146 protein-coding genes and 45 pseudogenes (1 of these 191 cut by a window edge) are annotated in these 178798 nt (G+C 67.0%); 87 read left to right on the top strand and 104 right to left on the bottom strand.

Annotated elements, in window-relative coordinates; all coding sequences use genetic code 11:
• The 4 genes in view from F3L20_RS32735 to F3L20_RS32750 are tightly spaced (at most 24 nt apart) and all read right to left on the bottom strand, a layout consistent with a single transcriptional unit that may run on beyond the window.
• A protein-coding gene (locus F3L20_RS32735; protein ID WP_150157713.1) for a carbamoyltransferase C-terminal domain-containing protein crosses the window boundary here: on the bottom strand, positions 1-748 show its beginning. It extends 827 nt beyond the left edge of the window; the window shows 748 of its 1575 coding nt (coding positions 1-748); it begins with the start codon at positions 746-748; the stop codon falls past the left edge of the window.
• Positions 742-1548: a thioesterase II family protein gene (locus F3L20_RS32740; RefSeq protein WP_150157714.1), complete on the bottom strand. Its 807-nt coding sequence runs from the start codon at positions 1546-1548 to the stop codon at positions 742-744. Before F3L20_RS32740 ends, F3L20_RS32735 begins: the two co-directional genes overlap by 7 nt.
• 24 nt (positions 1549-1572) lie before the next feature.
• Complete coding sequence (locus F3L20_RS32745; RefSeq protein WP_150157715.1) at positions 1573-2847, bottom strand: cytochrome P450; 1275 nt, start codon at positions 2845-2847, stop codon at positions 1573-1575.
• A gap of 2 nt (positions 2848-2849) precedes the next feature.
• The gene (locus tag F3L20_RS32750) at positions 2850-4538 is read right to left on the bottom strand and encodes a non-ribosomal peptide synthetase (RefSeq protein WP_240810984.1); all 1689 of its coding nucleotides are present in this window, start codon (positions 4536-4538) and stop codon (positions 2850-2852) included.
• 490 nt (positions 4539-5028) lie between these two features.
• On the opposite strand from F3L20_RS32750, the gene F3L20_RS32755 reads away from it, so the two are divergent.
• Positions 5029-6027, top strand: a complete 999-nt coding sequence (locus F3L20_RS32755; RefSeq protein WP_167534744.1) for a TauD/TfdA family dioxygenase — start codon at positions 5029-5031, stop codon at positions 6025-6027.
• Positions 6028-6100: 73 nt separating this feature from the next.
• On the opposite strand, the gene F3L20_RS32760 is transcribed toward F3L20_RS32755, so the two are convergent.
• Complete coding sequence (locus tag F3L20_RS32760) at positions 6101-7042, bottom strand: D-2-hydroxyacid dehydrogenase (protein WP_150157717.1); 942 nt, start codon at positions 7040-7042, stop codon at positions 6101-6103.
• Positions 7043-7261, bottom strand: coding sequence for an MbtH family protein (locus tag F3L20_RS32765; RefSeq protein ID WP_150157718.1), 219 nt, complete (start codon positions 7259-7261; stop codon positions 7043-7045). It abuts the gene before it with no gap.
• A 358-nt stretch (positions 7262-7619) separates the two neighbouring features.
• Here F3L20_RS32765 and gntD point away from each other — a divergent pair, with 358 nt between their 5' ends.
• From gntD to F3L20_RS32785, 4 genes are all read left to right on the top strand, one after another.
• Positions 7620-9275 (top strand): guanitoxin biosynthesis L-enduracididine beta-hydroxylase GntD, encoded by a 1656-nt coding sequence (gene gntD / locus F3L20_RS32770; protein ID WP_346768133.1) that lies wholly within the window; start codon positions 7620-7622, stop codon positions 9273-9275.
• Positions 9276-9353: 78 nt separating this feature from the next.
• Positions 9354-10505 carry a pyridoxal-phosphate-dependent aminotransferase family protein gene (locus F3L20_RS32775; RefSeq protein WP_150157720.1) on the top strand — a complete coding sequence of 384 codons (1152 nt, stop codon included), beginning with the start codon at positions 9354-9356 and terminating at the stop codon, positions 10503-10505.
• Positions 10506-10848: 343 nt separating this feature from the next.
• A complete protein-coding gene (locus F3L20_RS32780) occupies positions 10849-13143 on the top strand; it encodes an amino acid adenylation domain-containing protein (RefSeq protein WP_150157721.1) in 2295 nt (764 codons plus the stop codon).
• Between the two features lie 80 nt (positions 13144-13223).
• On the top strand, positions 13224-13952 hold the full coding sequence (locus tag F3L20_RS32785) for a hypothetical protein (RefSeq protein WP_150157722.1): 729 nt from the start codon (positions 13224-13226) through the stop codon (positions 13950-13952).
• A gap of 566 nt (positions 13953-14518) precedes the next feature.
• On the opposite strand, the gene F3L20_RS32790 is transcribed toward F3L20_RS32785, so the two are convergent.
• Positions 14519-14761: a hypothetical protein gene (locus F3L20_RS32790; protein WP_150157723.1), complete on the bottom strand. Its 243-nt coding sequence runs from the start codon at positions 14759-14761 to the stop codon at positions 14519-14521.
• Between the two features lie 405 nt (positions 14762-15166).
• Here F3L20_RS32790 and F3L20_RS32795 point away from each other — a divergent pair, with 405 nt between their 5' ends.
• Positions 15167-18208, top strand: coding sequence for an AfsR/SARP family transcriptional regulator (locus F3L20_RS32795; RefSeq protein WP_150157724.1), 3042 nt, complete (start codon positions 15167-15169; stop codon positions 18206-18208).
• 45 nt (positions 18209-18253) lie between these two features.
• On the opposite strand, the gene F3L20_RS32800 is transcribed toward F3L20_RS32795, so the two are convergent.
• Complete coding sequence (locus F3L20_RS32800; protein ID WP_150157725.1) at positions 18254-19123, bottom strand: class I SAM-dependent methyltransferase; 870 nt, start codon at positions 19121-19123, stop codon at positions 18254-18256.
• Positions 19124-19461: 338 nt separating this feature from the next.
• Here F3L20_RS32800 and F3L20_RS32805 point away from each other — a divergent pair.
• Both F3L20_RS32805 and F3L20_RS32810 read left to right on the top strand, forming a co-directional pair.
• A pseudogene (locus F3L20_RS32805) lies at positions 19462-20220 on the top strand (transposase family protein).
• A 128-nt stretch (positions 20221-20348) separates the two neighbouring features.
• A pseudogene (locus F3L20_RS32810) lies at positions 20349-20842 on the top strand (hypothetical protein).
• On the opposite strand, the gene F3L20_RS32815 reads toward F3L20_RS32810, so the two are convergent.
• Positions 20808-21590 (bottom strand): IS5 family transposase, encoded by a 783-nt coding sequence (locus F3L20_RS32815; RefSeq protein ID WP_150157726.1) that lies wholly within the window; start codon positions 21588-21590, stop codon positions 20808-20810. The pseudogene F3L20_RS32810 and the gene F3L20_RS32815 sit on opposite strands and share 35 nt — an antisense overlap.
• Before the next feature lie 936 nt (positions 21591-22526).
• Between F3L20_RS32815 and F3L20_RS32820 the strand changes: the two genes are divergently transcribed.
• Entirely contained in the window at positions 22527-22895 is a 369-nt protein-coding gene (locus tag F3L20_RS32820) for a helix-turn-helix domain-containing protein (RefSeq protein ID WP_240810986.1), read from the top strand.
• Positions 22896-23239: 344 nt separating this feature from the next.
• Positions 23240-23404 carry a hypothetical protein gene (locus F3L20_RS34220; protein ID WP_167534746.1) on the top strand — a complete coding sequence of 55 codons (165 nt, stop codon included), beginning with the start codon at positions 23240-23242 and terminating at the stop codon, positions 23402-23404.
• A 1176-nt stretch (positions 23405-24580) separates the two neighbouring features.
• Here the strand turns inward: F3L20_RS34220 and F3L20_RS34225 are convergent.
• Both F3L20_RS34225 and F3L20_RS35790 read right to left on the bottom strand, forming a co-directional pair.
• Complete coding sequence (locus F3L20_RS34225; RefSeq protein ID WP_167534747.1) at positions 24581-24781, bottom strand: peptidoglycan-binding domain-containing protein; 201 nt, start codon at positions 24779-24781, stop codon at positions 24581-24583.
• A gap of 689 nt (positions 24782-25470) precedes the next feature.
• Positions 25471-26034, bottom strand: a complete 564-nt coding sequence (locus F3L20_RS35790) for a peptidoglycan-binding domain-containing protein (protein WP_150157729.1) — start codon at positions 26032-26034, stop codon at positions 25471-25473.
• A gap of 316 nt (positions 26035-26350) precedes the next feature.
• Between F3L20_RS35790 and F3L20_RS32835 the strand changes: the two genes are divergently transcribed.
• Complete coding sequence (locus tag F3L20_RS32835) at positions 26351-27319, top strand: helix-turn-helix domain-containing protein (protein ID WP_150157730.1); 969 nt, start codon at positions 26351-26353, stop codon at positions 27317-27319.
• Between the two features lie 43 nt (positions 27320-27362).
• Here the strand turns inward: F3L20_RS32835 and F3L20_RS35795 are convergent.
• Positions 27363-27693 (bottom strand): annotated as a pseudogene (locus F3L20_RS35795) (transposase); the annotation flags it as partial.
• A gap of 29 nt (positions 27694-27722) precedes the next feature.
• On the opposite strand from F3L20_RS35795, the pseudogene F3L20_RS32840 reads away from it, so the two are divergent.
• Together F3L20_RS32840 and F3L20_RS32845 are read left to right on the top strand one after the other, a co-directional pair.
• Positions 27723-28139 (top strand): annotated as a pseudogene (locus F3L20_RS32840) (telomere-associated protein Tap); the annotation flags it as partial.
• Positions 28129-28527 carry a hypothetical protein gene (locus F3L20_RS32845; protein ID WP_150157731.1) on the top strand — a complete coding sequence of 133 codons (399 nt, stop codon included), beginning with the start codon at positions 28129-28131 and terminating at the stop codon, positions 28525-28527. The pseudogene F3L20_RS32840 and the gene F3L20_RS32845, both read left to right, overlap by 11 nt.
• A 77-nt stretch (positions 28528-28604) precedes the next feature.
• On the opposite strand, the gene F3L20_RS32850 is transcribed toward F3L20_RS32845, so the two are convergent.
• Complete coding sequence (locus F3L20_RS32850; RefSeq protein WP_346768134.1) at positions 28605-29012, bottom strand: NUDIX domain-containing protein; 408 nt, start codon at positions 29010-29012, stop codon at positions 28605-28607.
• A 336-nt stretch (positions 29013-29348) separates the two neighbouring features.
• Positions 29349-30119 (bottom strand): transposase, encoded by a 771-nt coding sequence (locus F3L20_RS32855; RefSeq protein ID WP_150157733.1) that lies wholly within the window; start codon positions 30117-30119, stop codon positions 29349-29351.
• A gap of 93 nt (positions 30120-30212) precedes the next feature.
• Here F3L20_RS32855 and F3L20_RS32860 point away from each other — a divergent pair.
• A pseudogene (locus F3L20_RS32860) lies at positions 30213-30764 on the top strand (hypothetical protein).
• Positions 30765-31425: 661 nt separating this feature from the next.
• On the opposite strand, the gene F3L20_RS32870 reads toward F3L20_RS32860, so the two are convergent.
• Positions 31426-32790, bottom strand: a complete 1365-nt coding sequence (locus tag F3L20_RS32870) for a dihydrolipoyl dehydrogenase family protein (protein ID WP_150157734.1) — start codon at positions 32788-32790, stop codon at positions 31426-31428.
• A 315-nt stretch (positions 32791-33105) separates the two neighbouring features.
• A pseudogene (locus F3L20_RS35080) lies at positions 33106-33315 on the bottom strand (IS630 family transposase); the annotation flags it as partial.
• Between F3L20_RS35080 and F3L20_RS32880 the strand changes: the two are divergent.
• Positions 33305-33663, top strand: a pseudogene (locus F3L20_RS32880) (transposase); the annotation flags it as partial. The pseudogenes F3L20_RS35080 and F3L20_RS32880 overlap by 11 nt on opposite strands.
• 63 nt (positions 33664-33726) lie before the next feature.
• Here F3L20_RS32880 and F3L20_RS35085 read toward each other — a convergent pair.
• A pseudogene (locus F3L20_RS35085) lies at positions 33727-33975 on the bottom strand (transposase); the annotation flags it as partial.
• Positions 33924-34256: a transposase gene (locus tag F3L20_RS35800; protein ID WP_431193200.1), complete on the bottom strand. Its 333-nt coding sequence runs from the start codon at positions 34254-34256 to the stop codon at positions 33924-33926. The pseudogene F3L20_RS35085 and the gene F3L20_RS35800, both read right to left, overlap by 52 nt.
• 62 nt (positions 34257-34318) lie before the next feature.
• Here F3L20_RS35800 and F3L20_RS32890 point away from each other — a divergent pair, with 62 nt between their 5' ends.
• Positions 34319-34699 carry a hypothetical protein gene (locus F3L20_RS32890; RefSeq protein WP_240810987.1) on the top strand — a complete coding sequence of 127 codons (381 nt, stop codon included), beginning with the start codon at positions 34319-34321 and terminating at the stop codon, positions 34697-34699.
• Between the two features lie 181 nt (positions 34700-34880).
• Positions 34881-35078 carry a hypothetical protein gene (locus F3L20_RS32895; RefSeq protein WP_150157735.1) on the top strand — a complete coding sequence of 66 codons (198 nt, stop codon included), beginning with the start codon at positions 34881-34883 and terminating at the stop codon, positions 35076-35078.
• 217 nt (positions 35079-35295) lie between these two features.
• On the opposite strand, the pseudogene F3L20_RS32900 reads toward F3L20_RS32895, so the two are convergent.
• Positions 35296-35832 (bottom strand): annotated as a pseudogene (locus tag F3L20_RS32900) (IS630 family transposase); the annotation flags it as partial.
• 3 nt (positions 35833-35835) lie between these two features.
• Here F3L20_RS32900 and F3L20_RS32905 point away from each other — a divergent pair.
• Positions 35836-36171: pseudogene (locus tag F3L20_RS32905) on the top strand (transposase family protein); the annotation flags it as partial.
• Between the two features lie 420 nt (positions 36172-36591).
• Here F3L20_RS32905 and F3L20_RS32915 read toward each other — a convergent pair.
• Together F3L20_RS32915 and F3L20_RS32920 are read right to left on the bottom strand one after the other, a co-directional pair.
• Positions 36592-37050 carry an acyl-CoA thioesterase gene (locus tag F3L20_RS32915; protein WP_150157736.1) on the bottom strand — a complete coding sequence of 153 codons (459 nt, stop codon included), beginning with the start codon at positions 37048-37050 and terminating at the stop codon, positions 36592-36594.
• Between the two features lie 115 nt (positions 37051-37165).
• The gene (locus tag F3L20_RS32920; RefSeq protein WP_346768135.1) at positions 37166-37660 is read right to left on the bottom strand and encodes an OsmC family protein; all 495 of its coding nucleotides are present in this window, start codon (positions 37658-37660) and stop codon (positions 37166-37168) included.
• 224 nt (positions 37661-37884) lie between these two features.
• On the opposite strand from F3L20_RS32920, the gene F3L20_RS32925 reads away from it, so the two are divergent.
• A complete protein-coding gene (locus F3L20_RS32925) occupies positions 37885-38454 on the top strand; it encodes a TetR/AcrR family transcriptional regulator (protein WP_240810988.1) in 570 nt (189 codons plus the stop codon).
• 25 nt (positions 38455-38479) lie between these two features.
• Complete coding sequence (locus F3L20_RS32930) at positions 38480-38665, top strand: hypothetical protein (RefSeq protein WP_150157738.1); 186 nt, start codon at positions 38480-38482, stop codon at positions 38663-38665.
• A gap of 105 nt (positions 38666-38770) precedes the next feature.
• On the opposite strand, the gene F3L20_RS32935 is transcribed toward F3L20_RS32930, so the two are convergent.
• Positions 38771-39067, bottom strand: coding sequence for a hypothetical protein (locus F3L20_RS32935; protein ID WP_150157739.1), 297 nt, complete (start codon positions 39065-39067; stop codon positions 38771-38773).
• Between the two features lie 111 nt (positions 39068-39178).
• On the opposite strand from F3L20_RS32935, the gene F3L20_RS32940 reads away from it, so the two are divergent.
• Positions 39179-40126, top strand: a complete 948-nt coding sequence (locus tag F3L20_RS32940) for a hypothetical protein (protein WP_150157740.1) — start codon at positions 39179-39181, stop codon at positions 40124-40126.
• Positions 40127-40133: 7 nt separating this feature from the next.
• Here F3L20_RS32940 and F3L20_RS32945 read toward each other — a convergent pair whose 3' ends face one another.
• The 5 genes and pseudogenes from F3L20_RS32945 to F3L20_RS32965 all read right to left on the bottom strand — a co-directional run bounded on the left by F3L20_RS32945 (position 40134) and on the right by F3L20_RS32965 (position 46789).
• Positions 40134-40883 carry a transposase family protein gene (locus tag F3L20_RS32945; RefSeq protein ID WP_150157741.1) on the bottom strand — a complete coding sequence of 250 codons (750 nt, stop codon included), beginning with the start codon at positions 40881-40883 and terminating at the stop codon, positions 40134-40136.
• 703 nt (positions 40884-41586) lie between these two features.
• Entirely contained in the window at positions 41587-43011 is a 1425-nt protein-coding gene (locus tag F3L20_RS32950) for a mycothione reductase (RefSeq protein ID WP_150157742.1), read from the bottom strand.
• Between the two features lie 360 nt (positions 43012-43371).
• Complete coding sequence (locus F3L20_RS32955; protein ID WP_150157743.1) at positions 43372-44535, bottom strand: citrate/2-methylcitrate synthase; 1164 nt, start codon at positions 44533-44535, stop codon at positions 43372-43374.
• Positions 44536-44836: 301 nt separating this feature from the next.
• A complete protein-coding gene (locus F3L20_RS32960) occupies positions 44837-45574 on the bottom strand; it encodes a hypothetical protein (protein WP_150157744.1) in 738 nt (245 codons plus the stop codon).
• A gap of 301 nt (positions 45575-45875) precedes the next feature.
• Positions 45876-46789, bottom strand: a pseudogene (locus F3L20_RS32965) (IS481 family transposase).
• Positions 46790-47708: 919 nt separating this feature from the next.
• Here F3L20_RS32965 and F3L20_RS32970 point away from each other — a divergent pair.
• From F3L20_RS32970 to F3L20_RS32995, 6 genes are all read left to right on the top strand, one after another.
• Positions 47709-48446, top strand: coding sequence for an alpha/beta fold hydrolase (locus F3L20_RS32970; protein WP_167534749.1), 738 nt, complete (start codon positions 47709-47711; stop codon positions 48444-48446).
• Between the two features lie 106 nt (positions 48447-48552).
• Complete coding sequence (locus F3L20_RS32975) at positions 48553-49146, top strand: TetR/AcrR family transcriptional regulator (protein WP_240810989.1); 594 nt, start codon at positions 48553-48555, stop codon at positions 49144-49146.
• A 79-nt stretch (positions 49147-49225) separates the two neighbouring features.
• Positions 49226-50017 (top strand): SDR family NAD(P)-dependent oxidoreductase, encoded by a 792-nt coding sequence (locus tag F3L20_RS32980; RefSeq protein WP_150157747.1) that lies wholly within the window; start codon positions 49226-49228, stop codon positions 50015-50017.
• 236 nt (positions 50018-50253) lie between these two features.
• Entirely contained in the window at positions 50254-50916 is a 663-nt protein-coding gene (locus tag F3L20_RS32985; RefSeq protein ID WP_240811029.1) for a CatB-related O-acetyltransferase, read from the top strand.
• 205 nt (positions 50917-51121) lie between these two features.
• Complete coding sequence (locus F3L20_RS32990) at positions 51122-51952, top strand: maleylpyruvate isomerase N-terminal domain-containing protein (protein ID WP_150157749.1); 831 nt, start codon at positions 51122-51124, stop codon at positions 51950-51952.
• A 335-nt stretch (positions 51953-52287) separates the two neighbouring features.
• Positions 52288-53058 carry a transposase family protein gene (locus F3L20_RS32995; RefSeq protein WP_150157750.1) on the top strand — a complete coding sequence of 257 codons (771 nt, stop codon included), beginning with the start codon at positions 52288-52290 and terminating at the stop codon, positions 53056-53058.
• 86 nt (positions 53059-53144) lie between these two features.
• Here F3L20_RS32995 and F3L20_RS33000 read toward each other — a convergent pair.
• The 7 genes and pseudogenes from F3L20_RS33000 to F3L20_RS33030 all read right to left on the bottom strand — a co-directional run.
• A pseudogene (locus F3L20_RS33000) lies at positions 53145-53779 on the bottom strand (transposase); the annotation flags it as partial.
• A gap of 27 nt (positions 53780-53806) precedes the next feature.
• On the bottom strand, positions 53807-54928 hold the full coding sequence (locus F3L20_RS33005) for an IS630 family transposase (RefSeq protein WP_346768155.1): 1122 nt from the start codon (positions 54926-54928) through the stop codon (positions 53807-53809).
• Between the two features lie 83 nt (positions 54929-55011).
• A complete protein-coding gene (locus F3L20_RS33010; RefSeq protein WP_150157752.1) occupies positions 55012-55326 on the bottom strand; it encodes a hypothetical protein in 315 nt (104 codons plus the stop codon).
• A gap of 74 nt (positions 55327-55400) precedes the next feature.
• Positions 55401-55543, bottom strand: a pseudogene (locus F3L20_RS33015) (IS5/IS1182 family transposase); the annotation flags it as partial.
• A 259-nt stretch (positions 55544-55802) separates the two neighbouring features.
• Entirely contained in the window at positions 55803-56573 is a 771-nt protein-coding gene (locus tag F3L20_RS33020; RefSeq protein ID WP_150157753.1) for a transposase family protein, read from the bottom strand.
• 85 nt (positions 56574-56658) lie between these two features.
• Positions 56659-57588, bottom strand: a complete 930-nt coding sequence (locus F3L20_RS33025; protein ID WP_346768136.1) for a helix-turn-helix domain-containing protein — start codon at positions 57586-57588, stop codon at positions 56659-56661.
• Positions 57589-57669: 81 nt separating this feature from the next.
• Positions 57670-58677 carry a GlxA family transcriptional regulator gene (locus F3L20_RS33030; RefSeq protein ID WP_150157754.1) on the bottom strand — a complete coding sequence of 336 codons (1008 nt, stop codon included), beginning with the start codon at positions 58675-58677 and terminating at the stop codon, positions 57670-57672.
• Positions 58678-58747: 70 nt separating this feature from the next.
• Here F3L20_RS33030 and F3L20_RS33035 point away from each other — a divergent pair, with 70 nt between their 5' ends.
• Positions 58748-59515 carry an NAD(P)H-dependent oxidoreductase gene (locus F3L20_RS33035; RefSeq protein WP_150157755.1) on the top strand — a complete coding sequence of 256 codons (768 nt, stop codon included), beginning with the start codon at positions 58748-58750 and terminating at the stop codon, positions 59513-59515.
• A gap of 310 nt (positions 59516-59825) precedes the next feature.
• On the opposite strand, the pseudogene F3L20_RS35100 reads toward F3L20_RS33035, so the two are convergent.
• Positions 59826-60083: pseudogene (locus F3L20_RS35100) on the bottom strand (transposase); the annotation flags it as partial.
• 21 nt (positions 60084-60104) lie between these two features.
• Here F3L20_RS35100 and F3L20_RS33045 point away from each other — a divergent pair.
• From F3L20_RS33045 to F3L20_RS33060, 6 genes and pseudogenes are all read left to right on the top strand, one after another.
• Positions 60105-60272: pseudogene (locus F3L20_RS33045) on the top strand (IS256 family transposase); the annotation flags it as partial.
• Between the two features lie 485 nt (positions 60273-60757).
• The gene (locus tag F3L20_RS35805) at positions 60758-61120 is read left to right on the top strand and encodes a hypothetical protein (protein WP_431193201.1); all 363 of its coding nucleotides are present in this window, start codon (positions 60758-60760) and stop codon (positions 61118-61120) included.
• A pseudogene (locus F3L20_RS35110) lies at positions 61111-61389 on the top strand (transposase); the annotation flags it as partial. The gene F3L20_RS35805 and the pseudogene F3L20_RS35110, both read left to right, overlap by 10 nt.
• Before the next feature lie 11 nt (positions 61390-61400).
• Entirely contained in the window at positions 61401-61637 is a 237-nt protein-coding gene (locus F3L20_RS35370) for a hypothetical protein (protein WP_276615883.1), read from the top strand.
• Positions 61547-61936, top strand: coding sequence for a transposase (locus F3L20_RS35115; RefSeq protein WP_276615884.1), 390 nt, complete (start codon positions 61547-61549; stop codon positions 61934-61936). The genes F3L20_RS35370 and F3L20_RS35115 overlap by 91 nt, the downstream gene beginning before the upstream one ends.
• Before the next feature lie 69 nt (positions 61937-62005).
• Positions 62006-63097 carry an IS630 family transposase gene (locus F3L20_RS33060; protein ID WP_150157756.1) on the top strand — a complete coding sequence of 364 codons (1092 nt, stop codon included), beginning with the start codon at positions 62006-62008 and terminating at the stop codon, positions 63095-63097.
• Positions 63098-63113: 16 nt separating this feature from the next.
• Here the strand turns inward: F3L20_RS33060 and F3L20_RS33065 are convergent.
• The 4 genes from F3L20_RS33065 to F3L20_RS33075 form a co-directional block, all read right to left on the bottom strand.
• Positions 63114-63949, bottom strand: a protein-coding gene (locus F3L20_RS33065; RefSeq protein ID WP_206338951.1) for an IS5 family transposase whose coding sequence is annotated in 2 segments (ribosomal slippage) — positions 63114-63688 and positions 63688-63949 — 837 coding nt in all. Because the reading frame shifts where the segments join, the coding sequence is not laid out codon by codon here.
• Between the two features lie 350 nt (positions 63950-64299).
• Positions 64300-65010, bottom strand: coding sequence for a DsbA family oxidoreductase (locus tag F3L20_RS33070; protein WP_150157757.1), 711 nt, complete (start codon positions 65008-65010; stop codon positions 64300-64302).
• 138 nt (positions 65011-65148) lie between these two features.
• Positions 65149-65367 carry a hypothetical protein gene (locus F3L20_RS35510; protein WP_346768137.1) on the bottom strand — a complete coding sequence of 73 codons (219 nt, stop codon included), beginning with the start codon at positions 65365-65367 and terminating at the stop codon, positions 65149-65151.
• The gene (locus F3L20_RS33075; RefSeq protein WP_346768138.1) at positions 65367-66350 is read right to left on the bottom strand and encodes an MFS transporter; all 984 of its coding nucleotides are present in this window, start codon (positions 66348-66350) and stop codon (positions 65367-65369) included. Before F3L20_RS33075 ends, F3L20_RS35510 begins: the two co-directional genes overlap by 1 nt.
• Positions 66351-67318: 968 nt before the next feature.
• Between F3L20_RS33075 and F3L20_RS33080 the strand changes: the two genes are divergently transcribed.
• A complete protein-coding gene (locus tag F3L20_RS33080; protein ID WP_240810992.1) occupies positions 67319-68308 on the top strand; it encodes an RNA polymerase sigma factor in 990 nt (329 codons plus the stop codon).
• A gap of 423 nt (positions 68309-68731) precedes the next feature.
• The gene (locus tag F3L20_RS35810; protein WP_431193202.1) at positions 68732-69049 is read left to right on the top strand and encodes a hypothetical protein; all 318 of its coding nucleotides are present in this window, start codon (positions 68732-68734) and stop codon (positions 69047-69049) included.
• A 6-nt stretch (positions 69050-69055) separates the two neighbouring features.
• Here the strand turns inward: F3L20_RS35810 and F3L20_RS33095 are convergent.
• Positions 69056-69561 (bottom strand): annotated as a pseudogene (locus F3L20_RS33095) (hypothetical protein).
• 132 nt (positions 69562-69693) lie between these two features.
• Positions 69694-70508, bottom strand: a pseudogene (locus F3L20_RS33100) (IS5 family transposase).
• 85 nt (positions 70509-70593) lie between these two features.
• Between F3L20_RS33100 and F3L20_RS33105 the strand changes: the two are divergent.
• Positions 70594-71393, top strand: a protein-coding gene (locus F3L20_RS33105) for an IS5 family transposase (protein WP_240811031.1) whose coding sequence is annotated in 2 segments (ribosomal slippage) — positions 70594-70933 and positions 70933-71393 — 801 coding nt in all. Because the reading frame shifts where the segments join, the coding sequence is not laid out codon by codon here.
• A 51-nt stretch (positions 71394-71444) separates the two neighbouring features.
• Positions 71445-71697: pseudogene (locus F3L20_RS35815) on the top strand (transposase); the annotation flags it as partial.
• 35 nt (positions 71698-71732) lie between these two features.
• Here F3L20_RS35815 and F3L20_RS35820 read toward each other — a convergent pair.
• The 4 genes from F3L20_RS35820 to F3L20_RS33125 form a co-directional block, all read right to left on the bottom strand.
• A complete protein-coding gene (locus F3L20_RS35820; RefSeq protein WP_240811032.1) occupies positions 71733-72311 on the bottom strand; it encodes a S8 family serine peptidase in 579 nt (192 codons plus the stop codon).
• Positions 72312-72883: 572 nt separating this feature from the next.
• A complete protein-coding gene (locus F3L20_RS33115; RefSeq protein ID WP_240810993.1) occupies positions 72884-73882 on the bottom strand; it encodes an ABC transporter permease in 999 nt (332 codons plus the stop codon).
• Complete coding sequence (locus F3L20_RS33120; protein WP_150157759.1) at positions 73879-74823, bottom strand: ABC transporter ATP-binding protein; 945 nt, start codon at positions 74821-74823, stop codon at positions 73879-73881. The genes F3L20_RS33115 and F3L20_RS33120 overlap by 4 nt, the downstream gene beginning before the upstream one ends.
• Before the next feature lie 27 nt (positions 74824-74850).
• Positions 74851-75273, bottom strand: coding sequence for a GntR family transcriptional regulator (locus F3L20_RS33125; protein ID WP_206338952.1), 423 nt, complete (start codon positions 75271-75273; stop codon positions 74851-74853).
• 679 nt (positions 75274-75952) lie between these two features.
• Between F3L20_RS33125 and F3L20_RS33130 the strand changes: the two are divergent.
• Both F3L20_RS33130 and F3L20_RS33135 read left to right on the top strand, forming a co-directional pair.
• A pseudogene (locus F3L20_RS33130) lies at positions 75953-76396 on the top strand (IS701 family transposase); the annotation flags it as partial.
• Positions 76395-76520 (top strand): annotated as a pseudogene (locus F3L20_RS33135) (IS5/IS1182 family transposase); the annotation flags it as partial. The pseudogenes F3L20_RS33130 and F3L20_RS33135, both read left to right, overlap by 2 nt.
• Positions 76521-77041: 521 nt before the next feature.
• Here the strand turns inward: F3L20_RS33135 and F3L20_RS33140 are convergent.
• Entirely contained in the window at positions 77042-77695 is a 654-nt protein-coding gene (locus F3L20_RS33140; protein WP_150157760.1) for a DsbA family protein, read from the bottom strand.
• A gap of 115 nt (positions 77696-77810) precedes the next feature.
• Between F3L20_RS33140 and F3L20_RS33145 the strand changes: the two are divergent.
• Positions 77811-78176, top strand: a pseudogene (locus tag F3L20_RS33145) (IS701 family transposase); the annotation flags it as partial.
• A gap of 149 nt (positions 78177-78325) precedes the next feature.
• Here the strand turns inward: F3L20_RS33145 and F3L20_RS33155 are convergent.
• A complete protein-coding gene (locus tag F3L20_RS33155) occupies positions 78326-79201 on the bottom strand; it encodes an IS5 family transposase (RefSeq protein WP_346768139.1) in 876 nt (291 codons plus the stop codon).
• 297 nt (positions 79202-79498) lie between these two features.
• Between F3L20_RS33155 and F3L20_RS33160 the strand changes: the two genes are divergently transcribed.
• Both F3L20_RS33160 and F3L20_RS33165 read left to right on the top strand, forming a co-directional pair.
• A complete protein-coding gene (locus F3L20_RS33160; RefSeq protein ID WP_150157762.1) occupies positions 79499-80587 on the top strand; it encodes an NADH:flavin oxidoreductase in 1089 nt (362 codons plus the stop codon).
• Between the two features lie 40 nt (positions 80588-80627).
• Positions 80628-81428, top strand: coding sequence for an alpha/beta fold hydrolase (locus F3L20_RS33165; protein ID WP_150157763.1), 801 nt, complete (start codon positions 80628-80630; stop codon positions 81426-81428).
• 104 nt (positions 81429-81532) lie between these two features.
• Here the strand turns inward: F3L20_RS33165 and F3L20_RS33170 are convergent.
• From F3L20_RS33170 to F3L20_RS33180, 3 genes and pseudogenes are all read right to left on the bottom strand, one after another.
• Positions 81533-81775, bottom strand: a pseudogene (locus tag F3L20_RS33170) (transposase); the annotation flags it as partial.
• Positions 81776-81912: 137 nt separating this feature from the next.
• A pseudogene (locus F3L20_RS33175) lies at positions 81913-82905 on the bottom strand (IS701 family transposase); the annotation flags it as partial.
• 126 nt (positions 82906-83031) lie between these two features.
• The gene (locus F3L20_RS33180; protein ID WP_240810995.1) at positions 83032-83889 is read right to left on the bottom strand and encodes an alpha/beta fold hydrolase; all 858 of its coding nucleotides are present in this window, start codon (positions 83887-83889) and stop codon (positions 83032-83034) included.
• A 445-nt stretch (positions 83890-84334) separates the two neighbouring features.
• Between F3L20_RS33180 and F3L20_RS33185 the strand changes: the two are divergent.
• A pseudogene (locus F3L20_RS33185) lies at positions 84335-84472 on the top strand (IS5/IS1182 family transposase); the annotation flags it as partial.
• 881 nt (positions 84473-85353) lie between these two features.
• On the opposite strand, the gene F3L20_RS35375 reads toward F3L20_RS33185, so the two are convergent.
• Positions 85354-85482, bottom strand: a complete 129-nt coding sequence (locus F3L20_RS35375) for a hypothetical protein (RefSeq protein ID WP_276615877.1) — start codon at positions 85480-85482, stop codon at positions 85354-85356.
• A gap of 52 nt (positions 85483-85534) precedes the next feature.
• Between F3L20_RS35375 and F3L20_RS33190 the strand changes: the two are divergent.
• Positions 85535-86625 (top strand): annotated as a pseudogene (locus tag F3L20_RS33190) (IS630 family transposase).
• Positions 86626-86640: 15 nt separating this feature from the next.
• Here the strand turns inward: F3L20_RS33190 and F3L20_RS33195 are convergent.
• A pseudogene (locus F3L20_RS33195) lies at positions 86641-87522 on the bottom strand (IS5 family transposase).
• Between the two features lie 56 nt (positions 87523-87578).
• Positions 87579-87980 (bottom strand): annotated as a pseudogene (locus F3L20_RS33200) (hypothetical protein); the annotation flags it as partial.
• Positions 87981-88073: 93 nt separating this feature from the next.
• Between F3L20_RS33200 and F3L20_RS33205 the strand changes: the two are divergent.
• The 4 genes from F3L20_RS33205 (at position 88074) to F3L20_RS33220 (ending at position 92181) form a co-directional block, all read left to right on the top strand.
• Positions 88074-88841 carry a transposase gene (locus tag F3L20_RS33205; RefSeq protein ID WP_150157765.1) on the top strand — a complete coding sequence of 256 codons (768 nt, stop codon included), beginning with the start codon at positions 88074-88076 and terminating at the stop codon, positions 88839-88841.
• A 119-nt stretch (positions 88842-88960) separates the two neighbouring features.
• Positions 88961-89323: a MerR family transcriptional regulator gene (locus tag F3L20_RS33210; protein ID WP_150157766.1), complete on the top strand. Its 363-nt coding sequence runs from the start codon at positions 88961-88963 to the stop codon at positions 89321-89323.
• Between the two features lie 463 nt (positions 89324-89786).
• Positions 89787-90536: a transposase family protein gene (locus F3L20_RS33215; RefSeq protein WP_150157767.1), complete on the top strand. Its 750-nt coding sequence runs from the start codon at positions 89787-89789 to the stop codon at positions 90534-90536.
• Positions 90537-91158: 622 nt separating this feature from the next.
• A complete protein-coding gene (locus tag F3L20_RS33220) occupies positions 91159-92181 on the top strand; it encodes an NADH:flavin oxidoreductase (RefSeq protein WP_240810996.1) in 1023 nt (340 codons plus the stop codon).
• 125 nt (positions 92182-92306) lie between these two features.
• Here F3L20_RS33220 and F3L20_RS35515 read toward each other — a convergent pair.
• Both F3L20_RS35515 and F3L20_RS33230 read right to left on the bottom strand, forming a co-directional pair.
• A pseudogene (locus tag F3L20_RS35515) lies at positions 92307-92929 on the bottom strand (RICIN domain-containing protein); the annotation flags it as partial.
• A 64-nt stretch (positions 92930-92993) separates the two neighbouring features.
• A complete protein-coding gene (locus tag F3L20_RS33230) occupies positions 92994-93743 on the bottom strand; it encodes a transposase family protein (RefSeq protein ID WP_150157769.1) in 750 nt (249 codons plus the stop codon).
• A gap of 1569 nt (positions 93744-95312) precedes the next feature.
• On the opposite strand from F3L20_RS33230, the pseudogene F3L20_RS33240 reads away from it, so the two are divergent.
• The 3 genes and pseudogenes from F3L20_RS33240 to F3L20_RS33250 all read left to right on the top strand — a co-directional run.
• A pseudogene (locus F3L20_RS33240) lies at positions 95313-95887 on the top strand (transposase family protein); the annotation flags it as partial.
• A gap of 92 nt (positions 95888-95979) precedes the next feature.
• A complete protein-coding gene (locus F3L20_RS33245) occupies positions 95980-96786 on the top strand; it encodes an IS5 family transposase (protein WP_150157770.1) in 807 nt (268 codons plus the stop codon).
• A gap of 39 nt (positions 96787-96825) precedes the next feature.
• Entirely contained in the window at positions 96826-97116 is a 291-nt protein-coding gene (locus tag F3L20_RS33250; protein WP_240810997.1) for a hypothetical protein, read from the top strand.
• 64 nt (positions 97117-97180) lie between these two features.
• On the opposite strand, the gene F3L20_RS33255 is transcribed toward F3L20_RS33250, so the two are convergent.
• Complete coding sequence (locus tag F3L20_RS33255; protein ID WP_150157771.1) at positions 97181-97555, bottom strand: MerR family transcriptional regulator; 375 nt, start codon at positions 97553-97555, stop codon at positions 97181-97183.
• Positions 97556-98540: 985 nt separating this feature from the next.
• Here F3L20_RS33255 and F3L20_RS33260 point away from each other — a divergent pair.
• Positions 98541-98723, top strand: a pseudogene (locus F3L20_RS33260) (transposase family protein); the annotation flags it as partial.
• A 72-nt stretch (positions 98724-98795) separates the two neighbouring features.
• Positions 98796-99658, top strand: a protein-coding gene (locus F3L20_RS33265) for an IS5 family transposase (protein WP_431193203.1) whose coding sequence is annotated in 2 segments (ribosomal slippage) — positions 98796-99165 and positions 99165-99658 — 864 coding nt in all. Because the reading frame shifts where the segments join, the coding sequence is not laid out codon by codon here.
• 181 nt (positions 99659-99839) lie between these two features.
• Here F3L20_RS33265 and F3L20_RS33270 read toward each other — a convergent pair.
• A pseudogene (locus F3L20_RS33270) lies at positions 99840-100992 on the bottom strand (IS701 family transposase).
• 242 nt (positions 100993-101234) lie between these two features.
• Here F3L20_RS33270 and F3L20_RS35520 point away from each other — a divergent pair.
• The 3 genes from F3L20_RS35520 to F3L20_RS33280 all read left to right on the top strand — a co-directional run bounded on the left by F3L20_RS35520 (position 101235) and on the right by F3L20_RS33280 (position 103285).
• Positions 101235-101657, top strand: a complete 423-nt coding sequence (locus F3L20_RS35520; RefSeq protein ID WP_346768142.1) for an MFS transporter — start codon at positions 101235-101237, stop codon at positions 101655-101657.
• An 11-nt stretch (positions 101658-101668) separates the two neighbouring features.
• Positions 101669-102436, top strand: a complete 768-nt coding sequence (locus F3L20_RS35525) for an MFS transporter (RefSeq protein WP_346768143.1) — start codon at positions 101669-101671, stop codon at positions 102434-102436.
• A 138-nt stretch (positions 102437-102574) separates the two neighbouring features.
• Positions 102575-103285, top strand: coding sequence for a DsbA family oxidoreductase (locus F3L20_RS33280; RefSeq protein WP_150157757.1), 711 nt, complete (start codon positions 102575-102577; stop codon positions 103283-103285).
• A gap of 451 nt (positions 103286-103736) precedes the next feature.
• On the opposite strand, the gene F3L20_RS35825 is transcribed toward F3L20_RS33280, so the two are convergent.
• From F3L20_RS35825 to F3L20_RS33300, 7 genes and pseudogenes are all read right to left on the bottom strand, one after another.
• Positions 103737-104099, bottom strand: coding sequence for a transposase (locus F3L20_RS35825; protein WP_431193213.1), 363 nt, complete (start codon positions 104097-104099; stop codon positions 103737-103739).
• A 49-nt stretch (positions 104100-104148) separates the two neighbouring features.
• The gene (locus F3L20_RS35830; RefSeq protein WP_431193214.1) at positions 104149-104679 is read right to left on the bottom strand and encodes an IS630 family transposase; all 531 of its coding nucleotides are present in this window, start codon (positions 104677-104679) and stop codon (positions 104149-104151) included.
• Positions 104676-104771 (bottom strand): hypothetical protein, encoded by a 96-nt coding sequence (locus F3L20_RS35835; protein WP_431193215.1) that lies wholly within the window; start codon positions 104769-104771, stop codon positions 104676-104678. Before F3L20_RS35835 ends, F3L20_RS35830 begins: the two co-directional genes overlap by 4 nt.
• An 82-nt stretch (positions 104772-104853) precedes the next feature.
• Positions 104854-105228 (bottom strand): annotated as a pseudogene (locus tag F3L20_RS35840) (helix-turn-helix domain-containing protein); the annotation flags it as partial.
• Between the two features lie 32 nt (positions 105229-105260).
• Positions 105261-105671: a transposase gene (locus F3L20_RS35845; RefSeq protein WP_431193216.1), complete on the bottom strand. Its 411-nt coding sequence runs from the start codon at positions 105669-105671 to the stop codon at positions 105261-105263.
• A 193-nt stretch (positions 105672-105864) separates the two neighbouring features.
• Positions 105865-106050, bottom strand: a complete 186-nt coding sequence (locus tag F3L20_RS35850) for a hypothetical protein (protein WP_431193204.1) — start codon at positions 106048-106050, stop codon at positions 105865-105867.
• A gap of 830 nt (positions 106051-106880) precedes the next feature.
• Positions 106881-108764 carry a Na+/H+ antiporter NhaA gene (locus tag F3L20_RS33300; RefSeq protein WP_150157775.1) on the bottom strand — a complete coding sequence of 628 codons (1884 nt, stop codon included), beginning with the start codon at positions 108762-108764 and terminating at the stop codon, positions 106881-106883.
• A gap of 1070 nt (positions 108765-109834) precedes the next feature.
• On the opposite strand from F3L20_RS33300, the gene F3L20_RS33305 reads away from it, so the two are divergent.
• Positions 109835-110512: an RNA polymerase sigma factor gene (locus F3L20_RS33305; RefSeq protein WP_240810998.1), complete on the top strand. Its 678-nt coding sequence runs from the start codon at positions 109835-109837 to the stop codon at positions 110510-110512.
• 101 nt (positions 110513-110613) lie between these two features.
• Here the strand turns inward: F3L20_RS33305 and F3L20_RS33310 are convergent, their stop codons facing one another.
• Positions 110614-111462: a GNAT family N-acetyltransferase gene (locus F3L20_RS33310; RefSeq protein ID WP_150157776.1), complete on the bottom strand. Its 849-nt coding sequence runs from the start codon at positions 111460-111462 to the stop codon at positions 110614-110616.
• Positions 111459-112331, bottom strand: coding sequence for an alpha/beta fold hydrolase (locus F3L20_RS33315; protein WP_240810999.1), 873 nt, complete (start codon positions 112329-112331; stop codon positions 111459-111461). The genes F3L20_RS33310 and F3L20_RS33315 overlap by 4 nt, the downstream gene beginning before the upstream one ends.
• 927 nt (positions 112332-113258) lie before the next feature.
• On the opposite strand from F3L20_RS33315, the gene F3L20_RS33320 reads away from it, so the two are divergent.
• On the top strand, positions 113259-113780 hold the full coding sequence (locus F3L20_RS33320; protein ID WP_150157843.1) for a DUF4396 domain-containing protein: 522 nt from the start codon (positions 113259-113261) through the stop codon (positions 113778-113780).
• A gap of 476 nt (positions 113781-114256) precedes the next feature.
• On the opposite strand, the pseudogene F3L20_RS33325 reads toward F3L20_RS33320, so the two are convergent.
• From F3L20_RS33325 to F3L20_RS33335, 3 genes and pseudogenes are all read right to left on the bottom strand, one after another.
• Positions 114257-114703, bottom strand: a pseudogene (locus tag F3L20_RS33325) (ISAs1 family transposase); the annotation flags it as partial.
• A 38-nt stretch (positions 114704-114741) separates the two neighbouring features.
• Positions 114742-115074: pseudogene (locus F3L20_RS33330) on the bottom strand (transposase); the annotation flags it as partial.
• A gap of 199 nt (positions 115075-115273) precedes the next feature.
• On the bottom strand, positions 115274-116014 hold the full coding sequence (locus tag F3L20_RS33335; protein ID WP_150157778.1) for an alpha/beta hydrolase family protein: 741 nt from the start codon (positions 116012-116014) through the stop codon (positions 115274-115276).
• Between the two features lie 481 nt (positions 116015-116495).
• On the opposite strand from F3L20_RS33335, the gene F3L20_RS33340 reads away from it, so the two are divergent.
• Both F3L20_RS33340 and F3L20_RS33345 read left to right on the top strand, forming a co-directional pair.
• Complete coding sequence (locus tag F3L20_RS33340; protein ID WP_150157779.1) at positions 116496-117203, top strand: response regulator transcription factor; 708 nt, start codon at positions 116496-116498, stop codon at positions 117201-117203.
• A gap of 64 nt (positions 117204-117267) precedes the next feature.
• Positions 117268-119031, top strand: a complete 1764-nt coding sequence (locus F3L20_RS33345; protein ID WP_240811000.1) for a sensor histidine kinase — start codon at positions 117268-117270, stop codon at positions 119029-119031.
• A 20-nt stretch (positions 119032-119051) separates the two neighbouring features.
• Here the strand turns inward: F3L20_RS33345 and F3L20_RS33350 are convergent, their stop codons facing one another.
• Positions 119052-120233: an alpha/beta hydrolase gene (locus tag F3L20_RS33350; protein WP_206338953.1), complete on the bottom strand. Its 1182-nt coding sequence runs from the start codon at positions 120231-120233 to the stop codon at positions 119052-119054.
• 628 nt (positions 120234-120861) lie between these two features.
• On the opposite strand from F3L20_RS33350, the gene F3L20_RS33355 reads away from it, so the two are divergent.
• The 4 genes from F3L20_RS33355 to F3L20_RS33370 all read left to right on the top strand — a co-directional run bounded on the left by F3L20_RS33355 (position 120862) and on the right by F3L20_RS33370 (position 124903).
• A complete protein-coding gene (locus F3L20_RS33355; protein WP_150157781.1) occupies positions 120862-122295 on the top strand; it encodes a glutamine synthetase family protein in 1434 nt (477 codons plus the stop codon).
• Between the two features lie 31 nt (positions 122296-122326).
• Positions 122327-123367: a carbon-nitrogen hydrolase family protein gene (locus F3L20_RS33360; protein WP_150157782.1), complete on the top strand. Its 1041-nt coding sequence runs from the start codon at positions 122327-122329 to the stop codon at positions 123365-123367.
• Positions 123367-124056: a type 1 glutamine amidotransferase gene (locus F3L20_RS33365; RefSeq protein WP_240811036.1), complete on the top strand. Its 690-nt coding sequence runs from the start codon at positions 123367-123369 to the stop codon at positions 124054-124056. Before F3L20_RS33360 ends, F3L20_RS33365 begins: the two co-directional genes overlap by 1 nt.
• A 115-nt stretch (positions 124057-124171) precedes the next feature.
• Entirely contained in the window at positions 124172-124903 is a 732-nt protein-coding gene (locus F3L20_RS33370) for a FadR/GntR family transcriptional regulator (protein ID WP_150157784.1), read from the top strand.
• On the opposite strand, the gene F3L20_RS33375 is transcribed toward F3L20_RS33370, so the two are convergent.
• From F3L20_RS33375 to F3L20_RS33395, 5 genes are all read right to left on the bottom strand, one after another.
• Complete coding sequence (locus F3L20_RS33375; protein WP_150157785.1) at positions 124869-125612, bottom strand: CatB-related O-acetyltransferase; 744 nt, start codon at positions 125610-125612, stop codon at positions 124869-124871. The genes F3L20_RS33370 and F3L20_RS33375 overlap by 35 nt on opposite strands.
• Before the next feature lie 75 nt (positions 125613-125687).
• Positions 125688-126893 (bottom strand): NAD(P)/FAD-dependent oxidoreductase, encoded by a 1206-nt coding sequence (locus F3L20_RS33380; protein ID WP_150157786.1) that lies wholly within the window; start codon positions 126891-126893, stop codon positions 125688-125690.
• Positions 126890-127147, bottom strand: coding sequence for a ferredoxin (locus F3L20_RS33385; protein WP_150157787.1), 258 nt, complete (start codon positions 127145-127147; stop codon positions 126890-126892). Before F3L20_RS33385 ends, F3L20_RS33380 begins: the two co-directional genes overlap by 4 nt.
• Complete coding sequence (locus F3L20_RS33390; protein WP_150157788.1) at positions 127144-128058, bottom strand: pyridoxamine 5'-phosphate oxidase family protein; 915 nt, start codon at positions 128056-128058, stop codon at positions 127144-127146. The genes F3L20_RS33385 and F3L20_RS33390 overlap by 4 nt, the downstream gene beginning before the upstream one ends.
• 204 nt (positions 128059-128262) lie before the next feature.
• Positions 128263-128727 (bottom strand): VOC family protein, encoded by a 465-nt coding sequence (locus tag F3L20_RS33395; protein ID WP_150157789.1) that lies wholly within the window; start codon positions 128725-128727, stop codon positions 128263-128265.
• Positions 128728-128903: 176 nt separating this feature from the next.
• Between F3L20_RS33395 and F3L20_RS33400 the strand changes: the two genes are divergently transcribed.
• Positions 128904-129488 carry a CGNR zinc finger domain-containing protein gene (locus F3L20_RS33400; RefSeq protein ID WP_150157790.1) on the top strand — a complete coding sequence of 195 codons (585 nt, stop codon included), beginning with the start codon at positions 128904-128906 and terminating at the stop codon, positions 129486-129488.
• A gap of 366 nt (positions 129489-129854) precedes the next feature.
• Here F3L20_RS33400 and F3L20_RS35855 read toward each other — a convergent pair whose 3' ends face one another.
• Genes F3L20_RS35855 through F3L20_RS33410 form a run of 3 tightly spaced genes read right to left on the bottom strand, consistent with a single transcriptional unit; the run spans position 129855 to position 131861 of the window.
• Positions 129855-130115, bottom strand: coding sequence for a hypothetical protein (locus tag F3L20_RS35855; protein WP_431193205.1), 261 nt, complete (start codon positions 130113-130115; stop codon positions 129855-129857).
• A gap of 4 nt (positions 130116-130119) precedes the next feature.
• On the bottom strand, positions 130120-131103 hold the full coding sequence (locus F3L20_RS33405; RefSeq protein WP_431193206.1) for an IS701 family transposase: 984 nt from the start codon (positions 131101-131103) through the stop codon (positions 130120-130122).
• A gap of 32 nt (positions 131104-131135) precedes the next feature.
• The gene (locus tag F3L20_RS33410; RefSeq protein ID WP_167534752.1) at positions 131136-131861 is read right to left on the bottom strand and encodes a FadR/GntR family transcriptional regulator; all 726 of its coding nucleotides are present in this window, start codon (positions 131859-131861) and stop codon (positions 131136-131138) included.
• A gap of 242 nt (positions 131862-132103) precedes the next feature.
• Here F3L20_RS33410 and F3L20_RS33415 point away from each other — a divergent pair, with 242 nt between their 5' ends.
• Positions 132104-132496 (top strand): ATP-binding protein, encoded by a 393-nt coding sequence (locus tag F3L20_RS33415; RefSeq protein ID WP_167534753.1) that lies wholly within the window; start codon positions 132104-132106, stop codon positions 132494-132496.
• Positions 132497-132722: 226 nt separating this feature from the next.
• Positions 132723-132939, top strand: a pseudogene (locus F3L20_RS33420) (IS630 family transposase); the annotation flags it as partial.
• A gap of 28 nt (positions 132940-132967) precedes the next feature.
• Here F3L20_RS33420 and F3L20_RS35155 read toward each other — a convergent pair.
• The 3 genes and pseudogenes from F3L20_RS35155 to F3L20_RS33440 form a co-directional block, all read right to left on the bottom strand.
• A pseudogene (locus F3L20_RS35155) lies at positions 132968-133189 on the bottom strand (transposase); the annotation flags it as partial.
• Positions 133190-133561: 372 nt separating this feature from the next.
• Positions 133562-133945 carry a toxin Doc gene (locus tag F3L20_RS33435; RefSeq protein ID WP_150157794.1) on the bottom strand — a complete coding sequence of 128 codons (384 nt, stop codon included), beginning with the start codon at positions 133943-133945 and terminating at the stop codon, positions 133562-133564.
• Positions 133945-134184, bottom strand: a complete 240-nt coding sequence (locus tag F3L20_RS33440; protein ID WP_167534754.1) for a hypothetical protein — start codon at positions 134182-134184, stop codon at positions 133945-133947. The genes F3L20_RS33435 and F3L20_RS33440 overlap by 1 nt, the downstream gene beginning before the upstream one ends.
• Before the next feature lie 702 nt (positions 134185-134886).
• Here F3L20_RS33440 and F3L20_RS33445 point away from each other — a divergent pair.
• Positions 134887-135372, top strand: coding sequence for a hypothetical protein (locus F3L20_RS33445; RefSeq protein WP_167534755.1), 486 nt, complete (start codon positions 134887-134889; stop codon positions 135370-135372).
• Here F3L20_RS33445 and F3L20_RS33450 read toward each other — a convergent pair.
• A complete protein-coding gene (locus F3L20_RS33450) occupies positions 135365-136570 on the bottom strand; it encodes an IS110 family transposase (RefSeq protein ID WP_431193207.1) in 1206 nt (401 codons plus the stop codon). The two genes, F3L20_RS33445 and F3L20_RS33450, sit on opposite strands and share 8 nt — an antisense overlap.
• Positions 136571-137574: 1004 nt before the next feature.
• Between F3L20_RS33450 and F3L20_RS33460 the strand changes: the two genes are divergently transcribed.
• The 3 genes and pseudogenes from F3L20_RS33460 (at position 137575) to F3L20_RS35860 (ending at position 140151) form a co-directional block, all read left to right on the top strand.
• Positions 137575-137982 (top strand): hypothetical protein, encoded by a 408-nt coding sequence (locus F3L20_RS33460; RefSeq protein ID WP_150157796.1) that lies wholly within the window; start codon positions 137575-137577, stop codon positions 137980-137982.
• A 477-nt stretch (positions 137983-138459) separates the two neighbouring features.
• A pseudogene (locus F3L20_RS33465) lies at positions 138460-139603 on the top strand (Rieske 2Fe-2S domain-containing protein).
• 365 nt (positions 139604-139968) lie between these two features.
• The gene (locus F3L20_RS35860; RefSeq protein ID WP_431193208.1) at positions 139969-140151 is read left to right on the top strand and encodes a hypothetical protein; all 183 of its coding nucleotides are present in this window, start codon (positions 139969-139971) and stop codon (positions 140149-140151) included.
• Positions 140152-140679: 528 nt separating this feature from the next.
• Here the strand turns inward: F3L20_RS35860 and F3L20_RS33485 are convergent.
• Complete coding sequence (locus F3L20_RS33485) at positions 140680-141453, bottom strand: hypothetical protein (RefSeq protein ID WP_150157798.1); 774 nt, start codon at positions 141451-141453, stop codon at positions 140680-140682.
• A gap of 167 nt (positions 141454-141620) precedes the next feature.
• Between F3L20_RS33485 and F3L20_RS33490 the strand changes: the two genes are divergently transcribed.
• Entirely contained in the window at positions 141621-142391 is a 771-nt protein-coding gene (locus F3L20_RS33490; RefSeq protein WP_150157799.1) for a transposase family protein, read from the top strand.
• 65 nt (positions 142392-142456) lie between these two features.
• Here F3L20_RS33490 and F3L20_RS33495 read toward each other — a convergent pair whose 3' ends face one another.
• Entirely contained in the window at positions 142457-142930 is a 474-nt protein-coding gene (locus tag F3L20_RS33495; RefSeq protein WP_150157800.1) for a hypothetical protein, read from the bottom strand.
• Between the two features lie 81 nt (positions 142931-143011).
• Here F3L20_RS33495 and F3L20_RS33500 point away from each other — a divergent pair.
• The 3 genes and pseudogenes from F3L20_RS33500 to F3L20_RS35530 form a co-directional block, all read left to right on the top strand.
• A pseudogene (locus tag F3L20_RS33500) lies at positions 143012-143185 on the top strand (Tn3 family transposase); the annotation flags it as partial.
• A gap of 11 nt (positions 143186-143196) precedes the next feature.
• Positions 143197-144273, top strand: coding sequence for a 3'-5' exonuclease (locus F3L20_RS35170; protein WP_240811001.1), 1077 nt, complete (start codon positions 143197-143199; stop codon positions 144271-144273).
• Positions 144274-145272: 999 nt separating this feature from the next.
• Positions 145273-145356 (top strand): DUF6228 family protein, encoded by an 84-nt coding sequence (locus tag F3L20_RS35530; RefSeq protein WP_346768156.1) that lies wholly within the window; start codon positions 145273-145275, stop codon positions 145354-145356.
• Positions 145357-145698: 342 nt separating this feature from the next.
• Here F3L20_RS35530 and tpg read toward each other — a convergent pair whose 3' ends face one another.
• The 9 genes from tpg to F3L20_RS33560 all read right to left on the bottom strand — a co-directional run bounded on the left by tpg (position 145699) and on the right by F3L20_RS33560 (position 157725).
• On the bottom strand, positions 145699-146289 hold the full coding sequence (tpg, locus tag F3L20_RS33520) for a telomere-protecting terminal protein Tpg (RefSeq protein ID WP_150157801.1): 591 nt from the start codon (positions 146287-146289) through the stop codon (positions 145699-145701).
• A 312-nt stretch (positions 146290-146601) separates the two neighbouring features.
• Entirely contained in the window at positions 146602-148215 is a 1614-nt protein-coding gene (uppS, locus tag F3L20_RS33525) for a polyprenyl diphosphate synthase (protein WP_150157802.1), read from the bottom strand.
• A complete protein-coding gene (locus tag F3L20_RS33530; protein ID WP_150157803.1) occupies positions 148169-150697 on the bottom strand; it encodes a hypothetical protein in 2529 nt (842 codons plus the stop codon). The genes uppS and F3L20_RS33530 overlap by 47 nt, the downstream gene beginning before the upstream one ends.
• Positions 150698-150787: 90 nt before the next feature.
• On the bottom strand, positions 150788-151408 hold the full coding sequence (locus F3L20_RS33535) for a hypothetical protein (RefSeq protein WP_150157804.1): 621 nt from the start codon (positions 151406-151408) through the stop codon (positions 150788-150790).
• Positions 151405-151731, bottom strand: coding sequence for a hypothetical protein (locus tag F3L20_RS33540; protein ID WP_150157805.1), 327 nt, complete (start codon positions 151729-151731; stop codon positions 151405-151407). The genes F3L20_RS33535 and F3L20_RS33540 overlap by 4 nt, the downstream gene beginning before the upstream one ends.
• 28 nt (positions 151732-151759) lie before the next feature.
• Positions 151760-153055 carry a CHAT domain-containing protein gene (locus F3L20_RS33545; RefSeq protein WP_150157806.1) on the bottom strand — a complete coding sequence of 432 codons (1296 nt, stop codon included), beginning with the start codon at positions 153053-153055 and terminating at the stop codon, positions 151760-151762.
• A gap of 999 nt (positions 153056-154054) precedes the next feature.
• A complete protein-coding gene (locus F3L20_RS33550) occupies positions 154055-155506 on the bottom strand; it encodes an aldehyde dehydrogenase (RefSeq protein WP_150157807.1) in 1452 nt (483 codons plus the stop codon).
• Between the two features lie 257 nt (positions 155507-155763).
• Positions 155764-156645 carry an SDR family NAD(P)-dependent oxidoreductase gene (locus tag F3L20_RS33555; RefSeq protein WP_150157808.1) on the bottom strand — a complete coding sequence of 294 codons (882 nt, stop codon included), beginning with the start codon at positions 156643-156645 and terminating at the stop codon, positions 155764-155766.
• Positions 156646-156888: 243 nt separating this feature from the next.
• Positions 156889-157725 carry an SDR family NAD(P)-dependent oxidoreductase gene (locus F3L20_RS33560; protein ID WP_150157809.1) on the bottom strand — a complete coding sequence of 279 codons (837 nt, stop codon included), beginning with the start codon at positions 157723-157725 and terminating at the stop codon, positions 156889-156891.
• Positions 157726-157893: 168 nt separating this feature from the next.
• Here F3L20_RS33560 and F3L20_RS33565 point away from each other — a divergent pair, with 168 nt between their 5' ends.
• The 3 genes and pseudogenes from F3L20_RS33565 to F3L20_RS33575 all read left to right on the top strand — a co-directional run bounded on the left by F3L20_RS33565 (position 157894) and on the right by F3L20_RS33575 (position 161633).
• The gene (locus F3L20_RS33565; protein ID WP_150157810.1) at positions 157894-158439 is read left to right on the top strand and encodes a TetR/AcrR family transcriptional regulator; all 546 of its coding nucleotides are present in this window, start codon (positions 157894-157896) and stop codon (positions 158437-158439) included.
• An 869-nt stretch (positions 158440-159308) separates the two neighbouring features.
• Entirely contained in the window at positions 159309-159719 is a 411-nt protein-coding gene (locus F3L20_RS33570; RefSeq protein ID WP_150157811.1) for a carboxymuconolactone decarboxylase family protein, read from the top strand.
• Positions 159720-160488: 769 nt separating this feature from the next.
• A pseudogene (locus F3L20_RS33575) lies at positions 160489-161633 on the top strand (Rieske 2Fe-2S domain-containing protein).
• A 367-nt stretch (positions 161634-162000) separates the two neighbouring features.
• Here F3L20_RS33575 and F3L20_RS33585 read toward each other — a convergent pair.
• Positions 162001-162594: a hypothetical protein gene (locus tag F3L20_RS33585; protein WP_150157812.1), complete on the bottom strand. Its 594-nt coding sequence runs from the start codon at positions 162592-162594 to the stop codon at positions 162001-162003.
• A 44-nt stretch (positions 162595-162638) separates the two neighbouring features.
• Here F3L20_RS33585 and F3L20_RS33590 point away from each other — a divergent pair, with 44 nt between their 5' ends.
• From F3L20_RS33590 to F3L20_RS33620, 6 genes and pseudogenes are all read left to right on the top strand, one after another.
• Entirely contained in the window at positions 162639-162899 is a 261-nt protein-coding gene (locus F3L20_RS33590; protein ID WP_150157813.1) for a hypothetical protein, read from the top strand.
• Between the two features lie 778 nt (positions 162900-163677).
• On the top strand, positions 163678-164214 hold the full coding sequence (locus F3L20_RS35180) for a hypothetical protein (RefSeq protein WP_240811002.1): 537 nt from the start codon (positions 163678-163680) through the stop codon (positions 164212-164214).
• Positions 164215-164237: 23 nt separating this feature from the next.
• Positions 164238-164681 carry a hypothetical protein gene (locus F3L20_RS33595; protein ID WP_240811003.1) on the top strand — a complete coding sequence of 148 codons (444 nt, stop codon included), beginning with the start codon at positions 164238-164240 and terminating at the stop codon, positions 164679-164681.
• Positions 164682-166213: 1532 nt separating this feature from the next.
• Positions 166214-166869 (top strand): annotated as a pseudogene (locus tag F3L20_RS33605) (IS5 family transposase); the annotation flags it as partial.
• A 712-nt stretch (positions 166870-167581) separates the two neighbouring features.
• Positions 167582-167712: pseudogene (locus tag F3L20_RS35190) on the top strand (IS256 family transposase); the annotation flags it as partial.
• A 550-nt stretch (positions 167713-168262) separates the two neighbouring features.
• On the top strand, positions 168263-168691 hold the full coding sequence (locus F3L20_RS33620; RefSeq protein ID WP_315898764.1) for a lamin tail domain-containing protein: 429 nt from the start codon (positions 168263-168265) through the stop codon (positions 168689-168691).
• A gap of 560 nt (positions 168692-169251) precedes the next feature.
• Here the strand turns inward: F3L20_RS33620 and F3L20_RS33625 are convergent.
• Entirely contained in the window at positions 169252-169470 is a 219-nt protein-coding gene (locus F3L20_RS33625) for a DUF6207 family protein (protein ID WP_167534756.1), read from the bottom strand.
• Positions 169471-169672: 202 nt separating this feature from the next.
• Here F3L20_RS33625 and F3L20_RS33630 point away from each other — a divergent pair.
• A pseudogene (locus tag F3L20_RS33630) lies at positions 169673-170331 on the top strand (HNH endonuclease family protein).
• A gap of 279 nt (positions 170332-170610) precedes the next feature.
• On the opposite strand, the pseudogene F3L20_RS35865 reads toward F3L20_RS33630, so the two are convergent.
• From F3L20_RS35865 to F3L20_RS33665, 8 genes and pseudogenes are all read right to left on the bottom strand, one after another.
• Positions 170611-170661: pseudogene (locus F3L20_RS35865) on the bottom strand (hypothetical protein); the annotation flags it as partial.
• A gap of 95 nt (positions 170662-170756) precedes the next feature.
• Entirely contained in the window at positions 170757-171140 is a 384-nt protein-coding gene (locus F3L20_RS33635; protein WP_150157815.1) for a hypothetical protein, read from the bottom strand.
• A 141-nt stretch (positions 171141-171281) separates the two neighbouring features.
• Positions 171282-172301 carry a hypothetical protein gene (locus tag F3L20_RS33640; protein WP_150157816.1) on the bottom strand — a complete coding sequence of 340 codons (1020 nt, stop codon included), beginning with the start codon at positions 172299-172301 and terminating at the stop codon, positions 171282-171284.
• Complete coding sequence (locus F3L20_RS33645; RefSeq protein WP_150157817.1) at positions 172298-173641, bottom strand: AAA family ATPase; 1344 nt, start codon at positions 173639-173641, stop codon at positions 172298-172300. Before F3L20_RS33645 ends, F3L20_RS33640 begins: the two co-directional genes overlap by 4 nt.
• Before the next feature lie 491 nt (positions 173642-174132).
• Entirely contained in the window at positions 174133-174855 is a 723-nt protein-coding gene (locus F3L20_RS33650; protein ID WP_150157818.1) for a hypothetical protein, read from the bottom strand.
• 94 nt (positions 174856-174949) lie between these two features.
• Positions 174950-175408: a hypothetical protein gene (locus tag F3L20_RS33655; protein WP_150157819.1), complete on the bottom strand. Its 459-nt coding sequence runs from the start codon at positions 175406-175408 to the stop codon at positions 174950-174952.
• A gap of 392 nt (positions 175409-175800) precedes the next feature.
• Positions 175801-176406: a hypothetical protein gene (locus tag F3L20_RS34325; RefSeq protein ID WP_206338955.1), complete on the bottom strand. Its 606-nt coding sequence runs from the start codon at positions 176404-176406 to the stop codon at positions 175801-175803.
• Between the two features lie 125 nt (positions 176407-176531).
• Positions 176532-177101 carry a hypothetical protein gene (locus tag F3L20_RS33665; protein ID WP_150157820.1) on the bottom strand — a complete coding sequence of 190 codons (570 nt, stop codon included), beginning with the start codon at positions 177099-177101 and terminating at the stop codon, positions 176532-176534.
• Between the two features lie 48 nt (positions 177102-177149).
• On the opposite strand from F3L20_RS33665, the pseudogene F3L20_RS33670 reads away from it, so the two are divergent.
• A pseudogene (locus F3L20_RS33670) lies at positions 177150-177604 on the top strand (RHS repeat domain-containing protein); the annotation flags it as partial.
• A gap of 450 nt (positions 177605-178054) precedes the next feature.
• Here F3L20_RS33670 and F3L20_RS33675 read toward each other — a convergent pair.
• A complete protein-coding gene (locus tag F3L20_RS33675) occupies positions 178055-178672 on the bottom strand; it encodes a hypothetical protein (protein WP_240811007.1) in 618 nt (205 codons plus the stop codon).
• Between the last annotated feature and the right edge of the window lie 126 nt (positions 178673-178798).

Below are 178798 nucleotides of genomic sequence, written 5' to 3' on the forward strand. Positions count from 1 at the left end.
TCGCGTCGGAGAACTTGGCGGCCAGGTTTTTGTATTCCTGCGACTCCACGCCGATGTTGTGGAAGGGCGACCAGGTCAGGTCCTCCTTGCCGAGTTCGGCGACGATCTCGCCTTGGCCCAGGATGAACTCGATGACCTCCCGCTCGCTCTCCGTCATGGCACCGGGCTCGGCGAAGCCGGTCAGCGCCATCTGCTTGCCGGCGTCCTGGAGACGCAGCTTTCCCCTGCTCGTGGCCAGGCCGCGGTCGGCCAGGCCGAACAGGAAGGCGTACTTGTTGCCGGGGTCCGACATCACCTGGCGCAGGTGCGTCACCGTGCCGCTTTCGTCGACGCGGTAGAAGGAGCCGATGTTGCCCTCCCAAACCAGGCAGTAGGCGGGCTGACCGGCGGGAAACGGCGACAGGCCGTAGGCGGTCATGATGTGCGACCGCTCGTGCGAGGACGAGAAGACGCGGACGTCGCGGCCGAAGAACCGGCCGGCCGTGTCCGAGATCGAGCCTTGGCCCACACCGAAGTAGCCCGTGCGCGAGGGCGGGTTGGAGGCACGCTCGCCCTTGACCCAGCCACCGACCGCCACGACGTCGGGCAGCCGGTCCAGCCGCTCCACCGCGTTGAGCAGCACCTCGGCGGACAGCGAGGAGTAGCGCGGGAAGGAGTCCTTCTCGGCCTCCAGGGAGAACAGCAGCCGTCCGTCCTCGATCGCCGAGACCGCTCCGTCATGGCCTTCTTTGAATGAAAGGATCAGCAACGCGATTCACTCCTCGCTCCAGCCGGGTCGGCGCCCCGTGCGGTGGCGGTGCCGAGTGGGGAAAAGTCCGTACCGAGCCCGTCCACCAGAAGCCGCAGCAACGTGTTGGGGCCGTCGATGAAGCTGTAGTGGTCCCCGTCGAAGACCACCTGTTCGAACTCACCGCAGGCGGCCCAGCCGCCCATCAGCTCGGGTTCCATGCCCACGTCGCCGCTCCAGCCGATGCCCGTGATGGGGCAGGGCAGTCGGACCGGATCGGCCACGTGGTAACGGCGGTTGACTTCGATGTCCCCTCGCAGCACGCGGAGCGTCATGTCGATGAGCGTCGGCACCGGCGTGCCGCCGAGCTGCACCACGAGCGTGCGCAGTTCCTCGGCGAGTGCGGCGTCGTCCATCTGCAGGTGGCGCCCGTAGGGGCCGTCCTGCGGGGCGACCTCGGAGGAGACGTACAGCCGCGCCGGTGGTCGACAGCCCCGGTCGATGGCCTGACGGGCGATCTCGTAGGCGGCGAGCGCCGCGCTGCAGTGGCCGAACAGGGCGTACGGCCGGTCCAGATAGGGGGCAAGGACTTCGGAGAGGACACTCCCGAGTTCCTGGTAGCTCTTGAAGGGCTGCTCCCTGAGACGGTTCTCTCTGCCCGGCAGCTGCACCGGGCAGAGATTCACCCCGGCGTATTCACTCGGCCAGTGGCGGTACATCGAGGCCCCGCAGCCCGAGTAGGGCAGCAGGAAGATGCGCGCGGGTGCGTCGGGAAGCGGTTCCTTCGGGAGCCAGCGGGCACGTCGGCCGGTGGTCGGCATTGGCTTCACAACCTCCGCCCGGTCTCAGTAGGCCGCCGGCCGGCGGCGACTGCGGAGCTTCGCGGTGATAGGCATGCTGGTCCATCCGTAGATAGTGTTGGAGTACAGACGCTCCCCGGGGCCGGACGGCGCCAGGTCGGTGAACCGGCTGAACAGCTCGGCGAACAGGAGCCGCAGGGTCACCTTCGCCACGGTGTGCCCCACGCAGTAGTGCGGTCCGATACCGAACGCGAGGTGCTTGTTCGGCTTGCGCCGCACGTCGAACGTGAAGGGATCCTTGAACACCTCCTCGTCGCGGTTGGCCGAGCCCAACCAGACGGCCACCGCGTCGCCCTCCTCGATCCGTCGGTCCCGCAACGTCACGTCTTTGGTCGCGTAGCGGATGAAGTGGGTCGTCGGCGTCGCCCAGCGCAACGCTTCGTCGACACCGCTCTGGAGCAGCTCCGGGTGGTCCGCCCAGTCGTCGAGCGCCGGGGTCCCCATCAGTTCGGCCAGGGTGCTCACTGGCACCTGAGCGGTGGTCACATTGGCGCCGAGCAGCAGGCTGTAGCAGTTGGACGTCACATCGCCGACCGTCAGCCGGCGGCCGTCGACCTCCATGGCGAGCAACAGGCTGACCAGGTCGTCCCCCGGCTGGGTACGCCGGTGGCGGACCACGTCGTGGAAATAGGCGAACAGCTCCCGGTGTGAGGCGTTGAGCACCGACTGCAGGTCGCGGCCCTGGTGCAACCGGGGGTCTTCGGGCGCCACCGACGCGGTGGTCAGCTCGATCAGCCGGGGCCAGTCCTCGGGGGGCAGGCCCATGAGGACCCCGGCCACCGCCATCGGGAGCCTGCTCATGGCCGCGGCCAGGTCGTACTCGCCACCGTCCGCCAGCGGAGCGAGTAGGTCGACGACTACCTGCCTGATCTGCTCACGCCGGGCCAGGGTCGGCTTGACTGCCAAAGCCCTTTGCAGCGGTTCCCGTAGCGCCGTGTGACGCGGTGGATCCGTGGCTGCCATCTGGTGGCCGCCCGCCGGGTCACCGCGGCCCAGCAGGTAGAGCAACGTGCCGCGCTGCGAGGTGAACGTCGCGTGGTCGCGCAGCACTCGGTCGGCGTCCGCGTAGCGGGTGACGGACCAGTAGGGCGTGCCGTCCAGGACGTGCCGGCTCACCGGGTCGTGGCGGCGCAGCGCGGTCCACACGGCGTGCGGGTCCCGCCCGCTGTACAGGGCGGGGTCGGCAAGATCCACGGCTTGGTGCCGGTACGGGCAGCCGTCGGCCACCGCGGTGGCCGAGTGATCGTCGAAGACCGTCATCGTCAGGCCACCTTCCTGCGCTGCGCCTGGCGCACCGCCACGCTGAGTTCGGCGATGGTCGAGTGGAGGTACAACGTGGCCGCGGGGATCTCCGCGTCGAACCGGGCCTGCAGGGCCTCCAGCAGTTCGGCGGCGAGCAGCGAGTGGCCACCGAGGTCGAAGAAGTCGTCCTCGATGCCGATGGGCTGGGTGTCCAGCAGGTCCGCCCACAGTTCCGCGATGTCATGCTGAAGCTCGTCCGTGGGCGGTACGTACACCGTGCCGATGTTGCGGACCGTACGGCCGTGTGTGGCCAGCGCCGCGTGGTCGACCTTGCCGTTGCGGTTCAGCGGCAGTTCGGAGCGGACCAGGACGACGTGCGGGACGCTGTAGGCGGGCAGCAGTTCCCGCAGCCTGCGGCGCAGCACGGTGCCCAGGTCGTCGGCGGCGTCCGGATCCGCGGCCACCACGTGGCCGACGAGCTGCGGACGTCCGTCGCGGTCCGGCTCGGCGACCACGACGGCCTGGGCCACCTCCGGCTGCTGCGCGAGCGCGGCTTCGACCGAGCCCGGCTCGACGCGGAAGCCCTGGACCTTCACCTGACGGTCCACGCGCCCGACGAAGCCCAGGCCACCCTCCGGCAGCCGCCGGACCAGATCACCGGTGCGGTACATCCGGGCACCCGGAAGGCCGGCCGGATCGGGCAGGAAGCGCTCAGCGGTTTCCGCCGGGCGGCCGAGGTATCCCCAGGCCAGTCCGGCCCCGGAGGCGTGGAGTTCCGCCACGGCTCCGTCGGGCACGGGGCTCAGGTCGGCATCGAGCAGGGCGACCCGCGTGCCGTCCACCGCCCACCCGATCGGCACCTCGTCGGACGTGGGCGGCGTCCGGCTGGTCCAGCAGGTGGTGAACGTCGTGTTCTCGGTCGGGCCGTACCCGTTGGTGAACAGCAGGTGCGGGTGGGCCTCGAGGAGCCGGGTGACCAGAGCCGGCGAGGCCACGTCGCCGCCCGTGATGACGTGCCGCAGGCCGCCGAGGTCGGCCAGCCGGGACTGGATCAGCTGGTGCAGCACCCCGGTGGGGAGGTTCATCACGGTGACCCTCTCGTCGACGATGGTCCGGGCCAGCGCGTCGAAATCGATACGGCCCGCCGGGTGGACCACCAGCCGGCCGCCGTTGCACAGGGCGCCGAAGATCTCCAGCGTGGAGGCGTCGAACGAGGGGGACGCGGCGTGCAGCACGGTGTCCGCCGGACCGATGCGCATCCAGCCGGCCTCGTGGACCAGGCGGACCACGCCGCGATGGGTCACGCCGACGCCCTTGGGGGCGCCGGTCGAGCCCGACGTGTAGCAGACATACGCCAGATGGTCGGGGGAGGGGCGCGTGGGCGGCGCCGACGACGCGTCGGTGTGCACCGGCCGCAGGTCGTCGAGAACCGCGCTGTCCAGGCTGGCCGGGACTCGGCCGGAGAGCTGCCGAGTCGTGAGGACGAGGGCCACGTTCGCGTCGAACGCCAGCTCGGCCAGCCGCTGATCCGGGTCGTCCGGGTTGAGCACGAGGTAGGCGCTGCCCGCCTTGAGCACGGCCAGCATGGCCGTGACCAGTTCCGGCGACCTCTCCATCAGCAGGGCCACGGGGGATGCCGCGCCGGCCCCGCGGGCCCGCAGCGCACGGCCGAGCGCGTCGGCCCGCTGATCGAGCTCTCCATAGGTCATGCTGCGGCCCGCACAGGTCACCGCGGGAGCCTCCGGGTGACGGACCGCTCGGTCGGCAACCAGTTCGTGTATCAAAGGCGTGCCGATTTCGGGTTCCAGCCGTTCCGTCCCTGCCGGGGATACTCCGTCGCTTCTTTCGACCGAGTCGCCGTCAATCACGTCCGGACACCTCTCGCCAGGAGCACTTCGCTGTCCGGGTACCAGCCCGGCTCTGCTTTCGGGGAAAACAGTAACGACGCCCTCCGGGGCTGTGAATTCACAGTGGAGCTAATCCGGGCAACGCCCCCTGTTGACCCCCCTTGCACGTTCTGTTGATGCCCTCTGGTGATCCGGTGGACCACCACCCAGTGATCCATGGAAATGTATATGGGATCCCTTGACGGGACACAAGTCGTTCCGGATGGTGGCATTCGGCTGTCAGCCCGGTCCGGTAGCGGTGCCCGGCGGGGTCGAATCATTTCATGTGGTGTTCGTCTCGAAAGGCATTTTCATGCCGGTGCTGGAAATCGGTAATACGCAAAGGGACGTCCAGGCGGAGCTGACGAAGGTCTCGCGCGCCCTGGCCGCCGACGGCGCGACCGGGGACACCGTCCTGGCCCTGACGGGCGGTGCGGTTCCCGCCGAACTGGGAGTTGCCCTGGACGACATGATCCGGCCGCCCAGCCCCGCCGTCGGGTACCGGGTGATCAAGAGCCTGCTGGCGGACTACGGCGAGCCGGGGCCGACCCCGCTGCGCTGGTCGCTGGTGGACCCCCGGCTGACCCCGGCCTTCGACATCGGCTTGACGCTCATCGCGTCGCGGCTCGGCCGGGTCTTCGGCTGGAGCGGCCAGCAGGACGGCCGCATCGTGCACAACATCCTGCCCAGCCCCGGGCAGGAGCACCTCCAGGTCGGCGCCAGCAGCGTGGTCCCCCTGGCCTGGCACACCGAGGACGCCTTCCACCCGCACCGCGCCGACCTGTTGCTCCTGGCTTGCGTGCGCAACCCCGACAACATCGGCAGCCGACTCTCCACGATCTCCCGCGCCGCACCCTCCGCGCAGGACCTCGAGCAGCTGGCGCGGCCGGTGGTTGCGGTGGTGCCGGACGACAGCTACGGGCAGGACGCGGTGGGCGGGCGCGAGCTCGTGGGGGCACCGACGGTGTGGCGGGCTGACGACGACGAACTGCGCGTGCGGTACGACCCGTCGTACTCCCGTCGGCTCACCGACGACGCGCACTTCGACCTGGCCTACGGACGGCTCGGCCGGCGCTTCGAGGACGAGGGATTCGTCGTGCCGCTGGACCCCGGGGACCTGCTGATCATCGACAACGACACCGCGGTGCACGGCCGCGTGGCCTTCCGGCCGCGCTACGACGGCACCGACCGCTGGCTCAAGCGGGTTCTGGTGCGCTCCGGGCGGCAACGGCCGGCGAGCGAACAGAACGAGCACGGCTACGACCAGGCCCGGGTCGATCCCTACCGGGCACCGGACCGCGAAGGGGCGTGAACCTTCGGCACCAGCGCCGGCAGCGGCGGACGCCCGCCGCTGCCGACCGACGGCCCTGCCCGCACGGGGGCCGTCAGTAGCCGCGTGCCGGATCGACGACGTTCCGCAGGGCACCACCGGAGCGGAACCGGCCGACGTTGTCCATGATGAGATCGAGCGACCGCGTGTCCGTTCCCGCGGTGACGTCCGCGCTGTGCGGGCTGACCAGCACACCGGGCTGCGACCACAGTTGCGAGGACCTAGGAAGCGGCTCCGTGTCGAACACGTCGAGCGCGGCACCCGACAACTGCCCCGAGCGCAACGCCGCCAGGAGCGCGGTCTCGTCCACCACCGGCCCGCGGCCGACGTTGACCAGCACCGCCCCGGGGCCCAGCAGCGCCAACTGCTCGGCCCCGATCAGGTTCCGGGTCGACGGGGTTAGCGGCGCCGCCAGGACCAGGATGTCCAGCCCGCTGAGGAACTCCGCCAGACGGCCCGGCCCGAAGACCGCGTCGACCTCGGGCACCGCCGCGCCGGTGCGCCGGTACCCGGTGACGCGGACACCGAAGGCCGACAGCAGGGTCGCGGTGGTTCGGCCCAGATCACCCATACCCATCACGCCCGCCCGGCGGCCATACAGTTCCGCGGCGACCGCGGGGCGCCAGCGCCTCGCTCGTTGGTCATCCAGGAGTTCGGGCAGGCGCTTGTAGTGGGCGAGCAGCAGCGCCAGGACGTGCTCCGCGACCGCGCGGCCGTGCGTGCCGCTGCCGTTGGTCACCACCAGGGACCGCCGCTCCGCCCAGCGCAGCAAGCCTGCGGGGACGCCCGCCGCGGTGGTGTGCAACCAGCGGCACTCAGGGTGCGCCGCGAGGAACGAGAGCACCGCGTCCTCGCCCGCCTGCCACACGATCGCGGCCCGGCAACCCGCCGCGGTGTCGTCCCGGTGGAGTACGGCCTGCGGCCAGGCGGCGGCGATGCGGTCCGCGACGGCCTGCGGCGCCCCGAAGAGGCGCACCCCCACGTGTTCGCCGGCCACCTAGCGGTGTGCCTCGTCGTGCAGCCGGACGCTCCGGGGGCGCATATCCGTCCACACTGTGCCGATGTGATCCAGGCACTCCTCGCGGCTGCCCTCCTTTCCCTCCGGCCGCCACCCCGCCGGTGGCTGCCGCAGGGCAGGCCAGATCGAGTACTGGTCCTCGTGATTGACCACCACGACGAAACGCTCTGAATCGGCGGGGGCAGTGGAGTGACCCATCGGGAAATCCTCTCCTTCGGCTCCTCTTCGCGAAACGGCGTCGGTCAGCACCGAACACCGGTCACCAGACTACGGACAGCATTCCGATTGTCGACAGCGCGGTGCGCACGGCCATCTCAAAGAACTGTTGACGGCTCTCCACGCAATGCTGATGCGTCATTATCGGAGAGATGATTGACGCTTTCATGGGAGGATTCCTACGATAGCTTGCGCAATGAATACCTCTTACGGATGGTTGGGTCGGATGAATTACCGTGTGGATGATTCCACCTGCGCCGTCGAAAGCCTCCTCCAGACGCACCCGGGCGTAGAGCGGGCCCTTGCTGTCTGGGAGGGGGATTCCACGGACCGGCGGCTGGTGGCCTATGTCGTTCCGGCGGGGTCGGGCCTGCCGGTCGACGACGCGCAGCTCGGCGAACACCTCGCCGCCGCACCGCACAGCCCCGACGCCGTTATCGAGGTGGCGGAGCTCCCGCAGGACGAACACGGGGCGGTGGACTGGGCCGCGCTGCCGGTGTACGCCGTGGCCACGGACCTGCTCGCCCTGTGGCGGCGCGAGTTCACCGAGACCGAGGTCACCCTGCACGACGAGTTCTTCGAGCTCGGCGGCTACTCGCTCCTCGCCGTTCGGCTCATCGCCCTGATACGGGAGCGGTACGGGGTCGACCTGGCGCTCGCGGACTTCTTCGACCTGCCGACCGTACTGGACGTGGCCGGACACCTCGTCGCGCGAGGCGCCCGTGCCACGGCGCCCGCACCCTTGGAACCGGCGGCCCCGAACCTGGACGAACTGCTCGACGAGATCGGCCGGCTGTCCGAGGAGGACGTCCTCGCCCTGCTGGGGCCGGACGCCCGTGAAGAGGCGGCACAGCCGACGACCGGGCCATCCCACCCGCCCGCGGCGAGCGCCGCGCACCGGGCGTCCTCCCGTGGCGCGAGCCGGCCGGACCCCGCGACAACCTCGACGGACACCACGAACCGCGTCTGGACCATCGAGCTGACGAGTACGGAACTCGAACAGATCGAAACCCTGCTCCGGCAACTCCTGACGGCTCATCCGACCATCGAGGACGACGGTTTCCTCGAGGACGTCGTCCTGTACGCGCAGGAGATGCCGCGCACCGTACGCCGCCGGGCCAACGAGTTCCGCCTCCACGAGCCGGCCGGAGCCTGTCTGTTCACCGGCTTCCCGGTGGACGACGAGCGGATCGGGGACACTCCCGCGCGATGGGGAGGACAGCCGGAGGGCGCAGGGGCCACGCGCCGTGAAGACGCCTTTCTGCTGATGTGCGCCTCCCTGCTGGGCGACCCCATCGGCTGGGCGACCCAGCAGCACGGACGGCTCATCCACGACGTGATCCCGATCGCCGGGCACGAGTTCGAGCAGATCAACTCGTCGACGTCGGCGCCGCTGTGGTGGCACACGGAGGACGCCTTCCACCCGTTCCGGGCGGAGTACGTGGGACTGATGTGCCTGCGGAACCCGGACGCGGTGGAGACGACGTTTGCGGCCTTCGACGACCTGCGCCTGTCCCCGGAGACCCGCGCGACCCTCTTCGAGCCGAGATACGTCATCCGGCCGGACGAGTCGCACCTGCCCAAGAACCGTGACGGCGACAGCGGGCTGCACGCGCCGGAAGAACTGAGGCAGCGCAGCTTCGCCGGGATCGAGCGGATGGCCTCGGCACCGGAGAAGGTCCCCGTTCTCTTCGGCGACCCCGACCAGCCGTACGGCCGGCTCGATCCGTACTTCATGGACCGTGTCGACGGGGATCCGGTGGCGACGGCAGCCTTCGACGCCCTGACGGCGGAGATCGACGACAAACTCACCGGCGTCGTGCTCCACCCCGGTGACGTGCTCTTCATCGACAACTACAAGGCGGTGCACGGCAGGAAGCCGTTCACGGCACGCTTCGACGGCCGCGACCGGTGGCTTCGCAGGACGAACGTCAGCCGTGACCTGCGAAAGTCCCGCGGCACCCGGATCTCCGCGGGCTCCCGCGTCATCTTCTGAGGCCCGCACGGCCGCGTCTTCCGCCGGCCACCGCGCGCTGCGAGAACCGCCCACCGAACGAAAGGCACTTCACCGGACATGAAGAAGTACCGGCTGATGGTACCGGGGCCCACCCCTACGCCCCCGCACGTCGCAGCGGCCGCGGTGCTGCCGCTCGAGGACGAACGCACCCAGGCGTACGCGCAGGTGTTCACCCGGGTGTTGGGGAATTTGGGCAGGCTGCTGGTCACCGACAACGACGTGCTCCTCTTCGCCTCGAGCATGACCGGGGCCTTCGAGGGCGCGTTGCAGAATCTCCTCTCCCCGGGCGACGGGGTGCTGGTCGCCAGCAACGGCGCGTTTGGGGAACGGTGGGTGGCCATGGCGGAGGCCTACGGGCTGAAGGTCACCGCGATCCGACACGAATGGGGTCACCCCTGGGACTTGGAACGCATTGCCGCGGCCGTCGCCGACACACCCGGTTTGCGCGTGGCCGTCGGCGTCCACTGCGAGACGTCCACCGGCATGGTCAACGACGTCCGTGGGTTCGCCGCCGCGACCGCGCCGCTGGTGACCGTGGTCGACTCGGCCTCCGGGGTCGGCGCCTGCGAACTGCGGACCGACCCGTGGGGGATCGACGTCGTCGTCGGCGGATGCCAAAAGGCTCTGATGACACCGCCGGGCCTGGCCTTCTGCAGCATCAGCGAGCGGGCCTGGGCACTGCACCGCGAAGCCCGGCTGCCCCGCTTCTACTTCGACTGGACCGAGGCCCGCAACTTCCTGCGGGCCGAGGTGCCGCGCACCCCGTGGACACCCGCGATCTCACTGATCAACCAGCTCGACGTGGCCCTGCGCCAGATCCACGAGGAAGGACTGGACAACGTACTCGACCGACACGTCCGGCTCGGCCGGGTGGCCCGGGCCGGGGTCCGTGGCCTCGGGCTGCGGCTGTTCTCCCCGGACGAGGACCGGCACGCGGCGGTGACCGCCGTGGAGTTGCCCGCCGACATCGACGGCGACGCACTCGTGGACGTGCTGGTGGCACGGTACGGGGTCCAGCTCACCGGAGCCCAGGGCCCGTTGCAGGGCAAAGTGCTGCGGTTGGGCCACTGCGGGTTCGTCGACGCCTTCGACGTCCTCGCCTCCCTGGCGGCGATCGAGCTGGGGCTGGCCGAGCTCGGCTACAGGGCGGCACCCGGCGGTGGCGTCTCCGCGGCCATGCGGTGGCTGCACGAACACCTCCTGCCGTGAAACCGCGGTGAGCACCTTGCGCACGAGGCCGGTGTCACACGTCGGGCACGCACCCGCACGGTGCCCTGCCGTCCCTCCGGGGCGCGGCGAACGCCCTCGCGACCCGGCAGTCCCCGCACGTCCCCGGATCCCTCGGCCCGCCGGTACGTGTTCGGCGTCCTCGGGGCGGACGGCCCGCGAGGTGCCGGCGGGCGGTCGAGGACGTCACAGCTTCGCCATCCACGTGACCTGAAAGGAAGGCACCGTCATGGCCTTGGTCTCCGGGATCCGACCGCCGCACGGCGCACCAGCGGAGACATCTGAGCCCGTTGGATCAGACACCCCCCGGCTCCTCGACGTCTGCGTGTTCTCAGGAGCGGCGCACGACAGCCGCACCGGCCGGGAGGACGTCGACGTCCCCCTGTCCGCCGAGGCGACCGCCGCACTCGTCCGGATGTCTCACGGCGGCGACGGCACGGCACTCGATGTCCTTGTCGCGGCCGTGGCCGTCCTGCTGCGTCGCTACCACGGTGGCGGCCCTGTCGCCCTGGACGTGCCGGTTGCCGACCCCGGCAGGGCCGAGGACACCGGCACAACCTGCCTGGTCGTCCGGTTCGACCGCGCGGACACCTTCCAGGACGTGCTCCAGGAGGTGCGAGACCTCCTGGCCGCATCGCGCAACGGTGCCGGGGGTTCGCCCGACGCCGGGGCACCCGCCCCCAACGGTCGGTCCGCCGGAGCCGACGTGCTCGTGGGCCTTGGCTCTGCCGGGGCCGCGACGGCCGACCACGACGTGGCCGTCCTCCTGGGCCGCCGCGGTGAGGGCACACTGCGGATCAGCAGTCCGAGCGGAAGGGTCCCGGGGTGGTTCCGCGGCGGCATCGGCGCCCACCTGGTGAGCCTGATCGCCCGGTTCGAGGACGGCGGCCGGCCGACCTCGTCCGTGGACGAGGTGGTACGTGAGCACGTGGAGGACGCTGTCCGCGGGTTCAACGCGACGGAACGGGACTTTGACACGGATCCCACCGTCCTGGACCTGTTCCGGGAGCGGGTCCGCCGTACCCCCGGGGCCGAGGCGGTCATCAGTGCGTCGCGCACCCTGTCCTTCGCCGACCTCCACCGTCAGTCCCTGGGCGTCGCACGGGAACTCCGCGGGCGGCTCGGACTGTCCAGAGGCGACGTCGTCGCCGTCCTGACGGCCAGGGACCACTGCGCGGTCACCGCGGTGCTCGGCATCATGGAAGCCGGTGCGCTGTACCTCCCGCTCCACCCCGAGTGGCCGCAGGACAAGATGCGGTACGTCCTGGCGCAGGCCGGCGCCCGGGCACTCGTCGTGCACGAGCGCCACGCCGGTGCCGCCACGGCCGCCTTGGGGGTGCCGTCACTGGTGCTCGCGCCGGAGGACGGCGCGGGGACGCCGGATGCGGAGGTATCGCACGACGAGGCAGCGCACACGCGTGCCGCCGCGCCCGGCCCCGCGGCTCCCGGTGCCCCGGGGCCCGATGACATCGCGTACATCGTGTTCACCTCCGGGACCACGGGTGTGCCGAAGGGGGTGGCGGTCGCCCACCGGGGCCTGACCAACACCGTGCTCGACCACATCGAGCGCTTCGCACTGACCCCCACAGACCGCTACCTGCAGTTCATGGCGGCCTCCTTCGACGGGTTCCTGCTCGATACCTTCTCCACCCTGTGCGCCGGCGCCGCGCTCGTTATCGCCGACGAGGACACGATCCGTGATCCCGGCGCTCTCATGGCGTGGACCAACGAACACCGGGCGACGGTCTCCACGATCACCCCGTCATACCTCAGACTCCTCGACCCCGCCCGGCTGGCCGGTCTGCGGATCCTGGTCTCGGCGGGTGAGGCGATCAGCCCGGAGCTGGCCGCCCGTCTCGCACGGCACACGACGCTCTACAACGGGTACGGTCCCACCGAGACGACGATCAACGCGACCCTGCACCGCTTCGATCCACACCGAGGCGAAAGGTCCGTGCCGATCGGTGGCCCGAGCGCCAACAAGAAGATGTACGTCGTGGACGACCGGCTGCGCCAGCAGCCCCTGGGGGTCGTTGGCGAGATCTGCATCGCGGGCGCAGGCCTGGCCGCCGGGTACGTGGGCGACGAGCGGCTCACGGGCGAGAAGTTCGTGCCGAACCCCTTCCCCGGAGGTCCGCGGCTCTACCGGACCGGTGACTACGGAGCCTGGACGCCGCAGGGCGAGCTGCTCTTCCGGGGACGGTCGGACAACCAGGTCAAGGTCAACGGCTACCGGATCGACCTCAAGGAACTGGAGGACGCTCTTCGCACCCATCCCGCTGTCGCCGACGGCTTCGCCACGACCTGTACGGGTCGAGGCGCCACCGAGATCGCCGTCTTCTTCCGGAGCGACACACTCGACGAGGAGGCGGTCCGACGGCACCTGGCGTCCGCGGTCGCCGAATACATGCAGCCGCACCGCGTCGTCGCGGTCCCCGACTGGCCGCTCACCGTGCACGGCAAGACGGACGGTGCCGCCCTGCGTCAGCTGTTGCGGCACCAGGACGACGCACGGGAGAAGACCATCCAGCGGCTGGCACGGTGGCTGGACGAACGCGCCACGCCCACGGCCGCCCCGGCCACGGCGACCGCCGACGAGGCCCCGGTTCACACGACGTGACGTCATGCCACAGATGCCGCGGGCGACGGCGACCACCTCCCCCACCTTCTTCGTGAATGCACCGATTCAAGGAGTGACCCGTGACCGACGCCCAACTGCCCCACAGCTTCGACGACGAGGACCGCGGCACGTGGAGTCTGCTGATGGAGAGCTGCCGCACCCGTCTGCGGCAGCACGGCTGCGCACAGGCCCGAGCCGGCTTCGAAGCACTGGAGCTGAGCGAACATATCGAAAGCATGCATGCCGTGGACAAGCGGCTCCACGACCTGTCCGGCTGGCACATGCAGCCGGTCGAAGGGCTGGTGTCGGACCAGCACTTCTACGGTCTACTGCGCAACAAGCACTTCCCCACCGCGCCCACCATGCGCAAGCGGTCCGAACTGGAGTTCGCGGAATTCCCCGATCTCTTCCACGACGTGGTCGGTCACCTGCCGATCCTCGTCGACCGCGCGTACGGCGACTTCCTCACTGGCTTCGCGGGCATCGCCCTACGGCATCTCGACAGCGAACCGGTCATGAAGGCCCTGGCCCGCTTCTACTGGTTCACCACCGAAACCGGCCTCGTCGAGGAGGATGGCGGCACCAAGATTCTCGGCGGCGCCATCCTCACCTCGAGTGCGGAGGCGGCCAACGCCATGGGTGACCCGGCCCGCCGAACCGCTCTGACGGTCTCCGAGGTCTTTGCCACGGACTACGACATCTTCGACCTTCAGCAGAAGTACTTCGTCGCCTCGTCCTACGAAGCCCTGCTGAGCGTGCTCGACGAACTAGAGGAGGCCGCGCAGGCCCTGCGGGCCAGCCACGTCTGAGCACCGGCCGTCCACGCACACCCGGACGGAGTGACTGCCGCGGCTCACCAGCACCGTGGTGACTGGCCGGTCCCGTTCCTCATGAGGGTGACGGGGCCTGAGGAGTGTGCCGCCACCCGGGACCGCTCGCGGACCCTGGCCGACGTGCGCGGGCCAGCTCGCCGTACCGGCGCGGCCTGCTCCGCCCGGCGGTATACCGCCACGCGACACGATTGGTGGCGGTCCGCCGCACGTGCCCCTCGGAGAAGCCGAGCAGCCGCGGACGCTGCTGGGAGCCGGGCCGCAGATCGCTGCGCTTCGGGGTTGGGTGCTTCCCGGCCACGGCGCGGTACGGACGGTCCGTCGGCCGCAAGACGTGGAGTGGGAGATCGTCGTCCTCGATCTGCTGCCGACCGCCGCGGAACAGTGCTTGAGATGCCGCTGGGTGCGGTAGCCGGCAGGCTTACGCGGCTGTGCGTGCTGCCTCGCGCACGACCGGAGCCAGCCGGGCGCGGGGCAGCACGCGTGTCGGTGACGCGGGATTAGGCGTCTCAGGCTTCATTGCCGCCGGAGACATCATGCCGGGTTCAGCCGCCCTCGCTGTTCCAGTCCGTGGCTTCGCCGTCGCCGGCCGAGCCGTCGGTCGCAGAGGCCGGAGTGGAGGCGGACGGGACGGCCACCGAGGCAGGGGACCCGGCCTGGAACGGGGCGGACGGCGCGCATCCGATGGTGCCATGACCCACGAAGCCAGCAAGTGACAGCATGCCTGCGGCGAGGACGGCGGTGACGTCCCGGACGACGGGGCGGAGGTTGTGCGGGGAGCGGGTCATTGCGGGGCCTACCTTCCTCAGTGGAGCGGAGTGACGGCATAACCGTCGCAAGCCTCGATCAGCGGTCGAGCAGAGTTCGATGAGCGCGCCCATCTACGCCGGATCACCGGCCGGTCGTCATGGTTGCCGAGGGTCTGACATCGATCCTGCCGATTCTTACCGCACGCAGTCGGGCTGCACGACCTCGGGCGCTGCTGGCATAACCGGCTCACGCTCCACCGGGGCGATCAATCGGGGCTTACGCACCCAACCGGACAGATCTTCGCAAGCGCAGCCCCGGAGCCACCAGCAAACCCGGCTTTGCCCTGTGGGCGGACTTGGATTATCGGAAAATGTGCCTGATGGTGTTCATGCGAGACACCACATCGTCGTCCCGACACCGGACAGTTCGTCGACAGGGGAATCGTGGCACACATCACGGCGTCCGTACTGGGCCCGCTGCGCGTCAACCGTGGCGATAACGATGTCAATCTGGGCAGTCCGCAGCAGCAGGCCATGTTTGCCGCGCTCCTTATGAGGCCAGGCCGGTCGGCGACGGCGGTGGACCTCGTTGAGGCGCTGTGGGGCGAGGAAGGCCCGGCCTCCGCTGTAACCACCTTGCGCACCTACGCCTGGCGGTTGCGCAAGGCGCTGGAAGCGAACGGCGCCTATCCTCGTATTCTGCAGTCGGTCGGTGACGGGTACCAACTGGAGTTGCCCGACGACCACGTCGACTACCGCCGGGCCGAGGAGTACGCCCGAGCGGCCGAACTGGCTCGCCGCGAAGACAAACCTGCCCGTGCCTACGAAGCGATCGAGGCCGCGCTGCTGCTGTGGCAGGGGGAACCACTCGCGGCGGTTCCCGGGCCATTCGCCGCCAGCCAGCGACGCCGACTAAACGAACTGCGCCTGTCGCTGATGGAGGAACGTATAGACGTAGGACTCGAACTGGGACTCAGTAGCAGCTACGTTGCCGAACTCCACTCGCTGATCGACCAGCACCCCTTGAGGGAACGTCTCTATTGCCTGCTGATGCGTGCACAGTCCCTGGCCGGGCGACGGGCCGAGGCGCTGGCGACCTACCGCGACGCGCGCAGAGTGCTCATCGACGAGCTCGGGGTCGAAGCCGGACCCGAACTCACGGACCTACACCAGCGTATATTGAGCGGAGACAAGGAACTCGTGCCGGAGCGCCGGGGGGAGAGTGTTGCGAAGCCGAAGCCGGCGCCTGCCGCCCCCCCAGCGGATGCGTCCGAGTCCGTCCTCACGGAGCGAGCGGCTGGCGACGACCCACCTGCCCGGCGGGAGCCGCCCAGGCAACTCCCGCCCCAGCCGTGCGACTTCCTAGGCCGGTCCCACCTGGCGACGACCCTGGCTTCCGCGCTGACCGTGGAGAAGCGCTTTGCCCCGCCGGTCGTCGTCCTCGTCGGCATGGGAGGCGTCGGCAAATCCGCTCTGGCCCTGCATGTGGCGCACCACATCAGCGAAGCGTATCCGGACGGCCAGCTGTACGCGGAACTGCGGTCAGGCGACGGTGACGCCGTGAGACCCGAGATCGTTCTGGGTGCCTTCCTCACGGCGCTCGGTGTGCGGCAGGACCAGATTCCAGAGTCGCTGCAGGAGCGGAGCGCGCTGTTCCGGACCATGGTCGGCCACCGGCGCATGCTCATCGTCCTGGACGACGCCCAGTGGGCTGGACAGGTCTGCCCGCTGCTGCCGGGTGAGGCCAACTGCGGTGTCCTCATCACCAGCCGCACCCGCCTGAGTGGTCTGCCTGCGGCCCTGCAGACCGAACTCGGGGTGTTCCACCCATCGGAGGCGGTGGATTTGATGGCCCGCATCATCGGCTCGGAACGAGTGAAGGCAGAGCCGGAAGCCACCCTGAAGCTCATGGAATCCTGCGGGTTCCTGCCGCTGGCCGTTCGTATCGTGGCTGCCAGGCTCGCCGCCCGCCCGACCTGGTCCATCGAGTCGCTCGTCGTCCGGCTGTCCGACGAGCGCAAACGGATCGACGAACTGAGGGTCGGCGACATGACCATCGCCGCCGCCTTCGACCTCACTTTCCGCCAGCTCAGTCGGACACAGGCGCACGGTCTGTGCCTGGTGTCATCCATCGCCGCCCCGGAGCTGTCGCTGAGCTCCGCGGCAGCCGCGCTGGACGTCGACGAAGGGACGGCCGAGGCGTTGCTGGAGTCACTGGTCGACGCCGCGATGCTCGAGTCGCCGTCGGCCGGCAGATACCGCTTCCACAGTCTGCTGCGCTCGTTCGCCCGCCACAGAAGGCTGCCCGGCACGGAGCTGCTGGCGGTGCGGCGGCTCCTGGATTCTCTGCTGGCCACCACGGTGCACGCGTTCGGGCAAGTCGTCGTCGGCGATCCCGTCCAGGACACCCTGGCGCGGAGCTCGAAACCCGGTATTCGGTTCACCACTGTGGCCGAGGCCCGTGCCTGGGCCATGGCCGAGGCGGAGACCGTGTTGTCACTGGCCGCGCAAGTGGCGCGTGGCGTGAGGACCGGCTCTTTGAGCGGTGGGGAGGACGACTTCCCGGATAGCCTGCTGCGTTCGGCCATCGACATGCTCATCGCCTTCAGTGCCTTCCAGGCCGATGTGGGCGTCGCTGCCTGGGCGGAGGTCACCGAACTTCTCACCGCCACCGCCGAACGGTGTTCCGACAACCAGGCGGAGGGGCGTGCACGCTTCCTGGAGGGCACCATCGCACTAGCCATGGGCCGCTTCGCGCGGGCGCGCGAGCAGGCGACCACGGCCATCCGGCTCTGCCGGGCATCGGGTGACCTGGTGATTCTCCAGCAGGTACTCAACGACCTCGGTCTGGAAACGCACATGAGGGGTGATCTAGAGAACGCCCTCCACCATTACCAGGAGGCGATCGTCCTTTCCCGGCGTATGGGGCATCGCGCTGGTGAGATCACCACCAGGCTGAATAGTGCACTTCTGTATGTCAACAAAGGGGTGCTCGGTGAGGCATTGTGCATCTGCGAGGAGGTCCTGTCGAAGGGCGCGGACCTGAGCCACTCCGCGGAGGCGTACGCCTACTACATCCTCGGCCTCGCTCGTTACGCGGGCGGTGACTTCCGGGAAGCCGCCGAGTGGCAGGAGAAGGCGCTGGCGTTGTGCCTCGCCGCCCGGCTGCCTGTGAGGGAGGCACAGGTGCGCTTTCGGTTGGCCGACGCCCTCAGGGAGCTGGGAGAGCTGGACCGTGCGGTAGAGGAGGCCGAGCGGAGCGTCGTCCTCTGCGAGCAGGCGGGGAACCTTCGTCATCACCATCTCGCTCTCCTGGTGCTAGGGCATGTTCATGTAGCCCTCGGTCACTTGGACGAGGCCCGGACGCATCTCGTCCGGGCTCATGAATCCCTGGCTGCGCTGGGTGTACCCGAAGCGGAGCGAGCCGCCGCCCTGTTAACCCGCCTGGAGCGCAACTTCGCTGGTTCCGGCCGGGTACCAGTGTGATGGCACGGTGCTGAGGTCCGTCCGGTGAGCGACGAGGCGGGCGGATCAGTCTCCGGACGGCTTTCTGCGCGATGCCACGGCCAAAAGATTGGCACCCCGCGATCCCGCGTCGGGATCGATCAGCAATTCGATCTCCATGGCGAGTACCTTGCGGAAGAACGTCTCATCGCGCAGGAGTTCCTCGGCGGATCTCAACGATGGCGAGGCTGCGCCTAGGGGAGTCGGATAGATGAGACACGGGAAGCCTGTGAGGAGATCGACGGTGAGCTTCGCAGAGAGGTGCAGCATGCGAACTTCTCCGGGTGTGAACAGGTGTCCGTAAGGTTTTTCGTTGGCCTCCCACGAGAGGCCGGACAGACTCTTGCGGGCACGATCGGCGTCTCCGACACTCAGGTCCCCATACGCGGCGTGCCAACGGCTGGGCATCACCGACACCAGCAAGCCGTGATCCGACAGAAGGGGGACGAGGGAACCGAGGACAAGTTCCGGGGAGTGGAAGAAGCCCAGTAGGTGGTGGGTGTTGATGATGAGGTCGAACCTCATCCCGGCCAACAGCGCGCCCGCTTGGTCGACGTCGCCTCTGATGTGGCGGACCCTGTCGAGGTAACCGTGGGAACGTGCACGTTCCTCGGCATGCCTCACCATACCCGCGCTCACGTCGAGCAGGACACCCGAGCTTTCCTGGCACGTCGTGGCAATCCGCGCCGACCACCGTCCGGTCCCGCCGCCTACGTCGAGGAAAGTGAACTTGTCGGGCAGTCGCGGGAACACCGACAGGTTCAACGCTTCCGAGAGTAGAACGTCCGTCAGGCGCTCGTAAGATCCGTGAGCTTCTGTGTCGTAGGTGGCAGCTTTGGCTTCGAAATATCTTCTGGCATGTGCTAACTGGTTGAACACGGCATTCTTCATCATCATCCCCACTGCGTCGAAGTGAAGCCGGTGCGTACCCCGACGCGTCCCCAAGGTAACTCGGCTCGACTGCGCCCCACAACCGAACTTCTGAAATCAGCAATGTGACCCGGCGGTTGACCACCAGGATGTCTGTGGCTTCCGGGCCCTTGTCATCAACCGGTCCGGCATGAGGCGGTTCTTTGCCGCTGTGTCCACCACCGAGATGCCCGATCTCTGAGGCTCGATACCCGCTGAGCCCTTTTCAACCTGGCGACTGAGCACGTCAGTTGGACTGACAGGCAAGTGAAGCCCCTGGTAGATGGGTTTTCGACCAAGAAATCCGTCTCCACCAGAGGCTTCGTGTGTTTGTCTACCCGTCGGGTGTCGACGTGTCCAGTTCTGCCCTGCGCTTCCTGTCCGCCAAGCTCCGTTGGGAGCTCGGTACCCGATGGCGGCGCCTGAGCCCGGGCCAGCAAGCCCTGCTCACTCTCGCCCACCTTCGCAACGGCCACCCGTACGCCCAGCTCGCAGCCGGTTTCGGCATCGGGACCACGACGGCCTACCGGTACGTCGCCGAGGCCGTCGAGCTACTGGCCGCCCTCGCCCCGACTCTCGCGGAAGCGGACCGGACGGCATCGACGAAGGCTTTCGTGCTGCTGGACGGCACCCTGCTGCCGATCGACCGGATCGCCGCGGACCGCCCCTCCTATTCCGGCAAGCACAAGAAGCACGGGATGAACGTGCAGGTCCTAACCGCTCCGTCCGGCCGGCTACTGTGGGCGTCGCCGGTTCTGCCCGGAGCCGTCCACGATGCCCGGGCCGCCCGTGAACACGGCATCATCGCCGCCCTCACGGACGCCGGCATCACCTGCTGGGCCGACAAGGGATACCGAGGCGCCGGGGGCACGGTCCGGTTCCCGTACTGGGGACGTTGGGAGAACCTTTCCACAGGCCAGAAGGCCGTCAACCGGTCTCAGGCAAAAATCCGAGCCCTGGTCGAGTAGGCCGTCGCCACCCTCAAGTCCTGGCGGCTCCTCCGCAAGCTGCGGTGCTCGACCACCCGCATCACGAGCCTCGTCCAAGCCGTCCTGACCCTGCATTTGACCAGCTCAGGCCGATGATGGAAAGGCCCACTGAGAAGCTGTTGTCTTTCCGAGAGTGCGGGTGTGTTTCCGCTGGTCAGGTGTAGGGGTGGTGTTTCGGCGGGAGGGACGGGTTGTTGTGTCGTCTCTTCGGTGGAGGTGCCGGGATGCCGTCGGTGATGGGGCTGCTGGAGGAGCGCGAACGCGTCGCTCGGCAGCGGGTGGATGCTCTCCAGGCCGAGCTGCGGGAAGCGGAGGCGGTGTGGGAGCGGTTCGTGATTGCCCGTGAGACGGTGGGTGAGGTTCTGGCGGAGCCTCGCGGAAGCGAGGACGTGGCGCCGGTCGTGGTGGCCGGTGAACGGCCGGTGCAGGTCAGGCAGGCGGTGCCCGGCTCAGTGGTGCCTCACTGGAGGAAGGGCTCGCCCCGGCGGTTCTCGCGCCGGACTACCAGCGGATCATGGCCGTGCTGGCCGGCGGGAACGAGATGCGCGGGGAGGCGATGGACTGTCGTCAACTCGCGGTCGGCCTCGGGCTGGAGCCGGTCCCGGCGAAGGTGGAAGGGGTGCGGTCGAAAGCCAAGCGGCTGGCCGCGCGGGGCTGGCTGGCGGAGGAACGTCCGGGGCTGTTCAGCGTGCCCGTCGGGCGAGGCGGCGGCTCATGACCGTGCTCATCGCCCACTTGATCACTGCCTCCGAGGTGTCGGTGCGCGTCTCGTAGTCGCGGGCCAGCCGGCGTGAGTGCATCAGCCACGCGAACGTGCGCTCCACCAGCCACCTCTTCGGCAGCACGGTGAAACCGCTGGTGTCGTCGCTGCGTCTGACCACGGTCAGCACGATCCGCCAGGCATCGCGGGCGAGGTCGACCAGGCGTCCGGTGTAGCCTCCGTCGGCCCACACCCGCGTGACGCGCCAGTGCCGCTCACGCAGCCGGGCCAGGAGTGTCTGCCCCGCGTCCCGGTCGGTGGCCGAGGCCGCGGTCACCATCACGGTCAGCAGCAGTCCGAGGGTGTCCACCACGATGTGCCGCTTGCGGCCGTTGACCTTCTTCCCGCCGTCGAATCCCCTGGTCGCGCTCGGCACCGACGCGGCTGCCTTCACCGACTGCGCATCGATGATGCCGGCCGTCGGCTCCGGATCCCGGCCCGCGGCCCGGCGGACCCGGTCGCGCAGCCGGTCGTGGAACTCGGCGGTCAGGCCCTTGTCCCGCCAGCGCCGGAAGAAGGCGTAGACGCGGTCCCACGCGGGGAAGTCCGCAGGCATCGCCCGCCAGGTGATACCGCCCGCGACCAGATAGCGCACCGCATCGACCATCTGCCGGTGACAATAGCTCTCCGGTTGCCCACCGCGGCCCTCGAGCCAGCAGGGAACCGGCATCGCGTCACGTACGACGGCCCACTCCGCGTCGCTCATGTCGGACGGATACCTCGGTCGCCTGTACGGCCGGTCCGCGGCGTTCCCGAACCGGTGAGCGAGACAATCACACGACGGGGACGCCGAGTTGGACGCCATCGACGCCGGCACGGAAGACTGCAGCACCAGGGGCCTCCTGTTGCTCGTTTGGATTCGACACCCTCGAGCTGTGCGGGAGGCCCCGCTTTCATGCCCGGTCGGCCACGAGATCACCCGACCGAGTCGACGACCTCGAACTCACGCTCACCAAGATCGATAGAACAACAGCTTCTGAGTGGGCGTATTTCGTGGAATTGAGTCGCTTGAGTCGCTTGAGTCGCTTGAGGCGGTCGAGCTGGATGCCCAACACGTTTTCTGGTCATGTGCGTGGTCAACGGCCTGGGAAGGCGGGCAGTGGGCTCGTCATCGGCACCGCTGTAAGCGGATGATCCGGGTATTCTAGGTTCTTCGTTCCACGCTCCCATCGTGTGAGCACTGGTTGGTGCACTTTCGCTCGTGGGTCTCGAGGAAGTCGATTTCCCAGAAATTGGATTCGCTGCCTCTACGGGGCACGGTCTGATCATCCGCGTGGATAGTTGCTGAAACGACGGATATCTCTTACCACGCGGTGGGCCGGAGCGGATGAAATCGGCCAGGCGGGATGTCAGGGGATCGCGGCCGGCGGGTCGGGGGCGACGATTCGATTCGCTGGCGACGGCCCTGATCGGGCGACTGCGGATTCCCTGCCCTGCAGGCGCCCAGTCCGAGCGGTCCGACAGGCAGACAAGCCGTGTGTGATCCGGCGCTGATCGGCCGTCGATCCGGCACCTCGACAATCGTCCGGTCAGCACCTTCCGAGCAGACGAGGGCCAGCGCATGGCGCTTCACTTTGGACTCCGCCCCGGAGTCGTATGGTCACCGACTCGGACGGCCGACGTGGGTTCGAGAGGCGGATCGATGGGCGCGCGCCCGGAGGAGACGCCTGTCGACCAGCGTGACTGCGGACTGCTGCTGAGCCCCAGGGAGCACAGGCTAATTTCGCTGCTATGGGCCGGACACACGGACGCCAGCGCCGCCCACCGGATGGGAATCAGCCCTCGAACGGTTACCAACATCCTGCGCTCACTGATGGACCGCACAGGGGTGAACAACCGTTTCCAACTGGGTGTTGTCCTCGGTAGCCACTTCGCGCTGAGGCACACACCAGATATGCGCGCGCCTGATGACGGCCCGGCAAATGCCGGGCCGTCATCATCACTCGGTGCTTGCCAGGACACGTCACGCGAGGAGTACTGCCCGGTGGGCTCTGTGGTGGGGATGGCTTGAAGAAGGACGGGCCGGCGGAGTCGTTCGCGGGGCTGGATAGTGTCAAAGACTTGTGGGTGTCCTCCGGGGCGACGTCGGGTGTTCAACCCCCAGTGGGCTGTCCGAGATCGAAGGGCTCTCCCCGCCGACGCGCGGGTGTTCTGAAGTGCGGCCGGTGGTCGGTGTCGCCCTGGCCGCCGTACGAGCGGGCCGCCTTCCCGTCGGCGCACTGACCGCTCGGATCCACGCGGTTCGCCGCTCCGACCGCCTCGACTCGCATACCCAGCCGCATACCCGTCGCTTTGCCCGCCGCTACCCCGAGGCCCAGCCTGCGGTCGACCTGCGGGGACGGGGAGGCTGGCCCTGTGCCGGAACAGGCGACCGACGTCACCACGGTGGAGCAAACCCGCTGGACATTCGAGGCCGTCGCGAAGATGGTCGCCAAGGACCAAGACGGCATCCGGGACCCCGCAGTCGCCCACGACCCGGACACCGAAGTCGAAGGCGGAGAAGAAACGCCAGCAGCGTAGGGGCGGCTCCAGGGCGCCGGGCGTCGTCACTTCATCGCCGGGCAGTCGCATCAACCCGGGTCGCGGATGCACCATGCCACTGCGTGGCTGTGGTGACGATGCGATGCACCCGACCGATGGGGACGATGCACTGCACCCGATACGCCTCGAAAGCGGACACCACTCTGTGTCCGCCGCCCCGAATCCTCAGTCACCTCAACTATCGAATGATATTGAACGTTTGAAGACCGCGCCGAGCTGACCGACCTGCTCGTCAAGCACGTGCGAATCTGCCCACAGGGCTGCTCGCCACCACGGCGACATCGAAGACGAACCGGCAGGCGAAAGGATCCACCGGGTTCATCGCCGACCGCGACGACATCCGCCTGGCCGGCCGCGCCACGGCCCGGTTCGTACTCAAAGACCCCGACGCCGACGCCCCGGCGCAGCCGATCTTCCGCGTCCTGATCGTCACCGGCCGGCTCGCGAACCGCAAGCTCGCCACCCGCCGGGGGAGCGATGAAGGGCGGTGCGGTCAACCGTGTGCAAACTGCTCGTGAGCGCGCCGGGATCCCGTACCTGGGCGGGAAGAAGGTGCGAGCGTCCAGCTTGCGAGCCGGCCCGAACACCGAACGATTGCCGCCGGGTGCCGCGGCGGAAGCGCAACCGGAGAGGCCGCTTTGGCCCCCTGGATCAGTCCCTCCGTGGCACCAGCTGGCCTGACCAGCGAGAACAGCGGAGCTCGTCACCGGACGACAGAGATGCGGAAGGGGATGCTGCCATTCTGCATTGCGGGACTCCACGCTATGGGCATGGGACTTGGGCCACACCTCACGTGGCTCGCCGACGCGGTTTCCGGAGCGGTGAGCTGCGCGGGTGCAGGGGGCGCACGCGCACATCTGCACCCGCGAGGACACGCTAACCAGGCCCAGATCAGGACCAGGACACGGTGGACCTGGCAGGACAACGCAGTAGGTGGCGGGATGGTGCGGCCGGGCGCGTCCGGCGGTGATCCACACCCACTTCGACGTGTCATGCCCGCGTGGAGGTGGGTTGGGCGTGGTGCCGCGTGCCTTGCGCTACGGCTTCGCAACCGCGGTGCTGGACGTCGCACAGGGGAGTCGAGCGGCGTCGCCGCTTCGGCCGAGGACTGGCCGAAGCGGCAACGGACGGCCAGTGCCGACGCTGAACGCGATGTCAGAGGCGGGCGCAGCCCAGCGTGGAACTGTAGTGCTTCATGCTGTCACGGGTGTTCGGGCCGTAGATGCCGTCCGGGAAGAGCCCGTATTTCTCTTGAAGGGCCTCAACGGCGAGGAACGTCTGCGGGCCGTAGAAGCCATCGACGCCAAGGTAGGAGTAGCCCTCGCAATTCTTCAGGCTCCGCTGCAGCGCCTTCACGGCCGGGTTCTCCGTGCTCTGGTTGAGTACCAGTTTGCACGTCAAAGTCTTGGAGCTGCCGTAGGCGGGAACCGTGACGGAGTGACCCGAGGTGATGGAGACAGCCTTGGTAGTGTTACAGGTCGGGTATACGTATGCGCTCGCGGAGGGGGAGGCGGCGACGCCGCAGGCGAGTATGGCCGCTAGGGCACCCAAGGCAGCGAGGGCGCGAGACTTGCGGCGGGAGGAACGAAAGGACATCAGGCTCCTATTGAGAGGTTGTCGGGTAGGCATGTGATTTGATCAGAAATCATGGTGTTTGCTCTGTTTGGCATGTCTACGCCTCGCCCGCGCGATGCAGAGGCGTCCCTATCTGTAGGGGCGAAGACCCGGGTCGGTCGTGGGGGCAGGGGCTTCGGCGGCCGCATGGGTACTCAGGGTGTCCAGCACCTCAGGGTCGGGTCAGCTGATGGCCGGTGGCTCTCCCGCACCTGGCAGCGCAGGAGTTCATGGATCTACTGGTCGCTACCATGGTCCCGCCAGGCTGCGGAGTCCATCGCGCTTTTCGGTCGTTCGGCAGGTGAGTCCACTGACGGCTGGTCCGGGACTGGTGCAGGCGCGACGGAACGGTGCCAGTTCTTCCAGGCCATGAGCACCGCTCGATCAACACCCGCTGTTGGCCCGCCAAGTCGCCTTGGTGTGGCTTGCGCTTACTCACCCCACCGGTCCAGCGAATCAGGGGTATCGGACCGGCACGTTCCGGCTTCGGCGACACCATCAAGCGACACCAGAACCACTTCCGAACTCACGAACCGCCCGCTCTGACTCCCTCTAGCTTCATGCACAACGGACCTTTGCACCTGTCTCGATGCTGTATCGGCCCAGAGGATTGCGTTGCGTGTCACCGGACCGTACTCGCCGTCCTGGCTCACGCCAGCTCTGCCCTGTGCATATTTGAGTGCCGCCTCGGTGGCGGGTCCGAACACCCCGTCAATCGCGATGTTCCTGCCATAGCAGTGCCGCAATGCCTTCTGCAGGGAGGTGACACCGGCACCGGTGCTTCCCTGGGCCATGACGCACGTTGTGTTGGTGTTGCTGGTTGACGGCCTGGTGGTCCAGGTGGTGTCCGCACTCTGCGTCCAGGCGGACGAGGTGCACCACGGGTATGCCGCTGCCGCAGCAGAGGGCGCGGCAGCGAGGGCCCCTCCCAGCGACGCAGCCAACAGCCCTGAAGCAACAAGTGATGTGACGCCGGTACGGGTGCGCGGGAACATTCTCAGCCCTCTCAATGATCCGCAAGCTGCCGGCCAGGTCGGGTCCCCGTCCTCCGGCCTTTCCCACGAACCCTAGGGCCGTTGTGGGCTTCCGACTTTGTTATTCGTGCAGGGAACTTTGTCAGTGGTGCACCTGCCTCAAGCGGACGCCACATCAGGCGAGGGCATGCCGTGCCCGTCGAAGCCGTTGCGTACCGAGAGGGAATCCAGCCACACTGACGTCGGGAACTGCGCATGTGGAGGGGTGACTTGTGGGGGAACGGGCAGCGGTCTTGGCAGGCCGACCTTATGACCGACGCAGAGGAAGGTCTGCCTCGTGAGCACGGTCCTGGACACCGCGTTCATACCGCCGCGGGACCGGGAGGAAGTGGTCCGCAACGCGGTGTGGAAATCCATGGTGGCGGTCGATATCGATCACCGTCCCAGGGCTGAGGACATCTCCGTTCGCATCGGGCTCGGCACCGTCGGGCCCATCAGGATCTGTTCAGCGCGGGCGACCGCGGTCGCTCTCCGTCGGACAGAGCGGCTGGCCCGAGAGGACGAAGAGCCGGCCGTCACTCTCGGTGTGCAGATGACGGGCAGCAGCGTGGTGGTGCAGAACGGTCGCGAGTGCCTGCTGAGGCCGGGGGAATTCGCCGTCTACGAATCGATCGTTCCCTACACGCATCTGTTCGACGAAGGAGTCGACTACCGCTTCATCCGTTTCCCCCGCGCGGCACTAGCGCTCCCCGACCGGTTACTAAGAGACATCACCGCGGTCCCCTTGGGATCCGACAACCCCATTGCGCGCCTTGCCTTCCCCTACTTCTCCCAACTGGCCGTCAGCGACGAATTGCACCAGGGCGTGCATGCCGACGCCGTTGTGGAACCCAGCATCGAGCTCCTCCGTGCCGTCCTGACGTCCCAGTACGGCAACTCCAGCTTGGCCAAGGAGCCGCTGGAAGCGACGCTCGGCTTGCGGATCACTCAATACATTCTGGCCCACCTGGCTGATCCCGATCTATCGGCGGCACGGATCGCCGCCGCACACAACATTTCCGTACGTCACCTCTACGCGGTGCTGTCCCGGTCGGGCATCAGCCTCGGAGACTGGATCCGTACACGCCGCCTGGCCGCATGCAGGCGAGAACTGGCTGGCCCGAGCGGGCGGCTACAGACCATCGCGGCGGTAGGACGGAGATGGGGCTTCGTGGACGCGACCCACTTCAGCAAGGTGTTCAAACAGGCATACGGAATCCCGCCTCGGGCCTGGCGTGACCAGAACCACCCCCGCTCCTCCGTGTGATGGTCTCCGCGCGGCCGCGTTTCGCGTGACCGACCTTGGCGGGCTTGCTGCCGGGCCGTGCGCGGTCGACCGGGCTGGGCCCGCCTTTGGGCCCCGCCGGGCAGCCGCACGTGCGAGGAGCCGGGCACTGCCCGTTCCCAGTCCACCGGGTTCTTCGACCTCAGTTTCTCCAGCAGCCCAGGCGCTGGCCTCGTTCCAGACTCGCAAGGCGCGCCGTCAGCAGGTCATGCCCGAGCCGAAGCCGAGCTCCTGGGGCAGGTGCCTTCACTGGATGCCGGTGTGCAGGACGAACAGGATCCCGCACAGAGGCTGGCGGGGCACCCGCGGCCGCCCTCCACCTGCTTCGGCGGCGGCTCGGGCAACAATGGCTCGATGAGCGGCTACAGTGCGTCCGACGCGATCCATCCGGGCCCCGGCGTTCGATGCGAAGCTGCCCGGCTCGTGGCTGGTCGACCTGTCCCATGTCGACCTGTCCCACGTGAAGGTCGGCAAGGGGTGGGTGGAGCTGGACGGCAGCCTGCTGCCGAGCCCCTTCACGCCGAAGGGCGAGTGTCCTGAGGGGCCGGCCTGGTACGCGACGCCCACCGTCGCGTACGCGGTGGAGCTTGGCTACGAGGTGCGCCCGCTGGAGGCGTGGGTCCGGTACGACAGCGGCCGCTATCTGGACGGCTGGTACCAGCGGCTCCGTGACGCCTACCTTGCCACGATGGCCGACCTCGGAGTCGACGCCGACCTCACCCCGGCCGACTTCCTCGCCGCGATGGACGGCTACAAGGACCACGACCCGGACCTTGCGATCGCCGCGTCCTGTGTCCCGGCGGCCGGTTCGTGTTCAAAATCGGCGGAGGATTCACCCCGCGCAGACCCGGCCCGCTAGTACTTCGCTCGATTCGCTGATCGAGCAGATCGCCACCCGCGACTACTGCGCACCTTCGGCACCGGCCAGCGGCGTTCCCCGGCTGCCGCTCACGGCCGTCACCAGCTACCTGGCCGCCGCCGGGCTGGCGCTGGCCGAGCCGCATATCACGGCCCAGCACACCACCATGGCCGAGCGGAGGGCCTGGCTGTCCATCCCGGTCTTCGCTCGCCCGGAAACCGGCTTCTCCTACGAACAGCAGATGGCGATCGCCTACGCCCAGACTCGTCCCGACGACGTTACGATCATCAGCTGGCTCGTCGTCGCTCGACTCGACAGCCCGCAAGCGTGAACCGAGAAAACCGGCCCGCGCCCGCCGGGTCCCGGACGGCGCATAGAACGAGCCGGTGCAGCGACGGCTGTGCGGGGTCAGCCTGCGCGGGCCGGCCTGCTGACAGCCCGGGCGATGCAGTGGCCGACCAGCCGTTTGGCATCCGCGAGTAGGTACCAGGCGGCGCCGGTCCCTCCGCTTCCTGGATCCGTGTGGTCCGCCGTGAAGACGAACCCGATGTCGAGGTGGTAGTGATCCGGCTCTCCCTTGGTCGGGCGCGCTGGAACACGCCCGTACTCGACATACGCAGGCACCGAATCCGCTAGGGACACTGCCGCAGGGTCGAGGCGGGTCTCTTCGGAGAGCTTGCGCACCGCCGCATCGATCAGCGTGGTGTCCGTCGGCTCGAGATGGCCGCCCCCGGGCTGCAAAGTGATCCCGTAGGCGCGGTGCTCAATCAGCAGGGCCTCGCAGCCACCGCGCGCCAGCAGTGCACCGACCGTCACGTGGATCGGGAAGGGTCCGTGCTGTGACCGAGGATCGTAGTTGGCGGGTGATGGTCTCTTCGGTGCAGGTCGCCAGCAGGCGGAGGGAGCTGGTTGGCGGATGTTGAGGGCGATAGTTGGCGGGCCAGGGTCCGTCTTGGTCACGGTGCGTGACTGATGGTGGCAACCACCTGTCTGGAGTATTCCCCGAGAGCCGTGCAGAGCCAGGAGGCAGGGACGGGTGGCTCTTGCGATTCCCAACGCCTGAGTAGCGTCAGGTGCGGCATGTCTAAGGGTTGTCCCGCAAAGATCTTGAAGTCGCCTCGGGCATGGTGGGCCACTGCGCGGCCCGCAGTCCTATCCGGTGAGAGCGAGGTTGTGCAACCGGGCGATGCCGAGCATGGCGTGGTGGACGCCGTCGCCTTTGAGGCGGCAGTCGCGCAGGATCTTCCAGGTCTTCATGCGGGCGAAGACGTGCTCGACACGGGCTCGGACCTGCTTGTGGGACTTGTTGTGCTGCTCTTTCCAGTCCGGAAGTTCACCTTGGCCATGCTTGCGGCGATGAGGGATGACCAGTCCGGTGCCCGGGTAGCCGCCGTCGGCGATCGTGACCGCGTTGCCGACGGCATCCTTGGCACCTGACTCTTCCCATGCCTTGCAGTCGTTGCGGTTCCCGGCGAGCGGTCGGCCGACCGCAACGACCAGGCGGGTGTCGGCGTCGATGACGACCTGATGGTTGGTGGAGTGCCGGTAGTTCATGTACCGCTCGGCGATCGTGTGGTCACGGGTGGGGACCAGGGTGCCGTCCACGATGAGCACGGTGTCTTTAGCGAACCGCTTGCGGGGCTGGAGTGCTAGCAGGGGTCCAAGGTGGTTGATGACTCGGCCGGCCGTGGACTTCGAGACGCCGAACAGCGGAGCGAGCTGCCGCAACGTCAGATTGGTTCGCCAGTAGGCCGTGACCAGCAGCACTCGGTCCTCCAGCGGCAGACTCCATGGCCGGCCTCGGTGGACCACATCTGCTCCATCGCGCCGCAGCGTGGTCAGCAGTTTGCCGAAGCAGCGCGGGCCCAGCCCCGCGAACGGGGTTATCCAGGACGGCTCCGATGCCGTGATCACACTCGCCACATCATGATCATCACTCAGGCCGGCCCAATGCCGAGACGATGCCACAGTTACGCTGATCGGGGCAGTCCACAATGCGCAAGACCGGGGGAAACCGTGAACCGACCACTGTTGTTCCTCGACGTGGACGGGCCGCTCAACCCTTACGCGGCCAAGCCGGAGAGGCGTCCCCACGGCTACATCACACTCAGAGTCCCCTAGAACGGCGCCCCTGAGGACGACAGAGGCCTCTCGTCCCGACGACGTCCCCTACGTGGCTGGCTCAACCCAGAGCACGGACGAATCCTGCTCCAGCTCGGCTTCGAGCTGTGCTGGGCCACCATATGGATGGACGACGCCAACCGGTGGATCGCACCAGTGCTCGGCCTTCCGGAACTTCCCTTCGTCGACTTCGGCGACGTCCTACTCCAGGAACGCCCTGATGGAGTCCACTGGAAGACCGGACCACTGGTGAACTACGCCAATGGCCGTCCTTTCGCTTGGGTGGACGACGAGCAGAGCGAGCTGGATCAGACCTACGTGACCGCCCATCATCAAGGTCCCGGGCTCCTCCACCACGTCAACCCGCGGATCGGCCTACGGGAGAACGACTTTCGCGCACTCGCTGACTATGCCCAGTCGCTGAACACCTCACGACCCACCGGCTGAGCACCTCACCAGCTCTTAAGGTTGCTCCGTACTCGGAGCCAAGATCTTTGCGGGACAGCCCTTAAGCGAGAGTGTTCGTTCGTGGGGCCGCATTGGTGGCTGGAAGACTGCTGCACGGGCGAACTCGCTTCCCGTTATATAGCTCCAGACAAAAGCGGATGCGCACTCTCGGGTGTGCTCGTTCGGCTTCCGGCCTCGGCCTGGAGGGCGGTGTCGGCGGAGCTCGTCCCGTATCCTGTCGTCGATGGACCAGCGGGCGAACTGCATGCGGTGGGCCCGGTAGTCGACCTTCTCCTGGCCGAGGACGTGCTGCGCCAAGAGTCGCAGCGTGGCCGATAAGTCTCGGTTTTTGAGGTCGTGATGGGGATCCAGGGGCTTGATCCGCAGGGGGCTCTGGGTAGTCCAGGACGTGGGGATGCCGAGGAACGCTGCGGCATCCAAAAGATTCATATCGCTGATCGCCTGGACCAGGTGGACGGGCAGAACGCGCCGGAGTCGTGGTGGCTGGTGAGCTCCCGCTCGGAGTCCTCCAGGGTGGCGGCAAGCAACCAGGAGCCAGGTAGGCACTGCGGGATGTGTTCAGGAGCGATCCCGAAATCCGTGAGGGTGTGAGCCGGGCGCTGAGCGGCGCACCGCGCCGGCTCCTCGGCCTGTCCGTGCGTCAGCTACTGCGGAGCGCCGTGAGTGCCTCTTCCACGGCGCGGTGGAACGTGGGGTAGGCGTACATCATGTGCCGCAGCCGGTCGACAGGGACCTCGGCATGGACCGCCACGACGAGGCCGTAGAGGACCTCGCCTCCCATGGGGCCGACGGAGGTGGCGCCGACCAGTACCCCGCGGTCCGCGTCCTCGACGAGTTTGATCAAGCCCTCGTTGCCCACCTTGTGGATCCAGCCGCGGGCCGATGACGGCACCTGGGCGGTACCGGTGCGCACCCGCAGGCCCCGCTCACGGGCCTGGGCCTCGCTCAGTCCCACCGAACCGACCTCCGGATCGGTGAAGGTGACCCGGGGTAGGGCGCGGTAGTCCGCGCCGGGGCCGGGTGTGCCGAGGACGGCGCGGACCGCGATCTCGGCCTGGTACATCGCGATGTGTGTGAAGGCTCCGCGCCCGGTGACGTCTCCGACGCCCCACAGGCCCGGGCCCGCTCGCAGCTGCTCGTCCACGTCCAGGGCGCGGGCGTCGGGGTCGAGGCCGACCGTCTCCAGCCCGAGCCCCGCAAGGTTGGCGCGGCGCCCGGTGGCCACCAGCAGCCGCTGCGCGGTGAGTTTCTCGCCGCCGTCGAGGGTGAGGGTGAAAGTGTCACCGTCGTGGCGCGCGTGGGTGGCCTGTGCCCCGGTGCGTACGGTGATGCCCTCAGCGGCCAGCACTTCGGCCAGCAGACCGCCCGTCTCGGGCTCCTCCGCCGGCAGCAGCCGTTCCGCCGCCTCGACGAGGGTGACTGCCGTACCGAAGCGGGCGAAAGCCTGGGCCAGCTCGACGCCCACCGCCCCTCCACCGAGCACCATGAGCGAGTGCGGGTTCTCCTTGGCGGCGGTCGCGTCGCGGTTCGTCCAGTACGGAACAGGGTCCAGACCCGGCACCGGGGGGATCTGCGGGCGGCTGCCGGTGGCGAGCACCACCCCACGCCGTCCAGTGAACTGCCGACCGTCGATCTCGACTCGCCCGGCCCCGGCCAGCCTGGCGTGCCCACGGACGAAGTGACCGCCCTTGCCGGTGAACCGGTCCACGGCCACCTGATCGTTCCAGTCGTCGGTCGCCTCGTCGCGGATCCGGGAGGCGACCGGTGCGAAGTCCGCAGTAATCTGCGCCTGCCCCGCCAGACCCGGGATACGCCGGGCCTCCGCGAGCAGGTTCCCGCCACGGATCATCATCTTGCTCGGGATGCAGGCCCAGTACGGGCACTCCCCGCCGACCAGCTCCGCCTCGACCCCGACGACGTCCAGCCCTTCCTCGGCCAGGCGCTCGGCGACATGCTCACCGCCCACGCCCATCCCGATCACTACGACATCAGTCTCCTGCGCCATGTCCGTCTCCTCGCTGAGGTACTTCCAGGTCTCTTCGACCTATACCAGGAACCCGTGGACTCTCCCGCTCCTTTCCCTTGCCGACCCCTCGGACGGCGGCGCGGGAACGCCTCGTGGTATGGCGCCACCGCAGCAACACGACGTCACCGGCTTTCCCCCGGCCGACACCTTCCCGGAAGCCGCATCGGGCCCGGGGTGTACTGCTCCGCCACCCGGACTCTGACACTGACCACCCGTGACGGTGCCACAGCAGCGTCTTTCACCTCGGCATTGCGGCAACTCGCCACCGAAGTATTTGAGGCGTACGGCATCTTCTGAGTCTGGAATTCTGTTCAGATAACTGGCGAGGCGTTCGAGGATCTCGTCTGCGATCTTGGTCCAAACGTAGGGCTTGGGGTCGGTGTTCCATGCGGCGATCCGGGCGCGGATGTCCTTCTCCAGAGCCTGGACGCTTTTGTGGACGCCGCGCCGTATCTGCTTGTTGGTTAGCTCGGCCAACCACCGCTCGACCAGGTTGAGCCAGGCCGGTCTTGGCCCTCTGCTCGCGGCCCGCGTCCTCGCCGAGATCGGCGACGACCGGACCCGCTTCGCCGACGCGAGAGCGCTCAAGTCCTACGCCGGCTCCGCCCCGATCACCCGCGCCTCCGGCAAGAAACGCTTCGTCGGCCGCCGCTTCGTCAAAAATAACCGGCTCATGCACGCGGACTTCCTGTGGGCCTTCTCAGCCTCCAGGCATCCCCCGGAGCCAACGCCCACTGCCGGCGCCGCCGCGAGCACGGCGACTGGCACAACGCCGCCCAGCGCCACCTGCTCAACCGCTTCTTCGGCCAACTCCATCACTGCCTCCAGACGCGGCAGCACTTCGACGAATAGCGCGCGTTCGCACCGCTCCTTGGGGGTCTGTCAATCGGGCGGTGTAACTCGGGTTGTTGAGGGTTACTGGCGTGCTGCGGAGAGTCGGCCGTCGAAGGTGATGTCGAAGGCGTTCAGGGCGGCCTTCCAGCGCATGGTCCAGCGGGCCTGACCACGACCGATGGGATCGAGCGACATGATCGCCATGTAGACGCACTTCAAGGCGGCGGTCTCGTTCGGGAAGTGGCCGCGCGCCTTGACCGCCCGCCGGATCCTGGCGTTCACGGACTCGATCGCGTTCGTGGTGCAGACGATGCGGCGGATCTCGGTGTCAGCACGGTCTTGCCTCGTTTTCCGTTGCGGCTGTTCCCGCCGTTCTTCCCGACCGGTTCGTGCTTGTCATAGCCGAGGTGGTCGGTGATCTCGCCCTCAAGGGCGGACTCCAGCAGCCGTTTCGTCAGCTGCTGCAGCAGGCCGCCCTCACCGGTCAGCTGCAAGCCCTCGGCCTGGGCGCGGGACACCAAATCGTCGATCAGCCGGTCGTCCACCGCCCTCGACGGCTTCGGCTCAGACAGCTCGACGGTCTCGGCCTCGGTCACGTTCTCACTGGTCATCGGTGCATCTTCCTTGATCGGGAGTTACACCGAACGATTTACAGTCCCTGCCCGAGGCCGCGGTGACCGTCCTGCGTACGGCCCGCGAGCTGCTGCGCCAGTCCTACTACTCCTACGAGTTCTCCACCGTGGCGGTCATGCACTCCCTGATCGCGGTGGAGATCGTGCTGCGCGACCGCATCCCGGACGCGGGCACCAAGCCGGCCAGCTCATCAAACAGGGCGCCGACGACGGCGGCCCTGACGGCCCGACAGGCGGAGTACCTCGACTACGGCCGGAAAATCCGCAACGGCATGGCGCACGGCCAGACCACTCACGCGGCGATGCCGCCGGCCGTGGCGGTGGCGATGGTGACGACCTCGTTCGCGATCGTCTCCGAGCTCTGCGCCGTGTCCGGTGACATCGCTGTTGGACTGATTGCCATCGAAGTCGGACCGACCTAGAGCCGGTGGCCCGTGGAAGACCAGGGAAGGTAGCGGATGCCAAAGGGGCGGGGCCGTGGGGCTGGGAACGAAGCGATCACGCGAGTCGGCATGGTGGCGCGGGCCACTCTGCGCGGTGTCGGACCGTAACGGGCCGGGCATGCCATGGGCGAAAGAGCGGTGACCACAAAGGGGATGGGCGATGACGAAGCTCGGCCAAGGGGCACTGTTCCTGTTCTACTACCTCGACGTTTTCGCTTTTCTCGCCATCGGGGACTGGATTTCCGAGGTGGGTCCTCCTTTGCTTTACGGTAGCCCGGCCGCTTTCGTCGCTGGGTTCGTCACCCAGGCGGCACATGACGTCTATCGGCGAAATTCGGGGCGCAACGGGCCTCTGTAAGAACCCTGTTGGACAGCGCAGCCTGGAGCCGTGCTGGACGTAGTGCAGAAGGTTCCCGCATCGCGCTGCCGGGCAGTCCAACTTCGATGGCAAACGATCCAGCATCGATGTCACCGGGCACCCGCACCGGCCTGACGATCACGGATCGGTAACGGCGCTCGGTGTGGCGTAACACCGTCGACTTTCACCGCACCTCTAGTCTTCCGAGTCAGGAATTCTATTTCAGATAGCCGGCGAGGCGTTCAAGGATCTCGTCTGCGGTCTTGGTCCAGACGTAGGGTTTGGGGTCGGTGTTCCATGCGGCGATCCAGGTGCGGATGTCCTTCTCCAGCGCCTGGACGCTCTTGTGGACCCCGCGTCGTATCTGCTTGTTGGTCAGCTCGGCGAACCAGCGTTCCACCAGGTTGAGCCAGGACGATCCGGTGGGCGTGAAGTGCAGGTGGAAGCGGGGGTGAGCCAGCAGCCAGGTTTTGATCGCCGGGGTCTTGTGGGTGGCGTAGTTGTCCAGCACCAGGTGCACGTCCAGGTCTGCCGGTATCTCCTGGTCGAGTTTGATCAAAAACTTTTTGAACTCCTCGGCCCGGTGCCGGCGGTGCAGGGAGCCGATCACCTTGCCGGTGGCCACCTCGAGAGCGGCGAACAGCGTGGTGGTGCCCGCGCGTACGTAGTCGTGGATGAGGCGCTGCGGGACGCCGGGCATCATCGGCAGCACCGGCTGGGAGCGGTCCAGAGCCTGGATCTGCGACTTTTCGTCCGGCTGTCGCCGGCACTCCCGGGCCGGACCCACGCTCTGACAGCCGCCCGCACCCACCGGATCCTTCGGATCTGCGAACGCCAGGGCATCCCCGTCCTCGCCGACATGGCCTATATCGGTGCCGGCGACTGGGTCACCACCGCCAAGCGCCGCCCGCCAGGCGGCGAACTCACACCCATCGAGCAGACCGCGAACCGGGCCCTGTCCGCGGCCCGTGCACCCGTCGAACGCGGTATGGCACGACTGAAGTCCTGGCAGATCTTCCGCAGATCCCGCATCAGCCCCAACCGCATGAGCGTCATCGCCAAAGCCGTCCTCACCCCGGAGAGGCAACGCTGAAAACGCTCAGTATGCGAGCCGCGCGCCCAAGGCTCCTAACGAGCTCGTGCACGGTAGGCGGTGAGGCGTCGAACTCCTGATCGTCGATCATGGTCATGTGGTGGGGAACGGGTCTCGTGAAGCGATCACCAGCAACCGGAGGATCACGCGCCTGTCGGCTGCGGTGATTGCTGAACTCGTTGCTGAGGTAGGCCCGTTGTGGCACGAGCGGTACCAATCCAAGCTCGCGTTCCGGCCACGGAAGCGGGCGGTGGGCGCCGGCGCGAAGCACCAACTGGTGTTCGTCGACCGTCTCCTGGTCACGCTCGTGCATCCACGCCCCACGGCTTGACCTCAGCGCAGCACTTCCCACTGCGTGATCTGGGAGGCCTCCTGAAGTTAGGACGAGCCCACCGGTCCGAGGGAACTGAAAGCAGGATCTCAGGCTTCAGGGCCCTGGATTCGATCGAACCCCGCTCGGTGGCCCTCAGACCACTCGGTGGGGCGCATCGTCTCTCCGCTCACGTTTACGATGGTCCGCGTACCGTGTGCATATGTGGTGCTGCCATCACGGCTGCACACGCGGAAGCCGATTGTTGCCGATGTGTGGCCTATCCGCTCGGTCCAGAGGTGGACGGCAATTTTCCCATTGCCGATCAAAGGGAGGTCGAATACTATGGTGACCGCCTTCACGACGTAATGGGACGGCACCGTCTCTTCGGATCTGCCGAACCCCAGACTGAATGCGTACGTGTTGAAGGCACGTTCAGTCATCACGGTGTAACGACTGTTGTGCAGCATGCCGTACGGGTCAAGGTCGTCGAAGTGTACATCCAGTGGGATCAGCACCCCGTAATCGACGGAATCGAATACGAGGGATGATGCAGTCGCGTCAACCATAAAGAGTCCTTTTCGTGCCGCTTCTTCTCCGGGCCCTCCCGGAAAGTCAGGGAGGGCCCTTCCTCGGCCGTGTTCGCGGTGGGGGGTCTGCCGTGCGCCGGCCGTGCCTCTTCGGCTACTGAGCCTCGTCCGTTACCAGGGTCGTCGTCACCTTGACGGGGTTGGCCAGTGTGTCCCTGATGGGGGAGCGCTGCAGGACGAGGTCGGTCAGCTCCTGGAGCTGCTCGTCCGTTGCGTTCGGCGACTGTGCATGGACGTCCACCCGGATCTCCTGTGCTCCCGGACGGACGGACTTGTCGATGCCGAGGAAGCCCTGGAGGTCGAAGTCGACCTGCAGATCTAGGCTCAGAGAGCTCAGCTCGATGCCCCGCGTGGCAGCGACCGACGCGTAGGTCACCGCGTAGCAGCCTGCCAGGCCCTGGAGGATGTACTCGCCAGGGTTTGCCGCCTTGTCCGTGCCGAGCAGCGCTGTGGGCTCGTCCGACTCGAAGGTGTACGTGGCGGTACGGCTGGCGATTACTTCACCGTTCTGTCGGGGGGCGGTCGTGGTGGCGCGCTGGTGGGTGCCCCCGCTCCACTCAGACTGGACGCCGAAGGTGACCTGGGCCAACTCTGGCGTATCCCGGACCACGTCCATGGTCTGCCTCAAAGCGTCTGTGTCAACACCGTTGATCATCGATCTCCCCTTGTCGCCTTCATGTAATCGATCCACCGATCCCGGGCTGCAACCTGAGCTGCACCCATGACTCGGATCGAACAGAACTGTCTGTTCGACTTACGATAAGGGTCCCGATCTGTCGTGTCAAACAGATCTGTTCGTTCGATACTGGTGGCATGGAGAAGAAATCAGGCACGGTGCGTGAACGACTGCTTGAGACAGCGGACCGGCTGTTCTACGCGGAGGGCATCCATGCGGTGGGCATCGATCGGGTGATCGCTGAGAGTGGCGTGTCCAAGTCGACCATGTACGCCCACTTTCGTACCAAAGAAGATCTGGTGGCGGAGTACCTGCACCGCCGTAGCGACACCATGCGTGTCCGCGTCACACGGGAGGTGGAGGCTCGGGAGCAGATGCCGGTCAAGGGCCGGATCCTGTCCGTCTTTGACGTGCTCCACGAGGTGATCTCGGAGCCCGGCTTCCGGGGCTGCGCCTTCGCCAATGCGGCAGCCGAGTACCCCCACCATGAGAAGGTGCAGGAAGCTGTCGCGCGCGACCGTGCCTGGCTGCCGGCTCTCTTCTCCCGTCTCCTAGATCCCCTTGGGGCCCAGGATGACCTGCTGGTGGCTGCACTGGTTCAGGTATATGACGGCGCCAATGCGGCCGCTCATCTCGACCGATCGAAAGCAAGTGCACACACCGCCCGGAAGACCGCTGAACTTCTTCTGGCCGCCAGAGAGCAGTGAGCGTTTTCAGCGTTGCCTCTCCAGGGTGAGGGCGGCTCTGGCGAAGGGATCAGGACACTTCCCCGAGCCTCTGCGCTGGATCGCCTCGCTGCGCACCGCCCTTGCCGAAGACAGCTCGACCGCCAACCCGGAAGCCCACCGCACGCAGCTGATCGGAGTCCGCGACCGGCTCACCGTGTGGATGCGAGACCGTCCCGCGGACTACGGCTGAGCACTGGCCACACGGACCTGTAGCAAGGCGGTTGTGCGTGTCAGCCTGTCGACCGGCCGGGGGGCGGTGTCGGACCATCCACCCCCGAGCCACCGGCGTTCTGTGTCAGCGGTGTTCGACGGCGATGCCGGTGAACAGGACGGTCGCCGACCCGGCCAGGAGCAGATGTACAGCTGCGGCGATCCACAGCCGCAGCCCCAGCAACCCGCTCCCGGCCACCGCCATCACGCAGCCGCTGTTCCAGGCGGCGCGGCGGGCGGCACGGGCCGTACGCGGCCTTGGAGAGCCGAAGTCGTCACCGGCGAACAGCACGCGCCAGCCCAGCCAGAAGACGAGCGCGGCCGTCGCCGCGCCGAGAACAAGCGCCACGACGCCGTCGACCCACACCGAAGGAGAGCCCATGCCCTCCAGGCTGCCGTCGCTGAGACACATACGCCTGAGTACGCCTACTCAGGCGCTGGCGTCCCAGCCAACTTACGATCAGGCCCGAATCGACGGCCGGGGGAGGATGCGATGGGTGCTGCGGTGACCGAACTGCCTGCTGGGCAGGCGAGGCGGGCGGTATGTGCCGCCGCGGCCGGTGTCGTCGCGGTGGCCGCTGCTGGGCTGTCGATGCGGCTGGTGGTCAATTCCAGCGCCTGCCGCAGCGCGCCCGGCTTCGGCTGTCTCGGCTACGCCCTGTGGTGGTCCTACCTGCTGCCGGTCCTGGTCTTCGGCCTCACCTGGCTGGTCTTGCGTCTTTTTGCGGTCCGGCCGGCCTGGCTGACCGCACTGCTGGGCACCGGCATTGGCTGGTATCTGCTGTGGTGCCTGGACTCACTGCGGTGGCTGCCGAATGGCACCCTCCTCATCCAGGCGGCCCTGTGCGCGGGAGCGTACGCTCTCGCGGCCTGGTGCACTCAGCCCCGGCGGCCCCTGTGGCCGCGAGCCGCCGCCGCCCTCGCCCTGGCCCTGCTGATGCCGCTTGACTCCTTCGCCTCCACGCAGCTGGCCCACCACAAGCAGAGCACCGAACTCACCCATGCGGGCGTGCCGTTGCTGGGGCCCAACGTGCCCGACGGCTACCACCTGGAGGGCGTCGGCACCAGCGGAACGGCGCACAGCAGCCAGCCCACCTTCTTCTACCGGATCGCCCCGGACGACGCCGGCCAGCACGCCGAATCCATGGAGGAACTCCACCGAGTCATCCAGGTCGTGGTGGGCCCCCGCCAGCCGAACTTCACACCACCCTCGCACTGCGCGGCACTCACCAGCGTCTACCCGGTGCCCGCACCCGCCTGCACCCCCGTCGCGCCCGGGGTGTGGCAGTGGTCGAGGTACGAGTTCGTTCAGTACTTCACCCGGGTCGGTGATGCGGTCGCCGTGGTCGAGGCGCGCACCCCACCGGTCAGCAGTGCGGTGCTGCGCAACATCGCCTCCAGCATGCGGGTGCGGCCGACCGCGTACTTCACCGAGCAGTGAGCGTTTTTCAGCGTTGTCTCTCCAGGGTGAGGACTGCAGCGGCGATGGCGGTCATGCGGTTGGGGCTGCAGCGCGACCGGCGGAAGATGCGCCAGGACTTGAGCCGCGCGACGCTTCGTTCGACCGGTGCCCGTGCCGCTGACAGGGCCCGGTTGATCGTCCGCTGGGTCGGGCTGGGGTCCTGGTGCGGAAGTCGTCTGATCGGCGTGGTCACCCAGGGGCCGGCGCCGATGTAGGCGCGGTCGGCGAGGACGGGCACTCCTTGGCGTTCGCAGATCCGGATGATGCGGTGGGTGCGAGCCGCGGTCAGGTCATGGGTGCGGCCGGGCAGCGCAGGCGAGATCCACAGCAAGTTGCCCGCGGGATCGGCGACGACCTGCACGTTCACGCCGTGGCGGCGGTGCTTCTGCGAGAAATCGGCCCGGCTGTCGCCGACCCGGTCGCACTCGGCGAGCGTGCCGTCGAGCAGGACGTGCTCGGGATCGGTCTCCCGCAGGACTCGCAGCAGGCCGGGAGCCCGGCGGGCGAGGTGGCCGACGACGGCGGTGACGTAGGCGTGGGCGGTGCCGACGGATATGCCGAAGCCCGCGGCGATCTGCGTGAGCGGGTCGTGCCGACGCAGGTAGATCAAGGCGACGAGAGCACGCTGGTGCGGTGGGAGCTTGCAGCGGCGGTCACCCTCACGGGTGACGACGAGCATGGTTACCCACTCGACCAAGGCGTGCGGCAGGTCGAGTGAGGCAGGATGGGAAACCAACGAGGCTCCTGCGCTGCTGAGTTGAGACGTCGAACACCTCTCTCAACGGCACAGGAGCCTCGTGCGTTGCGGGCCGCTGGCCGGTCACCCGATCAGTGGCCACTCTGAAAGAGCTCAGTGAATGGGTGGCGCACGCCCTGATGTCATCGGAACTGCTAGATGTTGAAGGGGTGATCCGCATCTGAAATGCTCTCAGCCGATCGTGTGTGAAACCGCCGTCGGTGACATTAGCTACTGTGGCCCCAACCGTATAACCCGAGACAAGAGCATGGGCTGGGGCCATTTCACCGCTTCGGCATGCATAAACGCCTTCATTAAGGGTCTTGCCCACTGCCCCTTTTGTCGCTCTCGCGATACCAGGAGCCCTTGAAGCGTCCTGGCCTGGCTGGCGTTCCACCGCCTTTTCGGATTCGCGTTCCCCGTTCCCATACGGCCGGTATTGAGTGGACGTGCGTTGTGGCCTACCGACCAGGAGCGGGTGCGAAATGAACATCAGTACGTCGCCCTTGATGCCCTCATACAGCGCACCGGGAACGGCCTCGATGGTGAGCTGTGCATTCTTCGGGCACCGTGCATGATCTTCCGAATCAAGCAGCTGTCGACGGTGAGTCCGGCGGTCGTTCCGGTCGCTCGCTTGAAACTGAGATCGGCGCATTTTTGGGCCGGTCACGGCGCCGAGACTCTGGACGCTCATAGCCTGCCTTTACGCCGTCTTCAAGATGCCTTTGTCGAGGGGGAGATCGAGCAGCACATTCTCGATGACCTCAGGCATGGCCGGATGGATCCAGTACTGCCCCTTGGCCATGGAATGGGCTTGTAGGCCGAAGGACATTGCCTGGACGAGCGGCTGGATGAGCGTCGGCGACTCAGGACCAATGATGTGCGCGCCCAACAGCTTTCCGGTGGACGGATCAGCCAAAACTTTGGCGAAGCTGGTGGTGTCCTCCATCGCCCACCCGTAAGCGACACCGCTGTACTCGCGCGTCGCAGACACATAAGCACGCCCCGTCGCCCGAGCTTCTTGCTCGGTGATCCCAACCGAGGCAATCCTCGGGGACGAGAAGACCGCGTGAGGCACGTAACGGTGATTCGAGGTGCGGCGCTCGTCGGGGTACAGCAGGTTGTGCTGCACGATCTTGGCTTCATGGTTGGCGACGTGCTTGAGCTGCCATGGAGAAGAGACGTCGCCGAGGGCCCAGACTCCAGGTACCGACGTCACCTGCTGAGCGTTCACTACGATACGGCCGTCTTCATGCAGTGCGAGGCCTCCCGCAGCGGCATCCACCAGGTCGGAGTTGGGGCGGCGGCCTGTGGCAACAAGCAGTTCGTCAGTCTCCAGCCTTTCCGCACCTTCAGGGCTCTCAAGGTCGAGCAGCAGGGCGCCGTCTTTGCGGGCGGCCCTCAGTAGCTTGTGGTTGAGACGTACATCCCACCGGTTCTGTGCCAGTTCGGTAAAGCGTCGCGCGACGTCGATGTCTTCCTGCCGCAGCAGTACATCGCCTCGGACGATGAGGGTGATCTCGACGCCGAGGGAGGAGAAAACATGGGCTAGCTCGCTGGCGACGAAGCCTGATCCGAGGATGGTCATGCGGCGCGGCACCCGGTTCATACGCATCACAGTGTCGCTGGTGTGGTAGCCAAGTGCGTTGTCGAGACCAGGTACATCGGGGATGTCTGGGCGGCTACCGGTCGCCACGACGATGCGGTCGGCGGTGAGGGTGACGGGCCCGTCCGTAGTCGCCACGGTGAGGCGCCGTTCGCCTATGAAGCGGGCGATGCCGCGGTAGAGGACGACGTTGGGGCTTCCTGCGGCACGGTAGCGCTCGCCACCCGCCGCGACAGGATCGAGTCGGCCGAATACTCGGTCGCGCACCGCTGGCCAGTCGATGCTGCGGAGGTTCATGTCGACGCCCAAGGCAGCCCCATGTTCCGAAGCGAGGACGGTGTCGGCTGTGTGGACAAACATCTTCGTCGGGATGCAGCCCACGTTGAGGCAGGTACCGCCATAACTATCCAAGGGGCCGACGCCCTTTTCTACGAAAGCGACCTTCCAATCAGTGAACCGCTCGTCGACGATGATGTTGCCGGAGCCGGAACCGATGACGACAAGATCGAAATGACTGTGCACGGATGGGGTTTCCTATCGAATGCGGTAGTAAGGTCTCTGTTCGTTCCGGCTCCCTGCCGCGCCGACGACACCGCTGAGCCCATGACGGCACCGGCCCTTCCGTGGAGTAGGAGGGATCGTAGTCCCGGTGATCTTGCTCACGGGTTTTCCTCGGCGCGGGCAGGACGAGGCTTCTCAACCCCTGGGCAGTAACAGGGGCACCAGGATCCATGGTCGTCAGGGACTTCGGGGCCGTCGAGATCGACGCCATGACGGTCGCCGACAGGTCGGCTCATGGATAGTGTCAGTCGGCAACGTCAGCCTGTGCTGCGCGGTCGACGCGAGCGACCCTGACGTCGTAGTTGCGACCCCGCTGCCTCCTCACACCTCCGGTACGGGCTGCGGCGGCGTCTCGCCCACGTACCGCGCACCCGGACGGATGATCTTCGGATCTGTGGCTTGTTCCAGGATGTTGGCACTCCACCCGACGACCCTGGCGACCGCGAACGTCGGCGTGAACATGGCCCGCGGCAGGCCGCACTGCTCCATGACGACGCCGGCATAGAACTCGACGTTGGAGTGCAACTCGCGGCCCGGCTTGAGTTCGGCGAGGATCGCCTCCACGCGTTCCTCGACCCGCACGGCGAAGTCGATGAGCGGTCCGCCGAGCGCAAGACCCGTGCTGCGCAGCATCCGGGAGCGCGGGTCCTCGGTGCGGTAGACCGCGTGTCCGAAGCCCATTATCCGCTCGCCCGCGAGGACCCGCTCCCTGATCCACGGGTCGATCCGGTCGACGGTTCCGATCGCGTCGAGGGCGTCGAGCGCGCGGGCTGGCGCGCCGCCGTGGAGCGGGCCTGAGAAGGCGCCGACCGCGCCGACGAGGCATGCCACCAGGTCGGCGCCGGTAGACGCGATCACCCGCGCTGTGAACGTCGACGCGTTGAAGCCGTGGTCTATCGTCGCCACCAAGTACTGCTCGATCGCTCGGGCATGCACTGGGTCCGGCTCCGAACCGGTCATCATGTACAGGTAGTTGGCGGCGTGTCCGAGGTCGTCGCGCGGCGCGAGCGGCTCCTGGCCACGGCCGATCCGGTGCAGGGCCGTCAGAATGGTCGGCACGACGGCAGAGGCGGCGAGCGCGTCCTCGGTGCGGCGTGCCGGGTCAGTGTCGTACAGCGGGCCCAGGTCCGTGGCGGAGCCATACAGCGACAGCGCGGTACGCAGGCCGGCGAGCGGACCGGCCGTGGAGGTCGCCCTGGCGATCGCCGGCAGCGCCCCGGCGACCTCGTCCGGCAGGTGGCGCAGTGCGGCGACGCGGGCGGCGAAGGCGGCCGAGCGCTCTGAGTTCGGCAGCGTCCCGTGGAACATCAGGTGCCAGACGTCCTCGAAGCTCCGCGTCGCCGCCAGTTCGATCGCGGAGTACTGGCGGTAGTGGTAGAAGCCCTCGGTTCCCCGCACGTCCCCGAGTGCGGTATCGGTGACGACGACGCCCGCCAGTCCTCGCGGTACCTCGAGGGTCGCCTGTCGCGGCCTGGTGTCGGACATGATCTCTCCTTCTCGATGTGACTATGACTGTCCATGGCTGAGGGCGCCGGCAGCCCGGCCGAGGAGCACGGCTGACCATGTGCGAGACCGCGCGATGGCTCGCAGCGAGACCGAAGCCTGGCCCAACTGGTGGCTTGGCTCGCCGACCTGGTCGCATGGCCGGACAACAGGTTGACCACTTCGTGCTCCGACCACGCGATGGGTTGCTCCGACCACATCGCCCGACTGGTACACGTAGCGGATCGTGTTCCAACCTGCGGCGGGATCCGCCGCCGGCTGCCGGGGGAGCGCCCAGGTAGAGCTACTTCTTGAGTCTGCGGCTTCCGGCGTGCCAATCCTCGGTCTTGCCCGTCTCCTGCGCTGTTACGCCGAACGACGGTAGTTGCGGACGCTCGCGCAGGCTGCGCTTGAGTTCGGCGAAGCCGGGGAACCGGGCGAGGCCGATGACGTGATCCCACAGCACGCCTGCCTGTTTCTCGTCAGGCAGGCGACTGATCACCGGTCCGAAGAAGGCGATGCCCGCTGGCGGCTCGAAGTGCACAATCGGCGTGCCGACATCCTTGCCCGTCAGCGACAACGCCTCGTCGGACTCGGCCTGGATTTCGACGTCTCGGGTCGTGTCGTCGAGTGCGTCGACGAGCGAGGTCGGCAGGTTGGCTTCGGCCAGGGCGTCGGCGGCGAGGTCGGGGGTGCCTTGCCAGCCGGGGGCCCGGCCCTCGTCCGGTCCGGCCTCCATGATGCGTGCGCCGTAGGCCGCGTAGAGCGGGCCGATCGCCTCGCGTCCGTGCTTCTCTCGGGCCGCAGACGCCACTCGCAGGAGCCGCAGGCCCGCTGTGTGCTGGGCGTGGTACTCCTCAGGGAAGTGGGTGTCGTAGTCAATGTGCGAGTTGATCAGACGCAGTGAGATGAAGCGCCAGTCGACGGTGTAGTCGCGCTGTGCCTGGACGACCCGGATCCACTTGCTCGTCATCCACGCGAACGGACAGATGGGGTCGAAATAGAAGTTGATGTCGGCGTGCTTTGCCGGATTCGTGTTCATGTCAGTGTCCTTGGTCGACTGGCTTCGCGATCAGGGGCAGGAGTGGCATACGTTCCGCGGACAAGGTCCGCGGAACGCCCGTCTGGGTACTGGTCACGACGACTGTCCTTCATGATCAGAGCCTCGGAGAGGCGGCCTCGGGCTTACATCGAGCCTCCGCGAACGCGGCGACTCGACTAGGCTCCAACCTTGACATCAGTGTGAAAGCAAATCGCTTCGCGCAGAACTTCGCCTCAACTCATGCAGCGGCTGGGGAAGGGTCTGTCAAGCGAGCGGTTCGGTTCGAGGGAGAGGGAAGCGGTTAGGTGTGTTGTCCCGACAGGTTGGTGACGCGGGCTGGTGGTTGGCCGCTGATGCCGGTGTGGGGTCGGTGGTAGTTGTACCAGTCCAGCCAGTCGGGGAACGCTGCCTGGCGTCCGGCATTTGAGGTGTAGAGCCGGGTGTAAGCCCACTCGTCGAGCAGGGTGCGATGGAAGCGTTCGACCTTGCCGTTGGTCTGCGGCCGCCAGGGCCTCGTCCAGCGAGGGCTGACGCCCAGTTCGTGGCAGGTGTCGCGCCAAGTGTTCTTGGAGTAGGCCCAGGCGTTGTCGGGCAGGACGCGTTCGAAGTGATGCCCTGGGCGGCGAACCAGGCGATCGCTCGCCGCAGGAAGCCGGCGCAGATGGCGGCCTTCTCGTCGGGCAGGTCTTCGGTGTAGGCGAGGCGGGAGTGGTCGTCCAGGGCGGTGTGCAGGTAGGCGTAACCGGTGCCGCGCCGACGGTCCTGGTTGGCCCGGCCCACTCGCGGCCGAGGACTTTGTGACTGCCGCCGTCGGGGATGCGGCCGAGCTTCTTGACGTCGATGTGACCAGTTCGCCGGGACGTTCGCGTTCGTAGCGGCGGATGACCCGGCCTGTGGCCCGGTCCAGATGTGCGAGGCGGGCCAGGCCGTAGCGGGTCATCATCCGGTGCACGGTCGAGGGCACCAGCCGCAGCAGGCCCGCGATGCGGGCTGGGCCCCACCGGCGCAGGACACGGACCTTGATGATCCGGCGCTCCGTGCGGGTAGGTGTCCGGTGCGGGCTGGTGCGCGGACGGGGCTGGAGCGATCGGCCATGCCTGCCTCCCCGGACTGCCGATGGCGGTCGGCCCACCGCTGGGCCGTGGTCGGCGGGGCCTTGAAGCGCTCGGCGGCCCGTCGCAGGGGCCAGCCGTCGTCCACGACGCAGCGGGCCAGGTCAGGGGTGCATTATGGTGAGGCCCGAGGGCCTTTCTGTCGGTGTAGACGTCGCAATCCACACCGAACCGGAAGGCCCTCACCTGTTCAAGATCCCTCAGTCGAGACCTGGCTCACCCGTCCACAACCTCCCGCGACAGAACAGCTAGGGCTGGGGGCTCCGCACCCAGCCGCGCCGAGGGCGTCATCACGCGCGGTGTGGGCAGTTGCCAGTCGAGAGGCACAGCCCACAGCGCATATGAACCCTCGGTAGCGGGCGATGGCGACGGACCGCCCTGAATCGCGTGGCTGGCCGCTTGGGGGCAAGAGGTGGCTTTGCGCGCCGGAAGGTCGCTGACACGAGCGCCAGGCATCCCACCACCACCGCGAAGCGCATGCCCCCAGGAACAGCAGCACGTGAGATGCCTGGACGGTCAGGTAAGAACGAGAGGCCGGCGTACGCGGATGCTGGTGAGAGAAGAACACAACACTCCCGCACATTGGGGTACCAGTAAGAACCGTGCCACTAGCCGCAAACGGCAGTGATCAGTCCTCGGACCTGGAATGTCGGGGCAGCTCCGGCGCACTCGTCGCATCGGTGAGTGAGAGGCGACCGCCCGACAGATCGGTGTTCTCCGGTCCGGTCGGGCAAGCAGCTCGCGGGCGTGGCGCAGCCGCTTCTGAGTCCTCGCAGGCAGCTCGCAGCGCACGCCGCGGGCCCGGGGCGGCACCCGGGCCCTAGCTGACACCTGAACGATGTGCTCACGCGATCCGGCCGTGCACTGCCGCCTATCGGGCTTGCTCATCAAGAAGTCGATAGATGATCGTCGCCCAGCGACAACATGACTGAACATACTGTATGGTCATATTGTCAAGGGTCTCGTCGACCGATTCTGCGCCGTGGGGCGTGCGCGGCAAGGCCTGCTTGAGGAGATGTGCTGTGAATGCGAGTGTGAGCCGCCCGACGTTCCTGTTGGTGCCGGGAGGCCACCACGGGCCGTGGGTATGGGAGCGGCTGCAGCAAGTTTTGGCGAGCGATGGCTGGGCCACGCGAACGGTGAGCCTCGTGAGTGCGGTGGAGAACCCATCGGCAGTAGAGCCGCTGCCAGGCATGCATGACGACGCGAAAGTGATCAAGCAGGCGCTGGAGGCGACACCCGGCCCGGTGATCGTGGTGGCGCACTCATATGGCGGGGTGCCGGTCACTGAGGCGATCTATGGCGCTTCTAATGTCGTGCACGTCGTGTATGTGGCGGCCTACATGCTTGACGTGGGCGAGGGGATGTTCCAGATGCACGGCGTACCGGTCCCCAACTCGCTGATGGGCCTGCGTCCACCGGAGAACCCCGATCTGAATCTTCCCGCAGGCTTCTATGACGGTGACGCCTCGAATCCGGAGACGATCGCGGCGATGGCGAGACTCGTTCCGCAGACCGTGCGTGCCGACTTCGAGACGGTGACGCAAGCGGGCTGGAAGACAGTGCCCAACAGCTATGTGATCCCGAACAACGACGTGTCCACCGTCGCTGCGGTCGAGGAAGACATGGCGAAACGTGCCGACGCCGTCTACCGCGTCCCTGGTCATCACGCGCCCTTCTACTCCCACCCCCGTGAATTCGCAGAGGTTCTGACGAAGATCGCGAACACGGCGGACGCAACGCCGGCGCAAGATGGATGAGAACAGCGGAGCGATGTATTCCCTCTCCCTGTGTCTAACCCCACATTGACGAGCGGAAGGTGCCCCATTGCGATCCGTTACGCGAGGCAGGTCCACCCACCAGGCGGTGCAAGCAGAGGCGACCGAGGTTCGCCTGCTGTCGGCGGTGACACAACTCCTTAATACAGGCGAGCCCTTCACGGCGATCAGCGTGCAACGCATCATCGACGAGGCTGGCGTCTCGCGAGCCACATTTTATGCACACTTCGCCGGAAAGTCGGACATTCTAGCACGCCTGTCCGCGCAACTTCGTGAGTCGCTACTGGCACTGGCCCGCCAGTGGGATCCAGCCACAGGAGAAGACGGCGCAGACAGGTTTACCCGGTTCTTCGAAGAAGTGATCGCTGTTCACCGTAACCATCGCAACCTGATCACCGCGATCCACGAGGTGGCGGCCTATGACCCAGAGGTGAGCAACTTCTACACGGCCGACCTCGAGGGATTTGACGAGCACGTGCTGGAGACGCTGCTGGCCGAGCAGGATGCGGGATCAACGTCACAAGATGTTGACGCTGTGGCCGCGAGCCGGATCATCGTATGGGGAGGCGGACAGGCGATCGCCCGCCACATCAGCGTCGACGACGGAAACGGCGACGCCTCATTCGCCCGTGAGCTCGCCAGGATCTGGTGGTATGGCGCCTACAGACGTCCTGCCGAGTGACGTATCACAAATATGGGCACGAGAAAATTGCTATTTTGCAGCCCTGAATGCCTTATCTGACGTGTAAAAGGACACCACAATGACGAACAACACACTCGATGGTCTGCCCACTCACCCCCTGGCCGGCAAGACAGCGGTAATCACCGGCGGCGGGCGGGGAATAGGAGCGAGTACGGCTCTCCTCCTCGCTCGCGCGGGGGCGCGGCTCGCATTGGTCGGCCGCAGCGAAGAGTCGCTGAAGACGCTCGCGGACCGTTTGCCCGGTGCCACAGTAGTGATTCCGGCAGACCTGTCCCGGCCTGAGGCTCCCGAGGAGGTCTGGGAGGCTCTTATCGCACAGCTCGGCCAAGTCGACGTACTTGTCAACAACGCTGGCCAGCTGGGCAGCTTGACACCTGCTCAGGATATGACGGCAGAGGAAGCCGACGCGCTGTGGGCACTCAATACGCGCGCACCTTTGCTGTTGGGCGCGAAAGCTGCCGCGCACATGGCATCTATCGGAGGCGGGAGCATCGTCAACGTGACCTCCGCGGTGGGCAGCGACCGGAGCATGGCCAATGTAAGCCTGTACGCCACCACCAAGGGCGCGGTGGACGCCCTCACGCTCGCTCTGGCTGCAGAATGGGGTACCGCGAACGTGCGAGTCAACGCGGTTAGGCCTGCCGTGGCCCGTACGGACTTCTCCCGCGCGGTCACGGAGAATCCTGCGTTGGAGGAGATGCTGACGAAGGAATATGTCCTTGGGCGGCTTGGTGAGCCGGAGGACATCGCGCAGGCCATCCTCTTCTTCGCCAGCCCTGCCAGTTCCTACGTGACCGGTCAGCTGCTCAGCGTTGATGGAGGGTGGGGTTCCGTCCACGCACGCGGGTGACGCACCGGTACCGCTCCCTCGTGAGTGTTCCCATCACACTGCTGACCGCACACGAAACTTGTTCCGTTCCATCTTGGTCCCATCTGGCTCGGTGAACGTCAGCCGAATGGGAAAAAGGGCGGCTGCCCGTCACCGCGCGCAGCGTGGTGAACCACTGATATACACCGACATTGCAACCAAGGATGGCTCTCAGTATGACCACGTTCCCCGATCCCTCGAACGCGCGTATCCCCGGCATGATCAAGAGCGAGCGGCGCCCCGGACTCGTCGAGGCGGCCGAGGACGTCACTGTCTTCCTCAAGCCGCTCATCAAGTCACCCAAGATCGAGGTCGGTGAATTCACCTACTACAACGACACCGAAAACGCCGCCGGCTTCGAGGACAGCAACGTTCTCTATGCGTATGGCCCGGAACGCCTGGTCATCGGCAAGTTCTGCTGTCTGGCGATGGGCACGAAGTTCATCATGTCGCCGGGAACGGACTACCACATGCCCGGTGGCACCACCTCATATCCTTTCTTCATCTTCGGCGGATCGTGGCTCGAGAAGACGGCGGACCTGCTGCCCTCCCTGCCTAGCAAGGGCGACATCGTTGTCGGCAACGACGTCTGGATAGGACGGGAGGCGGTCATCATGCCCGGTGTCACCATCGGTGACGGCGCGGTCATTGGAGCCCGATCCCTGGTCACCAGCGATGTGGCCCCCTACACCGTGGTCGGCGGGAATCCCGCGAAGGAGATCAAGAAGCGGCTGCCCGACGAGGACATCGACCGCATGCTGCGCATCGCCTGGTGGGACTGGCCCGCGGAGGTCGTCACCGAGCACGTGCGCACCATCTGGTCTGGAACCCCGTCGGAACTGGAGGAACTGGCCAAGAAGATCGGCCGTCTGGCAAGGTGACCAGTTTCCCGTCTTATAGAGACCGGAGGCCTCAGCGGAGCTGCCTGAAGCACGCGTTGTGTTTTGCGGACCTCGATGTTGTGAGGCCTCCGGAGTAGCAGGTTCCTGGATCTTTGGACCGGGCGCTGCAAAGCCCTTTACTGAAGATTTTTACCCAAATCACAGGCAGTTGTGCGAGCCGTCACTACCGCTTCGAAGAGCGTGAATGGTTGATCCAGTGGACTCACGTACGTACACGATTTCCGAGATTGAGGGATGGAGTGAAGGGGTGGAGGCGGTCTACGCAATACTGTGTCGCCGTCGACATGCATTTCTTGAGCTCTTGAACAACATCGACGAATCTCAGTTCAACGCACAGTCTCGCTGCACGGACTGGTCGGTGCACGAAGTGGTACGCCACGTTCGTGATGTAGCCAAGGTGCACATATCTATGCTAGATGAGACTGAATATCCTTTCGGAAACCCCGGAAATTTCAGCCCGAAGACCTCGCCCGCCGCTTGGATGAGTCACTCGGAGGGTGAATCCGTAAAGGAGACGGTGAATGAACTGACGCAATTGATCCAGCAGGAAGGGGAGCTGTTCCTTCGGCGCGCCATGGAAGGGTCACCCCAGGTAAGGCAGGGCCCACTTCGGAGAAAATTGCACTGGTCCGTGTTCAGCACCCATACGATCTGGGATGCCTGGATGCATGAGCGAGATATATGTATTCCCCTGGGATTTGACGTTCCTCTTGATGGCGAGGAAGGTCGCCTCATGGTGATGTACACCCTGCTTGCCGCCTCAGCGCCTGCCGCTTGGTCTGGCGACTACGTGGAGGTAGCGATCAAGCTATACGGATCACCTGACTGCACGTATCGCATAGGCCACAACAACTCTCACGTCTACGTCCAGACGGGCGGCCGCTCAGACGTCGGTGGCGATATGGCAGTTCTCCTGGACAGCCTCGCAGGACGCGGGCCTGAACTGTCGGAGATACTCGGGACATCAAGTGATGCAGTACGGAAACTCTCGCTTCTTAGGGCCGTGGCGACGTGATGGTGCCAACCGTTTGATAGGACTGCATCAAGTCTGCGTTGGGGGCGGCACTGGTAGAGCCAGTTACCGCTCCTGTCACCGGGACTGTGCAGGAACAGAAGCGGCGTCGGCTGCACAACATGCACGTTCTGCGTCTCTCCAGCCCGTGCTGGCCATTTCGAAGAGCATGGTGAAACGTGGGCCGTCCCGGGGGAGTGCGGTGACGCATAGTGCTTTTCACTCGCCTTCGGACAGTTTGCCTACGGCAGTGCCCTTACCTCGTCTGGCGGTGCTTCAACGAGCTCGTGCACCCTAAAGGGTGTTGCACAAGACTGTGAACTGGGCATCTCCGGTGTATGGCTGGGGTGTTGAGGGCTGAACGCGTGTGGGTGGAGACGTTCACGGGGCTGCGGTTGGAGCAGTTCGAGCGGCTGCTGAAGGCGGTCCGTGACCGCGGTGGCAACGGGACTCTGCGGGGCCGACCGTGGTGTCTTCCGCTGGCCGAACGAGTCTTGGTGGTGGCCGTGTACTACCGCACGAATCTGACCATGCGGCAGCTCGGGCCGCTGTTCGGGATCTCGTCGTCGACGGTGTGCCGGGTGATCCAGCGGCTCGGTCCGCTGCTCGCACTGGAGCCCGTCTCCCGACCAGGCGATGCGGCCGACCGGTTGTGGATCGTGGACGGCACCCTCATCCCGGTCCGCGACCGGAAGGTCGGCTCCTCGTCACGCAACTACCGGTTCTCGGCAAACGTGCAGGTCATCGTGGACGCCCACACCCGCCTGGTCATCGCCGCGGCCCGGCCGGTGCCGGGCACCACCGCGGACGCGCATGCCTGGCGTGCCTCCGGCCTGGCCGGGCACTGCCAGGACGTGACCGTCCTGGCGGACGGCGCCTACCTCAACTGCGGCATGGTCACCCCACACCGCAAACGCCCCCGACGCGAGCTGCTGCCGGGCGAGGAAGACGACAACGCGGCGCACCGCAAGGTCCGTGCAAGGGTGGAGCATGTGATCGGCCGGATGAAGAACTACAAGATCCTCCGCGACTGCCGGCAACACGGCGACGGCCTCCACCACGCCGTCCAGGCCGTTGCCCACATGCACAACCTCGCCCTCGCATCATGACCAGAGGACCGTCTCCACCCGCCCTGGCCTGCCCAAACACAGTCTTGTGCAACACCCTTTAGAGGTTGTCCCGTATGGGACGTGCGTTATCCGGTGAGGGCCAGGTTGTGAAGCCGAGCGATGCCGAGCATGGCTTGGTGCACGCCGTTGCCCTTGAGTCGGCAGTCCCGCAGGATTTGCCAGTTCTTCAGCCGCGACAGCGCGTGTTCCACTCGGGCTCGCGCCCGGCGGTGGATGGCATTCTCCGCTTCCTGGCGGGGGTTGAGGTGCATCTGACCTCGTCGTTTACGGTGTGGGATGAGCAGGCCGGTCCCCTGGTAGCCCCGTCGGCGATGGTCGGTGCGCCGCGGCAGGCCCGATCGACGCCGGACTCCGTGAACGCCCGGCAGTCGTTGCGACTGCCAGGCAACGGCAAGCCGATCGCCACCACCAGGCGACTGTTGGCGTCAATGACGACCTGAAGGTTCGTCGAGTAGCGGTAATTCTTGCTGGAGGCGGCGATGCTGCGGTCACGGGTGGGCACCAGGGTCCCGTCCACGATGTAGACGGTGTCCTTGCGTGGCCGACGGGCCGGCGAGATGGCCAACAGAGGTGCGAGGTGATCGAGGATACGGTCGGCCGCCGACTTCGAGACCCCGAACAGCGGTGCCACCTGCCGCAATGTGAGGTTCGTGCGCCAGTACGTCGCCACCAGCAACACCCGGTCCTCCAGTGCTAGTGCTCTGACCGCATTGGTTCGCCGGGTTGGTCAGGCTGCGGTCTTGCGAGGGTGTCCGCCCCAGCGGATGCCCTTCTCACTGCGAATGCGGGCGCGATCTTTCCGTTCGGCGGCCAGGACGTCCCGGTGGCGGGCGTTGGCGTTGCGCGAGCGGAGGTATGCGTGCAGGGCCCGGGTCTGCATAGTGTGGTTGGGGTGGTTGGAGTTGGCGATGGTGAACTGCCTCAGCGGTCCGAAGTGGGCTTCGATGGGGTTCGCCCAGGAGGCGTAGGTCGGGGTGAAGCACAGCTCGACCTTGTTCTGCTTCGCCCAGCGGCGGATGTCGGCGCCTTTGTGGGCGGACAGGTTGTCGAGGATCACGTAGATCGGGGCGCCGTCGGGCCGTGCGGCGCGGATCGACTTCAGTGCGGCCAGCGTGTTCCCGGCGCCCTTCCTGCGGCGGTTCACGCCCCACATGGTGTCGTCGCCGAGCGAGTAGCAGCCGTGGAAGTACCGGACTCCGTGGGTGCGGTGGTAGGTGGCCGGGTGCCGCTCGGGGTGGCCGGAGGCGGCCCAGCCCGAGCCCATCGTGGGCCGGATCCCGAGCGGGCCGAACTCATCGAAGGCGAACACGCGGTCCGTGAAGCGGTGAAGGACCTCCTCGATCCGGTCCAGCTTTGCCTCCCGTTCCGGGTCGGGGGATTCCTTCCAGGTCTTTGTGCGCTGGAAGGTAACGCCGCGGCGGGCGAGCAGGCTGCGTAACGCCTCGCGGCCTATACGGATGACGCGGCCGTGGACTTTGCGCAGGTAGGCGGCGAGTTTGCGGATGGACCAGCGGGTAAAGGGCTGGCCGAGTTTGGTGGGTCGGGTGGTGGCCGTCTTGATGACGAAGTCTTCGTCGTCAGGCTTGAGCAGGCGGGGACGGCCTCCCGCCCACTGAGGGTCCAGGCAGGCCAGGCCGATCTCGTTGAACCGATGGATCACATCACGGACGGTGTCCTCGTCGGCCTGGACAAGCTGGGCGATTACCGGTACCCGGTTGCCGCCGGCCGAGGCCAGCAGCATCATCGCCCGCCGGTAACGCACCGTACTGGTGCTGCCCCGGCGCACGATCTGCTGCAGCTTCTGCCCCTCCTGGTCAGTCAGTCTGCGCACACGGACAGGCTCGGCCACCACGCCCCCAGCGATCGGATCGGACGTCACCGCACATCCAACCGCCCCGATCGTCGCCCCGCCGAACGTTCCATGTCAGAGGACTACATGTCGCGCTGGGCCTCGATTTCGGCGGCCAGAGCAGCCATGTCGCGCACGTGCGTGTAGTACCTGGTCGCGTACTCGTCGTCGATCGCCGGAAGGACCCGCTCGACCACGGTCATCAGCCGCGTCAGGCCCGCGCGGCGCTGTTCGTTGAGCGGACCTTTGACGACGCCGAGCGCATAGCCATAGGCGTCCGCGTCGAGCATCACCATGTCCTGGCCCTTGATGTCGAGGCCGCGAAAGCCGGGTGGGAACGGCATGGCCATGTGCTCGGCCATCCTCTGTGTGAGGGCGTCAACCTTCTCTTCGGACATGCGGAGATCTTGCCAGGAACTCACCCGCGTCGAGGTTCAGTTCGCGGGCCCGACCCGGTGAACCAATGCGGTCAGAGCACTAGCCGCCACGGCCGACCGCGCTGCACGTCACCGCCCGACGCCGCACCAACGCCACCAACCTGGCGAACTGCGACTCGGTCAGCCCAGAGAACGGCTCGATCCACTTCGGATCATCTGCTGAGATCACCCCACCCATGCCCAACCAACGCATCACCGCCCCACCGGTTACGGGACAACCTCTAAGGTTGTCCCGCAACTCTGGAGACGGATTGCCGGTGTCCGGTTCAACCCAATTGGCCGGAATCCCGTCGAGACCGCGAGTCGGGGTGGAACCGGACAAGTCGATCCGGCTGTGGTGACCTACCAGCCTTTGCCTCGAGTTACGGGACAACGCTTAAAGGGTGTTGCAGAAGGCCGTGATCTCGCAGGCTGAAGCGGCTTTCGGGCCTCTGCGGTCATGCGGCGAGGGCGAGGTTATGCATGCGGGCGACGGCCTGGACGGCGTGGTGGAGGCCGTCGCCGCGTTGCCGGCAGTCACGGAGGATCTTGTAGTTCTTCATACGGGAGAAGGTGTGCTCGACGCGGGCACGGACCTTGCGATGCTGCGCGTTGTCCTCCTCCTCGCCCTTCAGCAGGGGCCGCCCCGGGCGTTTGCGGTGCGGGACGATCAGGCCGGTGTTGATGTAGGCGCCGTCACCGAGGACCGTCACTCCCTCGCAGTGTGCGGCCAGGCCGGAGTCCCGCCAGGCTTTCGCGTCCGCGGTATTGCCGGGCACCGGACGGGCGGTTGCCACCACCAGACGTGTCTCGGCGTCCACGATGACCTGCACGTTCGCCGAGAACCGGTAGTTGCGCGAGGACGCTCCGACCGTGCGGTCACGGACCGGGACGAGGGTGCCGTCCACGATCCACAGCCGCTCGGCTGCATCCTGAGAGGCGCGGGCCGGTTCGATCGCGAGCAACGGGCCGAGCCGCCGGATCACCCGGCACACGGTCGCCGGCGAGACGCCGAACAGCGGTGCGAGCTTCCGCATGGTGAGGTTCGTGCGGTAGTACACGGCCACCAGCAGCACCCGCTCGGCCAACGGCAGCCGCCACGGACGACCCCAGCCACAGCCCTCGCCACCACGCTCCCGGACCGCTTTCAGTAACCGGCCGAACTGATCGACCCGCAACCCCGTGAACGTCTCCACCCACACCCGCTCGGCCCTCAACACCCCAGCCATACAATGGAGATGCCCAGTTCACGGCCTTCTGCAACACCCTTTAGGCGGTGAGACGTCGAGGCTGCCGGGGGCTCGGTGTTCACTTCTAACGTGTCGACGTCAGGTCCGCGGTCTTCTGGTGAGACAGCAGGCCGGCGACGGCTTGGACGGAGCCGCTCATGTGTTCGCGGCAGCCGAGGTGTCGAGCCAGGGCTCGCCAGTTCTTCAGGTGGGCGATGCCGTGCTCGACCCGGATTCGGCTGAGGAGTGTGCCTTGCGCTGTCGCTCGTACATCTCCTCGTACCAGTCTGGGGCGTTCTTCTTGAACTTGCGGTGTGGTGGTGTCACCACCCTGCCGCCGGTCTGGCGCCCAGGCTCTGGTTAGCCGGCGTGGGCGAGAACCTCGATCGCAGGCCCCTCGGCCAGGAGCTTGACCAGTCCTAATTGGCGGGCATGGGTGATGTCGGCGCAGTTCGCGGGTCGTGCCGGGCTGCACCACAGCACGCGCCCCTCGCCGTCCGTGACCACCATGGACTGGACGGCGTTCTGCTTGTTTCTTGCCGGAGATGAACTTGTCGCGGTTCTTGCGTCCGGCGGCTGGCCGACGAACCCAGATCTCGGTGCCGTCGATGATGCCGGTCGCCCTGCTCGCGCCGAGGTGTTCGACGACGTCGGCCAGAGACTGCAGCCGCACGTCGGGACTGACGGTGCAGCCTCGCTCAGCGAGCAGGGTCCGTACCTCACCGATGGCTCGGGTGATGGTGGAGCGGTCCACGCCATACCAGCAGGCCAGCACGTAGTGAGTGACCCCGTGTCGACGATGGACGAGTGTGGCCAGGAGCCGGTCGACGAACGCCAGCCGGTGTTTCGCGCCTGCACCCACGGCCCGTTTCCGCGGCCGGGAGGTGAGCCGGGCCTGGTGACGCTCGTGCCACAACGGACCCACTTCAGCGCCGAGTTCAGCAATCACCTCAGCGGACAGGCCCGTGATCCGCCGGTCGCTGATGATCGCTGTACGAGACGCGTTCCCCACCACATCACCATGATCGGTGATCAGAGCCCCAACGTCTCACCGCTTACCGTGCACGAGCTCGTTAGCCGATCAAAGAGACGCGCGCTAGCCGGGCTGGGCCACAGGTTCGCCGCGGAACGTCGACCGGTACGTGCTCGGCGACACGCCCAGCGCCGCCTGGAAGTGCTGGCGCAGCGAGGCCCCCGTGCCGAAGCCAGCTTCCGCCGCCACCCGGTCCACCGGGAGGGCCGACTCCTCCAGGAGCTGGCGGGCGCGCTCGATTCGTTGCTGCGTAAGCCATTGAAGCGCCGAGACGCCGACCTCCTCGCGGAAGCGACGGGTGAACGTGCGGGTGCTCATCGACTCGCGGGCCGCCAGCTCGCGCAGCGTCAGCGGGCGGTGCAGATTGTCCAGCGCCCAGGCTCGGGCGGCCTTCGTCGACGACGTCCCGGGCTCGGGCACCGGACGGCGGACGAACTGGGCCTGGCCGCCCTCGCGGTGCGGGGAGACGACTGTGCCGCGGGCAACCTCGTTGGCCACGGCCGTGCCGTGATCGCGGCGGATGATGTGCAGAACCAGATCGATCCCGGAGGCGACGCCGGCAGAGGTGAGGACGTCGCCGTCATCGGTGTAGAGCGCGCACGGGTCGACGTCGACTTTCGGGAACCGTTCCTGCAGTTCCGCGGCGGATTGCCAGTGCGTGGTCGCCGGGCGGCCGTCGAGCAGGCCGGCGGCGGCCAGCACGAACGCGCCGGTGCAGATCGACGCGATCCGCGTGCCCTCCCGGATCTGCGCAAGCGCGGTGCGCACCGGCGGGGCCAGCTCGCGCGCCGCTGGCTCGTAGTCGGCCGTCGACGCCGAAACGATCACGGTATCGGCCTCTGCGAGGACTTCCGGACCTCGGTGCACGGGGATGACGACGTCGGAGTCGGTGCGCACAGACCCTGGCTCGGGCGTGCAGGTGACGACCTCGTACAGCGGCTCTCCTGCCGCCGAGCGCGCTTGCCCGAACAGCCGCTGGACGATGCCGAGTTCCATCACGAGCATCCCGTGCCGCACCAGTACGGCGACGCGGTGGCGGCCGGGGTGCGCGAAAGCGCCAGGCGAAGTCATGGCCCAATTCTTGCACACATTGGCTGTCAGGCCACTCGCTCACGCTCCGCGACTGTCGGATGATCGAATCATGAACGTGTTGTGGGTACTCGCCCATCCCGAAGCCCGCTCGCTGAGCGGCGCCCTCCGCGACGACAGCATCCAGACACTCCGGAATCTCGGCCATGACGTGCGAGAGTCGGATCTGTACGCGATGAAGTGGAATCCGGTCGTCGACGCGACTGACTACGGCGCCGAAGCCGCCGACGAGCGGCTGCAGGTCGCGGCGGCGTCCGCCCGTGCGTACGCGGGGGGCACACTTAGCCCAGAAATCGTTGCCGAGCAGGAGAAACTGGCCTGGGCGGACGCGGTCGTCGTGCAGTTCCCGCTGTGGTGGTTCGGCGTCCCCGCGATCCTCAAGGGCTGGATCGACCGCGTGTTCGTGAAGGGTTTCGCGTACGGTCTGTCCGGCGATGACGGCCGCACGCTCCACTACGGCGAGGGCAGACTGGCGGGCAAGCGCGCGATGGCGGTCGTGACGGGTGGCGCCAGCGAAGCGGCGCTGGGCCCCCGTAGCATCAACGGTTCACTTGATGACCTGCTGTTCAGCCTCCAGCACGGGACGTTCTTCTACACCGGGATGTCGGTCCTCCCGCCGTACGCGGTGTACGGCGCCGACCGGGTGTCCCCGGAGCAGTTCAACGAGGCCCGCGACGGGCTGCGCGAGCGGCTGCGCACGCTGGAGACAACGCAGCCGCTGCCGTACCGCTCCCGCAACGGTGGCGACTACGACGAAACCATGGTCCTTAAGGAGGCGCACGTGCCCGGTGAGACCGGGTTCTCGATCCACCTCCGGTAACCACAGCACGGGCTGGGTCAACAAGACTCCGACACCGGCCGCGAGCAGCACGAGCATAACCACAGGGCCCCACGTCGTGTGTGCCGCCAGTGACGACAGCCTTCTTTCGCCGATTCCTCACCGGATCTCCTCGATGAGGCTCATCTCCATCAGCAGGAACAGACCGCTGATGCCGATGCCCGGCACAGGCTGTTGAGTGCCGTATGTAGACAGACGAGCGAGGAGGGCGCCCATCTGCTGCAGCTCGGCCTGTGGGATGACGAGAGCATGGCGGGTGGCGGCGCGGCGCAGGGCGTCACGTCGCCACCCGCTCGGAAGCTACCGGTCCGAAGACGGCTGGCTTGGCCTGCAGCATGCCCGCGTCTGCCCGGCAGTGCCCGCCGAGTGCCGTGGACTGGGCCACACCAGCAGAATCTTGCCCGGGTCGTGCACTGTCCACGGCTTGCGCCACGGCGCCAGTGCCGACGATATCGCAGTGTCCAGACCGGACTTGCCGGCAAGACTCAACGAACAGCATCGCCCCGGCTTGCGAGACCACCCCACCCTCCTCGACGTGGAACACACGGATAAACCCGCGACCAGCAACAACATGCCCGAGGCCGAGTCCGTTGAGCCGTCTGAAGTGGCGCTGGCAAGGTCGGCGGACGACCAACTGATCGACGAGCTGGTGGGCCGGGCTCAGGTCGAGGGGTTTCAGCTGACCGGCGAGTGCGGGCTGCTCCAACAGCTGACCAAACGGCTGCTGGAGTCAGTTCTTAGTACTCCAGCAGCGGTTCGTGTCCTGAGCTGCGTTTTCGGTAGTGGCAGCGGCGGGCGACGGCCTGGCGGTGTCTTCTCCAGGCCGACCACTTCAGTGCGTGGGTGACGGGGTCGCGGTCGGCTCGTGGGTGGGGCAGGAGAGTGTCCAGAAGCCGCCGGATTTCTGCCACGGTGAGCGGGACGAGGGCTGATCCGTTTCTGCAGCCCCCTTTGCGGTCGCCGGCCTGGGCGGCGAGTGCGGTCAGGATGGCGTGGGCGAGCATGGTCAGGGTGATGTGCCGGTACCAGCCGGGATAGCGGCGGACCTCGGTACTCGTCGAGGCCGCATTCGTTCTTGGCGGCCTGGAAGCACTCCTCGATCGCCCAGCGGGAGCCGGCCACCTGGGCCAGCTCGGCGATCTCGACGCCGACGGGGGCGTAGGCCAGGTAGTAGGCCACCGCTTCGGGGTCGGACAGGCTGCGGCGGGCCATCACCCAGCGGTGATGGGTCGGCGGGTCGGGGTCGAAGACGAGGTTGGCGGGCAGCTTGGCTGCGGCCCAGTCGTAGAGGCGCGGGCCCTTGGCGCCGTCGCCGCAGGAGAGTCTCTGCCAGGCATCGGCAGGGGCGTCCTCGATGAGCTGGTCGATGCGCCAGATCCCGGCCAGGGACTTGATCTGCTGCTGCCCTCCATACCAGGACAACGACAATCACCAGCTCAAGACACGAACCGCTGCTGGAGTATTAAGGGCGAGATCGCCGACCATCTCGGCTATGACAAGCACGATCCGGCCGGGAAGAACGGCGGCAACTCAGGCAACGGCACTCGTGCCAAGACCGTGCTCACCGACGTCGGCCGGTCGCGATAGCCGTTCCCCGTGACCGGGAAGGCAGCTTCGAGCCGAGGATCGTCAAGAAGCGGGCAGAAGCGCCTGACGGCGTCGACGAGATGGTCATCTCGCTCGCTGCGAAGGGCCTGCCCACCGGTGAGGTCCAGGCTCATTTGGCGGAGGTCTATGGCGCCGACGTATCCCGCCAGACGGTCTCCACGATCACCGACAAGGTCCTGGACGGCATGGCCGAGTGGCAGAACCCGCCCCTCTGCACATCCTCACCGAGGTCACGAACCGTGGCGTGAACGACGTGCTGATGCTGGTCTGCGACGGTCTGAAGGGGCCGGCCCGAGGCGGTCGAGACGGTCTGGCCGAACACGACGTGCAGACCTGCGTGGTGCACCTGTTGCGGAACTCCTTTTCCGCTATGCTGCCAGCCAGGACTGGGACAAGATCGCCTAGATCCTCAAGCCCGTCTACGCGGCGCCGACCGAGGAGGCCGCTAAGCGGTTCGCGGAGTTTGCCGACGCCTGGGGCCGGAAGTATCCGGTGATCGTACGGTTCTGGGAGAACGCGCGGGAAGAGTTCACCCCGTTCCTGCGCTTTGACACCGAGATCCGCCGGATCGTCTGCACGACCAATGTCATCGAGTCCGTCAACGCCAGGATCCGGCGGGCGGTGAAAGCCCGCGGTCACTTCCCCAACGAGCAGGCCGCGTTGAAGTGCGCCTGCATGGCGCTCATGTCCCTCGACCCCACCGGCAAGGGCCAGGCCCGCTGGACCATGCGCTGGAAGACCGCACTGAACGCCGACATCACCTTCGACGGCCGCCTCTCCGAAGCCTTTCAGTAACCCTCAACAATGACAGCCCCCGCTAGTCTTCTGAGTCTGGAATTCTATTCAGATGTGTAGGGTTGCCTGGTGGCACGTACTGGGCGGCCGAAGGCCGAGTTGATCCTTTCGGATGAGGAACGGGCTGCGCTGGAGGGATGGGTTCGGCGTCGTTCCACCCCGCAGGCGTGGGCTTTGCGGTGCCGGATCATCCTGGCCTGCGCGACCGGCGCGTCGAACAAGGACGTGGCCGCACAGCTCGGTTCGACGCCGCATGCGGTGGGCCGCTGGCGGAAGCGGTTCGTCGAGCACCGGATTGCCGGGTTGGGTGACATGCCGCGGTCCGGCGGGCCCCGGACGGTTACCGACGAGCAGGTGGCCGCGGTGGTGAAGCGGACGCTGGAGACCGCGCCGAAGAATGCCACGCCCTGGTCGACGCGGGCGATGGCCCGCGAGATGGGCCTGTCGCAGTCGACCGTGTCGCGGATCTGGCGGGCCTTCGGCCTGCAGCCACACCGCACCGAGACGTTCAAGCTGTCGACGGACCCGTACTTCGTCGACAAGGTCCACGACGTGGTCGGCCTCTATCTGGACCCGCCCGAGCGGGCCTTGGTGTTCTGTGTCGACGAGAAGTCGCAGATCCAGGCCCTGGACCGGTCCCAGCCGGTGCTGCCGATGATGCCCGGCGTCCCGCAGCGGGTCACCCACGACTACGTGCGCGCGGGCACCACCACATTGTTCGCCGCACTGGAGGTGGCCACGGGGAAGGTGATCGGCTCTCTGCACCGCCGGCACCGGGCCGAGGAGTTCAAGAAGTTCCTGATCAAACTCGACCAGGAGATACCGGCGGACCTGGACGTGCACCTGGTGCTGGACAACTACGCCACCCACAAGACGCCGGCGATCAAAACCTGGCTGCTGGCTCACCCCCGCTTCCACCTGCACTTCACGCCCACCGGATCGTCCTGGCTCAATCTGGTCGAGCGGTGGTTCGCCGAGCTGACCAACAAGCAGATACGGCGCGGCGTCCACAAAAGCGTCCAAGCGTTGGAGAGAGACATCCGCACCTGGATCGCCGCATGGAACACCGACCCCAAACCCTACGTCTGGACCAAGACCGCAGACCAGATCCTCGAACGTCTCGCCAGCTATCTGAACAGAATGCCCGACTCAAAAGACTAGGAGTTGTCGTCAAATGTCACGCCCACATCAGCAGGGCTGCGAGGGTGACGGCTGCTTGGTAGGACTCGGCGGTCTTGTCGTAGCGAGTGGCGATGCCGCGCCACTGTTTGAGGCGGTTGAAGCACTGCTCGACGACGTTGCGCCGCTTGTAGACCTGGTTGTCGAAGGCCGGCGGACGTCCGTCACGGCTGCCGCGTCGGAGCCGGTTGCGGATTTGGTCGGACCGTTCCGGGATGGTGTGCCGGATGTTGCGTCGCCGCAGCCAGGTGCGTATGGGTTTGGAGCTGTAGCCCTTGTCGCCGATGACGTGGTCGGGGCGGACCCGGGGCCGTCCCGGCCCGAGCCGGGGCACCCGGATCGCCTGCATCACGGCGGTGAACTGCGTGCAGTCGTTGGTGTTCCCGCCGGTGACGGTGAAGGCGAGCGGTCGCCCCACAGCGTCGCAGGCCAGGTGGATTTTGCTGGTCAGGCCGCCTCTGGACCGGCCGAGTCCCGGGGTGCGGAGCCCTCTTTTCGCGCTCCGGCCGCGTGCTGGTGGGCCCGGACGGACGATCGTGGAGTCGACCGACACGAGCCACTCGATGTCCCCGGTGCGTCGGCCTTGGCCTGAGCGGCCCGGAGCATGCGCTCGAAGGTGCCGTCCTTGGCCCACCGGCGGAAGCGGGTGGGCAGCGTGGCCCAGGAACCGTACCGCTCGGGCACGTCCCGCCAAGCGGTCCCGGTACGGAACTTCCACACGATCCCGTTGAGCACCGTACGGTCGTCCAACCGCTTCCTGCCCCGCAGCGACTCGGGCAGCAGCGGCCGGACGAACTCCCACTCGGCATCCGACAGTTCATGGCGACGTATCACCCAACCATGATCCCCGACCGAAGATCATTTGACGACAGACCCTAGCCTGACCAGCGCCGTCTGGGCGTTTCGGGCGGAGGTGGGCGAGTGGCGGGAGCGGGCCCATGTGTCTATGCGTCGGTGCCGCCTGTGGGTGTCCACAGGCGGCAGCCATCAGCTCGCTGGCTGGTTCTCCGAGTGATCAGTGACGTCGGGTATCGTGCACAGGCCGTCGATGCAGGTGGCGGCTGCCGGCGCCGGTAGTTGGACGATGGGGCTCGATTCTTCCTCGGGTATTGTGCACACGCCGTCGATGCAGGTGGCGGCCGTGGGGACGGGTAGTTGGGTGAGCGGGCTGGGCTTTTCCTCGGTCATTGAGTGGTCTCCTGCTTCTTCTCGGCTAGCTGGCGCAGGATGTCGGCGAATGCCGCTGGATCCTGTGCTCCTGCGACTCCATAGGTGTTCTCGAACACGTAGAAGGGGACGCTCTGGATCCCGAGCTGTCGTGCCTTGGCTTCGTCGGCCCGTACATCGTCGGCATACCGGCCCTCCCTGAGTGCGCTGAGCGCCTTCTCGCGGTCGAGTCCTATCTCTGCAGCGAGCTCGGCGAGATCCTCGTCCCGGCCGACGTGTCGCCCCTCCTCGAAGTGAGCGGCGAGGATTCGTTCGACCATGTCGAGCTGGTGCCCCTCCGCCTTGGCCCACCGGATCAGCTGATGTCCCTTGAGCATGTTCGTGTGCCGGAGGATGTCGTAGTTGAAGTCCAGTCCAACAGCCTTTGCCGCGGCAACGATCCTGGAGAGCAGGGGCTGAACCTGATCGGCCGTGAATCCGCGGATCTCCAGGTAGTCCTGCTCGCTTCCCTCGAACTCCTCTGGCAGATCCGGCGCGAGTTCATACGCGTGGTACTCGATCTCCACCGGGATGCCGGTTACGGTCAGAGCCTTTTCAAACTTCCGCTTACCGATGTAGCACCAGGGGCAAGCGATGTCCGACCACACATCGACTCGGATCGGATCGATCCCAGCCGAGGGCGTGGATGTGGGTGTCGGTGTGGGGGCAGTGTTCTGGTCAGTGGTCATGGCCTCTTCTTTCTCGCAACCGGTGGGCCTTCACCGGTGCTCTAGGCGGTGATCACGAGCCCGAGCACTGGTGAAGGGACGGAGCGGGACGGTCATGTCCCGCTTTCTCTCACGTTCAGTTCGATACGTCGGGGCCCGTCAAGACTTGGCGCTGGGTCCGGGGAATGCGTGACTTCGTGCGAGGACCACGACGACGACTGTGAAGATGACGAGGACTGCGACGGCGATCATGAGCGACGCCGATCCAAGGCTGGCGAGGAGGATGCCGCCGATCAGCCCGCCGAGGCCGATTCCGCCGTTCCACATCGTGACCATCAGCGGCTGGGCGGCGTCGGCGTGTTCACGCGACGCTGACATCAGCGCGCCCTGGAACAGGGTCGCGGCCCCGCCGAACGCGAGCCCCAGGCCGTCACTGCGACGTAGTCCACGACCACGTTCTCCGACCAGAGGGTCAGCGCGACCGCCGCCACGGCGAAGAACACAGTGCTCAGGATGACGAGGCGGCGGTGATGCCGGTCGACGAACAACCCGGTGAGCCAGATGCTCAGGATCGAGGCGACACCGAAGGCCAGCAGAATCCACTGCACCTGGTCCTCGAGCCCCACGCCCGCCAGCACGGGTGCGATGTATGTGTAGAGGATGGTGTGAGCGAGCACATACACGCCGGTGACGATCAGGATGGTGCGAAGGCCTCGGATACGAAGGAGGTGAGGAAGGGGCAGCCGCTCGGCGGCCTTCTGGCCGGGGACGTTCGGCAGCTTCCACATCGTCCAGGCGATGAGCAGCGCGGCGAGCACCGACATGAGGCCGAAGGTCAGCTGCCAGCCCACAATCTGACCGAGGAACGCTCCGACTGGAACACCCAGGGCGAGCGCGACGGGCGTGCCGGCGAAAGCGAAGGCCATGGCCCTGCCCTTCAGGGCGTCCGGGGTGATGCGCTGCGCATAGCCACCCAGGATGCTCCACGTCACACCCGACGCTGCGCCGGCAACGAACCTCGCCACCATCGTGATCGTGTAGTTGACGGAGACCGCTGTCACGAGGTTGGCGACGAGGAATCCGATGAGCGCGACGACAAGAAGGTGTCGCCTGGGCCAGTTCGTGGTGGCGACGGCCACAGGGATCGCTGTGAGCAGCGTTGCAACGGCGTAGATGGTCACCGTCTGTCCGGCCATCGACTCGGAAACGCCGAGTGCATCGCTCATCTGGGGAAGCACCCCAGCGGGCAGAGCCTCAGTGAGCGTGGTGATGAAGCCTGCCATAAAGAGCGAGATGAGAGCTGCGATGGGGAGGCGGTCTTGTCCCGGCGCCCTCACTATCGGGTCCTGAACCTTGGTCATTTCTACTTCCCTCTCTGGCACGCCGAAGCCGCAGCTTGTCGGCTCACCACGTCTCAATGCACCGCTCTTGCGGGACGCAGACGATAGTGCAACCTTGACATCAGTGTGAAGGCAAACCACACCGCGAACGACACACACAGAGGTGCCCGCCGAGAGGGGCATCGCTAGCTGGATCACGGCTTCAAGGCGCTGAGAACGCGGCCGGATAGCCAGCTGACCAGGAACGGTCACGTCTGGTCCAGCAGGCGGCCACGCTGTGACACCGACTCCGGGTGGCTAATATTCCAACCCCTTGCCCGGGGGAACGGGAAGGTCTGTAACCTCATGGTCGGATTGCGCACCGGCTGGAGTCCGCAGGAGCTCACGGAAAGATCGCCGAGTGGGCAGCAGGACTGATTGCGGTCCGCTCGTACCAATGGACTGATGAGCAGGCTGAGGCATACGGGAGGTTCGCCGAGGAGTGGACCCACCCCGGGTCGACGTCGTCCAGCGCCGTCCAAGAAGAAGGATTCTCTCGCTCTGCGTCGGCCGGTTCCTCCCGGACTACCGTTCGACGCGCCGGCATCTGGCCGCTCAGTTCGCCGAGCCCCTCGGTGGTGAAGCGGTGCACTGAGCGGCCGAAGTCGGCGGACAAGCACGCTTAAGAGATTCAAGACGCCTGCGAGTACGGGGATGCGAGTGCCCGCGGCTCACGGACCTGGAGCGGCTACGCCTGCCGCCGACGCGGCCGTATCTTTGCGGGATGACCGACACGCCCTTGGACGCCGAAGCGCCGGACGTGCAGCTCCTGTGGGCCGCAAGGGCCGGCGACGCCGGTTCCCTCGGACTGCTGCTGGCCAGGCACCGGGCCGGCATGCACGCAGTGGCGGGCATCCTGCTCGGGTATGGACCGGATGCCGAGGACGCGGTTCAGGAGGTGTCGATCGTCGCCCTCCGGCGGATCGGCGACATTACGGGACCCGGGCGCCGTGGGGCCGTGGCTGCGCACAGTGGTGCGCAATGTCTGCCGGGCCATGCTGCGCCGCACGTCGGCGGTTCCTTTGGAGACCGACGCGCTCGTCCGGCTGGAGCGGTCCACCGCGCCTGACCCGGCGGAGCTGATCGAGCAGTACGCGCTGCGGGACTGGATCGGGACCGCCCTGGCGCAGCTCTCCCCGGGGCTCCGGCTCGCCATGCTGCTGCGCTACTTCACCGAGATCGCGTCTTATGAGGACATCGCCGCGGTGTCGGCGGTCCCCATCGGCACCGTCCGCAGCCGGCTGCATCAGGGCCGGGCCAAACTCGCGGAGGCCCTGCTGGCCGCGGCGGACGGCGCGCACGGCGACATGGCGGCGCTGACCGGGCGGCACCGCGGGCTGGGGGAGGAGGCGATGCTTGCTGCCCACCGCGGCGAGTCCGCCTCCGTCCTGAGGGAGCACTGGTCGCCGAAGCTGGAGGTCGTCTGGCCGGACGGTCGGCGGACCGGCCGGGACCGGTTGGTAGGCGCGCTTGGCCGCGATCTGTCCGCTGGCGTGCGGCACTCCTTGGTCAATGTCGTGGCCGGCGGTGACGTGGTGGTGTGGGAGGACGCGATGCGCAATCCGCCGGAGGACCCGTACCACTGCCCGCCCGGCGTGACATGGGTGTACTTCCTGGACGGCGGCCAGGCGAGCAGGCTGCACCTCCACCACCCCCGCCGACCCGTTTCGCTGAAACGGTGCGGAGGGCGGAGGGCGTCCGGCCCGGGTCTGTGCGGGCCCCGTTACCTTTTTCGTGGCCTGGCAATGGGGCCACCGGCCTTCGGGTCCGGCATGACTTCCCCCCTCCAAGAGGTCTCCGAGCTTCCAGTGGCAGACCTCCACCTGGATGCCGTCGAAGTCCAGCACCACCGGGCAGTCGGTGAACCAGTCCCCGTCTTCGGCGAACCGCACCAGCGCGAACCCCGTCAGCCGCCTACCGGCGAGCGCCGCCAAGCGTGATCCGTGCGCCTGCCGAATCGCGTCGACCCCGATCAAGAAGGACGGCTCAAAACCAGAGATCCCCATGTTCACAGCACATGAGTCTCCCCGCCTTTGACCCAACCGGCGAGCACATATCGACCAGGCGGATCTCCGACGGCACTGGACTGGTCGGATTCCACAGAACGCCCTGGCCGCGCGTGTATGCCTTCTTCGCCCGCTGGTGGGATACGGGACTGGCGGCCGAGCTGCACGACCGGCTGCGCGGAGCTGTCCGCGAGGCTGAGGGAAGCAAGGAGCAGCCGAGTGCGGCGGTCGTGGACTCACAGTCGGTGAAGGCGGACGCCACCGTCCCCCTCACCTCGCGGGGTTACGACGCTGGGAAGAAGATCAACGGGCGCAAGCGGCACCCTGCTCACCGACACGCTCGGACTGCTTCTGGCCGTGCTGGTCACGCCGGCGTCCACGACCGTCCGGGACGCCGCCCGCATCCTGCTGCCCACAGCAAAGAATCACTTCCGGCGGCTGGCGCGGATCTGGGGCGACGGAGGTTACACCGGCCACCTAACCGACTGGACCACCCTGCACCTCGGCCTGGTCCTCGACATCGTCCGCCGCAGCGACGACGTCCAAAGTTTCCAGGTCCTGCCCCGCCGCTGGGTCGTCGAAAGATCCTTGCCTGGTTCCTGCGCAGCCGACGCCTGGTCCTGGACTACGAACGACGCACTGACACCAGCGAGACCGTCATCCTGTGGTCGATGACCATGCTCATGAGCCGCCGCCTGGCCGCCCAGCACCGGCAGCGTCCTGCACCGGCGCGGGCAGCGTAAACCTGCCTGGCTCGTCCTCGACCAGCCAGCCCTGCTCCACTAGCCGTTTCATCCGGGCCCGCGCTCCCTCGACACGCGAGTCGGACGCACTGTCCCTGCCCAGCACCACCGCTGCCGCCGGGCACCGAGCCCATCGGCTCCCGCCTCCAGGGCGGCAGCCATCAGCGCTCGGTAGTCCACCGACAACACCTCGGTTCCGGCCGAGTCCTGGCGGTGAGGCACCGCCCGGCGCGGCCCCACCGGCTTTCTCTGCGACACCCCGTCGGCCACCACCGCGGGCGCGTCTTCCTCGGCCAGCGCCTCCAGATACTCCAGGCCGATAACCCGGCGCCTGAGCGTCTCTTCCGCATCAGCCAGGGACGCCCGCACCCGCTCCAGCTCGGCTTCGAGTTCGTCCACCCGCACGGCCGCGGCCTTCTGTCGCGCTTCCAGAACCGCCCGCATCGATGGCACCCGCCACCCCCACGACATCTCGGCCAGCAACGGACGGAGGCTCCCGCAACAACTGCGGTCTCATGCCTGACCAGCAGAACCGCACACGAGGTTCGGAAAGAGAACGACCTCTAAGACCGCGTCCTACGTGGTGAGGCGGATGAGCCGCTTGTAGCAGCAGAGGGCGGCCGCGATCCCGAGAAAAGCCAGGTAGTTGCGGGAATCACGCTCGTAGCGGGGGCTGAGTCGGCGGTAGCCGGACAGCCACGACATCGTGCGCTCGATGACCATCGGCGGCGGCCCAATCGTTCGCTGGACTCGATGCCTTTGCGCGCGATCCGCACGCCGATGCGTTTCCCACGTAACCATCTCCGCAGGTCGGCACGGTCGTAGGCTTTGTCCGCGTAGAGGCGCTGGGGCTTGAAGTGGCGGCCGCGGTGGGGGTCGTGTCTCGTTTGGTGACCCTCGACCATGGGCTTCAGCCCTTCGCTGTCGTGGGTGTTGCCGGCGGAGACGCCGACAAGGAGGGGCAGTCCGTTCGCGTCCGACAGGACGTGCATCTTGGAACCCGATTTGCCCCGGTCCATGGGGCTCGGACCTGTGAGTTCGCCCCTTTTTGGCCCGGATGTGGGCGGTGTCCAGGACGACGCGGGTGACGTCGACGAGACCGGCGTCGTCGAGCCGGTGCAGTACGGCCTCGTGCAGCCGCCCCCAGACGCCGGCTCTCGACCAGATCACGAACCGGCGGTGGGCGGTCGACTTCGATATGCCGAAGAAGGCGGCAGTTGGCGCCAGGCACAGCCGCTGACCAGCGCGTAGATGATGGCCGCAAACAGCCTCTCATCAGGCGTGTCCTGCGTTCCCCCGCCCTGCGGCCGTACCTTCGACGGAGGGATCAGCTGCTTCGCGATCTCCCACAACCCGTCCGGAACAATCCAACTCCAAGTACCCCGCCCCATACCGAAGTCAACGACGCCTCACCACGTAGGACACGGTCTAACAGGTCATCTCATTTGGTTTGTTCGGTAATCTGCCGGCGTGGGGATCGTGGAGCGGCTGGTGCCGGATGAGCTGTGGGAGTTGTTCCAGCGGGTGGTTCCGGAGGCGCCGACCCGTCCGCAAGGCGGTGGCCGACGCCGACACGGGGACCGGGAAGTGCTGGCCGCGATCGTGTTCGTCGCGACGTCGGGCTGCACCTGGCAGCAACTTCCTTCCGCGTCGTTCGGGCCGTCGGGAGCCACAGCCCACCGGCGGTTCACCGAGTGGTCGAAGGCCCGGGTGTGGGCCAAGCTCCACCGCCTGATCCTCGACGAGCTGGGTGCCCCTGGCGAGCTGGACTGGTCCCGCTGCGCGATCGACTCGGTGAACATGCGGGCCATGAAAAGGGGGAGCTGACAGGTCCGAATCCTGTGGACCGGGGCAAGTACGGCTCGAAGATCCACTTGATTACCGAGCGGACCGGTCTGCCCCTGTCCGTCGGCATCTCGGGCGCCAACGTCCACGACAGCCAGGCTCTGATCCCGTTGGTGCAGGGCATACCGCCGATCCGGTCCCGGCGCGGCCGACGACGGCGCAGGCCCGGCAAGCTCCACGGCGACAAGGGCTACGACTACAACCACCTGCGGCGATGGTTACGCGACCGACGCATCACACCCCGGATCGCCCGCAAGGGGACGGACTCCAGCCAGCGCCTGGGCCGACACCGCTGGACCATCGAACGCACCATGGCCTGGCTCGCCGGCTGCCGCCGCCTCCACAGACGCTACGAACGCAAAGCCAGCCACTTCCTGGCCTTCATCAGCATCGCCTGCACCCTCATCTGCTATCGCCGACTCGCCAAATGAGATGACCTGTAAGACGGTGTCCCACTTGGTCAATTGACTGTTGGGTTGGGCATGGCGAGTGGGCGTTGGGGATGGATCGTTCCGGATGGCTTGTTGGAGTTGGTGAGACCGCTGTTGCCGCCTGCACGGGTACGTCCGCAGGGCGGCGGGGCCCCCTACGTGCTCGTCAGCGGTTGCGCCTGGCGGGCTTTGCCACCGTGCTTCGGAGCATAGAAGTCGACTTTGCACTGCCGCTTCGCCATCTGGTCCCGCGCCGGGGTCCGGGGGGCGACTGCACCAGAACGTTCTCCAGCTTCTGGACGAGAGAAGTGAGCCCCGTGGCCTCCAGGATGCACGTCTCTAAAATAGCTCACTGCCTGCTCCATCGGGTCGGTCCCCTGGTGTGTCCTCCGCTCCCAGGATGAGGTCGACCACCTCGGCGCCTGGTCGACGGCCCACTGCATACCGGAGATGTTGCCCGAGCCGGAGTCGCCGAGCACCTCGCCGATGATGAGCCGGGCTCCGGGCGCGACGCCCTGGTACTTGCCGCCCGACGGGCCCCGGAGCCCGCGACGATCGAGGCCACGTGCGTCCCGTGGCCCTCCCGGTCAACGGTGTGTCCGGGGAGTCTGTGCAATTCTTCTCAGTGTTGACACGGTCCTTCAGGTCCGGGTGTGTCGCGTCCACCCCGGTGTCCCGCACGGCGACGGTGACCCCCTTGCCATCGTGACCGGCCTTCCAGGCCGAGGGGGCGACGATCTGCGCAGTGCTGCGGTCCAGGCTCGCCGTGACCTTGCCGTCGAGCCAGATCTTCTCGACCTTCGAGGAAGCGGCCGAGAGCGTGGAGCGCGAGGCCGCGCCGCGGCCAGTGAGGGTGCGGCACAGTGCCGCGACCTCGGACTTGCGAGCCCTCAGGGCCTCGCCGTTGAGGCTGGGCATGTCCCGACGGACCTGGGCACCAGAGTCCGACAGTGCGCGGGCCGCGTCGGAACTCCCCTTGGCGTAGGTGACGATCAGCGGGAGATCGGACCGTGCATCGTCGTCGTGCCCCGGCTGGGCCAGTAGCGTCACATCGAACAGCCGCCGGTCCGCCGGCCGTTCGCGATCAGTTGTCCGGCGTCCGCGGCACTGCGTAGAGGTTGCAGTCGGCGGCCGGGGATATCCGGAAGCCAGGTCTTCGCGACTTTTGGCAGCTCGCACGCCGGCGACCCGTCCGGCGGCGTCCAGGGTCACCTTGTCACCCGTGATGAGGGTGACCGTTCTCTTGGGACCGCCGGACGCGGCACCTGACGCAAACTAGACGCGAGTCTGGATCCCACCCGTCGCCGACTGCGGTCCCTGCCGGTGGGCTCTGGGCTGCGGCGGCCGTCCCGCCGAAACAAGGCCGTAGCGGCGAGGGCGACGGCAGCGGCCGTCGCTTGTCTCGTGCGCTTCAAGACATCTTTTTTTCTGGGCACTGCGAAGTACCGGCACCGCGGACTGTCGGCGCGGCGCCGGTACCTCAGGGGTTGTCAGCGGAGAGTGCGCCGAGCGGCGTGGACGGTCAGGGCCGCGACGAGTACGATCAAGAGGGACAGGGCACCGGTTGCAGCCCACTGCATGGGACCGAGCTGGGACAGCGGCAGGTACTCCATGGACCAGCCGACAATGCCTTTGTTCCGGAGGCAGGCGACCCGGTCGGCCACGTCCGTGCAGGCGCCCCAGCCGTGCAGGGATCCGTTGGAGGCGATGTACGAGGTGTCGACCTCGATCGAGCCGACGGGCAAGGGGGGCCTGTCCGCCTCGTTGACGTGGCCGCCCGAGGTGGTCACGATTGTCGTCGTGCCGAACATGGGCCGGACGAGGCTCCAGGTTATGGCCAGGGCCACCATGGCCCCGAACGTGGTCACCATGGCCGGGAGGGTACGCCCCAGCAGCAGGCCCGCAGTAGCGCCGAGGAGAAGTCCGCAGAGTGCGAGGGCCACGGCCACGGGGCCCGTAGTGTCGAAGATTACCGCGTCGGTGAAGCGGGGAGCCTGGGCGTGGGCGTGGCCCACCATCCACAGGCTCTTCATGGTCAGTCCCGTACTGAGCGCCATTAGCACGGTCACCAAGGCCGCCATCCCGAGTTTGGCGGCGACCCACTGGAACCGGCTACGGGTCTGGACGCCGACCAGCTTGGCGGTGGCGTTCTCCAGGTCACCGGCGAACAGCGGTGCACCCACGAACACGCCGGTCAGCAGGGGAAAGCAGGCCAACAGTAGTCCGGCGGGCTGAAGCCTTGCCACGCTGGTCTCCACCGCCCTTTGTGCCGCGGGCGACTCGTCTCCCGTAGCGACGACTGCCAGGGCGTCTGCCAGCTGACCGCGCAGCCACAACAGAGCGGCGACCACTACCACGGCAACGGCAAGCAGGACTGCGAAGGTTGTCCGGTGCTGACGCCAGACGAGCCAGGGCACGCCACGCAGGCCGCGACGGGACGCTGGACGCACGGTGCCCGAATTAACCCGGGTGTTGGTAGTAGTGGTCATGCCGCGCTCTCCGGACTCATGCCGACAACGTGAGACTGTGGGCTGATCAGGGGGATGGAATCGCCCTGCCGCAGGTATGCAAGCACGACCTCCTCCAGAGTGGGCGCGCTGATCTGCCAGGTGCTGTCGATGGGGCCCTGCGGTCGCACCAGGACATTCGTGTAGTGCCGGTCCCAGTGGGCCTCGACGACCGTGTGGTGCTCAAGGCCGGCAGGCAGGCCACCCTGGAGCGCGGACATCGCGTCGTTGGGCCTGCTCAGCAGGCGGTGCACGCTGATGATCTCGTCCACGTCCCCGGCCAGACGTAGCCCGCCCTGGGTCATGAGCAGGAGGTAGTCGCACAGCGTGTCCAGCTCGGAAACGAGGTGGCTGGAGATCACGACGGTGATGCCCCTTTCGGCCACCTCGCCCAAGAGCGCTGCGGTGGTCTCCTGTCGAACCAGGGGGTCAAGGTCGGCCATGGGTTCGTCCAGCAGAATCAGATCGGGCCGTTTGCCCAGAGCTAGCGCGAGGGCGACACGGGTGCGCTGTCCGCCTGAGAGGCGTCCCACGGGCGCGTCGAGGGGGACATTTCCGGCGCGCACGAAGTTCTCCGCCATGCGCTGGTCCCAGTGGGGATTGAGTTCCTGCCCCAGGCGCAGGGTCTCGGCGACCGTAAACCGCGGAAACAGCGGCTTCTCCTGGGCGAGAAACGCGGTCTGCTCCCTGGCTCCCAGGCTGCCAGCTGGTGCACCGAACACCGTGGCTTGTCCCTCGGTCGCCGCCCGCAGCCCCGCCAGGATCTCCAGCAGTGTCGTCTTTCCCGCGCCGTTAGGTCCCACCAGCCCGCAGACTCGTCCCGCCGGCAGGCGGAATGTTGCATTCCGCAGCACCCAATTCCGTCCGAAACGCCGTCCCACGCCTCGCACTTCCAGCGCGGTCTGTGCCTCAGCGGCGTCCATCCTGCGTGTGGTTGGACCCATCGCCTTTCACCGTCCCGTTTCTTCCGTACCTATGAGCCTCGGCTTCTCCACCAGGCCGCACTGTTTCTCCAAGGCAAGTTCGACTAGACCTCGAATGTCGTCATGGTCGAGATCGGCGAGCAGGGCCCGACCGATCCAGTCCGCGAGCTCGCTGTACAACGGCGAGTCCTGCCCAGGACCCATCCGCGCCGGAGCCCAGCACACGAAGGTGCCGACCCCCTGACGCAGCTCCACGACCCCCTCTCGCTCCAACTCCCGGTACGCCTTGAGCGTGGTGTTCGGGTTCACCGCACAGCTCTCCGCAACCTCGCGGGCTGTGGGCAACCGGTCCCCCACCCCCAACTCGCCTGACCTGATGGCCCGTTTGGTCTGGTCGACGATCTGCTGGTACGCCGCGACCCCGCGGCGTCTCTCGACGTGGTACCGCATCCCCACCACAATCATTGAGATAGTTAAGTAGCAGAATATTGAACCAATTTACTGCTCACGTCAAGCCACCGGCTCAGAAAACCAGAGCAAGACGACGGTCAGTCCGGGGAACGCGGACCTACGCCCGAGTGAACACCCGGGCGTGTCACTACGTGTCCGCCGGTCTGCGCACCCATGCCAGATAGCTAGCAGCCGGGAGCATCTCCATGAACGAGCTGTCAGACGACAGCTGGACCAGTGCGAGCCGCCGGGCGCAGGACGTAGTCTCCGTGCACTAGATGATCCCGGCTCAGCCGCCGGCGCAGAGGTGCTCGATGACCCGGCGAGGTAGGCCAGCGGATGCCCTCGCGTAGCCCCGCTGCGCAAGTAGGGGACGCACCTCGCCGATGGCGCGGGTGATGGCGGCGGTCGACATTGGATCAGCAGGCCAGCACGTCATGAGTGGTGCCATGACGCAGACTCACCAGCGTGGCTTCAGCCGTTCGACGAAGACGAACCTTGGCTTCGCCCCGGCCCCTACAGCCCGCCACCGCAGCTGAAGTGAGGCGTGCTTGATGCTGTTCGTGCTACAACGCCTCAACCCCGGCATGAGTTCAGCGATCGCATCCGGCGACAGCCCGATACTCCGGTGTGCTTCGTTACGTTGAGTGATCTCGGTTGGTGGTGGGCAGTCTTCCAGGTGAAGTTGGGGGAGGTGGAACGGCTCCGGGGTGAGTTGGCGGGGTTCGCTGCCGATGTGTTTGCCTCGTTGCCGCGGCGGGATCAGCGGCGGTGGGGTGCGTGTTATGTGCGTGGTCTGATGCTGGACGGCCGGCGCAAGTCGGTCCAGCCGATGGCGGAGCGTCTGCCGGACGGGAACATGCAGGCCCTGCAGCAGTTCGTGAACCAGTCACCATGGGATCCGCTGCCGGTGCGGCGGCGGATCGCCGAGCGGCTGACCGAGGTGATCACGCCCGAGGTGTGGGTGATCGACGATGTGTCGTTCCCCAAGCGCGGCAGAGCGTCGGTCGGCGTTGCACGCCAGTACTGCGGAGCCGTTGGCACACGGGCGAACTGCCAGGTCGCGGTCAGCGTCCACGCCGTCACCGACGCTGCGTCCTGCCCGTTGCACTGGGAGTGGTATCGAACGCTGCTTCAACCGGCTCAAGGGCTTCCGCGGCATCGCCACCAGATACGACAAGACCGCCACTTCCTACGAAGCGGCGGTCACACTCGCGTCGTTCCTGCTCTGGGCAAGATCCGTTTGAAGACGGACCCTAGTCCTGCCACAGCGTTGGCAGTCTGGCCTGCTCATGCGCCCTGGGTGAGGTTACGGGGCGACGTCAACGCGTTCGGCTGCACAGGCCGTGCGGCGGGTGAGGCGCCGTGTCGTCAACGTGACGGCGACCCAGGTAATCGACGATCCGCTGATCTCGGGAGCCGTTCGTAGCCCCTGCAGTGACGGCGTGCCCTCATGATCCAGGACTAAGAACGCTAGTCCACCCACCTGCACGAAAGGGCCATGAAGCCCTCGCCCCCGGCGTGGCCATTGCTTTTTGATCGTGACGTCAAGACAGGTCTTGGATGAGGTCACGAGCTGCTTCCCGGCTCATGCTGAGGCGGCCCAGACGATGGCGATCGGCTGCCGGTGGGGGCAGCACGGCGATTCGAGGTGCTGGGCTGTCTGTACTACGGGGGCTGTTCTATTTCCCTACGCATGGCGGCGCACAGCGGTCAGCCCGCCACGCAATCGGCCGACTATCTGGCCAGTCGACCGACTTCTGTCTCCTTACAGGTTGCTGAAGTCCGGGCCCTTAGTCCGGGTGCGCTTCAACTCGTAGAAACCGGGGACCGAGGCGACTAGAAGCGTGCCGTCCCAGAGCTTGGCGGCTTCCTCCCCCTTAGGCGCGGGGGTGACGACCGGACCGAAGAAGGCGATCTGCTCGCCGTCTAGTCCTGAAACGGCGATGACAGGGGTGCCTACCTCCTGGCCGACCTTCTCGATGCCCTCCCCGTGGGAGGCGCGCAGTTCAGCTTCGAACTCGAAGTTCTCCTGGTCGGCGTAGTCGATGAGGTCGGCGGGCAGGCCGACCTCGTTAAGGGCCCCAATGATCGCCTCCGTCGTCAGGCCCATTCCTTCGTTGTGGATGCGAGTGCCTAGCGCGGTGTAGAGCGGTCCGAGGATCTCTGAACCATGCTTCTGCCAAGCTGCTGTCACCACACGCACCGGATGCCACATCGAACTCTCCAGCTCGCGAAGCGTGGCGGGCGCCTGGTCCATCTTCGACTCGTTCAACACCGCCAGGCTCATGACGTGCCATCGGACTTCGATGTCCCTGACCTTCTCCACCTCCAGGATCCACCGCGAGGTCATCCACGCCCAGGCACACAGCGGGTCAAACCAGAAATCGACGGGGCTCTTGGCAGGGGTCTGTTCGAGCATGACGCTCCTTGTTAACATATCAGCTCATCTGATGGTCAGACCAGTATGAAGAGGCCAGGGTTCGCATGTCAACGCGAGTGAGGCTTTCCATTAGCGGTCTGAGCTGGTCAGATGTGTCGAGGTGCGGTCCTGGCACCGGCGCGACCGCCGCCACTGGGTGATCGCCCGCCGCAGCGTCGCCCGCCCGCAGGAGATCTCCTACTACATCGCCTACTGCCCCGCCGGAACCACACTGGATGACCTGATCCGCATCGCGGGCAGCCGGTGGGCCATCGAAGAGTGCTTCCAGAGCGCCAAGCAGGAATGCGGACTGGACGACTACCAAGTCCGCCGCTATCCCGGCTGGCACCGCCACATGACCCTGGCAATGGCCGCCCACGCATGTCTGATCGTCCTGCGAGCCCGCGAGCTGGATGCCGGGAAAGCAGAAACGGATCCTCCCAGCTCATCCACCTCAGCCTCGCCGAGATACGACGGCTGATCACCCGTCTCACCAACCGCCGGCCCACACCCGTCGAGCACATCCTGCACTGGTCGACCTGGCGCCGACGACGACAACACCAGGCCCGCACCAGCCACTACAAACGACGAGGCCACAGCCCATAAGGACTTTGCAGTACGGGTCCGTCTTCAAACGGATCTTGCCCAGAGCAGGAACGACGTGAGTGTGACCGCCGCTTCGTAGGAAGTGGCGGTCTTGTCGTATCTGGTGGCGATGCCGCGGAAGCCCTTGAGCCGGTTGAAGCAGCGTTCGATCACGTTGCGCCGCCGGTAGGTCTCCCGGTCGAAACCTGGCGGCCTGCCGCCGCAGCGGCCGCGTTTGTGTCGGTGCCGTCGCTGGTCGGCCTTCTCGGGGATGACGTGCGCAATGCCGCGTTGTCGCAGGTAGGCGCGGAAGCCGCGGGAGCTGTAAGCCTTGTCTGCGATGACCTGGTCGGGCCTGCAGCGTGGCCGGCCCGGGCCGGTCCGGGGAACGCGGATCCGTTCCAGCAGCGGGCGTGCGCAGACACTGTCGTGGCGTTGGCCGGGCGTCACCAGGATCGCGAGCGGGCGGCCCTTGCCGTCGCAGGCGAGGTGGATTTTGGTGGTCAGTCCGCCTCGGGATCGACCGAGGGCGTGATCGCCCGGTTCGTCCTGCCGGTGCCGCCCCTTTTCGGCCCGTGGCGGCGGCGTGCTGGTGAGCGCGGACGATGGTGGAGTCGATCTGGACCAGCCAGTCGATGTCGCCGGCCGCGTCGGCGTGGGCCTGGATCTGCTGCAGGGCTTGAGTGAACACCCGAGGGCGTAGCGGCGGAAACGGGTGTAGACGGTCTTCCACGGCCCGTAGCGTTCCGGCAGGTCACGCCAGGAGATCCCGGTACGGATCTTGTAAACCATCCCGTTGATGACCTGACGGTCCTCCACGCGAGGCCGCCCTGTCGCGGCCCGGGGTATCAGCGGAGCGAGTAACTCCCACTCCTGGTCAGTGAGTTCATGACGACGTACCACGACACCATGATCTACCACCTGAATGATCTTTGAAGACGGACCCTAGCCATCCCGGGCATGCAGAACGGGCTGGTGTTGCGCACCCCTGCCCCAGAGCTGGTCGGCCCCAGCGGCGCGGTTGCGTCCTCCCGCCCGGTGCCACGCCGGAGAGGGGTCCACTACGGGAAGGTGACTACACTTGAAAGTTAAATCACCTTGGACTTGCCTTCACACTGATGTGAAGGTGTAAGAGTGGGCTAAGCGTCACTGCCTCGCCACATGAGGAGCCGGCGGCACCCATCCGCCGGCTGACCACTAACGAACTGGAGATCTTCCATGACCGTTGCAGACCTCTTCGAGCCACTCCCGCTTCTGCATGGCCCTGCGATGCGAAACCGGTTCATGATGGCGCCGCTCACAAGTCAGCAGAGCGAGCCGGATGGCTTCCTCTCCGATTTCGACAAGGAGTGGATGCGACAGCTTGGCCAGGGTGGCTACGGGCTGGTCCAGACAGGTGCGACGATCGTCGAGGCCAGCGGAATTGCGTGTGCTCGACAGCCGGGCATCTTCAGTGACAAGCACCTGCCAGGACTGACAGAGGTGGCCAACTCAATTCGCGAGGGCGGCGGCTTGTCAGCGGTCCAGCTTCACCACGCGGGGCATCGCGCGAATCCCTACTTTGGAGGGGTACCCTCGCCCGCCTCCAGCCGCACGTTGCCCGGCATCTCCGCGTTGTCGACAGCAGAGGTGGAGCGCATCCGTGACAGCTTCATCGCAGGCGCGAAGAGAGCCGAGAAGGCCGGGTTCGACGGCGTCGCGGTCCACGGCGCCTTCGGGTGGATCCTGTCGGAGTTCATGTCTCCCATGCTCAACGACCGGACGGACAAGTACGGTGGCAGCCTAGAGAATCGGGCACGCTTTACCATCGAGGTGATCGAGGGCATCCGTCGGGAGTGCGGACCCAATTTCCAGATCGGATGGCGCCTGTCGATCGAGCGGTACGGCCTGCGTATCGAGGAGCTTCGGGAGATGACCGCGGAAATCCTCGACCGAGAGTTGGTCGACTACCTGGATCTCGCCCTGTGGGACTACAACCAGGTCGTTCAGGACGGTGCGTTCCGAGGCCGGACGATGCTGAGTGTCTTCGCCGATCTGCCACGGAAGGGCGTGCGCCTGGGCGCAGCAGGCCGCATCAGGAGTGCCGAGCGCGCCGGTCGGCTGCTGGACGAAGGGTGCGACTTCGTGCTGATCGGGCGGGCAGGCATCCTGGAGCGGAACTGCCCTGTACTCGTGGAGTCGGACTTCGAGCACGAAAGTCCGGCCCTCCCCGTCCCCGCAGACTTCCTGCGGAGAGGTGGACTGAGCGAGCGTTTCATCAGGCATCTTCGGGGCTGGGGCGACTTCGTCCGGCCCGGTAGCCGCTGAGCAGCGGACTGATCGTACGCAGAGGGAAAGGAGCGCGGCGATGGAACTGAACTGGCTCGGGGAGACCTTGCGCTACACCGACGAAGGCGCCACGGACGACGCGATCCTGTTCCTCCACGGTCTGGGCGGCAACGCGAACAATTGGCTGCACCAGCGCCGAGCCTTTGCAGAGCATCACCGGGTGATCACCCTGGACCTCCCTGGCCACGGGCGATCCACGGGCACGAAAGTCCCGTTCAGGCTGTACGCGGATGCCGTCCAAGCAGTACTCGATCACCTTCGAGTGAAGGAAGTGTCGGTCGTGGGGTTGGCGATGGGTGCCAGAGTAGGGATCACGCTCGCGGCACGATCGCCACGCCGTGTCAGGCGTCTGACGGTCGTGAACGGGTACCTGGAGCTTCCGCCGCGCGAGCACGAACGACGCGTCGAGCTCTATGATCTGCTCCTGCGTCCGGGCGGCGCTCGTGAATGGGCCCAGCTTCTACTCGAAGGCATGGGGGTTTCTGCACACGCAGGCATAGTGCGTGGCTTTCTGGCATCGGCAGATCGCATAGATCCCGAGCATGTGAATACCGTCTTTCACCAGGTTGACGAGGCCGATCAGGCGGAGGAGTTCCGCGGACTGGTCATTCCTGTTCAGCTGATCGTGGGAGAGCGAGATCAGCTGGTCCCCTCATCCTCCACCGAGCATCTGATTGCGCTGGCCGGGGGTGCGACGATCACCCGCCTCCCGGAGAGCGGACATCTTCCCTACCTGGAGGATCCGGCAATGTTCAATCGCGCGCTTGAGGACTTCTTACACCGTCAAACGGGGTTATGGACGGCGCGTCCTGGGACATAGGGAGCAGTCGGTAGTCGAAGAGCTCGGGGTTTTCGCGTCAATACGCAGACATGCCACGAGTCGGTCCCGTGCCGCCTTGATCCACGAACGAAGAGGGACGGGCTTCAGACCGTGTCATACGTGATCAGGCGGGCGAGCCGTTTGTAGCAGCAGAGGGCGGCGGCAAGGCCGAGGAATGCCAGGTAGTTGCGGGGATCGCGTTCGTGGCGGGGGCTGAGGGGGCGGTAGGCGGACAGCCAGGACATTGTCCGCTCGACGACCCACCTGCGGCGCCCTAATCGTTCGCTGGACTCGATTTCCTTGCGGGCGATCCGCACGCCCATCCGCTTTCCTCGCAGCCATCTGCGCGGCTGACCAGTTCAGGGACTGTGTCCGCGTTGCTTGTAGTGACTGACGCGGGCTTGGTGCTGGCATCGTCGTCGCCAGGTCGACCAGTGCAGGATGTGATCGACCGGGGTGGGCCGGCGGTCGGCGAGGCGGGTGATCAGGCGTCTGATCTCTGCGAGGCTGAGGTGGATGAGCTGGGAGGATCCGTTTCTGCTTGGTCCGCGTCCAGCTGTCGGGCCCGCAGGACGGTCAGGCAGGCGTGGGCGGCCATGGCCAGGGTCATGTGGCGGTGCCAGCCGGGATAGCGGCGGACCTGGTAGTCGTCCAGGCCGCATTCCTGCTTGGCGGTCTGGAAGCATTCCTCGACCGCCCAGCGGCTGCCCGCGATGCGGATCAGCTCGTCCAGCGTGGTGCCGGCAGGGCAGTAGGCGATGCAGTAGGAGATCTCCTCGGGCCTGCTCACGCTGCGGCGGCGGGCCAGCACGCAGTGCCGGCGGTCCTCGCGGTGCCAGGGCCGCACCTCGACGCGGGCCCAGTCGTAGATCCGCCGACCGTGGGCCCCTTCACCGCAGGAACGGCGTTTCCACTTCTGCCTCGGCAAACCGGGAAACAGGTCGTGCACGGGGTGATCGAGTGCCCATCGGGTGACGACGGTGTCGTGCCGGGTGGTGGCCATCACATGGAAGACGTCCGCCTGCTCGAGTTCGTAGCGCCAGCCCTTGGAGAAGCCGTAGGCGGCATCCGCCGTCACCCAGCCGAACGGGATCTTCTCGGCGACGGCCCGGCGGACCATCGCTTTGGCCATGGCCACCTTCGTGGCGAAGCCGACCGTGTCGTCGATGCCCGCCCGACGGCAGCGCTCCCGGTCATCCGTCCAGGACGTAGGCAGATACAAGCGGCGGTCGATCAGGGTGCGTCCGCGGCTCGTGGCGTAGGCGAGGAACACGCCGATCTGGGAGTTCTCGGTGCGTCGGGCGGTGCCGGAACACGGCCGCTGAACGCTGGCCGAGCGGACGCCCTTCTTCAGGAACCCGGTGTCATCGACGATCAGGACGGCATCCGGATCTCCGAGGTGTTCCACGACGTAGTCGCGCACGTCGTCCAGGACCTCGTCGGCGTCCCACTCGATCCGGTTCAGCATCCGGTGGATGCATGATCAGTTGCATCATGATCTCATGCAGGTCATGGCGCACGAGCAGCCAAACCGGGCCCGGTCCAACGGGCTCACCACACGGCGAACACCGGCTCGATGAGCAGCTCCGATGGAGCCAGGATACTAAATACTGCGGTCGAGGAAGTCGCGCATGATCGGAACAGCGACGTCGAACTTGTCTTCCAGTAGGAAGTGGCCGGTGTCGAGCAGATGGAAGTCTGCCTTGGGCAGGTCTTCGAGGTAGGGGTATGCACCGTCCGGCGGGAAGATGAAGTCATGCCGGCCCCAGACGATCAGGGTCGGGGGCTGGTAGTTCCGGAAGTACTCCTGGAACTGTGGGTAGAGGGTGACATTGGTGCCGTAGTCATGGAACAGGTCGAGCTGGATGTCCCAGTTTCCCTGGCGGTCAAGCTGAGTGCTGTCGTGAAGCCAGCTGTCCGGGTCCAGGCGAGCCAGGTCCCGCACGCCGGTTGTGTACTGCGACTTGATCGCCTCGTCGGCGAAAACAGGTGTAAGCGCCCTGCGGTTCTCCTCGGTGTCCTCGCCCCAGTACTTCTTGATCGGATCCCAGAACTCGCGCAAGCCCTCTTCGTAGGCGTTGCCATTTTGCACGATCAGCGCGCTGACCTTCTCCGGTGCCTGGAGGGCAAGGCGGAAGCCGACGGGTGCTCCGTAGTCGAACACGTAGACCGCGTAGCGATCAATCCCGAGTTGGTCGACGAGGCCCTTCATGAGGTCCGCGTAGTTGGCAAAAGTATAGTCGAACTCGGACCTGTCAGGAACGGCCGAATGTCCGAAGCCGGGGTAATCCGGCGCAATGACCCTATACCTGCCGGCCAGTGCGGGGATCAGATTGCGGTACTGCCAGGACGATGTCGGGAATCCGTGCAGTAGCAGAACCGCCGGCCCGTCAGTGGGGCCTGCTTCCCGGTAGAAGATATCGAGTCCGTTGATCTTGGTTGTATGGAAGCGCGTGGACATACATCCACCCTCTCCGCGAAGAAACCGGGTCAGAAATCGAGCGAGACATAGGTGGCCTCGCTCTGAAAACCTAGTCTCAATCGCCATTTGGCCAGTTGGGGGCAATTCGTGCGCCCATTCGATCTCGCTAGTTGGCTCAGGCCGAATTGCCTCGCAGGCCTCACCGCAAGCGAATACTCACCCTCCCATGGGTCGACTACTCCACCGTAAGGCCGTACGGTCCGACCCGCTCGTCGGCGCACGCCGCGTCCTGTCCACGACGAGGCGCCCTCGAGGCCAAGCGGCACCGCCTACTCGAGGGTCCCGCTTCCGCACCGCTCCGCGACACTGAGCTCATTCAGAGTGGCCACTGATTGGGTGACGGGCTGGCGTTCCGCAACGCACGAGTCTCCTGGGCCGTTGAGAGAGGTGTTCGACGTCCCAAGTCATCAGCGCAGGAGCCTCGTTGGTTCCATATCCTGCCGCTCTCGACCTGCCGCACGCCCTGGTCGAGTGGGTATCCATGCTCATCGGCACCCGTGAGGGTGACCGCCGCTGCAAGCTCCCGCCCCACCAGCGTCCCCTCGCTGGCCTGGTCCACCTCGGCCAGGCCTCCAAGGCCGATTTCCATGGTCTATAGGTGATCATCGACGACAGGGGCCACGTCGGCGTGTTTGCCTACTGTCCTCATCAATGCTGACTGCAGCAAGGGACCCCGTACTGGTGTGAGTGGCCGTGGCACGTTTCGTAGTGTTGGGTGTGCCACCTTGCGGCACTGTCGGCGAGTGTGATGGCCCCATATGAATCATGTCTCCGCATCTCGATGCGGTGTGGGGAGACGAGTATGGGTGGTGGGTGGCGTAGTCCGCATCGCGGCCCGCACTCGCGAGTTGATGGTGGCGTGTCCGGACGCGATCGCGGTTCCGCGCGGGTGCACTACCGCTACGGCCGCGCTGGCCGATGTCGCTGTGGGTGGCCGACCGATGCTGATCGAGCTGTCGGTGTGATGGTTGTTCTGTGACGGTTCGCCGGGACGGCTCGCTGCCTGTCGGCAGGGCATCGCCGACGGCGCCCCGTCGCGGTGCAGGTCAGCGACGGCTTCCACGTGCGGCAGGGACAATCGAAGCGAGGCAGCGATGTTGCCGCGGCTCCGATGAAGAGCACGGTGCCAGTTTGTGGTCGTGGCGGTCGATGAGTTCGCCCGCGAGCCAGGGTGCTGATGAGAGACGATGCCGAAGTGAAGGATTCGCTGAATCTGATCCTGGAGTCCGACCTCGTTAAGATCGCCCTACCGAACAACATGCCGATGTCACTCCGCAACAGGACCGCGGGAGTGCCGGTCATTGTGAACGCCATCGCCCGACCCCCTCGGCCCGGGCCCGGTGAGACTCACTACGTAGCCACAAACGCGGTGGCTCGGCTAAGGGCTGTCCCACAAAGATCTTGGCTCCGAGTGCGGAGCGGCCTGCAGAGCTGGCGAGATGCTCAGCCGATGGTTCGTGAGGTGTCCTGGGACCGGGCGAAGTCGGCGAGCGTGTGGAAGCCGTTCTCCCGGAGGCCGATCCGCGGGTTGACGTGGTGGAGGAGCCCGGGCCCGTGGTGGTGGACGGTCACGTAGGTCTGATCCAGCTAGTGACCTGAGTCGGAGATTCGTCGTTGGTTCGGTATGAGTCGTCCGGGTCCGAAGATTCCGCCGTTGTCTGTGACCGATGCCCAGCGGGCTGTGCTGGAGGGTTGGGTGCGTCGCCGCTCGACGGCTCAGGCTCTGGCTCAGCGGTCGCGGATCGTGCTGGAGTGCGCAGACGGGCACTCGATCATGGAGGTGTCGCGCCGGTTGGGTGCCTCTCCGGACACGGTCCGCACCTGGCGGCGGCGTTTCATCGAACGCGGCCTGGACGGCCTGTCCGACGAGCCGCGGCCCGGTGTCCCACGGAAGATCACTGACGCGGACGTCGAGCGCGTCATCGTCAAGACGCTGGAGGAGAAGCCGAAGAACGCCACCCACTGGTCGACCAGGTCGATGGCAGCGGCCACGGGCATGTCGCAGTCCGCGATCTCGCGGATCTGGCGGGCGTTCGCCCTGGCCCCGCACCGCTCGCAGACCTTCAAGCTGTCCACGGACCCTTTGTTCATCGACAAGGTCCGTGACGTCGTCGGTCTCTACCTGGATCCGCCGGAGAAGGCCCTGGTTCTGTGTGTGGACGAGAAGTCGCAGATCCAGGCCCTGGACCGGTCCCAGCCGGTGCTGCCCATGATGCCCGGGGTTCCCGAGCGCCGCAGCCACGACTACGTCCGGGCCGGCACCACCACCCTGTTCGCCGCACTGGAAGTCGCCACCGGCAAGGTGATCGGCTCCCTCCACCGACGCCACCGGGCGTCGAGTTCAAGAAGTTCCTGACCAAGCTCGACAAGGAAGTCCCCGCCGACCTCGACGTGCACCTGATCCTGGACAACTACGTCACCCACAAGACGCCTGCCATCAAGCAGTGGCTGCTTGCGCACCCACGCTTCCACCTGCACTTCACACCGACGAGTTCGTCCTGGCTGAACCTGGTGGAGCGGTGGTTCGCCGAGCTCACACAGAAGAAGCTCAAGCGCGGCGTCCACCGCTCCGTCCAGGCCCTCGAACGCGACATCAGGTCCTGGCTCGCCGACTGGAACGAACACCCCAGACCGTTCGTCTGGACGAAGACCGCCGACGAAATCCTCGACAAAGTCGCCGCCTACTGCCGACGAATCTCCGACTCAGGTCACTAGGGTCTGTCCGGCGGATCACTGGCGGAGCCAGAGCCGGATCGCTGCGGCGGTGACGGTGCCGTGGAAGACGTAAGCCCTCTTGTCGTAACGGGTCGCGACTGCGCGGGAGTTCTTGAGCCGGTTGATGGTCCGCTCGACCTCGTTGCGGCGCCGGTAGCACTCGCGGTCGAAGCCTGTGGGCCGGCCGCCCGCGCTGCCTCTGCGCCGGCGGTTGGCCCGCTGATCCCTCGGTTCCGGGATCGTGTGCCGTATGTGGCGTCTTCGCAGGTAGCGGCGGTTGCGGCGGGAGCTGTAGGCCTTGTCGCCGCTCACGTGGTCCGGCCTGGTTCAAGGGCGGCCGCCCAGTGGGCGGGGCACCCGGATCCGGTCCAGGACCTCGATCAGCTGCGGGGCGTCGCCCCACTGGCCCGGCGTGAGCAGGAGGGCCAGGGGACGGCAGCCGCCTTCGCCGGCGAGGTGGATCTTGCAGGTCAGGCCGCCCCGGGACTGTCCGAGTCCCTCGTCGGGGCGGTGGTGCCGGGGCGTTGTCCTTTTTTTCGGGACCCGCGGCCGGGTCTTGCGGGCGCCGGCCGCGTGCTGGTGGGCCCGGCAGGACGTCGAGTCGATGCCGACCATCGACCAGTCGATCCGGCCGGCCAGATCGGCGTCAGCCTGGACCGCGTGCAGGAGCCGGTCCCAGGTACCGTCCGCCGACCAGCGGCGATGCCGCTCGTAGACGGTCTTCCAGGACCCGTAGCGTTCCGGCAGGTCACGCCAGGGAATACCGGTCCGGACCCGGAACAGGATCCCGTTGAGCACGGTGCGGTGGTCGTTCCACCGGCCGCCCCGGCCACCCGGAGGTGGCAGATGCGGCTCCAGTAACGACCACTCGCGATTCGTCAGATCCCCCCAACCCATGACCGAACCAACGAGCGACCGGTCAGAAGGTCACATGATCCGCCGGACAGTGCCTAGCTCTGCTCGTCGTCCACCCAGGCGAAAGGACGGCCGCCTGCGTAGTCCACTAGCGGTCCGGTCTTCCAGTGGACTCCATCAGGGCGTTCTCGGAGCAGGACGTCGCCGAAGTCCACGAAGGGAAGTTCCGGCAGGCCGAGGACCGGTGCGATCCACCGGTTGGCGTCGTCCATCCACGTGGTGGCCCAGCACAGCTCGAAGCCTAGCCGGAGCAGGATTCGTCCGTGCTCTGGGTTGAGCCAGACCCGCAGGGGGCGTCGTCGGGATGATAGGCCCCTGTCGTCCTGATGGGCGTCATTCCGGGGGACTTGGAGTGTGGTGTAGCCGTCGGGCCTCTCCGGCTGGGCTGCATAGTGGTTGAGTGGCCCGTCCACGTCGAGGAACAGCAGAGGTCGGTTCACGGTTTCCCCCGGTTTTGCTCACTGCGGACTGCCCCGATCAGCGTAGCTGTGGGAATGCCTCGGCATGAGGCTGGCCTGAGTGATGATCACGATGTGGCGAGTGTGATCACGGCATCGGAGCCGTCCTGGATAACCCCGTTCGCGGGGCTGAGCCCGCGCTGCTTCGGCAAACTGCTGACCGCGCTCCGGCGCGATGGAGCAGATGTGGTCCACCGAGGCCGGCCATGGAGTCTGCCGCTGGAGGACCGAGTGCTGGTCACGGCCTACTGGCGGACGAACCTGACGTTGCGACAGCTCGCTCCGCTGTTCGGCGTCTCGAAGTCCACGGCCGGCCGAGTCATCAACCACTTCGGCCCCGTGCTAGCACTCCAGCCCCGCAAGCGGTTCGCTAAAGACACCGTGCTCATCGTGGACGGCACCCTGGTACCTACCCGAGGCCACACCATCGCCGAGCAGTCCAAGAACTACCGGCACTCCACCAACCACCAGGTCGTCATCGACGCCGACACCCGCCTGATCGTCGTGGTCGGCCGACCTCTCGCCGGGAACCGCAACGACTGCAAAGCATGGGAAGAATCCGGCGCCAAGGCCGCCGTCGGCAGGACCACCACGATTGCCGATGGCGGCTATCTGGGCACCGGCCTCGTCATCCCGCACCGTCGACAGCGAGGCCAGAGCAACCTCCCGGACTGGAAGGAAGATCACAACAAGTCCCACAAGCAGGTCCGGGCCCGGGTCGAGCACGTCTTCGCGCGCATGAAGACATGGAAGATCCTCCGCGACTGCCGTCTCAAAGGCGACGGTGTCCACCACGCCATGCTCGGCATCGCCCGCATGCACAACCTCGCCGCCGCCGGATAGGTCCTGGGCAGCAGAGTGGCTGACCCGCTTGCCCGAGGCGACTCCAAGATCTTTACGGGACAACCCTTAGGCTCTAACCTTGACATTAGTGTGAATGCAATCGCTTCAAAGGAGATGTGATGAGGATCAAGGAGGTGTCCGATCGGACTGGCGTGTCCGCTCGGCTGCTGCGCTACTACGAGGAGCAAGGCCTCCTTAGTCCAGGGCGACAGGAGAACGGGTATCGCGACTACGGCGAGTCCCACGTTGCGAGGGTGCAACAGATTCGCAGCCTGCTGGATGCAGGCCTGACAACCGAGATCATCAGAGCAGTGCTGCCTTGCTTGGCCGAAGCGGCGAGCTCTAAGTACCCCGCCCCGGACTTCTTGGCCCGAGTTAGACAAGAGCGCAGCCGTATGGTCGAGCGTCGTGACTGGCTGTCGAAGAACCTGCAGGCCCTAGACGACTACCTGGGCGCCCTAGCAAACGGTAGCAGTAAGTGACGGAATCGATACTGATGGAGAGCGGGTCGGTGGGGTACGCCCTTGCGGGGGATCATCGGTGTGATGCCGCGAGCACGGAGGAGCAGGCGGTACTTGTCATAGTCGTAGCCGCGGTTCGCGAACGGCGCAGCGGTCGGTGACGGGCCGCCTGTCCACCAGGCACGGATGCGTTCCCGCTGGTCAACAACACTGCAAGCGGTGTCCCGTGGCGGTCGGTGATCACATGGTGCTGGCGGGCGCGGTCGACTGGCGCAGGACCGGTGTGATCGCCTTTTCAGACCCCGGGCATGCGAGCCGTCGATCGCGGCGTCGTCCATCTCCAGCGGTCCCACCGTGCGGAGTTCAGTGAGCTTCTTCGAGATGGCCACCGATCAGGTGACTGCCTGCGAGCCGCAACGAGCGAGGCCCCCAGGGCTGTTGATCGAGATGTCTGACGTCTTAATCACGTTGCTCGGGGGCCTCGTTGGTCATGCATCCTGCCGCACTCGACCTGCCGCATGCACTCGTGGAGTGGGTCACCATGCTGATCGTCACCCGTGAGGGCGACCGGCGCTGCAAGCTCCGCCCGCCACAGCGCGCGATGGTGGCACTGGTGTACCTGCGTGAACACACCACTCTGGCGAAGATCGCCGCCGGGTTCGGGATCAGCGAGTCCACCGCCCATGCCTACACCAGCGCGGTCATCGGCCTGCTCGCCGCACGTGCACCTGGCCTGCTCAAGACACTGCGCGACCACGAACCCGACTTCGTCCTGCTCGACGGCACTCTCGCCGAATGCGACCGGGTCGGCGACGGCCGGGCCGACTCCTCCCACAAGCACCGGCGCCACGGCGTGAACGTGCAGGTTGTCACCGATCCCGGCGGCCGGCTGCTGTGGCTCTCGCCCGCCCTGCCCGGCCGCACCCATGACCTGACCGCCGCCCGCACCCACCGAATCATCCGGATCTGCGAGCGCCAGGGCGTTCCGATCGTGGCCGATCTCGCCTACCAAGGCGCAGGACCGTGGCTGACCACGGGCATCAAGCGCAAGCCCCTGCAGGAACTGACCCCCACCGACAAGACCCGCAACCGTGCCCTGGCCGCAGCACGCGCACCCGTCGAACGCGGCGTCGCCCGCCTGAAGTCCTGGCGGATCTTCCGCAGGTCCCGATGCAGCCCCAACCGCATGACGTCAATCGCCAAGGCCGTCCTCACACTGGAGCTGCAACGCTGAAGAAGCTCAGTGAGGAGAATCTCGTGCAGAGCCGCACGGTCATCCGTCGCCAGCCGGCCCGGATACCGCCGCAAGGGCAAGCGAGGAGGGAGTGGCGGGGCGACACGTTCTTACAGATCATCAGGCACAAGATCATCCGATACCGAATAACCCTGCCGCCCACCAGCCCAACTGCCAAGCCCTTGAATCGAATGCCCTTGCTGGACTCCGCTCAAGAAGTCGGTGCCAGGGCACTGAGGGCTCGCCGCCTCGGCCAAGCAGGGCAGCATGGCCCTGATGATCTCAGTCGTCAGGCTGCATCCAGCAAGCTGCGAATCGCGCAATCCTCGCGACCTGGGATTCCTCGCAGTTCCAGCACTCGCCCTCCTCGCGCCTCGGTCGCAGGAAGCCCTGCTCTTCATGGTTCCGCTCGACAGCTACTAATTGATCCGCACCGCAACTCCTTGACGACAATTTGCCTTCTCATATATGTCAAGGTTGGAGGATGGTGTGGCCACCGCGTCCGCGGAGCTCGAGGTGAGCAACGGCCCCCAGTTTTGACCTGTAGGAGATCCGCATGTCCGTTACTGAATTGTTCGAACCCCTCACTCTCCGTCACGGTCCGGCGATGAGGAACCGATTCATGCTGGCGCCGCTCACGAACCAACAGAGTGAGAGTGACGGTTCCGTGTCGAAATTCGATCAGGACTGGATGGAGCAGCTCGCGCAAAGCGGCTACGCCTTGATACAAACCGGTGCCGCTACAGTCGAGGCCAGCGGAATTGCATATGAGCGGCAGTTGGGCATCCACTCCGATGAACATCTGTCCGGGCTGACACAGATGGCCAACGTGATCCGCACCGGAGGGGGTCTTTCCGCGGTGCAGTTGCATCACGCCGGGCATCGGGCCAGTCCAGAATTGGGGGGAGTGCCGGCTCCGGCTTCCAGCCTCACGCTTCCGGGCGTCATGGCGCTGACAACGGACGAGGTAGAGCGAATCCGTGACAGCTTCATCGCCGCAGCGAGAAGGGCAGAGCTGGCGGGCTTCGACGGCGTCGCGCTCCACGGCGCTTTCGGCTGGATCCTCTCAGAATTCATGTCCCCTCTCTTCAACAATCGCACCGACAAGTACGGTGGTAATACCGAGAACCGGGCTCGCCTCACGATCGAGGTGATCGAAGGAATTCGCAGGAAATGCGGCCCGGACTTTCAGATCGGTTGGCGCTTGTCAGTCGAGCGATACGGGCTGCGTCTGGAGGAGCTGCGTGAAATAACCGCTGAGATTCTCGACCGAGAACTGATCGACTACCTCGACCTGGCCCTGTGGGACTCAGCCCAGATCGTGCGAGAGGGAACCTTCAGCGGGCAGACAATGCTCAGTATCTTCACGAGCCTTCCCCGGAAGGGTGTACGGCTGGGAGCCGCAGGAAAAATCATGAGCGCCCAGCGTGCAGGGCAGCTATTGGATGAAGGTTGCGACTTCGTGCTGATCGGTCGTGCCGGAATTCTCCAGCGAGACTTTCCCCTGCAAGTAAAGAAGAACCCAATGTATGAAAGCCCAGAGCTGCCGGTCAGGGCGCAGTACCTGCGCGACGGAGGAATGAGCGAGTTCTTCATCAACCACATGAGGGGATGGCCGAGCTTCGTTCAGCGATTCAGCGTGTGAGCTGAACCCCATATCGGGGACTACACCTCCAGCCCGGCATTCGCTCCCACAGTGCGACGGGTGCCGGCAAGTGGACCGGACCCCGTCGCCAGGGCAGCACACAGCCCGGTGTGCCGGGCGGCGGATCAGGAGGTCAGTCGGAAGGACTGGGACGCCGAGCCGGAGCAGCTCTGCTGGGAGAGCTTAGCCCCGTTGGCGGTGGAGGAGTCGTCCACCGCGAGGCACTTCTGCTGTGCCGTGCCACGAAGCGGTACTCCCCGGAGTCGAGGGACTCGGCACGCCACTGCTGGTTGGTGCCGCCGACGTAGTCCCACAGGTGCACCCGTCCGCGGTCGCGCCCGAACCGCCGTCCACATCCCAGGACTTGCTGTTGTGCTGGTTGACGACCTTGTAGTAGCCGTCGCCGGTGGAGCGGAACTGCCACTTCTCGTTCGCGCCGTCACCGCACGACCACTGCTGGAGGAGGGTGCCGTTGATGGTGCCCCAGTCGGTGGCGTCCAGGCAGGCACCGCTGTTGGTGTTCGCCACTCCATACCAGGCGATGGTGTCGATCGGGCCCGTCGGTTCACCGCCACCGGACAGATTCCACACGAAGGTCGCGACCGCTCCGGCGGGCAGGGTGTAGGCGAGGGAACGGCCGTTGTCGGTGAGGGAAAAGCGCTGGGTACCGCCGGTGTTCACCACGTAGGCGACACGCGTGCCATCCGGGTTCTGGAACGAGACGTTTCTGGATGCCGCCGGAGCCTTGGTCCTTGCCGGTGTCGTAGACCTGCTGCTGGGCGGAGGGATTGCCGCCGTAGCAGTGAGCGTTTTCAGCGTTGCCTCTCCGGGGTGAGGACGGCTTTGGCGATGACGCTCATGCGGTTGGGGCTGATGCGGGATCTGCGGAAGATCTGCCAGGACTTCAGTCGTGCCATACCGCGTTCGACGGGTGCACGGGCCGCGGACAGGGCCCGGTTCGCGGTCTGCTCGATGGGTGTGAGTTCGCCGCCTGGCGGGCGGCGCTTGGCGGTGGTGACCCAGTCGCCGGCACCGATATAGGCCATGTCGGCGAGGACGGGGATGCCCTGGCGTTCGCAGATCCGAAGGATCCGGTGGGTGCGGGCGGCTGTCAGAGCGTGGGTCCGGCCCGGGAGTGCCGGCGACAGCCAGAGGATCTCCCCGCTGGGATCTGTGACGACCTGCACGTTCACCCTGTGCCGCTCGTGTTTCGAGGAGTTGTCGGCCCTGCCGTCGCCGACGCGGTCGCACTCGGCGAGCGTGCCGTCCAGGAGAACGAACTCCGCATCATGTGCGCGCAGCGTCTTCAGCAGGCCCGGTGCCCGCTCGGCGAGCAGGCCGGTAACCGCGGTGACGTAGGCATGGGCGGTGCCGACGGATATCCCGAAGGCGGCGGCGATCCGGGCCAGGGTGTCGTGGCGACGCAGGTACACCAGTGCGATCAGCGCCCGCCGGTGCGGCGGGAGCTTGCAGCGGCGGTCACCTTCACGGGTGACAATGAGCATGGTTACCCACTCGACCAGGGCGTGAGGCAGTTCGAGTACGGCAGGATATGGAACCAACAGGGCTCCTGTGCTGCTGAGTTGAGGCGTCGAACACCCCCCTCAACGGCACCGGAGCCCTGTCCGTTGCGCACCCCGAGCCCACACCGCACCGTCACCCGATCAGTGGCCACTCTGAAAACGCTCACTGCTCGATCCTCATCACAACTTCGTATCAGCGTCTTGCCTTCTCACTGATGTTAAGGTTGGAAGCTAGTCTAGTAACAGTGCTGGAGAGTCAACCCATTCCAATTTTTTAGGGGGTACAGCACAGATGCATCGCGTTCAGCCGCTTGCTAACGGCCTGCACACAGACCACCCAGTTCCCGGACTGCCCTTCATCGACGACAGTCACATTCCGGTCGATGACCCCACTGCCGTGGAAGCCATCGCTCGTCGAGAAGAAGGTGGTTCGAGGGGACGTTGGGAGCAAATGCCCGAAGCTGAAGGGGCTTGGATCGCCTGCACAACAGACCCGATACGCCAAGACCTTGCATGGGTCATACGTCACCACCCTGAGCACGGCCGCACGATTCTGCTGGTTCGGGACAAGGACGCTGTGATATGGCACAGCAGCTGGAGAGGCCCCAAACTTCTATTTCGACAGGGTGGATATTGGTGGGACGGCACCACCTGGTACCGACCAGACCAGTCATGGGACGCTGCTTGTAAGAACTTCTACCACAGGCCGGTCGAGGACGCAGCCACCGTCACAGCCGCAGATCTACTAGACGAGAACTCTCAGCTCAGCGGCGTCCGTCTGTTGAGCGTCTCCGAGTTCGACCTCAAGGCTGCGCCACCGGAATCGTGGAACAATCACCTGGCCCTGTGGGCGTCACTACGAGCCGCCGACACACGGCCCCTCTCGCAGTGCGTAGTACGACTCTCCGCACCGGAGCTCGCCGCCGACCAGCTCATTGGGGTACCAGAGATGTCGAAGATAGGAAACATAGTAGCTCCAACGCTGCGCGCCTACATTGCCCGAGTTCAGCGCGAAATGCCACCACCCCAGGTGAAGGCCAATGGCCGAAGTCTTTGGGCCCGTACCGTCGCCAACGACTGGGCAGAGGCACGTGATTGCTCCCACAAAAACGCGGTCGAGGAACTCAGCTCCAGCGATGGGAACTTGAATCCTGTCAACCCGTCTGGACAGGAGCTGTCCAGCTCGAATCTTCGCTTCCCTACCGCCTGTCTCCATGAACGCCGCCGGGCGCACGTGTTTGTCAACCCAGCTGGATTGGACCTGTCCAGCTCGAATCTTCGCTTCCCTACCGCCTGTCTCCATGAACACCGCCGGGGCGATCGATAGCCGGTAGTATCAGCTGAAAGCTGGCGGCAGGTCCTGCTCGCGCTCGCCCGCCTGCGCCAGGTCACCCGTACACGCATCGGAACCACGATGGCCTATGGGTACATCGTCGAGGCCGTGGAAGTCCTGGCCGCGTACGCTCCTGCCTGGCGGAAGCAGTACGGACCGCACCGTCGAAGGCATTCGTAGTGCTGGACGGGAGGCTTCCTGCCGACCGTAAGAAACGTGCATCGGGAGTGTAGTTGGCTGCTGGCACGTCAGGGGCGGTCTTGCCCGAGATCGCCGGCTTCGGCATATCCGTCGGCACTGCCCACGCCTACGTCAGGGCCGTCGTCCAGCACCTGTCCGGAAGGACACCCGGTCTCCTGCGGGTGCTGCGAGAGACCGATCTTGACGTCCTGCTCGACGGAACACTTGCCGAGTGCGACTGCGTCGGCGACAGCCGGGCGGACTTCTCGCAGAAGCACCGCCGTCACGGCGTGAACGTGCAGGTCGTCGCAGGTCCCGCGGGCAATCTGCTGTGGATCTCGCCCGCCCTGCCCGGCCACACCCATGACCTGACCGCAGCCCGCACCCACCGCATCATCCGGATCTGCGAGCGCCAGGGCGTTCCCGTTCTTGCCGACCGCGCCTACATCGGCGCCGACCCCTGGGTGACCACACCCATTTGACGGCTTCCCGGCCGGGACCTCATCGCGACCCAGCAGACGACCAACCGGCACTGTCAGCGGCACGAGCACCGGTCGAACGAAGCATCGCGAGACTGAAGTCCTGGCGAATCTTCCGCAGAGCCCGCAACAGCCCCAACCCCATGACCGTCATCGCCGCAGCCATCCTCACCCTGAAGTGTCAACGCTGAAAACGCTCAGTGAACCTCTTTCATCCTGCGCTGGAGTGTGAAACAGGCTGGTCAGAGGGCGTAGTGACGAAGCAGGGCCCCTCGTCGTTGGCGTGGTGATTCCACTCAGCACACCGGCGACCGAAGGGGCCCTGTTGGTTCCGTATCCTGCCACGCTCGACGTCCCGCACGAGCTCGTCGAGCATGTTGCCTGGCTGCTGTACGAACACCGCCGCGTCCGCAACACCCGCTGGCGGAAGCTCGGCTGCTTCAAGCAGGCGCTGCTCACGCTGGTCCACCTGCGCAAGAACGAGACGTTCTCGCAGCTCGGAGCCGGTTTCGGGATATCCCAGGCCACCGCCTGGCGGTACGTCGACGAGGCCCTGGACGTTTTGGACTCCTGGGCACCCGGCCTCCATGAAGCCCTCACCGGCCTCGGTGAGGGCGACCACGTCATCGTTGACGGCACCCTGATCCCCACCGACCGCGTCCGCGCGGACGAGCCGTACTACTCGATGAAGCATCGCAGGCACGGCATGAACGTGCAGGTCATCGCACGGCCGGACGGAACCCCGCTGTGGTTCTCCCGCGCGACGCCGGGCCGCACCCATGACCTGACCGCCGCGCGTGCCCACAGCATCGTCCAGGCCTGCCTGACCCGGCAGATCCGCGTCCTCGCGGACCGCGCCTACCAGGGCGCCGGCGCCACCTTCCGCACCCCGTACCACCACCACAGCGAACAACCCGAGCACTACCTGCAGTTCAACCGCGACCACGCCCGACTGAGGGCTCCGGTAGAGCGCGCCTTCGCGCAGTTGAAGTCCTGGCGGCTGCTCCGGCGAGCCAGATGCTCTACCCGCCGCATCGGCACCATCGTCCAAGCCGTTCATACACTGCTGACCTGCAACTATTCAGGATGAAAGAGGTTCAGTGACAAGCACCTGCCAGGACTGACAGAGGTGGCCAACTCAATTCGCGAGGGCGGCGGCTTGTCAGCGGTCCAGCTTCACCACGCGGGGCATCGCGCGAATCCCTACTTTGGAGGGGTACCCTCGCCCGCCTCCAGCCGCACGTTGCCCGGCATCTCCGCGTTGTCGACAGCAGAGGTGGAGCGCATCCGTGACAGCTTCATCGCAGGCGCGAAGAGAGCCGAGAAGGCCGGGTTCAACGGCGTCGCAGTCCACGGCGCCTTCGAGTGGCCGTGGGAGAGCGAGATCATCTGGTCCTCTCACCCTCCACCAAGCAGCTGACGCGCTCGCCAAGGTCGGCGACATCTGGCAACGTTCAATCGAGCGCTCGGGGACTCCTACACGGTCAGGCGGCATCAGCGGATGGTGCACCTTGGGACACAGCGCTCAGATAGTTGTCTAGAGCATTGATGTTCTGCGTCAGTATGGTTACGCGTTCCTGCAACCGGTCTCGTTCTGCTGCGATCCGGCGAACGAACTCAGGGTCGTCATATTGGGAGCACGCTGCGGCACCCAGGCATGGGAGAACCTCCCTGATGATCTCCGTGGTAAGCCCAGCCCCGAGCAGGCCGCGAATCTGCTCAACCCGCTCCACAGAAGCTTCGTCGTAGCGGCGATAGCCATTCTCTTCACGACGCGGGGTGATAAGACCCTGCTCTTCGTAGTAGCGCAAAAGGCGGGTGGATACACCGACCCGCTCCGAAAGCTCCTTGATCCTCATCGTCACTCCCTGTCACCGGCAATCACACGGATGTGAACCTTTCTCGCCAAGTGTAGCGCTCAACGGTGCGAGGTCAAGCAGTATGGCCAGATAGAAATTTCAATGGCACTGACCATACTGTCAAGGCCGCCGTGCAGTGCGAAGGTCGATGGGAATTTGAACGCGCTGAATCACTACTCGTCATTTCGTCGGTGCCGTTATTCGGCACGTCTATGTACATGGAGTACACGAACTTTCGCCCACAGGTTGCTACCTGATGTGGTCGGAGACGATTGCTGCGAATCTTCAGATAGCAAGCAGAGTGTCACGGTGATAAGTGGAGCGGATGGAAATATCTCTAGCGCTTGTGGCCAGATCAAGTATGCTCAACATGCTGTGGCTTCGAGGAGCCATCAGGGGGGCCACCCTTTTTCCGTGACCGCACATATTTCCGGTAATTGCGGCGTTCTTTGGATATCGAAGTCGACCATGCACCGCTGCTTCGCCGACTGGTGCCACGGCAGGTCTGGGCGGTTTCGTTTAAGACCTCCACAGGTCCTGGGAACGTCCTGACTACCAGGGACGGCTCACCCATACTCCGCCGAAGATTTCGCCGCCTCCCCAGCAAAGCCCACCAGCCGACCAGTGCACCGGAATTCAGTATCGCCCGCCCAGGCCGACCCATCGGCATGAGGAACAAGCACCGCACACGCGAACACGCCGTCGGTAAACAGCGCTACCCGGACCTCACAGAAACCGTCATAATTAGTTGAGCTGGAAATACTCCAAGCTTAGATCCTGACTGTGACGGATTGGGGCCTGCAGGGTCATGTCCGACGGATTTTCCGCGTCGTTCGAGGAGCATGATCTAGTGCTGTGACCGGAAAGGTTCTCCGGGTCAGGCGCGGATAAGCAGTTTAAATGGACTGGGCAGTCTGTGTGCCGAGGGTGGGAAGATCGCGGCGTGACTATCACCCTGCAACAGACCATGACGACCGTGCGGAAGAAGACGTACGTGATCCTCGACGGCACCGTGCTACCGATCGACCACATCGCTGCTGACCAGCCCTACTACTTGGGGAAGAAGAAGCACCACGGCATGAACCTGCACGTCCTCGCAGATCCAGCCGGCCATCTGATCTGGGCCTCGGACGCCCTGTCCGAAGCTGTCCACGATCTGACCGCGGCCTGCTTTTCGCGCCGCTCCTTGCGGAGCTAGGGTCCGTCTTCAAAGATCATTCAGGTGGTAGATCATGGTGTCGTGGTACGTCGTCATGAACTCACTGACCAGGAGTGGGAGTTACTCGCTCCGCTGATACCCCGGGCCGCGACAGGGCGGCCTCGCGTGGAGGACCGTCAGGTCATCAACGGGATGGTTTACAAGATCCGTACCGGGATCTCCTGGCGTGACCTGCCGGAACGCTACGGGCCGTGGAAGACCGTCTACACCCGTTTCCGCCGCTACGCCCTCGACGGGGTGTTCACTCAAGCCCTGCAGCAGATCCAGGCCCACGCCGACGCGGCCGGCGACATCGACTGGCTGGTCCAGATCGACTCCACCATCGTCCGCGCTCACCAGCACGCCGCCGCCACGGGCCGAAAAGGGGGCGGCACCGGCAGGACGAACCGGGCGATCACGCCCTCGGTCGATCCCGAGGCGGACTGACCACCAAAATCCACCTCGCCTGCGACGGCAAGGGCCGCCCGCTCGCGATCCTGGTGACGCCCGGCCAACGCCACGACAGTGTCTGCGCACGCCCGCTGCTGGAACGGATCCGCGTTCCCCGGACCGGCCCGGGCCGGCCACGCTGCAGGCCCGACCAGGTCATCGCAGACAAGGCTTACAGCTCCCGCGGCTTCCGCGCCTACCTGCGACAACGCGGCATTGCGCACGTCATCCCCGAGAAGGCCGACCAGCGACGGCACCGACACAAACGCGGCCGCTGCGGCGGCAGGCCGCCAGGTTTCGACCTGGAGACCTACCGGCGGCGCAACGTGATCGAACGCTGCTTCAACCGGCTCAAGGGCTTCCGCGGCATCGCCACCAGATACGACAAGACCGCCACTTCCTACGAAGCGGCGGTCACACTCACGTCGTTCCTGCTCTGGGCAAGATCCGTTTGAAGACGGACCCTAGTACTGCAAAGTCCTTATGGGCTGTGGCCTCGTCGTTTGTAGTGGCAGGTGCGGGCCTGGTGTAGGCGTCGTCGACGCCAAATCGACCAGTGCAGGATCTGTTCGACGGGCGCGAAGCGGCGTTGGGTGAGCCGGTGGATGAGACGGTGTATCTCGGCGAGGCTCAGGGCTATGAGCTGGGAAAATCCGTTTCTGCTTTCCCGAGGTCAAGCGCTCGGGCCCGCAGAACGGTCAGGCAGGCGTGGACGGCCATGGCCAGAGTGATGTGGCGGGGTGCCAGCCGGGGTAGCGGCGGACCTGGTAGTCGTCCAGGCCGCACTGCTTCGCGGTCTGGAAGCTCCCCCGATCGCCCAGTGGCTGCCCGCGACCCGGATGAGCTCGTCCAGCGTGGTCTCGGTGGGGCAGTAGGCGATGAAGTAGGAGATCTCGTCGGGCCTGCTGATACTGCGGCGGGCGAGGACCCAGTGCCGCCGGTCCGGGCGGTGCCAGGCACGGACCTCGACGCGGGCCCAGTCGTAGGTTCGGAGGCCGGTGGGGGCCCTTGCCGCAGGAACGGCGTTTCCATTTCTGGCGGGGCAGATCGGTGAAGAGGTCGCGAACGGGGTGGTCGAGGACCAAACGGGGGACGACCGTGTCGTGGCGGGTGGTGGCCATGACGTGGAAGACGTCGGCCTGCTCGAGTTCGGTCCGCCAGCTCTTGCTATAGCCGTAGCCGGCGTCTGCCCTCACCCACCGGAACGGGAGCTGGTCAGCGATGGCCTTTCGGAGCACCTGCCTGGCGATGGCGATCTTCGTGGCGAATCCGACCGTGTCCTCGATGCCGACGCTGCGGCATCGTTCGCGGTCGTCCGTCCAGGAGGCGGGCAGATAAAGACGCCGGTCGATCAGCGTTCGACCTGGCTCTGTGGCGTAGGCGAGGAAAACGCCGACCTGGCAGTTCTCCGTGCGTCCGGCGGTGTCGGAGTACTGCCGCCGGACACTGGCCGACCGGTCGCCCTTCTTCAGGAACCCGGTGTCGTCGATGATCAGGACCGCGTCCCGGTTTCCGAGATGCTCGACCACATAGCTCCGGATGTCGTCGAGGACCAGGTCGGCGTCCCACTCGATCTGGTTCAGCAGCCGGTGGAGCCGGTCCGAGCCCGCGTGGCTGGCTTCCTCCGCCAGTGTCCAGCCGTTCTTCCGCTGCAGCGGGGCTATCAGCCCGCGCATGTATGCCAGAGCCGACTCCCGCGACTCCGATCGGCTAAAACGACGAGCGAAACGGCCATGCTGGACATCCAGTTCACCGCCCATGTCCGAACCTCGGCAAGGTCCCCACCCATGCCCAGGACAACGACGGACCCGGTCTCCCGTCACGTTAAGCACCGTTGCAGTGCTAGGGAACAGCAGGAGAACGCAGGCTCAGAGACCCCTGGCGGGCACCTCTGTGTGTGTCGTTCGCGGTGTGGTTTGCCTTCACACTGATGTCAAGGTTGCACTATCGTCTGCGTCCCGCAAGAGCGGTGCATTGAGACGTGGTGAGCCGACAAGCTGCGGCTTCGGCGTGCCAGAGAGGGAAGTAGAAATGACCAAGGTTCAGGACCCGATAGTGAGGGCGCCGGGACAAGACCGCCTCCCCATCGCAGCTCTCATCTCGCTCTTTATGGCAGGCTTCATCACCACGCTCACTGAGGCTCTGCCCGCTGGGGTGCTTCCCCAGATGAGCGATGCACTCGGCGTTTCCGAGTCGATGGCCGGACAGACGGTGACCATCTACGCCGTTGCAACGCTGCTCACAGCGATCCCTGTGGCCGTCGCCACCACGAACTGGCCCAGGCGACACCTTCTTGTCGTCGCGCTCATCGGATTCCTCGTCGCCAACCTCGTGACAGCGGTCTCCGTCAACTACACGATCACGATGGTGGCGAGGTTCGTTGCCGGCGCAGCGTCGGGTGTGACGTGGAGCATCCTGGGTGGCTATGCGCAGCGCATCACCCGGACGCCCTGAAGGGCAGGGCCATGGCCTTCGCTTTCGCCGGCACGCCCGTCGCGCTCGCCCTGGGTGTTCCAGTCGGAGCGTTCCTCGGTCAGATTGTGGGCTGGCAGCTGACCTTCGGCCTCATGTCGGTGCTCGCCGCGCTGCTCATCGCCTGGACGATGTGGAAGCTGCCGAACGTCCCCGGCCAGAAGGCCGCCGAGCGGCTGCCCCTTCCTCACCTCCTTCGTATCCGAGGCCTTCGCACCATCCTGATCGTCACCGGCGTGTATGTGCTCGCTCACACCATCCTCTACACATACATCGCACCCGTGCTGGCGGGCGTGGGGCTCGAGGACCAGGTGCAGTGGATTCTGCTGGCCTTCGGTGTCGCCTCGATCCTGAGCATCTGGCTCACCGGGTTGTTCGTCGACCGGCATCACCGCCGCCTCGTCATCCTGAGCACTGTGTTCTTCGCCGTGGCGGCGGTCGCGCTGACCCTCTGGTCGGAGAACGTGGTCGTGGACTACGTCGCAGTGACGGCCTGGGGGCTCGCGTTCGGCGGGGCCGCGACCCTGTTCCAGGGCGCGCTGATGTCAGCGTCGCGTGAACACGCCGACGCCGCCCAGCCGCTGATGGTCACGATGTGGAACGGCGGAATCGGCCTCGGCGGGCTGATCGGCGGCATCCTCCTCGCCAGCCTTGGATCGGCGTCGCTCATGATCGCCGTCGCAGTCCTCGTCATCTTCACAGTCGTCGTCGTGGTCCTCGCACGAAGTCACGCATTCCCCGGACCCAGCGCCAAGTCTTGACGGGCCCCGACGTATCGAACTGAACGTGAGAGAAAGCGGGACATGACCGTCCCGCTCCGTCCCTTCACCAGTGCTCGGGCTCGTGATCACCGCCTAGAGCACCGGTGAAGGCCCACCGGTTGCGAGAAAGAAGAGGCCATGACCACTGACCAGAACACTGCCCCCACACCGACACCCACATCCACGCCCTCGGCTGGGATCGATCCGATCCGAGTCGATGTGTGGTCGGACATCGCTTGCCCCTGGTGCTACATCGGTAAGCGGAAGTTTGAAAAGGCTCTGACCGTAACCGGCATCCCGGTGGAGATCGAGTACCACGCGTATGAACTCGCGCCGGATCTGCCAGAGGAGTTCGAGGGAAGCGAGCAGGACTACCTGGAGATCCGCGGATTCACGGCCGATCAGGTTCAGCCCCTGCTCTCCAGGATCGTTGCCGCGGCAAAGGCTGTTGGACTGGACTTCAACTACGACATCCTCCGGCACACGAACATGCTCAAGGGACATCAGCTGATCCGGTGGGCCAAGGCGGAGGGGCACCAGCTCGACATGGTCGAACGAATCCTCGCCGCTCACTTCGAGGAGGGGCGACACGTCGGCCGGGACGAGGATCTCGCCGAGCTCGCTGCAGAGATAGGACTCGACCGCGAGAAGGCGCTCAGCGCACTCAGGGAGGGCCGGTATGCCGACGATGTACGGGCCGACGAAGCCAAGGCACGACAGCTCGGGATCCAGAGCGTCCCCTTCTACGTGTTCGAGAACACCTATGGAGTCGCAGGAGCACAGGATCCAGCGGCATTCGCCGACATCCTGCGCCAGCTAGCCGAGAAGAAGCAGGAGACCACTCAATGACCGAGGAAAAGCCCAGCCCGCTCACCCAACTACCCGTCCCCACGGCCGCCACCTGCATCGACGGCGTGTGCACAATACCCGAGGAAGAATCGAGCCCCATCGTCCAACTACCGGCGCCGGCAGCCGCCACCTGCATCGACGGCCTGTGCACGATACCCGACGTCACTGATCACTCGGAGAACCAGCCAGCGAGCTGATGGCTGCCGCCTGTGGACACCCACAGGCGGCACCGACGCATAGACACATGGGCCGCGCGGCGCCGGGGCCGGCCGCGCTTGCCCCGCACTGGTGGTACGGCCTGGAGCAGCGGGATCAAGCTGGGTGACGTCGTTGCGATTGCCGCCGGTCAGAGTAGCGGCGAGTGGGATGCCGGTCGCGTCGGTGATCAGGTGGTCCTTTGCTGCCCGTCCTACCCCGATCGACAGGGCTTCGTCCCGTCTTGGGGCCTCCTTTAACACGCGGATGTGGGAGCCGTCGACAGCCGCGCGGGAGAAGTCCAGGGCGTTCGCGCCGCGGAGCTCGGCGAGGAGGACCTCGTGCAGCAGTGGCCACACCCCGCCTCGGTCCATTCGGCCAGGCGGCGCCAGCAGGTCATGCCGGAGCCCGAAGCCGAGTTCCTGCGGAAGGTGTTCCCAGGCGATCCCGGTGTGCAGCACGAACTGATCCCCTGGAACACCAGCCGGTCCAGATGCCGCTTGCGCCCTGGGTGCCGAGCCCGACGCTCCACCTTGGGCAACAACGGCTCGATCACCGCCCACAGCTCGTCACCGACATCCCACGGCTTCGGTCGCGCCACCCCACACCCCCGGGTCATCCAGTCCCGGAGTGATCCAACCACCTCGAAGATTATTTCGTTAGCAGTTCTACTGATCTTTTCGTAAGTTCGGTGGGTGTGGCGGACGGATGGTCAGGCTGGTATGCGCGAGGAATGACCATGGCAGTCGGGGGTTGGCGTCGAGGTTGGCGAGTTCACACTTCTTGAGCCAGGGCCACAGCAGTTCCACCGGGTTCAGCTCGGGAGCGTAGGCGGGTAATCGTTCTAGGCTGAGCCAGTCCTGTCCGGCGACCCAGGCCCGCATCGCCCGGCTCCAGTGGGCGGACAGGCCGTCCCAGACCAGGACCACTCGCTCGCCGCGGTGGAACACCTTCACCTGCTCAAGGACCTCGATGAGCCTGGCGGTGTAGCTGCCGGGCTTGAGGTGGAAGCACAGGCGGGCCCCGCGATCGGGGTCGGTGGAGTGGTAGCCCAAGGCTCCGGCCATCGACGCGCGCTTCCAGTTCAGACGGTGCCGCAGGAGCGGAGTCCGCCATCGAGGCCAGTAGGCGCGGCGGATCTGAGGGAGCAGGGAGACGCCTGATTCGTCGAGGAAGACGATGCAGGCATGTGTGTTCACGGCCCCTTCTTGATGCGCGGCCACTCGTGCGCGATCCAGCGGGCGATCTCCGACTCGTCCCGCTCGACCGCCCGCCGCTCGGGCCGTTGCAGGCTCCATCCGAAGCCGGCCGGTCAGCAGCCGCCACACCGACGCCCTTGACAACACCACCCCCGTTGCCCGGGTGACGACCGCGCCGACTCGTTCCAGGGTCCACAGGTCGGCCTCGAAACCATGAGCCTGGGCACCTTGCTCCAACGCGGCCCGGACCATCTCGACCTGGGTGTCGTCCAGCTTGGGTGGGCGTCCGGTGGCTGCCCGTCGCCGCAGGCCCGAAGCACCGTCTTGCTCCCACACCCGCCGACAACGCCGCACACTCTCGTCACACACCCCCACCGCCCTCGCGATCTCCGCATTCGAGACGCCACCCTCGAACAACTCGACTGCCGAATACGACGCGCCTCTGCCAACTGAGGCCGCGACAAAGGAGGAAGGGAGAAACCGGCAACCGAAGGGGAAGGTTGATATGCCACCCTGACAGCCTCCCACCCACACGGCCACCACACTCACCGAACTTACGAAAAGATCAGTAACTGATCGTTTCAGAATGAGGTTGGGAGTCGTCTCAAGCAGATGATGGTGCAGACGAGTTGGAGCAGACCGAGGTGCAGGTCGGCGCGTGTCTCGTAGCGGGTCCGCAGGCGTTTGAACTGGAGGAGCCAGGCGAAGGTCCGCTCGACGAACCAGCGGGTCTTGCCAAGGGCCGGATCCGTGGGCGGGTGCCCTTGCGGGCGATCTTCCGCGTGATGCCACGAGCGCGCAGGAGGTGACGGTACTTGTCGTAGTCGTAGCCGCGGTCGGCGAATAGCCGCCACGGCCGGTGACAGGGCCGAACCCACCAGGCCACGGATGCGGGGGATCGCGTTGAGCAGGTGCATGAGCTGGGTGACGTCGTGACGGCTTCCGCTGGTCAGCGATACCGCAAGAGGTGTTCCGTGCCGGTCGGTGATCAGATGGTGCTTACTGCCGGGGCGGCCGCGGTCGACCGGAGGAGGTCCGGTGTGAGCCCCCGCTCAGGACCCGGACGTGCGAGCCGTCGATCGCGGCGTCGTCCATGTCCAGCAGGCCCGTCGCGCGGAACTCCGCGAGGAGGATCTCGTGCAGACGGGGCCAGACGTCGGCTTCGGTCCAGTCCTGCAGGCGCCGCTAGCACGTCACCCCACTGCAGCCGATCGTCTGGGTCGGCACGTCCGCCCAGGTCACGCCCGTGCGCAGGACGTAGACGATCCCGCGCAGAGCCGCAGGGTCATCCGCCAGACAGCCGACCTGGATACCGCCGACGCTGCGGTCGGCGAGGAGGGAGCAGCGGAGCGACGCGTTCCCACAGATCATCAAGCACAAGATCATCCGATACCTGCAGAACTCTGCCGCCCGCCAGCCCAACTGCCAAGCCCTTGACTCAAACTCATTCTGAATGATCAGTAAGCACGGCTCCGACGCTGCCCGCAGGGATTGGCCAGTCGCTACGGCCGGTCCTGCGGCTGATGGGCCCGATGCTCGACATCCCTAAACTGCACAGCGCTGCGGGGCTCGCCGATGGTGGTGTGCCGGGCCGGCTCGTGCGTCGCCAGGTGGCGGCGAGCTGCACGGCATACGTCGGATGTACAGCCGCCGCAGGTGGCCGGTACGTGGGCAGCGTGCGCCGCCAGGGATCAGGCCTGGTCGGCGACCGGCTGGCCGAGCACTACGCCCACCACAGGGCCAGGATGACCCGGCGGACGCCATGGTGCCTGCTGCCCGTGTTCCCACTGCCGGAGAGAGTGCTTTTGGGGCCGGTCCGCATCACCGAGGGATGGACGGCCCAGCTGCGGAATCCGGCGGACGGGTCCGCTCACCCGCGCGTGCAGTACGGAAGACGGCGCATCTGCCATCGAAGTCTGGGCAGCGATCTCGGCGTACATCGCTCCCGGGCCGCTGTACCGGCCGCAGGACGTGCGCAGGAATCGGTCTCAGCCAAGGGATAACCGCAGTCCCCGGGGAGCGTCCGACGGTGGTGAAGCTGATCTCCGATTGCTCTGAGCTCGTGGAGCCGGTCGACAGCCCTTGAAGTACCCGCGCCGACCGGTGCCAGCTGGAGCACGGATGGGGCACAGCGGCGGTCTCGGCCGGACCACTTTGGCATAGATCTTGCCGACGCCGTGCTCGGCTACGAGCCGTCCGGACTACTGTCGGCTGCCTCCCCGTTCAACCAGCACTTGCTGGCGTGCAAGCTGCACCGCCCGGGTCAGCGATGCAATGTCGTACGCACCGTGATGTCGCCGACCGTTGATGAAGAACGTCGGCGTGCCCGAAACTCCGCTCAGATCGGCCGAATCCACATCTTCGGCTACCCGCCGTGCACTGACGTGCTGTTCCAGTGCACGGCGGAACCGTTCCACGTCCAGACCGAGCTCCTGCGCGTAGCGCAATAGGTCTTCTCCGCCCAAGGCATCCTGCCGGTTAAGGAGTAGGTCATGCATCTCCCAAAACCGGCCCTGTTGTGCCGCCGCCTCCGCAGCTTCCGCTGCTAACTGTGCGTTGGGGTGCACGTCTGTGAGAGGCAGATGCCGCCACACGTAGCGAAGATCGGTTTCGGCTCCTAGCAGCTCGCGCACCACCTGCTCAGCCTGCCCGCAGTACGGGCAGGCAAAGTCGCCGTACTCGACCACCGTCACGGAAGCCTTCTGTGGTCCTCTGATGTGGTCATCGTGAGCGTCGACAACTACCGCAAGATCTGTGAGCTGCTCGGAGTTGCCCAGCAAGGCTCTAGCTTGCCGGGTGGCAGGCAGCAGCTGGATAAACCCCGTTACTGCCCAGCTGAGGCTGAAGGCGCCGATGAGCGTGGCGAGAATGCCGATGCGGGCACGTTCTAGATCCTTCCCTTCGAAGGCAAGCGCGGCGATCAGCAGCGACACCGTGAACGCCGCGCCGGTGATGGCGCCGCTGGCGGTCACCGAACCCCAGCCCACGTTCGGCTTCAGTCGGCCGCCGGACAGGATTTGCGCGGCAGCCATAGATCCCGTGACCCCGACCAGCTTGCCGCCTGCGAAGCCACACAGGATGCCGAGCGTGATGGGTGACGTGAACGCGTCTGCCAACTTCTCGCCGCTCAACTCGATGCCAGCATTGGCCAGGGCGAACAGTGGAACGATGAGGTAGCTCACCCAAGGCAAGAATCTCTGCTCCAGTCTCTCGTTCGGTGAGATCGCCGCCGACAGTCCCTGGAACGCGCTGCGCTGCAGTTTGGGCGTCGGTTGCTCGCGGAACAAACGGAACAGTCGACTTGCCCGCTCTAGGTCTTCCCGTGGAGCCGGGTAAGCGACCACCAGGGCGCCGACCGCCAGGCCTGTCACTACAGGGTCCACCCCGGCTTCATGTAGCGAGATCCACGCCACTACCGACAGCACCGCGCAGTACACCGCGCCGCGCACCTTCAACATCCGGAGCAGAAGGATTGACAGTAGCGCCCCTACCGCAACAAGGAGGGCCGGTAGGTGAATCGAGTCGCTGTAGAACACTGCAATCACTACCAGAGCGACAAGATCGTCAACTACAGAGATTGAGAGAATGAATGCTCGCAGTGATGCTGGCAGCCTCCTGCCGAACACAGCCAAGATACCCAACGCGAACGCGGTGTCGGATGACATTGCCACGCCCCATCCGTGCACCGTCCCATGTCCTGCGTTCAAGGCTACAAAGATCAAGGCTGGAACGATCATGCTCCCCAGGCCCGCAATGGTGCTAAGCAGCACCCACCTGCGGTCGCGCAACGCGCCCATGTCAAACTCGCGACGCGCTTCCAGTCCGATGACGAAGAAGAACAGGCTCATTAGCCCGGCATTGATCCATTCATGCAGGGTGATCGACAGATGAAAGGCATCGAAGCCGATCACGAAGTGCGTTTCCCAAGCAGAAGTGTAGGAGCGCACGTCGATGTTGGCCCACAGCAAGGCCGCCGCGACCATCGCCAGCAGCAGGGCGGCGCTGCCGGTCTCGGTCTGCAGAAAGCTGCGCCAGCGTGCTGCGCTCTGAGCGGTAAATCGCGCGTCGCTCTCATTGTGGCTCATTCGCCTGATTGTGAAGGCATGAACGCACCCAAGGATCCTTTCTCACCCCCGTGTTCCGTCTCAAATCGGAGGAAACCGCTCCGTTGCCTTGCCTGCTCCGCTGAAAGGGACGCAGCCCTTGAAGGGGACCGCGTACACATAATTGAGCTTTGAGTACCCACCCGAAGGCACTCTCGATGAGGTGTTCGACTGTGTTGGCCTGTTCGGGCAATCCGTAGTCGCCACGGGGCGAGGTCACCCTCGCCGTGAGCCGCCTGGAGGTCTGCGGGCCAGCGAACGTGAATCTTCGGATAGGGCCGCCGGTGACCCCGATCCGTGAGGCCCGACCGAACATGTCCGACCTGGAGTCGGTAAGCACTTTCACCGCTATTTGGTACGGCCCGACTCCGCTTGCGAAGTTGCTCGGCTTCCCTGGCCCGGGCCAACCCGTCAGTTGGCAAGCGTGCAGCGTCGCTGACGTGCGAGTAGCTCTACGCTCCTTGGCGCCATCGCCCCGGACCCGGTTGTCGCCGGCCGGTCGGGGCTGCCCGTGCCACCGTGTTGGAGGCCGCGCATCAAGGGTTCACAAGCCATGGAGCCGGAGTGCGCACGGCGGACGGTGGGTTTGTGGCCGTAGACGAGTACCTCGCTACGGAAGGTCGCAGAGAAGCGGCTGCACGCCACCGTCGCGGGTGTCGCCCGGCGGGTGGACCCGGCGCTGCTGGGTGACCCGGTGGCGACGCTGAAGACGCCGGAGGGTTCGCGGTCCTCGGAGCCGGAGCGGCTACGCCTGCCGCCGACGCGGCCGTATCTTTGCGGGATGACCGACACGCCCTTGGACGCCGAAGCGCCGGACGTGCAGCTCCTGTGGGCCGCAAGGGCCGGCGACGCCGGTTCCCTCGGACTGCTGCTGGCCAGGCACCGGGCCGGCATGCACGCAGTGGCGGGCATCCTGCTCGGGTATGGACCGGATGCCGAGGACGCGGTTCAGGAGGTGTCGATCGTCGCCCTCCGGCGGATCGGCGACATTACGGGACCCGGGCGCCGTGGGGCCGTGGCTGCGCACAGTGGTGCGCAATGTCTGCCGGGCCATGCTGCGCCGCACGTCGGCGGTTCCTTTGGAGACCGACGCGCTCGTCCGGCTGGAGCGGTCCACCGCGCCTGACCCGGCGGAGCTGATCGAGCAGTACGCGCTGCGGGACTGGATCGGGACCGCCCTGGCGCAGCTCTCCCCGGGGCTCCGGCTCGCCATGCTGCTGCGCTACTTCACCGAGATCGCGTCTTATGAGGACATCGCCGCGGTGTCGGCGGTCCCCATCGGCACCGTCCGCAGCCGGCTGCATCAGGGCCGGGCCAAACTCGCGGAGGCCCTGCTGGCCGCGGCGGACGGCGCGCACGGCGACATGGCGGCGCTGACCGGGCGGCACCGCGGGCTGGGGGAGGAGGCGATGCTTGCTGCCCACCGCGGCGAGTCCGCCTCCGTCCTGAGGGAGCACTGGTCGCCGAAGCTGGAGGTCGTCTGGCCGGACGGTCGGCGGACCGGCCGGGACCGGTTGGTAGGCGCGCTTGGCCGCGATCTGTCCGCTGGCGTGCGGCACTCCTTGGTCAATGTCGTGGCCGGCGGTGACGTGGTGGTGTGGGAGGACGCGATGCGCAATCCGCCGGAGGACCCGTACCACTGCCCGCCCGGCGTGACATGGGTGTACTTCCTGGACGGCGGCCAGGCGAGCAGGCTGCACCTCCACCACCCCGCCGACCCGTTTCGCTGAAACGGTGCGGAGGGGGCAGAGAGAGTGGTGGCTGGGGTAGCCCGGGTCTGTGCGGGTGGCGCTTGCGAGCGCCACCCGCACAGACCGCCGCCGGCCCGCGCTCAAGCCTCTTCGCGCCAGACCCAGGTGACCCGTTCGTAAAGGGGCTCGAAACCGGTCCGCAGCATGTTGCGCAGTGAGGTGTTGCGTTTGCCTTCCCGCTCCGCACCCGTCTCGGCGACTAGCCATCGGCAGCCAGCCTCGCGGGCTGCGGCAGCCCGGGCGAGGAGCAGCGCGGACTGGGCACCCCGGCCTCGGGCCTCGGGCAGCGTGGCGCCGCCGAACATGTCGGCGCAGTCTCCGTTCAGGTAGACGCTTCCGACCGCGACGATCCGCTCGCTGTCGTAGACCGCGTACTGCCGCCAGTCCGGTCGGCCGACGCAGGACGCGGCCAGCTCGATCATGTCGGGCGCACCGAAGCCGAAGGTGGTCATCATGACAGTGGCCCACTCCTTCGCCTGGCGCGGCTCGACCAGGCCGACACGGAGCCCCGCGTCCAGGGGCGGGAGCCCGTCGGGTGCCGGCGTCTCCGCGGCAAGGTCCCACCCGAGCTTGACGAATGAACTCCCCGCCGTGAGTCCCAGCCGCTTGGCGACGACGGGCCAGTCCTCCGACAGGAGCGTGGGCGCGATCATCATCGAGCCCTGCCGCAGGCCCTGTTCGCGGTAGAAGTCCCGAACATGGGTGAGCACGTCGGCGCCGACGGGCACATCGTCGGCGAATCCTCCGGCCCGGTTGAAGAAACCGCTGCGGTCCTCCCGGACGCAGAGGGCCAGCGCGGGCCCGGTCCGCAGGGCGGCGGCCCCCAGCCGTTCCGCCGCGGAGCCTGGCACGTCCGCCGCGCCCGCCGCGAAGTCCCCGTACGCCTCGATTTCCGTGCGCTCTGCCAGCCCGAACGGCACAATCGTCATCGTCGTCCTCCGTTCTTCACGCTCCGCACGAAGCCAAGTACGGCGGCGGCGAATTCCTCCGGCTGCTCGATATGTCCGAAATGGCCACTTGTCTTCAGAGTTACCACGGTGGAGTTCGGGAGTTCGTCGTCCATTGCCCGCGCCCACCGCGGGCCGCAGATGAAGTCGTACGCTCCGACCACCACCAGTGTGGGCGTCATGACGGTGTCCAGGCGTCCGCGGTGGTCGAAGGCGCCGCCGGTCACGTGGGTGACCCTCAGCCCGGCCAACCGCGCGAACTCCTCCTCCCGGCCCCAGTAGTCCGCGAAGTAGGCAGGCAGCAGGGCACGCAGGTGCTCGGTCCGGGCTTCGTCGGTGTCCGCGATGGTGTCGTCCGTCCAGGCCGCGAGGACGGGTGCCACGCGCGGGTCCCCCGGGAAGCGATCCGCGAACTCCGCCAGCCGGGCGGTGGCCTCCTTGACCAGTTCCTCCGTGTTGTGCGCCAGGGAGTCGTAGATGACCAGCCCAGCCAGCCGCTCGGGGTACGTCAGGGCGTACCGCTGGGCGAAGAAGCCGCCCGCGGAGTGACCGAGCAGATGTACCCGGGATAGGCCGAGGTGCTCCACGACGGCGTGGGTGAAGCGGGCGTAGACGTCCAAGGTGTACCCGTCGGGGTGGCTCGGAAGCCTGCTCTCAGCGGTCGTCCCGACCTGCGTCGGGTAGACCATCGTGATGTCCTCCTCCAGCAGCGGGAACCGCAGGTAGCCGTCGTCGATCCCGGGGCCCCCGCTCAGCGCTAGGCACACTGCGGGCCCCTGCCCGCGGACCTCGTACTCCTGGGGGATCCCGTCGACCTCGATGACGTGGTGGCCTGGGGACAGCGGATTCATGTGTCGTTCCTCAATGGTGGTGCCGGTCATACCTGCACGATGCGGTGGCGGGCCGGAAAGTTCGACCGGCCGACGATGTTTCTCGGACCGGCGCTCCTGGTGGGGGCTGGTCGCAGCTGCCGGTGCTGATCAGGCGGCGCGTAGGTGTGTCCCCTCGCGGCGGGGAACCGAGAGGGGGACGCCGTCGCGGGGAGGGCGGATGCTGCCCGAGATGACGGTCACGAAGACCGCCATCGTCCGTCCGGTGTACCTGGTAGGCCGCTCCACCGTGACCCTCGCCCGCGACCACGGCGTCAGTCGTGGGGTGATCCGCACGTCTGTCGCCGGCCTTCATATCCGACCACACCCCCATCGAGGAGGACGTTCCGGCCCGAAGTCGGCGGTCACCCTGCATCATGTCGGGCAAGGCCGCCGACTTTCTCCGTGCAGCCGACGTGGAGCCCGCCGAGCGCGGCTCGGCCAGGGGGCAACCGTACGGCGAGCTTAAGGCGTCCGGAGATCAAGACCTTGCCGGGGCCTGACTTCCTGGGACGGGGACATCCCGGCCGAGAAAGCCATCGACCAATTCATCGACGATATGGGCGGCATGATGACGGCCGAGGACATGGACAGCCTCGAGAAGGCATCCGGGAGGCGTTCGACACCGCCTTGATGGAGGCGATGATCAAGCATCACACGGGCGATGGGGAGACGGAGAAGGGCGACTTCTCCTTCTCCGACGCCAACAAGATGGCGGACGCTACTACCAGGTCCCAGACCGCCGCGATCTCCCGGATGAACACCCCGCTCGGCGAGGACTGCCCCCCGGCACCAGGCGGCCGTGCACGCCAACCGGCGTGCTGCCGTGCTCTGATCGCGGAATACCCCATTGGGGTATCGCGTTTCCGGGGAGGGGGACGGCGTACACCGGACGTACGAGGGGATGACATGGACCACAGCGCATACCACGATGGCACCGCGCACGACCACGCCGCGCGCCAGGCGCACGAGGGCCACGGTGGGCACCACACGGGCAGAGTGACGTGGGGGTCTGCCGCGAAGGCGACGCTGCACTGCCTGACAGGCTGCGCCATCGGCGAGATCCTCGGTATGGCGATCGGCACTGCCCTGCTGTGGGGCAACGTGACGACCATGGTCCTGGCGATCGTGCTGGCCTTCGTGTTCGGCTACTCGCTGACGCTGTTCGCGATCCGCAAGGCGGGCCTGGGCTTGAAGACCGCCCTCAAGGTGGCGCTTGCCGCCGACACCGTTTCCATCATCGTGATGGAACTCGTCGACAACGGGATCATCGCCCTGGTCCCCGGCGCGATGGACGCCCACCTGTACGAAACCCTGTTCTGGACGTCCCTGCTGGGCGGCTTCGCGGTCGCGTTCCTGCTGACGACCCCGGTGAACAAGTGGATGATCGGCCGCGGCAAGGGTCACGCCGTGGTCCACGCCTATCACTGAGCTTTGTCAGCGTGGTCACTGATCGGGTGGGGTCGATGGTGGGCCTTGATGCGGAACGGGCAGGGTTCCCTGACAGCTGAGGGGGTATCCGACCTCTCACTCTGTTGCCCCGTTGGTTCCGTTCTGTCGTGACACTGCTTACCAGGAGAGCGCCGGGGCTCCCCGTCCGTGCGAGGTAAGGGCGCGAGCGCGGTACGTGCTGGCCGAGGGAGTCCGCGGTGCGTGACCGAGACAGTGAGATACGTGTGACTACTTGGAAGGCGGAGTGAACGTTCAGGTCGTCACCGATTCCGACAGACGACCCTGTGGATCTAGGAGGTTGCGCGACCTCACACGATCTCACGGCGGCCCGCAGATACCGCATCGTCAACGCATGTCGTCGACTGGGCCTCCCGGTTCTGGCCGACCTGAACCGGGGTCGTGGAGGGTGGCGAAGGGGCAGGGCCCCGGGGAGAGCCGGGAACGTCCGTTTTTGATCATGGGATGCCGTGGAGGGTGAGGACGTCCTCAGGGCGGGTGTGAGCGCGTCGTGCGCTGGCGATGTTGGCCCAGCCAGCCCGGTGGAGGGTTGCCCGGGCGAGGTCGCGGAGGGAACTCATGACGGCAGGTGTGCGGTGGCGGCGTACCTGGCTGGCGTCCTCGGCGAAGGTGACGTCTTTGACCCAGTGGATCTTGTTTTCAATGATCCAGTGTCCCCTGCTCCAGGCGGCCAACTCAGCCGGGGAAGCTTCGTGGGCTTCGAGGTCGGCGACGGCGTAGACGGTCTCGTTCGACCACTTCCGGGTGCCGATCCGGCGTCGCTTGCGGCGGATGCGGATGACCTGCCGGGCATGCGGGAACAGGAGGCCGTCGACGGTGACGACCTGCAGTTCGCGGATCTCTTCGCGTCCGTGGCCCCGGTCCCGGGACCGGTCCATGACCGGGTCTGTCAATCGAGCGGTGTAACTCGGGTTGTTGAGGGTTACTGGCGTGCTGCGGAGAGTCGGCCGTCGAAGGTGATGTCGAAGGCGTTCAGGGCGGCCTTCCAGCGCATGGTCCAGCGGGCCTGACCACGACCGGTGGGATCGAGCGACATGATCGCCATGTAGACGCACTTCAAGGCGGCGGTCTCGTTCGGGAAGTGGCCGCGCGCCTTGACCGCCCGCCGGATCCTGGCGTTCACGGACTCGATCGCGTTCGTGGTGCAGACGATGCGGCGGATCTCGGTGTCGAAGCGGAGGAACGGGGTGAACTCCTCCCACGCGTTCTCCCAGAGCCGGACGATCGCCGGATACTTCCTGCCCCAGGCGTCTGCGAACTCGGCGAACCGCTCGAGTGCAGAGTCCGTCAAGGTCGGGCTGCTCTGAGCAGCCGGCCGCCGCGGAACTCACCCTGCGCCGGTCCATCGCCGCAGCGCGCGGCGGTGAACCGGCACCACCCGGCAGTGGCCCTCTGCCGCACGGCCACGTCGTGGGCCGTGCCCGTCCCGGTACGACACGCCCTCGCCTGCCTGGCTACTTGCGCAGGGCCGCGACGTACGTGTGGGCCATGAAGTCGATGACCTTGGTCCGCCGGGCGTCGGCCGCGTCGTCCCCGTGCAGCATGAGGGTGCCGTGGGCCTCGCCGTCCACCACGACGAACTGCTTCTCCTTCGCTGGGGAGGCCTCGTAGACCTCGCGGAGCTGCTTCTCGTGTCTGCCCTGCATGTCCTCGTGCGCGACCATGAAGAGGGAGGGTTGCTCGATGTTCTTCACGGCGGAGACGGCGTCACCGTCACAGCGTGCGGGTGACGACAGGAGCATCAGCCCGACGACGGGAATGCCGCTCCTGACGCCCTCGACGACGGCGGTGGTCCCGCCGCACGATGCTCCAGCCAGGAACACGTGCCGGGCGGGTAGGAGCTTGAGCTCGTCGAAGGCCGCCCTCATGTCCAATGGGCTGGAGGTGTCCGCCGCCTCGGACGCCACGTAGCCGCGGAACTCCGGGAGGATCACGCGGTATCCGCGCGCGGCCATCTCCTCGGCGAGATCGAGAAAGTTGCATATCTGTCCGCCGTACTGGTGGCCGAAGTACACGACGTTGGTCCCCTTGCCGAGGATCAGGGTGGAGAGGTGTTTGCCGTCCTTCGTGGTGAGTGTCCTGACACTGTTCCATAAACGCTTGGGCACACACTTGTTCACCAGCTGACCGGTGGCGGTTCGGGCGGTCAGCCGGGGGTCAGCCGGCTTGTAGGAGGCGGGGCTCTGTGGTGCCATCGGCTCGTCTGCGGGGGGTTTGGCTGGCTTCGAAGCCGGCTTCGACGGGGCCGCAGCTCCCTGCGTCTGTGGGGAGGCGGGCGGCGGTGTGTGGTCCGAGGCGCAGCCGCCCAGTGCCGCGACGGCGGCGGCCGCCAGTGCCAGGACACCTGTGTGCCGCACGAATGAGGAGGATGGGGTGGGCAAGGGCGTTCCTGATCGTTCGAGGGTGGTGGGGGTTTGTTTGCGCAGGCCGACGTGGACGTCCTGGGTCATCGCGCTCGCGGTGAGTGCGGGGCGATGTCCTCGACACGGTTCTGGAACGCCGGTGGGATATCGGGCTGCACCGGGCCGTACCCGCCACCCGGGGCCGAGTCCGAGGCCGATTGATCACGGAACTGTGGCGCAGAAATGTGAGGAACTTGTCATGTGGGAGTCAGCAGGAGGTCAGCGTCCCGGTCCCGGGGACTGACGCGGGGTGCCTCTGTCTATTCTCGGCAGGGTGTGCGCATACGTCATGGTCGCGGAGGACGACGCCAAACAGGCCCGTCTCGCCCGTATCTACCTGGAGAGCGAGGGGCATCGCGTGGTGGTCACGTGTGATGGGCGTGAGGCGCTAGACCACATCCGCCGGGCGGCACCCGACCTCCTGGTCCTGGACGTGATGATGCCGAGGGTGGACGGTCTCGACGTCGTGCGCATCCTGCGCGCCGAGGACCACCAGCTGCCGGTGCTGATGCTTACCGCGCGGTCAACGGAGGACGACCTGCTTCTCGGGCTGGACCTCGGAGCCGACGACTACCTCACCAAGCCCTACAGCCCGCGCGAGCTGGCGGCCAGGGTGCGCACACTGCTGCGCCGCACTCGCCGTCGGACGGCACCCGACGGCGACGCCGCGGTGTTCACCGTCGGCGCGGTGATCCTCGACCCGCTGCGGCACACGGCGACGGTCGATGGACGCCACGTGGACTTCACGTCCGCGGAGTTCCGGCTCCTGTGCGCGATGGCCGCCCAGCCGGAGCGTGTGTTCAGCCGCGGCCAGCTCCTGGAGGAACTGCACGGCATCGACCGCTTCGTCTCCAGCCGCGCCGTTGACACGCACATAATGAACCTGCGCAAGAAGATCGAGACGTCGCCGGGACGGCCTAGCCGGCTGATCACGGTGTACGGCGTGGGCTACAAACTCACTGCCGGAACCTGCCATGGATGACCGCCGTCCCATGCGGGGACGGTGGCGATGTGCCGCCCGGCGCACGGGTTGCCGCGGACTTCTGGTGCGGCTGCTGACCGTCTCCGCCCTCGTCGCCGTCTGTTCGGTCGCGGCCACCACATGGATCGCCGTCCGGACGACCTCGGGAGCGATCAAGAAGCAGCAAGGGCAGCTCCTCGCCGACGACACTCTGCTGCTGGACGTGCTGACCGGTTACGCGGCCACCCATGCGAACTGGGACGGCGTCGCACCCGTCGTACGCGACCTGGCGCACCGGACGGGCCGCCGGGTCGCCCTCACCACCCAGAACGGTGCCCTGATTGCGGACAGCTCACCGCAGTCGGGGGCGCTGCCAGAGCAGGCGTGGGCGATCGTCGATCCCCTCTCCGTCAACCGGGCCGATCCCATCGACCCCCGGGCCACCGGTCCGTTCCGGCTGACGGGGCGGGAGCGCAGGACCCTGGAGGGCTATGCCCTCCAGCAGGTCCAGTGCCTGCGCGGCTTGGGAGTGGAGACAGCCGTGGCGTACACCCCGAGTGGCCGGCCCACCATCCGCACCTTCACCGCCTCGAACGACGATTCCGCAGCGGTCTGCGACAGCGGTCGGCTGGCGCGCCCCACCCCTACGGAACGCATCGCACTGCGACGCCTCGACTCGCTGGTCAACGGCTGTCTCCATCACACCGGCCTGACAGCCGTGGAGGTGCTCCCCGACTTCTCCTGGCGTCAGGCTCCGACCGAGCCGGGGCCGGCCAGTAAGGGCGGCGCCCGGCAGATCCAGCCTTGCATCACGGAGGGTCGCAAGACCCTGCTGCGCGCGTGTGTGTCACCGCCAGCCCGGCTGTTCTTCGCCTCGCCGGAGACCACCTCGCAGCGATTTCGGCCGTCCGGCACCAATCTCGCGCGCGTCGCCGGTGCCGCAGGCCTCGTGCTTGTCCTCGCGTTTGGCGTCAGCGTCCTGGCCGCCACACGGCTCGTCCGTCCTCTGCACGCGCTCACCGCCGCGGCACAGCGGCTCAAGGACGGGGACGACACGGTACGCGTTCCCATCACCACGAGCGATGAGATCGGGCGGCTGACCGAGACGTTCAATGACATGGCCGCCCACCGCAACCGGCTGGAGCAGGAGCGCCGGGCCATGGTCGGTGACGTCGCCCATGAGCTGCGGACCCCTCTGAGCAACATCCGCGGCTGGGTGGAGGCTGCCCAGGACGGACACACCCCGGCGGACGAAGAGTTCCTCAGCTCCTTGCACGAGGAGGCGGTCCTGCTCCAGCACGTCATCGACGACCTGCAGGACCTGGCCGCGGCGGAGGCGGGGCGGCTGCGGCTGCATCCGGAGCAGTTTGAAGCGGGTGAGCTGATCGCCCAGATCGCCACAGCCCACCGGGCGCAGGCCGACGCCGCGGGTGTCCGCCTCACAGCGACCGCGCCGGCCGAGTGTTGGCTCCACGGCGATCCCGTCCGGCTGCGGCAGGCTGTGGGCAACCTGGTCTCCAACGCGGTCCGCCATACGCCGCCGGGGGGCTCGGTTGACGTGCGGCTCATGATCGCTGCCGACGCCGCGGTCATCGAGGTGGCGGATACGGGTACGGGGATATCGCCGCAGGACCTGCCTCGCGTGTTCGACCGTTTCTGGCGCGCCGACAAGTCACGCAGCCGCGACACCGGCGGCAGCGGGCTGGGTCTGGCGATCGTGCGGAAGCTGACGGAGGCGCACGGTGGCAACGTTGGCGTCCGCAGCGAGGTCGGAATCGGTACGACATTCACGCTGCGCCTGCCTGAGGCAGCCGTCGAGCAACGGACTGTCCAGAGCTCCGGTGCCTGAGCGCCTACCCGTCGCCGACGTCACTTCGGAACGAACGCGGAGACCTCCACCGACACGGCTGGGCCCAGAGGGTGAGTCTCGCCGTTCAGGACGGGGGTCGATGTCGGGTCGCCGGTGAGGTAGTGCTGGAAGAATGCCGCGGCGTACGTCGTGAGGGCATGGCGCTGGGTGGTCTCGGACAGTTGGGGGATGTCGGTGGCGTCATCGGCGTCACTCACGCAGGTGCCGGTCGGGCCGTTGTGCCGTGCGTCGTCCGCCGCGCCCGACACTCCGCTGCTTGGGGACCAGCGGGTGTTGAAGAAGTTATGGTTCCCGCCGCCCAGGTGGACGGTGCGGACGACGGCGCGCTGATCCGGCCGTGCGATCGCTTCTTTGTAGAAGTAGTCGCCCTCGGAGATGCTGCTGAACCCTCCACGGTCACAGGTGCCGAAGGTGTTCATGAACGGGATGTCTGGAGCGGTGAGGTACTGATCAGGTGTTCCGTCACCGAGGATCGCCGAGGCGAGCGGCAGAACTGCCCTGATCCGGACACCGTCCGGCCAGTCCTTGCGGTTGGTCGTGGAGGAGTGCCACTGGACGGCGGCGCCTCCCCGCGAGTGCCCGATCGTGCCGACGTCCTTTATATCGAGCCGGCCCCGGAAGTCGACGGAGACGGGCTGCCGTGTCCCGGGGCGGGTGAACCTTCCGGCGAGGGGACCGGTTCCCCGCTGGGCGAGCTGAGCCCACATCGCGAGGTGTCGGTTGACGAGAGCGGCGCGTGCACTCATGTCGTCGTTGCCGAACAGGCCAGCGGCGTTGATGCCGTCGGCGCTGATGGACACGGTGACGATGCCCTGCCTGGCTAGTCGCTCTCCGAGGTAGTCGTAGCCGCGGTAGCTCGCCAGTGGGACGGCGCCGTCCCGGCATGGCCACTGGTTGAGGTAGCCGGCCTGTCTGACGATCTCGGCCTCGTCGCCGGCCTCCTGTGCCTTCTGCAGTGCGGTCCACGCCTGTCGGTCGTCGCAGGAGTTCGCCAGCCCGTGCAGGATGACCACAACCGGGTGCCTGCCGGTGCCGGGAGAGTTGGGATAGTGCACGATTCCGGTGAGTTCGGAGCGAGCGCCTTCAGAGCCTGGGACGGCGAAGGTGCGGTCGCCCAGGTGGTATTCGGCACTGCTGACAACGGCGCTCGGCGCTTTCACCGAGGTGGTGTGTGTGGGCATCACGGCCGCCGGTTCCTGGGTGGCAGAGGCGGCGCCGGCGGGTGCGAGCAGTGTCACGCCTGCGAGCAGGGCGGCGGCCGACGACCGGAGGCTGGTGCGCGAGCCGGCTCGCGAGGGGTGTGCGCGGTATGCAGGCATACGGTCCCTTTTCGATGAGGCATGGAGTCTCGTATGGCGGGACCGGCAGGTCGAGAGCCAGGGCCGATCCGCAGCGGGGTGAGTATGCGGGAGGAATGTCAGCGACCTGTTTGCCTCCTGCCAGCTTCTTGTGACTGGTGCGCTCCGCAACCGTTGACATGTTGAGCGCGCCTTTCCATACTGGTCTGACCACTAGATGACCTGACCAAAGACGGACAGTGCACGCGAAACTCTGGATCGTCCACCCCCGGTGACGTCCGGATGTGAGGCATTGGGGCGGTGCGGGGGAATCGGCCGGGAACACGCCCTCCGCGGAGCCTGGCGCTGGGCTCATCCGGTGATCTCGGCTACGGCCAGCTCAGCGATGAGGGAACCGAGTGAACCGGAAGGCCACGTCACGAGATGCCGTCGCCCTTGACCGACGGACGCATTCCAATGGCATCAGTACGCCTCCCGCGAATCGGCCGCAAGGCAGAGACTAGGAGTGAAGATGGGTTCTTCATTCATTCGGAGCCACGACTTGTGGTCAGAGGAGCAGCAAGAGGCCGCGGAGCGCATTTCCACGGAAGTCGCCGAGCAGAAGCTGCGCCAGGTGCGACTCAGTTGGAGTGATCAGCATGGCATCCTGCGAGGCAAGACCTTGGAGGTGAATCACTTCTTGTCGGTGCTCCGCAACGGCAAGGACTTCCAGACGGCGACACTGATCTTCGACACGACGAACCACCCCGTCGTACCCCCCTTTGGTGCCAACGCGCTCGGGGATCCTCGGATGACGGGGCTGCCCGACGGTGTCCTGGTCCCGGACCCGACGACCTTCACCCTGCTTCCCTGGCTCGACCGGACCGGTTGGATTCTCGCGAACATGCACTACCGGACGGGCGAACTCGTTCCGTTCGACACTCGAGGAATTCTGCAAACACAGCTCGGTCATCTCGCGGACGACGGATACTCCTATGTCGCCGGCATCGAGATGGAGTTCTACCTCACTCGCATCGAGGATCCTCGCCTGTCCTTCGAGGACTGCGGTCAACCCGCAGCGCCGCCCACGGTCAGCGCGGTCTCGCACGGATTCCAGTACCTCACCGAAATGCGAGGTGATGAGATCGGCGACATTCTCGACGTGTTGCGTGACAACATCGTAGCCCTCGGAATGCCCCTGGCGACCGTCGAGGATGAATGGGGGCCGGGCCAGTGCGAAGTCACCTTCGAACCGCTGCCGGGTCTTGAGGCCGCCGACACGGTCGTCCTGCTGCGCAGTGCGGTCAAGCAGCTGTGCCGGCGCAACGGCTACCACGCCACTTTCATGTCCCGCCCGGCCTTCCCAAACGCCTTCTCAAGCGGTTGGCACCTCCACCAGTCACTGGCCACGGCACACGCCGGCAACAGCTTCGCAGGCGACGAGGAGAGCGCCCTGTCCCCGACCGGAACCCACTTCATGGGCGGACTGCTCGCACACGCCCGTGCCTGTTCCCTGCTCACCACCCCCACCGTCAACGGCTACAAGCGATACCGGCCCGACTCCTTCGCCCCGAACCGGGTGACCTGGGCCGAGGAGAACCGCGGCGCCCTCGTCAGAGTGGCCGGCGGACGAGGCGACGCCAATACCCATCTGGAGAACCGGGTGGGCGAACCGGCCGCCAACCCCTACCTCTACCTGGCCTCACAGATCATCAGTGGCCGCGACGGCCTGCACAACAAGCTCCCCCCGGGGCCGTCGGCCGACGAGCCCTATCTCGCCGACGCGCCCTCGCTGCCCGCCAGCCTGGAGCAGGCCATCCCGCTGTTCCGGCAGAGCGAACTGCTGCGCCGGGAGCTTGGGACCCCGTTCGTGGACTACCTCGCACTGGTCAAGCAGCACGAGGTGAACCGCTTCAACGCAGCTGTGACTGACTGGGAGCAGCGTGAGTACTTCGAGGTCTACTGACAGGGGCAACGGCGGCCTTGACGCTCCCGAGTTGTCGTTGCTGGCCCGCATCTGCATCCCCGACCCCGATCCCCGTACGACGCTGACCGTGGCGGCAGCGCAGCTCGGCGGTCCGTGGCTGGACATCGACGCCCGGATGAAGCGGCTCGTTCATGCAGCGGAACGCGCCGCAGCCGAAGGCGCGCAGTTGCTCGGGACCCCGGAGACGTATCTCTCCGGCTATCCGTTCTGGCTCACCCGCACTCACGGGGCCCGGTTCGACGATTCGGACCAGAAGGCTTGCTACGCCGCCTACCTCGACAGTGCTATCGAAGTGGGCGGGCCCGAACACCGTGAACTCGAGCAACTGGCCGCCGACCTCTCCCTCGCCCTCGTGGTCGGGGTGAGCGAACGAGGACGGGGCACTGCCAGCGGCTCCGTCTTCTGCAGCATCCTCACCCTGCACCCCAAGGAAGGCCTGGTGGGACATCATCGCAAACTCGTACCAACCTATGATGAACGCCTGGTGTGGGCACAGGGTGACGGGGCCGGACTTCGCACCCACGTGGTGGGCCCGGCGCGAGTAGGAGCATTGAACTGCTGGGAGAATTGGATGCCGCAGGCCCGGCACGCGCTGTACTGCGACGGTGAACAGGTGCATGTCGGCTCGTGGCCCGGCGCTAGCAGGATCAGTGCCGACGTCACACGATTCACCGCGCAGGAGGGCCGCGTCTTCGCCATGGCGGTCTCCGGCGTACTTCGGCCGGACGACGTGCCCGACACCTTCCCTCTCGCGGCCGACATACGTGCCAACTCCGAGGCGATGCCCTTTGACGGCGGTTCGTGCGTCGCTGCACCGGACGGAACCTGGGTGGTGCCGCCGGTGGTCGGTGCTGAGGGCGTGATCGTGGCGGACCTGGACCTCGGCTGGATCTCCCGGGAGCGCCTCAACTTCGACCCGACAGGGCACTACAGCCGGCCCGACGTTTTCGGCGTCACCGTGGACCGCCGGCGTCATGAAGCCGGCCTCTTCATCGACGGGGGACCCGCCGCGCCCAGGGGCATGGACGCGGGGTCAGGAGGTGATCCGTGATGCGTAACGACGGAAGGGTCCTGGTCCTACAGCACCAGGACGACGACCCGCCGGGCAACCTTGCTCTGTGGCTAGACGACGAGGGCATCGACTGGCAGTTGGTCGATCTTGCCGCCGATGAGTTGCCGCCGCTTGCACGACACCGGGCGCTCGTCGTCCTTGGGAGCCGGGAGTCCGTCCTCGATCCGGTCGAGCCCTGGGCGTTGCCGGAGCGTGCGTTCGTTCGTGCGCAAACCAAGATGGGCACCCCGGTGCTCGGCATCTGCTACGGGGCCCAGTTGCTGGCCCAGATACTCGGTGGCGCGGTGCACCGTTCCTCCCAACCGGAACACGGCTGGACCGAGATCACGCCCGTGCACCCGGAAGCACCCTTCGCGGAGGCTGTTCGGGGGTGCTGGTTCGAGTGGCACGAGGATGGAATCTCACTCCCGCCGCACGCGACCCTCATTGCCGAAAACCAGCACGTTCAGGCATTCGGCCATGGTCGTCATCTCGGGGTGCAGTTCCACCCCGAGATCACGTCCGGGCTGATTCATGCATGGATGGTGTCCGAGCGACGGCAACGAAAGGTCGCAAAAGTGGGGGGCAGGCCCGAGCAGATACTCGAGGCAACCCACACACTGCATCGGAGCGCCGAACAGGCCGCTCGACGACTCTACCGCGCATTTCTGGACGGCGCGGACGGCTGAGCAGGATCGCTACCGTCCGGGGCACCGCCGGAGCGAGCGTTACCTGGGACGGCGGTATCGTCAGACCAGCAGAACACCGTTTGTGCTAGACGATCGAAGCTCACCAAGGAGGGTCATGACCGCCGATCGGCGAGACCTCGCTCCCATGCGTCCAGTCGATCGCAAACCTCTCTACGAGCAGGTCAGTGATCGTCTCCGGGAATTCATCGACGTCTATCAACTGCAACCCGGCGACCGGTTGATGAGCGAGCGGGAACTTGCCCAGCAGCTGAACGTGGGACGGTCCTCAATCCGGGAGGCGATTACCGCACTGCGTGCCCGCGGCATGGTGGAAGTCCGGCACGGCGACGGCATCTACCTGCTGGAACGCTCCGACGACCTGCTCGACTCCCTGGCCGCCGAGCTGGTGCAGACCCACCTCGATCACCCGGCGATCTGGGAGACACGTCAGGCCCTGGAGACGCAGTGCGCGAGACTCGCGGCGACCCGGGCCTCAAACGACGACATCGCGGAACTGCGGGGCGCGATAGTTCAGATGCAGGCCGAGATCGACAGCGGTGGCGCAGGACTGGCGGGAGACCGGCGGTTCCATGCCGGCGTCGCCCGTGCCTCACACAACCCGATCCTGATCCGGCTGCTGGAGAGCATGCGCAAGGCCCTGGACCGGACCTCGGAGACGTCGCTGACCCGTGCCGGTCAACCTACAAGGTCACTGCGTGACCATCGGGCGATCATCGACGCCATCGAGGCCCGCAATCCGACAGAAGCCGCGGAAGAGATGTTGCGGCACCTGGTCACTACCACCGACGCCCTCATTGAAGACGGGCAGCTTCGGCCTGCGGACTGAGCGTGCGCAAGTCCTCCTGAGCAGGGCCCGCGGCGCTCCCGTCCGTCACCTTCCCAGACGGCCGATCTTTTTGGCCAGTTCCTCCAGTTCCGACGGGGTTCCAGACCAGATGGTGCGCACGTGCTCGGTGACGACCTCGGCGGGCGAGTCCCACCAGGCGATGCGCAGCATGTGGTCGAATGTCCTCGTCGGGCAGTCGCTTCTTGATCTCCTTCGCGGGATTCCCGCCGACCACGGTGTAGGGGGCCACATCGCTGGTGACCAGGGATCGGGCTCCGATGACCGCGCCGTCACCGATGGTGACACCGGGCATGATGACCGCCTCCCGTCCTATCCAGACGTCGTTGCCGACAACGATGTCGCCCTTGCTAGGCAGGGAGGGCAGCAGGTCCGCCGTCTTCTCGAGCCACGATCCGCCGAAGATGAAGAAAGGATATGAGGTGGTGCCACCGGGCATGTGGTAGTCCGTTCCCGGCGACATGATGAACTTCGTGCCCATCGCCAGACAGCAGAACTTGCCGATGACCAGGCGTTCCGGGCCATACGCATAGAGAACGTTGCTGTCCTCGAAGCCGGCGGCGTTTTCGGTGTCGTTGTAGTAGGTGAATTCACCGACCTCGATCTTGGGTGACTTGATGAGCGGCTTGAGGAAGACAGTGACGTCCTCGGCCGCCTCGACGAGTCCGGGGCGCCGCTCGCTCTTGATCATGCCGGGGATACGCGCGTTCGAGGGATCGGGGAACTGTACTGAGAGCCATCCTTGGTGCGTGCGCGGGTGGCCCGCTCAGGCCGCGGCCATGGCCGCCAGGTCGGCGGCCAGCTGTTCTCTGTACTGGGCGATGCGTCCCGCACGGTTTGCGGTGACTGCTCCCACAAGTCGCCCGTCGCGGTAGTAGGCCACGTCCAAACGCCTTCGCTCCAGGTCGAGTTCATGGGTCCGAGCCTGGTCGGCTTCCATTGGCAGTCCCACGGCCCGGAAGCGGACGCCGTACTGGCTGGACCAGAACGATGCGACGGGACGGTAGACGGCCGGGGCATGGGGGTTGAGGAGTGTACGTGCCGCCGTTCTCGCCTGTTCCACTGCGTGGCTCCAGTGGCCGAGATTGAGGAGTCGCGCCGTGTGGGGGTGGGGAAACCGTGTGACGTCCCCGGCGCCGACGATCATGTGATGTGGTCGGCCGTCGGCGCCCACGGCCCGGGCGTGGGCGTCTGTGACTAGCCCGCGATCCAGTTGGAGGCCCGAGTGCGCGAGCCATTCGGTGCGGGGTGTGGCCCCCAGCGCGAGCACCGCTGTGTCGGCGCCCACCCGGTGTGTGTCGTTGAGGGTGGCGGAGGTGACACGCGCTTCCCCGTGTAGCGCGGTGAGGGTGGCGAAAGGCAGCAGGGACACACCAGCAGCGCGGTGGAGTTCCGCGATGAAGGAGGCCGCGTCCTCACCCATCGGGCGGTGCAGGGGTGCCGGCCCTGAGTATGCGAGGACCACGTCGTGCCCCAGCTCGCGTGCCGTCGCTGCGGCTTCGCTGCCGATGAATCCGCCTCCGACGACGAGGATCCGGCGCCGCGCACTGCGGAGGTCGTGCCGTAGCGCCGTCGCGTCGTCGAGCGTCCGGATGGTGTGCACACCTGCAGCCGGACGCCGAGCGGGCCAGGAACGGGCTCCGGCACCGGTGGCGATGACGAGACCGTCATACGGGATGACCTGGCCGTCCTCCAAGAGCACCGTGCGTTCACGGGGCTCGAGGTGGAGTGCTCGCCGGCCGTAAAGCTCCGTCAGCCTAAGATCATCTGTGTTTGCCAAGGCCAGCGCCGCGTGGCCAACGTCTGACGTGAGGAATTCCTTCGACAGCGGCGGTCTGTCATAGGGGCTATAGGGTTCCTCGCCGACCAGGGTGATCGGTCCTGTGTGTCCTTCGTCCCGCAGGGCCCGCGCCGCGTTGAGCCCGGCGAGCGAGGCGCCGACGATGACGACGCGCGTGGAGTGCGTGTTCACCGCGAGGACTCGGAGCCCTCGGCGGGGGCGTCGCCCTCGGTGCCGTGTTCGATACGGATCGCCCGAACGGGACACGCGGCCGCAGCGGCGACGACCCTTTTGTACTGGGAGACGTCGGGATTCGGCTCATAGACGAGGATGTCGTCGTCGTCGAAGGCGAACACCTGGGGCGCGGCGAAGACACACTGACCGTGGCTCTCGCACAGGTTCATGTCGACGGTCACTTTGAGACCAGTGACGGGGCGCTCAGTCATGTGCTTGCTCCTTCATGTGCGATGGGCGGGTTGAACCGGGAGAACTGGGGAGCGGTCCAACGCAGCGGGGAGGCGTTGTTGACGCGCACGAGGCGCTCGACGGTGAAGTCGACGACCCGCTGTGCCCCCGGAAGAGCGGCTGCGTGGTCCGGGTCCCAGTCCACCGCTGCCGTGCCCGTGAGGTGCAGGAGAGTGCCCGTGGTCCAGTCGGGGATCATCAGACCTGCGCGGGGATTGACTTCGAGGTTTCCGAAGGTGTTGAACATGGAGTTGCCGACGTAGTCGGGCCAGCGCAGAAGCCGGGGTCCGCGGACTTGGAGGAAGCCCGGGTTGCCTCCGCGATGGGAGGCATCGGCGTTGCCGTCCAGGTCTGTCGTGGCGATGAAGAAGGTGTCCGTACTGTCGACGAGCGCGATGTCCTCTTCGGCGAGCGCGCCTGCTTCCCGTGGGTCGTCGGGGGTGGTGGGATGCCATTGCGGCACCCTCTTCTGGATGTACTTTGGGCAGTTCGCGTAGATCTGCTCCAGTGTGATCTCCAGTCCGTCGCGGGTGGGACGAGCGGTGCCGTTCATTCGCATGCGCCGCCGTGTATCGGGTTCGATGGCGATCATGCCGAGGCGGGTCGGTTCGGCGAGGGTGCGGTACAGGGGGTCACCGGGGGACAGCGCGGCTGCGACGCTCAGGGTGGACGGTCCGGTGACGGTGATGAACCCGGGCTCGCCAGCCAGGAGGGAGGACCAGACCTCGCCGCGGCTGTCGGCCGCACCGATGACGAGCATCGGCTGCTCCTCAATGAAGTCCGCGGCCAAGTCGGGGATCTCGGTCATGATCGCGCCGGAAACCGCCTCGGCCATCTTTGTCAGACCGGCTCTCTCCTGCACCACCAGTTCTCCGCGGTGATACGGCTTCATGTCTGCTCCTCACGATCTCGATGTGTCCGCGCTGTTTGAATGCGATGGCCCTCTCCCGCTACCTGGATGGCCCCGGAACGTGATCCCGTTGGGTCTCGAGCTGAGAGCAGGAGCTCACCCACGTGGCAGTGGTCCACTGGGCCGGGAGGCCCAACACCGGCTAGACCGAGTCAGCGGTAAGACCTCCCGGCGTCATGGCCCGTCTTAGAAGAAGCCGCAGGTCGGCTCCTGGCCGGTCGGCGCGGGTGCACCGTCCGCGCCGGTGGGTACGTAGACCTCCAGACGGAGGCCGTCGGGGTCCTTGAAGAAGATGCCACCCGAGGCGGCGCCCTCGGCGTGCGCCACGACACCGTCGTAGACGAACTCCGTGTTCAGCTCACGCAGGACAGCCTCGGTCGCGGCGATCTCGTCGAGGGTGTCCACCTGGAAGGAGAGGTGGTGAAGGCCTGCGGTGGCCGTGGCGAAACCTTCCTGGCTCTGCTGCCACAGGGCCACGACGATCTCACCGTCGCGGCCGAGGAAGGCCCAGCGTCGGCTGTCGTCCTTGCCTTCAGCAAGGGTCTCGAAACCGAACACCCGTGCGTAGAACGGGAGCGACCGGTTGAGGTCGGTGACACTGAGGCCGACGTGACCCGTCTTGAGGGTGGCGGGGTGGAAAGAGGTAGTCATCGGGTTCCTTCCAGGAGTGGATGCACAGGACCGGTGGGCGCCAACAGGCGGGTACTCCCAACCGGCTAAATGAACATTAACGGTTGTCCTCTCACCATGCAACCGCTGAATTTTTTTTAGCCGGTTATGCTTCGATGGTGTGATGGCATGGACCCCGACACGAAAGGGCTCACCGCATGCACACTCATCCAGCCCACGCCGCCGACGCGGACCCCCGCCCTCTTCTTGGGGAGCCGTTGCCGCTGGACCTGTTGAACACACGCTGGGTGGACAACGACGGCGCCCACGACCTGCTTGAGCGCCCGGGCGGACTGGCGATTTGGCTCTCGTCCGCCGGACTGGCCGACATCGCACCGGACACGCAGGAGACACTCGGTGCCCTCCTGGCAACCCGGACCGCGCTGAGCTGGATGGTGGCCAGCGAGGGGTCGGAGCTGGAGCTGGCTCGCGAGATGCTCAACGACACACTCGGCCACGGCCGCGTGCGACGCCTGCTGGGATCCGCAGGTCCGGAGTCGGTCGTGGAGACGGACACGCCGGGCTGGAACGCGGCATGGCGCACAGCCGACCTCTATCTGCGCTTGTTGGAGGAGGGGCCCGACCGCATCCGCAAGTGCGCCAACCCCGTGTGTCCTCTGCGCTTCTACGACACGACCAAGAACGGGGGGCGCCGATGGTGCTCCATGGGAGCCTGCGGCAACCGCGCCAAGGCTCGCCGGCACCACGAGCGCCACCAGAGCACGCCCAGGCAGGCGCGCTGACGGCGCACCGCCCTACGTGCAGCCTTGCCCCCGGAACCCCGGCACCACCTACTCTCCGGCGGCACTCGCTAAACCGGTAAAGAAATTTTCAATGGTCGCTCGATCGGTGATCATCGCGCGTCTCGACGACCTGCGCTCAGACAAGGCGCCCCGGCGGCAGTGGGCCCGCTGGCCGAGAACGCCGCAGATGGGCGTGCCAGACCCCGCGTTTTCGGCATGATCCGCCGGACAGGTTAGTAGTGCTTCGTTATGTTCTGGGCTGTCTGTGGCGGGTTCGTGGGCTGGGCAGGGGGCGGCCGCAGGTGGTGCAGGCACCGGTCCAGGAGCTCAGTAGGTCCTGGAGGAGGTGGAGGACCTGGTAGAGGGTCAGGCCGGTGTGCGGGCTTTTGGGTCGAGCCGCCGGAGGGTGAGGAATGCCTGGGCGGCGGTGACGAGGGTGACGTGGTGGTGCCAGCCGCGCCAGGTGGGGCCCTCGAAGTGGTCCAGTCCCAGGCCGTGCTTGCGTTCGCGGTAGTCGTGTTCGATCCGCCAGCGGCTCTTCGCCCACCGCACCAGGTCCGCGACCGGTGTGACGACGGGCAGATTGATATCCAGTAACCGGTCGGGCTGTCCTGGTCCTCGGGCCATTCGGTCAGGAGTGTCTGGGTGTGCAGGACGCCGTACCACCGGCTGCGGCCGCCGCCTCTGCGCCGCAGCCATGGACTGCGTGCCCGCGGGCCGGACGGTCAGGACCGCGAACCGTGAGATCATTGCGCCTTTGCTGCCCTGGCGCCAGGTCACCTCGGTGAACCGGCCGGCACCGGCCTCGGCTGCGAGGGCGGAGACGGCTCGCGGTGGGGTCCGGTAGCGGGGCAGCGTCGGTGGGCCGAGCCCGCCGTAAGCGCGGTTGGTGCGGCTCGGCGTCCTCCGGGTGGGCGACTTCCTTCCCGGTCAGGGCAAGCACGTAGGTCAGCCCTCGCTCCTCGAGACCGATCCGGAAGGGCGTGCTGACGCCGTAGCCGGCATCGGCGACCACGACCGGCGCCTTCAACTGCCAGTCGGTGAGGGTGTCGAGCAGGCCGAGCGCGAGCCGCCATTTTTCCTGGTGGACGACGTCGTTGGGGACTCCCGCCCTGCGGCATCGGTCCGGCTTGTCCGTCCACTCCCGCGGCAGATACCACTCCCAGTGCAACGGGCAGGACGCAGCGTCGGTGACGGCGTAGACGCTGACCGCGACCTGGCAGTTCGCCCGTGTGCCAACGGCTCCGCAGTACTGGCGTGCAACGCCGACCGACGCTCTGCCGCGCTTGGGGAACGACACATCGTCGATCACCCACACCTCGGGCGTGATCACCTCGGTCAGCCGCTCGGCGATCCGCCGCCGCACCGGCAGCGGATCCCATGGTGACTGGTTCACGAACTGCTGCAGGGCCTGCATGTTCCCGTCCGGCAGACGCTCCGCCATCGGCTGGACCGACTTGCGCCGGCCGTCCAGCATCAGACCACGCACATAACACGCACCCCACCGCCGCTGATCCCGCCGCGGCAACGAGGCAAACACATCGGCAGCGAACCCCGCCAACTCACCCCGGAGCCGTTCCACCTCCCCAACTTCACCTGGAAGACTGCCCACCACCAACCGAGATCACTCAACGTAACGAAGCACCACTAGGGGTGAGGCAGTGCGCTGAGGATGTGCCGGGTGGATTCGTTGTGGTAGTACGCCGCCAGAGCGGCCCTTCCAGCATCCCGGTCCCGCATCGCCGCGAGGATTCCGGCGTGTTGCTCATTCGACACTCTGAGTGCCTCCCCGGGGCGGCGGATGAGCCGGACCAGCCGGGTAAGCTCCACCTGGGCGCGGGCCACCTCGTCGATCAAGGGGCCACTCCCGGTGATTTCTGCGATCTTGATATGGAAGCGCACGTCGAGACGCCGGTAATCATCTGCTTCTTCCGCTTCGTCCATCCTGGCGATGAGCGTGTCGAGTTCGTCGAGATCCGCTTCACCGGCTCGGGTGGCGGCCAGCATGGTGGCACCCATGTCGAGCGATGCGCGCAGGTCCAGCCGCCCCGTCCAGTCGTCCGGCAGGACGGGGCGCTCACCCCCCAAGCCCTCACTCACGAAGGTGCCGCCCCCTCTGCCCGGACGGGCATGGATGCGACCGGTCTCCTGCAGGGCAGCCAGCGCTCGCCGCAATGTGGCCCGGGAGACCCCCAACCGGGCGGCGAGTTCGCGCTCCGGTGGGAGTTGCGATCCCGGCAGCAGGAGTCCCAGGGTGATCGAGTTACTCAGCCGCTCTACCGTCTCCTCAAAGGCGGTGGCAGGCGTGATGGGTCTGAGCGCATGGTTCTCCGACCAGAGGTCCGTCGCGCGTGGCGTCCCGGCATGTGTCATGGTTCCTTCTCTTCCAGCCGAACCGATCATGATGTCCGTTAAGGTACGTTTAGCGCACCATTGACATATTATCTTCGCACGTGGAGGATAAAGGTATGGCAACCAGTCCAAAACGCGTGGAGGGTCGAACGATGCCTTTGCCAGCACGACGATGTACGGCAGCAGGTAGCCTGCGTGTCTCGCACTCTGAGAGGGGAGACGGGAGCCTCTGCGCGGAACGACGCCACGGACACAGGCTACGGATGCTGTGGGCTCTCCTGTGCCACTCACGCCTCGACGTCCAGATCCAACCGGACGACTTCGCCGCCGTGCACACCGCGCGCCGGGCGGTGACCCAGCATGCGTTGCACTGGGGTCTGACGCCGGTCAGCGACGACGCGACCTTGCTCGTGTCCGAGCTGGTCACCAATGCTCTTGAACACTCGATGGGGCCCGCGTCGCTGGCTGTGACACCGCTGAAGTGCGGTGTGAGGGTGGAAGTCTGTGACGCGCTTACATCCGTGCCGGTTCGCCGACGCGAGAACTCGGAAGCCACCTCCGGGCGGGGACTGCTGCTGGTCGAAGCCCTCGCCAATTCGTGGGGTGTTGAGACACGCGAAACCGGCAAACGAGTCTGGTTCGAGATCTACGCTTAGACTGACGGGCAATGGAGCCGCGTCGCCCTCTCGCCGCACCTCCGCCCACCGCCACGAGTGCATCCGGGACCATGCTCCTGCTTCCTGCCCCGGCTGTCCGAATGGTGTGTCCGACGGACCAGAAGGACCTGGGCCCTATTACGGGTGGGCCGAAGGAGCGCGTGGGTGCTGACTCCCGCGCGTTCTAGTGCTATGACCGGGAACGTTTGCCGGGTTGCTCGACACCGAGACGTTCAAGCTGTCCACGGACCCGTACTTCGTCGACAAGGTCCACGACGTCGTCGGCCTCTATCGAGCGCGCTCTGGTGTTCTGCGTCGACGAAAAGTCGCAGATTCAGGCTCTGGACCGCTCCCAGCCGGTGCTGCCGATGATGCCTGGGGTCTCGCAGCGGATCATTCACGACTACGTGCGCGCCGGCACCCCCACCCGGTTCGCCGTCCTTTTGAGGGTCATGTTGAGGAAGTCGCCATACTAAGGTCGTCGAGCAGGAGCTTGCCGCCGGTGGTGTCGTGCACGTTCGCGGCGGTGACCAGGACGCCCAGCACCAGACCAAGCGTGTCCGTGATCAGGTGCCGCTTACGCCCTTCGATCTTCTTGTCGGCGTCGATGCCCTGGCTGGTCTCGGCGACGTTTGCCGAGGTCTTCACGCTCTACGCGTCCACCACGGCCGCAGTCGGCTCCGCCCGGCGGCCATGGAAACCGCTACTTGTCATGACACCTCTGCCAGCTGGCACCGGCGTGGGATCGCTTCGTCAGTGCCAGGCCGTAGGGTGCCGGGGCACGGCCGCACGGTCGTCACCGCCACCTCGACGGAGAGCAGAGCTCGCGTGTTTCATGAGACGCCCATCTTCAGCCGCCTGGTCGCCGAGCGCGGAGATGTCCCCGCCCAGGTACGCGGCGAAGCCGAACGCATACGCCGCGACCTGGCCCGGGTACTTCCCCAGGCATCCGCACCCCAGATGAGTGCGACGCGCACCGCCAGCGGACCGACGTCCCCTTCAGCCTTCCGGTAGGGCAGCCAGCCGGGCGAGGCGACGCGGGCCGCCCCTCGCTCGCCTGCGGCCTCAGATGCGCCAAGAGCGGAGGGTGTCCGCGATGTCGTAGATCTTGAGCCGGGTCTCGCGGGCTTTTCTGATCAGGTCGGACAGCGCTCCGTACGGTGGGTCGATGCCTTCACCGGACTGGTCGAGGTACTGGGTGGTGATGAAGGCGGCGAAGAGGCTGTTGCGGTGGGGGAGCGGTTCGAGCCGCACGATGGTGTGCAGGAGCGCGGCAGCACGCCAGGCGGCGTCGGGGTTGGACTCGGCGAGCGTCGGTGTGCGGGTTTTGTGGCGGGCGACGGCCGCGACAAGGGCCGAGTAGTCGGTGACCGACACGTCGTCGTGGCCGAGGGCGATGTCCTGAACGTCCAGGAGCCACGAGACATCTACGTACAGGGTCTCGCTCATCAGGCGGCAGTGGCTCCTCGGTCGCGCTCGGAGGGAGGAATCTCCTCCGGGAACGCCGCGTCGAACTCCTCGCGCAGCCTGTCCGCCCAGGACGCAGCGCCCGCCACGAACTGCCTGCGGTGCATCTCGCGCACGCCCAGGTCGTGCAGGTACTGCTTGAGGCTTTTGCCCTCAGCGGCGGCAGCAGCGCGCACGCCTTCCATCTCTTCCTCGGTGAAGGACACATTCAGTGACGGCATACCCGCATGGTACCTACTTGGTGCCTGCCGAGGAAGCGGAGTAGACGGCGACGTCCCCGTCTCCGGTCGCAGGACTGGCCGGGGGTGAACACATTGCCCGCCCGTTTTCTCCCGGATGACGTCCGCAGCCGGGAGGCCACCAGTGCCGCCCCCGGGCACCCGAGCCAGAGCGCCGTTTGGGAGCAGGCAGCGTGGGCGCGGCCTCGCCGAAGTCGAGGCGGCGGGCACGAAGGCTCAGCGCCGCGAGCGCCAAGGCCAGGGTGCGGGGCGCGGGGTGGGCCGTGCTCACCTTGACCCGGTTGGGACCTTGCTGCAGTAACGGCAAGCGTGGTCAGCCGTCGCGGCGGCGCAGGGCGCGGCGCCCGACGTCGTACGCGATCGTGCCGAGGGCGAGGACCACGAGCGGGGATGCCGCCGGGATGGCGCCATGGAGCTGACGGAGCGGCCAGTGGGCTATCCGGCTTGGAGGCCGCGGGCCGAGTGCCGTTCGGTCGGGAGCCACGCAACCGCCCCGGATAGCGGCGGCGTCGCTCGGGAGCGGGCGGCAGCGTCGGCTTCCGCGAAGGCGAACTCCAGCACCTCCGGTGCGGGGTGTACGGGGTCGGCGCCGGCGACGACACGTTCCACGGGGGGGTGCCCCTATGTCTTTGGTCAAGGGAAACGGGGGTGCGTTGGGCCGGGGAGCCGGGGCAGCATGGCGGGGTGGCCGATCTGCTGTGGGATGACGTGAGCTGTTTCTTCGACCCGGACTTGATGGGGTCGCTGCCGGACGTGCGTGTCCCGAATACCTCGGTGGAGGACTGGCAGGCGGTGCTCGATCTTGTCGCGGAGAAGGGCTGGAAGTGCCAGTACTCCGAGGGAGTGACGGTGCTTCCGGTGCCCCGGGCGGAGGCCGTGCTGTCCCGCTCGGCGGATGCCGAGTGCCCGGACCTGCGGGTCTGGCCGACTGCCGATGCGTTGGCGATCTTCCGTTTCCATGCCGACGATGAGGTCGACTTCGACGTCGACCTGCGGGAGTTGCAGGGCCAGGAGCGACTTGATGTGTTCTGCGGCTTCCTTCGGGAGATCGGGCGGCGGTTGGACAAGCCGGTGCTGATGGACCCGGAGGGCGACTATGGCCATCCGGTGCTCGGCTTCGATGTCGAGGCTGATCGAGTCGTCGTCCTCGCAGACCCGCAGGTCATGTGATTGAGGCCGATGGCTGCGGTTCGTAGAAGGTTCCGTCGCGGAGCATCGCGAAGAGGACGTCTGCCCGCCGTCTGGCGAGGCAGAGCAGGGCCTGGGTGTGGTGCTTGCCCTGGGCGACTTTCTTGTCGTAGTAGGCCCGCGACGCCGGGTCGCCCAAGGCAGCGAACGCGGAGAGGAAGAAGGCCCGTTTGAGCTGCTTGTTTCCCCTCCGGGACGGCTGTTCGCCGCGGATCGACGACCCTGAACTGCGGGTTGCCGGGGCGAGACCGGCGTAGGCGGCGAGGTGGCCGGCGGTCGGGAAGGTGCTGCCGTCGCCGACCTCGATCAGGATCCTGGCTCCGGTCCTGACGCCGACTCCCGGCATCGAGATCAGGACCTTCGAAAGAGGGTGTGCCTCCAGCAGTTCCTCGATTCGCCCGGCCAGTAGTTTGCGCTGGTCCAGGACGGCCGTCAGTGAGCTGGCCAGGCTCGGGACTATCAGTGAGGCCGCGTCCGTGCCGGGAACGGTGACGGTCTGCTCGTCCAGGGCCGCGAAGATCTCTTCGACCAGCCGCTCGGCCATCCGCGGCGCCTTCGGCCGTAACAACGTGACCAGTCGGCGCCTGCCCGCCTTGCGGATCTGGGCGGGTGAGCCGAACCGCTCCAGCAGGGCGAGGACGGCTGGGTGCTGCAACCGCGGCCCCAGGACCCGTTCCAGCGACGGATGGATCTGGGTGAGCAGGCCGTGCAGCCGGTTGGCGACCCGGGTTGCCTCGCCGGCCAGGTCGTCGTCGAAGCCGACGATCATCTCCAGCTCGGCGACTGTCTCGTCCTCGCCGTCGATCGCCCGCAGCGTGTGGGGCATCGCTCGGGCGGCGTCGGCGATGATGAACGCGTCCCTCGCGTCGGTCTTGGCCTCGCCTGGGTAGAGGTCGGCGATTCGCCGCATCGTCAGGCCGGGCAAGTAGGCGACAGGGCAGCCCATGTCCCTCGCGACCGCCAGCGGCAGGGCCCCGATCGAGGCCGGCTGGTCGACCACGACCAGCACCGTTCCGTGCTTGGCCTGGAGTTTCGCGAACAGCTCGCGGAGCTTGGGTTCGGTGTTGGGCAGCCGCTTGTCGAACGCCTTCTTCCCGGCCGGGGTGACGGCGGTGGCGTGGTGTTCGCCCTTGCCGACGTCCAGGCCGAGGAAGACGTCGATGTCGCCGGTGTCGATCACGTGCAGGCCACTCCGCTCACGCTTTCGTCCGGCCTGCCACGGCACCGAGCTGCCACATCCACGTTACGGAGAGCTCTTCCGGCTCGGGTGAAGCCGGTGCTCAAGCCCCTCATCAGCGGTCCGTCGATGCCTCCGGACCCGGTGACACCACCCCCCGGATCATGAACAACAAGGGGGGGAAGTCATGCCGGACCCGAAGGCCGGAGGCTCCATTGCGGAGCCGTGAAAAAGGTAACGGGGGGGGCGCCGCGGGCGCCGGGCCGGGTCACCAGCAGGGGGCAGCGGGAATGTGCGGCCGCCTGAAGGCTCACCGAGCCCAGGGCCGCGGGAAGCCGCCTTCGCCCCGATGACCGAGCGCCAGCAGGGACGCCTCCGCCGAGCGTTCCACGAGCGTCGAGGTGGGATCACCGAAGGACAGTTTGCCCTTGATGGCCAAGCTGGGGAACGCTGAGCGGGCCACGGCCTCGAACCGTCCACCACCGCCGCACCCCGCCACGCGAGGGAACCCGGCCCGGCTTCTTCCTCCTTGTCCCACCCAAAGGGCCCTGGCAGCATGACGGCGTGGGCGATGTGCAGGGCAGTTCCCCTTGTCATGGCCCGATGGGTTGCGTACCGCACCAGGACGTCCTGGTCGTCGGCGTCATCGACGCCGACGATGACAGGTTTGACGTCAGCCATTTCGGCTCCTCTCCGAGGCTTCCGTCACGGACTGCGTGCTCGGCCCCGGCCCACAGCGACGGGCACGGACGCGGACGGAGCCCATCCGTACGATGTCTCGCTCTCGCTGTTAGGGCGCTCCCACAAGATCGCAGCGAGCAGCGGATCGATGCCGGCCACGGGCACGCCGGGGAACTGCTGGTTCATCGTGGCGACACGTTGTGCCGTGGCCGGATCTTCGCGGCAGGCATCGCTCGATGAGAGCGAAGGTGTGTGCGTCCGGGAACGTATGTGGGTCACCTGGGCGTCTGGCGAGCGGATGAGGTGTGTGGGTCCGGCGAAATCCCGTGAGCGACGCGATGACACTCGACCCCATGACGGTCCCGGCCGCCACCACGATCAGCGAGTTCCTCGCCGACCCCCGTTACCGTTACCGCCGCTCGGCCTTCCCTGTCGTGGACGGCAACAGCATCGCGGCCGGCCTGGTCACCCTCAAGGGCGCCGACGCGGTCGCGGAGCCGGAACGCGCCTCCACTTCGGTCAACGACGTGATGCGCCCGTCGACGACCTGCCGACGCCCCTCCCTGACGACCCGTTGGCCCGGCTGGTTCCCGAGTTGCAGGCCAACCCCGCCCACCGGGCACTCGTGCTGGAAAGAGGCCGACTGGTCGGCACCGTCACTTCTTCCGACATCAGCCGGGTCACATCCACTGACGCCTGCCGACCGGCAGGGTTTGGTGCAGCTACTGGAGTAGCAGCCCGAGAAGCCGCCACCAGCGAGACCGTCACTGCCGTCCAACCGCAACGGCGTGTCCGCGGCCCGCTCTGGACGGCCGATGCCGTCGGCGCGGTCGTCGAGTCAGCGACGGGATATGAGGGACGTGCGGACCGGCGGGGTCCGGCAAACGCTGCCCAGCGTGACGGTGACACCTCTGATGAGTCGTGAACCCGAGGGAAGAATCCAGGGATCCTTCGCACTCCGGGTTGCCCGGCCGCTCACTCGTCCGGAGGCGCTTGCAGCGCGCGGAGTCCGGCAGCCGTCAGGATGAAGCGGCCGGGGCCACCGTCGCATCGACGGGAGGCTGTGCTGGCGTGATGTGTGACCGTCCTGGCCTCCGTCTTGGCAAGGGAAGAAGCATGGCCGAAACCGACCTCGACGTGTCTTTTCACCTTGCCGCCGGGCTCAGGCGCAGTCGGTCCTCGAAGCCCGGCGCAGCAGTCGAGGTTCGGGCATGATCGATCTTCGGCGTGTCGGGGCGCATCCGGACTTCTGGTACCCGGTGGCGGTGTCCAGGCGCTTGCGCCCCGGTCGCGTGGTGGGAACCGTTTTCGCCGGTGAGCGTATCGCGCTCTACCGGGACAGAGCGGCACCGTTCATGCGCTGGAGGACCGGTGTGCCCATCGTCAGGTGCCGCTGAGCATGGGTGTCGTGGACGGCGAGACACTCCGCTGCTGCTACCACGCCTGGGCCTACCGCGGTGACGGCCGTATCTCGCAGATCCCGTACCTGTCCAAAGGCGACGGTCGGCCGCCGCGGGGGGTGCGCGGCTATCCGGTCCGTGAGGCGTATGGCCTGGTGTTCGTCTTCCCGGGCGACCCGGACAAGGCGGTGACCACCGCATTTCCCGAGCTGCCGGCCTTCGGCTCGCCGAAGTGCAAAACCATGTCCTTCTCCCGGACCGTGCGCTGCCACTACTCGTTCATGCACGAGAACCTCCTGGACATGAATCACCAGTTCCTCCACCGGGGCGTCGTCGGCAAGCTTCGCCCCGAGTTGCTGGAATACCGGACCAGCGCGCGGTCGGTGGAGGCCCGGTATCTGTTCACCCATGCCGGGGGGAAGCGGAACCGGAGCGCCGGTCTGCTGGCCGCCGAGGGGATCGGCGGCCGCGACTCCCGCGATGTCATGACCATCCGCACCGAATACCCCTATCAGACCCTCGACCTGGTTCCGGAGAACGCCGAACGTCCGGCTTTCTCTCTCTGGGCCGCCTACGTGCCTGAAGACGCCGAGCAGCGCACCTGCCACGCTTACGGCCTGCTCATGATCGAGAAGCCCGGAATTCCAGGTGCCATTCATCTCGCCTGGCCGTTCATCAGGCGCTTCACCGAGAGAGTGTTCGCCGAGGACCGCATGGCCGTCGAAGCCGAACAGCGGGCATGGGAGGAGCAGGGCGAGGACCTCAACCACGAGGTCTTCCCGCTGATCCTGGACGTTCGCGAGGTGCTGCGTGCCAATGGCGTCCCGCTGAGGACCAGGGCCGCCGGATGCGACTCCGCTGCGGCGAAGGTTTCGCGTCGGCGTCCGGCTGTCGCGCCTCAGAACCGGTCGTCCCCGCGGGCGCGGAGCCCTCTGTCGAACTGCCGGACGGCTGAGACGCCCCGAATTTCGTGGAGCCCGGTGATCGTGTTGAGGCGGCCTGCGGGGTGGCAAGCCGGGGTCAGCTCATTCCCACATTCGGCGGGGTTTTCGAGCAGGTGGGTCTTTGTCTCTGCCTTGGGCATGTTGCACTCGGGTTCTCCGCGCTCGAGTACCCGAAGCACCGACGCGCGGCGTCGCGGCGACGCCACGACTGACCGGTGCGGGGCATGCGGGCTCGAACCGCTGCGTCACAGTCGAGACCTGCTTCGGCGGCTCCTCCCACGGCGCTGCCGCCGATGCAGTCCTCGCCCTCATCCCAGCCGATCGCGCACACTGCGAGGCGGCGTGGGCCCCGGCCGTGGCTGTCTTGGGTGTCCTGGTGACCGAAAACCCCGGCTACTGCTCGTCCGTCCTGCCGGCTCCTGATCTCAGCACGCTCACCAGTCCATCCACCGACTACCCGGCCGCCTACGTTGCGGAGTGGGTCGCCACCAAGCTCCGGTGGGGGCTTGCGGCCGACGAAACCGAGGTGGTGGCCCTGCGTGAGGTGGCGACCGGCTGATAGGCCCAGACCGTGACATACGAGCCAGCTCCATAGCCCCGAGTGGCTGACGCCTGAAACGGCCCGCTGGCGGTGGCCGCCTGTCATGCCCTTGGGCCCGGCGTGGGCCGGGGAGGCTGGTGGCCCGTCCGGGCGGCGTGCGAAGGGTCCGGACGGGCTCCGCCTCGTATGGTGCCGGTCCAGTCAAGAGCGGCGGGCGCGACACGCTGCACGGCCGACGTACTCGCAGATGTCCCGCCACACCGTTCCCACTCGTTGACGTTGACGGGACCATTTCTGCAGGTGTGGGAGTCCCGCCGTTGTCGGGCTAGCCCGACAACGGCGGGAGGGGCCATCCCTGCGGGTGCGGGGAGTAGTTCGCGCACGGCGACAAGCTCCGCGCGGTCACGGGACCATCCCCGCGGGTGCGGGGAGCAGGGAATCCCGCCAACGAGGCATCCGTCCCGGTCGGGGACCATCCCAGCCCGGCAGGATGGGCCGAAAGTCGGCAGGGTCCGGGGGGATGTGTGCCTGTCCCGCGTGTTGCGGTCAGCGGAGGGTGGTGGGGTCAAGGATCTGGTCGGGGGGCGGCGGGGTGGTGTCGACGGGTTTGTTGTGGTCGGTGAAAGTGAGGTCGAGGGGGTCGTTGCCGCCTGTGATCGTGGCTCTCAGGAGGTAGGGCTTGCCCTCCTTGGCGATGTAGACGGTCGTGGTGTCGGTCGGAGTCCTTTCCGTGAGTACGGCGGTTGGCCGCCCATCCACGGTCGCATCGTTTTCACGGGTTGCGTTCCCGTCAGGTTCGGCGCTGAGTATTTCAAGCACGGAGTCGAAGCCGTCGCAGAAGCTCCCCAAAGTCTTCGCCATCAGTGTGGGCGGCTTGATCCAGCGGTCCGTGAAGTGGCCGACCATCTTCTCAGCCTGCTCGACTGTCATCCCGCGGTTGAAGGTTGCCCGCCAGTAGTCCTCCCCGGCTTTGGCGTAGACGAGGGAACCCTTTTTGATGATGTGCAGGGTGCCCAGGGAGTTGTCCACCGTGCCGTTGCAGGAGCCGCGGACATCGATGGCCAGGTCGATCTCGACCTGCTGTCCGTTGCTGCTGACTTTGCCAGTGAGGCGCATGCTCGTGGTGTTTCTGAAGGATTCCCGGGCCTGCTTGTCGATCTGCTCGGACGCCATGGTGTCGAAGGGGTGCTTCGCCTTGGCGGCCGGCTCGGTGTTGTTCGCGCCAGGCTCGGAACTGTCGGTACCGCAGCCGGTGATGAGCGCTGCGGTAGTGGTACACAGCAAGGCAGTGATGACGCGGCTGGTGGTGTAGTGCTTCACGTGCGGATGTCCTTCCCCGGTTGAACCTCGCTGACTGTATGCCGTCAAGGCGTGACACGTGCAGTGGGAGCAGCCGATTCTGCAAGTACTCCTGCCGAGCGACTTCTCGTTGCGGGACAAGGACTAAAGGGTGTTGCACAAGACTGTGAACTGGGCATCTCCGGTGTATGGCTGGGGTGTTGAGGGCTGAACGCGTGTGGGTGGAGACGTTCACGGGGCTGCGGTTGGAGCAGTTCGAGCGGCTGCTGAAGGCGGTCCGTGACCGCGGTGGCAACGGGACTCTGCGGGGCCGACCGTGGTGTCTTCCGCTGGCCGAACGGGTCTTGGTGGTGGCCGTGTACTACCGCACGAATCTGACCATGCGGCAGCTCGGGCCGCTGTTCGGGATCTCGTCGTCGACGGTGTGCCGGGTGATCCAGCGGCTCGGTCCGCTGCTCGCACTGGAGCCCGTCTCCCGACCAGGCGATGCGGCCGACCGGTTGTGGATCGTGGACGGCACCCTCATCCCGGTCCGCGACCGGAAGGTCGGCTCCTCGTCACGCAACTACCGGTTCTCGGCAAACGTGCAGGTCATCGTGGGCGCCCACACCCGCCTGGTCATCGCCGCGGCCCGGCCGGTGCCGGGCACCACCGCGGACGCGCATGCCTGGCGTGCCTCCGGCCTGGCCGGGCACTGCCAGGACGTGACCGTCCTGGCGGACGGCGCCTACCTCAACTGCGGCATGGTCACCCCACACCGCAAACGCCCCCGACGCGAGCTGCTGCCGGGCGAGGAAGACGACAACGCGGCGCACCGCAAGGTCCGTGCAAGGGTGGAGCATGTGATCGGCCGGATGAAGAACTACAAGATCCTCCGCGACTGCCGGCAACACGGCGACGGCCTCCACCACGCCGTCCAGGCCGTTGCCCACATGCACAACCTCGCCCTCGCATCATGACCAGAGGACCGTCTCCACCCGCCCTGGCCTGCCCAAACACAGTCTTGTGCAACACCCTTTAGGGGTTATCGGACCGGTCCTTGCTCATCGACCAGCACCGTGGGCGGAGACAAGAACACGTCAGCTTCCACCGGTCCGTAAGCGATGTTGAAGGTGTCGAGCCAGTACGACCAGCCCCGCACTCCCGCCGCGCTGCTGAAACGGTAGTTGAGCTGCCAGCGGACCCACTGTCCGGGAACAAGCCGTACGGCCGGGGGCCGTCGTGGTCGAGGAGGTATGGCAAAGAGGGGCTGGACCCGGGGCAGGACTCGCAACCGACCCTTGTCTTCGCGGAGCTGGACGTCGACCTTGCGCAGGTCTTCCTGGCCGTCGAAGGGGTCGAAGCCGTCGCTTTCATGCATGCGGACCACGTGCGCGACCGCGGGCTGCATTGGCGGGACGCGAAAGCCGACCGGGACGGCGTTCCTGCGAGCCGCGGCCTCCCCTCCACGAGACTCCTTCGTCCAGGACGTCCGTATCCATTGAACGGTGACCTCCACAACGCTCCCCCCTGCCACCTCGTCGAGAGCTTCACCCTATGTCCGCTCGACCTGACAACCCTCGGAGGAAGATCGACTTGAACTGTCCACATAAAGTCGTTCCCGGTCTTCGCGCTCGCCCACCTCCTGGGCTTCGACCTCATGCCCAGGATCAGGAACTGGAAGGACCTGACCTTCTACCGGCCCACCAAGCAGACCGAGTACGTCCACATCGACGCCCTGTTCGGGGGGCCCGGCCGCAACTCAATCGACTTCGACCCCACGGCATGCCCGTTCCCTACGAGGACACGGCCCGACGGAAGATCATGCCGGAGCAGGCCGAACAGCGCATCCTTGACGCCTTCGACTCGCCCAAGGCCGACGGCGGGACCGAGTGGGGCACGCTGTTCCGCAAGACGAGCTGCGGAGTCGCCTACGCCTGGGGTGAGGCCGACTACAACGGCCACTACGGCGTTCGAGAACTGTGCGACATCTGCCCGCCCGAACAGATCGCGCTGTGCGAGAAGGCATGGGTGAAGCCCTCGCTGGAGGCTGTCGAACGCGAAGCGCGCGTCCTCGGCGTGACCGGCGACATTGAGGTCAACGACCGTGCCATCGTCGTCGAGGGACTGGACGAGCCGCCCCGCTACTACCTGCAGCACGGCTTCGGTTACCAGTGCCACAACCGGAACAAGCCCCACCACTACCACCAGCACGGCCGGGCCCCATCGGCTGGGAAGCGGAGGACGGAGCCCAGACAGCATGAACTTCGCCACCTGGCCCGCGCTACTCGTCGTCGACGTCGAAGGCAACGGCGCCAACCCGCCCGACCTCGTAGAAGTCGCTGCGCTGCCCATCCGGGAGGGGCGCTCCGACAAGAGCACCGCAGGCTGGTGGCTGACACGTCCGAACCGTCCCGTCACCCCCTTTGCCACCCGGTGCACGGCCTGACCAACGACGCCCTGGCCGACAAGCCGGCGTGGGCCGAAGTCGCGAGCCGGGTACACGCCTTTCTGGGCAGCACCTGGATCTCCGCCCACAACACGCACACCGACTACCGCGTGCTCAGCGCGCACCTGCCCGGCTGGAAGCCCGCCGGCGTCCTGGACACGCTTCGGCTGGCCAAGAGCACCTTCCCGGGCCTTGGCAAGTACAGCTTGGACAGGCTCATCGAGCATGTGCAGCCCGATCTCAGCGAAGCCCCCGGTGCCCGGCACCGGGCCACCTTCGACGCCTACGCCGCGGCACAGCTCCTCATCGCCATGGCTTCCCGTTACGACACCTGGGACCAGATGGTCGCTGCGGCGGTACCGCACGGCCTGCCTGGCGCCCCCGAACCAGAAAAGGACCCCACGCTGTGGTGACTTCCTCCGCCCGGCCGCTACGAGAAGCGCTCTACCCCTACCCGGACCATATTCTGATCGCCACGAAAGTCGGCATGGTCCGCCCCGCCCCCGGGCGTCGGTTGGCACGGCCGGCTCGGTGGTGTCGGCGCCCTCGGCGATGCCGCCGCGCACCGGCTCGTCGGAGGCCCGCCAGAAGAGGTCGTTCTCGGGGCCTGGGTGCGGTCGCCGCTGAGCAGCCGGGTGCCGGTCACCCGGTTCGGGTCGACATAACTGCTGCCGCCCGCGCCGCTGCCGGCCACGCCCCGGTCTTCGTCCGTGCCACCGCCGCCTTCGCCCGAACCGGAACCGCCCGCACCGTCCTTGCCTCCCGCGGACGCGTCGGCGGCCGGAGGAGCCGTTGCCGCCGCCCGCGCCGCCGGTGCGACCGGCCGCCCTTGCCGCCATCGGGGCCGCCCTGGCCGGACTTCGGGCTGGCGTACCCGCCGCCGCCACCGGCGGCGATGAGCAGCGGCTTGCCGTAGCCGGTGCGGACGTCGTCGTCTTCTTCGAAGGCGACGGCGTCGCCGACCCGGAGGCCATCCTGGACGACCCGCGGTGGGTCGGGCCCGGCCCACGAGTTCACGCCGTCTGAGTGCCTGACGCTGTTCGTGCTGGTCACTGGGTTGGTGGCTTGTGGGGTCGGTGTGGCTGAGGTGGTTGATCGGACGATGCATACGGGTCGGCCAGACGGGTCGGCCAGAGATATTCCTCGCCCGGTCAGGGCTGGTCCCACCAGGGGTGAGCTGTCGGCATCGTCGTACTGACCGGAGGGCGTACGCCATGCGTACGAATAGCGTACGCATGGCGTACCAAGGTAGCCAGGCTACGTCTGACCGGCCGGGTGGTCAGATCCATCGCATGCCGATGGCGGAAAGCTGTTCGACGCGTTGTCGGCCGTCTTCTGCTCCGGCGGGTACGTCGGACTGACCTGGAACTTGCACCCCATGGCCGAAGGCCGCGGGCCGCTGGGGCGCAGCAGTGACCACCTGGCTGGAGGCCGGCGAGCAGATGGCTTCCCTGGCTTCCGACATCCGGCAGTTCCTCGCCGGAGAGCAGCAGTGATGTCCGGCTCCGGTATCCGCATCACCTGGACTCTGGGGCACACGGGTGGGCCGATATTACCCTTGAGGATCATCAGGCGAAGGCCGAGCTCACCGCGTAATACATCACCAGTGGGCCCGAAGATTTCCTGACCGCGATGGTCCGGCTCGTCGCGGGTGAAAGGGAGGCCCGTGTCCAATTCGAGGCCGAGCCGACAGCCTCGACGGGTGCTCTCGCCGGGCGGCCACATCCTGGTCATCTTCGGCCTCGTATTCGTGCGACGGATTCGGAGCGGGCCACCCGCCAGAGCGCTGTACGGCGGCCCGCCGGATTGTTTTATAGCAGGCGCGGAATTCGGCCGGGTTAGAATCGGAGGGAAATTGACGACACGGACGTGAAGTCGGCGCGGAGGCCATCGGCCCGTGTGCCCCATTCCGTGAAATACGACTCCGTGATGGCCTCCGCGACGATCGGATGCAGATCCTCCTCCGTCGCGCCAGCTTCCTGGAGCTCCAGGATCTGCTTCACGTAGGTGGGCGAGATGTCCGTGGTGATCTGGCGCTCGCGGCCATCGTCAGAGCTGCCCGTGCAGGTGAATCCGAAGTAGGCCGTCACCTCCACCATCATCCCCCTGGAGGTGGACGCCTGTGCGCGCGCTTGCGCTCTGACCTGCGGTTGCCACTCGGATTCAGTCTCCTCCACCAGGGCGGCCTGGAGCCGATTCTGTGGCTTCGTCAGCTTCCCGGCCCGGTAGCGCTCCACGGTCCGGCGTGAGACGCCCAGCCGTTCCGCCAGGGCCTTGGTCGAACCCTTCGCCCGCGTGAGGAGGAATTTCACCTGTGCATTGGCGGATTTCGGCGCGGGCCGGGTGAAGACCTTCCGCTCTGCCCGCGCGAGGGCCTCCAGGACCTTGCCGCGGCGCGGGGCCGGCTGTTGCTGCTCGTGATCGCTCATACCTCCAGGGACCACGGTTCACCTGTGGACAGTGGCCAGCCTCTCGCATCCAAGTCACCTGTCTGCGCCGGGGGGTGTGACTACGCAGCACAGTTGGCAAATCTGCACGCTTGTTGGAAAACGGCACCGATGTCACTCTGAGTAGCTGTGTGAAGCGGTCAGCTGTGGGCACTGCTTACGCCCCGCCGGTGATCTGGTGGGGTGAATCCGCCCCGACCACATCCGCCCGCACCCCGGACGACCTGAGGTTGCACCGCAGGCCCCGGTCTGACGGTGCGTCCTGGACAAGCTGATCGCAGCCGGTCCGCAGGTTCACCTGGAGAGCGAAGCAGAGGCATCATCCCGGGCAGGGATGAGGGGTGCGGCGCCGTGGCGGCGTTGGCGTCGGCTGTATTCGGTGATGGCCTGCCACAGGTCACGCCGGTCGACGTCGGGCCAGTAGCGGGGGGTGAAGTGCAGTTCGGCGTAGGTGGCGTGCCAGGGCAGGAAGTTGGAGGTGCGTTGTTCGCCTCCGGTGCGCCACAGGAGGTCGACGTCGGGCATGTCGGGGTGGGGCATGTGGCGGGCGAAGTCGTCCTCGCCGATGAACCGGGGGTCGATGTCGCCTGCGCGGGCTGCTTGGGCGAGGGCTGCGGCGGTGCGGGTGATCTCGTCGCGGCCGCCGTAGTTGATGCACACGGTCAGGGTCAGGCCGGTGCGGTTGCGGGTGCGGTGCTCTTCGCGTCGCAAGGCGTGCACGAGTTCGTCGGGGAGTTTGTCGGGGTGGCCCAGCCAGCGCTGGCGTACGTCGAGGTCGCGCAGGGGGCCGTCGTCGAGGTCGTGTCGGATCGCGTCCAGGATGGTGGTGATCTCGTCGGTGTCGCGTTTCCAGTTCTCGGTGGAGAACGCGTACAGGGTCAGGTGGGGCAGGCCGATCTCGAGTGCGCCGTAGATCATCTCGTGGACGGCGGGACCGCCGGTGCGATGGCCTTGCGGGCGGGGCAGGTCGCGCTGCTGAGCCCAGCGGCCGTTGCCGTCCATGATGACCGCCACGTGGGCGGGCATCCGGTCGGCGGGGATCTGCGGGGGCCGGGCCCCGCCTGGGTGCGGGGGCGGGGGCCGCAGTGCGGTGCTCTCGGCTGCCGGGCTCACAGCGCTCAGGGGGGCCGACGGCCGTCGGGGCCCGGGGACGGTCAGCGGGGTCAGGCTCCAGGCCAGGCGCGCGCGGAGGCGGGCGGGGGCGAGGATGCGGGCGCGGGCGACCAGGGTGGGCCGGGGTGCGCGCTCGAGCAGGGCGGGGCCGGCGGCGTCGACGGCATCGAGTTGGGCGCGCATCAGGCAGGCGACCGTGTCGAGGACGATGGCGGCGCCCGGGTGCATGCCCCTGGTCATCGCGGGCTGTGTCAGCCACTGGCGGGCCAGGGCCGTCATCTCCCCGATCAGCGCCGCTGTGGCCGGGCTCCAACGCCCCTGCCGCAGGTCGTCTTCCACGCCGGGGAAGGCGACCAGGGCTTCGTGCGGCAGGAGCAGGTCGCCCTGGGGGAGGTCGGTGCTCAGGTCGGTGAGGATGTCGGTGAGCTGGGCGCCGTCGACGAACTGTTCGTAGTCCTTGTGCCGGTCCAGCCGGAGCGTCATCGGCGCTCCGGCTTGCTCGAACAGGTGTCGTAGCTGGTCGACCCACGGCACCACTTCCTCGGTGCACCAGGCGCGCCACTGGTCCCAGTCGGCGAAGCGCCGGCCGCGGACGTCCTCACGCGTGCTGGTCATGGCGCCCCGCAGGCTGGACAGGTCCAGATGCCATCGCAGGGCGGTGTCCACCAGGGCGTGGCGGACCGGATCGGTGCTGGTGCCGGCCGCCAGGTCGTCTTGCAGGGCGTGGGTCCACGCTTCGACGCGGGCCTCACGCTCGGCCGGTGGTGCATCCCGCTGGTCGGCGAGGTCGTCCAGAACGCTCGCCGCTCAGCGGATCGTCGCGTTCGGTCGTGGGTTCTCCGCCGCCGTCGGTGTTCTCACCGCCCCCGGCATCCACGTCGTCCTCCTGCCCGTCGGGTACGTCGCCGTGGATGCCGACGAGGGCGGCGAGGGCGTAGTAGTGGGCGAACGATCCCTCCGTGGCCGCGCTGACGGCCTTCTCGGCATGGGTGAGACAGGTGGTGAGGTCGTCGGGATCACCGGTGAGGATCCAGCGGCTGCGGAACATGTTCGCCGCGGCGGTCAACCGTTCCGATCGTCTCCTGTGGCCGTCCGGGGTGAGCCGCAGGACGGTGACCATCACGTCCAGGGCCTCGTCCAGATCGGAGGGAATCTCGTGGCGGTTGTGGCGCTGGCCGAGGGCGGACGCCAGGTTGTGGACCACGGAGATCTGGACGTCGCCGTACCCCCCGACGTCGGAAGCGGACCCGGTGTCCGCCTCCAAAGGGTCGCCCAGCCGGGCCCGGATGGAGGCCCAGGCCGTCCGGTAGATCTCCACGGCCCGGTCCAGATCCTCGGGCGGACCGCCCTGCTGGTGGCGCTGGCTCAGACAGGCGGCCAGTTGGAGCAGGGCGGCCGACTCCGGGTCCGGCGGGACGGGGACGGCGACCGCCCGCTGTGCGTGGGCCAGTGCCACCTCCAGATCCGGGAGTGCGCTGAAGACGTGGAAGCGGTCGTGGTGGTTGGCGGACTGGACCGTGAGGAAGTCCTGCCTCGTCCGGTCGTCGAGGTCCGGGCGGTCCAGCGCCTCGGCGACCAGATCGATCGCACGCTCGAAGTCGGCCGGGTCGAGGCTGACCGAGGCACGCATCCGGTACGCCTCGGCGACGAAGTACGCGACCCGCACGAGCCGTTCGGAGTGGGGTGGCGGCTGACGCAGGACGTGCTCGCCGTGCTCGATCGCCCGGTCCAGGTCGCCGAGGTCGGTGCCGTCGTCGTAGCGCCGCCAGTAGGTGAGGGCAAGGAGCTCGCGGCACAGGACGGCCGGTTCGCGGAGGGAACGCGACGACGCGCGGGCGAGGACCCGCTCCCATGCCTCGATCGCCGAGTTCCGTGTGGTCTTTGTGTCGTCGTGCACGAGGAGCTTGAGCACGGTGCCGGCGTACATGGTGAGGGCTTCACCCAGCTGGGCCTCGTCGTCCGGGAGGAGGACGAGGGACTCCGCCATCGCCTGACACGCCTGGCGCAGTTCCGTGGCCGGTCGGTCCGCCCGCTCGGCGATCTGCGAGAGAGTGGCACCGTAGTTGTTGAGGATCCTGGCGCGCACGGAGGAGGCGAGCGGGAGGGCCAGGGCCTCGCGATGGGCTTCGAGGGCGTCGCTCATCAGGTCCTGGTCGCCGGTCACCGTGGCCAGGTGCAGCCGTGCCATCGCCAGGTTGGGGAGGAAGGTCCGCAGCAGGCCGAAGTTCCCCGCCCGCCGCGCGTGTTCGACCACGGCGAGTGTGTGGTCGAGGGCTGCGCGCAGATTCTCCTCCTGGTCGCGGTGTTCGCTCAGACGGAAGAGGACGGCGCCGAGGTCGCCGCGCATCGACACGTGGGTGTCGCTGTCCGGAGGGGTGTGCTCCAGGGCCTTGCGCCAGAAGGAGGCGGATTCGTTCAAGAGTTGGGGGTCTCGGTGGAGGGTGCCGGCGTCGCCGAGGACGAGCGCCAGGTTGGCCGCCATGGCTCCGCGGGTCGGGCGGAGAGACACCGCTTGGCGGCTCGCCGCAATCGACCGTGTCAACAGGCCGGACCCTCCGGTGACCCGCCACGTTGCGCGCAGCAGACGGCCCAGCCGGTCGAAGCGCTCCGCACGGAGCCCGTCGGGCGCGGCCCGGTCGGTGAGCGCCTCGGCCTTGGGGATCAGGGAGCGGTGGACGTCCACCCCCTCCGGATCCTTCGGCAGGCAGTCCAGCAGCGTCGACCAGATGTTGCTCTCCGCGCGTGGGTCCGCGGATGCCTCGTCCAGGAACTCCAGGGCGATGTCCTCCGCCTCACGTTTCAGTCCGGGCAGATTCGCGCGGTCGCCGACCCTGAGCACCTCCGGCAGCATGTTGGAGGCGCAGGCCAGGCGCTCCATGCCGGAGAGCAGGGGCAGGGCCTGCCGGTAGCTGTCGACTCCCTCCCGCAGGGCCTCGAAGGAGACGGCGAACTCGGTCTTGGTGAGGAAGTTGCCGAGGTTGTAAAGGAACTTGCCGCGGAATTTCGGGTCATCGGCGACGGCCGGATCCGTCGTCGCCGACCGAAGGGCATCGATGGCCCTCGCCGTGTCCTCCCGGTTGCCGGTCCGTGCGCCGCGCTCCGCCAGGAGGTTGCCCATCAGGCCCTGGTGCAGCCATCGCATCGGGCAGTCCGGGTAGGCGGCCAGGTGCGTTTCATGGGACTCGATCGCGGTGTCGAGTGCGGCAGTGGGGGCGGCCTGCGGATTCTTGATGAAGAAGAAGGCCTCCTCGTGCGCGCTGTCCGAAGTGCCTCGCATCAGGTTCCCCGATCCGTCCTTTTCTCGTCCGCCCGGCCCGTAACCGCGCGGCCCACGCCGGCGCCGTCAGCCGCGACCGTGGCCGCCCTTCTACGGACACTTCTCGACCGTTTCCACGACGAGCACGTCCCGGAGCGGGACACCGACCCGCCCCGCCTTGGTCTTGATCACGAGACGACTGCTGTTGGCGGTCGCCGCGTCACCGCACAGGACCGCACCGCCGGCGGTCCGCACCAGTAGTCCAGGCTTGGACTTCTCCGGGCCGTACCAGGTGGTGCCCACCGCGGCGACCAGCAGCCCGGTGCACAGCAGGGTGGCGGCGATGCCCTGGCGCAGATCCCTGAGCGCCGTCAGTGCGAGGACGTGGTCCTGGGCGGCGGTCGAGGCGTTGAGGTCGACGGGCGTGGTGCGTGGCCTGCCGTTGTGCGCGCTGAGCAGCCGGTGGGCGCCGTACGCTCCGGCGAGCAGAGAGGCGAGCAGCAGGCAGCCGATGACGATGTGCCACGGCGCCTCCACCTTGTCGACCTCGCTGGGGCCTCGGACCAGTCCGAAACCCACGAGGGCAAGGAGCAGGCCGCCCAGGCCGATGCGCCAGGAGTGGGCGGCCTCCCGCACCCGTGGCAACTCGTTGCGCAGCGCCTGGTGGTGCTCGCGGGCACGGGCGGCGTCGGAGCTGTCGACGGGCCGGCCGGGGCGCAGGGAGGCACTCATGAGGCGGTGATCTCCAGCCGCCAGAAGGCGCCGCAGCCGCTCCTGTCTCCGGGCCGGCCGGGATGGTGCTCCTCGCAGGTGCAGATGACGATCTCCTCGTGCACGTCACCGGGCGGTGGAACCGGCTGTGCGCTGCTTCTGCGCCACAGCCGGAAGCTCTTGTAGGTGCTGGTGACGACGGGCACGCGGATCATCACGCGGCAGCGGGGGCAGGGACCGCGAAGTTCGGCGGTGCCGGGTCCGAGCCGGGTGAGGGAAAACTCCTTCGCGGCCTCCTCTTCGAACGAGCGGTGGTTGACCTCTTCGTACGGCACGGGGGCCATGGCGTTCCTCTTCTCTCAGCGGCAGCTCTCAGGGACCGATGTGGGTGAACGTCGCCCACCTGCTGGGATGTTCAGGGCTCTGGTGTCTCAGCCGGATCGCGGCCCCGGTCACGGCCACGGCCGACCCCTCCGGACGGAACAGCCCGTCCTTCATCAGTGAACGGAAGACGTCCCGCGCGAGTACGGTCGCCGTCTCGGCATCGATCGACCACAGCGCGGCCACCACCCGCCGGAAGCCGGAGTAGTGCAGCGCCGCGCCGATGGTGATCGCCTCGTCGCTCAGGTCCAGTCCGCCGGAGGCCGTCATGCAGGCGGAGAGGAACGCGAAGTCGCCACGGTAGGAGCCGCGGCTCAGCTCACCGATGCCCAGTGTCCCGTCGCTCAGCAGGAGTCCGCCGCGCGAGGGGTCGAACGGGTCCTGGCGCCCGTGGCAGCTGAAGTGGGCCCAGCGGTGCGTCGCCAGCCGGGACAGGACGGCATCGCGGGTGGCGTCCGGTCCTTCCAGGACGGTCAGCCGCTCCGCCCCAAACTCCTCGCGCAACAACCGAACTTCTTCCGCGACCTGCGGCAGCGGTGGCATGTCGGCCGCCTCCTGCACGGCGACCACCAGCAACCGGTCCCTGTCGCAGGGGTCCGGCTCCGGCGAGCGGGTGGCGCGCGCCAGCGCGCGCAGGGTCGGGACGTACGAGGAGACGGTCCGGTCCAGGACGCTGCGCCCGCTGCCGTCGTGGTGCCCCGCCGCGTGCAGCGGCAGGAACGACAGCCAGCCCGTCGGACACCACCAGATACGGTGCCTGCCACCGGACGCCGGATTCGTCTCGTCCAGAGCCCGCAGCACGGGTTCGGCGACGGTGTCCCACAGCCAGGCGAGATCCGGGAGCAGCGTCCTGTCCAGCTCGGCCTGCGCCTCGGCCATGTGCACCTTCGCCGCATGGTGGGCCTGGTAGGTGGCATAGACCTTGCGGACCTGGGCGCGCTGCCTGGTGTGGTGCATCAACTGCGCCGCGGCGTTCGTCATGTGGAGCCTGGCGAGGTGCCTCGCGGTCCGGTCGTGGACCTCACCGGAGGAGAGGTCCGGCAGCGGGACGGCCGTCACTCCGCCGGACGTCACCAGCAGGGCGTGGCACTCCCGCGCCACATTGATCAGCACGCCGGTGCCGTCACCGACCGTCGCCGCGAGATCCTGCCAGCGGGGCGGTGCGAGAAAAGTGGAGAACCGCGGCGCCAACCCCCGTACCCGCGCGACGAGTTCCTCCCACTCGTGAGCCAGCGCGATGCGCTGATCCGTCGCGCTCGCACCATCCGGTTCCGGCCCCCCTGCCACGCCCACGAAGGTAACGGAAGAAGCGAAGCGGGCTCAACCGGTTCGCACCAGTACGTTCATGGCGAATCCGTATCTGGTCACGGGCGGAGGACGACGGGCGTGGCCGCTTGTGCCCCCGAAAGAACCGAAGGCCACCGGACGGGCGTCTGCACGTGCACTACGACTTGAGAGGTCACATGCCCCGCCCGCGCCCACGCTTACGCGTACGCCAGTTGCCACCCCGCCCGCCGATCCAGCTTCGGCCGAGAAGACCCGAGCCCGAGCCCGCGTCGCGGGGGCCGCTGCGTTACCCCCGCTCTTGGTATCAGCGAGTGGACTGACCAAGACACACAACGGTGCTCGCCGCCGTGGTGGCTGCCGCCGGACTTGGCGTGACGGCTTGGGGCACTCTCATATCCGCCCGGGTGGCGGAAGACCAGCTTGCCCAGTCCAGGGTGCAGAACGAAGAACGCGAACGACAGCAGGCCAGCCGCATCACCTACTGGCAAGAGCCAGCCAGTCCCTCCAATACAGGGCGCGCCCAGGTAGCAGGCCTGGACAAGGGGTCACGCGCGAACCCGGCCGCACCTGGAGAAGGGGTGCTGGTGCGCGCACCGGGTGCGCGTCAAAGTGCTGCAATGATTCCAGCACGTCCCACTTCGAAGCCGTCATCGGCGTGTGGGTGGACCACAGGCCACTATGCCCGCGGGGCCTCGCCCTGAGTGGTGGACACGCCGATACTGGATCTGCTTGATCCGGAGGGAGCGCGGTCCCTGCTCTGGGGATCCCCGTTTTCCGTGCACTTCAAATTGTTGAGCTCACCAGTCCCCAAGGGCCGTACACGGCTTCCAGCCGCAGCCTGAGCCGCAGTTCGCCATAGGCCTTCACGCAGGGGCGCTTCTGCCGCGTGGACATGGTGGTTCTCTGCTGGGACGCGGGGCCCTCCGCAGGACTGCCGCTCGCGGGAAGCCCCGGTGCCGGGACCGCCGGCCGGGATTCGTGACCTCGGCCGGCGATCGGTCAGCGGGTGCGGGTGATGGTCTTGTGCTCGACGTAGCCGGTCAGACCGACCTTGCCGTACTCACGGCCGATGCCGCTGGCCTTGTAGCCGCCGAACGGACCGTCGAAGCTGTTGCCGGCGCCGTTGATGATGACGCCACCGGTGCGCAGCCGCCGGGCGACCGCCAGGGCGCGCTCGGTGTCGGTGCCCCAGACACCGCCGGACAGGCCGTACTCGGAGTCGTTGGCGATGCGGACCGCGTCGTCCTCGTCCTCGTAGGCGATGACCACGAGGACCGGGCCGAAGATCTCCTCCTGGGCGATGCGCATGGAGTTGTCGACGTCGGCGAAGACGGTGGGGGTGACGTAGTTGCCCTTCTCCAGGCCATCGGGGATCTGCGGGCCGCCGGTGACCAGGCGGGCACCCTCCTCGATCCCGATGTTGATGTAGTCGATGACGCGCTGTTGCTGGTCGCGGCGGATCATCGGGCCGATAAAGGTGTCCGGGGCGGCCGGATCGCCGACCTTGAGGGACTCGACCATCGTCTTGACGGCCTCGACGACCTCCTCGTACCGGCTGCGCGGCGCGAGGACACGGGTCTGCAGGATGCACGCCTCCCCGTTGTTGCCGAGCGAGCCGAAGCGCAGGCCCTGCATCACGGTGTCGAGGTCGGCGTCCTCCAGGATGACGGCGGCGGACTTGCCGCCCAGCTCCAGGCCGACGCGCTTGAGGTGGTCACCGGCGATGGAGCCGATGCGGCGGCCGGCGGCGGTGGAGCCGGTGAAGGAGATCTTGTCGATGCCGGGGTGGGATACGAGGTACTCGCTGGTCTCGCGGTCGGCGGGCAGGACGGACAGGACGCCTTCCGGCAGGCCGGCCTCGTGCCACAGGTCGGCGAGGAGCGCCATGCTCAAGGAGTTCTCCGGCGAGACCTTCAGCACGACGGTGTTGCCGGCCAGCAGGGCCGGGACCAGCTTCGCCGTGGCGGCGGAGAACGGCGAGTTCCACGGGATGACCGTGGCCACGACGCCGATCGCCTCGCGGCGCACGATGGTGTCGAAGGTGACCGACTCGTCAGAGGGCTCGATGATCTCCTCCCAGCCGAACTCCTCGGCGGCCTTGAGGTACGCCTTCACCTGGCGGGTCAGGAAGGGCTGACCTGCTTTGGTAAACCAGCCGGCCGAGCCGTTCTCGACGGAGATGGCGTGGGCGACCTCGTCGGCGCGGGCGGTGCGCAGCCCGTCGTAGCGGCGGACGACAGCCTGGCGCTCCTCAGGGGTGGTGTGCGGCCAGGGACCCCGATCGAAGGCCTTGCGGGCGGCGGTGACGGCCGCGTCGACGTCGGCGGGCGCAGCCTGGGCGGCGCTGCCCAGCACGGACTGGTCGTGCGGGGAGTGGACGTCGAGCCGCAGGGAGGGGTCGCTGGGGGCGACCCAGGCGCCGCCGATGTAGAGCTTGTCGCGAACAGTCATGGTTCCGGGTTCTTTCGTGCGGGTGATTGGCGGGACTGGGGTGTCCCTGGGGCACGCCGATGGGACGGCGCGTGGAGGGTGGTGCCGCTTCGGCGGACGGGGCGTCCGCCGGTGCAGCCGTCGTGTGCGGCGCCACCGGGTCCGTGGTGGCGTGCTCGGGACACGCCGGCCGGTGATGTGCAGAAGGGGGTGGGCCGGACAGCGGTGCGGCCGGGCCGTGTGGGACTGTTGCCGGCCCCGGGTGGGGCGGTCCCGGCTCAGCTCTTGGCGGGGCGGACCATCCGTGCGACGGCGGTGTCGGCGAAGTCGCCGAGCCCGTCGAGGTCGGTGGAGACGCTGACCTCGCGCCACGCGGCGTCCTCGGCCGCGCGGGCCTCGGTGATCTGCGGGGCGAGCCAGGCGGCGTCGGAGCCGAGCAGGAGCCGCACCGGCGGTGCCGGCTCCTCGGTGAGGCGCAGAATTACGGCGGCCATCTTGGCGGGGTCGCCGCGCATCACATCCGGGTTGGCGCTGTAGGTGCGGGCAAAGGCGCCGACGGTCTCCTCGTACTCCTCGTGAATGGCGGGCATCGGCATCGGGGCGGCGGCCCAGGGGGTGCGAATGCCTCCGGGTTCGGCGAGCGTGACACGGATGCCGAGGGGAGCGACCTCGCGGGCGAGGATCTCCGTGAAGCCGCCCAGGGCCCATTTGGACGACTGGTAGGCGCCGAGGCCGGGCTGGTTACGGCGGCCGCCGATGGTGGAGACGTTGACGATGCTGCCGGAACGGCGCTCACGCATCACCGGCAGCACCGCCCGCACGGTGTTGACCACGCCGAAGAAGTTCACCTCGACGTTGCGGCGGAACTCGTCCTCCGGCATGTCCTCGATCGAGCCGACGCCGCGGGTGCCGGCGCTGTTCACCAGCACGTCGACGGTGCCGAACTCGGCGACCGCGTACGTGACCGTGTCACGGGCGGCCGCCGGGTCGGTCACGTCCAGCGCCCGCACGCGCAGCCGGTTACGGTGCCCGTCCGGCACGGTCAGGGCGTCGGCGTCCAGATCCGTCGCCACCACGTTGTGGCCGACGGCGAGAGCCGCCTCGACGACACGGCCGCCGAGCCCGCCTGCGGCCCCGGCTATCAGAAAGGTCTTGGTCATTGCTCGTTGTTCCTGCTACTGGGCGGGGTCCGGTGGACGGGCCCGGTGGACACTGCGCGAAGGCCGCCGGCGGCGGCCGACGGTCGGAGGGCCTGGACCGCGGCCTCGATCGAGCCGATGGTGGAATAGCCGCGCCAGTGGATCGGGGGGCACCTCGTTCGATTCGATCAGGCGGGGAGCCCGTTCGTCTGGGTGAACGCCCGTGGGATCGGGCGGACGGCCCGCGTTCGGGGCGGCCGGGGTTCAGGCGGAGAAGTCGGTGGAACGGCTTACCTCGGCCCACTCGTTGGCTTCGGTGAGACGGTCTTCCTCTGAGCGGATGGCGATGCCGAGCGCGTCGCTGCCCAGCAGCAAGCGGCGTGGCGGCTGCGGAGCCTCGACGGCGCCGACGATGGCGCGGGCCATGCGGGCGGGGTCGCCGGGCTCGTTGCCGGCGTACTCGGCGAAACGGCCGAGCCAGGCGCCCACCGTCTCCTCGTAGTCGGGAGCGACGGGACCGGACGGCTCGGCGGCACCTGCGGCCCAACCGGTGCGGATGCCACCCGGCTCGACGATGGTGACCTTCACGCCGAAGGGGGCGACCTCGCTCGCCAGGACCTCGGAGAAGCCCTCGACGGCGAACTTGGCGGCCTGGTAGGCACTCAGACCCGGGGTGCCGCCGACGCGGCCGCCGATGGAGGAGATCTGCACGAAGTGGCCCGACCGCTGGCCGCGCAGCACCGGCAGCGCGGCACGGGTGACGTTGACCACGCCGTAGAGGTTGGCATCGATCTGGGCGCGGAACTCGTCCTCGGGAAAGTCCTCGATCGAGCCGCTGGTGGCGTAGCCGGCGTTGTTGACGACCACGTCGATCGAGTCAAAGCGATCGACCGCGGCGGCTACGACCTCGCGCGCATCGGACGGGGAAGTGACGTCCAGCGACACGGCCGACAGGCGCTCGGGGTACTCCGCCCGCAGCGAGGCGAGCGCCTCCGGCTTGCGCGAGGTGACCACGACCTGGTCCCCGGTCTGGAGAGCCGCGAGCACCAGGGCCTTGCCCAGCCCTTGTGAACCGCCGGTGATCAGCCAAGTGCGTGACATCGTGCGTTCCTCGTTTCGTCGACCCTTGCACCGCCCAACAGGACAGCAACACCAATGTAGAGGTGACAACTAGAATTGCAGCATGAATGTTGCACTTCTGAGGTGTGTTGCTTCTCACAAGTCTCTGATGATGGTGTTAATGGAGCACAGGGATAGAGTCTGCGGCCCATGAGAGCCGACGCCGCACGCAACCTGAACGCCGTCCTCCACGCGGGAGCCCGGCTCCTCGCAAAGGATCCGGGCACCTCCATGGCGGCCATCGCCGCGGCCGCCGGGGTGGACCGCACCACCGTGCACCGCCGCTTCGCCAACCGTGAGGCCCTGCTCAGCGCCGTCTTTCAGGCCAAGCTCGACTCCGCCGAACGCGTTCTGGACGAGGCCCGGCTCACCGAGGCCCCCGTCCCGGTCGCCCTGCACCGCTACCTGGAGGGAATCATCCCCGTCAGCCGCGTGTGGCCCGTCGACACGCGGCGCATGATGCGGAAGGACCCTGAGGCGAACGCCCGCCGGACGGAGCAGAGCAGCCGCCTGGACGCGTTCGTCCAGCGAGCCATCGACGAGGGGTACCTGCGCGTCGACGTCGGCGCGGCCTGGGCGCGTGCGGTCCTGGACGAAATGGTCGACACCGCGGCACACCGGTTCCCCGAGCTGGAGCCGCCGCAGGCGGCCGACCTCGTTGCCCGCACCTTCCTGGAGGGCGTCGGCGCGGCCTGAGGCTCCCACCGGCGGTCCTGCGGCCTCACCCTGCGCCCAGATCCGGCTGACCTTCCGCATTTCCGGCACCCGTTGGCAGGCCACCCGTAGCCCCGCCAACCCAAAGGCGCGGGTGTCGCCGAAGAACCTCGACCACGACACCGAGATCGAGGACTCGCTGCCGGTGAAGAGCCCGAAGGCCGTGAGGTGACCGCCGACGCCTTCGTCCAGGACCTCCTGGGCCATACCGTAGGCAGCCCGGAGCACCACTCGCCTGGGACTGGACACCTACTACGACACCGTTTTGGCCCGTGCACACCGCTGGCGCCGCCGGCCGCAACCACGACACGTACGTCGTCCAGTACGTCGCCCGGAATCCCGTTCACATCGTCGGCAAACCGGTACGGTTGCGCGTCGCGGTCCGCCAGCAGCCAGCCCGAGTGGATCGAAGCGACCACCCGCTCGGGACAGGTCCTCGGCTACGGGTACTGGGAGCTGTTCCCACCGATCTCTCTACGGTCCTCAGGCAGGGGTGGATCGAACTGCAGCTGTGGGTGAAGCAGCCCGGCAGGCCACCCGCTGGGACACCGACGGCACCAGCATCACCCTCCCCGAACCCCGGACCACACTCAAGCCCCCCACCGCGCTCACGGCCGAACCCCAGACATCGTCCCTAAGCGTTGTCCCGTAACTCGAGGCAAAGGCTGGTAGGTCACCACAGCCGGATCGACTTGTCCGGTTCCACCCCGACTCGCGGTCTCGACGGGATTCCGGCCAATTGGGTTGAACCGGACACCGGCAATCCGTCTCCAGAGTTGCGGGACAACCTTTAGTCCGAGCATCGTGCGCCAATCTAATAGCCTTGGCTCGGCAGCGCGCAGAATGGCGCCATGACGGAACACAACGCTGACTACACGCGTGCTCTGAACAACGCCGAGAAGATCCTTGGTTTCAGCCTGGCGCCGTATGTCAATCCAAGGCCGACGGAACCCGACAACGCCTACGACTTCACACGGATCGCGACCGAACACGCCTTCAATGACGCATGGACTCGCAGCGAGCACCTCGACCTTCGCACCCGTGCACTCATCTCGGTCACCATCACGGCGAGCCTGGGCATCCTCGAGCCGCTTCGGGGCCAGCTGCGTATCGCTCTACACAATGGCGTGACTAAAGAGGAGATCGTCGAAGCCTTCATCCAGATGGCCGTCTACGCGGGTGTGGCTCGCGCGTTTGACAGCTACGCCGTGGCACGCGAGGTCTTTGCCGAGCACGCCGAAGCGGACTCGCCCGAGAACTGAAGCGCCGACGTCAGCCGGGTCCGCTGCACCACAACCCTCCCCGGCTCCCCTCCCGTCCGCCGTCGACCCACACACCGTGGAGCGGGCGTGGTTCATGGCGTCCAGGTGGAGCGCGCCACTGTACGAACGATCTGGACGCCATGGGCCGCGTCTGCTCGGCTCTGCCTGGGTCGACGGCGGACGGGATAGGAGCACCCCTCACACGTCACTACGCGCCCTGCGGCCGGGAGCGGCGCCCCCTCCATCCCGGTGCCGGCCGATCCCCCGCCGGAGGCTCGTTCTGACCGGGCTGAGCCCCCGGGCCTCAGCTATTGCCTGCAGGGAAGATCGTTCGGCTGAAGCCCTGCAGTGCCTTTCGCCGCGTAGTCGCCCTTCACAACCACATACCTTCAGGTCAGCCCCGGCCGGTACACGCTGGTCGGGGCTGATCTGTGTCTGGTGTCGGGGTGGCCGGGGCGGGACTGGGTGCGGTGGCCGGTCATGGACGACCGCGCGAGCATTGACCTCAACGGCAGCCGGGTTGCCCGGCCGCTCACTCGTCCGGAGGCGCTTGCAGCGCGCGGGAGTCCGGCAGCCGTCAGGATGAAGCGGCCGGGGCCACCGTCGCATCGACGGGAGGCTGTGCTGGCGTGATGTGTGACCGTCCTGGCCTCCGTCTTGGCAAGGGAAGAAGCATGGCCGAAACCGACCTCGACGTGTCTTTTCACCTTGCCGCCGGGCTCAGGCGCAGTCGGTCCTCGAAGCCCGGCGCAGCAGTCGAGGTTCGGGCATGATCGATCTTCGGCGTGTCGGGGCGCATCCGGACTTCTGGTACCCGGTGGCGGTGTCCAGGCGCTTGCGCCCCGGTCGCGTGGTGGGAACCGTTTTCGCCGGTGAGCGTATCGCGCTCTACCGGGGACAGAGCGGCACCGTTCATGCGCTGGAGGACCGGTGTGCCCATCGTCAGGTGCCGCTGAGCATGGGTGTCGTGGACGGCGAGACACTCCGCTGCTGCTACCACGCCTGGGCCTACCGCGGTGACGGCCGTATCTCGCAGATCCCGTACCTGTCCAAAGGCGACGGTCGGCCGCCGCGGGGGGTGCGCGGCTATCCGGTCCGTGAGGCGTATGGCCTGGTGTTCGTCTTCCCGGGCGACCCGGACAAGGCGGTGACCACCGCATTTCCCGAGCTGCCGGCCTTCGGCTCGCCGAAGTGCAAAACCATGTCCTTCTCCCGGACCGTGCGCTGCCACTACTCGTTCATGCACGAGAACCTCCTGGACATGAATCACCAGTTCCTCCACCGGGGCGTCGTCGGCAAGCTTCGCCCCGAGTTGCTGGAATACCGGACCAGCGCGCGGTCGGTGGAGGCCCGGTATCTGTTCACCCATGCCGGGGGAAGCGGAACCGGAGCGCCGGTCTGCTGGCCGCCGAGGGGATCGGCGGCCGCGACTCCCGCGATGTCATGACCATCCGCACCGAATACCCCTATCAGACCCTCGACCTGGTTCCGGAGAACGCCGAACGTCCGGCTTTCTCTCTCTGGGCCGCCTACGTGCCTGAAGACGCCGAGCAGCGCACCTGCCACGCTTACGGCCTGCTCATGATCGAGAAGCCCGGAATTCCAGGTGCCATTCATCTCGCCTGGCCGTTCATCAGGCGCTTCACCGAGAGAGTGTTCGCCGAGGACCGCATGGCCGTCGAAGCCGAACAGCGGGCATGGGAGGAGCAGGGCGAGGACCTCAACCACGAGGTCTTCCCGCTGATCCTGGACGTTCGCGAGGTGCTGCGTGCCAATGGCGTCCCGCTGAGGACCAGGGCCGCCGGATGCGACTCCGCTGCGGGCGAAGGTTTCGCGTCGGCGTCCGGCTGTCGCGCCTCAGAACCGGTCGTCCCCGCGGGCGCGGAGCCCTCTGTCGAACTGCCGGACGGCTGAGACGCCCCGAATTTCGTGGAGCCCGGTGATCGTGTTGAGGTGCTACAAGGAGACGACCACCCACGCACCGCCGACGGCCGCAAGGCGTGCCTGCACCACTGCCTCACCTACACGGCCACGCAGGCGGTCGTCGCCGGGCTCGGAGCCCGCGCTGGGCATCTGGGTCCACCCCGGCGCGGCCGCGCTCGCCCTGTCCTTAGGCTCGCACTACATCGCGGACCGCCGCGTGCGCGGCCACGACGTCCTGGAGAAGCTCGCCGACAAGACCGGCAAGACCAACTTCTACAAGCTGGCCGCACACGGAATGAACGGCGCCTTCCACCTCGACATTCTCTGCACCAACGGCAGGAGCCAGGGGCGGCAGGCTTTATGGGGCGGGCGTGGCCGTAGGCCCCTGGACTTCCAGGATGACAGCCGTGCCACCGATGGTCCGGTCTTCATGCATCGTGATCGTTTGGCCGGGGTGGAGGTGTCGCCACTGCGAGGGGTCGAGGGGGGCAAGTCGCACTGAGGAATGCTCGCCGGGCCCCAGAGTGGGGGCGAACTCGACCCACAGGAGTGCGATGTTGAGGTCGTCCTCACCGGTTGGTGTGCGATTTCCGATGTTCCACATCGGCCGCAGAACACCGGCTCCGGAGAAGGGAGTCTGCCGTCGGTTCTCGCTGGCTGGCCGAAGAGTGAGGTCGGCGCGGATGATCCCGTTGCGGGCTTCGTAGCAGCGCCAGTGGCACCAGGCCGCGCTTCTCTCCATCCGCATCTGCTCGGCGGCCGTGGCGAGGCTTCCCCAGAAGTCGAGCGGAAGCGGGTGGACGTCGGCGAGTTCCTCCAGGACTCCGAGGGCCACCTCCCACTCATCGTGGGCGAGGTGGTCCCAGACGTCGTTGATCGTGATGTCGTTCTCGGTGGCGATCTTCGCAGGGACCAGCAGGGAGGCGGCTTCCAGCAGCTTGGGGACGTCCATGCGTTGATTCTGGACCACGGTCTCCTAGCGGCAGGAGGTGCACAATGACCTTCATCGAGCAGATCGCGACCCTGGCGACCTTCGGGGCGGTGTGGGCGGTTCTCTCCGTCGGTCACAACCTTGCGGACCACGTGATCGGACAGACCGACCAGCAGACCGAGGGGAAGGCGGCGCCGTCGACTGCCGAGGTCGCCGACGGCGTGAGCCCGGGGCAGGGCTGGGGTGCGTGCCTGGGACACGTTGCCCAGTACCACCTGGTGATGGCCGTGATGCTGGCCCTGGTCTGGGCCGTGCTTCCGCTGTAGATGTCCTAGACCGGCTTGGCCGCGGGGCTCGCCGTGTCCGCGGTGACGCACGCGTTCTTCGATCGCCGATGGCCGGTGCGCTGGGACCCCGGGGAATTGCATCAGATGCACGAGGGGAAGGCGCCATATTCCCTGGTGCTGGAGGAAGTGTAGCTACGGTCCCTGCTCTGCTCACCGGCCAGGCCGACCACTACTCACCGCGGACTGTGCTCTTGGTCGACCGGCTCCACCACGCCGGCGCCACGGGGGTCTCCGCTCCGAAGTGTCCGCACTGCCAGCGCATCGTCCGGCTCGGACACTCGATCAAACGGCTCCGCGTCTGTGGCAGCTGCTACAACCGCTCCCTCGCCGAACCCTGCAAGTGGTGCAGTCGCTCCCGCACCCCCGCAGGCAGAGACGCCAGCGGGGCCCCGTTCTGCAACACCTGCCGCGACAAGGAGGCGACTTGCCAGGAGACGTGCATCGTTTGCGGCAAATACCGGGCTGTCTCCGCCCGCACTGGTCAGGGGCCGCTCTGCTCGGCCTGCCGAAAGCCGCCCACGATGACGTGTACCTCATGCGGCAACGTCCGTCCCTGCTTCCACAGCACCACCGACTCCCCCCGCTGCCGGGCCTGCCTGACCACGCCAGAACCCTGCACGGACTGCGGCCGGACGAAGCGGGTCGTTGCCAGGGTCGCCCGCGGCCCGTTCTGCGAAAACTGCTGGGAAGTGGCGCCCGAGGCCGGAAAGCCGTGCGAGGACTGTGGCAAGGTCGAGCGGCTGTTTCATTTCGGTCGGTGCCGTCGCTGCGCGCCGGTGAGCGGCATCTACGCAGGCTCCTGACGCCGCCGGACGGCAGGCCGCGTCCAGAGCTCGACCAGATCGCAGCCGCTTTACTCGACCACAATCCCCGCAGGGCACTGCTCTACACGCGCGAGTCGAAAGAGGCCGCCAGCCTCCTGAACGACCTGGCGTCCGGGGTCTGCGAACTCAGTCATGAGGCTCTCGACGCCCGAAGCGCCGGGCACCGCCGCGACCTGGCCGTCGACTGGTTCCGGTCCGTGCTGGTTGCGGCTGGCATCCTGCCTGTCCGCGACGAATACCTCGCCCGCCTAGAACGGTGGATCGAGTACAAGACGGCCGCCCTGGATGATCCCGAGCACCGGCAGCTGCTCACCGCCTACGCGCGCTGGGACCGGGTTGCACGCATCCGGCGACGAGCCCGCGGAAAGACGATCACCGCATCGACAGTGGACATCACACAAGTGCAGATCTCCAAAGCCGTGCTGTTCCTGGCCTGGCTCAAGAACCAGGGTGAGAGGCTGGCGACCTGACCAAGGACCGCGCCGCCGGCCTGATGGTCCTGCTCTACGGCCAGACTCCCGCCAAGACCTGCCGCCTGACCACCGACCACGTCCTGCACGACGAGGACGGCGTCGCACTGCGCATCAACAAGACACCGCTCAGGCTGCCACCATCCCTGGACGCCCTTGTCCTGCAACTCGTCGACATCGCGCACAGCCATGAGCACGCGGTCAACAGCAACGAGACAAACGCGCCCTGGCTGTTCCCGACCCAGCGCCCCGGACGAGCACTGACCAGCAGCCGACTCGCGACCCGTCTGCGGAACATCGGCCTCCCATCCGAAGCCGGACGATGCGCCGCCCTGCTCGACCTCTGCACACAGATGCCACCGGCCGTGCTGCAACGGCTTCTCGGTATCAGCCCTATGGCGGCCGAACGATGGTCTGCCGGCGCGGTCAGAATGGCCTACGCAGCCGAGGTGGCCCGTCGACCATGAGCCGCACGCTCTCGGCCGCTATCAGGCTGCAATGCGAAGCCACGTGTCGCCAGCGCGAAGCCATAGAAGACCGTCGCGACCCTGACCGCAGCGCATGACCACCCGTCCAGGCATTCGAATCTTGCGCCGCTCGGTCACACTCCAGGTATCACCATCCAACTCGGCTCGCACCACTTCGGTTGACCTCTGGTTGTGAACGCGCTTGGTCAGGACTGCTCGATGGTCGCGCACGGCGAACCCGTCCGGGTCACGTACGGGGCTGGGCCAACTGGTCACCTCACCGGTCGACGGGGTGATCCGCGTCAAGAACGTGCCTCCCCGCCGACTGCCGGAATACCAGATCAGCCAGACCCGGTCACCCTCCGTGGCAGCGGCGCATCCCTCCAAAGGCACGTCAGGAAGGCGACCTCCCGGAGCGCAGGTCGCCCGTCGCCGATGCAGAAGGTGGCTTCTTGGTTACCACTTTCCAGAGAGAACACCACGGCGTTCGGGCTCCATGCTCCCGACTCCTTCTTGCCCGCTCGCCCGCTTGCGATGAGAAGCCGGGCCTCCGGGAGAAGAGCGATGTGGCTCGGCCTGACCGGGACGTCCTTGATCGGTCGACGTTGAAGCGACCCGTCAGCCTGACGAATCACGAGCACCGCATCGAATGGGACCTGCGGGCCCCATCCCACCCACCCCTTCACATAGCGGCTTCGGCGTAGGCACTGCCGATGGACGAGCAGAACAGCCAGCTCCCCTGTCGGGCCAACGGTCCACCACAGAGGACGTCGTCCTGCCCACAGGTCCGTTACGGACGGCTTCCAGACCCTCTGCGCGTCGCCCGTTGACACCACATCCCCCTGCTTTCGGCCGTAACACCCGAACGTAGGTGCTGTTGAGAGGAGCGTATTGATGCCAGAACAGGCATCGCCCCGGCGTCGCACAGCCACCTGTCGGCATACACGTCGGTGCCCAGGCAGGTACACACGAACATGCTCACCGCGTCGCACACGATGACAATCCAGGGGCCCGCCTTCGTGGCCGGCGAAGCCCGTGCCTTCCTACGGCTCCGGCGACATGGCCGACCGGGAAGGTCGAGAACGCGGGCAAGGGCGGCTGTGAGGGCAGCGCAATGGCCAGGCAGGTGCCTGGAGGCCCAATCGGCAGCCAGCGCAAGGAAGTCAGCCAGGTCGCGCTTGGCACCGGTTAGCAGGTGGCGGAGCTCAGATACGCCCAGCTCTATGAAGCTGTTGTTCTATCGATCTTGGTGAGCGTGAGTTCGAGGTCGTCGACTCGGTCGGGTGATCTCGTGGCCGACCGGGCATGAAAGCGGGGCCTCCCGCACAGCTCGAGGGTGTCGAATCCAAACGAGCAACAGGAGGCCCCTGGTGCTGCAGTCTTCCGTGCCGGCGTCGATGGCGTCCAACTCGGCGTCCCCGTCGTGTGATTGTCTCGCTCACCGGTTCGGGAACGCCGCGGACCGGCCGTACAGGCGACCGAGGTATCCGTCCGACATGAGCGACGCGGAGTGGGCCGTCGTACGTGACGCGATGCCGGTTCCCTGCTGGCTCGAGGGCCGCGGTGGGCAACCGGAGAGCTATTGTCACCGGCAGATGGTCGATGCGGTGCGCTATCTGGTCGCGGGCGGTATCACCTGGCGGGCGATGCCTGCGGACTTCCCCGCGTGGGACCGCGTCTACGCCTTCTTCCGGCGCTGGCGGGACAAGGGCCTGACCGCCGAGTTCCACGACCGGCTGCGCGACCGGGTCCGCCGGGCCGCGGGCCGGGATCCGGAGCCGACGGCCGGCATCATCGATGCGCAGTCGGTGAAGGCAGCCGCGTCGGTGCCGAGCGCGACCAGGGGATTCGACGGCGGGAAGAAGGTCAACGGCCGCAAGCGGCACATCGTGGTGGACACCCTCGGACTGCTGCTGACCGTGATGGTGACCGCGGCCTCGGCCACCGACCGGGACGCGGGCAGACACTCCTGGCCCGGCTGCGTGAGCGGCACTGGCGCGTCACGCGGGTGTGGGCCGACGGAGGCTACACCGGACGCCTGGTCGACCTCGCCCGCGATGCCTGGCGGATCGTGCTGACCGTGGTCAGACGCAGCGACGACACCAGCGGTTTCACCGTGCTGCCGAAGAGGTGGCTGGTGGAGCGCACGTTCGCGTGGCTGATGCACTCACGCCGGCTGGCCCGCGACTACGAGACGCGCACCGACACCTCGGAGGCAGTGATCAAGTGGGCGATGAGCACGGTCATGAGCCGCCGCCTCGCCCGACGGGCACGCTGAACAGCCCCGGACGTTCCTCCGCCAGCCAGCCCGCGCGGCCAGCCGCTTGGCTTTCGACCGCACCCCTTCCACCTTCGCCGGGACCGGCTCCAGCCCGAGGCCGACCGCGAGTTGACGACAGTCCATCGCCTCCCCGCGCATCTCGTTCCCGCCGGCCAGCACGGCCATGATCCGCTGGTAGTCCGGCGCGAGAACCGCCGGGGCGAGCCCTTCCTCCCAGTGAGGCACCACTGAGCCGGGCACCGCCTGCCTGACCTGCACCGGCCGTTCACCGGCCACCACGACCGGCGCCACGTCCTCGCTTCCGCGAGGCTCCGCCAGAACCTCACCCACCGTCTCACGGGCAATCACGAACCGCTCCCACACCGCCTCCGCTTCCCGCAGCTCGGCCTGGAGAGCATCCACCCGCTGCCGAGCGACGCGTTCGCGCTCCTCCAGCAGCCCCATCACCGACGGCATCCCGGCACCTCCACCGAAGAGACGACACAACAACCCGTCCCTCCCGCCGAAACACCACCCCTACACCTGACCAGCGGAAACACACCCGCACTCTCGGAAAGACAACAGCTTCTAAGGGAAGCTCTGAGTGGGCTGAGCTGTCACCGACTGTCTTGTGATGCCCATCTACATGGCGATCATGTCCCTCGACCCCACGGGCAAGGGCGCATGGTCCGCTGGACCATGCGCTGGAAAGCCGCGCTGAACGCCTTCGACATCACCTTCGACGGCCGCGTGTCGGCGGCCCGCCAGTAGCCCCAACCACCCTAGTTACACCGCTCGTTTGACAGACCCGGAGCTGCCCATCAACAAGCCCGGTATGCAGACCTCGCGCCGGGGCAGCGGCAGTTGTTGTTGGGCGCAATTGGACCCCGTTCCACGACGCCGCATCGCCCACCCCGGCCGTCGCCCCAGCGACGTAAGGCCGACGTCGCCGCGATGGCCAACACCCGCGGTAGGGCCTGTCGGCTGTTACTCACCATCGGGTGATGCCTGTTCGCCGCGATGGGTGGCGCGCCATGGCGGGATCGGGAGTGAGGCGTTGGCTCTCAACGGACACGGACGTCAACCTGGTGCATTCACACGATGAATGGACAATGCAGTCGACAGTCTCAGGAATATGCAGAATCCGTAACGTGGGGCACGATTCCACCACATGGTGGACGCAGTGTGGGCAGGGTGTGACCGCGGCCAGCCGGCCGCACCCGCACCAGGCACCGTCCCGGCCAGCGCCGGCGGTGCCCGTACCAAGCAGGGGGAACCTGTGTCGAAGAACATCACCGCCCGCCGCATCACCGCCGCCGTCCTGACCGCCGGCGCCCTGACCGCGGTCCTGACGGTGCCGACCTCGGCGGCCGAGGCCCGCCCCCACCGGCCCAACGTGGAAATCTCGGACGTGCAGTACGACTCCCCGGGCCGCGACGACCGCTCCAACCGCTCCCTGAACCGCGAGTGGGTGGAGATCACCAACAACAGCCGCCACGCCGTCAACCTCGACGGCTGGACCCTGCGCGACGAGGACGGCCACCGCTACACCTTCGACGACTACCGCCTGCGCGGCCGCTCCACCGTCCGCGTCCACACCGGCATCGGCCGCGACACCCGCTCGGACGTCTACCAGGACCGCCGCCATTACGTCTGGGACAACCGCTCCGACACCGCCACCCTCCGCAACGACCGCGGCCGCTACGTCGACAGCGACTCCTGGGGCCAGCACCGCGGCGGACGCCGCTAACACCAGCCAATGAGACGGCGGCTCGCACCGCCGACTCATCCCGACCAACCGGCGGCACGCCACCACAACGGTGGCGTGCCGCTCCGTCCTTGCCTGCATGGGGAATTGGGCCGCCTGTCGCGGGCGTGGACGGTGCAGTGCGTGATTACGCACCAGACCGGGCGGAGCCTGACTACCGCGCCCTCGGATGCTCCCGTGGCTGCTTGAGCACGAAAGTCCGTCTCGCCATCGACAGCCGTGCACGACCCCCGGGCTCCCGCGTCAGCGCAGGCCAGGCGGGCGGCGCCCCGGCCTTGCGCACACCTCACTGACTCGTTGGGCGCGGGCGGGTCGCGGCAGCTGCACGGCCCCGGCCACGATCTCAGGAAAAGCCGGCCTATCTTCGTGCCGCGTCTGGAGCGCTGCATCACCTGGCCCGCGTCGACCAGGACGGCCGCCCGGAATCCGTCCTACTTGGGCTCGCCGGCTCAGCCCGGTGGGAGGTCAGGGCTTTGGTACGAGGGTGCTCTGCTCAGCATCGGTTCCGGCAGCGTCCATGCCACCCCTGATTCCTTCCTCGTCTACGGGGCGGGCTGCTGACGGAGGTCCAGGTGGCATCGCAGTCGTACGCCTGGTTCGCCGGGTTCGTGGGTGGTGCGGTCCGCCGGCGCGATCGCCCACCGTGTGGCGAGCAGTTTCTGGACGGCGAACGCTGTTTCGTCATCGGCGGCGGCGACTTCCACGACCGCGAGTCCCGGTTCGGCCACGTGCCCGTCGTTGATCGGCTTCATACCGGGCATGACGCACCAGTGCATGCCGGGGGTTCGCGCTCACACGCACCGTCACCCGACCGGGTACGGCAAGAGACGCGTGCTGAGCATCCGCCGCGAGCTGCATGAGCGGAGTGCCGCGGCGATGTCCAATACGACCATTGCACCGACACGGGTGGCGCACTCGACGAAGACCCGACAGCGCCCCTTGCGGGGCCGTTAACAACGGTTCATGCTCACCACCGTGCTGCGTGGCCTGGCCGCCGCATCCCTTGCCGTTCTTCCCCTCACAGCGTCCTCTCCTGCCTCGGCGGCGGAGACGCTCCCTCTGGCCGAAGCCGTCGACCGGCTGCCGGTGGAGGCCGAGTCACGCGACGGCTACGACCGCGACGCCTTCCGCCACTGGAACACCGGGACATCCCGGACGATGGCTGCAACACCCGCGCGGAGGTCCTGCTCGCCGAGGCGGTCGAGTCGCCCACCGTCGGACCTCGGTGCCGGCTGTCGGGCGGACGCTGGTGGTCGTACTACGACCAGGTGTGGGTGACATCCGCTTCCGGCCTGGACATTGACCATATGGTGCCCCTTGCTGAGAGTTGGGACAGCGGGGCGTCGGCGTGGACGGCGCCGCGCCGTGAGGCCTACGCCAACGATCAGGGCGCCGACGCCAGTCTGGTGGCCGTCACCGCGCGCTCGAACCGGTCCAAGGCCGATCAGGACCCCTCCGAATGGCTGCCTCCCGCTGCCGAGGTGCACTGCCGCTACGCCGCGGAGTGGGTGGCTACGAAGCTCCGGTGGGGGCTTGCGGCCGACGAAACCGAGGTGGTGGCCCTGCGTGAGGTGGCGACCGGCTGCCAGGGCCAGACCGTGACCTACGAGCCAGCTCCATAGTTCCGAGTGGCCGACGCCTGAAACGTCCCGCTGGCGGTGGCCGCCATCCGTGCCCCTAGGCTCGGCATGGGCCGGGGAGGCTGGTGGCCCGTCCGGGCGGCGTGCGAAGGTCCGGACGGAATCCGCCTCGTATGGTGCCGGTCCAGTCAAGAGCGGCGGGCGCGACACGCTGCACGGCCGACGTACTCGCAATGTCCCGCCACACCGTTCCCAGATCGTTGATGTTGACGGGACCATACCGGTCTCGTGATCATGGTCGACCATCGCTCCCGGGTAGCGGCCGCACAGGTGGCAGTCGGGCCCCAGCGCGTCGACGAGGGCAGCGCGCATCCGCCGGACGGAAGCGGTACGGGCTGGGGGAGGGGGGCCAGCTGTCCAGCAGGCTGTAGTGGCCGGCGACACACCGCTCCCGCCGGCTGACCAGGCTAGGGTCGGTGCACGGGCCGAGAAGGCGCACTCCAGGTGACCTCGGCCGAACCCCAGACGATGCCGGCGTCGACTCGCCCGCTCACCCACTCCTGCGGACCGCTGGCGCTTTCGACCCACGAACAGTGCTGCCGGTGCGGGAATCCTGCGGGCGACTGCTGGCCGCCGCAGAGCAGGTGACCGGCACGCACGAGGTGGTGGCGGCCGTCGTCGCCGAGGGCGGCGAAGGCGGAACCCGGCGGCCCGGGCAGCGCAGTCGGCATGCGGCACGGGTACTCGTCGGCGTCGGCGACGAGCTGTTCCACGAAGGGCAGGCCCTGGTGGGCCCAGCGCCACAACAGCTTCGCACGCCGGTAGGGAGGCATATCGTCCAAAGTGGGCACCAGGTGATCGTGGCGCACGGCACTGACAACGCCCGTACGGCCAGCGCGGGCATGAGCCTGCCGCTCCCGATGGCCAGGGCAGCCGCACTCTGCTGCACCAGGTGCAGTGATCATGCGCAACTCTCGCAGCCGGGCACTATCTCAGCCCCGCGGCTCGGGAAGCTCCCCTGGCCTGACAGCCACGATCTCCACGCTGGTGCAGCCACTGCTCTCGAGAGCAGCCTTCCGGTCCTGGGCGCTGGGCTCGTCGTAGGCGACGGCGGAGGAACGAGGCGTGCCGATGGAGTCTGTCCAGGTGAGGCAGTAGTTCTGCATGGTTATCACGCGTTCATCGTTGCCCCTCCTGCCGGCCCGACCCTGACAGGAGTGGCCGTCGTCCGCGAGGGTGTCGTCGATGCAGTCAGCGTCGGCAGCGCCGCCGCATACGCGCGGTTGCCCGACGCGGAACGAGAGACTATGCGCGGCGCGCCAGGCATCAAGGGCCGGAACGGTCGCCTGACCAACGACGATCGCCGCGACGCTCGGTTTGAGGCGAGTCATGGCGTGGACGACATCAATGAAAGGAGAGTCCAGCAGTGCCTGGGCTACGCGCTCGGCCTCGGAGGGGGCGTTTCGACGCAGACCATGCCAGTCGCGGAGGATGGAGCAGGCCCGGACGAAGGCATCCACTCGCCCTTTGACAAGTTCTGCCCGGTTCAGCCCGAACACCCGTATCGTCTCATCACCCTTGGGCGACAGCGGATCGTACGTGCCGACCGACAACCGCAGAGTGAGATGATCGGCGGGATCCTCTGCCGTGGGGTCCACCAGCAGACAGTCCCCGTTCGCATCCACCGGATACTTACGGTTCTTCGTGTTGCTGTTGCAGAACGAACAGGCCAGGAGGTGGTTGACCCACACGAAGGCCCGCAGAGGTGCCCTCTCCAACGGCTCGAAGTGATCGATGTCAGTTCCGCGGCTGTCATCGCAGTACATGCACCGCACGGCACCGCGGGCCATCGACTCCAGGGCCGAGCGCACATGCTTCTTGGGAGCCTTCGCGTCTCCCCAGAGTTCCCGAGCAGCTTGGCCGGTAGCCCCGGCACTCTCGACCCGCTGTGTCCATCGCGTCAGCAAGCTCTGCGCCTGCGTGGAGATATCGACGCGTTGAAGCGGAATCACCGTTCCTGCTCCAGCCGCGCCGACACCTCGGCCACCCTGCTCTCCAGAGAGCTCGTCAGCAGGCCGCTCAGCTCCTGGTACTCGGCGATCTCCTCAGCCGTGGCCGCTTCGGCATACACCTTGCGCTCCAGGGCCACCAGACGCCGACGCTGCTGCTCGGCACGGCTGGAGTACGGCGTCTCCAGACCGAAAAGCTCCGAGAGCACAGCATCGTCTCCGCTCCCGTACACGACCCTGCGGTAGAGATCCTCGTCCACCACTTCGGGGGGCTGTTGCTCGTCTGCTCCAGGGAGCCGGATCAGTCCGCCCTCGTCGGCAGCCTGGCAGATGTATGGGCTGTGGCTGGTGACGATGAACTGGATGTTGGGGAAGTGGTCCTGCATCCAGTCGCCTATCTTGCGCTGCCAGGTCACATGCAGGTGCGCGTCCACTTCGTCGATCAGCACCACGCCCGGGGCGAGGATCGCCGTACCCCCAGACCTGGAAGCGGTCGGATGAGTGTGCAAGTACCCGTAGGCGCCGTGGAGCTGCCGGACGATGTCCAGCACCAGTGCCGCCACCGTCCGGTAGCCGTCGCTCATCTCCCTCAACGGGAAGCCGGGCCCCTTATGGCCCTTCTCGACCACCCACAAGCCGTCCGCTGACACCCTCTGGATCTGGTACCGGTCGGGCAACAACCCGTCCCGCAGCAACGACAGGACCTGATTGAGCAACACGGCGGCCTCGCTGCTCGTGCCTTCCTCGTACATACGCAGCCGTAGATCGATCAGCCACGCCACGCCCTCGGCCAGCGAGGCGTCCTCGTGGAAGAGCGTTGCCAGGCGCCCACTGGGCCCCTGGTTCAGCATGAGCCGCTGCGCCTCGCTGGAGCCGCCGGTCAACCGCCGGAACGGCCCGTAGCCGGCACAGAACCAGCCGATCGGGTTCTCCACCCACGGCCCGCGAGGGCCACTCTTGCCAGTACCCAGCGGTGCCATCACCGGCCGAGGAGCATGACGATCAGGCTCAGGGTGTGTCCACCGCAGACCCAAAGAGATCTCACCTTGAGGCTTGTTGCCCGATCCCGTAAAGCCATCGTGCACCGGGTCGCTGACGACGTGGACCTCTACCTCCCCCTTCTTGGCAGGCGTCGAGATCCAGCCGGTGAAGTCCGACACCAGCGCCCGCGCGACCGCCGGTCCACCCAGCGCCAGGGCAATCGCCTGCAGCACAGTGGATTTGCCCGAACTGTTGCGACCCGCAAGCACCGTCCAGCCGCTACGCCCGGGCAAAATCAGATCGGCCGCCCGCCTACCGGTGAAGCCTTTGACGTTCCTGAGCTGGACCCTCGTGACGTACACCCGCGCTCTGCCTCCATCCGACCGCCTCGCCCCTCACACGAACAGAGCCTCGCGGGGCACCGATGCCCTACATTCTCACGCCTCCGGCCACGCGCGACGCCGCTGGCCAGGACGACGAGCACAGCAACCCGCCCCTGCGGCGCCCCTCCGCGGCTGACAACAACAACCACACACGGCCGGCTTCCCCGGCCGACGCTGAGCCCTCCCACTACAGCAGCCCCGCCTCCGCATGGACGTAACCGAAAGCATGCGCCATATGGACCACCGCGCGGCGCATCACGTCCTGGCACTCGGTGCCCGGGGCCGCGCCGCTGGCGGTCGCCGGAGAGCGCGACGATCCGCTGTACCGGCAGCGCGACGGCCAGATGACTGCCGGTGGGGAGAAGCCCCCCGGCTCGGGGCACAGGCCTCCTGCCACCGATGCCGGAACTCTGCGTCCGCGCGCCTACGGCGCGGGCGAGGAGAACAGACGATCGCGTGACTCTCGATCGTCAATCCTGGTCCTCGTCGAGGCCGTCGGCGGGGTAGGGGTGCAGTGATACACCTACCGCTATGCGCGCCTGCCTGAACTCCTCGTCCACTGTGCCCTGCAACCTATAGGTGTTGCGGAGCAGCGGCACCGGCCAGCCGGCTTCACGCAGAGCCGCCTCATCGATCACACCGGCCTTGGCCGCCCAGTCTCGAAGACCGCGCAGCGCGGCCTCCGCCACTGTGGCGGTCATGTTCGCTGTATACACCAGCCACCCATCCTCGGCGAGTTCCTCGCCGAGGCCACACTCGGGGCTTCCCTTGGATGCCCCGAGTGGCTGGTCCGTCCCAACGACCAGGACACGGCCGCCATCCATGCGGGCGAGAACCAGCACAACCCGGGACCTGTCCGCCTGAGTCTGCACTTCACCGGCAGCCGCAACCACCCGGCCCCACAAGTCCGCTGCCGACACCTCGTCGAGGTTCACGGTTTCGCTCTGGCCACCCTGCGGCATGCGGTCTGCAGGCATGCGCGCGTTCACTCCGTCGATCTTGAGCTGCCGAAGGACGGACCGCTCCACCTGCCGCGCGGCCTCCCGGGAGGGCAGCAGCACAGCGCGGTACAGGTGCCAGCCCTGGCTCCGGTGCTGATCGATCCGCGCGGAATCCAAGCCAGCAATCCCCACCTTCCCAACCCCGGTGGCGCTATGCGTGACCACGTAGACGTGCGTGGGCGTTTCGATCATGCGTTCATCTCCGTCCGGGCCGACCCACACAGCCCGGAGTGGTCGACGAGATGGATGTACAGCGCGCCACAACTCACCCAGGGGCCCGCCCCGTTTAGTGTTCGTCCACCGGTTCGTGGGCGGGCACCTGTCCGGGGCCGCGCCGCTGGCGGTCGCCCGAGAGTGCGACGATCCGGTGGACCGGCAGTGCGACGGCCGGGTGGCCGCCGGTGGGGGAGAAGCCCATCTGGCCGGCATCGGGCTCGAAGAACGTCACCGTGCCGTACAGGCGGTGCAACGCCGTATCCGGTCGGCTCCCGCACTCGACGCCCACCCACAGCGTCCACTCCCGCAACCAGTGGAAGGGAAGGTTCGCCAGTTCCGCAGCCGCGGCGCCCGGGTGATCGTCGTCCGGTACCCAGATATATGCGCCCACGACCAGGTCGTTGTACCGCTCGATCGATTCCAGCCCGCCGCCCCCCGGCCCGCACGACCGCCGCGCATCACGCCCCGCCGCCCTCACCTTCGTCACCAAGACCGAAGGCAGCGCGCCCGCCCCATCACGCTCAGACACCTCCTGCTCCCCGGGGCCGGTAGCACCCGGCGCCACGTCCGGCCCGACCACGATCGCCCACGCTGCTCGCGGGTATGTTCGACGGTATGCCGGGCGGCGAAGCCGGGACGGCCAGCACCACGGCGTGATCCGGCTCCCACCCGTAACCGGGTGCGGCGTCCACCGAACGGCACGCAGGGCCCGTGCTGCTTGTACTGGGCCAGGAAGCCAGGCCCGCATCTTGCTGCCAGAAGAATCCGGCTCAGAACTGCCGTACGGTCAGGAGCCGGCCCAGCGCCGGGCGACGTCCTGTTCGCGATGCTCCGCGACGGCACCTTCTACGAACCGCAGCCGGTCAGGTCAGGCTGAGTAGCCGAGACCGCTCCCACCGGCCGCGACCAGCGCGTTGTCCGTCAGCCCCCGGCACCTGCAACCCGCCCCTGTTCCAGCCTGCCTTGGGCGGCCGTGAGCGGGCGGGCCGCCGCTGCGGGCCGGCTCGGACTCGGGAACACCGGCGATGGGGTGATGTGTGGCGCACGGACGGCGGTGGAGGCGAGCGTGGTGAGGAGGCGCAGGGCGTTGCCCGCCTTGCAGCGTCTGCGGCGAATACGGGTGGCGCCTCTACAGCTGGAGCTTCTGACCGTTCCCCGCGAGGGCCGCTCGTTCTTGACGCCGCTGCACGCCAGGAGCTCGGTCCCGGTGGCGTCGAAGTAGAGAGTGAAGAACCAAGATCGGTTTGCTGCGACGATGATGCCGGTACGCAGTTGCTCATCGCGGTGCCGAGCGCGGAGGATCTCAACGGTCTCGTCAAGACCGAGGGTCGTCAGGCCGATCTTCAACGACCGTTTCAGCCTTGTCGCAGCGATGCCGAGGACCATCCACTGTGGCGGCTGTCCGTCGTAGAGCATTACCTCGCCGCCGGCGGCAATGGCGTCGCGTGCTGCCTTGCAGGCACTGGTCTGGTCTTTGAGCATCGCGGTGACGTCGGGCTGACTTGGGTTCTTGTCCTCGGTGGCCATGCGGCGACTGTAGGGAGCGAACGCGGGCGTTGCTACGGGGATGGGCGTGGCCTGCGCGGGGCCGTTGGGCCGTGGGGAGCCAACAGGACCGCCTACCCAGCGAAGGACGTCCGTCGATGACGATGCTACTTCGCGCTGATGGCCGCAGCCTGCGTGCGGCATCGTTCCAGCCCTGCAATCACCTCTTCGTGGTCCGGGCGGTCCCGGCTGGCCAGGAGTTCGCCAGCCGCGGTCATGGCGGCCCAAAATTCGGGTGGTGAGCCGCGCCCGGCCGGGAACCGGGTTTTGGCGAAGTAGAGGAAGATCTTCGTGAGCTCCCCGGCGCGAAACCACGCGAGCAGGCCGGCGGGATAGCCTCCGCGGGCACCAGCGGCGGTTCCCAAGAGGTCGCGGATGCGCTCCTCGTGTTCCTCAAGTACTCGGTCCACGATGAAGACGTGCCCAAACCTGAGAAAGTAGGCGAGGTCCTCCTCCTCACCCACCGCGAAGTCTGAGAAGAGTGGCTCGACCTCGCGGAGCCGGGCCTCGGCGTCAGTCCGGGGCACACCCAGGGCCAAGCACACGGCCAACACACAGACACCCCAGTTGCCGGTCCTCGCAGCCAGCTCGGCGAAGACCTCCTCGTCGCTTTGCCCTGCGGCGAGCATCTCCTGCGCCTCCAGAACCAGCGCGCCCTCGTCCTCCCCGTGACTCATGGCGAGAGGCTACCGCGAGGTGCGATGACCGAGCCGGCCGCGATCCCCTCGCTCACCCGGGCCTCCCGCGCATACAGCCAGCCCCTCACCGACCACCTCGGCACGGCGAACACGGCGGTCGAACTGTCGGCCGGTCAGCCGGTCACACGCCGCGCCTACAAGCCTTACGGCGAACTGCGCGTCCCAAGCCGGCGAGCTGGCCGAACAAACGCGGTTATCTGGGCGTCGGCATCGATGACGCAGACACAGGACTGACGCACATCGGAGCCCGCGAGTACGACCAGAACTCGGGGCGCTTCCTCTCGGCCGACCCGGTCATCGACATCGCGGACCCGCTCCAGATGAACGGGTACACGTACGCCAACAGCAGCCCGATCAGCAAAAGTGATCCCTCAGGTCTGAAGCTCGCATGCGGCCCCGGATTCGACACGCCCTGCCCGAAGTCCGACCAGAACGGCGACGGCGTACCCGAACGCTCACGTTCACGTTCGGAACATCCCTGCGTCGGCGGGAAGGACGGCCACCATCATGATCACGCTGGTGGTGAGAGCGGAACACCCCAGCGTCGGCCTCGATGGAACATCCCCGTGTCGGTGAGGAGGACCGCGGCTGTACGCCGAGGGTGACGGCCTCCTCCGGAATACCCCCGCGTCGGCGGGGAGGACTGTCGTCGGCTGGTGTTTTTGGGTTGGTGTTGTGGTTGCGGGCGGGGGTTTCTCAGTTTTGTGGGGTGGTTTTGGTGGTGGCCGGGAGGGTTCTGGGTGGGGGCTTGTGTGTGTGGGTGGCTTTTGGCCTGCGTGTTTGTGGTGTGTGCAGGTTGATTGGGTGTAGTGCAGTTTTTCTGGGTGGCTCGTTGGGGTGTGGGTGGGGTCATGGGGCGCTGACGTGAGGTGTTGGCGTTCGGGTGGTGGCCGGTGGGGATCGGGACGGGGGGTTGAGGCAGACGACGCAGGTCAGGGCTGGTGTTGTGGGGGCGTCCGGCGGCGGTGCGGTGCTCGGGTTCGTTGTTCGGCGGTGGTGTCGAGTTCGATCTGTTCGAGGAGTCGTTTGGTGATTTTTTCGGTGTCGTCGAGCAGGGAGACGAGGGCGGCTTCGCGGATGAGGTGGGAGAGGCTGCCCATGCGGCCGCTGGTGCGGGCGTGGAGGTAGGCGGCGTGTGTGAGCAGGGTGCCGGGCCGGTGGCGGCGCAGCCGTAGGGCGTTGTCCATGCCGTGGACCAGGTCGTGCCAGATCTGTTTGTCCGCGCTGCTGCCGTAGCGCAGGGGCTGGTTGCGGACGATTTTGAAGCGGCCGGCGAGTTGGGCGCCGCGGACGCCGGTGAGCAGGGGGAGGTTTCGACGTCGATGCCGGAGTAGACGAAGGTCGCCGGGATCCGTTCGCCGAGGTACTTGAGCTGGTCGGAGGTTTCGGCGCCTGCTCGGCTGCGGGTGTCCATCAGGTGTACGTCGTCGACCAGGACGAGTTGGTGTTCTCTCGCACAGCAGCTCGCAGACGGCGTTGGTGATCTGGACCTGGTTCATGCGCTGTGGGACGGGCAGGCCGAGGAAGCGGGCGAACTCGCTGATGAGCATCTTCGGAGTGGAGGACGGCGGCACGGTGATGACAGGACTGGCAGTCGCCCGTCCTGGGTCGGGTGGCGGCGCCGGTCGGCGAGGTGGACGGTGCGCCCGAGCTGCTGCATGGCGGTGGTCTTCCCG

Source organism: Streptomyces tendae, from assembly GCF_008632955.1.
GTDB lineage: Bacteria > Actinomycetota > Actinomycetes > Streptomycetales > Streptomycetaceae > Streptomyces.

Coding starts and splice junctions, on each gene's coding strand:
- F3L20_RS32740 (WP_150157714.1), bottom strand. CDS start 1,548: ATGCCGACCACCGGCCGACGTGCCCGCTGGCTCCCGAAGGAACCGCTT.
- F3L20_RS32745 (WP_150157715.1), bottom strand. CDS start 2,847: ATGACGGTCTTCGACGATCACTCGGCCACCGCGGTGGCCGACGGCTGC.
- F3L20_RS32750 (WP_240810984.1), bottom strand. CDS start 4,538: ATGACCTATGGAGAGCTCGATCAGCGGGCCGACGCGCTCGGCCGTGCG.
- F3L20_RS32755 (WP_167534744.1), top strand. CDS start 5,029: ATGCCGGTGCTGGAAATCGGTAATACGCAAAGGGACGTCCAGGCGGAG.
- F3L20_RS32765 (WP_150157718.1), bottom strand. CDS start 7,261: ATGGGTCACTCCACTGCCCCCGCCGATTCAGAGCGTTTCGTCGTGGTG.
- F3L20_RS32775 (WP_150157720.1), top strand. CDS start 9,354: ATGAAGAAGTACCGGCTGATGGTACCGGGGCCCACCCCTACGCCCCCG.
- F3L20_RS32790 (WP_150157723.1), bottom strand. CDS start 14,761: ATGACCCGCTCCCCGCACAACCTCCGCCCCGTCGTCCGGGACGTCACC.
- F3L20_RS32800 (WP_150157725.1), bottom strand. CDS start 19,123: ATGATGATGAAGAATGCCGTGTTCAACCAGTTAGCACATGCCAGAAGA.
- F3L20_RS32815 (WP_150157726.1), bottom strand. CDS start 21,590: ATGAGCGACGCGGAGTGGGCCGTCGTACGTGACGCGATGCCGGTTCCC.
- F3L20_RS32820 (WP_240810986.1), top strand. CDS start 22,527: ATGGGCGCGCGCCCGGAGGAGACGCCTGTCGACCAGCGTGACTGCGGA.
- F3L20_RS35790 (WP_150157729.1), bottom strand. CDS start 26,034: ATGTTCCCGCGCACCCGTACCGGCGTCACATCACTTGTTGCTTCAGGG.
- F3L20_RS32870 (WP_150157734.1), bottom strand. CDS start 32,790: ATGGCGCAGGAGACTGATGTCGTAGTGATCGGGATGGGCGTGGGCGGT.
- F3L20_RS35800 (WP_431193200.1), bottom strand. CDS start 34,256: ATGACCAGTGAGAACGTGACCGAGGCCGAGACCGTCGAGCTGTCTGAG.
- F3L20_RS32895 (WP_150157735.1), top strand. CDS start 34,881: ATGACGAAGCTCGGCCAAGGGGCACTGTTCCTGTTCTACTACCTCGAC.
- F3L20_RS32915 (WP_150157736.1), bottom strand. CDS start 37,050: ATGGTTGACGCGACTGCATCATCCCTCGTATTCGATTCCGTCGATTAC.
- F3L20_RS32925 (WP_240810988.1), top strand. CDS start 37,885: ATGGAGAAGAAATCAGGCACGGTGCGTGAACGACTGCTTGAGACAGCG.
- F3L20_RS32935 (WP_150157739.1), bottom strand. CDS start 39,067: ATGGGCTCTCCTTCGGTGTGGGTCGACGGCGTCGTGGCGCTTGTTCTC.
- F3L20_RS32940 (WP_150157740.1), top strand. CDS start 39,179: ATGGGTGCTGCGGTGACCGAACTGCCTGCTGGGCAGGCGAGGCGGGCG.
- F3L20_RS32955 (WP_150157743.1), bottom strand. CDS start 44,535: ATGTCCGACACCAGGCCGCGACAGGCGACCCTCGAGGTACCGCGAGGA.
- F3L20_RS32960 (WP_150157744.1), bottom strand. CDS start 45,574: ATGAACACGAATCCGGCAAAGCACGCCGACATCAACTTCTATTTCGAC.
- F3L20_RS32980 (WP_150157747.1), top strand. CDS start 49,226: ATGACGAACAACACACTCGATGGTCTGCCCACTCACCCCCTGGCCGGC.
- F3L20_RS32985 (WP_240811029.1), top strand. CDS start 50,254: ATGATCAAGAGCGAGCGGCGCCCCGGACTCGTCGAGGCGGCCGAGGAC.
- F3L20_RS32990 (WP_150157749.1), top strand. CDS start 51,122: ATGGTTGATCCAGTGGACTCACGTACGTACACGATTTCCGAGATTGAG.
- F3L20_RS32995 (WP_150157750.1), top strand. CDS start 52,288: ATGGCTGGGGTGTTGAGGGCTGAACGCGTGTGGGTGGAGACGTTCACG.
- F3L20_RS33010 (WP_150157752.1), bottom strand. CDS start 55,326: ATGTCCGAAGAGAAGGTTGACGCCCTCACACAGAGGATGGCCGAGCAC.
- F3L20_RS33020 (WP_150157753.1), bottom strand. CDS start 56,573: ATGGCTGGGGTGTTGAGGGCCGAGCGGGTGTGGGTGGAGACGTTCACG.
- F3L20_RS33030 (WP_150157754.1), bottom strand. CDS start 58,677: ATGACTTCGCCTGGCGCTTTCGCGCACCCCGGCCGCCACCGCGTCGCC.
- F3L20_RS33035 (WP_150157755.1), top strand. CDS start 58,748: ATGAACGTGTTGTGGGTACTCGCCCATCCCGAAGCCCGCTCGCTGAGC.
- F3L20_RS35805 (WP_431193201.1), top strand. CDS start 60,758: ATGGGTCGGCGGGTCGGGGTCGAAGACGAGGTTGGCGGGCAGCTTGGC.
- F3L20_RS35370 (WP_276615883.1), top strand. CDS start 61,401: ATGCTGGTCTGCGACGGTCTGAAGGGGCCGGCCCGAGGCGGTCGAGAC.
- F3L20_RS33070 (WP_150157757.1), bottom strand. CDS start 65,010: ATGACCACTGACCAGAACACTGCCCCCACACCGACACCCACATCCACG.
- F3L20_RS35510 (WP_346768137.1), bottom strand. CDS start 65,367: ATGTCAGCGTCGCGTGAACACGCCGACGCCGCCCAGCCGCTGATGGTC.
- F3L20_RS33075 (WP_346768138.1), bottom strand. CDS start 66,350: ATGACCAAGGTTCAGGACCCGATAGTGAGGGCGCCGGGACAAGACCGC.
- F3L20_RS35820 (WP_240811032.1), bottom strand. CDS start 72,311: ATGCCCAGCCTCAACGGCGAGGCCCTGAGGGCTCGCAAGTCCGAGGTC.
- F3L20_RS33115 (WP_240810993.1), bottom strand. CDS start 73,882: ATGACCACTACTACCAACACCCGGGTTAATTCGGGCACCGTGCGTCCA.
- F3L20_RS33120 (WP_150157759.1), bottom strand. CDS start 74,823: ATGGACGCCGCTGAGGCACAGACCGCGCTGGAAGTGCGAGGCGTGGGA.
- F3L20_RS33125 (WP_206338952.1), bottom strand. CDS start 75,273: ATGCGGTACCACGTCGAGAGACGCCGCGGGGTCGCGGCGTACCAGCAG.
- F3L20_RS33140 (WP_150157760.1), bottom strand. CDS start 77,695: ATGCTCGAACAGACCCCTGCCAAGAGCCCCGTCGATTTCTGGTTTGAC.
- F3L20_RS33160 (WP_150157762.1), top strand. CDS start 79,499: ATGACCGTTGCAGACCTCTTCGAGCCACTCCCGCTTCTGCATGGCCCT.
- F3L20_RS33165 (WP_150157763.1), top strand. CDS start 80,628: ATGGAACTGAACTGGCTCGGGGAGACCTTGCGCTACACCGACGAAGGC.
- F3L20_RS33180 (WP_240810995.1), bottom strand. CDS start 83,889: ATGTCCACGCGCTTCCATACAACCAAGATCAACGGACTCGATATCTTC.
- F3L20_RS33210 (WP_150157766.1), top strand. CDS start 88,961: ATGAGGATCAAGGAGGTGTCCGATCGGACTGGCGTGTCCGCTCGGCTG.
- F3L20_RS33220 (WP_240810996.1), top strand. CDS start 91,159: ATGCTGGCGCCGCTCACGAACCAACAGAGTGAGAGTGACGGTTCCGTG.
- F3L20_RS33255 (WP_150157771.1), bottom strand. CDS start 97,555: ATGAGGATCAAGGAGCTTTCGGAGCGGGTCGGTGTATCCACCCGCCTT.
- F3L20_RS35520 (WP_346768142.1), top strand. CDS start 101,235: ATGACCAAGGTTCAGGACCCGATAGTGAGGGCGCCGGGACAAGACCGC.
- F3L20_RS35525 (WP_346768143.1), top strand. CDS start 101,669: ATGGCCTTCGCTTTCGCCGGCACGCCCGTCGCGCTCGCCCTGGGTGTT.
- F3L20_RS33280 (WP_150157757.1), top strand. CDS start 102,575: ATGACCACTGACCAGAACACTGCCCCCACACCGACACCCACATCCACG.
- F3L20_RS35825 (WP_431193213.1), bottom strand. CDS start 104,099: ATGACCCGGGGGTGTGGGGTGGCGCGACCGAAGCCGTGGGATGTCGGT.
- F3L20_RS35850 (WP_431193204.1), bottom strand. CDS start 106,050: ATGATCTGTGGGAACGCGTCGCTCCGCTGCTCCCTCCTCGCCGACCGC.
- F3L20_RS33300 (WP_150157775.1), bottom strand. CDS start 108,764: ATGAGCCACAATGAGAGCGACGCGCGATTTACCGCTCAGAGCGCAGCA.
- F3L20_RS33305 (WP_240810998.1), top strand. CDS start 109,835: ATGCTGCGCCGCACGTCGGCGGTTCCTTTGGAGACCGACGCGCTCGTC.
- F3L20_RS33310 (WP_150157776.1), bottom strand. CDS start 111,462: ATGACGATTGTGCCGTTCGGGCTGGCAGAGCGCACGGAAATCGAGGCG.
- F3L20_RS33315 (WP_240810999.1), bottom strand. CDS start 112,331: ATGAATCCGCTGTCCCCAGGCCACCACGTCATCGAGGTCGACGGGATC.
- F3L20_RS33320 (WP_150157843.1), top strand. CDS start 113,259: ATGGACCACAGCGCATACCACGATGGCACCGCGCACGACCACGCCGCG.
- F3L20_RS33335 (WP_150157778.1), bottom strand. CDS start 116,014: ATGGCACCACAGAGCCCCGCCTCCTACAAGCCGGCTGACCCCCGGCTG.
- F3L20_RS33350 (WP_206338953.1), bottom strand. CDS start 120,233: ATGCCCACACACACCACCTCGGTGAAAGCGCCGAGCGCCGTTGTCAGC.
- F3L20_RS33355 (WP_150157781.1), top strand. CDS start 120,862: ATGGGTTCTTCATTCATTCGGAGCCACGACTTGTGGTCAGAGGAGCAG.
- F3L20_RS33365 (WP_240811036.1), top strand. CDS start 123,367: ATGCGTAACGACGGAAGGGTCCTGGTCCTACAGCACCAGGACGACGAC.
- F3L20_RS33370 (WP_150157784.1), top strand. CDS start 124,172: ATGACCGCCGATCGGCGAGACCTCGCTCCCATGCGTCCAGTCGATCGC.
- F3L20_RS33375 (WP_150157785.1), bottom strand. CDS start 125,612: ATGATCAAGAGCGAGCGGCGCCCCGGACTCGTCGAGGCGGCCGAGGAC.
- F3L20_RS33385 (WP_150157787.1), bottom strand. CDS start 127,147: ATGACTGAGCGCCCCGTCACTGGTCTCAAAGTGACCGTCGACATGAAC.
- F3L20_RS33390 (WP_150157788.1), bottom strand. CDS start 128,058: ATGAAGCCGTATCACCGCGGAGAACTGGTGGTGCAGGAGAGAGCCGGT.
- F3L20_RS33395 (WP_150157789.1), bottom strand. CDS start 128,727: ATGACTACCTCTTTCCACCCCGCCACCCTCAAGACGGGTCACGTCGGC.
- F3L20_RS33400 (WP_150157790.1), top strand. CDS start 128,904: ATGCACACTCATCCAGCCCACGCCGCCGACGCGGACCCCCGCCCTCTT.
- F3L20_RS35855 (WP_431193205.1), bottom strand. CDS start 130,115: ATGGCCCGAGGACCAGGACAGCCCGACCGGTTACTGGATATCAATCTG.
- F3L20_RS33410 (WP_167534752.1), bottom strand. CDS start 131,861: ATGACACATGCCGGGACGCCACGCGCGACGGACCTCTGGTCGGAGAAC.
- F3L20_RS33415 (WP_167534753.1), top strand. CDS start 132,104: ATGCTGTGGGCTCTCCTGTGCCACTCACGCCTCGACGTCCAGATCCAA.
- F3L20_RS33435 (WP_150157794.1), bottom strand. CDS start 133,945: ATGAGCGAGACCCTGTACGTAGATGTCTCGTGGCTCCTGGACGTTCAG.
- F3L20_RS33440 (WP_167534754.1), bottom strand. CDS start 134,184: ATGCCGTCACTGAATGTGTCCTTCACCGAGGAAGAGATGGAAGGCGTG.
- F3L20_RS33490 (WP_150157799.1), top strand. CDS start 141,621: ATGGCTGGGGTGTTGAGGGCTGAACGCGTGTGGGTGGAGACGTTCACG.
- F3L20_RS35170 (WP_240811001.1), top strand. CDS start 143,197: ATGCCCGTTCCCTACGAGGACACGGCCCGACGGAAGATCATGCCGGAG.
- tpg (WP_150157801.1), bottom strand. CDS start 146,289: ATGAGCGATCACGAGCAGCAACAGCCGGCCCCGCGCCGCGGCAAGGTC.
- F3L20_RS33530 (WP_150157803.1), bottom strand. CDS start 150,697: ATGCGAGGCACTTCGGACAGCGCGCACGAGGAGGCCTTCTTCTTCATC.
- F3L20_RS33535 (WP_150157804.1), bottom strand. CDS start 151,408: ATGAGTGCCTCCCTGCGCCCCGGCCGGCCCGTCGACAGCTCCGACGCC.
- F3L20_RS33540 (WP_150157805.1), bottom strand. CDS start 151,731: ATGGCCCCCGTGCCGTACGAAGAGGTCAACCACCGCTCGTTCGAAGAG.
- F3L20_RS33550 (WP_150157807.1), bottom strand. CDS start 155,506: ATGACTGTTCGCGACAAGCTCTACATCGGCGGCGCCTGGGTCGCCCCC.
- F3L20_RS33555 (WP_150157808.1), bottom strand. CDS start 156,645: ATGACCAAGACCTTTCTGATAGCCGGGGCCGCAGGCGGGCTCGGCGGC.
- F3L20_RS33560 (WP_150157809.1), bottom strand. CDS start 157,725: ATGTCACGCACTTGGCTGATCACCGGCGGTTCACAAGGGCTGGGCAAG.
- F3L20_RS33565 (WP_150157810.1), top strand. CDS start 157,894: ATGAGAGCCGACGCCGCACGCAACCTGAACGCCGTCCTCCACGCGGGA.
- F3L20_RS33570 (WP_150157811.1), top strand. CDS start 159,309: ATGACGGAACACAACGCTGACTACACGCGTGCTCTGAACAACGCCGAG.
- F3L20_RS33585 (WP_150157812.1), bottom strand. CDS start 162,594: ATGGACGTCCCCAAGCTGCTGGAAGCCGCCTCCCTGCTGGTCCCTGCG.
- F3L20_RS33590 (WP_150157813.1), top strand. CDS start 162,639: ATGACCTTCATCGAGCAGATCGCGACCCTGGCGACCTTCGGGGCGGTG.
- F3L20_RS33595 (WP_240811003.1), top strand. CDS start 164,238: ATGGTCCTGCTCTACGGCCAGACTCCCGCCAAGACCTGCCGCCTGACC.
- F3L20_RS33625 (WP_167534756.1), bottom strand. CDS start 169,470: ATGCCCGGTATGAAGCCGATCAACGACGGGCACGTGGCCGAACCGGGA.
- F3L20_RS33650 (WP_150157818.1), bottom strand. CDS start 174,855: ATGATCGAAACGCCCACGCACGTCTACGTGGTCACGCATAGCGCCACC.
- F3L20_RS34325 (WP_206338955.1), bottom strand. CDS start 176,406: ATGGCCACCGAGGACAAGAACCCAAGTCAGCCCGACGTCACCGCGATG.
- F3L20_RS33665 (WP_150157820.1), bottom strand. CDS start 177,101: ATGAGTCACGGGGAGGACGAGGGCGCGCTGGTTCTGGAGGCGCAGGAG.
- F3L20_RS33675 (WP_240811007.1), bottom strand. CDS start 178,672: ATGCTCATCAGCGAGTTCGCCCGCTTCCTCGGCCTGCCCGTCCCACAG.